At 33.6% G+C, this 226398-nt stretch carries 275 protein-coding genes, 13 tRNA genes, 1 rRNA gene and 2 pseudogenes (2 of these 291 running past the window's edge); 154 read left to right on the forward strand and 137 right to left on the reverse strand.

The annotated features are described in order from the left end of the window. Together NKOR_RS00260 and NKOR_RS00265 are read right to left on the reverse strand one after the other, a co-directional pair. A protein-coding gene (locus NKOR_RS00260) for an MBL fold metallo-hydrolase (protein WP_014962368.1) crosses the window boundary here: on the reverse strand, window positions 1-178 show its 5' end (the start). Its footprint begins 1226 nt before the window's first position; only the first 178 of its 1404 coding nucleotides appear in the window; the start codon lies at window positions 176-178; its stop codon lies beyond the left edge, outside the window. Window positions 179-243: 65 nt separating this feature from the next. After that, window positions 244-2412, reverse strand: a complete 2169-nt coding sequence (locus NKOR_RS00265) for a CDC48 family AAA ATPase (RefSeq protein WP_014962369.1) — start codon at window positions 2410-2412, stop codon at window positions 244-246. Window positions 2413-2517: 105 nt separating this feature from the next. Here NKOR_RS00265 and NKOR_RS00270 point away from each other — a divergent pair, with 105 nt between their 5' ends. Continuing rightward, window positions 2518-3252 carry a 50S ribosomal protein L2 gene (locus NKOR_RS00270; protein WP_014962370.1) on the forward strand — a complete coding sequence of 245 codons (735 nt, stop codon included), beginning with the start codon at window positions 2518-2520 and terminating at the stop codon, window positions 3250-3252. A gap of 50 nt (window positions 3253-3302) precedes the next feature. Further along, window positions 3303-3581, forward strand: coding sequence for an acylphosphatase (locus tag NKOR_RS00275; RefSeq protein ID WP_014962371.1), 279 nt, complete (start codon window positions 3303-3305; stop codon window positions 3579-3581). Here NKOR_RS00275 and NKOR_RS00280 read toward each other — a convergent pair. The 3 genes from NKOR_RS00280 to NKOR_RS00290 all read right to left on the reverse strand — a co-directional run bounded on the left by NKOR_RS00280 (window position 3578) and on the right by NKOR_RS00290 (window position 6113). Then, entirely contained in the window at window positions 3578-3910 is a 333-nt protein-coding gene (locus NKOR_RS00280; protein ID WP_014962372.1) for a DUF5655 domain-containing protein, read from the reverse strand. The two genes, NKOR_RS00275 and NKOR_RS00280, sit on opposite strands and share 4 nt — an antisense overlap. A gap of 93 nt (window positions 3911-4003) precedes the next feature. Next, complete coding sequence (locus tag NKOR_RS00285; protein WP_014962373.1) at window positions 4004-4918, reverse strand: TIGR00269 family protein; 915 nt, start codon at window positions 4916-4918, stop codon at window positions 4004-4006. Window positions 4919-4961: 43 nt separating this feature from the next. Continuing rightward, the gene (locus tag NKOR_RS00290) at window positions 4962-6113 is read right to left on the reverse strand and encodes a site-2 protease family protein (RefSeq protein WP_014962374.1); all 1152 of its coding nucleotides are present in this window, start codon (window positions 6111-6113) and stop codon (window positions 4962-4964) included. Window positions 6114-6201: 88 nt separating this feature from the next. Here NKOR_RS00290 and cutA point away from each other — a divergent pair, with 88 nt between their 5' ends. After that, on the forward strand, window positions 6202-6513 hold the full coding sequence (gene cutA / locus NKOR_RS00295; RefSeq protein ID WP_014962375.1) for a divalent-cation tolerance protein CutA: 312 nt from the start codon (window positions 6202-6204) through the stop codon (window positions 6511-6513). Here cutA and NKOR_RS10175 read toward each other — a convergent pair. From NKOR_RS10175 to NKOR_RS00305, 3 genes are read right to left on the reverse strand one after another with little or no spacing between them, the layout of a single operon-like run. Then, the gene (locus NKOR_RS10175) at window positions 6510-6737 is read right to left on the reverse strand and encodes a pelota family protein (RefSeq protein WP_338032540.1); all 228 of its coding nucleotides are present in this window, start codon (window positions 6735-6737) and stop codon (window positions 6510-6512) included. The genes cutA and NKOR_RS10175 overlap by 4 nt on opposite strands. After that, the gene (locus NKOR_RS00300; RefSeq protein ID WP_232212229.1) at window positions 6641-7558 is read right to left on the reverse strand and encodes a pelota family protein; all 918 of its coding nucleotides are present in this window, start codon (window positions 7556-7558) and stop codon (window positions 6641-6643) included. Before NKOR_RS00300 ends, NKOR_RS10175 begins: the two co-directional genes overlap by 97 nt. A gap of 32 nt (window positions 7559-7590) precedes the next feature. Continuing rightward, entirely contained in the window at window positions 7591-8004 is a 414-nt protein-coding gene (locus NKOR_RS00305) for a hypothetical protein (protein WP_014962376.1), read from the reverse strand. A 158-nt stretch (window positions 8005-8162) separates the two neighbouring features. On the opposite strand from NKOR_RS00305, the gene NKOR_RS00310 reads away from it, so the two are divergent. Together NKOR_RS00310 and NKOR_RS00315 are read left to right on the forward strand one after the other, a co-directional pair. Further along, entirely contained in the window at window positions 8163-9350 is a 1188-nt protein-coding gene (locus tag NKOR_RS00310; protein ID WP_083879815.1) for an RNA-guided endonuclease InsQ/TnpB family protein, read from the forward strand. A gap of 150 nt (window positions 9351-9500) precedes the next feature. Next, on the forward strand, window positions 9501-9920 hold the full coding sequence (locus NKOR_RS00315) for a secondary thiamine-phosphate synthase enzyme YjbQ (protein WP_014962378.1): 420 nt from the start codon (window positions 9501-9503) through the stop codon (window positions 9918-9920). A 4-nt stretch (window positions 9921-9924) separates the two neighbouring features. On the opposite strand, the gene NKOR_RS09800 is transcribed toward NKOR_RS00315, so the two are convergent. Genes NKOR_RS09800 through NKOR_RS00325 form a run of 3 tightly spaced genes read right to left on the reverse strand, consistent with a single transcriptional unit; the run spans window position 9925 to window position 11360 of the window. Beyond that, a complete protein-coding gene (locus NKOR_RS09800) occupies window positions 9925-10089 on the reverse strand; it encodes a hypothetical protein (RefSeq protein WP_008296916.1) in 165 nt (54 codons plus the stop codon). A 42-nt stretch (window positions 10090-10131) separates the two neighbouring features. Continuing rightward, window positions 10132-10590 (reverse strand): metal-dependent transcriptional regulator, encoded by a 459-nt coding sequence (locus tag NKOR_RS00320; protein ID WP_014962379.1) that lies wholly within the window; start codon window positions 10588-10590, stop codon window positions 10132-10134. Between the two features lie 2 nt (window positions 10591-10592). Then, a complete protein-coding gene (locus NKOR_RS00325; protein WP_014962380.1) occupies window positions 10593-11360 on the reverse strand; it encodes a TrmB family transcriptional regulator in 768 nt (255 codons plus the stop codon). Between the two features lie 207 nt (window positions 11361-11567). Between NKOR_RS00325 and tes the strand changes: the two genes are divergently transcribed. The 6 genes from tes to NKOR_RS00355 all read left to right on the forward strand — a co-directional run bounded on the left by tes (window position 11568) and on the right by NKOR_RS00355 (window position 18362). Beyond that, window positions 11568-13139 (forward strand): tetraether lipid synthase Tes, encoded by a 1572-nt coding sequence (tes, locus tag NKOR_RS00330; protein ID WP_014962381.1) that lies wholly within the window; start codon window positions 11568-11570, stop codon window positions 13137-13139. Between the two features lie 60 nt (window positions 13140-13199). Next, entirely contained in the window at window positions 13200-13631 is a 432-nt protein-coding gene (locus tag NKOR_RS00335; protein WP_232203003.1) for a hypothetical protein, read from the forward strand. Window positions 13632-13702: 71 nt separating this feature from the next. Then, window positions 13703-14719 (forward strand): glycosyltransferase family 4 protein, encoded by a 1017-nt coding sequence (locus NKOR_RS00340; RefSeq protein ID WP_014962383.1) that lies wholly within the window; start codon window positions 13703-13705, stop codon window positions 14717-14719. Between the two features lie 52 nt (window positions 14720-14771). Then, window positions 14772-16103, forward strand: a complete 1332-nt coding sequence (locus NKOR_RS00345; protein ID WP_016939510.1) for a B12-binding domain-containing radical SAM protein — start codon at window positions 14772-14774, stop codon at window positions 16101-16103. A 22-nt stretch (window positions 16104-16125) separates the two neighbouring features. Next, window positions 16126-17283: a DegT/DnrJ/EryC1/StrS family aminotransferase gene (locus NKOR_RS00350; protein WP_014962385.1), complete on the forward strand. Its 1158-nt coding sequence runs from the start codon at window positions 16126-16128 to the stop codon at window positions 17281-17283. A gap of 65 nt (window positions 17284-17348) precedes the next feature. Continuing rightward, complete coding sequence (locus tag NKOR_RS00355; RefSeq protein ID WP_232203004.1) at window positions 17349-18362, forward strand: polysaccharide biosynthesis protein; 1014 nt, start codon at window positions 17349-17351, stop codon at window positions 18360-18362. Here NKOR_RS00355 and NKOR_RS00360 read toward each other — a convergent pair. The 4 genes from NKOR_RS00360 to NKOR_RS00380 all read right to left on the reverse strand — a co-directional run bounded on the left by NKOR_RS00360 (window position 18350) and on the right by NKOR_RS00380 (window position 22041). Next, the gene (locus NKOR_RS00360; protein ID WP_014962387.1) at window positions 18350-19261 is read right to left on the reverse strand and encodes a hypothetical protein; all 912 of its coding nucleotides are present in this window, start codon (window positions 19259-19261) and stop codon (window positions 18350-18352) included. The genes NKOR_RS00355 and NKOR_RS00360 overlap by 13 nt on opposite strands. 50 nt (window positions 19262-19311) lie before the next feature. Next, window positions 19312-19950, reverse strand: a complete 639-nt coding sequence (locus NKOR_RS00365; protein WP_014962388.1) for a glycosyltransferase family 39 protein — start codon at window positions 19948-19950, stop codon at window positions 19312-19314. Window positions 19951-19974: 24 nt separating this feature from the next. After that, window positions 19975-21141, reverse strand: coding sequence for a lipopolysaccharide biosynthesis protein (locus NKOR_RS00370; protein ID WP_016939512.1), 1167 nt, complete (start codon window positions 21139-21141; stop codon window positions 19975-19977). 132 nt (window positions 21142-21273) lie between these two features. Then, on the reverse strand, window positions 21274-22041 hold the full coding sequence (locus tag NKOR_RS00380; RefSeq protein WP_014962389.1) for a glycosyltransferase family 2 protein: 768 nt from the start codon (window positions 22039-22041) through the stop codon (window positions 21274-21276). Between the two features lie 80 nt (window positions 22042-22121). Here NKOR_RS00380 and NKOR_RS00385 point away from each other — a divergent pair, with 80 nt between their 5' ends. Next, window positions 22122-23075, forward strand: a complete 954-nt coding sequence (locus tag NKOR_RS00385; RefSeq protein ID WP_014962390.1) for an NAD-dependent epimerase/dehydratase family protein — start codon at window positions 22122-22124, stop codon at window positions 23073-23075. Here NKOR_RS00385 and NKOR_RS00390 read toward each other — a convergent pair. The 3 genes from NKOR_RS00390 to NKOR_RS00400 all read right to left on the reverse strand — a co-directional run bounded on the left by NKOR_RS00390 (window position 23062) and on the right by NKOR_RS00400 (window position 25765). Next, window positions 23062-23790, reverse strand: coding sequence for a glycosyltransferase (locus NKOR_RS00390; protein WP_014962391.1), 729 nt, complete (start codon window positions 23788-23790; stop codon window positions 23062-23064). The two genes, NKOR_RS00385 and NKOR_RS00390, sit on opposite strands and share 14 nt — an antisense overlap. A 111-nt stretch (window positions 23791-23901) precedes the next feature. Then, window positions 23902-24690: an FkbM family methyltransferase gene (locus NKOR_RS00395; protein ID WP_014962392.1), complete on the reverse strand. Its 789-nt coding sequence runs from the start codon at window positions 24688-24690 to the stop codon at window positions 23902-23904. 55 nt (window positions 24691-24745) lie between these two features. Then, complete coding sequence (locus NKOR_RS00400) at window positions 24746-25765, reverse strand: GDP-mannose 4,6-dehydratase (protein ID WP_014962393.1); 1020 nt, start codon at window positions 25763-25765, stop codon at window positions 24746-24748. A 62-nt stretch (window positions 25766-25827) separates the two neighbouring features. Between NKOR_RS00400 and NKOR_RS00405 the strand changes: the two genes are divergently transcribed. Together NKOR_RS00405 and NKOR_RS00410 are read left to right on the forward strand one after the other, a co-directional pair. After that, the gene (locus tag NKOR_RS00405) at window positions 25828-26259 is read left to right on the forward strand and encodes an NUDIX hydrolase (protein WP_014962394.1); all 432 of its coding nucleotides are present in this window, start codon (window positions 25828-25830) and stop codon (window positions 26257-26259) included. A 32-nt stretch (window positions 26260-26291) separates the two neighbouring features. Beyond that, window positions 26292-27230 carry a GDP-L-fucose synthase family protein gene (locus NKOR_RS00410; protein WP_014962395.1) on the forward strand — a complete coding sequence of 313 codons (939 nt, stop codon included), beginning with the start codon at window positions 26292-26294 and terminating at the stop codon, window positions 27228-27230. 22 nt (window positions 27231-27252) lie between these two features. On the opposite strand, the gene NKOR_RS00415 is transcribed toward NKOR_RS00410, so the two are convergent. The 3 genes from NKOR_RS00415 to NKOR_RS00425 form a co-directional block, all read right to left on the reverse strand. Next, window positions 27253-28413 (reverse strand): glycosyltransferase, encoded by a 1161-nt coding sequence (locus NKOR_RS00415; protein WP_014962396.1) that lies wholly within the window; start codon window positions 28411-28413, stop codon window positions 27253-27255. A gap of 7 nt (window positions 28414-28420) precedes the next feature. Then, window positions 28421-28777, reverse strand: coding sequence for a hypothetical protein (locus tag NKOR_RS00420; protein WP_014962397.1), 357 nt, complete (start codon window positions 28775-28777; stop codon window positions 28421-28423). Window positions 28778-28905: 128 nt separating this feature from the next. Beyond that, the gene (locus NKOR_RS00425) at window positions 28906-29334 is read right to left on the reverse strand and encodes a glycosyltransferase family 2 protein (RefSeq protein ID WP_014962398.1); all 429 of its coding nucleotides are present in this window, start codon (window positions 29332-29334) and stop codon (window positions 28906-28908) included. A gap of 147 nt (window positions 29335-29481) precedes the next feature. Between NKOR_RS00425 and NKOR_RS00430 the strand changes: the two genes are divergently transcribed. The 5 genes from NKOR_RS00430 to NKOR_RS00450 all read left to right on the forward strand — a co-directional run bounded on the left by NKOR_RS00430 (window position 29482) and on the right by NKOR_RS00450 (window position 33627). After that, a complete protein-coding gene (locus NKOR_RS00430; protein ID WP_014962399.1) occupies window positions 29482-30396 on the forward strand; it encodes an SDR family oxidoreductase in 915 nt (304 codons plus the stop codon). Window positions 30397-30461: 65 nt separating this feature from the next. Further along, window positions 30462-31490, forward strand: coding sequence for a GHMP family kinase ATP-binding protein (locus NKOR_RS00435; RefSeq protein ID WP_014962400.1), 1029 nt, complete (start codon window positions 30462-30464; stop codon window positions 31488-31490). Further along, complete coding sequence (locus NKOR_RS00440) at window positions 31487-32080, forward strand: D-sedoheptulose-7-phosphate isomerase (RefSeq protein WP_014962401.1); 594 nt, start codon at window positions 31487-31489, stop codon at window positions 32078-32080. Before NKOR_RS00435 ends, NKOR_RS00440 begins: the two co-directional genes overlap by 4 nt. After that, window positions 32073-32564 (forward strand): D-glycero-alpha-D-manno-heptose-1,7-bisphosphate 7-phosphatase, encoded by a 492-nt coding sequence (locus tag NKOR_RS00445; protein ID WP_014962402.1) that lies wholly within the window; start codon window positions 32073-32075, stop codon window positions 32562-32564. Before NKOR_RS00440 ends, NKOR_RS00445 begins: the two co-directional genes overlap by 8 nt. Before the next feature lie 46 nt (window positions 32565-32610). Beyond that, on the forward strand, window positions 32611-33627 hold the full coding sequence (locus NKOR_RS00450; protein WP_014962403.1) for an NAD-dependent epimerase/dehydratase family protein: 1017 nt from the start codon (window positions 32611-32613) through the stop codon (window positions 33625-33627). Window positions 33628-33632: 5 nt separating this feature from the next. Here the strand turns inward: NKOR_RS00450 and rfbC are convergent, their stop codons facing one another. The 3 genes from rfbC to NKOR_RS00465 are packed head-to-tail and all read right to left on the reverse strand — an operon-like array spanning window position 33633 to window position 36087. Continuing rightward, complete coding sequence (gene rfbC, locus NKOR_RS00455) at window positions 33633-34163, reverse strand: dTDP-4-dehydrorhamnose 3,5-epimerase (RefSeq protein WP_014962404.1); 531 nt, start codon at window positions 34161-34163, stop codon at window positions 33633-33635. Next, a complete protein-coding gene (locus tag NKOR_RS00460; RefSeq protein WP_232203005.1) occupies window positions 34160-35380 on the reverse strand; it encodes a class I SAM-dependent methyltransferase in 1221 nt (406 codons plus the stop codon). The genes rfbC and NKOR_RS00460 overlap by 4 nt, the downstream gene beginning before the upstream one ends. Next, window positions 35380-36087 carry a glucose-1-phosphate cytidylyltransferase gene (locus tag NKOR_RS00465; protein WP_014962406.1) on the reverse strand — a complete coding sequence of 236 codons (708 nt, stop codon included), beginning with the start codon at window positions 36085-36087 and terminating at the stop codon, window positions 35380-35382. Before NKOR_RS00465 ends, NKOR_RS00460 begins: the two co-directional genes overlap by 1 nt. Before the next feature lie 57 nt (window positions 36088-36144). On the opposite strand from NKOR_RS00465, the gene NKOR_RS00470 reads away from it, so the two are divergent. Continuing rightward, window positions 36145-37662, forward strand: coding sequence for a capsular polysaccharide export protein, LipB/KpsS family (locus tag NKOR_RS00470; RefSeq protein ID WP_016939517.1), 1518 nt, complete (start codon window positions 36145-36147; stop codon window positions 37660-37662). Here NKOR_RS00470 and NKOR_RS00475 read toward each other — a convergent pair whose 3' ends face one another. Next, a complete protein-coding gene (locus tag NKOR_RS00475) occupies window positions 37663-38652 on the reverse strand; it encodes an SDR family NAD(P)-dependent oxidoreductase (protein WP_014962408.1) in 990 nt (329 codons plus the stop codon). It lies immediately after the preceding gene. A 92-nt stretch (window positions 38653-38744) separates the two neighbouring features. Here NKOR_RS00475 and NKOR_RS00480 point away from each other — a divergent pair, with 92 nt between their 5' ends. From NKOR_RS00480 to NKOR_RS10190, 10 genes and pseudogenes are all read left to right on the forward strand, one after another. After that, window positions 38745-40613: a Rieske 2Fe-2S domain-containing protein gene (locus NKOR_RS00480; protein ID WP_014962409.1), complete on the forward strand. Its 1869-nt coding sequence runs from the start codon at window positions 38745-38747 to the stop codon at window positions 40611-40613. Window positions 40614-40662: 49 nt separating this feature from the next. Further along, window positions 40663-41424: a cytidylyltransferase domain-containing protein gene (locus NKOR_RS00485; protein WP_014962410.1), complete on the forward strand. Its 762-nt coding sequence runs from the start codon at window positions 40663-40665 to the stop codon at window positions 41422-41424. 48 nt (window positions 41425-41472) lie between these two features. Next, window positions 41473-42372, forward strand: coding sequence for a class I SAM-dependent methyltransferase (locus NKOR_RS00490; protein ID WP_014962411.1), 900 nt, complete (start codon window positions 41473-41475; stop codon window positions 42370-42372). A gap of 50 nt (window positions 42373-42422) precedes the next feature. Continuing rightward, window positions 42423-42884, forward strand: a complete 462-nt coding sequence (locus NKOR_RS00495; RefSeq protein ID WP_014962412.1) for a GNAT family N-acetyltransferase — start codon at window positions 42423-42425, stop codon at window positions 42882-42884. A 100-nt stretch (window positions 42885-42984) separates the two neighbouring features. Further along, the gene (locus tag NKOR_RS00500; RefSeq protein WP_014962413.1) at window positions 42985-43803 is read left to right on the forward strand and encodes an N-acetylneuraminate synthase family protein; all 819 of its coding nucleotides are present in this window, start codon (window positions 42985-42987) and stop codon (window positions 43801-43803) included. 98 nt (window positions 43804-43901) lie between these two features. Next, the gene (locus tag NKOR_RS10185; protein WP_232212241.1) at window positions 43902-44030 is read left to right on the forward strand and encodes a hypothetical protein; all 129 of its coding nucleotides are present in this window, start codon (window positions 43902-43904) and stop codon (window positions 44028-44030) included. Next, window positions 44017-44616: an HAD family hydrolase gene (locus NKOR_RS00510; protein WP_014962414.1), complete on the forward strand. Its 600-nt coding sequence runs from the start codon at window positions 44017-44019 to the stop codon at window positions 44614-44616. Before NKOR_RS10185 ends, NKOR_RS00510 begins: the two co-directional genes overlap by 14 nt. 8 nt (window positions 44617-44624) lie before the next feature. Then, entirely contained in the window at window positions 44625-45356 is a 732-nt protein-coding gene (locus tag NKOR_RS00515) for an NUDIX hydrolase (RefSeq protein WP_014962415.1), read from the forward strand. A 133-nt stretch (window positions 45357-45489) separates the two neighbouring features. Then, a complete protein-coding gene (locus NKOR_RS00520; RefSeq protein ID WP_232203006.1) occupies window positions 45490-46077 on the forward strand; it encodes a formyltransferase family protein in 588 nt (195 codons plus the stop codon). 44 nt (window positions 46078-46121) lie between these two features. After that, window positions 46122-46792: pseudogene (locus NKOR_RS10190) on the forward strand (PIG-L deacetylase family protein). Between the two features lie 2 nt (window positions 46793-46794). Here the strand turns inward: NKOR_RS10190 and NKOR_RS00535 are convergent. From NKOR_RS00535 to NKOR_RS00545, 4 genes are read right to left on the reverse strand one after another with little or no spacing between them, the layout of a single operon-like run. Continuing rightward, a complete protein-coding gene (locus NKOR_RS00535) occupies window positions 46795-47886 on the reverse strand; it encodes a DegT/DnrJ/EryC1/StrS family aminotransferase (RefSeq protein WP_014962419.1) in 1092 nt (363 codons plus the stop codon). 51 nt (window positions 47887-47937) lie between these two features. After that, window positions 47938-48474, reverse strand: a complete 537-nt coding sequence (locus NKOR_RS10195) for an SIS domain-containing protein (RefSeq protein ID WP_232212231.1) — start codon at window positions 48472-48474, stop codon at window positions 47938-47940. 4 nt (window positions 48475-48478) lie between these two features. Further along, complete coding sequence (locus tag NKOR_RS10200; protein ID WP_232212232.1) at window positions 48479-48946, reverse strand: SIS domain-containing protein; 468 nt, start codon at window positions 48944-48946, stop codon at window positions 48479-48481. Between the two features lie 37 nt (window positions 48947-48983). Next, a complete protein-coding gene (locus NKOR_RS00545; RefSeq protein ID WP_014962420.1) occupies window positions 48984-49907 on the reverse strand; it encodes an NAD-dependent epimerase/dehydratase family protein in 924 nt (307 codons plus the stop codon). A gap of 109 nt (window positions 49908-50016) precedes the next feature. Here NKOR_RS00545 and mtnA point away from each other — a divergent pair, with 109 nt between their 5' ends. Continuing rightward, on the forward strand, window positions 50017-51063 hold the full coding sequence (mtnA, locus tag NKOR_RS00550; protein WP_014962421.1) for an S-methyl-5-thioribose-1-phosphate isomerase: 1047 nt from the start codon (window positions 50017-50019) through the stop codon (window positions 51061-51063). A 25-nt stretch (window positions 51064-51088) separates the two neighbouring features. Here the strand turns inward: mtnA and NKOR_RS00555 are convergent, their stop codons facing one another. Both NKOR_RS00555 and NKOR_RS09805 read right to left on the reverse strand, forming a co-directional pair. Beyond that, entirely contained in the window at window positions 51089-51502 is a 414-nt protein-coding gene (locus tag NKOR_RS00555; protein WP_026089925.1) for a methyltransferase domain-containing protein, read from the reverse strand. Continuing rightward, a complete protein-coding gene (locus NKOR_RS09805) occupies window positions 51475-51735 on the reverse strand; it encodes a class I SAM-dependent methyltransferase (RefSeq protein WP_026089926.1) in 261 nt (86 codons plus the stop codon). The genes NKOR_RS00555 and NKOR_RS09805 overlap by 28 nt, the downstream gene beginning before the upstream one ends. A 204-nt stretch (window positions 51736-51939) precedes the next feature. On the opposite strand from NKOR_RS09805, the gene NKOR_RS00560 reads away from it, so the two are divergent. Then, complete coding sequence (locus tag NKOR_RS00560) at window positions 51940-52578, forward strand: PqqD family peptide modification chaperone (protein WP_014962422.1); 639 nt, start codon at window positions 51940-51942, stop codon at window positions 52576-52578. Between the two features lie 2 nt (window positions 52579-52580). Here NKOR_RS00560 and NKOR_RS00565 read toward each other — a convergent pair whose 3' ends face one another. The 3 genes from NKOR_RS00565 to NKOR_RS00575 all read right to left on the reverse strand — a co-directional run bounded on the left by NKOR_RS00565 (window position 52581) and on the right by NKOR_RS00575 (window position 55539). After that, window positions 52581-53228 (reverse strand): SDR family oxidoreductase, encoded by a 648-nt coding sequence (locus NKOR_RS00565; RefSeq protein WP_014962423.1) that lies wholly within the window; start codon window positions 53226-53228, stop codon window positions 52581-52583. 78 nt (window positions 53229-53306) lie between these two features. Further along, window positions 53307-55082: a hypothetical protein gene (locus NKOR_RS00570; RefSeq protein WP_014962424.1), complete on the reverse strand. Its 1776-nt coding sequence runs from the start codon at window positions 55080-55082 to the stop codon at window positions 53307-53309. Continuing rightward, the gene (locus NKOR_RS00575) at window positions 55069-55539 is read right to left on the reverse strand and encodes a hypothetical protein (protein WP_014962425.1); all 471 of its coding nucleotides are present in this window, start codon (window positions 55537-55539) and stop codon (window positions 55069-55071) included. Before NKOR_RS00575 ends, NKOR_RS00570 begins: the two co-directional genes overlap by 14 nt. 549 nt (window positions 55540-56088) lie before the next feature. Between NKOR_RS00575 and NKOR_RS00580 the strand changes: the two genes are divergently transcribed. Both NKOR_RS00580 and NKOR_RS00585 read left to right on the forward strand, forming a co-directional pair. Further along, entirely contained in the window at window positions 56089-57153 is a 1065-nt protein-coding gene (locus tag NKOR_RS00580) for a hypothetical protein (RefSeq protein WP_014962426.1), read from the forward strand. An 82-nt stretch (window positions 57154-57235) separates the two neighbouring features. Continuing rightward, window positions 57236-57463, forward strand: coding sequence for a hypothetical protein (locus NKOR_RS00585; RefSeq protein WP_016939526.1), 228 nt, complete (start codon window positions 57236-57238; stop codon window positions 57461-57463). A 52-nt stretch (window positions 57464-57515) separates the two neighbouring features. On the opposite strand, the gene NKOR_RS00590 is transcribed toward NKOR_RS00585, so the two are convergent. Further along, window positions 57516-58370 (reverse strand): hypothetical protein, encoded by an 855-nt coding sequence (locus NKOR_RS00590; protein ID WP_014962428.1) that lies wholly within the window; start codon window positions 58368-58370, stop codon window positions 57516-57518. Further along, window positions 58333-58572, reverse strand: a complete 240-nt coding sequence (locus NKOR_RS00595; protein ID WP_014962429.1) for a hypothetical protein — start codon at window positions 58570-58572, stop codon at window positions 58333-58335. The genes NKOR_RS00590 and NKOR_RS00595 overlap by 38 nt, the downstream gene beginning before the upstream one ends. Window positions 58573-58715: 143 nt before the next feature. Here NKOR_RS00595 and NKOR_RS00600 point away from each other — a divergent pair, with 143 nt between their 5' ends. The 8 genes from NKOR_RS00600 to NKOR_RS00630 all read left to right on the forward strand — a co-directional run bounded on the left by NKOR_RS00600 (window position 58716) and on the right by NKOR_RS00630 (window position 64131). After that, window positions 58716-59144 carry a PIN domain-containing protein gene (locus NKOR_RS00600; protein WP_232203007.1) on the forward strand — a complete coding sequence of 143 codons (429 nt, stop codon included), beginning with the start codon at window positions 58716-58718 and terminating at the stop codon, window positions 59142-59144. 2 nt (window positions 59145-59146) lie between these two features. Continuing rightward, window positions 59147-59689, forward strand: coding sequence for a ribonuclease H-like domain-containing protein (locus tag NKOR_RS00605; RefSeq protein ID WP_016939868.1), 543 nt, complete (start codon window positions 59147-59149; stop codon window positions 59687-59689). Further along, entirely contained in the window at window positions 59682-59810 is a 129-nt protein-coding gene (locus NKOR_RS10475) for a hypothetical protein (protein WP_016939528.1), read from the forward strand. The genes NKOR_RS00605 and NKOR_RS10475 overlap by 8 nt, the downstream gene beginning before the upstream one ends. After that, window positions 59803-60330: a hypothetical protein gene (locus tag NKOR_RS00610; protein ID WP_014962432.1), complete on the forward strand. Its 528-nt coding sequence runs from the start codon at window positions 59803-59805 to the stop codon at window positions 60328-60330. Before NKOR_RS10475 ends, NKOR_RS00610 begins: the two co-directional genes overlap by 8 nt. A gap of 144 nt (window positions 60331-60474) precedes the next feature. Beyond that, complete coding sequence (locus NKOR_RS00615; RefSeq protein ID WP_232203008.1) at window positions 60475-60744, forward strand: hypothetical protein; 270 nt, start codon at window positions 60475-60477, stop codon at window positions 60742-60744. Between the two features lie 81 nt (window positions 60745-60825). After that, the gene (locus tag NKOR_RS00620) at window positions 60826-61485 is read left to right on the forward strand and encodes a hypothetical protein (RefSeq protein ID WP_014962434.1); all 660 of its coding nucleotides are present in this window, start codon (window positions 60826-60828) and stop codon (window positions 61483-61485) included. Next, the gene (locus tag NKOR_RS00625) at window positions 61478-63712 is read left to right on the forward strand and encodes a hypothetical protein (RefSeq protein WP_014962435.1); all 2235 of its coding nucleotides are present in this window, start codon (window positions 61478-61480) and stop codon (window positions 63710-63712) included. Before NKOR_RS00620 ends, NKOR_RS00625 begins: the two co-directional genes overlap by 8 nt. Before the next feature lie 17 nt (window positions 63713-63729). Then, window positions 63730-64131: a hypothetical protein gene (locus tag NKOR_RS00630; RefSeq protein ID WP_014962436.1), complete on the forward strand. Its 402-nt coding sequence runs from the start codon at window positions 63730-63732 to the stop codon at window positions 64129-64131. A 107-nt stretch (window positions 64132-64238) separates the two neighbouring features. On the opposite strand, the gene NKOR_RS00635 is transcribed toward NKOR_RS00630, so the two are convergent. From NKOR_RS00635 to NKOR_RS00660, 6 genes are all read right to left on the reverse strand, one after another. Then, window positions 64239-64715, reverse strand: a complete 477-nt coding sequence (locus tag NKOR_RS00635; protein WP_014962437.1) for a hypothetical protein — start codon at window positions 64713-64715, stop codon at window positions 64239-64241. An 81-nt stretch (window positions 64716-64796) separates the two neighbouring features. Continuing rightward, window positions 64797-65225 carry a hypothetical protein gene (locus NKOR_RS00640; protein WP_014962438.1) on the reverse strand — a complete coding sequence of 143 codons (429 nt, stop codon included), beginning with the start codon at window positions 65223-65225 and terminating at the stop codon, window positions 64797-64799. Between the two features lie 96 nt (window positions 65226-65321). After that, window positions 65322-66110 (reverse strand): hypothetical protein, encoded by a 789-nt coding sequence (locus NKOR_RS00645; RefSeq protein WP_014962439.1) that lies wholly within the window; start codon window positions 66108-66110, stop codon window positions 65322-65324. A gap of 90 nt (window positions 66111-66200) precedes the next feature. Continuing rightward, the gene (locus tag NKOR_RS00650) at window positions 66201-66797 is read right to left on the reverse strand and encodes a hypothetical protein (RefSeq protein WP_014962440.1); all 597 of its coding nucleotides are present in this window, start codon (window positions 66795-66797) and stop codon (window positions 66201-66203) included. Window positions 66798-66912: 115 nt separating this feature from the next. Then, a complete protein-coding gene (locus tag NKOR_RS00655) occupies window positions 66913-68130 on the reverse strand; it encodes a LexA family transcriptional regulator (RefSeq protein WP_014962441.1) in 1218 nt (405 codons plus the stop codon). Between the two features lie 432 nt (window positions 68131-68562). Continuing rightward, window positions 68563-68802 carry a hypothetical protein gene (locus tag NKOR_RS00660; RefSeq protein WP_014962442.1) on the reverse strand — a complete coding sequence of 80 codons (240 nt, stop codon included), beginning with the start codon at window positions 68800-68802 and terminating at the stop codon, window positions 68563-68565. A 117-nt stretch (window positions 68803-68919) separates the two neighbouring features. Here NKOR_RS00660 and NKOR_RS00665 point away from each other — a divergent pair, with 117 nt between their 5' ends. Further along, the gene (locus NKOR_RS00665; RefSeq protein WP_014962443.1) at window positions 68920-69513 is read left to right on the forward strand and encodes a hypothetical protein; all 594 of its coding nucleotides are present in this window, start codon (window positions 68920-68922) and stop codon (window positions 69511-69513) included. Here the strand turns inward: NKOR_RS00665 and NKOR_RS00670 are convergent. Further along, window positions 69477-69968 (reverse strand): hypothetical protein, encoded by a 492-nt coding sequence (locus NKOR_RS00670; protein ID WP_014962444.1) that lies wholly within the window; start codon window positions 69966-69968, stop codon window positions 69477-69479. The genes NKOR_RS00665 and NKOR_RS00670 overlap by 37 nt on opposite strands. Before the next feature lie 42 nt (window positions 69969-70010). Then, a tRNA-Arg gene (locus tag NKOR_RS00675) sits at window positions 70011-70085 on the reverse strand. Between the two features lie 44 nt (window positions 70086-70129). Here NKOR_RS00675 and NKOR_RS00680 point away from each other — a divergent pair. Next, window positions 70130-71305 (forward strand): aminotransferase class I/II-fold pyridoxal phosphate-dependent enzyme, encoded by a 1176-nt coding sequence (locus NKOR_RS00680; protein WP_014962445.1) that lies wholly within the window; start codon window positions 70130-70132, stop codon window positions 71303-71305. On the opposite strand, the gene NKOR_RS00685 is transcribed toward NKOR_RS00680, so the two are convergent. The 3 genes from NKOR_RS00685 to npdG are packed head-to-tail and all read right to left on the reverse strand — an operon-like array spanning window position 71299 to window position 72604. Continuing rightward, the gene (locus NKOR_RS00685) at window positions 71299-71700 is read right to left on the reverse strand and encodes a pyridoxamine 5'-phosphate oxidase family protein (RefSeq protein WP_014962446.1); all 402 of its coding nucleotides are present in this window, start codon (window positions 71698-71700) and stop codon (window positions 71299-71301) included. The two genes, NKOR_RS00680 and NKOR_RS00685, sit on opposite strands and share 7 nt — an antisense overlap. Next, a complete protein-coding gene (locus tag NKOR_RS00690) occupies window positions 71684-71917 on the reverse strand; it encodes a hypothetical protein (RefSeq protein ID WP_026089927.1) in 234 nt (77 codons plus the stop codon). The genes NKOR_RS00685 and NKOR_RS00690 overlap by 17 nt, the downstream gene beginning before the upstream one ends. A gap of 15 nt (window positions 71918-71932) precedes the next feature. Continuing rightward, entirely contained in the window at window positions 71933-72604 is a 672-nt protein-coding gene (gene npdG, locus NKOR_RS00695; protein ID WP_014962448.1) for an NADPH-dependent F420 reductase, read from the reverse strand. A 50-nt stretch (window positions 72605-72654) separates the two neighbouring features. Here npdG and NKOR_RS00700 point away from each other — a divergent pair, with 50 nt between their 5' ends. From NKOR_RS00700 to NKOR_RS00725, 6 genes are read left to right on the forward strand one after another with little or no spacing between them, the layout of a single operon-like run. Further along, complete coding sequence (locus NKOR_RS00700) at window positions 72655-73278, forward strand: histidine phosphatase family protein (RefSeq protein ID WP_014962449.1); 624 nt, start codon at window positions 72655-72657, stop codon at window positions 73276-73278. A 55-nt stretch (window positions 73279-73333) separates the two neighbouring features. Next, window positions 73334-73594: a cytochrome c oxidase subunit II gene (locus NKOR_RS00705; protein ID WP_016939531.1), complete on the forward strand. Its 261-nt coding sequence runs from the start codon at window positions 73334-73336 to the stop codon at window positions 73592-73594. A 2-nt stretch (window positions 73595-73596) separates the two neighbouring features. After that, complete coding sequence (locus NKOR_RS00710) at window positions 73597-74028, forward strand: cupredoxin domain-containing protein (protein WP_014962451.1); 432 nt, start codon at window positions 73597-73599, stop codon at window positions 74026-74028. 37 nt (window positions 74029-74065) lie between these two features. After that, window positions 74066-75592, forward strand: a complete 1527-nt coding sequence (locus NKOR_RS00715; RefSeq protein WP_014962452.1) for a cytochrome c oxidase subunit I — start codon at window positions 74066-74068, stop codon at window positions 75590-75592. 7 nt (window positions 75593-75599) lie between these two features. Continuing rightward, the gene (locus tag NKOR_RS00720; RefSeq protein ID WP_014962453.1) at window positions 75600-76568 is read left to right on the forward strand and encodes a plastocyanin/azurin family copper-binding protein; all 969 of its coding nucleotides are present in this window, start codon (window positions 75600-75602) and stop codon (window positions 76566-76568) included. Between the two features lie 2 nt (window positions 76569-76570). Beyond that, complete coding sequence (locus NKOR_RS00725; RefSeq protein ID WP_014962454.1) at window positions 76571-77014, forward strand: COX15/CtaA family protein; 444 nt, start codon at window positions 76571-76573, stop codon at window positions 77012-77014. Here NKOR_RS00725 and NKOR_RS00730 read toward each other — a convergent pair. Then, a complete protein-coding gene (locus tag NKOR_RS00730) occupies window positions 77004-77528 on the reverse strand; it encodes a hypothetical protein (protein WP_014962455.1) in 525 nt (174 codons plus the stop codon). The two genes, NKOR_RS00725 and NKOR_RS00730, sit on opposite strands and share 11 nt — an antisense overlap. 95 nt (window positions 77529-77623) lie before the next feature. Here NKOR_RS00730 and NKOR_RS00735 point away from each other — a divergent pair, with 95 nt between their 5' ends. Further along, the gene (locus tag NKOR_RS00735; protein WP_014962456.1) at window positions 77624-78220 is read left to right on the forward strand and encodes an SRPBCC family protein; all 597 of its coding nucleotides are present in this window, start codon (window positions 77624-77626) and stop codon (window positions 78218-78220) included. Window positions 78221-78285: 65 nt separating this feature from the next. After that, window positions 78286-78359: transfer RNA gene (locus NKOR_RS00740), tRNA-Lys, on the forward strand. A 292-nt stretch (window positions 78360-78651) separates the two neighbouring features. On the opposite strand, the gene NKOR_RS00745 is transcribed toward NKOR_RS00740, so the two are convergent. After that, window positions 78652-79026, reverse strand: a complete 375-nt coding sequence (locus tag NKOR_RS00745; protein WP_232203009.1) for a response regulator — start codon at window positions 79024-79026, stop codon at window positions 78652-78654. Between the two features lie 109 nt (window positions 79027-79135). Here NKOR_RS00745 and NKOR_RS00750 point away from each other — a divergent pair, with 109 nt between their 5' ends. Further along, on the forward strand, window positions 79136-80908 hold the full coding sequence (locus tag NKOR_RS00750) for a sensor histidine kinase (protein WP_014962458.1): 1773 nt from the start codon (window positions 79136-79138) through the stop codon (window positions 80906-80908). Window positions 80909-80922: 14 nt separating this feature from the next. Here NKOR_RS00750 and NKOR_RS00755 read toward each other — a convergent pair whose 3' ends face one another. From NKOR_RS00755 to NKOR_RS00760, 3 genes are read right to left on the reverse strand one after another with little or no spacing between them, the layout of a single operon-like run. Next, window positions 80923-81477 carry a class I SAM-dependent methyltransferase gene (locus tag NKOR_RS00755; protein WP_014962459.1) on the reverse strand — a complete coding sequence of 185 codons (555 nt, stop codon included), beginning with the start codon at window positions 81475-81477 and terminating at the stop codon, window positions 80923-80925. Between the two features lie 37 nt (window positions 81478-81514). Continuing rightward, window positions 81515-81676: a hypothetical protein gene (locus NKOR_RS09810; RefSeq protein WP_014962460.1), complete on the reverse strand. Its 162-nt coding sequence runs from the start codon at window positions 81674-81676 to the stop codon at window positions 81515-81517. A 41-nt stretch (window positions 81677-81717) separates the two neighbouring features. After that, window positions 81718-82632, reverse strand: a complete 915-nt coding sequence (locus NKOR_RS00760) for a branched-chain amino acid transaminase (RefSeq protein ID WP_014962461.1) — start codon at window positions 82630-82632, stop codon at window positions 81718-81720. Between the two features lie 96 nt (window positions 82633-82728). Between NKOR_RS00760 and NKOR_RS00765 the strand changes: the two genes are divergently transcribed. Then, window positions 82729-82935, forward strand: coding sequence for a hypothetical protein (locus tag NKOR_RS00765; protein ID WP_014962462.1), 207 nt, complete (start codon window positions 82729-82731; stop codon window positions 82933-82935). Window positions 82936-83083: 148 nt separating this feature from the next. Here the strand turns inward: NKOR_RS00765 and NKOR_RS00770 are convergent, their stop codons facing one another. Then, window positions 83084-84499, reverse strand: a complete 1416-nt coding sequence (locus NKOR_RS00770; protein WP_014962463.1) for an amino acid kinase family protein — start codon at window positions 84497-84499, stop codon at window positions 83084-83086. A 16-nt stretch (window positions 84500-84515) separates the two neighbouring features. Next, a complete protein-coding gene (locus NKOR_RS00775; RefSeq protein ID WP_014962464.1) occupies window positions 84516-85538 on the reverse strand; it encodes a glycosyltransferase in 1023 nt (340 codons plus the stop codon). 78 nt (window positions 85539-85616) lie between these two features. Here NKOR_RS00775 and NKOR_RS00780 point away from each other — a divergent pair. Next, a tRNA-Val gene (locus tag NKOR_RS00780) sits at window positions 85617-85691 on the forward strand. A 38-nt stretch (window positions 85692-85729) separates the two neighbouring features. Then, window positions 85730-85993 carry a hypothetical protein gene (locus NKOR_RS00785; RefSeq protein ID WP_014962465.1) on the forward strand — a complete coding sequence of 88 codons (264 nt, stop codon included), beginning with the start codon at window positions 85730-85732 and terminating at the stop codon, window positions 85991-85993. A 95-nt stretch (window positions 85994-86088) separates the two neighbouring features. Here the strand turns inward: NKOR_RS00785 and NKOR_RS00790 are convergent, their stop codons facing one another. Then, on the reverse strand, window positions 86089-86436 hold the full coding sequence (locus tag NKOR_RS00790) for a hypothetical protein (protein ID WP_014962466.1): 348 nt from the start codon (window positions 86434-86436) through the stop codon (window positions 86089-86091). A gap of 132 nt (window positions 86437-86568) precedes the next feature. Here NKOR_RS00790 and NKOR_RS00795 point away from each other — a divergent pair, with 132 nt between their 5' ends. The 6 genes from NKOR_RS00795 to NKOR_RS00820 are packed head-to-tail and all read left to right on the forward strand — an operon-like array spanning window position 86569 to window position 89087. Continuing rightward, complete coding sequence (locus NKOR_RS00795) at window positions 86569-86940, forward strand: hypothetical protein (protein ID WP_014962467.1); 372 nt, start codon at window positions 86569-86571, stop codon at window positions 86938-86940. A 24-nt stretch (window positions 86941-86964) separates the two neighbouring features. Beyond that, window positions 86965-87957, forward strand: coding sequence for a cytochrome c biogenesis CcdA family protein (locus NKOR_RS00800; protein ID WP_016939534.1), 993 nt, complete (start codon window positions 86965-86967; stop codon window positions 87955-87957). Beyond that, on the forward strand, window positions 87954-88091 hold the full coding sequence (locus tag NKOR_RS00805; protein ID WP_014962469.1) for a YHS domain-containing protein: 138 nt from the start codon (window positions 87954-87956) through the stop codon (window positions 88089-88091). Before NKOR_RS00800 ends, NKOR_RS00805 begins: the two co-directional genes overlap by 4 nt. After that, window positions 88088-88312, forward strand: coding sequence for a glutaredoxin family protein (locus NKOR_RS00810; RefSeq protein WP_014962470.1), 225 nt, complete (start codon window positions 88088-88090; stop codon window positions 88310-88312). The genes NKOR_RS00805 and NKOR_RS00810 overlap by 4 nt, the downstream gene beginning before the upstream one ends. A gap of 40 nt (window positions 88313-88352) precedes the next feature. Beyond that, window positions 88353-88604 (forward strand): hypothetical protein, encoded by a 252-nt coding sequence (locus tag NKOR_RS00815; protein ID WP_014962471.1) that lies wholly within the window; start codon window positions 88353-88355, stop codon window positions 88602-88604. Between the two features lie 21 nt (window positions 88605-88625). Then, window positions 88626-89087 carry a hypothetical protein gene (locus NKOR_RS00820; RefSeq protein WP_014962472.1) on the forward strand — a complete coding sequence of 154 codons (462 nt, stop codon included), beginning with the start codon at window positions 88626-88628 and terminating at the stop codon, window positions 89085-89087. Here NKOR_RS00820 and NKOR_RS00825 read toward each other — a convergent pair. After that, window positions 89084-89965, reverse strand: coding sequence for a radical SAM protein (locus NKOR_RS00825; RefSeq protein ID WP_014962473.1), 882 nt, complete (start codon window positions 89963-89965; stop codon window positions 89084-89086). The genes NKOR_RS00820 and NKOR_RS00825 overlap by 4 nt on opposite strands. A 99-nt stretch (window positions 89966-90064) precedes the next feature. Here NKOR_RS00825 and NKOR_RS00830 point away from each other — a divergent pair, with 99 nt between their 5' ends. The 8 genes from NKOR_RS00830 (at window position 90065) to NKOR_RS00860 (ending at window position 96270) form a co-directional block, all read left to right on the forward strand. After that, on the forward strand, window positions 90065-90367 hold the full coding sequence (locus NKOR_RS00830; protein ID WP_016939535.1) for an ArsR/SmtB family transcription factor: 303 nt from the start codon (window positions 90065-90067) through the stop codon (window positions 90365-90367). 25 nt (window positions 90368-90392) lie between these two features. Then, window positions 90393-90677 (forward strand): DUF8036 family membrane protein, encoded by a 285-nt coding sequence (locus tag NKOR_RS00835; protein ID WP_014962475.1) that lies wholly within the window; start codon window positions 90393-90395, stop codon window positions 90675-90677. A 35-nt stretch (window positions 90678-90712) separates the two neighbouring features. Then, on the forward strand, window positions 90713-91156 hold the full coding sequence (locus NKOR_RS00840; RefSeq protein ID WP_014962476.1) for a hypothetical protein: 444 nt from the start codon (window positions 90713-90715) through the stop codon (window positions 91154-91156). Next, entirely contained in the window at window positions 91146-91502 is a 357-nt protein-coding gene (locus NKOR_RS00845; RefSeq protein WP_014962477.1) for a reverse transcriptase-like protein, read from the forward strand. Before NKOR_RS00840 ends, NKOR_RS00845 begins: the two co-directional genes overlap by 11 nt. Window positions 91503-91565: 63 nt before the next feature. Next, window positions 91566-91844: a CoA-binding protein gene (locus tag NKOR_RS10205; protein ID WP_232212233.1), complete on the forward strand. Its 279-nt coding sequence runs from the start codon at window positions 91566-91568 to the stop codon at window positions 91842-91844. Then, window positions 91841-93661, forward strand: coding sequence for an acetate--CoA ligase family protein (locus NKOR_RS00850; RefSeq protein ID WP_232212234.1), 1821 nt, complete (start codon window positions 91841-91843; stop codon window positions 93659-93661). The genes NKOR_RS10205 and NKOR_RS00850 overlap by 4 nt, the downstream gene beginning before the upstream one ends. 73 nt (window positions 93662-93734) lie before the next feature. Beyond that, window positions 93735-95261 (forward strand): 4-hydroxyphenylacetate 3-hydroxylase family protein, encoded by a 1527-nt coding sequence (locus tag NKOR_RS00855; protein WP_014962478.1) that lies wholly within the window; start codon window positions 93735-93737, stop codon window positions 95259-95261. A gap of 94 nt (window positions 95262-95355) precedes the next feature. Next, entirely contained in the window at window positions 95356-96270 is a 915-nt protein-coding gene (locus tag NKOR_RS00860; RefSeq protein WP_014962479.1) for a lysyl oxidase family protein, read from the forward strand. A gap of 178 nt (window positions 96271-96448) precedes the next feature. Here NKOR_RS00860 and NKOR_RS00865 read toward each other — a convergent pair whose 3' ends face one another. Together NKOR_RS00865 and NKOR_RS00870 are read right to left on the reverse strand one after the other, a co-directional pair. Further along, entirely contained in the window at window positions 96449-97156 is a 708-nt protein-coding gene (locus NKOR_RS00865; RefSeq protein WP_014962480.1) for a signal peptidase I, read from the reverse strand. A 40-nt stretch (window positions 97157-97196) separates the two neighbouring features. Continuing rightward, entirely contained in the window at window positions 97197-97940 is a 744-nt protein-coding gene (locus tag NKOR_RS00870) for a zinc-ribbon domain-containing protein (RefSeq protein ID WP_014962481.1), read from the reverse strand. Between the two features lie 115 nt (window positions 97941-98055). Between NKOR_RS00870 and trxA (NKOR_RS00875) the strand changes: the two genes are divergently transcribed. The 3 genes from trxA (NKOR_RS00875) (at window position 98056) to NKOR_RS00885 (ending at window position 98982) form a co-directional block, all read left to right on the forward strand. Further along, window positions 98056-98382, forward strand: coding sequence for a thioredoxin (trxA, locus tag NKOR_RS00875; protein ID WP_014962482.1), 327 nt, complete (start codon window positions 98056-98058; stop codon window positions 98380-98382). A 125-nt stretch (window positions 98383-98507) separates the two neighbouring features. After that, window positions 98508-98579 (forward strand) — tRNA-Ala (locus tag NKOR_RS00880). Between the two features lie 43 nt (window positions 98580-98622). After that, a complete protein-coding gene (locus tag NKOR_RS00885; RefSeq protein WP_014962483.1) occupies window positions 98623-98982 on the forward strand; it encodes a zinc ribbon domain-containing protein in 360 nt (119 codons plus the stop codon). Between the two features lie 14 nt (window positions 98983-98996). Here NKOR_RS00885 and NKOR_RS00890 read toward each other — a convergent pair whose 3' ends face one another. Further along, entirely contained in the window at window positions 98997-99536 is a 540-nt protein-coding gene (locus NKOR_RS00890) for a zinc ribbon domain-containing protein (RefSeq protein WP_014962484.1), read from the reverse strand. A 402-nt stretch (window positions 99537-99938) separates the two neighbouring features. Here NKOR_RS00890 and NKOR_RS00895 point away from each other — a divergent pair, with 402 nt between their 5' ends. Next, window positions 99939-100145 carry a hypothetical protein gene (locus tag NKOR_RS00895; RefSeq protein WP_014962485.1) on the forward strand — a complete coding sequence of 69 codons (207 nt, stop codon included), beginning with the start codon at window positions 99939-99941 and terminating at the stop codon, window positions 100143-100145. Here the strand turns inward: NKOR_RS00895 and NKOR_RS00900 are convergent, their stop codons facing one another. Then, window positions 100146-100409 carry a hypothetical protein gene (locus NKOR_RS00900; RefSeq protein WP_014962486.1) on the reverse strand — a complete coding sequence of 88 codons (264 nt, stop codon included), beginning with the start codon at window positions 100407-100409 and terminating at the stop codon, window positions 100146-100148. It lies immediately after the preceding gene. Window positions 100410-100503: 94 nt separating this feature from the next. Here NKOR_RS00900 and NKOR_RS00905 point away from each other — a divergent pair, with 94 nt between their 5' ends. Together NKOR_RS00905 and NKOR_RS00910 are read left to right on the forward strand one after the other, a co-directional pair. Then, a complete protein-coding gene (locus NKOR_RS00905) occupies window positions 100504-101895 on the forward strand; it encodes a dihydroorotase (protein ID WP_014962487.1) in 1392 nt (463 codons plus the stop codon). 45 nt (window positions 101896-101940) lie between these two features. Beyond that, window positions 101941-102840, forward strand: coding sequence for a hypothetical protein (locus NKOR_RS00910; RefSeq protein WP_016939538.1), 900 nt, complete (start codon window positions 101941-101943; stop codon window positions 102838-102840). Between the two features lie 7 nt (window positions 102841-102847). Here the strand turns inward: NKOR_RS00910 and amrB are convergent, their stop codons facing one another. Together amrB and NKOR_RS00920 are read right to left on the reverse strand one after the other, a co-directional pair. Continuing rightward, a complete protein-coding gene (gene amrB / locus NKOR_RS00915) occupies window positions 102848-103675 on the reverse strand; it encodes an AmmeMemoRadiSam system protein B (protein WP_014962489.1) in 828 nt (275 codons plus the stop codon). A gap of 20 nt (window positions 103676-103695) precedes the next feature. Beyond that, window positions 103696-104313 (reverse strand): TIGR00296 family protein, encoded by a 618-nt coding sequence (locus NKOR_RS00920; protein ID WP_014962490.1) that lies wholly within the window; start codon window positions 104311-104313, stop codon window positions 103696-103698. A gap of 38 nt (window positions 104314-104351) precedes the next feature. On the opposite strand from NKOR_RS00920, the gene amrS reads away from it, so the two are divergent. Next, window positions 104352-105416, forward strand: a complete 1065-nt coding sequence (gene amrS, locus NKOR_RS00925) for an AmmeMemoRadiSam system radical SAM enzyme (protein ID WP_014962491.1) — start codon at window positions 104352-104354, stop codon at window positions 105414-105416. Between the two features lie 2 nt (window positions 105417-105418). Here the strand turns inward: amrS and NKOR_RS00930 are convergent, their stop codons facing one another. From NKOR_RS00930 to NKOR_RS00965, 8 genes are all read right to left on the reverse strand, one after another. After that, window positions 105419-105616 (reverse strand): hypothetical protein, encoded by a 198-nt coding sequence (locus NKOR_RS00930; protein WP_014962492.1) that lies wholly within the window; start codon window positions 105614-105616, stop codon window positions 105419-105421. Between the two features lie 37 nt (window positions 105617-105653). Next, complete coding sequence (rpiA, locus tag NKOR_RS00935; protein ID WP_014962493.1) at window positions 105654-106328, reverse strand: ribose-5-phosphate isomerase RpiA; 675 nt, start codon at window positions 106326-106328, stop codon at window positions 105654-105656. After that, window positions 106329-107303, reverse strand: coding sequence for a hypothetical protein (locus tag NKOR_RS00940; protein WP_014962494.1), 975 nt, complete (start codon window positions 107301-107303; stop codon window positions 106329-106331). Continuing rightward, window positions 107304-107471 (reverse strand): 50S ribosomal protein L37e, encoded by a 168-nt coding sequence (locus tag NKOR_RS00945; RefSeq protein WP_014962495.1) that lies wholly within the window; start codon window positions 107469-107471, stop codon window positions 107304-107306. Between the two features lie 10 nt (window positions 107472-107481). Further along, window positions 107482-107718 carry an LSm family protein gene (locus NKOR_RS00950; RefSeq protein ID WP_014962496.1) on the reverse strand — a complete coding sequence of 79 codons (237 nt, stop codon included), beginning with the start codon at window positions 107716-107718 and terminating at the stop codon, window positions 107482-107484. Between the two features lie 57 nt (window positions 107719-107775). Continuing rightward, window positions 107776-108498 carry a creatininase family protein gene (locus NKOR_RS00955; RefSeq protein ID WP_016939870.1) on the reverse strand — a complete coding sequence of 241 codons (723 nt, stop codon included), beginning with the start codon at window positions 108496-108498 and terminating at the stop codon, window positions 107776-107778. A gap of 5 nt (window positions 108499-108503) precedes the next feature. After that, window positions 108504-109346, reverse strand: a complete 843-nt coding sequence (locus NKOR_RS00960) for a formyltetrahydrofolate deformylase (protein WP_014962498.1) — start codon at window positions 109344-109346, stop codon at window positions 108504-108506. Between the two features lie 52 nt (window positions 109347-109398). Further along, window positions 109399-109486 (reverse strand) — tRNA-Leu (locus NKOR_RS00965). A 47-nt stretch (window positions 109487-109533) separates the two neighbouring features. On the opposite strand from NKOR_RS00965, the gene glmM reads away from it, so the two are divergent. The 6 genes from glmM to infB all read left to right on the forward strand — a co-directional run bounded on the left by glmM (window position 109534) and on the right by infB (window position 113943). Continuing rightward, window positions 109534-110883, forward strand: coding sequence for a phosphoglucosamine mutase (gene glmM, locus NKOR_RS00970; protein WP_014962499.1), 1350 nt, complete (start codon window positions 109534-109536; stop codon window positions 110881-110883). A gap of 62 nt (window positions 110884-110945) precedes the next feature. After that, window positions 110946-111332 carry a 50S ribosomal protein L7Ae gene (gene rpl7ae / locus NKOR_RS00975; RefSeq protein ID WP_012214608.1) on the forward strand — a complete coding sequence of 129 codons (387 nt, stop codon included), beginning with the start codon at window positions 110946-110948 and terminating at the stop codon, window positions 111330-111332. Next, complete coding sequence (locus tag NKOR_RS00980) at window positions 111329-111541, forward strand: 30S ribosomal protein S28e (RefSeq protein ID WP_012214609.1); 213 nt, start codon at window positions 111329-111331, stop codon at window positions 111539-111541. Before rpl7ae ends, NKOR_RS00980 begins: the two co-directional genes overlap by 4 nt. A gap of 9 nt (window positions 111542-111550) precedes the next feature. Further along, entirely contained in the window at window positions 111551-111751 is a 201-nt protein-coding gene (locus tag NKOR_RS00985) for a 50S ribosomal protein L24e (protein ID WP_014962500.1), read from the forward strand. A 2-nt stretch (window positions 111752-111753) separates the two neighbouring features. After that, window positions 111754-112155, forward strand: coding sequence for a nucleoside-diphosphate kinase (ndk, locus tag NKOR_RS00990; protein ID WP_014962501.1), 402 nt, complete (start codon window positions 111754-111756; stop codon window positions 112153-112155). A 6-nt stretch (window positions 112156-112161) separates the two neighbouring features. Further along, the gene (gene infB / locus NKOR_RS00995) at window positions 112162-113943 is read left to right on the forward strand and encodes a translation initiation factor IF-2 (RefSeq protein ID WP_083879820.1); all 1782 of its coding nucleotides are present in this window, start codon (window positions 112162-112164) and stop codon (window positions 113941-113943) included. A 1-nt stretch (window position 113944) separates the two neighbouring features. Here the strand turns inward: infB and trxA (NKOR_RS01000) are convergent, their stop codons facing one another. The 5 genes from trxA (NKOR_RS01000) to NKOR_RS01015 form a co-directional block, all read right to left on the reverse strand. Continuing rightward, window positions 113945-114346: a thioredoxin gene (gene trxA, locus NKOR_RS01000; RefSeq protein WP_014962503.1), complete on the reverse strand. Its 402-nt coding sequence runs from the start codon at window positions 114344-114346 to the stop codon at window positions 113945-113947. A gap of 44 nt (window positions 114347-114390) precedes the next feature. Continuing rightward, on the reverse strand, window positions 114391-114537 hold the full coding sequence (locus NKOR_RS09815; protein WP_014962504.1) for a hypothetical protein: 147 nt from the start codon (window positions 114535-114537) through the stop codon (window positions 114391-114393). Between the two features lie 24 nt (window positions 114538-114561). Further along, complete coding sequence (locus NKOR_RS01005) at window positions 114562-116052, reverse strand: Ig domain-containing protein (protein WP_014962505.1); 1491 nt, start codon at window positions 116050-116052, stop codon at window positions 114562-114564. 77 nt (window positions 116053-116129) lie between these two features. Then, window positions 116130-116546 carry an archease gene (locus tag NKOR_RS01010; protein WP_014962506.1) on the reverse strand — a complete coding sequence of 139 codons (417 nt, stop codon included), beginning with the start codon at window positions 116544-116546 and terminating at the stop codon, window positions 116130-116132. Window positions 116547-116587: 41 nt separating this feature from the next. Beyond that, the gene (locus tag NKOR_RS01015; protein ID WP_014962507.1) at window positions 116588-116956 is read right to left on the reverse strand and encodes a VOC family protein; all 369 of its coding nucleotides are present in this window, start codon (window positions 116954-116956) and stop codon (window positions 116588-116590) included. 98 nt (window positions 116957-117054) lie between these two features. Here NKOR_RS01015 and NKOR_RS01020 point away from each other — a divergent pair, with 98 nt between their 5' ends. Further along, window positions 117055-117594 (forward strand): DedA family protein, encoded by a 540-nt coding sequence (locus tag NKOR_RS01020; RefSeq protein WP_014962508.1) that lies wholly within the window; start codon window positions 117055-117057, stop codon window positions 117592-117594. A 129-nt stretch (window positions 117595-117723) separates the two neighbouring features. Here NKOR_RS01020 and NKOR_RS09820 read toward each other — a convergent pair whose 3' ends face one another. Both NKOR_RS09820 and NKOR_RS01025 read right to left on the reverse strand, forming a co-directional pair. Further along, complete coding sequence (locus NKOR_RS09820) at window positions 117724-117861, reverse strand: hypothetical protein (RefSeq protein ID WP_016939695.1); 138 nt, start codon at window positions 117859-117861, stop codon at window positions 117724-117726. Between the two features lie 58 nt (window positions 117862-117919). Continuing rightward, window positions 117920-118096 (reverse strand): DUF1059 domain-containing protein, encoded by a 177-nt coding sequence (locus tag NKOR_RS01025; RefSeq protein WP_014962509.1) that lies wholly within the window; start codon window positions 118094-118096, stop codon window positions 117920-117922. An 81-nt stretch (window positions 118097-118177) separates the two neighbouring features. Between NKOR_RS01025 and hisS the strand changes: the two genes are divergently transcribed. Continuing rightward, a complete protein-coding gene (gene hisS / locus NKOR_RS01030) occupies window positions 118178-119461 on the forward strand; it encodes a histidine--tRNA ligase (protein WP_014962510.1) in 1284 nt (427 codons plus the stop codon). On the opposite strand, the gene NKOR_RS01035 is transcribed toward hisS, so the two are convergent. Next, the gene (locus NKOR_RS01035) at window positions 119442-120107 is read right to left on the reverse strand and encodes a translation initiation factor IF-6 (RefSeq protein ID WP_014962511.1); all 666 of its coding nucleotides are present in this window, start codon (window positions 120105-120107) and stop codon (window positions 119442-119444) included. The genes hisS and NKOR_RS01035 overlap by 20 nt on opposite strands. Before the next feature lie 110 nt (window positions 120108-120217). Between NKOR_RS01035 and NKOR_RS01040 the strand changes: the two genes are divergently transcribed. The 3 genes from NKOR_RS01040 (at window position 120218) to NKOR_RS01050 (ending at window position 121525) form a co-directional block, all read left to right on the forward strand. Continuing rightward, window positions 120218-120709 (forward strand): 4Fe-4S dicluster domain-containing protein, encoded by a 492-nt coding sequence (locus tag NKOR_RS01040; RefSeq protein ID WP_014962512.1) that lies wholly within the window; start codon window positions 120218-120220, stop codon window positions 120707-120709. A 114-nt stretch (window positions 120710-120823) separates the two neighbouring features. After that, window positions 120824-121360: a 4Fe-4S dicluster domain-containing protein gene (locus tag NKOR_RS01045; protein ID WP_014962513.1), complete on the forward strand. Its 537-nt coding sequence runs from the start codon at window positions 120824-120826 to the stop codon at window positions 121358-121360. Window positions 121361-121441: 81 nt separating this feature from the next. After that, a tRNA-Ser gene (locus tag NKOR_RS01050) sits at window positions 121442-121525 on the forward strand. 3 nt (window positions 121526-121528) lie between these two features. On the opposite strand, the gene NKOR_RS01055 is transcribed toward NKOR_RS01050, so the two are convergent. Further along, window positions 121529-122479 (reverse strand): replication factor C small subunit, encoded by a 951-nt coding sequence (locus NKOR_RS01055; RefSeq protein WP_014962514.1) that lies wholly within the window; start codon window positions 122477-122479, stop codon window positions 121529-121531. A 196-nt stretch (window positions 122480-122675) separates the two neighbouring features. Between NKOR_RS01055 and gins23 the strand changes: the two genes are divergently transcribed. Genes gins23 through NKOR_RS01080 form a run of 6 tightly spaced genes read left to right on the forward strand, consistent with a single transcriptional unit; the run spans window position 122676 to window position 128615 of the window. After that, on the forward strand, window positions 122676-123194 hold the full coding sequence (gins23, locus tag NKOR_RS01060; RefSeq protein ID WP_014962515.1) for a DNA replication protein Gins23: 519 nt from the start codon (window positions 122676-122678) through the stop codon (window positions 123192-123194). Beyond that, window positions 123187-125274 (forward strand): minichromosome maintenance protein MCM, encoded by a 2088-nt coding sequence (locus tag NKOR_RS01065; RefSeq protein ID WP_014962516.1) that lies wholly within the window; start codon window positions 123187-123189, stop codon window positions 125272-125274. The genes gins23 and NKOR_RS01065 overlap by 8 nt, the downstream gene beginning before the upstream one ends. Then, entirely contained in the window at window positions 125271-126116 is an 846-nt protein-coding gene (locus NKOR_RS10210; RefSeq protein WP_232212235.1) for a DEAD/DEAH box helicase, read from the forward strand. The genes NKOR_RS01065 and NKOR_RS10210 overlap by 4 nt, the downstream gene beginning before the upstream one ends. Beyond that, window positions 126113-127399, forward strand: a complete 1287-nt coding sequence (locus NKOR_RS10215; RefSeq protein ID WP_232212236.1) for a helicase-related protein — start codon at window positions 126113-126115, stop codon at window positions 127397-127399. The genes NKOR_RS10210 and NKOR_RS10215 overlap by 4 nt, the downstream gene beginning before the upstream one ends. After that, window positions 127396-128388, forward strand: coding sequence for an MraY family glycosyltransferase (locus NKOR_RS01075; protein WP_016939697.1), 993 nt, complete (start codon window positions 127396-127398; stop codon window positions 128386-128388). Before NKOR_RS10215 ends, NKOR_RS01075 begins: the two co-directional genes overlap by 4 nt. Further along, entirely contained in the window at window positions 128385-128615 is a 231-nt protein-coding gene (locus NKOR_RS01080; RefSeq protein WP_014962518.1) for a hypothetical protein, read from the forward strand. Before NKOR_RS01075 ends, NKOR_RS01080 begins: the two co-directional genes overlap by 4 nt. On the opposite strand, the gene NKOR_RS01085 is transcribed toward NKOR_RS01080, so the two are convergent. The 8 genes from NKOR_RS01085 to NKOR_RS01110 are packed head-to-tail and all read right to left on the reverse strand — an operon-like array spanning window position 128612 to window position 132746. After that, window positions 128612-129088, reverse strand: coding sequence for an acyltransferase (locus tag NKOR_RS01085; protein WP_014962519.1), 477 nt, complete (start codon window positions 129086-129088; stop codon window positions 128612-128614). The two genes, NKOR_RS01080 and NKOR_RS01085, sit on opposite strands and share 4 nt — an antisense overlap. Before the next feature lie 3 nt (window positions 129089-129091). Continuing rightward, window positions 129092-129361: a Trm112 family protein gene (locus NKOR_RS01090; RefSeq protein WP_014962520.1), complete on the reverse strand. Its 270-nt coding sequence runs from the start codon at window positions 129359-129361 to the stop codon at window positions 129092-129094. Further along, window positions 129358-129870 carry a Gfo/Idh/MocA family oxidoreductase gene (locus NKOR_RS10220; RefSeq protein WP_232212238.1) on the reverse strand — a complete coding sequence of 171 codons (513 nt, stop codon included), beginning with the start codon at window positions 129868-129870 and terminating at the stop codon, window positions 129358-129360. The genes NKOR_RS01090 and NKOR_RS10220 overlap by 4 nt, the downstream gene beginning before the upstream one ends. Window positions 129871-129872: 2 nt before the next feature. After that, complete coding sequence (locus NKOR_RS10225; RefSeq protein WP_232212239.1) at window positions 129873-130292, reverse strand: Gfo/Idh/MocA family protein; 420 nt, start codon at window positions 130290-130292, stop codon at window positions 129873-129875. Then, window positions 130293-130871, reverse strand: a complete 579-nt coding sequence (locus tag NKOR_RS10480) for an aminotransferase class IV (protein ID WP_338032547.1) — start codon at window positions 130869-130871, stop codon at window positions 130293-130295. Next, complete coding sequence (locus NKOR_RS10485) at window positions 130813-131211, reverse strand: aminotransferase class IV (protein WP_274513127.1); 399 nt, start codon at window positions 131209-131211, stop codon at window positions 130813-130815. The genes NKOR_RS10480 and NKOR_RS10485 overlap by 59 nt, the downstream gene beginning before the upstream one ends. A 34-nt stretch (window positions 131212-131245) precedes the next feature. Then, window positions 131246-131848, reverse strand: coding sequence for a hypothetical protein (locus NKOR_RS01105; RefSeq protein WP_014962521.1), 603 nt, complete (start codon window positions 131846-131848; stop codon window positions 131246-131248). 52 nt (window positions 131849-131900) lie between these two features. Further along, window positions 131901-132746 carry a ferredoxin--NADP reductase gene (locus tag NKOR_RS01110; RefSeq protein ID WP_014962522.1) on the reverse strand — a complete coding sequence of 282 codons (846 nt, stop codon included), beginning with the start codon at window positions 132744-132746 and terminating at the stop codon, window positions 131901-131903. Window positions 132747-132869: 123 nt separating this feature from the next. Between NKOR_RS01110 and NKOR_RS01115 the strand changes: the two genes are divergently transcribed. Then, window positions 132870-132943: transfer RNA gene (locus tag NKOR_RS01115), tRNA-Ala, on the forward strand. On the opposite strand, the gene NKOR_RS01120 is transcribed toward NKOR_RS01115, so the two are convergent. After that, window positions 132944-133483: a HEAT repeat domain-containing protein gene (locus NKOR_RS01120; RefSeq protein WP_014962523.1), complete on the reverse strand. Its 540-nt coding sequence runs from the start codon at window positions 133481-133483 to the stop codon at window positions 132944-132946. Window positions 133484-133598: 115 nt separating this feature from the next. On the opposite strand from NKOR_RS01120, the pseudogene NKOR_RS01125 reads away from it, so the two are divergent. Beyond that, window positions 133599-133673: pseudogene (locus NKOR_RS01125) on the forward strand (AlbA family DNA/RNA-binding protein); the annotation flags it as partial. Here NKOR_RS01125 and NKOR_RS01130 read toward each other — a convergent pair. Both NKOR_RS01130 and NKOR_RS01135 read right to left on the reverse strand, forming a co-directional pair. Next, entirely contained in the window at window positions 133662-134495 is an 834-nt protein-coding gene (locus NKOR_RS01130) for an isocitrate lyase/phosphoenolpyruvate mutase family protein (protein ID WP_148679361.1), read from the reverse strand. The pseudogene NKOR_RS01125 and the gene NKOR_RS01130 overlap by 12 nt on opposite strands. A gap of 313 nt (window positions 134496-134808) precedes the next feature. Further along, window positions 134809-135318: a PadR family transcriptional regulator gene (locus tag NKOR_RS01135; protein ID WP_014962525.1), complete on the reverse strand. Its 510-nt coding sequence runs from the start codon at window positions 135316-135318 to the stop codon at window positions 134809-134811. A gap of 94 nt (window positions 135319-135412) precedes the next feature. On the opposite strand from NKOR_RS01135, the gene NKOR_RS01140 reads away from it, so the two are divergent. From NKOR_RS01140 to NKOR_RS01155, 4 genes are read left to right on the forward strand one after another with little or no spacing between them, the layout of a single operon-like run. After that, window positions 135413-137125 (forward strand): succinate dehydrogenase/fumarate reductase flavoprotein subunit, encoded by a 1713-nt coding sequence (locus NKOR_RS01140; RefSeq protein ID WP_014962526.1) that lies wholly within the window; start codon window positions 135413-135415, stop codon window positions 137123-137125. Further along, window positions 137125-137556 carry a succinate dehydrogenase/fumarate reductase transmembrane subunit gene (locus tag NKOR_RS01145; RefSeq protein ID WP_014962527.1) on the forward strand — a complete coding sequence of 144 codons (432 nt, stop codon included), beginning with the start codon at window positions 137125-137127 and terminating at the stop codon, window positions 137554-137556. Before NKOR_RS01140 ends, NKOR_RS01145 begins: the two co-directional genes overlap by 1 nt. Before the next feature lies 1 nt (window position 137557). Further along, window positions 137558-137902 (forward strand): succinate dehydrogenase/fumarate reductase transmembrane subunit, encoded by a 345-nt coding sequence (locus NKOR_RS01150; RefSeq protein WP_014962528.1) that lies wholly within the window; start codon window positions 137558-137560, stop codon window positions 137900-137902. Between the two features lie 2 nt (window positions 137903-137904). Then, window positions 137905-138654, forward strand: a complete 750-nt coding sequence (locus tag NKOR_RS01155) for a succinate dehydrogenase/fumarate reductase iron-sulfur subunit (protein WP_014962529.1) — start codon at window positions 137905-137907, stop codon at window positions 138652-138654. Here the strand turns inward: NKOR_RS01155 and NKOR_RS01160 are convergent, their stop codons facing one another. Next, a complete protein-coding gene (locus tag NKOR_RS01160) occupies window positions 138655-138975 on the reverse strand; it encodes a metal-sulfur cluster assembly factor (protein WP_026089931.1) in 321 nt (106 codons plus the stop codon). Between the two features lie 49 nt (window positions 138976-139024). Between NKOR_RS01160 and argH the strand changes: the two genes are divergently transcribed. Beyond that, window positions 139025-140488, forward strand: coding sequence for an argininosuccinate lyase (gene argH, locus NKOR_RS01165; RefSeq protein WP_014962531.1), 1464 nt, complete (start codon window positions 139025-139027; stop codon window positions 140486-140488). A 9-nt stretch (window positions 140489-140497) separates the two neighbouring features. Here argH and NKOR_RS01170 read toward each other — a convergent pair. Beyond that, a tRNA-Lys gene (locus NKOR_RS01170) sits at window positions 140498-140571 on the reverse strand. Between the two features lie 96 nt (window positions 140572-140667). On the opposite strand from NKOR_RS01170, the gene NKOR_RS01175 reads away from it, so the two are divergent. The 3 genes from NKOR_RS01175 to NKOR_RS01185 all read left to right on the forward strand — a co-directional run bounded on the left by NKOR_RS01175 (window position 140668) and on the right by NKOR_RS01185 (window position 142727). Then, window positions 140668-140745, forward strand: a tRNA-Asp gene (locus NKOR_RS01175). A gap of 137 nt (window positions 140746-140882) precedes the next feature. After that, a complete protein-coding gene (locus tag NKOR_RS01180; RefSeq protein ID WP_014962532.1) occupies window positions 140883-141638 on the forward strand; it encodes a hypothetical protein in 756 nt (251 codons plus the stop codon). Between the two features lie 12 nt (window positions 141639-141650). Next, window positions 141651-142727 carry a glutamyl-tRNA reductase gene (locus NKOR_RS01185; protein WP_016939541.1) on the forward strand — a complete coding sequence of 359 codons (1077 nt, stop codon included), beginning with the start codon at window positions 141651-141653 and terminating at the stop codon, window positions 142725-142727. 4 nt (window positions 142728-142731) lie between these two features. On the opposite strand, the gene NKOR_RS01190 is transcribed toward NKOR_RS01185, so the two are convergent. The 3 genes from NKOR_RS01190 to NKOR_RS01200 all read right to left on the reverse strand — a co-directional run bounded on the left by NKOR_RS01190 (window position 142732) and on the right by NKOR_RS01200 (window position 144720). Continuing rightward, entirely contained in the window at window positions 142732-142899 is a 168-nt protein-coding gene (locus NKOR_RS01190) for a DUF1059 domain-containing protein (protein ID WP_014962534.1), read from the reverse strand. 90 nt (window positions 142900-142989) lie between these two features. Then, the gene (locus NKOR_RS01195) at window positions 142990-143832 is read right to left on the reverse strand and encodes an FAD-binding oxidoreductase (protein ID WP_014962535.1); all 843 of its coding nucleotides are present in this window, start codon (window positions 143830-143832) and stop codon (window positions 142990-142992) included. Window positions 143833-143919: 87 nt separating this feature from the next. Further along, window positions 143920-144720 carry an inositol monophosphatase family protein gene (locus NKOR_RS01200; protein WP_014962536.1) on the reverse strand — a complete coding sequence of 267 codons (801 nt, stop codon included), beginning with the start codon at window positions 144718-144720 and terminating at the stop codon, window positions 143920-143922. An 85-nt stretch (window positions 144721-144805) separates the two neighbouring features. On the opposite strand from NKOR_RS01200, the gene NKOR_RS01205 reads away from it, so the two are divergent. The 6 genes from NKOR_RS01205 (at window position 144806) to NKOR_RS01230 (ending at window position 151063) form a co-directional block, all read left to right on the forward strand. Next, on the forward strand, window positions 144806-145921 hold the full coding sequence (locus tag NKOR_RS01205) for a hypothetical protein (RefSeq protein ID WP_014962537.1): 1116 nt from the start codon (window positions 144806-144808) through the stop codon (window positions 145919-145921). 9 nt (window positions 145922-145930) lie between these two features. Then, window positions 145931-147088, forward strand: coding sequence for an AAA family ATPase (locus NKOR_RS01210; protein ID WP_014962538.1), 1158 nt, complete (start codon window positions 145931-145933; stop codon window positions 147086-147088). Next, on the forward strand, window positions 147085-147396 hold the full coding sequence (locus tag NKOR_RS01215) for a hypothetical protein (RefSeq protein WP_014962539.1): 312 nt from the start codon (window positions 147085-147087) through the stop codon (window positions 147394-147396). Before NKOR_RS01210 ends, NKOR_RS01215 begins: the two co-directional genes overlap by 4 nt. Window positions 147397-147502: 106 nt before the next feature. Next, the gene (locus tag NKOR_RS01220; RefSeq protein ID WP_014962540.1) at window positions 147503-149050 is read left to right on the forward strand and encodes an acyl-CoA carboxylase subunit beta; all 1548 of its coding nucleotides are present in this window, start codon (window positions 147503-147505) and stop codon (window positions 149048-149050) included. Between the two features lie 6 nt (window positions 149051-149056). After that, a complete protein-coding gene (locus NKOR_RS01225) occupies window positions 149057-150544 on the forward strand; it encodes an acetyl-CoA carboxylase biotin carboxylase subunit (protein WP_014962541.1) in 1488 nt (495 codons plus the stop codon). 6 nt (window positions 150545-150550) lie between these two features. Continuing rightward, window positions 150551-151063 carry an acyl-CoA carboxylase biotin carboxyl carrier protein subunit gene (locus NKOR_RS01230; protein WP_014962542.1) on the forward strand — a complete coding sequence of 171 codons (513 nt, stop codon included), beginning with the start codon at window positions 150551-150553 and terminating at the stop codon, window positions 151061-151063. A 16-nt stretch (window positions 151064-151079) separates the two neighbouring features. Here the strand turns inward: NKOR_RS01230 and NKOR_RS01235 are convergent, their stop codons facing one another. Continuing rightward, window positions 151080-151544, reverse strand: a complete 465-nt coding sequence (locus NKOR_RS01235) for a redoxin domain-containing protein (RefSeq protein WP_014962543.1) — start codon at window positions 151542-151544, stop codon at window positions 151080-151082. 156 nt (window positions 151545-151700) lie between these two features. On the opposite strand from NKOR_RS01235, the gene NKOR_RS01240 reads away from it, so the two are divergent. Genes NKOR_RS01240 through NKOR_RS01290 form a run of 11 tightly spaced genes read left to right on the forward strand, consistent with a single transcriptional unit; the run spans window position 151701 to window position 162064 of the window. Then, window positions 151701-152033, forward strand: a complete 333-nt coding sequence (locus NKOR_RS01240; RefSeq protein WP_014962544.1) for an NADH-quinone oxidoreductase subunit A — start codon at window positions 151701-151703, stop codon at window positions 152031-152033. A gap of 40 nt (window positions 152034-152073) precedes the next feature. Continuing rightward, entirely contained in the window at window positions 152074-152598 is a 525-nt protein-coding gene (locus tag NKOR_RS01245; protein ID WP_014962545.1) for an NADH-quinone oxidoreductase subunit B, read from the forward strand. Next, on the forward strand, window positions 152598-153203 hold the full coding sequence (locus tag NKOR_RS01250) for an NADH-quinone oxidoreductase subunit C (protein ID WP_014962546.1): 606 nt from the start codon (window positions 152598-152600) through the stop codon (window positions 153201-153203). Before NKOR_RS01245 ends, NKOR_RS01250 begins: the two co-directional genes overlap by 1 nt. A 2-nt stretch (window positions 153204-153205) precedes the next feature. After that, window positions 153206-154342, forward strand: a complete 1137-nt coding sequence (locus tag NKOR_RS01255) for an NADH-quinone oxidoreductase subunit D (protein ID WP_014962547.1) — start codon at window positions 153206-153208, stop codon at window positions 154340-154342. Beyond that, window positions 154343-155641 carry an NADH-quinone oxidoreductase subunit NuoH gene (gene nuoH / locus NKOR_RS01260; protein WP_014962548.1) on the forward strand — a complete coding sequence of 433 codons (1299 nt, stop codon included), beginning with the start codon at window positions 154343-154345 and terminating at the stop codon, window positions 155639-155641. After that, the gene (locus NKOR_RS01265) at window positions 155641-156138 is read left to right on the forward strand and encodes an NADH-quinone oxidoreductase subunit I (protein WP_014962549.1); all 498 of its coding nucleotides are present in this window, start codon (window positions 155641-155643) and stop codon (window positions 156136-156138) included. The genes nuoH and NKOR_RS01265 overlap by 1 nt, the downstream gene beginning before the upstream one ends. After that, window positions 156131-156643, forward strand: coding sequence for an NADH-quinone oxidoreductase subunit J family protein (locus NKOR_RS01270; RefSeq protein ID WP_014962550.1), 513 nt, complete (start codon window positions 156131-156133; stop codon window positions 156641-156643). Before NKOR_RS01265 ends, NKOR_RS01270 begins: the two co-directional genes overlap by 8 nt. Further along, window positions 156624-156929 (forward strand): NADH-quinone oxidoreductase subunit NuoK, encoded by a 306-nt coding sequence (gene nuoK / locus NKOR_RS01275; RefSeq protein WP_026089939.1) that lies wholly within the window; start codon window positions 156624-156626, stop codon window positions 156927-156929. The genes NKOR_RS01270 and nuoK overlap by 20 nt, the downstream gene beginning before the upstream one ends. Beyond that, window positions 156929-158482, forward strand: a complete 1554-nt coding sequence (locus NKOR_RS01280; protein ID WP_014962552.1) for a complex I subunit 4 family protein — start codon at window positions 156929-156931, stop codon at window positions 158480-158482. The genes nuoK and NKOR_RS01280 overlap by 1 nt, the downstream gene beginning before the upstream one ends. A 3-nt stretch (window positions 158483-158485) precedes the next feature. Beyond that, entirely contained in the window at window positions 158486-160567 is a 2082-nt protein-coding gene (locus tag NKOR_RS01285; protein WP_014962553.1) for an NADH-quinone oxidoreductase subunit 5 family protein, read from the forward strand. Window positions 160568-160579: 12 nt separating this feature from the next. After that, window positions 160580-162064: an NADH-quinone oxidoreductase subunit N gene (locus NKOR_RS01290; RefSeq protein WP_014962554.1), complete on the forward strand. Its 1485-nt coding sequence runs from the start codon at window positions 160580-160582 to the stop codon at window positions 162062-162064. Here NKOR_RS01290 and NKOR_RS01295 read toward each other — a convergent pair. Together NKOR_RS01295 and NKOR_RS01300 are read right to left on the reverse strand one after the other, a co-directional pair. Next, window positions 162054-162905, reverse strand: a complete 852-nt coding sequence (locus tag NKOR_RS01295) for a polyprenyl synthetase family protein (RefSeq protein WP_014962555.1) — start codon at window positions 162903-162905, stop codon at window positions 162054-162056. The genes NKOR_RS01290 and NKOR_RS01295 overlap by 11 nt on opposite strands. Window positions 162906-162948: 43 nt before the next feature. Next, window positions 162949-163042, reverse strand: a tRNA-Glu gene (locus tag NKOR_RS01300). 80 nt (window positions 163043-163122) lie between these two features. Between NKOR_RS01300 and NKOR_RS01305 the strand changes: the two genes are divergently transcribed. Further along, the gene (locus tag NKOR_RS01305) at window positions 163123-163755 is read left to right on the forward strand and encodes an iron-containing redox enzyme family protein (RefSeq protein WP_014962556.1); all 633 of its coding nucleotides are present in this window, start codon (window positions 163123-163125) and stop codon (window positions 163753-163755) included. 41 nt (window positions 163756-163796) lie between these two features. Next, window positions 163797-163870: transfer RNA gene (locus tag NKOR_RS01310), tRNA-Ile, on the forward strand. 112 nt (window positions 163871-163982) lie between these two features. On the opposite strand, the gene pyrE is transcribed toward NKOR_RS01310, so the two are convergent. Continuing rightward, the gene (pyrE, locus tag NKOR_RS01315; RefSeq protein WP_014962557.1) at window positions 163983-164588 is read right to left on the reverse strand and encodes an orotate phosphoribosyltransferase; all 606 of its coding nucleotides are present in this window, start codon (window positions 164586-164588) and stop codon (window positions 163983-163985) included. A gap of 50 nt (window positions 164589-164638) precedes the next feature. Here pyrE and NKOR_RS01320 point away from each other — a divergent pair, with 50 nt between their 5' ends. Further along, window positions 164639-165721 carry a nickel-dependent lactate racemase family protein gene (locus NKOR_RS01320; protein WP_014962558.1) on the forward strand — a complete coding sequence of 361 codons (1083 nt, stop codon included), beginning with the start codon at window positions 164639-164641 and terminating at the stop codon, window positions 165719-165721. On the opposite strand, the gene NKOR_RS01325 is transcribed toward NKOR_RS01320, so the two are convergent. Next, on the reverse strand, window positions 165713-166819 hold the full coding sequence (locus tag NKOR_RS01325) for a site-2 protease family protein (protein ID WP_014962559.1): 1107 nt from the start codon (window positions 166817-166819) through the stop codon (window positions 165713-165715). The two genes, NKOR_RS01320 and NKOR_RS01325, sit on opposite strands and share 9 nt — an antisense overlap. A gap of 73 nt (window positions 166820-166892) precedes the next feature. On the opposite strand from NKOR_RS01325, the gene rimI reads away from it, so the two are divergent. Together rimI and NKOR_RS01335 are read left to right on the forward strand one after the other, a co-directional pair. After that, the gene (rimI, locus tag NKOR_RS01330; protein ID WP_014962560.1) at window positions 166893-167390 is read left to right on the forward strand and encodes a ribosomal protein S18-alanine N-acetyltransferase; all 498 of its coding nucleotides are present in this window, start codon (window positions 166893-166895) and stop codon (window positions 167388-167390) included. A 37-nt stretch (window positions 167391-167427) separates the two neighbouring features. Next, a complete protein-coding gene (locus NKOR_RS01335) occupies window positions 167428-167646 on the forward strand; it encodes a hypothetical protein (RefSeq protein WP_014962561.1) in 219 nt (72 codons plus the stop codon). Window position 167647: 1 nt separating this feature from the next. Here NKOR_RS01335 and NKOR_RS01340 read toward each other — a convergent pair whose 3' ends face one another. Further along, on the reverse strand, window positions 167648-168475 hold the full coding sequence (locus NKOR_RS01340) for a class I SAM-dependent methyltransferase (RefSeq protein WP_026089932.1): 828 nt from the start codon (window positions 168473-168475) through the stop codon (window positions 167648-167650). 5 nt (window positions 168476-168480) lie between these two features. Continuing rightward, entirely contained in the window at window positions 168481-170268 is a 1788-nt protein-coding gene (locus tag NKOR_RS01345) for a ribosome biogenesis/translation initiation ATPase RLI (protein ID WP_014962563.1), read from the reverse strand. A gap of 92 nt (window positions 170269-170360) precedes the next feature. Here NKOR_RS01345 and rrf point away from each other — a divergent pair. Then, window positions 170361-170480 (forward strand): 5S ribosomal RNA (gene rrf / locus NKOR_RS01350). Between the two features lie 55 nt (window positions 170481-170535). Further along, the gene (locus NKOR_RS10490; RefSeq protein WP_016939544.1) at window positions 170536-170664 is read left to right on the forward strand and encodes a hypothetical protein; all 129 of its coding nucleotides are present in this window, start codon (window positions 170536-170538) and stop codon (window positions 170662-170664) included. Between the two features lies 1 nt (window position 170665). Here NKOR_RS10490 and NKOR_RS01355 read toward each other — a convergent pair whose 3' ends face one another. The 4 genes from NKOR_RS01355 to NKOR_RS01365 all read right to left on the reverse strand — a co-directional run bounded on the left by NKOR_RS01355 (window position 170666) and on the right by NKOR_RS01365 (window position 173110). Further along, window positions 170666-172132 carry a leucyl aminopeptidase gene (locus NKOR_RS01355; protein ID WP_014962564.1) on the reverse strand — a complete coding sequence of 489 codons (1467 nt, stop codon included), beginning with the start codon at window positions 172130-172132 and terminating at the stop codon, window positions 170666-170668. Window positions 172133-172155: 23 nt separating this feature from the next. Next, window positions 172156-172317 (reverse strand): hypothetical protein, encoded by a 162-nt coding sequence (locus NKOR_RS09825; protein WP_014962565.1) that lies wholly within the window; start codon window positions 172315-172317, stop codon window positions 172156-172158. A 44-nt stretch (window positions 172318-172361) separates the two neighbouring features. Continuing rightward, window positions 172362-172652, reverse strand: a complete 291-nt coding sequence (locus NKOR_RS01360) for a hypothetical protein (protein ID WP_014962566.1) — start codon at window positions 172650-172652, stop codon at window positions 172362-172364. A gap of 146 nt (window positions 172653-172798) precedes the next feature. Continuing rightward, window positions 172799-173110, reverse strand: coding sequence for a CxxC-x17-CxxC domain-containing protein (locus tag NKOR_RS01365; RefSeq protein WP_026089933.1), 312 nt, complete (start codon window positions 173108-173110; stop codon window positions 172799-172801). Between the two features lie 157 nt (window positions 173111-173267). Between NKOR_RS01365 and NKOR_RS01370 the strand changes: the two genes are divergently transcribed. From NKOR_RS01370 to fsa, 3 genes are read left to right on the forward strand one after another with little or no spacing between them, the layout of a single operon-like run. Then, window positions 173268-174935 carry a ribulose-phosphate 3-epimerase gene (locus NKOR_RS01370; RefSeq protein ID WP_014962568.1) on the forward strand — a complete coding sequence of 556 codons (1668 nt, stop codon included), beginning with the start codon at window positions 173268-173270 and terminating at the stop codon, window positions 174933-174935. Continuing rightward, a complete protein-coding gene (locus NKOR_RS01375) occupies window positions 174932-175906 on the forward strand; it encodes a transketolase family protein (RefSeq protein ID WP_014962569.1) in 975 nt (324 codons plus the stop codon). The genes NKOR_RS01370 and NKOR_RS01375 overlap by 4 nt, the downstream gene beginning before the upstream one ends. After that, a complete protein-coding gene (gene fsa, locus NKOR_RS01380; RefSeq protein ID WP_014962570.1) occupies window positions 175903-176568 on the forward strand; it encodes a fructose-6-phosphate aldolase in 666 nt (221 codons plus the stop codon). Before NKOR_RS01375 ends, fsa begins: the two co-directional genes overlap by 4 nt. Before the next feature lie 49 nt (window positions 176569-176617). Here the strand turns inward: fsa and NKOR_RS01385 are convergent, their stop codons facing one another. Further along, entirely contained in the window at window positions 176618-176890 is a 273-nt protein-coding gene (locus tag NKOR_RS01385) for a hypothetical protein (protein ID WP_014962571.1), read from the reverse strand. A 152-nt stretch (window positions 176891-177042) separates the two neighbouring features. Here NKOR_RS01385 and NKOR_RS01390 point away from each other — a divergent pair, with 152 nt between their 5' ends. Then, on the forward strand, window positions 177043-177825 hold the full coding sequence (locus NKOR_RS01390; RefSeq protein WP_014962572.1) for a hypothetical protein: 783 nt from the start codon (window positions 177043-177045) through the stop codon (window positions 177823-177825). A 5-nt stretch (window positions 177826-177830) separates the two neighbouring features. Here NKOR_RS01390 and NKOR_RS01395 read toward each other — a convergent pair whose 3' ends face one another. Continuing rightward, window positions 177831-178853, reverse strand: coding sequence for a magnesium transporter CorA family protein (locus NKOR_RS01395; protein WP_014962573.1), 1023 nt, complete (start codon window positions 178851-178853; stop codon window positions 177831-177833). 281 nt (window positions 178854-179134) lie between these two features. Here NKOR_RS01395 and NKOR_RS01400 point away from each other — a divergent pair. Continuing rightward, window positions 179135-179206, forward strand: a tRNA-His gene (locus NKOR_RS01400). 75 nt (window positions 179207-179281) lie between these two features. Here the strand turns inward: NKOR_RS01400 and NKOR_RS01405 are convergent. The 4 genes from NKOR_RS01405 to NKOR_RS01420 are packed head-to-tail and all read right to left on the reverse strand — an operon-like array spanning window position 179282 to window position 181070. Then, a complete protein-coding gene (locus NKOR_RS01405; protein WP_014962574.1) occupies window positions 179282-179629 on the reverse strand; it encodes a hypothetical protein in 348 nt (115 codons plus the stop codon). 40 nt (window positions 179630-179669) lie between these two features. Next, a complete protein-coding gene (locus NKOR_RS01410; RefSeq protein WP_014962575.1) occupies window positions 179670-180431 on the reverse strand; it encodes a methyltransferase domain-containing protein in 762 nt (253 codons plus the stop codon). Between the two features lie 25 nt (window positions 180432-180456). Next, window positions 180457-180726 (reverse strand): stationary phase-response protein, encoded by a 270-nt coding sequence (locus NKOR_RS01415; RefSeq protein WP_014962576.1) that lies wholly within the window; start codon window positions 180724-180726, stop codon window positions 180457-180459. Between the two features lie 35 nt (window positions 180727-180761). Next, entirely contained in the window at window positions 180762-181070 is a 309-nt protein-coding gene (locus NKOR_RS01420; protein ID WP_014962577.1) for a Rieske (2Fe-2S) protein, read from the reverse strand. Between the two features lie 41 nt (window positions 181071-181111). On the opposite strand from NKOR_RS01420, the gene NKOR_RS01425 reads away from it, so the two are divergent. After that, window positions 181112-181888 carry a GNAT family N-acetyltransferase gene (locus NKOR_RS01425; protein ID WP_014962578.1) on the forward strand — a complete coding sequence of 259 codons (777 nt, stop codon included), beginning with the start codon at window positions 181112-181114 and terminating at the stop codon, window positions 181886-181888. Here the strand turns inward: NKOR_RS01425 and NKOR_RS01430 are convergent. The 10 genes from NKOR_RS01430 to NKOR_RS01470 are packed head-to-tail and all read right to left on the reverse strand — an operon-like array spanning window position 181880 to window position 189944. Next, window positions 181880-182749 carry a fumarylacetoacetate hydrolase family protein gene (locus NKOR_RS01430; RefSeq protein WP_014962579.1) on the reverse strand — a complete coding sequence of 290 codons (870 nt, stop codon included), beginning with the start codon at window positions 182747-182749 and terminating at the stop codon, window positions 181880-181882. The two genes, NKOR_RS01425 and NKOR_RS01430, sit on opposite strands and share 9 nt — an antisense overlap. A gap of 6 nt (window positions 182750-182755) precedes the next feature. After that, window positions 182756-183265, reverse strand: coding sequence for a hypothetical protein (locus NKOR_RS10230; RefSeq protein ID WP_338032544.1), 510 nt, complete (start codon window positions 183263-183265; stop codon window positions 182756-182758). Further along, complete coding sequence (gene gltX / locus NKOR_RS01435; RefSeq protein WP_232203016.1) at window positions 183205-184464, reverse strand: glutamate--tRNA ligase; 1260 nt, start codon at window positions 184462-184464, stop codon at window positions 183205-183207. Before gltX ends, NKOR_RS10230 begins: the two co-directional genes overlap by 61 nt. 20 nt (window positions 184465-184484) lie before the next feature. Beyond that, window positions 184485-185465, reverse strand: coding sequence for a polyprenyl synthetase family protein (locus tag NKOR_RS01440; protein ID WP_014962580.1), 981 nt, complete (start codon window positions 185463-185465; stop codon window positions 184485-184487). Beyond that, window positions 185452-186102, reverse strand: coding sequence for an isopentenyl-diphosphate Delta-isomerase (gene idi / locus NKOR_RS01445; protein WP_014962581.1), 651 nt, complete (start codon window positions 186100-186102; stop codon window positions 185452-185454). Before idi ends, NKOR_RS01440 begins: the two co-directional genes overlap by 14 nt. Next, window positions 186102-186845 carry an isopentenyl phosphate kinase gene (locus NKOR_RS01450; protein ID WP_014962582.1) on the reverse strand — a complete coding sequence of 248 codons (744 nt, stop codon included), beginning with the start codon at window positions 186843-186845 and terminating at the stop codon, window positions 186102-186104. The genes idi and NKOR_RS01450 overlap by 1 nt, the downstream gene beginning before the upstream one ends. Before the next feature lie 23 nt (window positions 186846-186868). Beyond that, the gene (mvk, locus tag NKOR_RS01455) at window positions 186869-187810 is read right to left on the reverse strand and encodes a mevalonate kinase (protein ID WP_014962583.1); all 942 of its coding nucleotides are present in this window, start codon (window positions 187808-187810) and stop codon (window positions 186869-186871) included. Between the two features lie 26 nt (window positions 187811-187836). Continuing rightward, complete coding sequence (gene rpsB / locus NKOR_RS01460; RefSeq protein WP_014962584.1) at window positions 187837-188460, reverse strand: 30S ribosomal protein S2; 624 nt, start codon at window positions 188458-188460, stop codon at window positions 187837-187839. Window positions 188461-188467: 7 nt separating this feature from the next. After that, a complete protein-coding gene (gene eno, locus NKOR_RS01465; protein ID WP_014962585.1) occupies window positions 188468-189706 on the reverse strand; it encodes a phosphopyruvate hydratase in 1239 nt (412 codons plus the stop codon). A 1-nt stretch (window position 189707) separates the two neighbouring features. Next, a complete protein-coding gene (locus NKOR_RS01470) occupies window positions 189708-189944 on the reverse strand; it encodes a DNA-directed RNA polymerase subunit N (RefSeq protein ID WP_014962586.1) in 237 nt (78 codons plus the stop codon). A gap of 52 nt (window positions 189945-189996) precedes the next feature. On the opposite strand from NKOR_RS01470, the gene NKOR_RS01475 reads away from it, so the two are divergent. Further along, a tRNA-Leu gene (locus tag NKOR_RS01475) sits at window positions 189997-190081 on the forward strand. A 14-nt stretch (window positions 190082-190095) separates the two neighbouring features. On the opposite strand, the gene NKOR_RS01480 is transcribed toward NKOR_RS01475, so the two are convergent. Beyond that, the gene (locus NKOR_RS01480) at window positions 190096-190710 is read right to left on the reverse strand and encodes a translin family protein (protein WP_014962587.1); all 615 of its coding nucleotides are present in this window, start codon (window positions 190708-190710) and stop codon (window positions 190096-190098) included. Window positions 190711-190783: 73 nt separating this feature from the next. On the opposite strand from NKOR_RS01480, the gene NKOR_RS01485 reads away from it, so the two are divergent. From NKOR_RS01485 to cobT, 4 genes are read left to right on the forward strand one after another with little or no spacing between them, the layout of a single operon-like run. Next, window positions 190784-191431 (forward strand): NAD(P)H-hydrate epimerase, encoded by a 648-nt coding sequence (locus tag NKOR_RS01485; RefSeq protein WP_014962588.1) that lies wholly within the window; start codon window positions 190784-190786, stop codon window positions 191429-191431. Beyond that, on the forward strand, window positions 191428-191568 hold the full coding sequence (locus NKOR_RS10235) for an MBL fold metallo-hydrolase (RefSeq protein ID WP_232203017.1): 141 nt from the start codon (window positions 191428-191430) through the stop codon (window positions 191566-191568). The genes NKOR_RS01485 and NKOR_RS10235 overlap by 4 nt, the downstream gene beginning before the upstream one ends. Window positions 191569-191612: 44 nt before the next feature. Continuing rightward, on the forward strand, window positions 191613-192038 hold the full coding sequence (locus tag NKOR_RS01490; protein WP_232203022.1) for an MBL fold metallo-hydrolase: 426 nt from the start codon (window positions 191613-191615) through the stop codon (window positions 192036-192038). Between the two features lie 4 nt (window positions 192039-192042). Beyond that, a complete protein-coding gene (gene cobT, locus NKOR_RS01495) occupies window positions 192043-193101 on the forward strand; it encodes a nicotinate mononucleotide-dependent phosphoribosyltransferase CobT (protein WP_014962589.1) in 1059 nt (352 codons plus the stop codon). On the opposite strand, the gene glmS is transcribed toward cobT, so the two are convergent. From glmS to NKOR_RS09830, 4 genes are all read right to left on the reverse strand, one after another. Next, the gene (glmS, locus tag NKOR_RS01500) at window positions 193094-194854 is read right to left on the reverse strand and encodes a glutamine--fructose-6-phosphate transaminase (isomerizing) (RefSeq protein WP_014962590.1); all 1761 of its coding nucleotides are present in this window, start codon (window positions 194852-194854) and stop codon (window positions 193094-193096) included. The genes cobT and glmS overlap by 8 nt on opposite strands. 39 nt (window positions 194855-194893) lie before the next feature. Next, window positions 194894-195517 carry a 30S ribosomal protein S4 gene (locus NKOR_RS01505; protein WP_014962591.1) on the reverse strand — a complete coding sequence of 208 codons (624 nt, stop codon included), beginning with the start codon at window positions 195515-195517 and terminating at the stop codon, window positions 194894-194896. 9 nt (window positions 195518-195526) lie between these two features. Next, window positions 195527-196099, reverse strand: a complete 573-nt coding sequence (locus tag NKOR_RS01510; protein ID WP_014962592.1) for a 30S ribosomal protein S13 — start codon at window positions 196097-196099, stop codon at window positions 195527-195529. Window positions 196100-196207: 108 nt separating this feature from the next. Then, the gene (locus NKOR_RS09830; RefSeq protein ID WP_016939546.1) at window positions 196208-196360 is read right to left on the reverse strand and encodes a hypothetical protein; all 153 of its coding nucleotides are present in this window, start codon (window positions 196358-196360) and stop codon (window positions 196208-196210) included. A gap of 83 nt (window positions 196361-196443) precedes the next feature. Between NKOR_RS09830 and NKOR_RS01515 the strand changes: the two genes are divergently transcribed. Further along, complete coding sequence (locus tag NKOR_RS01515; RefSeq protein ID WP_014962593.1) at window positions 196444-196752, forward strand: hypothetical protein; 309 nt, start codon at window positions 196444-196446, stop codon at window positions 196750-196752. Here NKOR_RS01515 and NKOR_RS01520 read toward each other — a convergent pair. After that, a complete protein-coding gene (locus NKOR_RS01520; protein WP_014962594.1) occupies window positions 196744-197247 on the reverse strand; it encodes a hypothetical protein in 504 nt (167 codons plus the stop codon). The genes NKOR_RS01515 and NKOR_RS01520 overlap by 9 nt on opposite strands. A 149-nt stretch (window positions 197248-197396) precedes the next feature. On the opposite strand from NKOR_RS01520, the gene NKOR_RS01525 reads away from it, so the two are divergent. Then, on the forward strand, window positions 197397-198428 hold the full coding sequence (locus NKOR_RS01525) for a multicopper oxidase domain-containing protein (RefSeq protein WP_016939547.1): 1032 nt from the start codon (window positions 197397-197399) through the stop codon (window positions 198426-198428). Next, on the forward strand, window positions 198418-199596 hold the full coding sequence (locus NKOR_RS01530) for a ZIP family metal transporter (protein WP_014962596.1): 1179 nt from the start codon (window positions 198418-198420) through the stop codon (window positions 199594-199596). The genes NKOR_RS01525 and NKOR_RS01530 overlap by 11 nt, the downstream gene beginning before the upstream one ends. On the opposite strand, the gene NKOR_RS01535 is transcribed toward NKOR_RS01530, so the two are convergent. Beyond that, window positions 199593-200945 carry a cation diffusion facilitator family transporter gene (locus tag NKOR_RS01535; protein WP_014962597.1) on the reverse strand — a complete coding sequence of 451 codons (1353 nt, stop codon included), beginning with the start codon at window positions 200943-200945 and terminating at the stop codon, window positions 199593-199595. The genes NKOR_RS01530 and NKOR_RS01535 overlap by 4 nt on opposite strands. Window positions 200946-201041: 96 nt before the next feature. Between NKOR_RS01535 and NKOR_RS01540 the strand changes: the two genes are divergently transcribed. From NKOR_RS01540 to NKOR_RS01550, 3 genes are read left to right on the forward strand one after another with little or no spacing between them, the layout of a single operon-like run. Then, window positions 201042-204224 (forward strand): peptidase, encoded by a 3183-nt coding sequence (locus NKOR_RS01540; protein ID WP_014962598.1) that lies wholly within the window; start codon window positions 201042-201044, stop codon window positions 204222-204224. 55 nt (window positions 204225-204279) lie between these two features. After that, window positions 204280-205233, forward strand: coding sequence for a CFI-box-CTERM domain-containing protein (locus NKOR_RS01545; protein WP_014962599.1), 954 nt, complete (start codon window positions 204280-204282; stop codon window positions 205231-205233). Between the two features lie 50 nt (window positions 205234-205283). After that, complete coding sequence (locus tag NKOR_RS01550; RefSeq protein WP_014962600.1) at window positions 205284-205607, forward strand: hypothetical protein; 324 nt, start codon at window positions 205284-205286, stop codon at window positions 205605-205607. On the opposite strand, the gene NKOR_RS01555 is transcribed toward NKOR_RS01550, so the two are convergent. The 3 genes from NKOR_RS01555 to NKOR_RS01565 all read right to left on the reverse strand — a co-directional run bounded on the left by NKOR_RS01555 (window position 205602) and on the right by NKOR_RS01565 (window position 208978). Then, a complete protein-coding gene (locus NKOR_RS01555) occupies window positions 205602-207182 on the reverse strand; it encodes a B12-binding domain-containing radical SAM protein (protein ID WP_014962601.1) in 1581 nt (526 codons plus the stop codon). The two genes, NKOR_RS01550 and NKOR_RS01555, sit on opposite strands and share 6 nt — an antisense overlap. 72 nt (window positions 207183-207254) lie before the next feature. Then, window positions 207255-208031: a nickel pincer cofactor biosynthesis protein LarB gene (gene larB, locus NKOR_RS01560; protein ID WP_014962602.1), complete on the reverse strand. Its 777-nt coding sequence runs from the start codon at window positions 208029-208031 to the stop codon at window positions 207255-207257. Between the two features lie 32 nt (window positions 208032-208063). Continuing rightward, window positions 208064-208978, reverse strand: a complete 915-nt coding sequence (locus NKOR_RS01565; protein WP_014962603.1) for a malate dehydrogenase — start codon at window positions 208976-208978, stop codon at window positions 208064-208066. Between the two features lie 89 nt (window positions 208979-209067). On the opposite strand from NKOR_RS01565, the gene larC reads away from it, so the two are divergent. From larC to NKOR_RS01580, 3 genes are read left to right on the forward strand one after another with little or no spacing between them, the layout of a single operon-like run. Beyond that, window positions 209068-210288 (forward strand): nickel pincer cofactor biosynthesis protein LarC, encoded by a 1221-nt coding sequence (larC, locus tag NKOR_RS01570; RefSeq protein WP_014962604.1) that lies wholly within the window; start codon window positions 209068-209070, stop codon window positions 210286-210288. Further along, window positions 210289-211086, forward strand: coding sequence for an ATP-dependent sacrificial sulfur transferase LarE (larE, locus tag NKOR_RS01575; RefSeq protein WP_014962605.1), 798 nt, complete (start codon window positions 210289-210291; stop codon window positions 211084-211086). After that, on the forward strand, window positions 211083-212249 hold the full coding sequence (locus NKOR_RS01580; RefSeq protein WP_014962606.1) for a cysteine desulfurase family protein: 1167 nt from the start codon (window positions 211083-211085) through the stop codon (window positions 212247-212249). Before larE ends, NKOR_RS01580 begins: the two co-directional genes overlap by 4 nt. Here the strand turns inward: NKOR_RS01580 and NKOR_RS01585 are convergent. The 5 genes from NKOR_RS01585 to NKOR_RS01600 all read right to left on the reverse strand — a co-directional run bounded on the left by NKOR_RS01585 (window position 212246) and on the right by NKOR_RS01600 (window position 216479). Beyond that, window positions 212246-213049, reverse strand: a complete 804-nt coding sequence (locus tag NKOR_RS01585) for a PEFG-CTERM sorting domain-containing protein (RefSeq protein WP_016939549.1) — start codon at window positions 213047-213049, stop codon at window positions 212246-212248. The genes NKOR_RS01580 and NKOR_RS01585 overlap by 4 nt on opposite strands. A 69-nt stretch (window positions 213050-213118) precedes the next feature. Further along, window positions 213119-213946: a PEFG-CTERM sorting domain-containing protein gene (locus NKOR_RS01590; protein WP_014962608.1), complete on the reverse strand. Its 828-nt coding sequence runs from the start codon at window positions 213944-213946 to the stop codon at window positions 213119-213121. Between the two features lie 122 nt (window positions 213947-214068). Continuing rightward, window positions 214069-214929 (reverse strand): PEFG-CTERM sorting domain-containing protein, encoded by an 861-nt coding sequence (locus tag NKOR_RS01595; RefSeq protein ID WP_014962609.1) that lies wholly within the window; start codon window positions 214927-214929, stop codon window positions 214069-214071. 147 nt (window positions 214930-215076) lie between these two features. Beyond that, entirely contained in the window at window positions 215077-215247 is a 171-nt protein-coding gene (locus NKOR_RS09835) for a hypothetical protein (protein ID WP_016939550.1), read from the reverse strand. A gap of 401 nt (window positions 215248-215648) precedes the next feature. Continuing rightward, window positions 215649-216479: a PEFG-CTERM sorting domain-containing protein gene (locus NKOR_RS01600; protein ID WP_014962611.1), complete on the reverse strand. Its 831-nt coding sequence runs from the start codon at window positions 216477-216479 to the stop codon at window positions 215649-215651. A 181-nt stretch (window positions 216480-216660) separates the two neighbouring features. Between NKOR_RS01600 and NKOR_RS01605 the strand changes: the two genes are divergently transcribed. The 6 genes in view from NKOR_RS01605 to NKOR_RS01630 are tightly spaced (at most 55 nt apart) and all read left to right on the forward strand, a layout consistent with a single transcriptional unit that may run on beyond the window. Further along, on the forward strand, window positions 216661-216912 hold the full coding sequence (locus NKOR_RS01605; protein ID WP_014962612.1) for a DNA-directed RNA polymerase subunit H: 252 nt from the start codon (window positions 216661-216663) through the stop codon (window positions 216910-216912). Beyond that, a complete protein-coding gene (locus NKOR_RS01610; protein WP_014962613.1) occupies window positions 216913-220260 on the forward strand; it encodes a DNA-directed RNA polymerase subunit B in 3348 nt (1115 codons plus the stop codon). It begins immediately after the preceding gene. Then, complete coding sequence (locus tag NKOR_RS01615) at window positions 220260-224051, forward strand: DNA-directed RNA polymerase subunit A' (RefSeq protein WP_014962614.1); 3792 nt, start codon at window positions 220260-220262, stop codon at window positions 224049-224051. Before NKOR_RS01610 ends, NKOR_RS01615 begins: the two co-directional genes overlap by 1 nt. 13 nt (window positions 224052-224064) lie before the next feature. Then, on the forward strand, window positions 224065-224292 hold the full coding sequence (locus tag NKOR_RS01620) for an LSM domain-containing protein (protein ID WP_014962615.1): 228 nt from the start codon (window positions 224065-224067) through the stop codon (window positions 224290-224292). Window positions 224293-224333: 41 nt separating this feature from the next. Then, complete coding sequence (locus NKOR_RS01625) at window positions 224334-225512, forward strand: hypothetical protein (RefSeq protein WP_016939553.1); 1179 nt, start codon at window positions 224334-224336, stop codon at window positions 225510-225512. A 55-nt stretch (window positions 225513-225567) separates the two neighbouring features. Then, on the forward strand, window positions 225568-226398 hold the 5' portion of the coding sequence (locus NKOR_RS01630; RefSeq protein WP_016939554.1) for a tetratricopeptide repeat protein. Its footprint extends 807 nt past the window's final position; 831 of the gene's 1638 nt are visible here — the first part of the coding sequence; it begins with the start codon at window positions 225568-225570; the stop codon falls past the right edge of the window.

The following is a 226398-nucleotide window of genomic DNA, read 5'->3' on the forward strand; positions in this document are numbered from 1 at the left end:
GTATATGACTTATGTAAATAAAATCTATATCTTCAAACATCTCTGATTTGAATTCATATGGTGGGTAAATTCCCCATGAACCAAAATATTCTTCTCCGATTAACCATGGATCGCAAAGAATTTTGACATTCTCATCTTCTATCAGAACAGATGCAGAATTTAAAGAAGTAATTTTCATTATTTTTATCTATTCAACCCAGATATTTTTTAAAAATATCTGTTATTATCATGCGATTTCTAGTTTTATCTATAATATGATGCTACTAGTTTTTCTCCCATCTTAAGGTCTTTTTGTTCTCTTACTTTCTTTACTGCTTCCTCAAAATGTTTCATAGTGACTTTGGCCTCAATACTGTTCTTTTCAACATCTTTTACATCTGGGTGTTTGTCTAAGTATTCGTGAATAACTAGTGATACTGCTGTGTTTGCAATAGATGCGGCATCTGCTCCACTCATTCCATCAGTAATTTCGGCAATCTTTTCTAGATCAACATCCTCTCCCATAGGAATTTTTTCAGCATTAATTTCCAGAATACGTTTTCTACTATCTTTATCTGGATTTGGTACTTGAATAATTTTGTCAAATCTGCCTGGTCTTAACAATGCTGGATCAATCATATCTGCTCTGTTTGTTGCAGCTAGCACAACGACTCCGTGCATGTTTTCCATTCCATCTAACTCTGTAAGTAATTGACTGACAACTCTTTCGGTGACTGCAGTTTCTCCTCCTGCTCCTCTAATTGGTGCAATTGAATCAATCTCATCAAAGAAAACTACACATGGTGCAGATTGTCTTGCTCTTTTGAAAATTTCTCTAATTCCTCTTTCAGATTCACCTACCCATTTGGATAACAATTCAGGACCTCTAACTGAAACAAAGTTTGCTTCACTTTGAGTTGCAACGGCTTTTGCAAGCAATGTTTTACCTGTACCACTTGGACCGTGAAGTAGTATTCCTCTTGGCATATTATGTCCTAACTTATCATATAGTGCTGGATATTTCATTGGCCATTCAACTGCTTCTTGCAATTCACGTTTTACGTCTTCTAAACCACCAACTTCGTCCCATTTCACATCTGGATTTTCAATGAAAACTTCTCTCATTCCAGATGGAGTAACTTCAATCAATGCCTTCTGGAAATCTTCATGGTTTACAATTAATTTATCCAAAGTTTCAGGGGGAATTTTTTCTTCTTCAAGATTTAGAATAGGTAATAATCTTCTCAAACACTTCATTGCAGCTTCTTTACATAGATATTCCAAGTCTGCTCCAACATACCCATGACTAACTGCTGATATCTTATCTATATTAACATCATCAGATAACGGCATATTTCTGCTGTGAATTGCAAGAATGTCTTTTCTTCCTTTTTTATCGGGAACTTTAATCTCAATTTCTCTATCAAATCTGCCTGGTCTTCTAAGTGCAGGATCAATTGCGTTTGGTCGATTTGTTGCGGAAATTACAATTACTTTACCTCTTGCTTCTAAACCATCCATTAATGATAACATTTGAGAAACAACTCTTCTCTCAACTTCTCCAGTAACCTCTTCTCTCTTTGGTGCAATAGAGTCTATTTCATCAACAAAGATAATTGAAGGAGCTTTTTCTCTTGCTTCTTTGAAAATTTCTCTTAACCTAGCTTCACTTTCACCATAAAATTTACTCATAATTTCTGGACCTGAAATACTGATAAAGTGAGCATTACTTTCATTTGCAACAGCTTTTGCAAGCAATGTTTTACCTGTTCCTGGTGGGCCATACAACAAAACACCCTTTGGAGCTTCAATTCCTAACTTTTCAAAGATTTCAGGATGTCTTAACGGAAGTTCAATCATCTCCCTTACTTTCTTTATCTCGTCAGTTAAGCCTCCAATGTCTTCATAAGTTACTTGTGGAACTCCACGTAATGTTTCTCCTTTTTCTGCAATATGGAAAACAGTCTTTTGAGTAATCAAAACTGCATCCGCAGCCGGTGTAACTCCAATTACTTGAAAAGTTAAACGTCCACCAAAATATGGAACCATTACATTATCCCCTTTAATCAAAGGAACGCTTTCTAAAGCATCTGCAAGATATCTCTCATCAATTGGTGGAATTGCTTCTAATGGTGCAACTACAACCTTTTCTGCAGCAACTGCTTTGATTTTTCTAACTGAAATTGTATCCCCAATTGCAATTCCTGAATTATTTCTTCCAAGTCCATCGATTCTGATAATCCCCTTTCCTTCATCAGATGGATATAGTGGAAGACATTTTGCAACTGTTCTTCTTTTACCTTTAATTTCTATAACATCACCTGTGGAGGCATTTAATGTGTCCATAGAATCATAATCAATTCTTGCTACTCCTCTTCCAACATCTCTAGTGTATGCCTCTAGAACTTTGAGAGAGAGTGCATTTTGGCTCATATACAAATGCCCTCTGTCTAATTTTTATACCTTTGTGGTAATTTCTCTAAATGACAGGTAAAAATCACAAGCTTAAAATCCTCTTTACGTAGGAAACGATCAACTTTGGGTAAGAGACCATTAGTAAGAAGACGTGGCCGTGGAGGAAATCAATTTAGATCTACATCTACTGGAAAAGTAGGCACCAAAGCAAACTATCCTCGTTTCTCATTATCTGAACAACATGAAGGAGAAATTATTGATCTTGTTCATGAACGTGGAAGAGAAGCACCTTTAGCTAAAGTTAGATTTGAAGATGGATCAGTATCATTTGTTCCAGCGGTTCTTGGTGCAAAAGTTGGCACAACTTTGCAATTTGGATTAAAATCAAAAATTGAAAAAGGAAATGTAATTAGCATTCAAAATATTCCTGATGGTACTATAGTCTGTAATATTGAAAAGCACTTTGGTGATGGTGGAGCAATTGTAAAATCTGCAGGAACTGATGCAACTGTTTTCTCTCATGGTGATGAAGGTGTTACTGTTAAACTTCCTTCTGGAAAATTTACTACTCTAAATCCAAAAAATAGAGCCATGATTGGAACCCTTGCTGGAGGCGGATCTAGTGAAAGGCCATTTATGAGTGCAGGAGGTAAATGGAGAAACTTCAAAGCTAAAGGAAAGAAATATCCAATAGTCAGAGGTGTTGCTCAAGCAGCTTATGTTCACCCACACGGTGGTGGTCGTCATCAACATGTTGGGCAAAGTTCCACTGTTTCTAGAGATGCTCCTCCTGGAGCAAAAGTTGGAAGTATTGCTGCAAGAAAGACTGGTAGAGCTAGAATTAAAGAAAGAAAGTAATTTTCTATTTGACCCAAAATTGATTAATAGCTCCAAACAATCTTTGTTAAATGTCAAATCAACGAATTAGACTTTTTGTAACAGGTAGAGTTCAAGGTGTTTTTTTTCGTCAGACGTTGAAAACAAGAGCAATACAAAATGATGTTTTTGGATGGGTAAAAAATCTCAAAGACGGTCGTGTTGAGGCTGTTTTAGAAGGAGATGAAGAAAATGTCAGCCGTCTAGTTGAGTGGGCTCATGGTGGCCCTGCAAATGCGATAGTTGAAGATGTAGAAATCCGTAATGAAAAATTTACTGGCGAATTTTCAAAGTTTGATGTTTTGTATTAATGAATTTGTTCGTATGCTTCTTTAATCAAATCGCCAAATTCAGAAATTTGTTGGTCTTTATTGATTTGAATAATTCCTACAGGTTCTTTTCTATTCTTCTGAATTTTTATGATCACACCTTCTTTTTGAGGCTCTATGTCTGTAAACCATCGAAATGTCATTGATTTGCAAAAAACAACTCTGTGCATTCTGACATCTTCAACCACATTTTCTCCTAAACCAAAACAAAATTCTCTAATTGAATCAAAAAGCGGTAATACTTGAGTGGGAATTTGTTTTCTAAACTCTTCATAACTTCTTTTGTTTCCAAATGAAATCATTCCTTCCATGAATTTGTAAATCTGAATTTAGAACAGGGCACGGCTGGCACCCCGATCCTACCTACTACCAATTTTTCTAAAACAAAGTATGCTATATTTGCATTAGGTTTGATTCTCTTTTAGTTTCAATACCATGTTGCAAACTGAGCATACATTTCCTGTACAATCATTGCCGCATTTCTTACAAATCATTTTTTCTTTATAGTTTGTTTCTTTTACGATGTTTGATACTCTGAGAACTGATTGATACAAATTATTTTTAATTCCACTATGTTGTTTTTCTAATGAATTTAGAAATTCACGAATTTCTGTTCTTATTCCCTCATTCATGTGAGGACAAGGTTCTGATTGAAATGGAATGTTATTTGTAAATGCATAAAATACTATTTCTGATTCGTATATCTCACAAAATGGTTTGATTTTTCTTAAAGAGTTTGAAGATGTATCAGGATCCATCCATCCAATCTTGTTAGTATCTCCTGAAAGCATGTTTATGACAAATGTTTGTAATGTATCGTCTAGATTATGTCCTGTTGCAATGACATCTGCGCCGATATCTTTTGCAGCATGATCAATTGCTCTTCTTCTAAGAGTACCGCAAATTGAACATGATGATGTTTTCTCATTCTCTCTCAAGTCTAACGCTTCATCGAGTGTAATCTCAAACAGATCCTTGTAAGAGTAAACTTTGTGTTCTACACCTAATTTTCCACAAAACTTTTCAACAATTTCCAGTGCTTCATTTCTATATCCTGGAATCCCTTCATCAATAGTAATTGCTTTAATTCTAAAATTATGAGTCGATGACATTTCATGAATAATCTTCAAGAGTGCCAATGAGTCTTTGCCTCCGGATACTGCAACTGCAACTAATTCATTATTCTGAATCATTTTGTGCTTGGAAATGGTTTTTGCAGTTTTTCTTACAATTGAATTTGAGAAACATTCAGAACATAGTTTTTGTCCTGAATACTTTCTAGTATAAACTGCTAAATTTTCACAGCCATCACATTTCATGAACTTGAATAATTTTTTTCATTAATGATTCTTTAGGTATTTTCTATATTGTGAACCAACCAGATTTTAGATATGATAGGGCAATATTTAGGCCAAATAAAGCAAAAGTGAATGCATAGATTCCCCACATTACGCCATTTACCGATTTTTCTGAAATTCTTTTATCAATTATTGTATGGATGAATTTTCCACCATCTAAAATTGGTAATGGAAGCATGTTGATTATTCCGATGAAAAATGATATCATCCAAAGCCATAAGAGAAACATTGAAACATTTGGATCATTCCATTCAATGAAATTCATTACCGGTTTGTATGCAAATGAATTATCTCTCATAATACCGATCAATCCTCTTTCTGGATCATCTGGTGCTGCCATTACTTCAAGATTAAATTCTAAAGGCTGTCCGTCTCTAAGCACGGAAACACTTGCCATATCTCCTGGATTCAAACTGGGGAAATCAACCGGACTTAAAATCGGTTTGTCATTGATTGATGTTATAATGTCGTTTGCAAGCAATCCTGCTTGTTCAGCTCCTGAGTTTTCAATGATTGAAAGAATTAGAACACCTTCTGGTAATTCATAAAATGAACTCAAAAGTGGTTCAGGTAAAACCATTGCAAAAAATGGGTTTGTAAGTAAAATTGCTCCTAAAACGAATGCAAAAATTACATTTGATGTGGCTCCTGCTCCAATTACTCTAAGCTTTGAAATTTTTTTTGCTTTGTTGAATTCTTCTTCATCAGGTTCTACAAACCCTGCAAACATTGCGATGAATATTGCAAAACCTCCTGTTTTGATCTTGATTTTTTCTAATGCTGCAACAATTCCATGTGCACCTTCGTGAATTACTAGTACAACTGGAATTGATAATAGAAAATATGTGATTGATGCAGCTGAGGTCAATGTTACACCTGGAATCAGAACCGTCAATTCTGAGAATTCTGTTTGTGCAACAAAAAAGTTTGCAACATTATTTAACAAAAACCAAAATGCAAAACCCATCATGAGAAAACCTGAAATTACACTTACATCTGCAAAAACTCTAATTCCTCTTCTTGTCCGACTAAGAAGTTTCAAAAGTATTGAGTTGACTTGTTTATTTTTGTAAGTTAGACTGTATGCCTTTATTTCAAAACCGTGTTTTTCTAATTTTAGCCCCTTTGCAACAATGACAATAACAACCCATGCCATTAACACATAGATAATCGAATTTTGGGTAATAAAATCAAGTTCCAAACTAATTGTAATTTTTTTAAGGTACGGACATTTATCGGTTACTATGAAACCGGCAGTGATCATCTCAACATATCCTGATAAAAAATCAATCACAAAACTTGCAAAAGTGTTTGTAAAAAATAAGACAGTCGCATGTGTCAATATTTCTAAAATATCTTCAATCTACTCTTGGAACAAAAAAATTGAAAATACCTCTGAATACATTGCTATTTTTAAAACTACGTCAAAGAATAAGAAATTACTTGAAGAAAAAATCAAGGAAACCCATCCATATGATGTTCCTGAAATTGCTGAAATTGATCTAGCTTCAATAAACAAACCATACCTTGATTGGCTGATAGACTCTACAAATTAAGATTCTACTGAATATCGTAACAAGGAAACAATTCCTCCCAAACCTGTTACTCTTAGACCGATGTCTGTAGACGAGTCGACACTATACATCTTCACTCCCTTTTTCTCGACATCATTTAGAAAATCTATCATTTTTTGTTCATCATCTTGAATTGCTTTATCTGAAAAAACAAGAGACTCAACTGCTCCCATTTGGTTTGCATTAAACGTCTCATCAAAACCCATAGTGAATTTTTTACTTTTTTATTTGCAAGAAGCATAACTTCATCGATAATTGATGATACTTTTGCCAGTTTACTATCTGACATTATATCTTTCATTGTGTTGGATTTTGTAAATGTGTAAATTCCATCTTCTCCTCCGGAATCTATTCCTTCAACCACCTGTACTTTGATTTTTTGAAAATTTGGAGATTTTTGAATAAAATTTGCAAATCTTTTCTTTGTTTCACCAGGACCAAAAATTACTATCTCATCTCCATCTTTTAGAATAGTTGAAACTGCTTGTTGTACTTGTTCAAAGAATTTTTCGATGTTAAAATTAGTTTTGTATCTCTTTCCTCCAGAACCTGAATAGATATTTGGCATAAATTCTAAATGTGTTCCTCTTAATCTTGCAATTCCACTATCTCCTGTGTCTATTGCTACTAGCACAAAACCAACTTGGTTGTTACTTGATTCTAAAAGATTTTTTTCAAATGGTAACCATTTTTTCTTTGAGATTGTAATTCCATCATTAATTTTCAAAATAAATGAGTGATGTGTTCCATGTGGTACTGATTCATTACTTGATTCAGATATTGTTCCTCCGATTCTTAATCTATCTAACACGTCATCAAGTGAAATTTTTTCTACAGTTAATGCAATTCGAACTTTAATTCTCTCTCCTTTGTCTGGCCTTGAATAGTCTTTATCTTGTTTTAGTACTCTAGTTGTATCGCCAATAACTTTGTCATTTTCTTTAATTATTCTACGTAAATTCAAAAGATCATCAGAATCTTCTGGAATTACAGAAATTAAATTATCATCAATTTTCTTTGTAATCATGTTGTTATTCTAGTCTACAAAGAGAAAAGAGTTTAGTTTGTTACTTCGTTAGCTTTTTCTTCAGATTTCTTCTTCAGGTAACTTTCAACCCAATCCAAAGTAAGAACTCCTGATTCAGCCAAATTTGTTAAAGAATTTGCAGATGCTTCACCCGTTACTTTACCATGATTTCTTTTTAATTGACGCCATTTGAGAGATGTATTGCCACTCTTTGAATTATAGATGATTCCCAGAATGTCCCTTGCATTAACAAATGTAATGTCTCTAATTTTTTTCAATGTTACTTTGTCAGCTGCTTCGACATAAATTGCACCTAGACTGTCTTCTCTTTCTGCAAATACTTCAGAGTCCTCCAAATAACTTCTTGGAGCATAAGATTTGCATGTACTAGAGATGATGAATCTTCTAAAACTCTCTACTGATGCCGGGGTGTCAATTGCAACCATTTTGAATGAATAATCTATTGGCCATTTATAATATTATGTAAAATTGTTTATGCGTTGCTTGCCTGCTATTTTTCTATTTGAATATGCTTCATAAGTTAATCTAAGATTAGCTTTTTTTCCATCACAGATGCTTTAAGATCAATGTGTTGGGAGTAATTATGTTTACTCGGAATTATAAATTTAGATTATATCCAAATTCTAACCAAGAACGTCATTTACAAAATAATTTGGCAGTATGCAGATGGTTATACAACAAATTTGTAAAACAAGCTAAAAAATCATTTCTTAGTAGAAATGATATGAATTATTTTTTAACTGAACTAAAACAATCAGAACCCTGGCTTTACAACTATTACAGTAAAATGCTTCAAATGGTATCGACACAGATTGAATCGGCAGAGAAATCATTAATTAAACTAAACAAGAAAGGATACAAAACAGGCACTATAAAATTTGCGATATACAATGAATATCGTACTTTCACGTATAACCAGTCAGGATTCAAATTTGAAAAGCGTGGAGATAAAACATTATTGCATCTCTCAAAGATTGGATATGTAGAAATCAGAAGACATAGGAAATTTCCAGATAATGCAAACATAAAACAAGTTATAGTTACAAAATCCAAATCAGGAAAATGGTATGCATGTTTAACATGCGATATTGTGGAATCATTGTTCAACATTCCAAAAATTGATTTCAAAAAATCAGTCGGAATTGATGTCGGCATAAAATCATTCACGTATGATTCAGATGGTTGCTCCACACCAAATCCATTAAACCTCAAAAAGATGCTAAAACCACTTGCAAGAGCACAAAGAAAGGTATCTAGAAGAAAGAAGGGATCAAACAACAGACTCAAGGCAATACGACACTTACAGAAAATACACGAAATAATAGCAAATAGAAGAAAAGACTTTCAGCACAAACTATCTACACAATATGCAAAAAACAATGACGTCGTATTTGTAGAAAAACTGGAAAAACTAAACATGGTAAAAAATCGTAGATTATCTAGAAGTATAATGGATTCTAGTTGGGGAATGTTTTTGCAAAAATTGGAATACAAATGCAAACTGTTGGTTGAAGTATCATCTCAAAATACAACTATTGATTGCTCACGTTGTGGCAACAAAGTGCCAAAGGGTTTAACTGTTAGAATTCATAGATGCGGTAAATGTAATCTTGTAATTGATAGAGATTACAACGCAAGCATCAACATCTTGCAAAAAGGATTGAAAATATTTGGTCAAGATAATCTACCTCAGGAACTGTGGAAAGTAACGCCTGTAGAGATCTCTATGAGGTCTGTGAAGCAGGAACAAATCATCCAACGTTTTAGATGATAGTTCACCAAGCTTCTTGAAAGACTCAATAGGAATCTCGCTCAAACATGGTTTGCAGGTGGTGATGAACCTATCCCTTTGAAATGATGATGAGGATCTTGAGTTCTGAGCCTGCCTATGATTTTAATTGGTGATTCACTTAGAAAATTTATGAACTCCCTTACTGAATATCTGACCTTTAATGTTCAATCACGTAGAGGCTTTGTCAATATTACTCCTGATATTAGAAAATTAGTAACTCAAAGCAAAGTCAAAGAAGGTTTGTGTCTTGTTAATGCGATGCATATTACTGCAAGTATTTTTATCAATGACAATGAGGGTGGACTACTACATGATTATGAAAAATGGTTAGAAGAATTAGCACCTCATGCTCCAGTTAATCAATACAAGCATAATGATACTGGAGAGGATAATGCAGATGCCCATTTAAAAAGACAAGTGATGGGAAGGGAAGTAGTTGTTGCAATTACTAATGGTGAATTAGATTTTGGTCCATGGGAACAAATTTTCTATGGGGAATTTGATGGAAAACGACCAAAAAGAGTTTTAGTTAAAATAATTGGTGAATAGTTTTCTATCCAAAATCTGCATCACGTTTTTGACTTTGTGATTCATTCTTTCTTGCAGCAGCCCTGAATTCTTCATCATGATTTTGAGGTCCATGTCCACATTTTACACATGCAATTTTGAACCCGTCATCATTTTTTTCATACGTTTCACATCCGCAAAAACATGCCATGCATAGTCTAATTTCTAAGATGATATATCTTTTAGGATGTTGCTATGAAGATGCTTTACAACATTCTCCAACTGGAATGTCATGATCATGAGGACATTTTCTTGGATGTTTTAGCATTGTACATAATGCATCTGTAAATTGTTTGTTCATATGATGTTCTATGCCGCATACCATTTCTTCATCGATATCCACTTTGAGTGCACTATCCATCAAAACTTCTAATAATCTACTATTTCTCATCATGCTAGAACCAATTGCTTGACCTTCATCTGTAAGTTTGACCCCTGCCTTGTTGTAAGTGACCAAATTCTTACTGTTCAGTTTTTTTAGCATTTGCACTACACTTGGTTGTCTTACATTGAGCATCTTTGCAATTGTGCTAATTTTGACTTCTTCTCCTCTTTCTTTGATGTGCCAAATTGCTTTAAGATACATCTCCACATGTTCAGCTTCTGCCGTTCCTACAAACAGAGTTTCTTCATCATCATCTAATACATCCATAATTACACCTTCTTTGAATCTTTTAATAAATATTCGAAATATTGACGTGCAAATCCTGCTAATCCTGCATGATCTGCCCAAATTGCAACTACCTCTGAAGAATTTTCAGCAGCAACTGCTGGACCCAATAATATTACGACATATTTTTTATCTGAAATGATGCCTCCTCCAAACAAACCTTTCTTGATTTTTACAGTTGCAACTCTTTTGATTGCTTTGATGTACTCTTTATCCATCTTATCTGATGTGAGTATTGTAATTTCCACTCCCTTGTCATGAAGTGATCTTAATTTTGGCAATGCTTGTTTTACTAATTCTTCTCCTGCTTCAGGTAACGCAATCATTACTTCATTTCTGCATGTTTCAACCATCTCTAGAATCTTTGCTGCAATGTTTATTGCGCCTGATAATACCCAGATGTCTGGCTTTTCACTAGTTCCACTTTTTTCATACAATGGAACTAGCTCATTTAGAATGACACTTTGATTCTGCGAAAAATCATTTTCCATTTTTTGCTTTGTAGTTTCTAGTCCTGTTGACGGTGATTTTGCAAAATATTTTGTTGGTCTAGAATCATCTGTCCCAATCCATCCTTTCTCCTCTAGAGTACCTAGAACTTCATAAATTTTTGAATATGGCACTCCTGATTTTTGACTAAGCTCTGATGCTGTCAGTTCTCCTGATTTTAGCAATGCAGAAAATGTTCTGATCTCATAACTTGTTAGACCTATTTTTTCTAAAGCCTTTCTTGTCTTATCAGATATGCTCATGCGATCTAGTCGTTCAGTTTTGATATTTAAATCACGTATGCCTACTTCCTAAATTCCACCCGAGGCCAAGTATGAAATGCATTATATACCATTTCAGAAAAATGCCTATAGAAGCATGGCACTGATTCAGATATCTAATCAATCTACAAAAAATTTAGGAAAAAATCTACTATTAGATTCACTCAAAGCATTTGTCCAGATTGTAACATGATTTTAGATGCTGAAGTATTTGAGCGAGATAATAAGGTCTTCATGTCTAAAGTATGTCCAACTCACGGTGAATGTGAGGAACTGTACTTTGGTTCTTACGAATTATACAAGAAATTTAGTACTTATTGGATGGATGGTAAAGGCGCACATTCTCCAAATGTAATGATTGACAAATGTTCTTGTCCAAATAACTGTGGATTGTGTTCAAACCATTTGTCTCATAGTGGATTGGCAAACATGATTGTAACTAACAGATGTGACTTGACATGTTGGTATTGTTTCTTTTATGTCAAGAAAGGTCTAGAAGGTGCTTACATGTATGAACCAGATCATACTCAAATCAGAGGAATGATGAAGACTCTGAGAGCAGAAAGACCAATTCCTGGAAACTCTATGCAAATTACCGGTGGTGAACCAATGCTTAGAGATGATATTGCTGATGTTATCAAAATTATGAAAGAAGAAGGTGTTGATCATATTCAGATGAACACCAATGGAATTAGACACGCAATGGATCCTGAAGCTGCACGCGAAGTAAGACTTGCTGGATGTAACAACTTGTATCTCTCATTTGACGGTGTAACTGCAAGAACAAACCCAAAGAATCACTGGGAAATTCCATATGCACTTGATAGTTGCAGAAAGACTGGAACCACTGTAGTATTTGTTCCAACTGTAATCAAATCAATTAATGATCATGAGTTAGGCGGAATTATCAGATATGCTCAAAAGAACATGGATGTAGTTCATGCTGTAAACTTCCAACCAGTATCACTAACTGGTAGAATGGGTAAAACTGAACGTGAAAAATACCGAATTACTGTTCCTGATTGTATCCAAAGAATTGAAGAGCAAACAAATGGTGAGGTAACCATTGATGACTGGTTCCCAGTACCAAGTTGTATGCCATTAACAAACGTGATTGAAGCGTTCTCAAGCAAACCAAAATACGAATTATCAATTCACTTTGCTTGTGGTGCTGGAACATACATCTTTGAAGATGAAGAAACAAAGAAGTTTGTCCCATTAACAAAATTTTGTGACATCCAAGGAATGTTAGAATTATTTGAAGATAAGGCAGAGGAAATTCGTTCTGGTAAAAACAAATACTTTACAATGCTTGAAGTTGTAAGAAAACTCAAAGGATTTGTTGATTCAAAGAAACAGCCAGCAGGATTAGACTTGGCAAAGATGTTTGGAAATATACTCATGAAGAGATCATTTGATTCAGTTGGTTCTTGGCACGTCAAAGGACTATTCCTTGGTATGATGCACTTCCAAGACAAATACAACGAGGACCTAGAAAGACTGCAAAGATGTGATATTCACTATGTTACTCCTGACCTTAGAATAGTTCCATTCTGTGCATTTAATGTAATTCCAGAATGGTATAGAGACAGAATTCAGAAAAAGTATTCTATTACTGTTGAAGAGTGGGAAGAAAGAGAAGGCGTCAAACTCGAAGATGGTCTGTACCGTGGCCTTATGAGGCGTGGCGCAGGTGACGAACTTGCTGCTGGCTGTGCAAAGAGCCAGATGTTCCATGATGCAGCGCAAGCAACAATGTAAAATCAATAAATCTATTTTTAATTAATAACATTTTTCAACTCAGTAAAACATTTTTTGATTGTGACTCTATCTGAATCTCAAACAATTGCTTTGCTTGAAGTTTTACGTATCTTACGACACAATGAAAGTAGGTTTGCTAGGAAAAAAATTTATGAATCATATCTTGATAGAAAATTTGAAAATTTAGAATCTTTAGATCTTGAAACTATACATTATGTAGAAAAATTAAATGGTGATTTTGATGAAATAGGTTTTCTTGTTGAAGAATTTCAAATTAAAGAACAACTATTTCCCTTATACTCAGACACTATTAGAAGGATTTGGATTATTTTAGAAAACTATCTACAAAAAGAACAAAATAAAAGAAGCAAAAAAGATCCTGCAAGCAAACAATTTAGTTATTATTTTACCAACCTTGCTCAAGAGGCAAAAAAATATCGAGATAAAAATAATCTGCCAGAACCTGGAATAACTGATCTTAGAAATACATAATGAAATACTCTTTCTAGACTCATTCCTTAACAAATATAGACCTTTAATAGAAACAATAATTTTTAATTTTTATGCGAATTCTAATGATCTCTCCTACGAGTTCAGGTATAGGAGGAATTGCTCAACATGTTCAAGGACTAAAAAAATTCTTAGAAGATAAGGGTAATGAGGTTGATATCATCTCATCTGAAAATACTTTTACAATTCCTATCAAAAGATTAAAAAATCCTAGCTTTATGGTTTCTTCTTTTATTAAAAGTAAATTTAAAAAAAACTATGATATTGTTCATGCCCAAAATCCTATGTCTGCTTTGGCCATGAAAAATGTAAATGGAAAAAAAATACTTTCTTTACAAGGAGATTTTTCAAAACAAATCTCATTACTTCATGGTGAAACTGCAGGAGGAATATCTAAAAAATTAGAGAAAAATGCATTAAAATGGGCTGATGTAATAACAGTTCCTTCACAAGAAATGTATGATGAATACACAAAAGAAGGATACAAAGTCACTGTTGTCCCAAATGCAATTGACATCTCATCATTTCCAAATGATGAAGACAGACGTTATCAAAAACAAATAATCTATGCAGGTAGATTATCCAAAGAAAAAGGAATTTTAGACTTGTTGGAAATTTCAGAAAAATTGTCAAAAGACATTCATCTACTTGTAGCTGGTTCGGGACCTGAAGAGAATGGGGTTAGAGAAATAACAAAAAAATTTTCTAATATTCATTTTTTAGGATATCAGCCTAAAGAAAATATGATCAAATTGATTCGTGGTTCAGATATTCTCATACAACCTTCAATTATGGAGGGCGGTACAAGTTCTACCTTGCTAGAAGCTATGGCTTGTAAAACTCCAATAATTGCTACATCTGTTGGTGGTAACAAAGAGACAATACTTCATATGAAGACTGCATATGTTATTGCACCAAATCATCCTGAAGAGATCTATGATGCAATCAATGATTTATTTGCCAATCCTGAAAAACAAAAAATTCTGTCAGAAAATGCTTTTAAAATCGTAACCAATTACGACTGGGAACATGTTGGGCAAAAATACTTGGATGTCTATAACTCTGCCTAGTTTTTTGATTCATATCTTTTTATATTAAATTTGGAATTAAAAGATGAAAACAATGAAAGTAAGTCTAGTCAGAGCCCGATACCCAAGTGTTTGGGAACCAACAAATTTAATGTATGTTTCATCTTTCATTAAAGACAGATACCAAGGTAATCTCGAGGTACAAATTCTAGATGGCTTTTTTGACTCTGATGAACAAATTCTAAATCAAATTTCATGTTCTGACTATGTAGGCTTTAGTGGAACAACACCGCAGGTTCCACACATTAAAAAATTAAGTAAACTTGTAAAGAAGGAATATCCCTCTATGAAAACAATTGCTGGAGGTTATGGGCCTTCTTTGCAACCTTTCAAATTTCTAAATGATCCTACAATCGACTATCTTGTAGTTGGCGAAGGTGAACAATCAATGCTGGATATCTTAAATGGAAATGTAAATCAAAAACTTGTCAGCAGTACTCCAATTGCTGATGTTGATTCAATTCCCAATCCTGATAGAGACTCTATAGACTTGAATCGATATATCTCAATTGCTGAAAAAGATGAGGGACGAAGAGTTACTTCTATTATGACTGAACGCGGATGCGCATTTGGTTGTACCTTTTGTGCAGAGGGTCAATTTGGGACAATATGGAGAAAAGCGGGTCTTAAAAACGATGATCTTGAATACGAAAGAGCAGTCAGATTACGTGGACGAAGCCCCAAATTAGTTGTAGAAGAAATGATTGAGGTACGAGATCGATTCAATATCACATTTTTTAAAATGAATGATGCTGAAACAAATCCTTCCCGAGCACATTTTCTAAAACTTTGTGAGGAAATGATAAAACAAGAAGTAAATGTTCCGTGGGGATGTAACATGAGATGTGATAAAGTAGATGATGAAATGTGTGAGATGGCAGTAAAGGCCCATTGTGAAGAGTTCTGGATGGGATTAGAATCCGGCTCCCCGGAAATTCACCGTGATATCAACAAAGGAACTACTGTTGAGATGATCAAAAAAGCATTTGATGTTTCAAAAAAATATGGAATAAAACGGAGGACTTATGCATTACTAGGGACTCCATTAGAGTCTTATGAAACAATAAAACAAACTGAAGAACTGATTGATTATGTTGATCCTGAAATTATTGGATTTTCAATTCTTGCACCATATCCTGGAACAGCATATTGGAAACCTGAATATGATAAACTAGATTGGTCACAAATCGACGAATTTTCTAATACCACATGGAGTTCAAGCAACCTCACTAATCAGGAACTACGTACTGAACAAGCCAGACTAATTGAAAAATATTCCGATAAACTTGCACCAATAATTAGAAAAAAGCAAAAATTAGGAATGGGCGGGTCCCAAACCCTTGATTCCATTATGGGTGCAATGTAAGAGAAACTAATGGTAGAAAACTATGATTCAAAGATTTGGTAATGAGGAAATAAATGCTGTAAAAAAATCTATAACCAAATCATCGCTCCTTTCAGGTTATACCAATAAATTTTTGGGTGGAGAAATTATTCAAAAATTCGAAAAAGAATTTGCTCGGTTTCATAAATGCAAATATGGAATTTCTGTTAATTCAGGAACAAGTGCATTGTTTGTAGCTCAATTAGCTGCTGGAGTAAAAAATATGAAAAAAGTAAGTGTTCCATCTATAACTTTCACAGCCACTACTTCTCAAGTTGTTGCATGTGGAGGCTCTCCAAATTTTGTTGACATTGATCCTGAATCTTATTGCATGGATTTTGATTTTTCAAAAAAATCTCCATTTGCAATACCTGTTCATCTTTTGGGACATCCTTGTAATCTTGAAATGATTAAAACCATGAAAGAATATGGTATGTTTGTCATTGAAGATTGTGCACAAGCCATGGGTGCAAAATCTAAAAATAAAATTGTTGGTAGTATGGGTGATTGTGGAATTTTTAGTTTTCAAGAAACAAAACATATCACAACTTTAGGAGAAGGGGGAATTATTGTAACAAACAATGAAGAATTTGCTGAAAAATGTAGAAGTATCAGAAATCATGGAGAGTATTACAAAGATCAAATGTCTGTTGGATTTAACTTAAGACTAACTGATGCACAAGCTGCATTTGGGATTGTTCAACTGAAACGATTACCCAATATTTTGAAAAACTTTCGAAAAAATGCAACCCATATCATGAAAAATCTTCCTGAAAATATTCTTCCACCTATAATTTCAAAAAATGTAGAACATTCATTTCTCATTATTGGATGTCGATATGATTCTACACATGGGATTTCAAGAGAAAAATTTCTTGAAAGACTTACAAAAAACAGGAAAAAATTTCTTAAGAATGAACAAATCTCTGACATAAAGGGATTAAACTTACGACCAGGAAAAATTATCAGTTCTGGATATAAAACCACTCAATACAACATTCCACTTTATCGAAAATACCGACCAAAGAAAATCCATCCAAATTCTGAAAACTTTCTTAAAACCAGTTTGTTTCTTGATATACATAGATGGCGAAGCCAATCTGAAATTAATGAGGAACTAAAAATTCTTAATAATACATTTTCTGAACTTAAAAAAACATGATTCTTTATGAATGAAATTCATTCACTAGTAAGTGTTTTATGGCAATTAAATCCAGAAGTGAGAATATGACATCAATATTAAAAAATAAATCAATTTTGGTTACTGGTGGTACTGGTACTATTGGAAGTGCATTAGTCAAGCAAGCAATAATAGAAAATGCCAAAAAAATTATTGTTTTTAGTAATGATGAAAATGGTCTTTTTGAATTAGAAGAACAATTTTCTAATCATAAAAATATTGAATATGTTATAGGCGATATACGAAATGAAGATATCGTTTCTTCAATCATAAAAAATATTGACATCGTTTTTCATGCTGCTGCACTAAAACATGTTGATAGATGTGAATCAAATCCTTTTGAAGCAATTACAGTAAATACGATTGGAACTCGAAATGTCATTAAATACTCCATTATAGAATCTGTCAAAAAAGTTATTTTAATTAGCACTGATAAAGCTGTCAATCCAATTGGTGTAATGGGAGCAACAAAACTTTTGGCTGAAAAGCTAATGTCTTCTGAGGGATTTCAACAAAATTCTAAAACAATTCTTGCCACTGTAAGATTTGGTAATGTTATAAAATCACGTGGTTCAATTTTGCCAAAGATTGAAAAACAAATTGCAAAAGGTGGACCTATCACATTAACCGATCAAAGAATGATGAGATTTTTTATGAGTGAACATGATGCAATTAATCTCATTCTGAGTGCTGCTGATCTTGCAAAAGGAGGAGAAATATTTGTTTCAAAAATGCCATTACTAAACTTAAAAGAACTATTTGAAACAATGAAAGAAATTCTTGCTCCTAAATTTGGTCACGATCCAAACAAAATCAAAATGAAGACTATTGGAATAAGACCTGGCGAGAAATTAATTGAATTTTTGCTAAATAATACAGAAATGGAAAATGCGCTAGAAACAAAAAATTTCTTTATAATCCCTCCTATATCTAAGCCTGAAAGACTCAAAAAATATGTAGGTGCAAAAAAAGCTAAGAACATTCAAAATTATTTTGAAAAACTTCAACCTATTTCAAAAAAAGAAATCAAAAATCTTCTAAAACAAAGCTATGAATCATAGACATTCTCAAAAATATCATAATCTATTCTGAAAATCTTCATATGATATGTAAAACCTTCTTCTTGTGAATCAAATTCTTTGATTAAATATGGAAATTCATTTTCATTTTCAAAAACATTTTTTAAAAATTGAACCCTATACAAGAAATGTTCTGAATCATCAACTATAATGTGAGTTAATCCTGATTCTTTGTTATTTTTGATAAATTCTTCTAGTGATACATTTGTAATTGGAATTAACCCATTACATTTCCTAGGGTCTAGGCATTTTGAAATATCATTTGAATCATTAAATTGATTTCGTAATATTGGAAATTCTTCTATTTCAGTTAATCCAACAATTGGAAGATATCCTGATTCTGGAATGTATTGATTGATAATCTTAGTTTTTTCTGCAACAATAAATGAAAGTTGGTATGCTTCAAATTCCCGTTGAGACTCTTCATTTTGATATTCAAAAAAACCTATGGATGCCAAAACTATACATGATGTAGATAGTATCAAAAGAAGATCTTTTTTTGATACTCGATCATATATTTTTTTGATTGGATATAATGATACAATACAAAAAATTGGATATAGTAAGAAAAGATATCTTGTGTCAAATGCTTTTACTGAATAACCGTAAAATGCAGGAATTGCAAAAATCACAATTAATGCAGTAATTGAGATTTTTGTAGGTTCTCTATTCTTCCACATCAAAAAAAAGCCTATAGGTAAAATCAAAACAAAGCTTGGAATTGCTGCCCATCCCAACATTTTTACAAAATTTACTATTCCTTCACTAATCCAATTGTAAATTCCTATTGAACTAGAACCTCGTTCAATTTCGTTCTGTGAATTAGATATTTTACTCGTTAAAGAGTCGTATCCGGTTACTTCTGTACGTAAAACTGACATTGGTGCAACTACTAAAATAAACAGAAATAAACATAATAGATATTTTAAAATTAATTTATTATTTTTTTATGATTTAAAAAATACCATGTACTTATTCCAATTAATATAAAAACTCCTTCAACTCTTACAATTGTTGCAATTCCTGCACAAATAAAAGCCAGGAAAATGAACTCATTCTTTTTACTTAAAATCAAAAAAACACTCAACGCTGCAAATAAAATGTAAAGAGGTTCTGTGACTCCTAACAATGAATTTTCAATAATTCTTGGCTCAAATGCAAAAATTGCAGCACCTACAAGACTTAATTTATCATTAAAAAATTTTTTACAAATTAAAAAAACTATTGGAATTGTCAGACAAGAAATTATTATACTTAAACTTCTTTGTAATATCATATAATCTAAAAAATTTTCAGAATTTGTCATGGAAAAAAATACTGACATAAAAAGTGGCCAGCCATTATTTCCTACATTGTATCCTCTTGGTAGTTCTCCTGTTATGCTGACATCATTTGCATACCAAAAATAATCTAATGCATCTTGTGTTAACGGTAACTCAAATGGTGTATAAAAAATCCTTATTATCAATCCAGAAACAAATAATCCTATTAAAAGAAATGATGTATTTCTCAAAATTCTAGGTTTTTGATTTTCTGGCCTTCTAGTCTTATTGTTGAATTCAGAGTTCATAACAAAAAATTCCTAAAAATATTATTAAACTATCCTAGATCTTGGACTGAATTTTTTTATGCCTGACAAATATCCTGCCTCTGCTACATTAGCTATAACTAGTGCTACAGCTAGTCCTAAAATCCCATATATTTCTCCTAAAATGAATATTAATACAATTTGTACGACAACAAAGATCGCTGAGGCTATTACAACAGTTTTGATTTTTTCATTTCCCATAAATTCTGACATATACATGAAAGTAACTGTTTTGGGAATTATGGCTATGCTAAGAATTTGTATTACTAAAATTGCATCCAAAAATTTTGGAAAGAAGTTAGGGATTAGAATTGGAGATAAAAAAATTCCTAATACAGCTAGTATTCCTGATGCACCAAACACAACTTTTTTTAATTTTATGTTTGGTTTTCCACTAGCATCTTGAGGAAGTGTGTAATACAAAACTGCAGCAGGCAATAAAGATAATAAATTAAAAATTTGAATTCCTAAATAATAATTTCCTAATATAGCAAATCCAAAAATTGGAGCAATAATTAATTTGTCTAAATGCCCACTTAAGACTTTTGAAATATCTAAAACATAGTTATTTGCAATAAAATTTTTTTTATTTTTTAGATGTTCTATTGAAAATTCGGATTCTTTTAGACTTTTGTATACTATTATTACAAATGGAATAAAAGATAATCCAATTCCTAATATTACTCCATCTGGACCTATTCCAAAAAATAAACCCATGGCCAGACCAAACATAAGTGATCTTTGGGTAATTATTAATTTTGAATATTTTATATAGAATTTTTTTCCTAACGTTTCGCTTATTATTAAAGTGAAAATTACATATCCTAAAACATGAATACTTACCCCTAAATTCTGAAATATGAAAAATATAATTACCGAAGAAATAATCCCTGATAATCCAACCATATACCATAATGATTTTTGAATTTTTTCTCCTTTGGCAGTATACACTGTCATTGTATTGTATGCACCTAATCCTGCTGCAACTCCTACAATTGATGCAATAGAAAGAAAATACCCTATTTCTCCATAGGCTTCAGCATCCATTAATGCTGCTAATAAAATCCAAAAAATTCCACCAATTGCAGATGCAACAAGATTTGCCACGCCTATTGCTGTTAGATCTTTAAATCTCACAACAAGTTTGATGATTTTTTCAAAAAACTTTGTCATAATTTTTCCAATTCTTTTAATTTTCTTTTCCTTCTCTCACTAAGTTTACCAATGTAAATAACAAAATTGCATTCATCAGAAAAATTAAACCTAAAATTGTTGTTCCAATTCCAATCAACGAAACGTTGGTTATTATTTGTCTAGTTTCAGCAAATCCCTGAATTGCCCAAAAACTAAAAATAAACCAATAGATAAAAGAACCACTCCTGGAATCCCATAAAACTTCAAAGGTCTTTCTATTGAAATGAATTTCATTGTGCTTACTATCACTGATGCACCATGACTCACCGGATGATGTGTTGATGTATTTCCTTCATACAAAATTGTTACAGGAATTTCAAAAATTTTTAAATTTGCTTTATTTGCTTTAATTAAAATCTCTGTAGATACCCCCATTCCATTTTCTGATGGAGTAATAGATTCTAGAGCTTTTGAATTATATGCCCTTAAACCACTTTGTGAATCTGTTAATTCTTTCTCTCCGGATATATTGGCAATCTTTGTGATTACTTTGATACCTGTTTTACGATAATTTGGAATATTTGATTCATCTTGACCTAAAAACCTAGAACCAATTACAATGTCTGCCTTATCTTTTGTTAATGGTTCAATTAGTGATGTGATATCTTCAACTCGATGTTGACCATCTGCATCAAATGTTACTAAACTATCTGTATTCAATTCTTTTGCTTTAAGAAATATACTGCGAATAGCTGCTCCATAACCCAAGTTTTTTTCATGGCGTATTACTATCACATTCATTTTTTCAGCAATTTTTGCGGTCATATCACTTGAACCATCATCACAAACTATGATGGAATAGCCCTTATCCTGTAATTGAACAATCACTTTTGCAATATTTTTTTCCTCGTTGTATGCAGGTATTCCAATTGTTATCAAAATTATTTCCTCTTTTTACCTAAAGTAGATAAGGATGACGACTCAATTTATAATAACAACTAGAATATTGTTGATAAACTATGAAATCCAAAAAAATTCTGATAACAGGCGGTGCAGGATTTATTGGAACTTCGCTTGCAAATACTCTTTCTAATAATAATGATGTAACGATTTTTGATAATTTTTCTGTAAATGCTAATTTTCAAAATTATTCAAATAATGAAATTATTTTGGTGAAAGGAGATTTGTGCAATCCTGATGATTATCAAAAATTAAGTAATGATTATGATGTTGTATTCCATCTAGCTGCAGATCCTGAAGTTAGACTAAGTGTAACTAATTCACAATCAATATTTCAGAATAATGTTCAAGCGACCTACCACTTGCTAGAATGGTTAAAGACTATAGAAACAAAAACAATTTCATTTACATCAACATCTGCTGTATATGGAGATGTAGAAATTTTCCCAACACCTGAGACGATACAGTGTTTTCCAATTTCCTTGTATGCTGGAAGTAAATTAGCTTGCGAATTCATGATCTCTTCATATTGCCATACCTATGATAAGATTGGTACGGCGATCAGACTTGCTAATGTGGTAGGGCCTTTTTCAAAACATGGTATACTTTTTGATATGCTAAATAAATTAAGAAAAAATCAAAATGAACTTGAGATTTTAGGAGATGGTACTCAAAACAAGTCATATCTTTACATAGATGATTGTATTTCTGGACTTTTAGCAATAACTCAAGCAAATACAAAAAATTTTCAAATATTCAATCTAGGTTCTGATACGCAAATTCAAGTTAAAGACATAGTTGACATAATATTGAAAAATACTAATTTAGAAAATACTCATAAAAATTTTTCTGGTGGAACAAAAGATGGTCGTGGATGGATTGGGGATGTAAAAACCATGCTGTTGGATATTAGCAAATCTAAGAGTTTAGGATGGACTCCATCTCTAAATAGCTCTGAATCTATTGAAAAAACAGTAATTGAATTATTAAAATCCAAACCTATTTTTGATTAATTCTGTTATATCCAATCTTATTTTTTAGAACAAATGCATTTTTTGGTGATACAAAAAATGTTAATGGTGTTATTAAAAAATAAATTAAATCGTAAGTTGAATTAAATCCTAAATTTTTTACTGCATTTTTCTTGACTTGAAAATTTATTTTTCTATTTTTTCTCCAATTTTTTCCTCTCATAACTGAATCTGTAGTTTCTCTTAATCTAATCAATGGTTTTGGTATATTTCCAACTTTGAATCCATTTGAAATAACTCTAAAATACAAATCATAATCTTCTGCACCATTAAATGATGTATTATATGTACCAATTTTTTCTATGATTTTTTTTCTAAACATTATTGATGGATGTAAAAATGGATTATGAAACATGATTTTCTTTCTAATTTCTGAATTTTTTGTTGGTGGTTCAATGGTTCCTAAAATTTCATTATTTTCTGAAATTGATGTTGCCCAACTTCCTATTAGGTCTAAATTATTTTCTCTCAAAAATTTTTCTTGTTCCTCAAACCTATTTTTTTCAGAAATATCGTCTGCGTCCATTCGTGCAATCAATTCCCCGCTTGCTTCATTGATTCCTTCATTTAATGAATTTGCAATTCCTTTTTTTTGTTGTAAAACTACTTTTAATCTTGAATCTTTTGATTTTTCCTTAAGGACTGATTCAATATCTTTATCTAAATCTGAATTTGATTTTTCAAAAATTACAATCACTTCAATTTTTTGATATGATTGTTCTAATATGCTTGAAATGCTTTGAATTAGAAGTTTTTTTTAATTTTAAAAACAGGGATTAGAACAGAAATGAGTTCTTTTTCTATCATCTTATTTGATTTTTCTGGCATGAATAAAACCATATTCATTACTGTGTTTATCAGGTATTAATTCAACTTGATATTCTATATTTTCTAGAAACTTTTTCAATTCATTTCCATTATGAATATTATCATTATGATATTCTAACGAAATCAATTCAATTTTATTAAAAATCTGTTCGTTATTCATTAAAATTTCATACTCCGCACCTTCACAATCTAATTTTAACAAATTACATTTTTCAATTTTATTTTCTTCAAGAATTTTTTGTAATGTAATAGATTCTACTTTTTTTTCTTTTGGTCCTTTTTTATTTGTTGAAGAACCTACAGTTCCAAATTTACCATATTCATCAGAAAACAAAGTGCTTATTCCATTCTTTTTACCAACAGCTTTTTGATACGTTACAGTATTTTTGATTGAATTAATTTGAATATTTTTTAGAAGCTTATCATAATTTTTTTCATCTGGTTCATAACAAAATATCTTTGCTGATGGATATTTTTTGCCAATATATACTGAAAAAGTTCCAATATTAGCACCAATATCAATTATATGCTGATTTTCATTTGTTTTTATCAAATATCGATCATAATTATTTTCTGAAGAAAAGTTTTCTATAATTGCAACAACATCCAAAGCATTTTCATTTGTATAAAAATTAATTCCATTTTTTAATTCTATTTTTGGTGGACATTTATTTTTTATAATTAACTTTAAAGTTTCTTTAGAATTCTTTGTTATATTAATTATTTTTAAAATAATTTTTATTTTATGAAATAAATTTTGAATTTTCATGAATCTAATTACTTTTGAATTGGTGAATCACATTTAAAATTTCTTTTATTAATTATTATCTCTTTTTTCTATAAATTTCATTTTTTGTCCATCCTTTAAATGATGTTCCAAATCTTACTTCATTTTCATCTACCCATTGTATGGTTTCCTCTAATCCTTCCCTAAACGAAGTTGTGATTTTCCAATCAAGTATTTTTTTTGCTTTATTATTATTGCATTCTAATTTATTTACATCAAAAGGCCTAATCCTCTCTTTATCCGCTTTAATTTTGTAATTTTTATTCAATATTGAGCCAATAATTTTTACAATTTCTTTAATTTTGTAAGATTTTCCACTACCTAAATTAATCGTCTCACCAATTGCTTTATCCGTAAAAAGTGCTTTAATCACTCCATTTGCTGTATCTCTAACAAATGTAAAATCTCTTGATGATTCTACATTTCCAAGTTTTATTTCCTTATTTTCTTTTTTGAACTGTGAAACGATTTCTGGGATGATATATGGCTGTGTAATTCTAGGCCCAAATGAATTAAATGGTCTAATTATGACTGCTGGGAAATTATGTTCTTTATGAATTGTAAAAACTGCTCTATCTGCTGCTAATTTACTTACTGCATATGTTGAATGTGGTAAAGTTGGATGATTTTCATCCATTGGACTTTTTTTTGCTGTTCCGTATACTTCACTTGTGGATATGTGAACAAAATTTTTCATTTTTTTATTTTTCATTGAAGCTAAAATTACATTTAATGTACCATTTGTATTCACATCAAAAAATTGCTGCGGGAAATTATATGAATCAGGAATGAATGGCAATGCCGCCAAATTTATTACATATTCACACTTTTTAATTGATTTTTCTAAAAGTTTTTTATTTTTTATGTCTCCTTTAATGATTTCAATATTTTGAATATTTTTTAGATACTTTCTTTTACCTGATGAAAAATTGTCATAAATAACTGCCTTTCCTCCTGAATTTGTTATCTGTCTTACGATTTCTGATCCAATAAATCCTGCACCGCCTGTTATCAGAATTTTTTTCCCTTTACATTGTTCTATAGTTTCAATTTTCAATATTATATTACACCAAATTTAGATTGTTTATTTAAATAATCCTAGATTAGACTTAAGCCTAATTGATCAAGTTTGTATCTGAAAAGGACTTTGAAATATCAAAAAGATCATTTCCTATGTCTTGTGTAGATCTAATTGTCTTAAATCCACAATCTGAATTTTTGTTGGTAAAACGAGCAATTTCTCCCTATAAGAATAAGTGGTGTTTGCCTGGTGGAATAATCCATTTTGGAGAAAAATTAGAGGCTGCTGTAAAACGAATCTCTAACAATGAATTGGGTATCAATACAAAAATCATTGAAGAGATTGGTTTTTTTGAAAAAGTTTATCCTGGAAGACATGATATCACTCATTGTTTTCTTGTTTCTACCAAAAATACTAACATAAAATTAGATTTCCAAGCATCTGATGCAAAATTCTTTTCTCAAATTCCTTCTCAAATAGGCTCATTTTATATCCCAATGCTTCAGAAAGCAATTTTTCTAGACAAGTAATTTAAATAATTCATAACTTGATTTGACATACTGTGATTAACTGGAATGAAAAAAATGTCTTAGTTACTGGCGGAAATGGATTTTTAGGCTCATATGTTATTGAAGCATTGAAAAAAAAATCTGTTAAAAATTTAATCACACCTACATCATCGGAATGTGATTTAACTCAACACGAAAATTGCAAAAGAATTGTTAAAAATATTGATATTGTTTTTCATCTAGCTGCTAAAGTTGGTGGTATTGGATTCAATAAAGAAAAACCTGCAGAATTATTTTATGATAATATAATGATGGGAACACAATTAATGAATGAAGCAAAGAATACTGGCGTAGAAAAATTTATTGCGTTAGGAACAATTTGCAGCTATCCAAAATTTACGACATTGCCTTTTTCTGAAGATTCTATATGGGATGGATATCCTGAAGAGACAAATGCTCCATATGGACTTGCAAAAAAAATGTTGCTCGTTCAATCTCAATCCTATAGGCAACAATATGATTTCAAATCAATTGTAGTGTTTCCCACGAATCTTTATGGTCCTAGAGATAATTTTGATCCATCAAGTTCTCATGTAATTCCTGCACTAATAAAAAAAATCCACAAATCAAAAATTGAAGATACCCCGTTAACCGTATGGGGTGATGGTTCTCCAACCCGAGATTTTTTGTATGTGGAAGATGCAGCAAGGGGAATTATCTTAGCTGCTGAAAAATATGATGATGATTCTCCCATTAATTTGGGATCTGGAAAAGAAGTTTCCATAAAAGAATTGGTCACTGTTTTATGTAAAATCATGAATTTTGAGGGTGAAATAATTTGGGATACATCAAAACCTAATGGTCAGCCACGAAGATGTGTGAGCATAAAATTAGCAGAAGAAAAAATTGGATTCAAACCTTTAGTGAATCTGGAAACTGGTTTAGAAAAAACCGTAAAATGGTATATTGAAAAAATTAATGGAACCTTGTGATTACAATGTGCTTTTTACAATCCTAAATCGATATTTCAAAAATTTCTTTCAAAATATCATTCCTTTTTTTAAGGGAAAATTCTCCCTTTTCAATTGTCAGTTTAGATTCTTTTCCTATCTGATTTCTTAATTTTTTGTTTTCAATTAAAAGTTTGAAATTTTCAATTAATTTTTTTGTCATAAATGGTCTTAATTTTCGCATTTCTACTAGAAACTGTTTTGAATAATCATTAGGGGCCCCATTTTTTGCATAAAATGATTTTGGTTTAGGAAGATCTATCAATATACCATTTTTCATATTTTGGATTAATTCTGGTGTGTTGTAAAGTGATGTTGCAATAACAGGTAATCCATAACTCATAGCCTCTAAAACTGATAAATTAAGTACTTCAAAGCCAGAATGAGGAAAAATATCTGATGTTTTAAATAATTTTTCTAATTCTCTTGTTGAAAGAGGTTTTTCTAAAATCGTAATATTGTTGTAGTTTTTCAATTTTTCTTTAAGGTGTTGAGGTACGATAGATCTTATTACTAATTCAACATTTTCGAAATCTTTTTGAATTTCTAAAAACGCATCAATTGTTTCATACATTCCTTTAAACTCAAAACTATCTATATTTGCTGGATTTGTACTTCCAAGAAATAAAATTTTTAACGTTTCATTATCTTGTTTTGAAAAATTTTTTGGTGGAACTGTATATCTAACAATCTTAATTTTTTCTGAAAAGTTTTTTGTATCAAAAGAATTTTGCAAAGTTTCTAAACTCCACTTACTCCAAGGCATTATACATTTACAACTATTTGAAGAGAGTTGTTTTGAAATGATACTTTTACTAAATTTTATATCCAAATATCCTGATAATGCGTTTGAATATTCTAAATCAACAATCCAGTTTTTTTCAGTTTTAATTACATGTTGTGATGCATAAATTAAATCTACATCATTTTGTATTGTGACATCAGAATTAATTTGTTTTAAAATATATGGTAATGAACCAAAAGACTGCAAAAATTGTTTGTATAAGTAATTCCTATGTTTACTAGCTATTTTTGTAAATATATGATTTTGACTTTCCTTTGATGAAACAATTGTGTATCCTTCAGGAGGATAATTCTTTAAAATATCATACAATGCATGTAATTTCATTCCTGTAAATCTAGATTTTAGATATATTCTTTTCATCGTTATCTTATTTTGTTATTTTATTTTTTATTATTAATAAAATCTCAAATATTACACCTAATCCAGCTTCAAAATTTAACATAACCATTTGATCCAAATTTTTTAAAAATACACTACTTTCTAAATTTCTTATACACCATGATGTTAAAGGATAATTTGGAAAAATCATGCCCAATGAATTGCGGTTAAATTTTTTTGCCAAATACAAAATCCCTTGCCATGATTCTCCATGTTCTCTTCTTAACAACATTTTTTCTGGAAACTCATTATATGAACCATATTTTACTATGTTAAACATAATGGGCCATTCATCACCCAAAAATCTTTCATTAATCATACTTTTTTGAAGAAACTGTGTTCTCATTACCCCGTAAATCATATTACTGGATTTTGATTTTAAAATATCCTTTATTTTTTTAGAATAGTTTCCTTTAATTGGATAGAGATTTGGCCTTTTTGAATATAATTTTTCTCTAATTTTTTTTCTAGTATTTACAATTTTTTTTCATCTTCATTTGATTTTATAAAATCTTCTTTGGAAACTGACCCCACAAATTCTTTATTTTTAACAAGAAATTCAAAATTCTTTTCTAAAAATTTTGAATCCCATTCATCATCTACTGCAGCCCATACAAAAAACTCTCTTTTTGCATTTTGTAAAACATAATCAAAATTTGACATACCTCCAATATTCGTAGATTGTTTATGATATGTAATTCGACTATCTTGTTTTTGCATTTCTAAACAAATTTTTTCTGTTGCATCTGTAGATGCATTATTTGAAATAATAATTTCAAAATCTTGAAATGTTTGATTCAAAATTCCTTTGATTCTTTTCTCAAGAAATTTTTCTCCATTATATACAGGTAATCCAATCGAAATTCCTGAGGAAAATTTATTTGAATCATTATTTTTTTCCATATTCCTTCTCTCGATTATAACTTATGGTTCAATTTGATGTTTATTCATTGTACCTTTAAAAAAATTGATTTTATAGATGATTAAATATATCAAACTTTCAGAAATTAAATAAATAATATTAACACAAGTAATACTAATTTTACTATTATGAAAAAAGGAAACATCAATCGTCCAAAATTGCTTATTCTAGGAGGAACTGGGCTTGTTGGAAGTACATTGGCATCATATGCTCAAAAGATTTTTGATATACATTTGACTTATTGTACAAATTTACCTCTTTCTACTTTATCTTCTACAAAAATTTCCTTACCTGATGAATTATCAAAACTTGAAAATTTGATTGTTCAATATGATCCTGATGTTATTGTTCATACAGTTTCTCATCCAAGTGTAGATTGGTGTCAAGAAAATCGTGACCTGGCAAATTTTCTTCATGTAAATCTTACAGAAAATATTGCTAAATTTGCTAGTAAAATCAATTCAACTTTAATTTATTTGTCTACTGATTGGGTTTTTGATGGAACAAGAAATAACAAATATACTGAAAATGATTCTACCAACCCCATTAATCATTATGGAGTTACAAAACTTTTAGCTGAAAAAATAGTCTTAGACTATCCTCAAAATGTAGTTTTAAGACCTGCAGTAATTTATGGTTGGCATAAAAAATCTAGATTTACTAACTGGATCATAGATACTCTCAAAGAAAAAAAATATGTTGATCCTCATGTAGATCAATATGCTACTCCAACTTTAGTGGATGATTTAGCACTTGCAATAATTAAAATCATTGAAAATAAATCATCTGGTTTATTCCATTCAACTGGCAAAAGTTGTGTTAATAGATTTGAATTTGCAACACAAATTGCTGAAATTTTTAATTTAGATACAAATTTGATTAAACCCGTGACTCAAAGTGAAAAACCACAAAAAGCTCCAAGGCCAAACCGTACATGTTTGGATTCAAGTAAATTAGAAAATTTAATAAATTTTAATTTTCATGATATTACTTCTGGAATTGAGTTTATTTTTGAACAATCTCAAAAATCTAATTATGAGTAAATTTGGATTTTTAGTTTCTATCATTTCTTCAAAAAGTACATAAGTTAAGTACATAATTTTTCTATATGATAGTTGGAATAACTCCTGTCAGAATTAGTTTTGCCGGCGGAGGTACTGATCTACCTGAATTCTATAATGATTTTGAGGGTAATGTACTTACTACAACCATTGATCAATTTACTTATGTTATTTTTCAACATAGGAATGACACTTCATTTCAATCATTTTCTCCAGATTTTCAAAAACATTACAAAGCCACTGAACTAAAACAAATAGAAATTGAAGATGGAACTGAAATTGCTTCTTCAATAATAAAATTTTTAGATTACAATTATGGTTCAAATATTACTGTTTGCAGTGATGCTCCACCAGGTTCTGGTTTAGGATCATCAAGTTCTTTAGCTGTTAATTTAGTAAATGTTATAACAAAACTTCAAAAGAAAAATTGGCAAAGCTCAGAAATAGCTGAAACTGCTTTTAAGATTGAACGGGAGATACTTCATTGGCCAATGGGAAAACAAGATGAATATGCAACAGCATTTGGAGGTTTTAATTTTATAAAATTTACTTCAGAAAAAACAACTGTTTCGCCTATATCGTTATCTAACTCATTAAAAACTGAATTACAAAAAAACTTGGTTTTATTTTTTGTTGGAAAGACACGAGAAAGCTCTCCCATTCTATCTAATCAAATCGAACGAATAAAACAAAAAAATCAAAATATTTTAAAATCGTTACAATATGTCAAAGATTTATCACTCGAAATGTGTGATTCCATTAAAAAATCCGATATTACAAAATTTGGAGAATTACTTCACAAAGGTTGGGAAGCAAAAAAACAATTTTCAGATGGTGTGTCTAATCAAAAAATTGATGATATCTATAATTCCGCTTTAAAATCAGGTGCGTTAGGAGGCAAACTAACTGGAGCCGGTGGTGGTGGTCATATGCTACTATATTGTGAATCGAGCAAGCAACCTTCTTTAATTAAAAAAATGAATTCCTTAGGTTTACAAAAAGTAAATTCTACATTTTATGATGATGGTCCTAAAATTCTAAACTTATATGACTTTGCTACTTCTGATAAAACATGACCACAGATAAAAATTTTTTAATTGATTTTCTAGATGCTCAATCAACATGCATTTCATCTTTATCCAAAAATGTTGATCAAATATCACAAATTGTTAAAATTCTTATTTCTGCACGAAATTCTAACAAAATTATTTTTACTCTAGGTAATGGAGGTTCTGGTTCTACTGCATCTCACTTTGTTTCAGATTTATTAAAAACTGCTTTAACAAAAAATCAAAAACGATTCAAAGCAATTTCTCTTGTTGATAATATTCCGGTAATACTTGCATGGTCAAATGATGTTTCATATGATGAGATCTTTTCTGAGCAATTAAAAAATCACCTTTCAAAAGGTGACGTGGTACTTGCTTTTAGTGGTAGTGGAAGATCTAAAAATATCATAAAAGCCCTAAAATTTGCTAAAAAAAATGGTGCAATTTGTATTGGTATGACTGGTAGTTCTGGCGGTTTAATAAATAATGTATGTGATGTATGCATAAAAATTCCAAGTTCTGATATGTTAACTATTGAATCACAACATTTGACATTATGTCATTGCATTACGAATGCTATTAGACATAAAGGTAAACCTGTTTTTAAATATGAATAAAAAAAAAGCAATTTTTTTAGATCGTGATGGAATTTTAAATCGAAACCGAGATGATTATGTCAAAGATATTTCTGAATTAGAAATTTTTCCCAATATTGAAAATTTTATTAAAAAATTACAAGCATCTGGGTTTTTGATAATTGTTGTAAGTAATCAATCTGCCATTAATAGAGGCTTAACTACACATAGTAATGTAGATGAAATACATGCTTCTATACAGGCTTATCTAAACAAATTTGGAGCAAATATTGATAATTTTTATTATTGTCCTCACACTCCTGCCGAAAATTGTACATGTAGAAAGCCTAAACCTGGATTATTAATTAAAGCAATTGATGATTTTTCTATAGACCCTTTATCTAGTTGGATGGTGGGTGATAGAGATTCTGATGTTGATGCAGGTGAATCTGTTGGTTGTAAAACTATAAAGATTCAAGAAAATTCTTGTGATTTTGAAAATATTCTTAAAACAATATTATCTTAAGAATTTTTTTCCAAACCTCAAAATACCTGAAAAAAAGTGAATTAATATGAATATTTTAGTTACTGGTGCAGGAGGCTATGTTGGATCTAATTTAATACCTGAACTTGTTAAAGATGGACACTTTGTCAAATGTCTTGATAGGTTCTTTTTTGGAAAAGATTTTCTGTTATCTTTCCAAGACACAAATCAAATCGAATTAATTCAAGATGATATACGTTGGTTTGATCCAAAAATTTTAGATGATGTTGACATTGTTTTTGACTTGGCTGCATTGTCAAATGATCCTGTTGGTGAATTGAACCCTGAGAAAACTTTTGAAATAAATCACTTAGGTAGAGTCCGAGTTGCAACTGAAAGTAAAAAACATGGTGTACCTAGATATATTCTTGCATCTAGTGCTAGTGTATATGGCCAACAAGATAATTTAGCAAATGAGGATGTAGAAGTTTTTCCAATAACTGCATATTCCAAAGCTAATCATAAAGCGGAAATTGATGTCTTGAAATTATCTGATGAAAAATTTTGTGTTTCTGTAATGAGATTTGCTAGTCTTTATGGATTTTCTCCTCGTATGAGATTTGATATTTCAGTTAATAGTATGGTATTGGATCTTTTTAAAACTGGAAAAATTGTTGTTAGAGGAAAAAATAACAAACGACCGTTTTTGCATGTTCAAGATGCTGTTAATGCTTATAAATTAATTTTAAAAGCAGACACGGCCTCCATAAATGGCGAAATTTTCAATGTGGGAAATGAAGAACAAAACTATTCCATTGGTCAATTAGCTGAATTGATAGCTCAATCTGTTGGAATAAAATATGAATTAGAATTAGGTGATAATAATGATCACCGATCTTATGCTGCATCATTTGATAAAATCCGAAACACTTTAGGGTTCAAACCTGAAAAAAATATCTCATTTGGTGCAAATGAAATTTATGAAAAATTAAAAGCTGGTCAAATTACTGATTCTACAAAAACCATTACTCTCAAATGGTATCAACATATTGAATCTGATCCAGAATTATCTAAAATTTTAAAAATAAATGGAAAGTTGCTCTGATTAAATCAATCTTTAAAGTTTGTCCAATCTTTATCTTTTTGAGAAATTATTGATGGCGTCATTGGCCATTTAATATTGAACATTGGATCGTCCCATCTTATCCCATTTGCATTCTCTGGCATGTAATACTGTGACATTTGATAAAATAATTCTGTATTGTCTTCTAATGTTTGAAACCCTAATGCAAATCCTTCTGGTACATATAACTCAAAATTTTCTTCTGAACTTAATTCAACACTTCCCCATTTCTTGAATGTTTCAGAATTTTTTCTCAAATCAATAAACACTTCAAAGACTTTACCCTTCACACATTTTACAATTTTTGCTTCTTCATAAGGTGATTCTTGATAATGCATTCCACGTATTGTTCCTTTTTTAGAATTAAATGATATATTGCACTGAACAATTTCTGGATTCAAATTATTTTTTAAAAACTCATTTTTATCCCAAGTCCTTGCAAAAAACCCTCTTTCATCTTCAATTTTTTCTATTTCAACGATGAATACGCCTTTGATCTTTAACTCGTGGAATTTCATAGGATGACAACCTCTGGAATTAATACAATAAATTTTGCCCCCCATGCTCGAATTTGTTTCATTTGCTCCATGATCTCTTCCTTAAAATTCCAAGCCAAAATCAATACGTAATCTGGTTTTTTTTCAAAAATTATGTCAATTGGATATACTGGAATATTTGTTCCTGGCAGGTACAGATTCTGTTTATGGGGATTCTTGTCTACAGTGTATTCGATAAAATCAGTGCCTATTCCACAATAATTTAATAATGTATTTCCTTTGGCAGGCGCTCCATATCCTGCAATACTTTTTCCCTCTTTTTTGATTTTTATCAACAATTCTAAGATATTTTGTTTTACTTGTTCAGTTTGTTTTTGAAATTGAGGATATTTTGAAATTTCTGCAATCCCAAATTTTATTTCTTTGGAAATTTGTTTTTCTACATTATCTGAAATCTCAAAATTTATGTTATTTTCATGTTTAATGAATATTCTAAGTGATCCTCCATGAATTGGAATTTCTTGAACGTCAAATATGGTCATATTGTATTTTGTAAAAATTTTTTGAAGTGTAAATAAGGAAAAATATGAAAAATGTTCATGATATATTACATCAAATTCATTTTGTTGGATTAATTGTAATAGATAAGCTGAAAATTGTATTGTAATTATTCCTTTATCTGATAATAATATTTTTAATCCTTTCATAAAGTCATTTAGATTTGGCACATGTGGCAAAACATTAAACCCAATCAATAAATCAGCTTTTTGCCCCTCCTCAGCTAGTTTTTTTGCAGTTTCTTCTCCAAAAAATTCATTTATGGTTTTTATTCCTTTTTCATTAGCGATTTTTGCTATATTTGATGCAGGTTCAATTCCTAAAATTGGTATGTTATTTTTTTTGAAAAATTGCAATAAGTATCCGTCATTACTTGCAATTTCAATAACTTGTTTTTTTTCATCAATTTTCATTTTTTTAATTACTTCATCAACATATTCCCTGATATGTTCCACCCATGTTGTTGAATATGAAGAAAAATATGCATAATCTGAAAATATCTGTTTTGGATTTTCAAACTCTTCTAATTGTACCAAAAAACAATTAGAACATACATATGTTTTTAGAGGATAAAATGGCTCCATTTTGTTTTTGTCTTTTAGATATGAATTTGCCATTGGTGATTTTCCCAAATCCACAAAAGATGTTTTTAATTCGTTATTACAAAATCTACATTTCATTATATTTTCATCCAAAGAGCTTCATTATTTATCCACATTTTTTCTAATCTATTTTTATCATTCATTGTATCCATAGGTTGATAAAATCCTGAGTGTTTATACGCCACTAATTGGCCATTTTGAACTAATTCCTTCATCGGAGTTTCTTCAAAAATTGTTAGGTCATTTTCAATATAATCAAAAATTTTGGGTTCTAAAACAAAATACCCTCCATTAACCCAATTATTATCTCCTTTTGGTTTTTCCATAAATTTGGTAACAACCTCATTTTCAATTTCTAAAACCCCGAATCTTCCTGGAGGTTGACATGCTGTAACTGTTGCAATTTTTTTATTTTTATGATGAAATTCTATTAATTTTGAAATATCAAGATCATTTAATGTGTCTCCATATGTAAAACAAAAAGTTTCTGTACAGTATTTTTTAATTTGTTTTAGTCTGCCTCCGGTCATTGTATCTAACCCTGTATCAATTATTTTTATATTCCAATCTTCTGGAAAATTTTTTTCATCTTCAAAAAATTCTATAATTTTTTCCTTTTTGTACCCTGAACAAACTATGAATTCTTTCATACCAAATAATGCATATCTGTTCATAATGTGCCATAAAATTGGTTTTCCTCCAATCTCTACCATTGGTTTTGGTTTAACTTTGGTTTCTTCACTGATCCTAGTTCCTAATCCTCCCGCTAAAATTACTGCTTTCAATATGCTTATTTAACCAACTAAACTCTTATTGCCTCTTTTATTAGAATTATGATAAACATGGACTCTAAAGATAGTATTCTTTTCTGGATTGATAGTGTGTGGAGTCAATTTGCATTTGCAAAGTTTTTACAAGAGAAACATGATGCTGATTTTTATGCTATTTCTGATTTAAGTATAAAAAATACTAATTTTCTAAACAAACAAAAAATTGTTACTTTTAAAAAAATTTGGCATATCCGTGATAATCAAGAACTAAAATCTGGAAATTTAATTGATTTAAATTATCTGAAAACTATTGAAGAAAAATTCGGTATAAACATTTGGTCAATAGTATATGCTGATCGCTATTTCTACAAGTATAATTTATATCATAATTTTTCACGAAATGAAATTCTTCAATTAGTTCAAGCTGAATGTAAACTATATGAACAAATTATTGATGAAATAAAACCTTCTTTTTTGATAATCTACCCATTTAATGATTTTAGACAGGAATTACTTTACAAAATGTGTAAAAGAAAAGGTACACGAATTATGACCTTAAGCTATACAAGAATAAATTACAAATTCATGCTTTCTGAAATCACTGATAAAACTGATCAAAAATTCATTTTTGATTCTACTGATGATGATGTACCTGCTAAATCCTTTGAAGAATTAAATGAATACTTCAAAAAGTACCCTAAAATTGTAAAACAGTATGTTAAGAATAAAAATCCTTTTAAAGAAAAATTAAAAATTGGGTTTTCTTTTTTTCTAAAAACTTACAATTCTGAATACAAAAAATTGTATCGAAATATAGGAAGAACAAGATTTAACATATTTAAAAATGAAATTAATATAATTTATAATTCTTATTTAGTCAAAAATTTTTTTAAAAAAAATTCATTGACAAAAATTTCTTTTAAAGAAAATTTTATTTATTTTCCAATACATTTTGAACCAGAAAGATCAATCACAGATCCTGCACTGTATTATACTAATCAAATTGAATTAATTACCCATATTGCAAAATCTTTACCTGTAGATTATTGCTTATGTGTGAAAGAACACCCTGCTCAAAGTTTAACTGGTTGGAAAAACCTTGATTTCTATAAACAAATTCATAAATTACCTAATGTCAAATTATTGCATCCAGCATTTTCTCAAGAAGATATTCTTCAAAAATGCTCTCTTGTAATAACTATTGTTGGTTCTACTGGAATGGAAGCTTTGCTTTATCAAAAACCTGTTATTACTTTTGGGGATACAATATACTCTGAAATCTCTTCTGTTAACAAAGTTACTGACATCACTACTCTTCCAGAATTAATTCAAAATTCCTTAAAACAAAAAGTCAATCTTAAGGAATTAAATGCCTTTGTTCAATTTATAGATCAAAATTCATTCGATTATGAATTCTTGGAAATACAAAAATTCATTGAAGATACTATATTTGAAGGAGGATTTTTAGATTCAGAAATTACCCATGACAAACTTAACCTTCTGTTTAAAACTCATAAATCTTCTTTCGAATTAGTTGCGAATGAATATGTCAAAAAAATTGAATATTTTCATGATCTAAATAAAAAATAACTATATCAGATTTTCTTTTTTGAGAATTGCTTTGATTTCATTTTTTGTTAATTCTGGTACTAGATCAGACGAATAATTCTCAGTTAAAATAGTACTTTTGACTTCTTTTATTGAATTATAATCATAATTTTGATTTTGTTTTTCAAAAATTATGTAATCTTTATCACTTTCAAATGTATTCCTCAGTTCCTCTTTACTAATTAATGTCTCATGAAATTTTTCACCTGGTCTAACTGGAATTCTCTTCTCATTGTTATTGGCATTAGTTAATTCCATTATTGCTTCTTTCATTTCTTTTACTCTGTATGCTTTTAATTTTGGAACAAATACTTCTCCTCCTTTTCCATATTTCAGTGTTCTAAGAATTAGTTCTAATGCTTCATTCATACTAATATTGAATCTTGTCATACTTGGATCTGTGATTGTTATTTCTTCATTATTTTTTATCTGTGATAACATTACAGGTAAAAGAGACCCTCTGCTACCTAAGACATTTCCATATCTAACACACAAAAATTTTGTTTTACGTTTTCCTTTGTAATAATTTGCAGATACAAAAAGTCTTTCCATTAGCATTTTAGATGCTCCATAGGTATTTAGTGGTGAAACAGCCTTATCTGTTCCAATTGCTAAAGCAATATCTACATTGTTATCTAAACAACAATCAATCAAGTTTTGAGAACCATAAACATTTGTTTTTACAGCTTCAAATGGATTATACTCAGCAGTAGCTATTTGTTTTAGAGCTGCAGTATGAATTACAATATCTACTTCTTCAACAGCTCTTGAAAGTCGATCTTTGTCTCTTACATCTCCGATAAAAAACCTTAATCTATCATCTTGAATCTCACTTTGCATTTGTGATTGTTTCAATTCGTCTCTACTGTAAATTCGAATTGTATCTACATCTTCTTTTAATAATTTCTTTGTTAAGGCTCTTCCTAGTGAACCAGTTCCACCAGTAATGAGAATCTTTTTTCCTGCAAACATGTAATTTTGAACAAATATCCTAGTTTTATGAGTTCTCTTTTTATAGAACACTCTTCAAGAAATTATATATCTTCAAGATTGGTATTTCCTTTATGACTTCTGATTTAATCCATATTGGAGGCAACTCTATTTTGTCAGATTTGCCACAAAAAATAACTATCAAAAACCGACCCTACATTTTAACTAAAAATCAAAATGGTAATTTGATTTTATACAGTGCGATTTGTCCTCACGCTCAAGGAATTGTTGAGCCTACTGGAAAAAAACAATGGAGATGTCCTTATCATGGATGGACTTTTGATCCAGAGACTGGAAATTCTATAGTTCCGCCAAATTCGCATTTATCTTCATATGATGTAATTGAAAAAAATGATAAATTATTTGCTGATTTAAAATTTGTAAATAATAATATCATATCTACTAATCTACCATATCATAAAAATAATCTTAAAAGTAAATTTCCCAAAATTACATTAATCACCCAAGCTTGTTTGTTGGTAGAATGGGATGGATTCAATCTATTAATGGATCCTTGGATTGAAGGACTTGCATTATGTGGTTCATGGACGCATTTTCCTCCTTCACAATTTACTGTTCAAAATTTACCTAAAATTGATGCAATATGGATTTCTCATGAACATAGTGATCATCTTCATCCATATACCTTATCTTTGTTAGACAAAAATATTCCAGTTTACGTACCTGATTTTGATAATGAACGACTCGGTAAAATTGTAAAAAAAATTGGATTTAAAAATGTCATATCAATGCCCCCATTCCAATCATTTAATTTGACAAAATCTATAGAACTTATTTCATTCAAAGCTTCAATGAATTTTAGTGATAATATTCTCTATTTACGAACTGGGGAATTTACAATGTTGAATTTTAATGATAGTGGAATTAACTGGAATATTAAAGATAAAGTTGATCATGTAGATTTGGTTTGTGCTCAATTTTCAAGATTACCCGCTACAACTTATCCTAGTAACTGGACTCATCTAAACGAAGAAACAAAAAAACAAATTATTAAAGAAAAAAATCTTGCTTCATTAAAACAATTAAAATTATTGGTAGATGTCTTTAAACCAGATTTTTTCCTACCTATGGCATCATTTGTAGCACTCTTCCCTCCTGAACTTTTACCATTTCAAAAAATAAAGAAGGGAATTTCTCTCAATGATGTAAAAGAACAATTCAAATCTTCAGATGTGAAGGTTTTAGACTTGATTCCTGGAGAATCATGGGATGAAAATAAAAATTTTATTTCAAGAGTTGATAGTCGAGAGAAATTCTTTGATGACGATTATTTATTATCATATCTAAAAAAAATCAATAATGATGAAACAATGACACAATTTCTCTTAACAAATGACAATCTGACACATAATCAATTAAAAAAATATTTTTTAAATTTTAAAAATTTTGACATAGTACGTTTTATTGGAAATATGGATTTTTGTTTAACAACGTTTTCAGAAAAAAATTCCCTTTATTCTTTAATCTCGTTTAGAGATGGTGATATTATATATCAAGAATTATCAAAACCTGAAAAATGTGAACTTTCAATGTCCATTCCAATGCCAGTTGTTGCTGAAATTATTAACAATGATCTTTCATGGGATGAGGCTTTCTATTGGACAACTTTTCATAGAGATCCTGACGAATACAATTTAGCGTTCTGGAAATTTATGCATGCTCCTTGGAGATCTTTTAACAATGCAGAATGGATACAAAGTAATGATCCTAACATGTTGGGGAATGTATCTATAGCAACACTTGTTGAACAAGGAGGAAAATCTGTTTCAGATATTTTAGAAAAATATGGTCTGTTTTGTATAGGGTGTAGCAAATCTATTGGTGAAAATCTAAACGATGGATGTGCTATACATGGAATTCCAAATAACAAACGATTAAAATTAATAGATGAAATCAAATCAAAAATTAAATCCTTACAATAAGGTAAATTCTAAAAATTTCTTAATATAACTGATAAATTCATGAAAATAGATGATTGGATGCATAATTCAGGCAAGAATGGGTTCAACAAGACTTCCAGGAAAAGTGCTAATGAATTTAGATAATGAACATAATTTGCTTCATTTTATTCTTAAGCAAATAGGATACTCAAAAAGTATTGATGAAATAATTATTGCAACTACAACTCTACCCGAAGATAAACAAATTGTAAGTTTTTGTAAACAAATGAATGTCAAATATTTTTGTGGTTCAATCAATGATGTTTTGTCAAGATATTTTGAATGTGCAAAAAATTTTTCTTTAGATATTGTTGTTAGAATAACATCTGATTGTCCTCTAATTGATCCAAACATAATTGATTCACTCATAAAAATTTTCGTTGATAATGAATATGACTACGTTTCTACTCATTTACCTAGAACTTTTCCTCAAGGAAGTGCAGATATAGAAGTTTTTTCTTTTGAAACACTAAAACATGTACATGAAAAGGCATTAAAACCATCAGAACGAGAACATGTGACTCCTTTTATCTATAACAACCCTGACAAATTTTCTATTTATAATTATGAACACGAAACAGATTTTTCAAAATTAAAATGGTCTGTAGATAAAAAAAATGATTTACATTTTGTACAAGAAATAGTAAAACGGATCAATGAACGTCCAATTTTAACTGCTGACATTCTTGATGTGTTAAAAAAAGAACCTGAATTAAAAAAAATCAATAAAGACCACATTCTGAATGAAGGATATAAAAAATCGTTAGAAGAAGACAAAAAATTAGGATTTTAAAATAATCTTTTTCAAAATCTTGTTATATTCAATATGACTAGCAATTTTATGACCGAATCTCATTCAGGCCGAATTTTAAATGAAATCAAAAATTTTAAAATAATTGATTGTAAATCTTGTGGATTTATTCACATTTCTCCAATTCCAACAAATAGTGAATTACTGGAACTTTATCAAAAGGAATTCTTTCAACACATAAAACCTAATGATATCAAAAAAGATGAATCAGAACTAGATTATTGGAACATTACATATGATGAAAAATTAAAAATTCTTGAAAAACATCTTAACTCTAATACCAAAAAAATATTGGATATTGGTTGTGGTGCTGGTTTTTTTCTTAAACGAGCTATGAATAATGATTGGGATACAACAGGAATAGAACCATCTGACGAGGCTGCTGACTATGCTAACTCTTTAGGTATTAAAGTAATAAAACAATTCTTTCAAAACCTTACATCTAATGATCTTGAAACTTATGATTCAATTCATATGAGATTAGTGTTAGAACATTCTTCTTCACCTGAAGAAATAATCAAAAAATGTTATTCTTTATTGAATAAAAACGGAATATTGATTGTTGAAGTTCCTAATGATTACAATCCATTACAAAAAATTGTTAAAACTGTTTTACAGAAAGATGAATATTGGCTTCATCCACCAATTCACATAAACTATTTCACTTTTTCCAGCCTTAGAAATCTTCTAGAAAAAAATAGATTTAATGTAATACATCAAGATACTACCTTTCCACTTGAGTTGTTTTTATTAATGGGAAATGATTACATACAAAATGAATCACTTGGTAAACAAAAACATATTGAAAGAATGAATCTAGAAATTAATTTAAACAAAGGCAATTCTGACTTAAAACAAGAACTTTATTCTAAACTTGCCGAATTAAATCTTGGAAGAACTATTATTCTATATGCCAGAAAAATCAATTGATTCTAATTAAAAAATAAATTTTATAATACATAAGACATTAATCAAATTGATTGAACAAAATTGAATTTCGTGATGTACATGATGATGATTGGGATTTTTTAGTAAAAATTAGAAATGCTTCTCATGAACTTCATGGTAATACTTCAATTTTCACCAAGCAAGAATACAAAAAATATATTGAAAATCAACTTCTTGAAAATAAAAGTAATAGACATTGGATAATTATGTATGAAGACAAAATGATGGGTCATGCTAAAATCATTAATCAAGTGATTGGATACATTTTTGCACCTGAATTTCAGGGCAAAGGTTTATTGAAATTTGTATTTGACAAATTTGAAACCGAAGTTGCAAAACTTGGATATTTAACTATGTTGGGTAGAGTAAAAATCACACATCCTGTTTCACTTTGGCAATGTATGAAACACGGATGGAAAATGGTTGGTTTGGAAATGAATGAAGATCCTGAATTGTCTGAATACAAATTATCAAAAGATATTAAGAATTCTTAAATTTTTTTATCCTAACATTGTTTATGTATTATAATTAAATCAGGTTTGAAAACATATGGAAAATCATAATATGGTTGTAGATAAGTAATTTAATTAGAAAATGAAATCAAATTCTGTTTTTGTAATTGCTGAAGCTGGTTCTAACTGGAGAATGGGTACTCCGGAAAGAGATCTAAAAATGGCAAAAACCTTGATTGATATTGCATCTAAATCAGGTGCAGATGCAGTAAAATTTCAAACTTATCGATCAAAAACAGTTTATGTTCCAAATGCAGGAACAGTAGATTATCTTTCAAAACGAGGAATTAAAGAATCAATTACAAAAATTTTTGATGATTTATCTATGCCATATGAAATGATTCCTGTTTTAGCCAAGTATTGTAAATCTAAAAAAATCGAATTCATGTCTACACCATTTTCAATAGATGATGCAAAAGCAATTGATCCTTATGTACGTCGTCATAAACTTGCTTCATCTGAAATTACTCACAGTAGATTAATTGAATTTTTAGCTAAAACAAAAAAGCCATTAATTATTTCAACTGGAGCAGCTAATTTAACAGATATTGAATGGGCAATAAACCACTTTTATTCTCATGGAGGAAAAAAACTCTATTTGTTACAAACAACAATGAAATATCCCGCATCTTTGGAAAGCTTAAACCTTTCGGCAATTACTCATTTAAAAAATAAATTTAATTTGCCTGTAGGATTTTCTGATCATAGTGAAGACCCAGTAATTGGACCAATTGTTGCAGTAACTCTTGGTGCTGAAATTATTGAGAAACATTTCACATTAAATAAACACTTACCTGGCCCGGACAATTCTTTTGCACTAGAACCAAATCAATTAAAGAATATGATTGCTGCAATACATAATGCACAAAAATGTTTTGGAAAAAATAAAAAATTGTTTTAAAAGAAGAAAAGTATTATCAAAATTTTTCACAGAGATCACTTCAATGTATAAAACCAATTAAAAAAGGTGAAATTTTCAACGAAGGAAAAAATTTTGATATTTTACGTTCTGGTTTACAAAAGAAGGGGCTACATCCAAAATTTATTGATGAAATTGAAGGAAAAAAATCTACTAGAAACATTCCTTTAGGTGATGGAATAATGATTGATGATTATGAAAAAATATGAATGGATCTTTATTGATTTTGATGGAACATTAGTTGATAGTTTGAATTCATTGTATAATGTATACTTGAATTTTCTAAAAAAATTCAATATTGTTGGAAATAAAAATGAATTTACAAAGTTAAATGGTCCCACATTAACTGAAATTGTTTCATATTTTAAAAAACGATACAATATTAACGAAAACGAATCTGAGTTATTAAAAACATATGAACATGAAATAGAATTATCATATTCACAAAATGTAAAACCAATTCCAGGTAGAGAAATATTATTAGATTTTTTTAGAAAAAATGGATATAATGTGGCGTTAGTAACTTCATGTTCACAGAAAATTATTTTATCGTATTTGAATGATCATAATTGGAATTCCTTTTTTGATGTGATTATTTATGGAGATCTAGTAACCCATTCCAAACCTGACCCTGAGATATACAATTTAGCTTTAACAAAAGCAAAATGTGATCGAGAGAAAATTTTGGTATTAGAAGATTCAGAAAATGGGTATATCAGCGCAAAAAAGGCTGGATTAAATTGTATTGTTGTACATAATAAATCACAGCAAGAGATATTTTCTTTATTTCAATAAGATTCTCATTGGATTATGAAATTATTTCAAAAGGGGAAATTGTACTTTATCATGTAATTGACGAAGATGACATTTCAAAAGAAACTATGGAACAAATCTCAGCATATTGGAATGATTATGTAAAATCAAAAAATTCTTCTGCATTTAATGATAAAGTTCTACGATTTGTTAGATTAGATCAAAAAAACAAAAATAAAATCTTCGTTACCTTTACAGATTATAAAAATATTATAGTTGATAGAAATTTTTTAAACTCCTCCCTTGGTTTGTATCAAGTTGGTGTCAGTGGATTATTACTTGTTCACGAACAAAATGATACTTTTGTATTATTTGCAAAACGAAGTAACAATGTTACAGAATATCCAAATTTTTACGAATTAGTTCCTTCTGGAAATTTAGATAAATCTGTTTTAGATGAAGATGGAATTATACATTTTGATTCAAAAATTTTAGATGAATTTAAAGAAGAAACTGGCATATCTGATTCATTAATCAGCAATTCACAATCTTTTTGTTTTGTAAGAGATAACATTAATCATGTTTATGATGTCTGTTGTATACTAGAAATCAATACTGATCGAAGATTGTTTGATGATTCATTTAAAAACGTGTCAGAATTCTATTCTCCATGCTTTGTCAATATTAAAAATTTAAAAAAATTTCTTACAGACCATGTATCTGAAATTGTACCAACATCTAAAGCAATATTGGAATGTTTTTTTGAGAAAAACAACACTTGATCACTAAAGGTAAATTTCAAAATATAAGAAAGGTATTATATCTTAATGTTGAGAAAATTTTATGATATTTTTATTTTGTGCCTATAGAGATTGGGCCTTAGAACTTTATACAAAACTTTCAAAAAAATATAAAATGAAACTAATATCTTCCCCTAAAGATTTAACTTTAAAAAATGTAAAAAAAATCAATCCTACAATGATTTTTTTCCCTGATTGGTCTTGGATTGTACCAAAAACTATTATTCAAAATTATCCTTGTGTGTGTTTTCATGAGTCTGATTTACCAAAATTCAGAGGTGGTAGTCCGATTCAAAATCAAATTATTAATGGAATCGTTAAAACAAAAACCACCGCATTTTTCATGGATGAGGGATTAGATACTGGAAATATAATTATGAAAAAAGATTTATCATTAAAGGGTTCTATACAAGACATCTTCCAACGAATGATCTCAAATGATTATGATATGATTATAAAAATTATCAAAGGGAAATATAAAATTAAAAAACAAAATGGAAAACCAACAGTTTACAAAAGAAGAAAACCTGAAGATAGTGAATTAAAACATTTGAATCATTCTACTCAATATTTGTATAATTTTATCAGAATGCTTGAAGATCCATATCCTAATGCTTTCATAAAACTTGGTACAAAGAAAATTATCTTTAAATCTGTAAAACAAAATAAAGATAAGTTGGAATTTAGAGGTGTTATTGAATGAAGGCTTTAGTTGTAGCAGCACATCCTGATGATGAAGTTCTAGGAATGGGTGGAACAATTAAAAAACTAACCCGTGCTGGAAATGATATCAAAATAGTTATTATGGCAACGGGAATCACTTCACGACGTTCAACAAATTATAAAAACTCAAATTCATATGAAATTGATGAACAAACTTCTAAAACTATGAAAACACAAATTGAAAAGTTACGTCAAGATGCTATACGCTCATCAAAAATTTTAGGTGTAAAAAAATTGAATTTGAAGATTTTCCAGATAATGAAATGGATATTGTTTCAAATCTAGAAATCACAAAAAGGATAGAAAAATCTATTTTTGATTTTAAACCTGATACTGTTTTCACTCATTCACAATACGATGTTAATGTTGATCATAGAGCAATTTTTAATGCAACAATAACTGCTACACGACCAAAACAGAAATCTACCGTAAAAGAAGTAATATCATTTGAAGTTCCATCCTCAACTGAGTGGTATTTTCCATCTAGATTTTCACCAAATATCTTTGTAGATATTCACAAAGAACTTCCATTCAAATTAAAAGCATTAAAAGAATACAAAACTGAATTAGAAAAATTTCCACATCCTAGATCATTAGAATCATTAGAAATTATTTCAAAACGTTGGGGTACTGTCTCTGGTTATCTTTCTGCTGAAGCATTTTATTTAGTTAGACAATTAAAATCAAAATTTTAATTTTATACGTATTTTGATTTATTGATATTTTTAATTATAAAATCAACATTATTTTCTGTAAGGTTTGGATGCATTGGAATTGACACAATTTCTTTTCCAACTTCTTCAGTAATTTTCAATTTTTGTTTTTGAGCATAAAATGTCATTTTATGAATCGGATTATAATGAATTCCAGTTTCAATTCCATTACGATTCATTTCCTTCATAAATTTTTCTCTATTTTTTACTCTAATCCAAAACAAATGGTATGAACATTCATAATTAAATGGCATTTTATTTTCAACTGTAATTTCTTCACAATAACGCTTTGCAATTTTTTTACGAATTTTATTTACTTTATCTAATTTTTTAAGTTGTTTTAACCCGATTGCTGCTGAAAACTCATTCATGTAGTAATTCCAACCTAATTCCGTGATATCATATGTACTACCTTTTCTATTTGATATTCCACACCATCTTTTTGTTAGTAAATTTTTTCTCGATTTTAAACTAGATTTGTTATTTAGAGTAATTGCCCCTCCATTAGGCATTGCCAAATTTTTCACAGGATGAAAACTGAAACAAACTGCATCTCCATGAACTCCAATTTTCTTTTTTTTGTATGAAGCACCAGCTGCATGTGCAGCATCTTCTATCAAAATTATATTATTATCCTTACAAATTTTTTTTATTGTGTCAAGATTGCATGCCATACCACCAAAATGTACTGGTAGTATCACTCTTGTCTTTTTTGAAATATGGCTTTTGATATTTTCAGGATCAATACATAATGTTTTAGAATCAACATCTGCAAAAATTGGTCTCCCTCCATTGTAAACTACTGCATGTGCAGTAGACACAAATGATAATGAGGGTAAAATAACTTCTTTATTTTTTAAATCTATTAATGATAAGGCCAAATGCAATGCAGCAGTTCCACTATTTACTGCCACTGAAAATTTTGAACCAATATATTTACTGAATTTTTCTTCAAATCTGTTAACATTTCCAACACCTGAGCCAGATGCCCAAAACCCACTTTTTAAAACCTGGTTAATTACATTTTTTTCTTGTTGATCTGAATTTACTTCAAATAGTTTGATTTTTTTCTTCAATTTTCGTTCCTGTATGATATTACTAAAATATGTAAGTTCATTTTTATCATTTTACATTTTCCCTTTAACAAAATCTATAGATTTTACTGGTGTTGGATTTGTTTTTAATAATACAGCTTTGTAAATTGAGCAATAATCAAGAACATAAATTAGATTAATTAATTTTGATAAAATGTTTCCGTTAACTGATGAAATTTCCCAATAATCAATTTTATTTTTTTTGAAATATTTTTTTACCACAACCCATCGCTTCTTTGTTTTAATATAATCATCTCGTCCCTGAATTAAAATTGGTTTAACCTTTGATTTTCTTTCCCAAGATACAATTCCATTATGACATGCTTCAACTATATCTTCTGCAATAACATGAACTTTTGAATTTTCTTGCAAAGAATTTTTAAATCTAATTGCTGCAGCTTGTAATCCCCATGGATAATATATTATGGGTATATCATTTATCCACTTGGCTAAATTTAATGCTGAATTTGTTTTAGTTATATTTTGACTTGAAATATTGTTTCTTGTTTTTTTGAGTTCTCTAATTGAATCCACTATGTCTGAATTTTTTATTGGAATTATTGGTTTCATTACATTAAGTATTGAATATAAAAAATGAAGGAAAAGATGCTCTAGGCGAATGAAATTTTTCAACATTTATGTGCATAATTTTATGTTTTTTACAATAAGCATTCATTTTGCCTCCAGAAGAAAATGCAATTATTCTGCAATTTAATTTTCTAGCTGAATCAAGCACTACAAGAGTTTCTTTTGTATTTCCGGAAATACTTACTGTAATTACTAAAGTCTTTGAATTAACGGTTTGAGGTAACAAAAAGCCTTTAACAATACTTACATGCATACTGTTCTTTGAAAAAATTGATGAAATAATATCCCCTATTGCACCAGAACCCCCCATTCCCGCAAAGACAATATGATCTACTTTTTCAAATTTTATCTTTGCAAATTTCTTTAAAAATGATTTTTCAGCAATTTCAGGCCATTTATCATACACATCATACATTTTTTGTTTATCGTATGTTTGAAGATCTTTTTTGTTCAATTGTAACCCTCTTTATTGTATTTCTATAAGTTATTATCTAAATTAGAAATTTTCTTATTCCTTGAGAGAGTTCTATTTTTGGTTCATAATCAAGTTCTTCTTTTGCTTTTTTAATTGATGCTGTACTATGATCTATTTCCCCAATTCTTTTCTTCTCAAATTTTATTTCTAATTCTTTGTTTGAAAGTTTTTTAATTAAATTTGCTAATTCTAAAATACTTGTATATTTCCCACTTGCAACATTATAGATTTCACCATTTTTTTTGGAATCTAATGAAATCACTTTTACAAATAAATTTACAACATCTTCAATGGCCACAAAATCCCTTGTTTGTTTCCCATCTCCAAATATTGTAAGTGGCAATTTTTTTTTACTGCATTCTACAAATTTTGAAATAACTCCTGCATATTCTGGAGATTGACCTTCTCCATAAACATTAAACAATCTAAAGATTTTTGAGTCAAAATCATAATTTTTTGAAAAATTAATTATTTTTTCTTCCATTTTCTGTTTGCTTTTCCCATATGGTGAAATTGGATGTATGTTTTCACTTTCTATTGAAACATGATTCAAGATATTGTTGCCATATACTGCAGCGGAGGATAATGCAAAAATTTTTTTAATTTTATTTACATGACATGCTTTTAACACATTTTCAGTCCCATCTACATTTGTTTCAAATGTTTCTTGTGGATTTTGAATTGATTCATTTACACTAATCTTTGCAGCAAGATGAATTACGATATCATTATCTATGGAGTTTTTTGAAACGTCATCCAAATTTCTGATATCTCCTGTTATTACTTTGCTTTTATTAAAAGGAAATTTTTTTAAATTTTCTTTACTAGAATTTGAAAAATTATCATAAATTGTTATTTCATGATTTTGTTTAATCAGTGCTTTCACTAAATGTCTTCCTATAAATCCAGCACCACCTGTTACAAAAATCCTCATTTTCATCAATATTTAATTTCACTTCTATATTTGGCATTTGTATGATGGTGTTCAAAAATTGATTTTTTATATTTAGAATTTATTTTAAATAAGGCATCTTCTTCAAAAACTCTAAATGTCATCTGATCCTTCTTCATTACGAACCGTAGATTGGAAAAATAATAAAGTTGTAATGATTGATCAAACCAAATTACCTAATGAACTTGTTTTTGTAGAATTTGATGACTATAATCAGGTTGCTGATGCAATTAGAACTCTTGTGGTACGTGGCGCTCCTGCAATTGGAGTATCTGGTGCTTTTGGTTTGGCATTGGCAGTATTACAAAGTAACGCAACCACAAAAGATGAATTAATTTCAGATTTAGAAAATGCAAAAAAAATTCTTTTTGAAACTAGACCTACTGCAGTAAATTTGGCTTGGGGTTTAGAAAAAATTATGATTGTTGCAAAATCGAGAGATTCAGTTGAACAAATTAGGGAACAAGTCATATCTGAAGCAAAAAAAATGGCAGATGAAGATATTGAAATTAATAAAACTATGGGAAAAAATGGTTCTATTCTTTTTGATGATAATGATACCATAATGACTCATTGTAATGCTGGTGCCTTAGCAACTGTTGCATATGGTACTGCATTAGGTGTTATACGTGCAACAAAAGAAAGCGGTAAAAATGTCAAAGTCATAGCTACTGAAACAAGACCTATCCAACAAGGTTCACGATTAACTGCATTCGAATTAAAACATGATGGATTTGATGTTAGTTTGATTCCAGATACTGCTGTTGGTTATAGTATGGCAAATGGCCTAGTAAATAAAGTCATAGTTGGTGCAGATAGAATTGTAAAAACAGGTCATGTCTTTAACAAAATTGGAACCTATCAAGTAGCGACAATGGCAAAACAACATGGAATCCCATTTTATGTTGCAGCGCCATTATCAACAATTGATATGGAAAGTAACGCAGAAGATGTCATAATTGAAATGAGGAAAGGAAGTGAGGTGACTGGAATTGGTGATAAAAAAACTGCTCCTGATAAGATTAATGTGATCAATCCTGCATTTGACATGACTCCTCCTGAATTGATCTCTGGAATAATTACTGAAAAAGGCATAGCAAAACCACCATATGAAGAATCCATTAAAAAATTATTTGAAAATTAAATTAATCAACCTTTATTCAAAAGCATTATATTTCAAATAAATAAAAAACGTCATACAATTTTTGATTTATGTATTTCACTTTTCTTTCTTTTAAGAGATTTAGTTTTGGTTCAATTTTTTGAAAAAGCTTTGGAAAATTCTGTTTCCAATATTTATTATTATTACCACGGTATGAAATAGAAGTTAATGTTTCAGAGTATGATTCAAATCCAAAAATATATTTTTTTGATAATTTCAACATCTTTTTAATAATCTCTTCAACTGCTTCAGGATTGATATGCATTAAAACTCCTGATGTAAATACTAAATCAAATGATTTTTCAGGTAATTCCAAATCTTCTATGCTTGAATTGTAAAATTGTACATTGGGATATGTTTTTCTTGCAATATCTATTGCTTTTGAATTAATTTCTACTCCTGATATTTTTGTAAATCCCATTTTTTTAATATGGAAAAATTTTTTCCTACATTGCATCCCAATTCAAGGATTTCAATATTTTTATCAAGACCGTCTAAAAATTCAATAAAAATGTCGTCAGGATTTTGTCCTGTTATTTTTTTATAATCATTGTTGATCTTCTCAACAGAATCGTTCCTCTTTATGTATTCATCTCCAAATTCTCCTGACCAAAACTTTCTTTGTTCAAAATTTAACTTGGAAAAATCTTTCATAAAATTTGTTGAGTTTGTTAGAATTTAGAGCTTGCTGACTGTAATAGATGTTAAAACGCACTAGAATCTTATCGTATAGGTTTGAGAGTAAATACTGACTATTTTATTAAAAGAAAAAATAGAACCTATTAAGCAAAAAAACTTGAATTAACTGAAGCTAATTAATAGAAAGTTTTTATTGTTTTTCAAACTGCTCTTAACAATATGAGTGCAGTTTCTCCACAAGCAATCGAGGATTCTTTAAAACAATGCATGGATCCGGAAGTTCCTCTAAACATTGTAGAAATGGGACTAATCTATGGAATTGATGTGGCAGAAAACAATGATGTCAATATCAAAATGACAATGACGACTCAAGGTTGCCCTCTTCATGAAACTCTCGTTTCTGATGCAACAAGATTTGTCAAAAAAGTTCCCGGTGTAAACAATGTCAATATTGACATTGTGTGGGATCCACCCTGGTCCATGGATAAAATGTCTGAAGAGGCAAAAACCAAAATCAAAAACATGGGATCTGGTATGAATACCCCTGCACCAATAAACTATGAAACTGCATTACCTCAAGGCGTTGGTAAACTAGTTCAACAAGAGGACGGTTCTATGGTATTAGCAAACGAACATGACCAAGGATTCATGGTAAATCAAGCCATAGTTGATTTTTGGAAGTCATGTAATGGACAAAGAAAGGTTACAGACTTGGTTGAAATCTTTGCACAACAAACAGGACTACAAAGAAATCAAGTTGAAAAAGAAGTTATGCAATTACTGCAACAATTGCGTGATGGTGGATTAATTGCTATTGCTGGACAACCAGATGCTCCAAATGTTGAGTTTAAAAAATAATTTTAGAAAATATAATTTGAATTTGCACCATCAAAGTTTATTGTAACTCCTGACAAGTACTTTATTTTATTCTGAATGATTGATTTTACAAAATTTCCAATCTCTTCAGGCTCCCCGAGTCTCTTCATTGGTAGAGATTGTTTGTATTCTTCAACATTTTCTATTAATTCCTGAGTCCTGTCAGTGTTGATTGGCCCTGGTGCAATATTGATACAGCTGACTTGATTTTCAGCATATTCCTTGCTTAATACCTTGAAAATTTCAGCAAATGCTGCACGATATGCTGATGAAATTATTAATTTTGAATTTGGTTCTTTAATTACGCTTGAACTGATCAAAAAGATGTATCCGTTATCGCTGATCTTGATGTTTTGTAGAATAGTAACGAATCCCAAGAATAACTGATTGTGATATAGGTTCCAGTCCTCTTCCGTAATTGTTGCAAATGGCTTTGGGGAAGGTCCGCCGGTATTCAGAACAAGAATGTCTGTCTGAGTGTTTTTTTCCACAAATCTTCTAACGCTGCTCAAATCTGACGTGTCGATGTCTTTTCTAGAGGCTGCAAATACCTCTACACCTATGGACTTTAACGATTCTGAGATTGCCCTTCCTATTCCCCTTGAACCGCCCAGTACTATTGCGCTAGCCATATGTTTTTCAAATAATACAAGACAATTAAATCTCTTGTAACGATTTCATCCACGCAAGTTATTTTCCGCATGCCTTTACTATGCACTGATGTAATGCCATTCTGTGTCTTGTTCAAGTCCTACCAGCCCGTAAATTATGCTCATCATGGAGTCCTTTGGATGATTGAATTCTTTTTTGGCATCCAGTCTGGTATCAAGATCTTTCTTTAGATCCTTTCTTGTAACAGAGCAGAGCTCTGAGATCAACCATTCAGTCTCATATTCTCTGCTAGCAGAAAAAGGGATCATGAATTTAGATCTAGGATGGCCGCCTCTTGGATGGTGTCTTGATGTCTCAATCAGGTCGATGAATTTTTGTATCTGCGATGTCTTGTCAATCAAGATTCTGCCCGTCTCTTCCCCGTGCTCGTCTATCTTGTCACGATGAATCTGCATTGGCTTGCTCTCATTACTGATACTGCGGCATCCGTAGAAATTCTCGCTTCCAACTCCTGGAAACATCCTACCGGAAGTTCTATTGGCACCGCCGTCCTGAATTGTCTTGACTTGTATTGCACCGTACCCCAAGTCCCCCACACCGATGTCCCACCTGCTTGCCCGAAACAACTCATTGATGTGTTCTGTTTGATCTAATTGGTTCTCAGATGGTCGCTTGTCAATGTACGCAAGCTGAATCCTGTCATACTTTTTCCAGTGAATCAAAATTGATATTACTGTACTTGACGGATTTCCAGAACCAAAGTCCACTCCCATAGATATTTTGATGGAATCTTTCATCACGTCCTTCCACATTGCAATCTCATGCGGTTCCATCAACCCAAGATACCTGTAAGGATTCATGCAGGAGAGTACCATCTCCGGCGTGATTGGCCGTCCCTCTGACCTGTAAAATTTACCCATCACGTGAGATGTAAAGTAAGACTTTGAATTGTTCTTTTCCTGGTATTCTATGGAGTAGAATGGGGATGTACGATACTTGTTTGTGGAATCGTCAATGGTCAGCGCGTTTGTTGCAAAAATTGTCTGCGGCAGATGATATCCGTGGTATATTGCATTTTCCGTGTTTTGCGGAACCCACCTTCCACTCAGAACCTCTTCAAGATAATCTCCGACAACCAACCCGTTGCTGTCAAACCGTAACATGTCTCTCCAGTTGTGGTTGTCATAAACCCATTCCCGCTGATCAGATCTTTTCCACAGTTTCTCGTATGGCGAACCGAACTCACCACCCAATCCGAGAATCGACATCTTGCCTTTTGTTGCCATCATTGTCTGCCTTACCTTCTCCAAATGCTCAATGTCTTGGTACTGCGCCTCGTCCAGTATGCAGTGGTTCAGAGATTTTCCCTCTACGTGAATGTACTGGTTGTTGTCTGTCATGCAGTATATCGTGCTGCCGTTTTTCAGCGAAATCTCTCCCATGTTTCCAAGCTTATTGCGAGGAAACTTTGACAGTACTGGGTTCTGGCTAAACGTGCCAATCTGAAGTTTCTGTTTGGAAAAGCCAGTCAAGCTAGATTGGTTAAACGTGACATACCCAACCTGGATGCCGGGACTGGATGTTGCCTCGCATGCAAGCATGTCTGAGATGTATGTTGACTTGTAAATCTGCCTGCCTCCAACTATGATCTTCGAATGATAGTCGTCCATGTAGATGTCCTTCCAAAAGGGCGCAGTAAGAAACGTCCTTCTTTTCCCTTCTACTGTGGGCCGAGCCTTTTCTATCCATTCCAAAGGATCTGTTGGCAATGTGATGAGATGTGATGATCTTTTTGCACGTCTTTTCTTTATCTTGTTGATTGCATCTTTTGCAATCTTTCTGTGTCCCACATTCCAACTACTAAACAGCGCCATTTTCAATCATATACTCCTTGATTTCCCTGGATAGTACTATGTCTGCAGTAGGAGTGACTGTGAGGTTTGTCTTTTTTAGAATCATGTCTGAAATTTTTTCAATCAGCAAAATACTTGTCTTGTAGATGTTGTTCTCAAGATTTGGTATTCCGTTATTTTGCTCAATGCTGTATGTGATTTGTTTTTCTAGCGTTTCTTGTATCTTGTAAAGCTTTGACAGTTGGTTGTCTAGCGCAATATTGGAGTTTGAGATTATGATCTTTGATCTTTTAACAAAGTCTGGGTGTTCCGTAGATGCGATTTCGTCATACCACTTTTTGTAATATTTTTTTACAGTGTTGTGATTGATCTTTGTCTCTCTAGATGCAATAGACACGGTCAACATTTTTTCAAAGTATGGCCGCAACTTTTTTTCAATACGCAATTGGTCTGCTTTGCTTGGCCTACCTTTATTCACTAGAAACCCTCCTGGATATTTTTTGTAAATGTATTTTCAAATGAAAGTTGCTCATAAATTAAAAAAGCACTGCAAGCTAGAAATGTATTTGATTTTTTTAAAAGTTTAGTTTCCCCCGCTTTCATTCCTGTAACTGGACAAACGCTGTCCAATTGACTGTCCAATAAGAAAAATTTCCACTCCGCGTAGAGCTCTCTTGGCCTATTTACGCATCACATTAGAGCTCAAAACAGAGCTCAAATGTACAAAATGTGAGCTCAATACGAATAGCATTTTGAGCTCTGAGATGAATCCACTAATGACGCACCATCTTTTTTGGGATGTTTTGCTCGTCTCTTGTCTGTCTCTGGGTTGTTTTGGGATGCACAAAAAACCAGCTACAGTACTTGTGAGCTATGCATGTGCAGTGAGCTGTTATGCGCATGTCCCAGAATACTTTGGAAAGGGCTCTGCAGTGCTGTGATGACAATCGGTTTTTGTCTAAACTCTCAAGTTCACACTTTTTTGAAAATCAACGTGATAGTTATATCCAAAAGTACGATACTGTGAATGTTGAATCCAGTAATTTATGCCGGCATAGCGTGCGGTTCAATCGTAGCCATTTTGGGGATTTTCATTGCACTGGATGCAAATTCCGCATCTCAACTCCAGTTCACTGCAGTAGAAAACGAAGATTTTGATTTCATGTCATTGTCAATGGATAGCACTTATGCCGTTTGTAATCCAACAGGCTTTCCAACAAGTTTTGATAAAATCTACGCTCAACTATATTACAAAAATGACGAGGTAGCTGATTTTACGATATGGGGCTCTTCAATTCCTGCGGGAAAGGCAGTTGACGTTGATGGGAGAATTGACATTAACGCTCAAACTGTCTTGCAAATGTTCTTGGGAGCGTTTGCTGGCGCTTTTGCAGGCCAGACGCAAGAATTTGATGAAGAAGACGTAACGATAATTCTGAAAGTTGAAAAATCACTTCTTGGTTTCATACCGTACACATATGAAAAACAAATGTCCAGCGGGAATTTGGACGACATACAAAAATTCTTTGTCAGCACAACCGATGCAAAATGGGATTGTGATTATTCTCCAAAACAACAACAAGATTATGAAGAAAGAGGATTTGACACATCAAAACCACTGTCAGAAAACATAGAACGCGAAAGCACGATTACAAAGATTAACCAAATCAAGGAAAGCAAGGAGAATTACAGAAAAACAGTTTCTGCTTTGTATGACTGGGATTCCATCTGGTATGATGAAGAAAACAATGTCACGATATCCAACAAATTTGATCAAATTTTAGGCGTTTATGAGGATTATCCAACAAGCGTCTGCAAGGGTGATGTGGTGAGTATTCGTGGAAAATTATTAACTTCTGAAGGGATTCCAATCAGAGATTATCTGATTACTCTTGATGAGGAAATTACTTTAAAACGCCTAGACAATGTTAGGACAGATTCTGATGGAAATTTTGAATTTCTTTGGGTTGCAGAACATGTTAGACCTGCAGTAACCTATTCGCCATTGGGCAAAATGAGTTTAGAGATGTTAATGGTTGACACTCCGGAAAATTTTATTCCTGTGAAAGTTATTGAAGTGTGGGATTGCTAGATTCCAAGATCCCATTTACTATACCGCAAATTATTCAAGAAAAAACAACAAATGCTTAAGTTCATACAAAAATTTTAGATGTATGGCCGTAACAATTTCAGGCATTGTTGAGAAAACAATTGCAGGTATTTTAGGCGGTTTGGTGGTTTTACTTCTTGGAAATTATGCAAAAATCGAAACATTACAAAATTTTGTGAATGCAGTTTCCCTTAACGATGCTATTTTAATCACAATCATCATAATTGTCGGGGTAATTTTGGCAATATTGGTGATTAGAAGGAGAAGAAGGTGGCATTGGGTCTCAGGCTAGAAAATTTAGCCGTCTCCAAAATTTAACAATACCTGATTTTAGATATTTGAGCCTATTTTACAATAGAATATTCTGATTTCCCACTAATGATGTCCCATTTTACTAATTTTAATTCCGCAAGACGGCCCATGGTTGCAACCCTTTCTGAAGTTACAGAATATACCTTATCTGCTTCGTCAGGATTGTGGATTCTTAGATACTCAATCCATTCTTCTTTGAATACATCATCTAATTCATCAGAAGACATTTTTTTAGTTTCTAGTTCTTTCATAATCCGTTTAACTACTTTATTCTCAAAATCAAATTTTGAAATTATTTGTTTACGGATTAGTTTTACTTCCTCATTTGAAAAATTAGAATCAAATCTATCTTCATCTAATATAGGATTTTCTAGTATTGCAAATTCTTTTCCTAAATCAGACAATGTAAGAAAACAGCCATCATCATTAATTTTTGCTCTAACCAGTCCTAATTCAAAACATGCACCTTTAAAATCCAAATCTTTTTTAAGAAAACGTCCAACGAATTGTTCTTTAAAACGAAGTTCACTTGCAGCTATTTTATCTAATTTTTTCTTTTTCTTAACTCCCTTCAAATTTTTTGTTTCGGATTTTGGCAAGGGCAATCCTGTCGAGAGTTTTTCATTTCGGCCCAACTCATTTTCATCTTCATATGCTTTTAATTGATCTGATACTCTTTCTGCATACTCAAATGATTTTTCTCTTAACTCGTCTAATGAGAACCAAATTTTGTTTGTTGATGTAATTAAATTTGCTAATGTCCGTACAATAATTTTAACAGGAAAAAATCTATTGTAAAACGTCCAAATCATAGAACCATATGATAAGATAATTTCATTTTTCTCAGTTTCAACACCTGTTAGTAATCCATGTAATTCTCTTTGCATTTCTTTGATTATTTTTTTTAATTTCTAAATCGAGTGGTTTTGAAGAACCGATACCTTCAGTTGAAGATTCTGATTGTTCTTCTTGAATTTGATTGTTTAATGCAATTTTGATAAAATCATACAAATCATCATATTTTCCATCTTTTACCAAATCCTCAATCTTTTTGTATAGATCGCTATCAATGTCTACCTTGATTAGCATGGGTGTATTTCGTGCCTGTATTATTTAAAATATATAGTAAAACACTCTAAATATTCAATGTATTTCGTGTTATACATAGATCCATATGTTATATCCTTTTTAGATACTCTTTTATACTGTATAATACTCTTTATACTGTAGGTATGGCAACCGTACAGTTTGAATCGATGTTGGCTTTAGACTCTTGTGTAGTAATTGCTACAATCAAGAGTCCAAAAATAGCCAGAAAAATTATCCGCATTTTTAGAGGAAACAATAGCAGAGTAATCCTTCAAGATGTAGTCTTAAAGGAAGCATCAAAAATTCTTGGAATTCCAAAAGAAGAAGTCCTAGAAAAAATCAGCGCAATTCTCAGAAAAGAGGTACAGGTATTTACAACAACTGACTCTATGAGAAATGAAGCAACTAGATATGAAAACCAATATGGGATATGTCACAATCCAGACAGTAAAATTCTAGCTGCGGCAAAGACATTTTCCTGGACACTTCTTACTATGGATAAGAAGATGCTTCAGACTGCAGAGTTTGAAGGAATTTTAGCACTAAACCCAGTATGGGTGGGAGGAAAATAAAATTGCCTCATTATTACTTTGATATTGAGACTACGGGACTAGACCCAAAGGTAGATGAAATCCTAACCATTCAATATCAAAAGATTTCAGTTCATACAGGTGAAGCTGTAGGCCCACTGACAATTCTGTCTAGTTGGGAATATTCCGAAGAAGACATTGTAAAAGAGATTGCAGTCAACATGCTAGATGAATACCCTTGGAATTTCGTTCCGGTTGGAAACAATCTGACATTTGAGTTCAAATTTCTGTCTGAGAAATTTAGAAAATATCTTGGAACAGAAATTGATGTAGAGTTTTTTGTTACAAGACCTCACATAGATCTCAAATCAGTAATGATACTTGCAAACTCTGGCAAATTCAAAGGATGTCACCTAGTACTTGGAAAACAGGGCAATGGCTCTGAAGTTCCAACATGGTATGAAAACGGAGAGTTTCAAAAAATTATTGAGTATGTAAAAGACGAGGCAAATTGTTTTCTCAACTTTACATCAGAAGCACAGAAAGTATTGGGAAATAGATTCACGGGAGGACAAAGAAATGTCTGACAATCAAAGAGTTGTAAAACTTCCTTCGCAAGTTATTCTTTTAGTGCTCAAAACTGAGGCTAGAATGGACGAATTTCTGGCAAAACAGGCACAAAAATTGGAGGTTGAGGGTCTTGTCTAATTCCAAAATCCAAATTTCGGTAAATGCAATCAAAGGTAAAATTGCCGAAGAGATTGCAAAACAAGATTATCTAAGAAACGGATTTGAAATTCAAGAAACAGGAATTGGAAGTGACTTTATTGCAGTAAAGAAAACAAACGATACCATCTACAAAGAATACGTAGATGTAAAGTCCGGCAATGCAAGACTGACCAAGAAACAAAAAGAAACTAAAAATCAATTAAGAAAAGAAAACATCTGTTACTCCATATATCGTGTTACAAACCAACATCTAGAATTCCAAATTCAAAATAATCCTCAATTGCAACAACTTTGCCAATACTTGGGATTTGACATTTCTCAATATGCCGGAGTGTTTGTTATTCAGGATCCAACTAGTTGTCCTAATTGCGGGTTAGGCGGTGAAGGCTTGCAAGAAATTCTATCAAAGTTTGGACTACGCAACATGGGAAATGGAACTGTCAGAGTTCAATCTTGGTGTAGAAATTGCAGGAACTATTCAAGGAGAGGAAAAAAATGAGATGCAAACTATGCAATTCAGTTCACAAGAATACTTCTAGATACCAATCATGGATTGAACATCAGATATGTCGTACATGCTCTTATGTATTGGATATCTTTTCTTGGAACTCAAATTATCTTAAAGAGTATTGGGAGGTATCTTTTGCTTCCTGAATTAATTCCGTCTGTCTCTAGGCATTTTTTGTATTCTATACTAGAAGATAATCACAAAAGTGGAATGGCAATAATAGAAACCATGGCAGAAGCCCGTCCTGAAGAAATAGGAGAATTTTTGTCTTCCCTAGCTAATTGCCTTGTTTCTTATTTCTACCAATTAGAAACAGGCTTTAGTGATTACGAGAAAATTCGAATTCAGGCACTAAAAGCACTAAAGAATCCTGATTATGAGGATAACGTGGAGGAGTGTAATTGAATTCAAACAAAATCAGATCAGATTATGAGGATCATAACTTTATACGCGTAGTATCATCAAAAAATATTGGAGGTTTTAATTTTGGAAACTAGTTTTTTTGACAAGTTAAAGCCATACAAACCAGAGCAGTACAGTTCGAATATCACATTAGACAAACTTGTAACTGTGGGATTGCTAAAATTGGATGAAGCAAAAATCGAAAAAAGCTTTGACAATGTTGTGGTGATATTACATAAACTGTTCCCAGAAAAATTCTCGCTAATTACATATCCTCAATATCCTGACTCCATTAGAGTTGATAACACACTTAGACTGGATGCAAAAAAACACAGCAAGTATCTTACAGGCAATAGGGTTCAAGGATACGAATTAACCAGTTTAGGAAAAATCACAGCTGAAGATACACTTGTACAACTAAGTTCATCTAATTCTAGAATAGTTAACAAAATCTCCGGAACTCAAAGAAATAGAGCAACAAGGGCAATTGGAGGCGTAAGTAATTCTGATGCATTTAAAAAATATTCTACAAAACAATTTAAGGAAATTAACAGATTTGATGTATGTAGTTTTCTTCATGGAACATTAGAAACAGATAACGAGAAATTGTTAGCAAACCTCAAAGTCCTAAAGAGATTTGCAAAAGATATTGGAACTCTAAAAGAGTTTGAAGACATATCAAAACAAACTTTAGAATTTTTTGATTATATTGAAAAGAATTGGGAGGAGTATTCTCATGACTAGAACTGGCAAAAAACTAATGGCATTAGATGACCGTCTTGTAAGTAGAATTCAAGAAAGGGGAACTAGGGGAAATGTAATTAAAAGTCTAGCTGAATTGGTCAAAAATTGTGATGATGCTTATGACAGATTAGAATTACAAGGAGAAAAGACAAGTGGAATTATAGAAATCGGTTATTGGAAATTACCAAAAGGCAAAGGGTTCAGTGTTTCAGGATTTTTTGTAAGGGACTTTGGTGCAGGAATGTCAACGGAGCAACTAACAAATGCTTACTTTAGTGAATCTCCAGACAAAGGAAACTATGGAAGTGACACTAGTGGAGATACTAGAAATGGTGCCATAGGGGTAGGCGGAAAGGACTGTTTCAAAAATATGGTCGATTGCCTAATTATTTCTGTTAAAGATAATCAGTTGACAGTTGCAGATATTGAAACAGATGTACGTACAGATCGTCTAGCAAGCGAGATTATCTCAGGAGAAGATGCAACACCGTATTTGCAACAAGTAAATAACATGCTAAAAAATTCTGCCGAGTCAATTGACTTATCTAAAAACCAAACATTTGCCATGTTCAGACTTCCTGAACATCATAGTGGTTCAAGAACAGATACTTTGGCCGAACAACTAACCAACTTTTACACTCTTAGATGGATTATGGAATCAAATATTCGTAAAGTGAAATTAATCGATGTAACAACTGGTCAAACATCAATATTAAAACACATTCCCACTCCAGGAGAAGTAATTTTTGAAAAATCATTTACCATTCCGTATTCTAATATCGGTTATGACGTACTAGTACAAATCAAAAAATCTGAAACGGACTTGGATCATAAAAGTGACTTTGGGGAAAATATTCTGATAAAGGATAATCGAGGTGCAATTTTAGATAACAAACTGTTTGGATATGAATCGGATTCTGGTGCAAATAGAATATTTGGACAAGTTGTAATTAATGATTGGAAAAAACTTTACAGATTAGAAAAAGGAAAAATTCTAACTGATCAACGTGAAGGGCTAGATTATAATCACAAATTCAACAAACTTTTAGAACAGATAATCAGAACACACCTAAAACCGATTATTGATGCTGAGAAAGAAAAACAAGGCAGTAATCCTAGGCTTGAACAAGGCTTAGACAAGAATATCAAAAAAGCATTTGCGTTTATCAACAAAATTATGATGAAGGATCCTGATGCGGGAACTCATGAAGAAGAACTTCCTGATGTGCCCCCAGAAGGAATTGAATTTTCAAAACCATCATTAACAATTCCATTTGAAAAAACAAAAAAACTCAAATTATTGTTAAATCCCGGTAGAGTTCCAACTAATTCTGAAATTGCATTACGAGTATTTGGTGAGGCAATCACAATAAGTCCTGAAAATTCCATTAGTGCTCCTGGAACATATGACGTAGATGTCCCATATGTGGAAATTGAAATTACAGGAAAGAAGTTAAACGCAAGAAGTACTCTAAAGGCCTATTTTGGGGAAATGGTGGCAGAAACAGAAATTTTTGTTGTGCCAGAACAATTTTTCCAGCCAAAACATGGTTTTGCATTTAAGCCCTCCAAAGCCAATTTGATTCCAAAAAAATCGCGAAAAATTAAACTTGTCATAGATACAAATCTTGTAGATCCGGGCACACCAATAGAGATCTCTTGTGATGATGAGAGAGTTGAATTTTCACCCAAAAAACTTACTGTTACAAATCCTCCAAATCTTGGCAAATATCTCACCGAAGAAATAATAGAAATTTCATGTAGTAAACTGGGATTAAAGGCAAAGTTAGTTGCTGAAACAAAGACGAATGCAGGTGAAGACAGACAAGCAATATGTGAACTAGAAGTTAAAGAAAAAGAGCCTCCAAAACAATTTTTCAAAGACTATGAACTAGATCCTAAAGGAGAAAAAAGAGTTCGTTCAAGATTCAAAGATGGAATTATCTATGTTCACGTAAATGCTCCTATTTTGTTATTCACTTTTGGTAGAAATCAAAAGAATCTCAGAGATAAGAAAGCAGAGGCCATCTTTATGTTGGCAGATACAGTTGTTCAGAGAATGGCAATGGAATGGGCAACATGGAAGGCCGATAATAATAAACTCGATATACTATCTGATAGAGCTACAGAAATTCAAGTTGAGAAAAACAGTATTGAATACGAATACGGTCTTCAAATTCATCAAATGATAGTTCAAGGATTTACAAAAAAACTAGAGGATCTTTAATCGGTAAGGAATAAAAAATGGATGCCAATCAAAAAGATTCTGCATTCCATATTGACATTAGTGATTTAGAGGAAATTGAAAAGAAAGAAAGAAAAAGAAAATACATCAATGAATATCAAAGAAAATATGCCAAAAGATCATATGTAAAAGATAAACTAAGCAAACAAAAACAAAACAAAACACTAACTGAAAAAATTAAGAAACTAGGAACAGAAGATCCACATAGGATTTGTAAAAAATTGGGACGTACTAGAGCATACGGACGACGACATCCAGAATACTTTTACCGATGCTCAAAATGTGATGTGTCTTATTCAGATAAAGAAAAAGAGCATTTCTATAAAGAAAACAAATGCCCATGTTGCCATTTGATGTTAAGACAAAGGAAAACTGTTACTCAAAAGAAAAGTCTCAATTAAAGATCTAGTTATAAGTAACATTCAAAAATATGATATTCATACTTAGAGGCATACTAATAAGAATAGTTTGTAGATACACCTGCAGGAGGAGCCTCATCTCAAAATAATTAGAATCGAACACTTCCTTGTTCATCAAAATCAAGATTAGAATTTATCTTTGCAATTATAGCTGAAATCAATACCAGAACTACACCTACATAAAATATCTCAGGTATCCAATCAAGTGTAATTCTAAAGATAAGAATTATCCAACCTATGAAACCAGTTATAGATACAAACAATCCAATTATGCCAAGTCGAAAAATTGCATATAGCAAAACAATGAGTTCAAGAATTCCAGCAATGGCTGAAACAGGTTGGAATACATTAGCCCAAAACCATATCAGAGTCTCATTTCCAAGTGATTTGATTAGTTCCCCAAGAAAGATTTCATTTATTGTAGCAGGATCGATATCATGTCCAAATTGTACAATCACATAAAGTGAAATTGCAGAGAACAAACTAAACAAAAAAACTTTATACGGATCATCGAGTTCTTTTATCCATTCAATAAACTCTACAATAGAAGGTTCACGTTTACTCATATTGAAACAGCATATGTTAAGATAAGAGGTTCATAAATGATTCCAACCTGTTAGTCTTGCAGTAGAGAAAGAATTTGAAAATTATTTAGATTTTTTTAGTTGATCAACATCTTTTCTCAATTGAGTAAAATCATGGTTTAATTTTTCATATTTTTTGTCATTTTCTTCATTAGTAACAAATTGATTATAGAATAACAATATTGAACTTCCGGTCCCCCATGCAACAAAAAATAATGAAAGAATTAATTCCACAGCAGTTTGGCTTTGAGAGAGTGCCCACATTCCCATAGGCGTGACAACAAGACTAATCATTAACATCTTATAGAGATTTTTCTTTTCTGTTCTTTTGTACCAGGAAATCCCATCTTGTAACCCCAACGGATTATTATAATATCCTGGATGGTTTGCAGGAAAAATCTTCATGTAAAAATTATCAAATGAATGTAAGGCTTTTGAGAGTTTTAGTTTAATTTCAAATTTATGTTTTTTTGGAGTTGTGATGGCACTCATGTTATTCTATTAGTAAAACTAATTTTTAATGTTTATTGCAATAAAAATTGAATCAAATCTTTTACTCTTAGTTGGTAATGATGATATGTAGAAAATTTAGTTATTATTTTGAATATGTTCAACAAATGCTAATGTATTACGTATTTTCAGGGTAGGTTCAATTCCAGGATTTTCATTTAGTTGTGCTTGAAGTATTTGATTGACATTTTTAGAGGAGTCAACCTTATGCCAGATATTATTTTCATCCGTAATTTCGCCCATAGATCTATGAGTATTCATTATTCCCTCATACGATTTGATAAAATTAATCCCATAACCGTTTTTTTCAGTTAACCCTTTCAAGGGAACATCATATGGTGTAATGTACACGTTTTCATTGTAATCTTCATTATCTGCAGATAAACTTGCATTTCTAGAAGCAATAATATTTGCAGATGGTGCTAATGAAACACCAATCCATTGGGATTGTTCATAGTATTCTGCAGCTTCAAACATAATCTTTCCTGTAAGTGCTCTATCATTTTCATAATAATCCCCATACGCAATACAACCACGAAATGGAATATTGAGACATAGTCCTAATGCCAGTAAATAGGATGCAGCACTTGAAGCAAATTTTAGCAACACATGATCACCCCAATCCTGGGTTTTGAGTGGAATTTCAGGATCAGGTGAAAAAGACATCAGAACAGTATCGGAAAATGATCTAATTTTCATCAACATTCCGACCTCTTTTGCAGTGTCTGCATTTTTTTCCATGAATTGCAGAATTTGTTCCCATTCATTGAATAGGAAATTCTCTTGATCTTTATTCCATCTAGCTTTTGTTCCTAAAGCATCCAGTAGAACTATTGCTCCTCTTTTCATAGATTGTACAGCAGACATACAAAATACAATGAAAAATGACTATTTATTTTGAATTCTTATAAAATCAAGATATATTTCTGATGAAACCTTTTACTCTTGCAGTCTAAACTATCTTAATTTCGGAATGCTTCTGAAGTAATACTTGGAGGTGTCTTTAGATAAACAACATACAGCCTTTTCAATTGGTGTGAATTCCTTCTTTTTCTCAATAAAATAATACATGTATGTTAGTAAAGCCCTATGAACTCCGTCCATTAACATGAATGGACCTTCTGGGGATGTCCCACCAATCATCCAAGAATATCGTCGTGCAATTTCAGGATCATATTCTTGGAGAGTGGACTTCATCCAATCCATTCCTTTAGAAAAGTTAGAAAAATGGTTTTTATCATATTCAGAATTCCAGTTTTGTTGTTCAGAATTGGGTAGCCAAACAAAATCTGCAGAATGGAGAAGTTTTGCATAATGTGACAGTTGTGTTATGTCCGAGTCAAACAATGACCAACCATATCTTTTACCATAAGGACCAATTTTGTCATTGTAATAGATATGTAGATTGTTTTCAAAATCAGATTCATTCAGAGTAACATAAAAGAATCTGACTTCATTTCCCAGATTGTTGAAAACAGATTGTTTTGAGAATTTTGGATCATAATCTACCTGAAATGCTTGTTCTCTAGAAATTTCCTCCAGAAAATGGGGCATACAAAATCATAATTTTAGACATTATTTTCATTATCGGTCAAATGGCGACTACTTGTTATCCTCTCTAACAACGTGTTCCTAATCAAATTTGAACCAAATGTTCGTTCTGAATAAATTATTGAATGATTTCTAAGACTTTTTCAGGTGGAATTTGACCATAACTCTTCTTTAACTCATCTATAGTATGCCAGCCTCCCACCTCTGCAATGATTCCATAGTTGTAATTGGTTTTAGACAACCAATAATGAGCACCCAAATGTCGCAGAACATGTGAAGGACGAGTTAGAAAATATGTTTCATTTTTTCCTAAATCTTGAAAAATTTCAACGAGTTGTCGATTGATGGTTTTTTTGAAAGCATGTTCTGCAAGTGATGACTCGACAATTCTATCGCAGTTTCTATCTTTTAATAATTTCAAACTTTTTTGAGTATCTTCTCTTGTAATGTACTTTATCCATTTTCCTCCACGGATATTTTCAGTCTTTGATTCAATCACAGACATAAGAAATATGGTGTCATCATGTTTTGTTTTTAGTTCTGTCCAATCATTTTTCATGTTGTACAGAGCACCAAATCGTGCACAAGATTCGATTCCAACCCAGAACCACCTGTATACATCTGAATCTAAACCCCATTTTTCCTTGATGAACTTGTCTGCTGCATCAAACTCTTCTTGTGTGAATCTAATGTCTGCATATTTTCCATGATGGGGAACTTTTTGAGACATTACTCCTGAAACACCTTTTCTCCAGGTAATATCGTAAAACGAACAAAAGTCTCTTACTGCTTGTGCTTTGTGGTAGACGGTAGTATTCTTTCCGGTAGGTTTGCATCCACGATTAGAGCATACAACATCACCGTTTTGGAAATGCTTTGCAAACGTTCTCATGATTTTTTCAGTTTTCTTTGCAGAGATTGTCAGATCATAGGGAGTTACCTTGCAGGTATTGCAAACAATCTCAAGGGAGCGTAGTCTGTTTCTCCAGGACTTTAGTGGCATTCCTTGCTTTCTTGTCAGCATGTCATCCATCCATTCAGAGACAAGGGGGTCAGATGTGATGGAATGGTGTTTGTTGAACTCCCGGAACTCTTGGTCTTTTGATTTTGGCAAAAAGAAATGGCCTGACCTTAGGCGGACCATCTCTCCTCTCTGCGATAATAACTTGATGTAATTGTAGACGGACTGTCTGGCGATTCCAAGTGCCTTTGCAATCTCTGGTGGCTTTAGCGGGTAGGGCCTGTTTCCCTTGGCGTAAAGCAATCTATGGATTTCCTCTAGAATGTCATCTTGTGATGCTTTCTTGCCGTAGAGGGTTATCTTTCGACGTGCCATTACTCTGCAGGCAAGTCTCGAAAAAATTTTTGAAAGCGGAAACTATGGGATGTTTGTGCAATTAGCATTAATCTAATTGGACAAACTTCATGTTTTTAAAATTAAATGCAAATATACCCGGATGACTAATAATATTGGACAAACCTTTAGGGGTTAACCCCTAAAAAAACAAACAATGTTAAAATAATTTTTAATTATTTTAGACTATTTTAGAAACAGGCATTCAAGAATAAAATTCCGTCCAACTAAATTTTCTCTATCAAAATTTCATCTTAGCAGATTTCCTATCTTGTCAAACCAAAACTACCTAGAGCCACTCAAGACATGAAATACTATGAAAACATCTAGAATGATAACAAAGACAAACAAAAGAATGTGGCAGTCAGATGACTTTGCATTGTACTGTTTTTGATTAAAATATTTTCTTGCTGCCTAGATTTCCTTAATCTCTGTAATGGTCCCTTGAACAGAATCCATCTTGATTATTGCCTTTTTCTCGCCCCAACCTAATGCAACATACCAGTCTCCTGCATCTTCATGATACTTTGTTTCCAGAGTTTGAATGGTATCTGGTGCAGCGTTGTATTTTTTTGCAATGCCTGATACTGCAAGGGCTATTGCATCCTTTTCTTTTTCCAACCTTCTCTTCATTAATCCAATTCCAGGACTCATGGAGTAACTAGATCATGTCATCTAATATAGTTAATTCATAATATTGGCCATAATGTCGAATTTTTCTAATTGACACTTACAATATTTCAAATAACCCAATTACGTTATAGGAATAAAATGAAACTAACTCAAAGACTTTCAAACTCTGCAATAGCAAAATCAGGCACGCTTGTTTCGCTAGTTTCTATTTTCTCTATGGTTGGTCCAATCATAATTGTTTCAGCAGGATTCTGGGATGCAATTTCCCATATTCTAAAAGAACCAGAGTTCTTTTGGAGCCCTTCTCACATTGTAGTCTACTCTGGTGTCTCGATGACTGCCTGTGCTGCAATTATGGGAAGCATACTGATAATCCGAAAATCGGTTCATCGTTCTCTTAAAACTGGAATCAAACTGGTAATTGTTGGCTCCCTTCTACAGATTGTTTCAGGCTTTGGCGATTCTCTGTCCCATGATCTTTTTGGAATTGATGGATTAATCTCCTGGTCCCACCAACCTCTGGAGATAGGACTTTTACTTGCATCATTAGGTGCAGTTTTGATTTTAAAAAATAGAGAACATACAAAACTCAAAATATTTCTTCCATTCTCTATAGTAACGTTTTTGTTTTTTACTACTTGGCTGATTTTTAATTTTGTATTGATTTTTGGGCATACCATTCAATGTATTCAGATCTATGAGATATTCTCTTCAGGTTGCTCAATACTATAGTTTTTAATTTTGAAAAATGAAATAATCAACATTACGATGGCACCAACAAAAATCATTAGCCCTGATGGCACCATTTCCTGAGAATTTGTATCCCCCAATTCTATCTGCACATAAATTGAATTTTTTGCAATGTTGGTAATTTTTATGGTATGTTTGCCGTCCTCTTTAAAATCAAAATATCCTACTGACATTTTTGTTTGAACCATTTGTTCTTGAATCACGTTGTCTCTGGGATCTAGTATCTGAACAAATACCTCCTCTCCTGAGAATTCAGGTATGTATAATTTGAAATATCCAATACCCATACCAAAAAATTCTGACTCTGTCTCAAATGAATTAGATTGTTTTAGTACAATTGAATCGTATTTTTTTTCAGTCTCATCAAAAACATACGCTGTCCAAATCATTCCTACAATTACCAATGCTAATCCAAGTTTGAATGGAGATATTCTCATTTCATCATGCAGAGAAATTATTTGCTTAATAAGATAATCTAAAGGGCTCGGAGGGCTTCGATCCCTCGACCTGGCGGTTCGAAGCCGCCCGCACTATCCAGGCTGTGCAACGAGTCCAAACAAGTAAGAATTTAACGGGCCTAAATATCTGTCTAGATACTTTGAAGGTATCAAAAAAAGTAGCAGGTGTAGAGTACGCAATTAGAGATATTGTTCTTGCTGCAAGAAAAGTACAACAAAAAGGAATGCAGGTAGATTATCTCAACATTGGTGATCCTGTCCAATTTGGTTTTCAACCACCTGATAATGTTAAACAAGCTTTGATTGATGCAATTAACAATGGTGAAAATTACTATTCTACTTCTGAAGGTCTTTTGGAATTAAGACAAGAGATTGCTAAAAAAGAAAACGCTAAAGGCTTGTCTATTTCTGCTGATGAGATTCTAGTTACAAATGGAGTTTCAGAAGGACTAGACATGGTAATCTCATCAATTGTTGAGGAAGGAGATGAAGTGCTGCTTCCAGGACCCTATTATCCTCCTTATGCTTCTTATGTTAGACTGCATGGTGGAATTCCAGTAGAGTTTGCAGTTGACTTGGATAACTCTACTCCTGATATTGAGGATATCAAATCCAAAATCACCTCAAAGACTGTTGCTATTTGTTTGATTAGTCCAAACAACCCAACTGGCGTTGTATTTAATGAAAAATCACTCAAAGAACTAGTAGATATTGCAAATCAGCATAATCTCTACATCATATGTGATGAAATCTATGATCAGATAATTTTTGATGAAAAATTTGTAGGAATTGGCAAAGTTGCAGGAGACTCTCCGGTAATTGTTCTAAATGGTTTTTCCAAAGTCCATCTAATGTCTGGCTGGAGAATTGGCTATATTGCATTTAACAATTCACCAAAACTTGATGCAATTAGAGAGAATCTTCCAAAACTAGCCAGAGTGCGAATTGCAACCAGTCTGCCCGTACAACATGCTGCACTAGAGTCATTACGAGGACCTCAAGACTATATCTCAAACTTTGTGACTGAAATAAAAAAACGCAGAGACTTGGTTGTAAAGAGACTAAACGAGATGCCAGGACTGTCTTGTCCAAATCCAAAGGGCGCATTTTATGCATTTCCAAAAATTGAAGACAATAGATTTGGAACAGACAAAGAATTTGTTACAAAACTATTGGAATCAAAAGGAGTTTTAACTGTACATGGTTCTGGTTTTGGAGAAAAATATGGCAGTGGTCATTTCAGGTTAGTTTATCTTCCAAGCCTTGAAGTTTTGGATTCAGCAATGAACAAGATTGAGGAATTTGTACGTCAGTAACTCCAAACAGAAATCTTTTCAGGAATAATTTCAATAATACAGTCAGTATCATCAAGTAATTCTTTTGCTGACTTGTTTTCCAATGTCTTAAAGTAACGTAAAAGAATCTTTTTTGCAATTGTTTTTACTTTGGATTTTTCTAAAATCACATTTGCCTTTCCTTGACCCATCACACCATAGATGTTGGGCGCATTAACTCCTGTATCTACACAAAAAGAGACTCTGTTGTTTTTCTTTGCATTTTTTGCCTTTTGTGTCTTGGTGTTTGTGCCAATGTAGAATTTTTTAGCACTGTATCTGTACCAAACAGGAACAATGTGTGGGGTTTTGTTTTTTCCAATAGTAGATAACCGCAGTATCTTTTGAGTTTTTAGAAATTCATCTTTTTTGCTCATGTCTTCTGAATCCCAATGCTATCATAAAAATACCAAAGGCCAGCATTGCCATTGATACCTTTTCATTAGTAATTTCACCATTTATCAGAAACTCTTCAACAAACTCTGGTCCCCATATCAATAACTGTCTGACTAAGACAATCCCTGCCATAACAGAAAATAAAACTCCGATAGCTGTATACCAATTTCTACCTCGCCTATAGTATTCGTGGCTCATGATAAAAGGACCGACTCAGATGATTTTAATTCCGGGATTTTTTATCTTGTTTTGAATCATTGCGTTTAGCAGCAATGGCGTTGACATTTCTGCAAGATATGATAATTCTATTGGTCCCAAGTAAATTGATCTCAAACCTTTGATTTCATCAATTAATGTATTGACTACACCGACTGACTCTTTGTCATCTCCACATACAAAAATATCATAATCTAGCTCGAGAGTTGGATTCACCAATTTTTTCTCAGATATTACATGAAATGCAGAAACTAATTTTGATTTATCTTTCATATGGTTTGACACTAATTTGTATGAGAATGGCTTGTTGTCTTTAATTGAAACACACTCAAATCCAACATCTGTTTTAGTCATTGGAACGATTGGTGATACTACAACACAATTGTCATTAACTTCTGGTAATATCCCAGAACACACTGAATCAATATTTTCATATGGAATTGACAAAATCAACACGTCACTTTCTTTTGCAACTGAAACATTATCGTTTCCAGAAATACTTCCTTTAATTTCACCAAATGCCTCTTTTGCCAAATTTGTATACTCTACAGCTGATTCTGCTGCTCTTGCAGCATCCCTAGAACCAACTATTACATCGTGATTTTGTGACCATCTCAGGGCAAAGCCTTTGCCCATTCCACCTGTACCGCCAATAATTCCCACTTTCATGATTAATCACAGACAATGTTATTATTATCTCTATTTGAATTTCGAACAGATTGGGACAAATAATTTTCCTAAGACACGGTCAGGCAAAAAATAACACTGAACGAATTTTAGCAGGACGAACTGAAGGTGTGCCGTTAACTGATGTTGGTCAACAGCAAGCACAACATACCGCTGAACTACTTGAGCATATGAACATCTCTGCAATTTATTCTAGTCCAATACAAAGAGCAAAGCATACTGCAGAAATTGTTGGAAAACATAATTCCCTTGATGTAACAATTGATGATAGATTAATCGAACTTGATATGGGAAAATTCACTGGTATGGCATATGATGAAATATTTAATGATCATGGAAATGTCTTTATGAAATTCTATCAAGGTGATCTTGAAATTGCTCACAACGGAGTTGAAACTTTTGATGAAGTCAAAAAAAGGGTATTGGGAATTGTTAATCATGTAGTTGAAAAACATCCTGATGAAAATGTTGTACTAGTCACTCACATGGATCCTATCAAAGCAATGCTTTCAACTGTAGTTGATCTGTCTCCAACAAATCTATTTGAACTAATTATAGCAAATGCATCATTGAATCTCTTTAGAGAAAACAAACGAAAATTCTCAATTTCTGGACTTAACGTAATGCATCCAACTAGATTCGATCAAGGTTGGTAGCTAATAATCTTGAAAACCCTTAAATAGAAATCATAGGTCACGACAGTCATTCACTATGAAGGGTATAGTCGGGTTATTCCTAGTATTGGCTGTTTTAGTAGTAGTTCCTGCTGTAGAACATGCTTTTGCTGCAGGTGATGAACCAGGCGAATATCTTGATCGTAGAGTAATAATTTGGAATTTATTCTTTAGAATGATGACTATTGCATTTGTAGTTGGTGCAGTTGTATCAGGTACTATTATTTGGCAAGTTTGGAGATTTAGAGAATCTCATCCAAAAGCAAAACCAACTCCATATGAGGGGACTGACTGGTAGAAATGAGTGGACATTCTAACTGGCCTGAATGGATTTACGTTGGTGTTGTAGTTGCTTTGATGTGCTGGGTTGGTGCAGAAGCTTGGGAAGCAGAAAGACTCGTAGAACATGTTCCTGCCGATGCCGAAGTTATCAAAGTAACAGGACAACAATGGTTCTGGTCTTTTGAACATGAAGATGGAACAAAAGAAATTGGTGAGTTGCATGTTGAAAAAGGCAAAGCCTACAAATTGGAAATTCATTCAAAAGATGTTAATCACTCTTTTAACATTCACGATTATGTTGTTTTGATGGATGCAATTCCTGGCAGAGTTAACACTGTATGGTTTGCACCAACTGATGTTGGTGAACATGATATTCAATGCAGAGAATATTGTGGATTAATTCATTATAACATGCGTGGAACATTAATTGTGGAGGAACCACACTCTTGATAACGCTTTTATCCATATTGCTGGAGGGAATTAACTAATGGTTCTAGAACTACAAAAACCACGTCCGATTTGGCAAATAATGTTCTCAACACATCACACTGATGTTGGTTTACTTTATCTTATCACATCTTTAGGATTCTTGTTTATGGGAGGTGCATTGGCACTTGCAATAAGAGCTGAGTTGTTCTTGCCAGGATCACAAATTATTGCTGATTCGATGACCTTTAACAGAATCTTTACTGTTCACGGAACTACTTTGATCTTCTTGTTTATCATACCATTTGCATCTGCAGTTGGTAACTACTTTGTACCTATCATGGTCAGATACAAAGACATGGCTTACCCAAAGCTTAATGCAATTGCATTTTGGATGATTCCACCTGCTGGAGCCCTTATCTGGCTAGGATTTGCAGACTTTACTTGGTATGCCACTCCTCCTTATTCTATTATCAGCGCACCAGGTCCTGCTGCTGACATGTGGATATTTGGACTAAAAATTTTAGGTGTATCTTCTGTTCTTGGTGCAATTAACTTTGTTGTTACGATTCTCAAATGTAAACATCCTGACATGTCCATTGGTCAAGTTCCACTTTTGGCTTGGTCTTTCTTGTCATCCTCATTGATTATTCTTGTTGCAATTCCAACATTTGCAGCAGCATTATTGATGCTCTTAACTGATAGACTTGGTGTTACTGGATTCTTTAATCCTGCAATGGGAGGAGATCCAATTGCATATGCACACTTGTTCTGGTTTACATTCCATCCTGAAGTATACGTTCTCGTTATTCCAGCTATTGGTATGATGTATGAAATTATTCCAAGATTCTCAAGAAAACCAATCTATAGTTTCAATTCTGGTATCTTTGCATTTGTATTATTATCAATTGTCGGCTTTTCATCATGGGCACACCACATGTATGCAACAGGAATGTCATTTACAGAAAAGACTGTATTTATGGTAGGAACACTTGCAGCAGTTCCAGCATCTGCAATGCACGTCTATAATTTCATTGCAACAATGTGGAATGGCAGAATCAAATTCTTGACCCCAATGATGTGGTCTGTTGGTGGTATTGCTTTATTCTTCTCTGCAGGTGCAGGTGGTGTTGCAAACGCTGCTATGCCATTAGACTTTACAACACATGATACTTACTGGGTAGTTGGACACTTCCATCTCTTTGTGATGGGAACTATTGCATTTGGTTCAATTGGATTCCTCTACTACATGTACCCATATGTCACAGGACGAATGTATAATGAAACAATGGGTAAGATTCACTTTATCATGTCTTTCATAGGAACTGTGTTGGTCTTCTTTACACAACACGTACTTGGTTTATACGGTATGCCAAGAAGAATTTTCGATTATCCACCAATCCCAGAATGGATTGCAATGAACCAAATCGCATCAGTTGGTGCAATGATTATTGGAGTCAGCATGGCAATATTTTTGGCAAACATGATTTACAGCGCTGGAAAAGGAAAACCTGCAAACACAGAGGATCCATTTGGTGTTGGAGGCAAATACTATTATCCATTTGAGGCAAAGAACCCATCACATTAGGAGATAGATGAAAATGAGTCACGATACACAAACCGTTTACAGAACCACTCCTGCAAGAACCGGAAAGATGATGGCAATTATGTTAGGAATCTGTATTGTTGGAGGAGCAATCTTCTTTTCAATGTGGGATTATTGGATTTCACAACCTGCACCAGTTGTTGCAATGATGGCAGGAGAAGCAGATAAAGCCGCACCAGCCGCAGCTACTGGAAAGACAATCACACAAGATCTTTCATTTATAGAATCATCAGATTTTAGGACTTTGGCGTTTAATTCATTACCTGGAGAACCAAATCACAATCCAACAATTAACATGAATGTTGGTGATAAAGTGGTATTTGATGTAATAAATGATGGAAAATCATTCCATGCATTTGGTGTCACAAAAGCTGATGAAGGCTTTGCAGGAATTATTCCTGGCAGTGAAATTGGAGCAGCATCTAATCCACTAAAGCCAGGTGAAGGTGGAACTTCAGAGTTTGTTGCAGGTGAAGAAGGCACTTACTACTACATCTGTACAGTTCCTGGTCACAGGGAACAAGGAATGGTTGGTGAAATCATTGTAGGCTCTGCACAAGGCGGTGGCAGTTCTGGTGTTGCAGCAGCTCCAACAGGCGTGTCTCATGACTTTAATTTGGACTTTGTAGAATCTGATGATTTTAGAACATTAGCATTTAATGCATTACCTGGATTTGATGGTCACAATCCTGAAATTCGTGTAAGCTCTGGTGATGAGGTTACTATAACCTCTACAAATACTGGTAAATCATTCCATGCATTTGGAGTTGTTTCAAACCCTGAAGACTTTAACAATGTAATTTGGGATTCTGCAATTGCAGCAGCATCTAATCCTCTAAAACCTGGTGAAAGCGGTAGTACTACTTTTACTGCTGGTGCACCTGGAACATATTATTACATCTGTACAGTTCCTGGACATGCATTACAAGGCATGCAAGGTAGTTTCATAGTAGAATAGTTTTGGCAATTCAATATCTTGCATTATCTACAATGGTTGTTTTGTATTCACTAATGTTCTTAGGTGGATATGTTTCTGCGGCAGGACTTGGTCTTACATGTCCTGAATGGCCACTTTGTCCAAATGGTGTAATGCCCTCTGAAGAATATCTCATTGAATGGATTCATAGATTTACTGCGGCAACTACTGGTACACTAGTAATTGCTACAATGATTGCAGCAATGATTAACAAAAACTCACACTGGAAAATTAAACTTACAAGCTCTCTTGCGACAGTTTTTGTTATTACACAAATCATTCTTGGTGCTCTCGTGATTGATCTAAAACTACATGCATTGCTAGTTGCAATTCATCTGGGAGTTGGTATACTGTTATTCTCCATGGTCTTGTTGACTACATTATTTGCATTTAGAATTTCTAGAGTTCAAATAGAGTCTAGGGTTTAGATTTTTTAAAAATTTTTGGTACATAAATGTACATTACAACACCTGTTAGTGCTAATGCTCCTACAGTAATTGCTGCAAAGAAAATAGCTCCAAATGGACTCTGAGTTCCCATGTTAAATGTATAAGTTAAGACCTGACCATTTTCCTTCATGTCGTACAAGTCAATTAACACTATATGATTTCCTGAGTTTTTCCATATGTAGTCAAATTCCCAATGAGAACCCTCTATTGATTTTGGAAGAATTGCATCAATCTGTTGATCATTATAAAATATTCTTATTCCCATTGTAAATCTGTCAACTTCTTCATAATCAAAACCCTCAGTAACTCTAATCATAAATTGAGATGGTTCATCAATTTGAGGAAATTCAGGAGATGTTGCTACTTGGACTCTATATCCTCCGTAGAATTCCTCAGCAGAGTTAAACATTGAATGAGCAAACACATCACTTACTCCGGGTGTTGAGAAAAGTATCAAAATTGAAAAAATCAAAACTGATCGCTTTTTTGTCATTTATGATTTGTAGACTTTGGATGAATATATTGTAACTCGTTCCTTTCAGAAAATCTTCAAAACCTTTAAATCCTTATTGCCAAGACATTGAATCGTTGACCCTCGTAACAAAATCAATCGATATTAAGACACCTGTAGAAAATGTCTTTACCTATTTTGCAAGACCAGAACATGTTTCTGATCAAATCAAAACTGATGCAGTAGGCATGACCGTTGTTCCTATGGATATCAAGGAAGGCATGGGTGTAGGTACAACCTTTAGAATTATCGGTGACTTTAGCGGTAAACGTTTAGAGTGGGATTGTGAGACAATTGAATTTGTCAGAAATGAAAAGATAACTGCAAAACAGATTGAAGGCCCATTTAAGAAATGGCAAATTACTAATGAATTCAAGTCATTAGGAAATAACCTCACAAGAGTTACAATGTCAGTAGACTATGAAATGCCATTTGGCCCATTGGGTGCAATTATGGATAAAGCAAAGTTTGCAAAATCTGCTGAGAGAGGAATGGAGACTGCTCTTTACAATGTTAGAGGTTTGTTGGAAGGAAATGGTTCAATTCCGGTATATATCACACTAGAAGCATACCAAAAACTTCTTGCCGAAAAGAAAAAGATGAATGATGTTCCAGTTTCAACTGCACTAACTGCAATCATTGAAAAATACAACGAAATTGAAGCTAAAGCATAAAACATAATTTTCCTTTATTTTAGAATCTTAAGATTAATAACAACTCTGGGCTTAGTATTTTTGGTGGGTCTATGGCGCAGCCAGGTAGCGCACCGGACTCTTAATCCGGTTGTCAAGGGTCCGAATCCCTTTAGACCCGCTATTATCTGACATAAATAAATCCTGACACACAATTGAAAAATTTCTTGTTGAATATTGTGAGGGATTATTTGGAAAACTAGAACATACCGCTCAATAGTTCATGAATTATAATAAAAGATTGGGCTAAAGTTGCCCAATCTTTGGACGATGGTAAACTATAGCAGGTGACATGGCATGATTACCATTCTTTCTTTGAGTAATTTACCTTAAAAGAAAATAGTAGAAATGATTAGTATGATCTAAATACTATTTTTTTCAGACTGGAACTGCTTTTAAATTTCTAAATGAAATTACTCTAATTCAATTTTAGAGTATTTTTGTGCCAAATCTTTTAACTGATCAACGCCAAGCGGTTTTGCAATAACTTTGATTAGTCCTTTTTTTATTGCTTCTTGATTTTTGGGTTCGTATTCTGAAACTCCTGTAATAATTACAACACTGGCATCTTTGTCTATTTCTTTGATTTGATTAAATGCTTCATACCCATCAAGTACTGGCATGTCTCCATCCATTATAACTAAAGATGGATTGAATTTTCTAAATTTTTCAACACCTGCTTGACCATTTTCAGCAGTTATGACTTCAAAATTATTCAATTCAAGAATTTCTTTATAAATATTAAGTAAATCTATATCGTCTTCAACAACCAGAATTCTTGTCTTCATGGTAAATCTTACATTCATAATTTACTATTAAAGGTATTCAATTTTTTTAAAAAAGTTAATACCATGATATACTCATATATGTTGAAAATATAAAAAATAGTGATCTTATTTGAGTAAAAATGACTCTCTTCCAAAACTAGATTTTGTTAACACCAAATCTGTTTTGACATTTTTAATTATAACATTGGTTTCTATTACTTTGTTATATCAGGTAAGACCATTTGTAGATGATGCTCAATTTGCTTGGATTTCAGTCCCTGCATATCTTTTTTCAACTGCAATCCTAACAATAGTTGCTATAGTAGTTGGAATAAAATTATACAAACAAAAACACTATCAAACAAAAGGATTTTTCCTCTTTGCTATAGGCGCAGTATTTTGGTTTATAGCTGAATTCATTTGGTTAATGTATGATCATATTTGGGATGGTAGTCCATTTCCATCTGAAGCCGATATTTTTTACGTAGCTGCATATCCGCCTATGACCACATTTTTGTTTATATCGTTAAAACCAGTTCTTAATTCTGTTAGCAGAAATGTTTGGTTGTTTGCAATTGCTTTAGCTGCTTCATTTTTGTTTCCATCTGTTACTGCAGCATATGATGATATGTTGGGTGAAGATGCATTTCCAACAGCTATAGCTCTTGCATATCCAATAATGGGATCAATCCAAGTAGTTCCTGCAATTGTTGGAATTATGTATCTTGCAAAGAAAGGTGCAAATTTTTCTTGGATGTTAATTTTATTTGGATTTATCATATATGGTACTGCAGATACATTTTTCTTATTTGCCGAACTTGATGGAACCTATTACGATGGCCATCCAGTTGATCTGCTTTGGTTGTACACTTACATTCTACTAATTTTTGCATTTTATATTAGATATAAGATTTCAAAGATACCCACTACTGAACAACATGCCATGTTCTTTTCTGAAAAGGTACAATTTGAAACAATTAGTAAATTTGGAATTCCGCTGACATTAGCAATAATTACTATGGTTATTGGAATTTCTCTTATTCATTCAATCTTTATGGAAACTGATGAACAAATCACTTCTCAAAATATTATGCTTGGAGTTGTTGCTATGCTGGCAGTTTTTGCAGCAATAGTATTAACTTTGAACAAAAATCTTTCTCGTCTAGTTAAAGTTAGAACAGAAGAACTTGTTGAACAAAAAGAAAGTCTTGAAAGGCTTGTAGATGAAAAAACAAGAGAGATATTAAAATCAGAACGACTCTCTGCAATTGGTGAATTATCTGGAAGACTTGCACACGACTTGAGAAATCCTTTATCTGTAATGAAAATGTCTGTGGATTTATTAAAAGAAACTCCTCCAGATACAAAACTATCTGATCCAACTCTAAGTAAACGTCTTGATTTAATGGAAAAAAGTATTGATAGAATAGCTCATCAAGTAGATGATGTGTTAGACTTTGTTAGGCTTTCACCACTCAAATTAGTTCAAGTTTCTGTACGTGACACTATTCAAAACTCTATCAATAAAATCAATGTGCCAGATAATATTCATCTTCGTATATCTGGTAAAGATTTGGAAATCAAATGTGATCCAGTTAAACTAGATGCTGTATTTCTAAATCTTCTTGTTAATGCAATTCAAGCGTTACCTGATGGTGGAGAAATTGAAGTTAAAATTTCTCAAAAAAATAACTTGGCAATTTTAGATTTTATTGATTCTGGTGAGGGAGTTTCTGATGAGAATCTTGGAAAAGTATTTGAGCCTTTATTTACTACTAAACAGAAAGGTACAGGTCTTGGATTGTCTAGCTGTAAAAGTGTTGTAGAACAACACAATGGAACAATATCGATAAAAAACAACCCTTCAACTTTTACTGTATTTTTACCAATAGATTCTGAATAGTCACTATAATCAAGTTATAGTTTTTTCAATAACACAAATCGTCTTTTTTCAGGCTCAATGTCTTCATGCATATCCACATCACTTACAATTCGTACCTTGTAATTCATCCAACGTTTAACCATATTACGTGATTTTTGATTCTCATCAATTTCTTTTTCTACATCATTAAATGTCTCGCAATTCATAATGTATTTTCCTGCAACTCTGTGCATCTCTGAAATTCCTTTTTCTAACGTTTCATCATCTAGATAATTTAATAATCCATGAGTAAACACAAAATCTATTGATGAATCTTCAAATGGTAAATCTGAAATGGTTCCTTTCTTAAAATTGGCTACTGATAATTTTTCCTTTGCAATATCTAATGCGTATTCATTAAGATCAATTCCATGAATCTGAAAAGTATTTGGAAATAATCTTAAATCAATTCCAGTCCCACATCCAATTTCTAAAACACTTGTACAATGTAGTGATGTGGCAAGATCTTTTGTGAATTTTGCAAATTCTTCATTATATCTTGACTCATTTTCATCTGCATATTTTTTCCAAAATTCTTCATTGTAATTCATGTATCTTTTAAGATATGGCAGTATTTGATGCTAATTGTTAATGACTACATTTGCATGGGATGAGCTTTGTATCAAATGTACAGTCGTGAGGACCATCTGACTTTCCTTGTGTTGGAATCTCTTTCATACAGTCTTCATGACGACCTTTTCTGCAAAACCAACAGATTTCTTGGTTGTCTCCAGTAGCACATGAATCCATAGTTTCTATCTATTTTTATGGGTAAAAAACCTCGTGGAAGTTTAGATATATGTTAACCATGGCAAGAATCTTTCATCTTTGCCCATCACTACATCAGTAAATGATTTTTGTAGTGCTTTTGTAATGTTGCCCATTTTGCCTTTGCCAATTTTTACTTTGTCAATCTGCGTTACGGATTTTACTTCAGCAGCAGTACCTGTCATGAATACTTCATCAGCAGCGTAGAGATCATCTCTTTCTAGATCTCGTTCTATTACAAACCCTCCGTTTTCTTCAATGATCTGTATTACGCTATCTCTTGTAATCCCCTCTAATCCTCCTGCAGATAGTGGTGGAGTTTGAATAATGTCATCTTTTACAATGAAGATATTTTCAGCACTACCTTCAGCAATTTTCCCATGCAAATTCAGCATGATTGCCTCATCATATCCGTTTTCTAATGCTTCCATCCTTGCTAGTGCTGCGTTTGCATAGTTTGATGCTGCCTTTGCTTGCATTGGCTGGGATCTAGAATCAATTTTTACCCAACTTGATACTTTACATTTTGCTCCTGAGAATTTTCCAGCTTTTGATTCGCCCATCTTCCATTCCCAACATGAAATAGATGCATCAACTTTGTTCTGTGTTGGGGTTAAACCCATAGTTCCATAACCATAATATGCTAATGGTCTAATGTAGCATTCTTTGAGCTTACTTGCTTTTACTGTTTGAATGATCCCGTCAGAAATCTCTTGTTTTGAAAACTGCATTTTCATTGAATACAGTTTTGCTGATTTGAAGAATCTATCTACGTGTTCTGGTAATCTGAAAATGGCAGAACCATTTGGTGTATTGTAACATCGTATGCCCTCAAAAATTGATGTAGAATAATGTAACGCATGAGTTAGAACATGGACTTTGGCATCTTTGAATGGCACTAATTTCCCATTCATCCATATTTTTCCAACTTCTTCCATGGGAGAGGAAAAAAACCATGCTAATTTAAAGAATTATCTTTTGATACTGTTTTTTGTTATTGGAAACTACATATCTGACTAGATTTAAAATGTGATATGGAATGGACTTTGGGATATGTCGCAATTGCCCTTCTTGTCATAGGATTAATTGGTCAGGCATTTGAAATGAGAAAAATTCGTCAGACTGCATACAAGGATGAACAATTAGGCTCGCCTACAATTTTTACAAATAAGAAAAATTTCAAGTGGTATGGAATTCTTGGAATTGGGATAATTCTTTGGTATTTTGCTGAGCGTATGTAATCTGATCTATATAGATCAGCTCTAAATACTAGAAACGGCAACATAAAGTATCGCGTGTTTAGGGTAACGCCGGACTGAATCTAGATAATGGTCCAAGAACAAACCCTTGATGGCGCTACTGGTGTAAAAACCGTACGCCATACTTTCGCTAAATAAAATTAATTTTTGAAATCTCTTGATGTATCGCACTAATTGCTTTTCTAATATTGTCTTTTGTATCTTCTACAACAATAACTATTCGTGAAGTTTCTTCTTGCGCATCCATGTTCAAAATATTTAATCCTGCTTCACCTATCTTTGCACTTGTTCTAGATGCGACTTGTTGAACTCGCCACATCTCGTCTCCAATTAATGTGATAACTCCTCTGTTGTATGTTATTGTTGCAAGAGAATCAAATCCCAGCAAATATTTTTCATTTCTTTTCACATAATCTCCATCTAGAAATAATATTCTTGAAAACTCCATGCCGTCTTTTGTAAATGGGGATAAAATAATAAATTCACTATAACGTTTGTCTTTGTCTAACGACGTCAACAATCTTTGTATTGATGCTGTCTCAATTCTAAAAATAGCACAATTTTCTTTTCCTGTAACAATTTTGATGGGATGTCCTTTTTGCTCATCTAATGTCCGTTTTATTATGGTAATTTTATCTGGATTTTTCATGTTTGTAACTGTGATTGACATGTCAACACCATTTTCTACAATTTCTTTAATTGCTATTGGATCTAATATTTTCATTCCAAACATCCCTGCAAGTCTTGCTTCGTTGTACGATAATTGATGAACTTCTCTTAATCCTGATTCTATAATTTTTGGGTCAGCTGAAACTACTGCGCTATCTTTCTCAAAATCTATGCTGGTTTCATATTTTTTATGAAACAAAATTCCTAAATCTGCAGCTGTACGATCAGACCCTCCGCGCTCATATGTAGTCATGACATTGTCTGTTGTTTTTCCGATAAATCCACCTATGGTAACTACCTCATTTTGTTCCACTATTTTTTCAGTTTTTTCTATTTTTGCACGGGATTCTGATGTTAGAAAATTTGTTGATTCTATGTTGTTATCTGTTATTATGGGCCAATCTTCAAAATCTATAGATTCGGATTTGATATTGTTACTTCTTAGGATGTAATTCATCACATGAGACATCAAAATCTCCCCTGAAAATGCTAGTGCGCGTGAGCGTACTTCGTCAACAAATTCTTTATTCTCAGTTGTCTCGTCTAGTGCTTTTCGGACTTTTTCAAGATTTAAATCAATTATATTTCTACATCTTTCTTTGTTTTCTGAATTTACCAACTCTAAAATTTTCTGATATGTCGATTTGATGATTTCTAGTGATGGGGCAGTGCCATTTGCAGCATTTTCTCCTTGCTCTAATATTACATCTGTTAGTGAACGTTTTTTTCCATTATCAATTGTTAATGGTGCTGAAAAAACTGCAATTACTTTGGCATCCTTTTTCAAATTAGTAATTCTTTGAATTATTTTCGGAATGGATATTCCATCTGGGCCTATTGCACTACCTCCAAATTTTGCTACAACCAATTTCGTCATGGTACTTTATCAAAAATCAATGGCTATCTATTAAGCTTTGAATAATTTTGGCAGCTTTTGTTGCACCTTCTGTATTGATTTGCTTTCTTCTTTCATCTAATTTCTCTATAATCAGTTTGTCAAGTCTTTTGATATCTTCAAAAACAAATCCTTGATCTTTAGCATTATCTTCTTGTTCAAAATGGCCTTTGATTGGAATAAATATTGCAGGCGTACCGTACGCATTAGCTTCATCAATTGTTGATTTTCCTGCAAGTGAAATTAAAACATCTGATGCATAAATTATCTCATGTAAATTGTCTACAAATCCTAAATTTATTACATTTTCATAATTTCTGTTAACTGATGGACCAGAAACTAGTACAACTTTAATGTCTTGATTAATTTTTGAAACAGCACCTAATGCTTTTTCAATTAAAAATAATCCTGCATCAGTACCTCCAATGGAAATAACAATAGTTTTTTTGTCAAAAGAAAGTTTTTCTCGTAATTGTTCTCTTGTGTGGTTTGTTTGTCTTACTATTGGTCCTACTCTTTTGATATTGTCTTTAGAATCTCCAATTTCTGGAATTATTACGCTTTCACATTTTTTTATAATTTCTTGCATTGATTTATTCATCTTTTTCTCAATAAATGATGCCAAACCTTTTGTGAAATGTGTCTCTAAAATATCAGTAATGAGGATAGTCGGAATTTTCATTTCTTGAGCTACTGATAGTGATGCAAAATCCTCATCACTTACCGCCAAACTTGGATTGTCTTTTTGTAAAATCTTCTGTGAGATATTTTTGCAATCTCTATAATATTGATAGTAATTCCAGAGCCATTTTGCAGGATTTTTCAATATTCCATTTTCAACAGTAAATGAAGGTGGTTTATAGACATCTTCTACTTGAATCTCTAATTTTTTTAAAATTCTTGCAGCACCACTACCAGTAACAAAATTTGTTGTGATATTTTGGAAATTACTTTCAATTGCAATGTCTCTTGTTATGTGACCTAATCCTATTGGACTGGAAAAAAAATCTAAATGAACCATGAAATTGTTATTTTTTTATCAAATTTTTAGATTCTTACCTTCTCAAAGTTTAAATGGTTTTTAACTACGTTGGTTTCTGGGCTCATAGTCCAGGTCGGTTATGACGTCGCCCTTACACGGCGAAGATCCGGGGTTCAAATCCCCGTGGGCCCATTCCTTTCGAAATCTTATTAATGATAATTAGTATCAATATGTGGTTCATTTTGGCAAAACGAAAAGTTCGAACTGGTAGAGGTACAAGGATAATCGAAGTCGATGATAAAGACTCTGCTTGGTCGGGAAATGATTTCAAAAAACTTCAAGAAGAAAGAAAAAAAGCATCCTCGAACAAGTATATCACAGTAGGCCGTGGAACTGCTAAGATTAAGTTTGGTGATATGGAAAGTACACCAATAAAATCCACTAAAGGCATGTGGATCAGTTCAGGAAGAGGCACTGGAAAAAGAAAACTCTGATAGTAGATACCAAATAATCAATGAATGTACATTCCTTATCTAATATTGTCAATCAATTTTTAATCAAAAATTAATTAAAAAAATTTAGTTGTCAGTTACTTGAAAGAACGCACTTTTCTAACAACTTTGTTGTGATCTAGTGAAGCAGTTGTAGTGATATACAGAATATGGTTTCTTCCTGCTGGAATAACTAGTCTCTTGACTTTGTCATATTCTGCAACAACATATTTGCATGGTCCTAGACTCCTCATCAGTTTTTTGCGTTGCTTCCAATCTTTTGCTGCAGCCTTTAATGATGCTAAGCTCTGTTTCTTTGACACCAAAAGATTTACCTTCTTAGAACGTGCAGAGAACAATAAATTGCCTTTGAGATCACAGACGCTTACCACTCTTACAGAAGGGCTGATTTTCAAAATCTTTTCAACAGCATCCTGAATTTCCATAATAGTAAGAAATCTTTCTAGATGATAAGATTTTCTAAATCAATTTTAAATCTCATTTTTAGTCATTTTCTTAACAAATAGTGCCTGAATCAATTTTTTACTTTAATAATTCGTGTTCTATAGAACATAATATTGGATTACGAAAAATTCTGTTCACAGATTTTGGATGCTGATCCCAAAATTAGATTTGCCACAGTTTATGATGAATGGGCAGCTCGTGTAGGTGGCGGTATGAGAGAAGGTTTGAAAAATTTGCTTTCAGATCATGCAGAAAAAGAATTGGTAAATCTCTCTATATTAGACTGGAAAGCACGTAAAGACATGTCAAAATGGCTTGGAAAAACCATCTATACTCTTGGTGAATATGACAAGGTTAAACGATTCTCATTTTATCTTGGTGATGATCATTTGCTTCTTGTAAGTTCTGAAAAAGATAATGATACCAACACTGTAGTTGATGAAGTCATTCGATTATATTATGAAAATCAGGACAAAAAATCTTAATTTAGAAACATACTATGAATAATTGTGGATAATATATCAAAAAAATTTCTAATTGTATCTTGCTTTGCTTTATTTTCATTGATTTTTCTAGGCGCAATTTATGCTGGAACAAATGAAATTGCTGTTGGTGCTGGACAAGCTCCGTCATATCCAACATGGATTGGAATTTCATATGTTGCAGGATTGTCCATGATTGTACTTCCTTGTACACTTCCATTAGTTTTCATCATAGTTCCACTAAGCATAGGTCAGGGATACAAGAAAGGCCTCTATATGGCATTACTATTTGGAGCAGGATTAACACTAACAATTTCTGCATATGGTATTGGTGTTGGAATACTTGGACAGACTGCAGAATTAGATCAAATTTCAACATACATGTTTTTGATTGCAGGAATTGCAGCTTTTGTTTTTGGTTTGTCTCAATTAAAATTATTGAAACTCAAACTTCCCTCGTATTCTGGAACCCCGAAGTTTATTCAAAAACGTGGAGATTTTTCAAAATCATTTTTTATGGGATTGTTGCTAGGAAACGCAGGAGTTGGTTGTCCCAACCCATTGTTTTATTGGTTGCTAATTTACATTGCAGGAACAGGAAGTATTGAAATTGGTGCAAGTTTGGGAGCCATTCATGGGGTTGGAAGAGCAATTCCTCTAATCTTAATGTCTGTGCTTGCAATTGTTGGAATCAATGCAACTAAAGGATTGACTAGAAATCAAATTAAAATTGAAAAAGCAACTGGGTGGATGTTAATTGTAATTGGCTCATTTTTGATAATTAATGGATTGCCAGAGGGTCATGAATGGTATGAAGAAACCTTCATTCACCAAGGATGGAACAAACTTGTTGAACTAACCATGATTCCAGCTGAATTTGAAATGGATGAACACGAACATGCACATGAAGATCAAAATATTTCAAAAGAGATTATACCTTTCATTATAATCAGTTTGATTGGGTTTGCTATAATTTGGTATTTGATTAATATGAGAAAACAAGGTACGGTAATGGCATGAAAGATCCTGTTTGTGGTATGGATGTGGGTGAAAAAGGAGAGGCATTATTACATGATGGTAAAGAATATCGATTTTGTTGCGCTTCATGTAGATGGGCCTTTGAACAAAACCCTGAACAATTCATTGAGTCATGAAAGTCCAAGTTCTAACTACTCCTGGCTGTTCTGCCTGCACCACACTAGAAAAAATGTTGGACAAACTTAAGATACATTATGACTTGATTGATGTTGCAGAAAAACCTGAATTTTTAGAAAAATATCCTATATTCACTGTACCTGGTTTAGTGATTGATAATAAATTAGAGTTTGTTGGAATTCCAAAACTTACTGAATTAAAGAAAAAACTTTCTAAATAGCAAGAAATGTTTTTTATACTGCACAAATTTGATATCTTAAATGACGGATTACTCACTTAATGAAAAAATGATTATTGTACAATATGGGATTAAAAAATATGAAAATGAAGAAACACTTATCCAAAATTTAAAATCTATTTTTCCTGAAAAAGACATACAAAGGTGTATTGATACTTTGATAGGAACTCAAAAAGTGCGAAGAATTGGTCCTGAAGTGATACAAAATAATGAGAGTCACACAGAACTACCTGACATTCCAGATAACCTAAAACCTATAATTGATTCACTTTGATAAATTTTTAAGTGATATTCAATGTTGAAACTTATGAATTACAAAGGAATTTTTTTAACAGGTATTTTTACTGTAGTGATCCTTTCAATGTCTACATTTGCATTTGCTCATCCTCATCCTGGTCAGATACTGATTAATGGCCATACACATGAAACACAAACAGAAATTATTCCATTAAGTGGAATAATGGCACTTGAAAAGTCAACTGTTTTTTTCCATGCACCTGAAGATAATACTTTGCCATGGGGATTTGTAGAGGGGAAAATTGCAAATCATGTTGAAGGTTATCCTGTCATAATTCAGATTTTTCAAAATAACGATGCAGTTCATTTTGCTCAGACTGATGTAGGAGAGGATGGAAAATATGAATACAAATTTAGAGTATTACATTCTGAAAATGGAGAAACAAAGAAAATATTTGACGGGGATTATTCTGTAAATATCTTCAAAGTAGTTTATCTAAACCAAGAAAATTTTATCTAGAATCCTCTTAAGCCCTGAGGACGCATAATTTCTGGATGTTGTTTCATCCATTCTATCTTATCTAACATTGCCTGTTTGTCTTGAGGAAAAGTTCCTTTAATGGTATATGCATTTGAACCATGATTTGCTCTAAATACAATCTCATCTTTTGTATCAATCTGTTCGATCAAACTTTGTAATTCTTCTAATGATTCATCATCATCAATTCTAACAAATTCACCTCCAAACTTATCAAGAAATTCTTGCTTGATTCCATTTTCTAAATAGAGAGTTAATGCACCTACATAATGCGGAGAACAAGCACTGATTACTTCAGCAGTACCTTTGATATGCTCTTTTGAATATTTTCTGCCTCCTAATCCCAAAATTACCATACATGACATAATGTAACCAGCTTCCTTTGCCTTGTTGACTGATTTGATGATAGTTTTTCCAATTGCTCCTTTAGTTACTTTTTTTAGAACAATATCTGATCCACTTTCAATTCCTAAATAAAACATATCAAGACCTGCTTCATTCATTTTTTTTAATTCATCAGATGTCTTTTTTAAAATGTTCATTGGCATTGCATAACAAGAAATCCTTTCAATCTTTGAAAATTTTTCTCTAATGTACTTTACAATTTTTATCATATATTCTGAATCAAGATTTAGTGCATCGCCATCTGCAAGAAAAACCCTTCTAGTTTCAGGCAAATATTTTGCCATCATGTCAATTTCTGACTTTACTTCATCCCATGGCCTCTCAGAATATTCTTTTGATCTATACATGTCACAAAAAGAACATTCGTTAAATGAACAACCTAATGTTACCTGAAAAATCAATGATCTTGCTTCAGAAGGTGGTCTATACAGTGGTGCATCATAATTTAACATCATTTCTTATTTCACTATTTTTGGCTGATTATGTTTTTTATACTTTCATTATATTTGCGCAAAATACCTTTTAGTGGTAGGCAAGAAAAATTTACATTCATTATGGCAAATGATCCTGATGCAAAAAGACTACTTTGGTTCATTTTTGCTGGTTCCCGTGGAGGTCTAAACAGGTTAAAAATTATTTCAAAATTAAAAGAAAATCCGTTAAACACTAACCAATTAGCAAACGAATTGGGTCTTGATTACAAAGCAATTCAGCATCACATTAAGGTACTTGAAAAAAATAATTTGATAACAAAAACAGGTGAAAAATACGGCATTATGTTTTTCATCTCAACTTTTTTAGAAGTAAATATGGAGACATTTGAAGAAATTGAAGGAAAATTGGATAAAAGTAAATAAAAGCTCAAGAGGTGTTTTTCTCTAAATGGAACCTACATCTCTGATTTTGTCAATTGTCTCAATTATCAATATGGGCATACTTGGAATTTTGATTGTCATATTTGGAAGAATGTATGGAAAAACAAGGGCACAACTTCCGCTTGGAATGATTGTTGTTGCTGCTATGTTATTTTTACATAATGTAATTGGTGCTATGGCTTACTTTTCAATGGATCAAATTTTCTCACATGATATATTCCCATATATGTTGGGAGTTGGTGTTGCTGAGCTTGTCGGATTGATAATATTCTTAAAAATTACTTTAGATTAATCTTAGTTTAATTGTAACAAAATTAATCAGAACACATGTTACAGGAATATCTGAAGCTTAACAAAAATATTCTAATTGCATTTGCTGCATCAATTATAATTTCGGCAATTATTGCACAAATTTTATCTGATCAGGCTGATTATCTAAACACAACATATACTACAATTGCTGATTATCTCATTTACTTTTCTGTTTTTAGTGGATTGTTCTATATTGATAACCATAAGAAATATCGTCTAAAATCAGGTAAGACCGACACAGAAAAATTAAAACATGATCTAAAAAGGCTTATCACTTCTCTTAGCATTGCAGAAATTATCTATACAATAGTTAGATGGGGTTTACAATATTATTTTCTAGTGATTAATTATGATCCATATTTAGCATCAATTGCATCACAAGGAATATCTACAATTATTTACATGATAGTAATTAATCTAAGTGTAAAGATAACGAGGCTGTATAAAGATGGGAATTAGTGTTTATGTTGATGGTTCTGGAGGTTCTAGTGGTGGATACGGTTTTTTTGTAAAAGAAACTGGCGAATCTTTTTATGAAAAAAAACCTGAAATTACTAACAACCAGGCTGAATATTTAGCAATAATTTCTGCATTGAACAAATTTGTTGATTCTAATGAAGAAATTACAATTTACAGCGATTCAAAAAATACTGTAAATCAACTTAATCATGAGTTTGCAATAAACAATGAACAATTACGTAATTTGGCTAGAGAAGCTTGGAATCTAATTGGAAAATTTTCTAATTTATCAATAATTTGGGTACCTAGAAAAGAGAATTTAGCAGGAAAAATGCTGGGAAGCTAAATTTTAGAGATCAGAAATTTCTATGAATAACTTTATTATACAAAATCTTTTGATCAACGTTACATGACAGAATCTGTCGTTTTATCTCCCAAATCAATTGCAGTAATTGGTGCATCTGATAAAAGAGGAAGCGTTGGTGCTACTATCACTTCAAATATTATGAATGGGTTTAAAGGAACAGTTTATCCAATTAGTCCTTCTAGGGAGACTGTATTTTACAAAAAAGCATACAAGAGTGTTCTAGATGTTCCAAAATCTATTGATCTTGCAGTAATCGTTATCAAAAATACATTGGTTGCACCTGTGTTAGAAGAATGTGGTAAGAAAAAATTAAAGGCGTGATTATCATCACAGCTGGATTCAAAGAAGTTGATGAAGAAGGAGCAAAACGTGAACAGGAAATCAAAGATATTGCTAAAAAATACAAAATTCAAGTTATTGGGCCCAATTGTCTTGGTGTCATGAACCTTGATCCAAAAACAATGATGAATTCTACTTTTCTTAAGATTACACCAAAATCTGGAAAAATTGCACTTGTTTCCCAAAGTGGAGCAATTTGTGCTGCACTGGTTGAAGATGCTAGTGCCCAAGGAATTGGTTTTTCTGCAGTCGTAAGTCTTGGAAACAAAGCTGCGATGAGTGAAGTTGATGTACTAAAGATCCTTGCAAATCATAAACAAACTAAGGTCATTGTCATGTATCTTGAAGATATGGGTGATGGCCAAGAATTCCTTAAAGTTTGTAAAAATATTACTAAAAATCTGAAAAAACCTGTACTTGTCCTCAAATCTGGACGTAGTCCTGAAGGTGCAAAGGCTGCAATGTCTCACACTGGAGCATTAATGGGTTCTGATGAAATTTATGATGCTCTTCTAAAACAATCTGGTGCAATCCGTGTTGATACAATGGAAGAATTATTTGATTATGCAACAGCTTTCTCAAAACAACCACTGCCTTCAAGTGGTGATTTAGTTATTGTTTCAAATGCTGGTGGACCTGCAATTATCTCTACAGATGCATGTTCAAAGGCTAACATTAAGATGGCTGATATTACAAATATCAGGAAAAAAATTGATGAGGTAATTCCTCCTTGGGGAAGTTCTAGAAATCCAGTAGACATTGTTGGTGATGCTGATTTTAATAGATTCCATAATGTTTTGGATCGTGTATTAAAGCATCCAAAAGTTGGTTCTGTAATTTCCATGTGTACTCCTTCTGGTACGCTAAATTATGATAAACTTGCGGAAGTTATTGTTGATATGTCAAAAAAATACAAAAAAACAATGCTTGCAAGTTTGATGGGATTGGATGAAGGGATTACAAACAGAGAAATTTTGGCTGCAGGAAATGTTCCATATTATACATATGCTGAAGGTGCAATCAGAACACTTGCTGCCATGATTAGGTTTTCTAACTGGGTCAAATCTTCACCTGGTAAGATAACGAAATTTAAAGTAGACAAAACTAAAGCTAAAAAAATATTTGACAAAGTAAAAAAAGAGAAAAGACCAAATCTATTAGAAGAAGAAGGTCAAGAAGTTCTCAAAGCATATGGTTTACCCCTTCCTAAAAGTGCACTTGCTAAAAATGAATCTGAAGCAGTAAAAATTGCAAAGCAAATTGGTTATCCTGTTGTAATGAAGATTGCATCTCCTCAAATTATTCATAAATCTGATGCAGGTGGTGTTAAAGTCAATTTAACAAATGATGCTGAAATTAAAGATGCTTTCAAAACTATAGTCAAGAATGCAAAACAATACAACAAAAAAGCAGAGATCAAGGGCGTCTTGATTGTAGAGATGGTTAAAGGTGGCAAAGAATTAATCATTGGTTCAAAACTAGAACCTGGATTCGGTTCCGTAATTATGCTGGGTATGGGCGGAATTTACGTTGAAGTTCTTAAAGATGTTACATTCAAACTTGCTCCAGTAACTGACAAAGAAGCAGATGATATGATAGCATCAATTAAAACTCAAAAACTCTTACAAGGAGTTAGAGGCGAAAAACCCTCTGACATTACAAAACTCTCTGAATGCATTCAGAGACTATCACAGCTAGTTTCTGACTTTAAAGAGATCAAAGAATTAGACATGAATCCTGTTCTTGTTATGGAAAAAGGAAAGGGATGTCGAATTCTAGATGTACGAATAGGCATCTGATCGCCATTTATTCCTAAATTTGTGCAAGCGTAAATCTAGAATATTTATACAACATGAAACTGATTATTGTTACATGGCTAATGTCTTAAAGACAATTAGAACTGGTGATGATTATATTGAAAGCCTTAGAGGCCGAGATCTCAAAGTTTACCTTTTTGGTGAACTAGTTAAAGAACCAGTGGATCATCCTATGATCAGACCCTCAATTAATGCAGTTGCAGAAACTTATGATCTTGCAGTACGTGAAGAAGCACTAGCTTCTGCTGACTCATCAATTACTGGACTTAAAGTAAATCGATTTTTACATATTGCAGAAAGCGCTGAAGATTTAGTTTTACAAAATAAAATGCAAAGAAAACTTGGTCAAAATACTGGTACCTGTTTCCAAAGATGTGTTGGAATGGATGCCCTGAACTCTTTACACTCTACAACTTTTGAAATTGATGAAAAACATGGAACTGATTACCATAAAAGATTTTTAGAATTTGTAAAAATGGTTCAAAAAGAAAATCTTGTAATTGGTGGTGCCATGACTGATCCTAAGGGAGATAGAAGTAAAGGACCATCAGAACAAGATGATCCTGATCTGTTTACACGTATTGTTGATACTGATGAAAAAGGAGTTTACGTTTCTGGGGCCAAAGCACATCAAACTGGATGCATAAATTCCCACTGGATAATTTTAATGCCAACTATTAGACTTACTGAAGCTGATAAAGATTGGGCAATTGTAGGTGCAATCCCTGCAGATGCAAAAGGAGTCACTTACATTTACGGCAGGCAATCTTGTGATACTCGAAGTATGGAAGAAGGTGACATTGATGATGGTAATGCAAAATTTGGTGGTCAAGAAGCATTAATCATATTAGATCGAGTATTCATTCCATGGGATAAAATATTCATGCATGGGGAATATGAGTTTGCATCAATGCTTGTAGAACGTTTTACTTGTTATCATAGACGTAGTTATGTATGCAAAACAGGTCTTGGTGATGTTCTAATTGGAGCTGCAGCTACCATTGCAGATTATAATGGTATTCCTAAAGTCTCACACATTAAAGACAAGATTATTGAAATGACTCATCTCAATGAAACAATATTTGCTGCTGGTATTGCATCTTCTCATCAAGGACATAAGATGAAGTCTGGAGTTTATCTTAATGATGATATGCTTGCACAAGTTTGCAAACATAATGTCACACGATTCCCATATGAAATCAGTAGACTTGCACAAGATATTGCAGGTGGGTTGGTAGTTACTCTTCCATCTGAAAAAGACTTCAGGCATCCAGAAGCCGGACCATTACTCAAAAAATATCTTGCTGGCAGAAAAGGTGTTGATGTTGAAAATAGAATGAGAATTTTAAGATTAATTGAAAATATGACTTTGGGCAGAAATGCTGTTGGATATCTCACTGAATCAATGCATGGTGCAGGCTCTCCACAAGCACAGAGAATTCAAATTCAAAGACAAATGCAAGTAGGGTACAAAAAGAATCTTGCAAAGAATCTAGCAGGAATCACAAATGATGTTGAAGAACCTAAAGAATCTTCAGAATACTTTAAACGAGTTTTCAAAACAAAGGATTCTGTTCTTTAAATAAAAATTAACTGTAACATTTTGTTGTGACACTTTTTTTGTTTGAACATTTTATTTGAGATCATATATTAATCACATATTTTCATAGTAACCAATGACATATACAAAGAAAATCTTTCGTAAAACAACACTCATTCCGGTTCTATTAGCAATAGGATTCATGTTTACAACTCCAATGCTTTTGGATGTTGCAGCAGCTCCTGGAGGTAATGGAAATGGAAATGGTGGTTCCACATCAATTCCTTCTGATGCATTACTTCCAGATATCTCACCTGGTGTTCCTAAACATCTTAATATTCATAATCAACAACAAAATGAATTTTTGAGATTTACAAATACATGGAACAATGTTGGTGTAGGTGCATTAGAATTTGAACCAGTTTTCCCAGATTCAGATGCTGTTGAAGGTACTACACAAGATGCATTCCAAAATCTATATGATGATGCAGGTAATTTTGCAATTCCTTCACAAAAAATTTGGAGTACAACTGTTAGTGAGTTTATTTTCCATGAAACTCATAACCATTGGCACATTAGTGACATCGGAGAATTCTCGATCCGATCTGATGATAACGGTGTCCCTGGTGAAATAGCTAAGAATGTTAATGGAGATGATGTTGCCGCTGTTAAAGTTGGATTTTGTATTGCTGATGTATACAAATACAATGGTGATAACTCTCCAACTTCCCAAAGAGTCTATTGGGATTGTGAAGTAGGTTTACAAGGAATCGCACCAGGTTGGGCTGATCAATATCATCAATCTGTCGAAGGAAACGAAATCAACATTACTGATCTTCCAAATGGAACTTACTTCCTAGTACACAAATGGAATCCTGCAAATGCATTTGTTGATGCAGATGTATCAAACGATGAATCATGGATGAAATTTGATCTAACGGATGATGGAAATGGTAACAGAAAGATTGTTGAAATCGAAGGATTTGCTCCTGAATGTCAAGGTGATGGTTCTACACCTGGCATATGTGGCGAAATCAACAAAAACAACTAATTTTTTTTCTTTTTTAATCAAAAACCCATGTTCATAAACAATTCTATTCTTTTGAAACTTATGATTTCTCAGGATCCTTTTTTAGTAATTTTTACGTAATTATATTACCAAGCAAACAGGACGATCTCATGCTATTTTTGGCATAATGTGAACCTGTTTGCCTGAAATTTAGAAAAATCTATTTTTTATATTCTTCTGATTTTCCATCTGATTTTGTAGATTCGTTTGATTCAGTTTCAGATGATTCTTCATTTTCTTTTGTTTCCTTTAGTTCTGTAGGTTCAGAATACTCTATGTCTTCTTCAATCTTATCAATATCTGATAATTCTTCAATCGTATCTGGGTTTTCTGAATCTAAAGGATCTGTAAATGATAATTCTTTTTCCTTTTTTCTTTTTGCTATTTGTTTGACAACCATTATTCCAATAACAATTGCAATAATGACATAATTGATGGGTGGTTTTAGTAATTGTGTGATGTATCCTACTTGTGGAAGAATATATGCTACTTTTCCAATGTATTCTTCTTCAGTAATTGGAAAGTCTGTTCCGGGTATTGATGCTGGGTTTGCATCTCCTTTTGTTCGGATTGTTTTAGGATCATCATCTAAGATAGATGCAACTCTATGTACAATCACTCTATTGTGATCAGAAGGTCGATTAAACACAATAATGTCCCCTACCTCGATTTCTTCAAATGGTTCATGCCCTTGAACAATTAACACATCATAAACTTCTAAAACAGGAATCATACTTCCACTTGCAACCACATAAAATGGGTTTTGTGTTCCAAATGCAACTTGTAATCCAATCCAAATTACTAAAACACCTACTGCAACAATAACAACATCTTTGATAATTCCTTTTGAAATAGACTTTTTTGCCAATTACATAATCGCCTATTATATCATTGATTAAATTTACTGGTTATTGCAGCGACGTTCCACATTCTTCGCAGAATTTTGAACCTTCTTTATTTGAAAATCCACACTTTGAGCATTTACCTGGTGGGGCACTCTCTTCTGGATTTCCTAATAAGATGACTTCACCCACTTTTTTGATATTTTTCCATGGGATACTGCCTTCAGTTCCATCATTTTGAGTAATTACTAGAACCATTGATTGTGTTGAATCAATTCCAACCTGTTTTGCAATCCCGATTTTGTTAGCATTTTCATCATATACTGCTCTGCCTTCAATTGAACTTACTGATGTTGCAGGACCCGGTTGGGTAGATGTTTCCTGTGTAGGTTGCGTCTTAGGTTGTTCAATTTGTTGTGATGTTTCAACTTGTGGTGCTCTTTCTGTTTGTGGCTCTAATGGTTTTGCATTTCCTACATCTCCTGATTCATCTTGTTTGTTGAATTCTCGGTATTCTGCAATTGATGATTCACATGTATTGCAAATGTATTGACCTCTTTCTGCAAGAATCAAATTCTCTGCAACTTCTTCATTTGGATTTTCAAATTCAATTTTTGGTGCTCCCTCAAATTCTTTTTCACAAGTATTGCAAAAATGTTTAGAAATTTTATCTGCATCTAATCTACCAATTGGTGCCAAAAACAAATCTGGACCTCCCAGATTCCCTTTCATTTGTTGTTCATCTGTTACACGGGCCATTACATAGCCCCCAGAACCTCTTAATTTTTTTATTCTAAGTTCTGAACTCATATCTGGGTTTTACCAAAACGTCATTTAAGTATATATCAGAATTAATTTTCCTACCAAAAATATGGTGTTAATTCTGGTGAACATTTTTAGGTACGAATAACAAATCAACAATACAATGGGAATAACGCAAATTTCTGATGCAAAGTCTTGGGAAGTTGATGTGATAAATTCTGACATCCCTGTATTTGTAGACTTTTGGGCTGAATGGTGTGGTCCGTGTAGAATGGTGGGCCCGGTAGTTGAAGAACTGGCAGCTGACTATGATGGCAAAGTAAAATTTGTCAAGGTTAATGTTGATGAGGCTAATGAATTAGCATCAAAATACAATGTTTTTAGTATTCCAACCTTGATTCTCCTTAACAAAGGTGAGATAGTTAGCCAGCAAGTAGGTGCTGCTTCTAAAGAATCATACAAAAATATGATTGATAGGGCATTAGCATAAATTTCAAAACACGTTTTTCTTATTTTTTCATACTATAATTTTCTAAAAACTTACAATTTCTATTGTTTGTTTATTTTTGAAAAATTTGATAAATGAATAAAAGCACACTTCTGAGAGTAGTTTAGGGGCCGGTGGTTTAGGGGTATAATGCCTCGTTCGCAACGAGGATGTCGAGGGTTCGATTCCCTCCCGGTCCACTTTTCCAGAAACTATTATACATAAACACCGAATATTATCTTCATGGAAGTATTTGATGGCAAAAAAGCAGCACAAGAATACATGTCAAAACACACTTTGGCGTTTTCAACTCCAGAGCTAACTCTTATGAGGTTTGCATTTTGGTTAGGAGATTCTGTTCCAGATCCAAACAATGAAGGAAAAGGTATTCCAAGAATGATGACCTTTTTAACCGAGCAAGATTTTGAACCTGTTTTAATTGATGATGAAAAATACGAACCATCAGGAGCAGTTAAGAGCTCTGGATTAATGGGAAATGCCTATACTGAACAAAAAACTGATGGAAAGTTTTGTTCAGAATGTGGTACTAGCCTTTCAGCAACCGCAAAGTTTTGTCCTGAATGTGGAACAACACAAGAATAAACTAATTTTTTATTTTATGCTTTAGTTCCACACTTTGTACAGAACTTTGCATTTGGTCTTAGTTCTGCACCACATGAAGAACACCCATTTCCATTATTTTGTGGGGCAGTTTGTCTTGGCATAAGTGATGGATCTGGTGATGGTAATGTGCCGACATTGTTGAATGATTCTTGTGCAGATACAATTCCTGGCGGCCCTCCGCCTACTGGATTCTGTGCAGTTCCTGCCCTTGGTGGCATGTTGCCTGGCATACCTCCTGCCATTGTTCCTGGTTGTCCCATACCTGGCATTAAACCGGGTGATTGTGTACTTCCAGAACCTGAACCCATTGATTTTTTTAGTTCAAAAATTACTTTGATTGCTAAAAACTCTAATGCAGAATATGCTACCGTATAATCTCCTAATTTTTGGAAGAACTCTTTGTCACTTATCTGACCTTTCTTGTACATGTTGTTAGTATCAAGAAAGGATTCATAGTATCCCTGTGATTCATCAAACAAACTTTGGAGTTTGTCAAATAACATGTTTAGTGTGTCAACTTCTCCAAATGACATACTCTGCTTCGGTTTTTGGAATATTAATTACTTTAGGATCTAAACTTGACTAAATATTGATTTTCTCAGAGAAAAAAGCAGTCTCCTTTGCTATGGAGACTCTGTAATGTATTAACTAGTTTATGTGAGCTTTTGGGCCCCCAGCTAACACCGCGAGATGTCTCTGACTCAATGAATATTATACTGTCAAGTCTTTGTTAAAAAATCAGAGTCAAAAAGAATCACTTTTTACTAAATCTTTTTTGGTAATTTCTTAATATTCTACTTTGTCTTCTAAAAATTAATCATAAACAATATTTGTCCTGCTGTTCAAAGCAATATTGATGATCAAAAATATAGTGATAACTATAGTCTGTATTGTTTCAATAACTTCTATTGTTGTATTCTTTGTTCCATTAGTAGATGAATTTGAAACATTCAATTGTATTACGACTCCCTGTGAAATGCCAAAAAATCACCATCTTTGAATCCTTTCAAAAACAGTATTCTGTGATTAACAGTTTTGAAGAATGTATGTCTGCTGGTAATCCTGTTATGGAATCCCATCCACGACAATGTAGAACAATTGATGGAAAACACTTTGTTGAGAAAATAGATTCTTCACAATAATTATGTCATCACTGTAACTTCTTTTTCTGACATTCCACCATATCCCGGGTCTATCTTTTGTTTTGGATTTAATGATGTATCATGATGGCATGGTTTGTTACAAACTGGGCAAAATTTTCTATCCATTACAATACATTGACATATGTGGTTTTTTACATAAGCTTGTGCAGCTTGATTCCATTCTCCTGTGCCGTTACAGTACACACATACATTTGAACCACTAGAACCCACTCCTTTGCAAAAGTCACATACATCTTCTGTCATATCTATTATTGTGATAAGCTGGTTTTTGAATCAATATATTTGAAAAGATTGACCATCTCAACGCATAATAGACTGCAGGCAATAAAATTTTCAGATGACGTATGATACTGTAATTGTTGATTCACACGTTATACTCCCACAAGGCTTGATGGATAAAAATATCATTATTGATGAAGGAAAAATTGTTGGCCTGACAAATGACATTCCATCATGTGATGTCAAAATCAACGGAAACGGTTTGATTTCTGTTCCTGGCCCAATTGACACACATGTCCACTATGGTGTATATTCTCCAATTAATGAGGCGGCAAAATCTGAATCTCATGCTGCTGCAATTGGTGGTGTTACAACTATGATGAGAATGCTTAGATTGGAAGATCCATTTTCTAGTTCATTACAATCTCAGTTGGATGCTGCATCTCAAAATCATTATGTTGATTATGCAATACACGCATCTATATTTAATCAGCAACAAATTAACGAAATGAATTATTGTGTGGATAAAGGTATCACATCATTCAAAATTTACATGAATCTTGGAGGTGAAATTGGACATGTTTACATGGATATGCCTCCTAATTCATCTGAGCTTGTTGCAGCTAATGTTAATGTAACTGATGAAATTGTTGAGCAGACGGTAAAGACTGCAGCGTCTCTTGGTTGTCCTGTTTTGGTTCATGCAGAAGACTATGAATCCTGTGGGTGCGGAATTAAAACTGCTAGAGAGAAAAAACAAGATGGATTATCTGCATGGTCTGAAAGCCGTTCTCCTGAATTTGAAGCAAAAGCAATCAAGACAGTATCAAAGTTTGGACGTGATTATGACTGTGTTATCTATTTTGTTCACATTGGTTCTGAACGAGCTCTTAAACAAATTCAAGAAGAAAGAAAATTGGGTACCAAAATTTTTGTCGAGACATGCCCTCATTACTTGACATTGTCTTATGAAAAACAAGATGGATATCTTGCTAAAGTAATGCCTCCTATAAGAACCGAAAATGATCAAAAAGCAGTATGGAATGCACTTTCAACCAATCAAATAAACACTATAGGTACAGATCATGTTGCAAATCAACTTAAACTCAAGTTGGGGGGAGATGATGTTTGGTCTGCATTAGCAGGATTTCCAGGAATTGGAACTGTACTTCCAATATTACTTAATGACGGAGTAAATCAGAATAGAATCACTTTGGAACAATTTGTAAAATTCACAAGTCAAAATGCCGCACAAATATTTGGAATGTTTCCTCAAAAGGGCACTCTTGAAAAAAATTCTGATGCTGATATTACTATGATTGACTTGAAAAAAGAGAAAACAGTTTCTTCTGAACTGTTTGGCGGATTTTCAGATTATATTGTTTATGAGGGAAGAAATCTGAAAGGTTGGCCTGTTAAAACAATTGTGAGAGGAGAATTAATTGCTGAAGACTTTGAAGTGATTGGGAAACTTGGATATGGCCAACTTGTAAAAAGAACCATTGGTTGAAATTCTTAGAATAATATTTATGTGAAAAAAATAGATTTTTTTTAAATGCAATACGTATCTTTATTTTTTACATTTTCAGTGATTCTTGGAATTTTGTTTGTTCCGTTAACTAGTTCATTTGCAGAATCAATCATCCCTCCACATAGACAATGGACACAATTCAACGATATTAGCAAAATTACTTGCAAAGATGGATTGATTCTTTTGCAAAAAAGTAATGGTTTTCCTGCATGTGTTTCATCTACAGCCTATTTGAAATTAATTGATAGAGGATATGGTATGTTTGATTCTAAAATTCTAAAAGACCGTCCTATGATGATGAATGATTTGATGACAAATATGGCATCTAATACTTCAATAATGCATCATTGGCATGAAATGATGCAAAATGATCCTACTATGATGAAAAATACTATGAAAAATTGGATCTCAAAAATGAAAGAGAATCCAAAATTTTTGAAAAATATGATGGGGCCTATTACATCTGATCCAGAATTAAGGCAAGAGATGATTGAACACATGAAAAAACATCCTGTAATGGAACAATCTCTAAAAGATCATCCTATGTGGATGGCTTCTGTACATGAACCCATGATGGGCTCTACAATGGGATCGGGTATGAATCAAGGAATGCATTCTGGAATGTGTTCTTGGTGTCCTGAATATGAACATAATATGCAACATGTGTCTCATGCTAGTTTTACAAATTCTGATAGAATGATGAACATAATACATCATATGTGGATTGATGACAAAATGGTTCAAGACATGCATGAATTCATGCTTGAAAATCCGGAGCATATGAAACAAATGTCAGAACAAATGATGGGGCCAATACTGGGATTTATGATGGATGATACAGAAATCAGACAACAAATGATAGATTTGATGCTAGACCATGAAGACTTTATGAATTCAATTCGCCATATTGATTCTTCTAAATAATTTCTAATTAAACAAATTTGATTGCGCTATATCCTACAACGCTGCTTGTATCACCTTGTATGTCTCCACTGGTTGTATAACTTAGAAGCTCACCTCTTGTCGCACCCAGTTTTTTGCAAGCAATTAATGTGGATGCCATTGCTCCATATCCGCATGCAGTAATTTTTTTCTCCATTAAAACACTATAGAATTTTTCAACATTCATTTCTAATATTGGTTCAATCAAAGCTTTGTCTTGTGAATATGCAAAAGAATTTTCCTCATAATGTGTAAAATCAGAAGAGGCAATAATCATTGCATTTCTTGATTTGGCAATTTGAGCTACTGCATTTCCTACATCTTTTGCCATTTCTAAGCTTTGGTCTCGTAAAATTATTGGAAGAATCTTGAATTTATTAGAAAGTGTTGATTGTAGCATTGGAATTTGAACCTCTAGACTATGATCTTTTGAATGAGAAAATTCATCAATTTCGATATATTTTGAATTGTTTGCTATTTCTTGTGCAGCTTCTGAATCCACTTCTACAAGTCCTAGAGGTGTTTCCCATTGAGCGTCAATCATTGTTGCAACATCTTTTCCAATTCCGAAGTGATTTGGTCCAATAATTATTACAAGTTCAGGATTTTTAGATGAAATTGCCTTGTAGGAATGACATGCGGTGGGACCAGAATAAACATAGCCTGCATGGGGACAGATTATCCCATAAACTTTCTCATCTTTTTGTATTTGATTGCCAGGCCCATACTTATGTTGAAGACAGGAATCTATCATTTCTTCAAGTTCATCTTTTGTTTCAGGATAAAATTGTCCTGCGACAACTGGTTTTCTAATCATAACACATCTTACACATTATTTTATAAAAGAACATTAGATGATTCTCTGATAATATTCCCATTAGGTTCTTCTTCTTTGAAAATCATTCCTTGAAATTTTGAAATCTTTGTTGACTTGTCTTTCCATGCATCTTTGTTTAATCCTGCCTTTTGACATGTATACTCTAAAAATTCCTCTTCACTCCATCCATATTCAATAGGAACTTGAGGCAATAACAATCCTGAAGAAAAATCATTTTCTGCAATTAATCCGTCTCTACCAACTTTGATCTGTGATAAATATTCAGAATAATCTCTTACTTTGATTTCTTCTGGATGAGTAAGAACAGTTACTTCAAATGTTATTTTATCCATTTCATCCGTGACTACTGGGGTAAATCGCGGATCTCTTGTTGCAGCTGAAATTGCGGCATCAATTAACCCATCATACAATTTCTTTATAGGTGTTGGATAACCTATGCATCCTCTTAGATTGTCTTCTTTGTTTAGTGTAACAAACACTCCTGAACTAAAATCAAATTTTGAGTTAAATTCTGAATCAGAAATTTTTGAATTATTTTTTAAAAATTCTGTCACAGCTTTTCTTGCCATCCTAACTAATTCTACTCCATCTGAATCTGAAAATTGAAAATTTGTCATACGTGTTAAATATGTAAAATAAACATAAAAAATGTGCTATGATTCTTGGCAAAGAAGCTGAATTATACGAAAAACTACCAAATGACAAAGTAAAATGTACAGCATGTGCACGATATTGTGAAATTGGTAATGGACAAATCGGCTTATGTGGGATTAGAGGAAATGAAAATGGAAAACTACATCTTTATGCATATGGGAAAGTCGTTTCTGGACATGTGGATCCTATTGAAAAAAAACCTTTGATTCACTACTATCCTGGAAGTAAAATCTACTCTATTGCTACAACTGGATGTAATTGGCTTTGTAAATACTGTCAAAATTCTGATATCAGTCAACGACGAGAAGTTCAGGGAATTGATATGACTCCTGATGAAGTTGTTGATACTGCACTAAAATATGGTGCGCATGGAATTGCATATACATACAATGAACCATCAATCTTTATAGAATTTGCAAAAGATTGTGGAATTGCTGCAAGAAAAAAAGGACTGTTTAACATATTTGTTTCAAATGGATATGATACTCCTCAATCTGTTTCGATGATGAATCAATTTCTTGATGGAATAACAGTTGATTTTAAGGGAAGTGCAGAAAAAGAGTTTACACGTAAATTTATTGGAGTTCCTGATCCTCAACCAATCTTTGATACTTTGTTAGAAATTAGGGATAGAACTAACATCCACATTGAAATTACAGATTTAATTGTTCCAAAAGTTGGAGATGATTTGGAACATGCAAAAAAACTCTCAAAATTTATTCTAGATGAGTTTGGGCCAGAAATGCCAATTCATTTTCTACGATTTCATCCAGATTACAAGATGATGGAATACCCAAGCACCCCTGTCGAAACATTAGAAAAACATTATAAAATCGCAAAAGATGTTGGACTAAAGTATGTGTATCTAGGAAATGTTCCTGGTCATAAATGGGAGCATACGTATTGTTCTGAATGTAATAATATTGTTGTAAACCGTTACGGGTTTAGTATACGAGAATGGAGTCTTGACAAAAATAATTGTTGCAAGTTTTGTGGAAATAAAATTCCAATAGAAGGAAAATTAAGAGAAGGATACAAAGAAGACCGTTTCCAGTTTGTATCTTAATGTTATTTCATGGTTCTTAGTTGCCTTTCAGTATCTCTTATGAAATCCTCATATTTCATAATCTGAGTAGTTATACGGAAAGCATTCATTTGATCTTCGTTGTCTTTTGAGCCTAGGAGTGGCTTTCTTAACTCCATTAGTCTTTGCTGTTCTTCTGTAGCCTTTAGAATATCATTTCTGAGATCCTCGCTTGTTGCCACGCATAATATACGTGATTTTTAGATTTAAGAATTTCATTTACAAAACATCAAATTTTCCACCAGTTTTTGCTCTATAGATTACATCTGGCTTTCTAATGAAAATCCCTGACTCTAAGACCCCTGTGGTTCCTTTGATTTTTTGTGTTAATGATTTTGGATTTTTTATTGTTCCAAAGTCACAATCTAAGATGATATTCCCATTTTCTGTAAAAAAAGGATAACCCCTATCTAGTGAACGTAGTTTTGCTTTTCCACCTAATTTTTTAATGGAGTTTGTTACTGAATTTCTAGCCAGTGGATGTATCTCTACTGGAACGGTTCTTGTAAAGTTTTTTACAAATTTTGTATTGTCTGCCATCACTACAACTTTCTTTGCAATACTAAACAAAATGTTTTCTCTAAGTAGAGCTCCTCCACCACCTTTGATTACAAATTTTTGAGAATCAATTTGATCTGCACCATCAAACACAATATCAATGTGTTTTATCTGATCAACTTCTATCAATGGAATTCCAACTTTTTCTGCAATAAGTTTGATTTGTAATGATGTTGGAACTCCTTTGATATTGTAATTTTTTAATTTAATTAATTTCCCAAGTGATTTTACAAGTGCAGTAGCTGCTCTACCGCTACCTAAACCAATCACATAATCATCTTTTACAAGTTTTAATGCATTACTTGATAATGCCGTGATGGCATCATCATAAGACAATTACTCTACCTCTGCTTGATCAAGCTTTGATAGAACTTTCATGATGTCACCTTTGATTTTATCTAAATCATCAATGTCCTCATCAACATCATCGTTATCTGCTGATGTTGGTTCTGGTTTTTGTATTTCTGGCTCTGGAAGTGCTTTGTGTTCTGTAATTTTGGCAACTTCTTTATTGATATCTGGTTTTGTTTCTACTTTGGGCTCAGGATTTGATGTAACTTCCTGAATAATCTCGATCTTATCTTCAACTTTTGGTTTTGGTTGAATAACTTCTTTAACAATTTCTTCTTTTGGCTTGATTAATTCAGTTTGAATTGTTTTTGGCTGTGGCATTGGTTTTGGAATTTGTTTTTCCTCTTTTCCAAATAAGGGGAATTTTGGTTCTTTTCTTGAAATGTTTGTTAAAGTGGTTAGTTCAAATGATTGTCGTGATCTTGTTGCAGGAATTGTTACTGGTTCTGTTTTTGTTTCTCTTGGTTTATCAAAATTGAATGTGTTCTTAAATGAATTTGTAGATTGCTTTGTTTCTTTTTGAACTTCTGGTTCCTTTATTTTTGGTGTTTCAACTTTTGGAACTGACATCTTTGATGACAGTTCGTATAATCTATCATCTAATTTTGATAACTTTTGATCCATTAGTGTGATTAAACCGTCTCCAACAGGACCCAAGTCTGGATGTTTACTTGCTTGTTCAAGTTTTTCTAATTTTGCTAAAATAATGCCTAATTGATGTTGATATTTTAATAACAATTTATCCTTTTGAATTTTAGAAAATTCAGAATCAGACTGATATAATCTTGAAATTGTTTTTGTTAGTATGTCTTTTTCAATTTTCAATGAATTAATTTGACTTTTAATGTGCGAACTGGCACCGAGACTTAATAGTTGATTTTTATCTCTTGGCATTTTTCGTACAGCCGCAGCTGTAGCTACGCCTGCTAATGAACTAAGAATAAGAGCAATTTCTTGCATCTATGTGTACCATTTAATCCAAGAATATTTTCTTCTTTTGGCCTCTGGGAATCCACAACTTGCGCATTGGTGATGACGTTTGTGAAGTGAGTTATTACCACATCTTCTACATCTGATGTGTACTTTTTTCTTTGTAAAACCACCCATAGAAGTTGTACCTTTCACCATGTCATATCACCTAATTTTGTGCCGGTGGAGGAGAAATCATAACTACATTGTCTCCTCTGACTACAATGGTTCCAAGGCCTTTTGAATCGCCTTCAGCAGGAATCTCCTCTGAAGAATCGAGTAGCAGGTTCATGTGTTGGTCAAAACCAAGTAAATTACCTCTAATGGTTTTGTTTCCTTTGAGTTTTATCAATACAACTTGATTGATACTCTCATCCAATACTTTTACTGCCATATCAACGGACATCTATTTCACTTATTGGCTTTGATATTGAGGGATTATATTAAAATTTCATTGGTGAAACTATGAGCTATGCCCAGTAAGGCAAGTTTGACACTTTTTTCCAAGATTTTTCACAATTTCAGCTAAAATTAACTGTCCCTCTTTTTTTGAAGCTTTTGTAGGATCTCCCCAAATACCGTTTTTGGTAGCTTTTGGAAATGACTTATTTGCCAATTTGCCAATTTTCTTAATTTCATGTTTTGTCATTTTTTCTGTAGTTAGTCCTTTTCTTGCTGACTTCATTTTAACATTTTTTGAAATTGCTAACATTAGAGATGTTTCTACAAATCCAGCATGATCAAAATCTCTATTCATAAAATGCCAATATGAAAATGGAAATACTTTGAGTTTATTTTTTGAGATTTTTTTCAGTTTAACATCAATATTTTTTATTGAATTTTGATTTCCGTGGTGCCCGTTAATTATGAAAATCGTTTTGATATTGTTTTCTAACAGTGATACGCATATGTCTATTAAAATAACACGTAAGGTAGTTTCTCTAATGCTCAAATTAAAAAATGGGGCATGTTCAAACGATACCCCATAAGATAAAGTTGGGAACAAAAAATACCCATTTTTTTCACAAATCCTTTTTGCTACCTCTGTTACAATATCTGTGTCAGTTGAAATAGGAAGATGTGGACCATGTTGTTCAATTGAGCCTATTGGAATGACTGCAACTTGTTTTTTTCTTTTAATAGAACTTCTAAGGTTAGGATCAAATTGTGTTTTTATGTCTGTCATCTGATTCACTTTGATTTAACGTGAACCTTTCTCCATCGAACTTCTAATTTGTTTTCTAGATGCATCTTCATTGCTTTGAATAATGTGTCTGCTTCTAGTTTTTGTCCTTTTGACTTTATTTTTTCTAGTGTGTCGTTTGGATCTACTTTGAATGAATCTTGGAAAATAATGGGACCTTGATCTAAGTTTTCTGTTACATAATGAGATGTTACCCCTACAATTTTTGTTCCTCGTTCGTGAGCTTGTGCATATGCTAATGCACCAGGGAATGCAGGCAACAATGATGGATGAATGTTAATTATTCTATTTGGATATCTCCAAACAAAGTTGGGACTAAGAATTCTCATGTATCTTGCAAGTGCTATTAAATCAATATCATATTTTTTACAAATCTGAATAATTTTTTCTTCTGCTTTTTGTTGATTTTTTTCTTCAACTGCAACAAATGGGATCTTTGCTTTTTTTGCTAATGGCACAAGCGTTTTTTCAGTGCCTATTATCACTGAAATTTTTCCTTTAAGTGATTTTGACCTTGCCAGAATTGTTTGTAGACATAACGGTTCTTTTGTTACAAACACTGCAATATTTTTCTGAGAATTTGTTTCATGATGAGTGCTTACATCCATCTTTTCTTTTTTAGCCAAAATTTGAATTTCTGAATCAAATTTTTTCACATCTACTGATTTTGAAAAGGAAACCTCTAGATACATTCCAAAAAGACCTTTGATTACATTTTGGTTTACTTTCTCAATGTTTCCACCCTTTGAGAATGCAAAATTTGTAAATGAAGCTACAATTCCTTCTCTGTCTTTACCAACAACTGTTATGCCCACTACAGTTTTTTTCATGACTTTGTTTGTTGAAGATTTTCTTATTATTAATCATTCACAGAAATTAACATGGTGCGGGAGGTGGGATTTGAACCCACGAACTCCTAAGAGATAGGGTCCTAAGCCCTACGCCTTTGACCAGGCTGGGCGACTCCCGCAACGGACATGCCATTAAACACAAATTTATCTATTATTGAATTACATCATGGCAAAATTTTTTGGTACAAATGGAATTCGTGGTGTCTTTGATGAAGATTTTACATTAGAATTTGTTCATGACATGACTTTGGCAATTGGAACTTATTTTCAAAAAGGACCAATATTGATTGGATATGATGGAAGAGATTCTAGTCCAGTTATTTGTAAAGTTGTAACTTCTACTCTTAATTCAATAGGCATTGATTGTAATGTTGCAGGAATTGTTCCAACACCCTGTCTTGAATTTGCAGTAAAAAAGTTGGGATATTCTGGAGGTATCATGATTACTGCCTCTCACAATCCTCCTCAATACAATGGAATCAAACCTGCTGCATCTGATGGAGTAGAAATTTCACGAGAAGATGAATTAATTATTGAGGATATCTATCTTCAAAAAAATTGGATTAAAAACTCTACAAATTATGGTTCTACAAAAAAAGAAGAACGTGCAATTGATGTTTATCTAAATGGAATCATTTCACAAGTTAATTCTAAATTAATAGAATCAAAACATTTCAAGGTTGTTTTGGATTTAGGTAATGGTGCACAGGCTGTATCTGCCCCTAATTTTTGTAAAATGATTAATTGTAAAACATTTCTTGTAAACGAAAATATTGATGGTAACTTTCCAGGACGTGGTTCAGAACCCACTCCTCAAAATCTTTCAGAATTATCAAAGACTGTAATTCGCAACAATGCTGATGTGGGGATAGCATTTGATGGTGATGGTGATAGAAGTATTTTTTGTGATAATAAAGGAAATATTTTGACAGGTGACAAATCGGCATTATTGTTAACTAAACATATCTTATCTAACCATCCAAACTCTTTAGTTGTTACATGTCTAAATTCTGGTTCTAATATTGAAGTTCTGGCAGATCAATTTGATTCTAAAGTAATTCGTACAAAAGTTGGAAGTGTTGAAGTCTCAAGAAAAATGGTTCCGACAGATGCTCTAATAGGGTTTGAAGAGAATGGTGGATTCATGTTTGGAAAACATAACCAGGTTCGAGATGGATGCATGACTTTGGCATTGATGCTTGATCTTTTAGCAGTATCTTCTAACTCATTGTATGATGAAATTTCTAATCTTCCATCATCTTTTACTACAAAAGATAAAGTCGCATGTTCTCCTGAAAACGTTCCAAAACTAATTTCCTCTCTAAAAGACGAATTTCCAAATTCTGATCTTACTGATGGTATCAAAATCAATATAGATTCAAGAAACTGGGTTATGATCCGACCTAGTGGAACAGAACCAATTGTTAGAGTGTATGCAGAAGCTCAAAGTCAGGAAAAATTAGACAATTTAATGTCTGAATATCTCCAAAAAGTTAAGACAATCATTTCCAGATAACACTTTTAAAACCAAACGTAACGATGATGAGAATGGAGAATGAACCCTAAGGGTGACGAAGTATGGGAAAAGCATATTATGTTAAATTTGAGACGCCAGAGGACCTCGTAAATCCAATCTTAGAGGCTGTTAGAGTTGCATCTACCAGTGGTAAGGTTAAGAAAGGAACTAACGAAGCAACTAAGGCAATCGAACGTGGTACTAGCAAACTAATTGTTATTGCTGAAGATGTAGAACCACCTGAGGTAGTTGCACATCTTCCAATTCTTTGTGAAGAGCAAGGAGCAGCATTTGCATTTGTTCCAAGCAAACAAGAGTTAGGCAAATCATTAGGTATTGACATTACTTCTGCCGCTGCAGCAATTTTGGATGCTGGTGATGCACAACACATTGTAGACCAAGTTGTCTCATCAATTGCTAAAATTAAAGGTGGAAAGACTGATCAATGAGCGCTACAACTGATGAAGTAGTTCACTCTGAAATTATTCAAATTGTTGGACGAACTGGTATTGCTGGTGAAGTAATTCAAGTTAGAGTTAAAGTTCTTACTGGAAAAGATAAAGGCAGAATTCTTACTAGAAATGTTAAGGGTTCTGTTAGATTAGGAGAAATTCTAATGCTAAGAGAAACAGAGAGAGAAGCAAAGAAGATCAAATAGGTGAATTGAATGAGTCTTTTAGTTAAACCATGTAATTTCTGTAACAGGCCAGTTGCAAAAGGTTCTGGTACAATGCTTGCAAAAAATGATGGAACAGTATTATGGTTTTGTTCTGCAAAATGCAAAAAAAATGCACTAGAACTCAAACGTGATCCAAGAAAATTCAAATGGACAAAAAAATACGTTAAAGGCGGAATTAAAAAGAATTAAAATTGACTGAAAAATCATTATTCATTGTAAAACCTGATGCAGTAGCTAGAAATCTAGTCGGTGAAGTTATTTCTAGATTTGAAAGAAAAGGATTCAAAATTTTGAAATTAAAGATGTTTACATTTACTCAGCAACAAGCAGAAAATTTCTATGGTGTTCATAAAGACAAACCATTCTTTGGTGAGCTGACGTCCTTTATCACATCAGGACCTGTAGTTGCAGCAATTATCGAAGGTAATAATGCAATTGCAACTACTAGAATAATGATTGGAGCAACAAAATCTTTTGAAGCAGAACCTGGTTCAATTAGAGGTGACTTTGGATTGGGATTTAGTGAAAATATTATTCATGCATCAGATTCACAAGAAAGTTTTGATCACGAATCGAGGGTAGCATTTGAGTGATCTGATTTGCAAATTCGTCAGCCCATAGTGGCAGTTCTTGGTCACGTAGACTCTGGTAAAACATCCCTTTTAGACAGAATTCGTGGAACAGGCGTTCAAGGTAGGGAAGCTGGTGGAATCACACAACACATTGGTGCAAGTTTTCTGCCTACTGAAACAATTAAAGAGACCTGTGGTCCTCTATACAAAAAACTTGAGCAATCAGAAAATAAAGTTCCTGGAATTTTAGTTATTGATACTCCTGGACACGAAGTATTTACAAATCTGCGTTCTCGTGGAGGCTCAGCTGCTGATATTGCAATTTTAGTAGTTGATGTTAATCGTGGATTTCAACCACAAACAAATGAAAGTTTGAAAATTTTACAGAGTAGAAAAGTTCCTTTTGTAGTAGCTTTAAACAAATGTGATCAAATTTCTGGATGGAGAAAATCTGAGACATCTTTTATTTCACAAGCAATCAAAGAACAAGATGCATCAATTCAAGCTGATCTTGACCAAAAAATCTATGATGTTGTTGGAACACTCTCTGTTTTAGGATATCAGTCTGAGGCATTTTATCGTGTAAAGGACTTTAAATCTGAGATTGCAATTGTTCCCATTTCTGCTCGTTCCGGTGTTGGAATTCCAGAATTGCTTAGTGTGTTGGTGGGCTTGACTCAACAATATCTGCAAAAAAGACTAAATCAAGAAGAAAAAGATACACGTGGAATTGTTTTAGAAGTTAAAGATGAAATTGGATTAGGTCCAACTGCAAATATCATTCTAATTGATGGGTCCATCAAAAAAGGAGATAGTATAGTTGTTGCAAAACGTGATGGTGTAATTGTTACAAAACCAAAAGCATTGCTGTTACCAAAAGCACTCGATGAAATGCGTGATCCTCGTGATAAGTTCAAACCAACACCTCAGGTAGATGCCGCAGCTGGATTAAAGATAGCCTCCCCTGACCTTGAAGGTGTTTTACCCGGAAGTACACTATATGTTGCAACAAATGATGAGGAGATTGCAAAATACACCACTCTCATAGAATCTGAAATGAAATCCATGTTTGTAGATACAGAAACCAATGGAATTATTTTGAAATGTGATACTATTGGTTCGCTTGAAGCTATAGTTGAGATGCTTAGACGCTCTCAAGTACCTGTGGCCAAAGCCGATATTGGTCCTGTAAATAGACATGATGTAATTGAAGCAAAGGCAATAAAAGAAAAAGACAGACATTTGGGAATTGTTTTGGCATTTAATGTCAAAGTTTTACCTGATGCAAAAGATGAGTCAGAAATTAGTCATATCAAAGTCTTTGAAGACAAAGTAATCTACAGTTTAATTGATAACTATAACGCATGGGTTGAAGAAGACACTGCACATGAAGAAGATGCAATATTTTCTGAATTAACTCCTGTATCCAAATTTACTTTTCTTAAAGGAATGGTCTTTAGAAATAACAATCCTGCAGTTTTTGGAATTCGTGTAGATGTGGGAACCCTAAAACACAAAATTCCATTTATGAATTCTGATGGACGAAAAATTGGAAATATTCATCAACTTCAACATGATAAAAAAACAGTAACTTCAGCTAAAGCTGGTGATGAAGTTGCTTGTTCAGTTCAAGATGTGACTATTGGAAGACAAATTTTTGAGGAAGAAGTATTTTACACATTTCCTCCATCACATGAGGCAAAACAACTACTAAACAAATTCATGCATAAACTAAGTATTGAAGAACAAGAAGTATTGAATGAAATTGTAGAAATCCAAAGAAAAAAAGAAGCAGCTTATGCTTACTAGCTTATTGTGAGTGTTTTTTACAAATCATATTGATTCCGGGAGCTCCTACTGCACCCATCATCTTGTCCACTATTTGTCCTGATTTGAACATGATAAATGTGGGAATTGATTGTACTGCAAATTTCATTGCAATGTTTTGATTATTGTCAACATTTACTCTTGCAAATTTTACCTTGGGATATTTTTTTGATAGACTCTCAAATACTGGATGCATCATCTTACATGGTCCGCACCACTCTGCCCAAAAATCAACCAAAGTTGGATTTTCAGCTGAAATTGTCTGCTCAAAATTTGAGTTATTCAAATCGATAATTCCAGGCTCAACTTTGGGCTGATTTTGTTGTTTTAACATCTCTTCTAGTTTTCTTTGCTTGATTCTTTCAATTTCTGGATCTTCAGACAATACGATTCTAAAATCTATTCTACTAAAAAATCTATATTGAAAAATTATTCATCAGCTGATTTTACTGGAATTGCTTCATACCTTCTTGATTTGCAAATGGGACACTGATCGATATATCTTGTATAACTAACTGAGGTGTATGCAATTCCACAATCTCCACAAATTCGAAGATTTCTACTTAGTTTTCCCATGTTGATTATCAAAAAGTATTATGATTAAAACCTAACTCGTCTTATTTTTTTGATTCCGTAAAACAACATAACTGGTGCTACAAAATACATTCCCACATTCATCAAAATTACTCCGATTCCATATCCAAGAACTTGTGATTCTGATTCTGCAAACTCCATTATAGACAATGATGATAACAATGGAGTAATTCCAATCTTTACTGCTTCTCTAAAAGTTGGGTTTTCTCTTTCCATGTCCGCAATGTATGGTGAGAATGAATAGTAAATTTGATTGAATCCTGTCATAAATGATTCTCCTGAATTAGTATTCATTAATTGATTGTCACGAATTTCTCTGAGTAATTGAACTTGTGGTGCCATCTCAGAACCATATGCTGCAGTTGCAATTAGACAACCTCCACCTTTACTTTCAGATGAAATAACTGTACATTTTCCATCTACTAACTTTGTACCTTCTCCACATTCTCCAAATTCTGGTTCAACGATTTCTGGCTCTTCTAATCCCACTGCCTCATAAATTGTCATTTCAGGATATGTTTTATCAAACCAATCTTTGTATGTAATCTCATTATTGTATCTGTCTACATAGTATTGTGGATCTAAATTTGGATCAACAAATGGTGCTAACACCTTTGGCTCTTCTAATCCTACAGCCTGATAGATTGATGAATATTCAGGATAATTGTCATCAAACCACTTTTTGTAACTTGCCTCATTATTGTATCTGTCCACATAACTTTGAGGATCTTTTGATTCATCAACAAATGGTGCTGGAATTTCTAATTCTTCAGGTTCTGATGTTTTCTCTTCAGGTTCTGATGTTTTTTCTGGTTTAGGTCCTGGATTAACTGCAACAGGTTCGTTTACTATAATTGTAATTGTGTCTCTATCTGTTTGACCACCTTTAGTTGCAACAATATCGAATGTATATTCTGCCCCCGGATTGTTTCCATGAGAACCTGATGGAGTCCATACAAATTTTCCAGTATCTGGATTTAATGTGGCTCCACTAGGTATGTTTCCCTCTAAGCTATATACTACTCCTTCAACTGAACTATCTGTTATACTTACAGTGAATGAAATTGTCTTTAACTCATCAACTTCCTTATCTGGTATGGGTTTTAATTCCAAAACAAAATCTGGAACCACAAAAATTCTATCTCCATCGTATTCAATTTTTATTGTAACTCCTTCTTCTTCTTTTTGATCATCTGTAAATGCTGTTGCATTGTAAATTCCTTCATTGTCGAAGAAATTTTCTACTGGTCTTGGTATGACTAAAAATTTTCCTTCATCTGGATTAGGATCAGATAACATTCCTTCAAAATTTCCATTTGAATCACGAATTATGACATAAACAATATTGTTGCCTTCTTGTTGACCACTAAAACTAAATGATTCGTCTGTAGTGTAAAAGCTCTTTTCTAGTGAAAATGATATGACATCAGCATAGGCTGGCGTTGTGATTAGCAAAGATAATGTAAACACTGCAAATATTACTAGTTTTACGTTCACGACATTTCTTTCATTTTGAGCCTTTTAAAAAACACGTATAATTTCTTCTCGATATTAGCAAAGAAATATTCACAAATCTACAAGTCAAGCAAAAATCTCATAAAAACTCCCCCATTTTGCCTTATTTCCATGTCATAAAATGTTGGAGCCTTTATCTCTACTTTGAAATTGTGTTTCTTAAAGTCAAGTGGTTCACCGTACGCAATAGCGTTAATTTTGTAATCTTTATTTTGAATAATTTCAAATTCTATTCTTTTAATTGCAAATCCTTCTGTAATTAAGATAAATGGTATTTCTTCTAACCAACTAAACAATAGGTATCGTAAGTCTTTTCCATGAGCTGAAAACTTTTTTTGTTCTTTTTCTTCTACTTTATCTTGGTCAAGTGTCAAGTTGATTACTGCATCTGCTGTAACTGAGAATGCTTCTTTAAGATCTTTTGCAGTAACTTCAACTATTGCATCAGTTGCATGATCTAAAAATTTGTAACTCAATTGTATCTTTGATTTCTTTCTGATTATTAACCTAGTTGGTTTTATTTTGCTTTTGGATCCATTTCAATAATTCCAAAAACATTCATTTCTGTATCTGCACATTGTGCAAACCATCCTACTTTAGGGATTGCCATTTTTGGAATAATCAATTGTCCTCCTTTCTCAATAATTTTTTTTGAAAATTCATTAATTGATGAAACTGTAATTGTATTTGTTATGCCGATTTGACCTGGAACTCTTTTTGATAATCCTCCGTTAATCCCAGGTTCTTTGTCCGAACCTGTTGTAACTATCCAATAGTCTATTGGCCCGTCCCATTTTTCAAACTTCCAATCAAAAACTTCTTTGTAGAATTTTTGTGCTCTTTCTGGATTATCTGATGGAATATCAAAGTGTGAAATTCTTGGCATGTATATCTGAATTTCTAACAAAATCTGGTCATAAAATAATTTCTAATCTCATCGTTTACTCGTAAAGTAATTTAGTACGATTTTATTTTCAGAATCAAATGGAACCTTTTGACTCATTTATTGTGTTTATTACAGAATTTTTAGGAGAACATCTCTATGAGGGTATATTCATAGCAGCTTTAATTGAAACTATAGTTCCACCAATTCCAACATTAGCAGTTTTCCCAACAGCAGGATTTTTAGCATCTCAACAAGGGATTCCACTAGTTGGAGTAATTCCAATGATAATTCTTGGCGCTATTGGTGCAACCCTAGGAACTTCTTCTATTTACTTAATTGCTCTAAAACTTGGCAGGATAGTTTTACTACGTTATCTAAAGCATTTTAGAATATCTGAAAAAAAATTAATACGTGTTGAAAATTGGTTTGCAAAATATGGGGATAAGGCTGTTTTTCTTGGAAGAATGGTACCTGTTATGCGCGAAATGATTTCAGTTCCTGCAGGTTTACTGAAAATGAAAATACCAAAATTTGTTTTGTATACGTTTGCAGGTTCTTGCATTTGGTCTACTGGCACCATTCTATCTGGATATTACTTTGGAGAAGCAATGGGACTTGCAACAACTCTTACACCATAGTTAATTCTTATATTTTTTAGATGTTCTGATGATCCTTTAACACATCTCAATTCACAAACATAAATGCCAATTATTTTTACTTTAATCGTCTTATGTGGATATTTTAGTTAGAATTTCTATATTTGAAACTTATACTTGTTCTGGATCTCTATCCAAATTCACTCCAATAAATTCAGCCCATTTGGTTAATTTTTCTAAAAAATCATTGTCTTCTTGTGTAAACATGAATCCTAATGGAATTATTACATAAAAGAACTTGCTAATCAATTGTTCATTTTGATATTGAAAAATTAAGAACTGCCTAGTTTTGCATAGTTATGTTAAACTAGACTTCTTTGATTAATGATTTGATACTTGAAATGCTCTCTGCATTAAGCTCAATTTCTTTATGTTCTGCCAGGACATGTTCTGTAACTTTTGTCATTAACTCTGCTTCGGATTCAGCTGATGCTGACCATCCACAATCTTTACCTGCATCTGAACAACTAATGGTTTTTGTCATGAAATTGATAATTTTTAGAGATATTTATCTAATTTTCCAATAAAGAAATATCTAAATCATAACCCTTTGTGGAATAACCATATGGATCTTCCACGAGGAATGAAAGATTTTGAGGCTATTGAAAATTCAAACATTGAACACATTCGAAACCATTTCAAGAAACTATCTAATTTGTATGGATTTTCATTTATGGAACCCTCTGTTTTAGAATCCTTATCAACACTTGAAACCAAGTCTGGTCCTGCAATAAGGGACGAAATTTATTATTTTAAAGATAAAGGGGATCGTGAAGTCGCATTACGTTTTGATTTTACAATGGGTTTGACAAGATATGCTACTGCACAAAAATCAATAAAACTACCAGCAAAATTTTCTGCATTTGGTGGTGTGTTTAGGTATGATGAACCTCAAAAAGGACGATATCGATATTTTCACCAATGGGATGTGGAAATTTATGGTAAGAAAACTCTGGAATCTGAGGCTGAAATTATTGAATTAACATCACGACTTTTTGATTCATTATTGCTTAAAGATATTGTAATTGACATTAATCATCGAAATCTAGTTGAATCTTACATTAACAAAATTTTTGAAACAACTGATTCTGAAAAGATAGCAGATATTTTAAGAGCAATTGACAAGATTGCAAAAAAATCAAAGGATGAAATTCTAACTGAATTTACAAAAAAAGGATATGATACTGCAAAACTTGAAAAAATCATAGAATTCTCTCAAATAAAAGGTACTATTGCTGAAGTGGAAAAAATTTTTGACACAGAACAACTAGAATCGTGGAATGAACTAAAACAACTTTTTGAATCTTTAGAAAATAGAGGGGTTTCAAATGTTAGAATTAATTTTGGTATAGTTCGTGGACTGGATTATTATTCTGGAATAGTTTTTGAAGTATTTGATAAAAATTCAAAACTTGGAGCATTAGCTGGTGGAGGAAGATATGATACTCTGACAAAAGCATTTGGTAGAGATGATATTGGTGCAACTGGTGTAGCAGGTGGGGTAGAACGAATTATTCTTACAATGCAAGAGCAAAAAATAATTCCAGAAGTTTCACAAAATAGAATTGCAGTAGTTTACATAAATGAAGATATGCAAAAAGTTGCTCATTCTATTACATCATTATTAAGACTGAACAATATTCCTGCTGATATTGATTTGGCAGGACGTAATATAAAAAAACAAATGGATAATGCAGGAAATGCAAGATATTCTATTATTGTAGGTCCACAAGAACTTGAAAATGGTAATGTTGTGTTACATGACATGAGAGATGGTAAAGAAGGAACAATTTCTTTAGAAAAACTAACTGAAGACCCTAATTCTGTTCTTAGTTTAGAAAAGCCCTAGTTAACATCATAATCTCAGGACCTGTTGTCAATGATCCTACCACAATGCAATTGTTATTAGCTAAAATTCCTGATGAAACATACGGAATTCCATTATTGATGGAGCTCTGTTCTATTTTTACGCCTAGCAAATTGGAAAATGTTTTCATATCTTCCTCATCTGCTTCAGGATGAATTGCTGCTCCTGAATTATTTGCCACTAATACTACTCCTGTCTGATTAAAACCTGCAATTTTTTTCTGAATTGTCTCAACACCCAAAACATCTGAAATGGTTTGACAGTCTTCTTTTGATAACCATGGTGACACAACTGCTCCCTTGTCATTTGCACAAATCACATTTCCTAATGCAGTTAATTTTGAATCTAATACTCCTATTTCTAAGTCTGTTTCTTTTTTGAGAAAATCATATTCATTTTGATATGCAGTTTTTGGTAGTAAGATTCCTTTGTTGTTCATTACACATAATGCGCCAATTAATCTGGTATTGGCAATAGAAGTGAAAAGATACTCTACTCCAAGATATTTTGATATTTTTTCTGCTTTAGTTTTTGCAAATCCCATTGGAAGTAAAATTATGCTGTCATTAACACTAATGTAAACTCCAATATTTGGACCTCTGTACACATCAAACTTGATAATATCCATATCCACAAAATTGATCGTACAGCGTTATGAACGTAAGGGATCTATTTCTGACTAGAATTATCAAATTACGTTAGTCTAGCTTTAAATAATAACTGAAACAAAATCACATCATGCCAATAGCAGAAAATTTCCCTGAAGGATTAAAACCATTAGGAAAGATTTCAGATAATGATGGACACTTTCACATAATGTGGGGTCCTGGAAGATCTGATGCAGAAGCATTTTCAGACGCTGATGTCAAAGCAGCATATGAAGCAAGAGGAGAAGAACAAGTTCCTCTTGGTGTAAGTGGCACAATGGTTGCAGTTGATTGGGACTCTTGTGTTGCAGATGGAGCATGTATTGAAGCATGTCCTGTACAAGTTTTCCAGTGGTATAGAACTGAAAAAGATATTCCAGCAAAAGATGTAGTTGGTCAGACTTTTGAAGGAACTGGAAGTTCTGTTAAAGATGAAAGAAAAGATATGACTGATAAAGCAGATCCAATTCGAGAACACGATTGTATTTGGTGCATGGCATGTGTTTCTGTTTGTCCACCACAAGCAATCAAAGTAGATCAATCAAATGTTGAAAAACATGAAAATGCTGCAAAAACTCTGTAGAATCTAAAAATATTTTTAAAAATTTTTATTTTTGTTAATTTTTACCGATCTGCCATAGTTTAGTCCCGACTAATTTTATCTAGCTTTAAATAATATTTTGAAATAAAGTACTTTATGCCAATAGATGAGAAATTCGTTGAAAATCTAGAAGTCGTTGGAAAGACAAGCCACAGTGATGGTGAAAATAAACACTTCATTTGGGGTAAAGGCAGAACTGATGGTGAAGCATTTTCTGATGAAAATGTCAAAGCAGCATATGAAGCAAGAGGAGAAGAACAAGTTCCTCTTGGAATTCACGGTACAACTGTAGCAGTTGACTGGGACTCTTGTGTTGCAGCAGGTTCTTGTATGAGTGTCTGTCCTGTTCAAACCTTCCAGTGGTATAGAACTGAAAAAGATATCCCAGCAAAAGATGTTCTTAATGCAACTTTTGATGGAACTGGTTTGACTGAACAAGATGAACGTCTAGATTACACAGATAAATCAATGCCAATCAGAGAACATGATTGTACACAATGTATGGCTTGCCAAGAAGCATGTCCAACACACGCAATCTTGATTGAACCATCTTACCTAGAGTATCACGAAAAAGCTGATGGCTCTTATGTAAAAATGGAATCAGGTTCTAAAAACCCACACGCACACGATTAAAGAAATTTTTTCTTTTTTCTTATTTTTACAAATTTAATTTCATCCTCAACAAATTTTAATGTCTATTATCCACAAGTTTTTGCAGAGGTCGCCTAGCTCGGTAGGGCGCGGGCCTTGAGAGCCTGTGTGCGCAAGCATACGGGGGTTCAAATCCCTCTCTCTGCGTTTTTAACTTTCTATTTTTCCAAGTTCTGCAAGCATTGCAGAGAGTTGAATCTCAGAATTTGACCCAACTAAAATTCTATAATCATATTTTGCAATAATCTCTAGAATGTCTGATAATTTGTCATGTTTTGATTTGAAAACTGCCGAATTGAGATATTTCAAAAAGTCTGATTCTGACATTCCATAAACCTTGATTAATTCGATCATTTTTTCTCTTGCTTCTGGAATTTTTCCAGACAATGCAATTTTTAGAACTTCATCAACATCTGTGGTTTTTGTTAATCCTGCAGATGCCTTTACATTTTCTTCAGAAATAGCGCCCAGACTTGCAGTAGCTTGCATCAGATTAATTGCATGTCTTAGATCTCCTTCTGAATACTCATAAATTGCCTTTAGACCTTTTTTGTCTGCCTTCACTTTTTCTTTTTTAGCGATTTCTTCTAGCCTTTTTATGACATCTTCTTCAGGCACTGATGTAAACTTGAATGTTGCACATCTGCTTTGAATAGGATCAATAATTTTTGAGATGTTATTTGCAATTAGGATAAACCTGCAAATTTTTGCTGTATCTTCTATGATTCTTCTTAATGCTGTTTGAGCATCTGAAGTCATTTCATCTGCTTCATCTAAGATAATGATCTTGAATGGAACATCTGCCATTCCTGCATATCTTGAAAACTTTTTTACTTTTTCTCTGACCATGCCAATTCCTCTCTCATCAGAGGCATTCAATTCTAAAGTGTAGTCTTTTGCAAAATCTCCTAAAATTTGTCTTGAAATACATAGTGCAGTAGTTGTTTTTCCAACTCCAGCTGATCCTGAAAACAACAAGTGAGGCATATCTGTAGGATCTTTGATTAAAGCTTCTAAACTCCCAATAATTTCTGTTTGATTAACTATTTCGGAAAGTTTCATTGGACGATATTTTTCTACCCACATCCCAGTTGCAGTCATATGAGTACATGGAAGCAATTCCCACTAATAAATCCGAATTGGTTATTATCATATCCCCTCGAATTAAAATCAAAATCACTCACAATACTATGTGCGATCAGGCTCAGGTTAATTTAGATCAATTGATCTCACTAAATTGTAAAAAGATTTGATCGATCCGAAACTTGAGGATCCTCGCGATGATCAGTGATCTCTAATGGAAATTGATAAAATAGAAAAAGTACACTCGATTGGATACCGCCTAAAGGATGCTAAATTCACTGTAAATCAGGACTTCAAGTTTGATGTTGCAGGTATGAAGATGGAAGGAAAACAGGGCGAAGTAAACAATATGCCTCAATGGGTGGGTAAAATTTTGGCAGATAATAACTTGGGACTACTTGATTCACCTGATATGATTACTGAACTAAAACAAGCATTATCAAAAGAAAAAATGGTTGGAGAATATCAAATATCTACACTTGAACCTCATTTTTACATTAAGCTAAAAGAATCAATGAAAGAATTGAATCGAGATGATTTTGACAAAGTTGAAAGTATGATGCTAGAATTGTTTAGGATGAGAAGAGGAAAATTAGTAAAGTTAGCTGACTCTATCAAATTAAACTCTGATTTGTACAACAAGCTAACTGTTGAGGAAGTAATTTTCTATAAAACCATATATGAAAACAGCATAGAGTTTGAAAATCAAATAAAGGGTGATAATAATGAGTAGTGCTCAAACTAGTACATATACTGATTCTGCTCTTTCTGACAAGGTAAAAGAATTCTTAACTCGATTCAAAGATAACACTGGTGGGTACAAGTATGTACAGGCAATCGATGAGATGATGCCTAAGAATTCTAAATTCATTATTGTTGATTACAATGATTTGATTATTGAACCAGAAATCATATCTATATTTTCAGAAAATCCTGATAGAATATTTGATGCGTTCTCACGAGCAATCAAAGAAGCATTACAAACAAGATTTCCTGATTATGCTGAAAAAATTAAAGATGAAGTTCGTGTTAGACTAGTCAATTATCCTTCTGAAAGAAGTCTTAGACAAATCAATGCTGAAACAATTGGTTCTATTACTAGTGTATCTGGGATGGTAGTAAGGGCTTCTGAAGTTAAACCTCTTGCAAAAGAGTTGATCTTTGTTTGTCCTGATGAGCATCAAACTAAAGTAGTTCAGATTAAAGGAATGGATGTTAAAGTTCCAATTGTATGTGATAATCCAAATTGTAAACAAAGAGATTTTGAGTTAAAACCTGAGGCAAGTAAATTCATTGATTTTCAGATTCTAAGACTGCAAGAACTTCCTGAAGATTTACCTCCTGGACAACTTCCTCACTATATTGATGTCACAATCAGGCAGGATTTGGTAGATAATGCTAGGCCTGGAGATAGAATTGTTCTTACAGGAGTAGTTCGTGTGGAACAAGAATCTGTTACTGGTGTAACTCGTGGACATAGCGGATTGTATAGGTTAAGAATTGAGGGAAATAATATTGAATTCTTGGGTGGACGTGGTTCTAAAACCTCAAGAAAAATTGAAAGAGAAGAAATTTCTCCTGAAGAAGAAAAAATGATCAAAGCATTATCTGCAAGTCCTGATGTTTATCAAAGACTAATTGATTCATTTGCCCCTCATATTCAAGGACAATCTTTAATCAAAGAAGCAATTTTGTTACTAATTGTAGGCTCTAATCAAAGATCATTAGGTGATGGCAGCAAAATTAGAGGAGACATTAACGTATTTCTTGTTGGTGATCCTGGTACTGCAAAAAGTGAGATGTTAAAATTCTGTTCTAGAATTGCACCACGTGGTTTGTATACTTCTGGTAGAGGTTCAACTGCTGCAGGACTTACAGCTGCAGTTGTAAGAGACAAAACCGGAATTATGATGTTGGAAGCTGGTGCAGTTGTTCTTGGTGATCAAGGGCTTGTAAGCATAGACGAATTTGATAAGATGAAGCCTGAAGATAGAAGTGCACTACACGAAGTTATGGAACAGCAATCTGCAAGTATTGCAAAAGGTGGTATTGTTGCAACTCTAAATGCAAGAACATCTATTTTAGCTGCTGCAAACCCAATGTATGGAAAATATGATCCATTCAAAAACATCACAGAAAATGTAAACTTACCCATTCCTCTTTTGACAAGATTTGACTTGATCTTTGTTGTAAGGGATATCCCAACTAAAGAAAAAGATGAAAAGATTGCAAGGCACATAATAGAACTACATACTCCTCAAGGTACTGACAAAAGATCTGTAGTAGATGTTGATTTGCTTACAAAATACCTTTCATATGCTAAACGTGGAACTCCTGATCTCACAAAGGAAGCAGAACAAAAAATTCTTGATTATTACCTCCAAATGAGAAATGTTGAATCTGAGGAAATGATTACAGTTACTCCTAGACAACTAGAGGGCATCATTAGACTCTCTACTGCTAGAGCAAGATTACTCATGAAAGACAAGGTTGAAGAAGAAGATGCTGAGCGTGCAATATTTCTGATTCAAAGTATGCTTCAAGATGCTGGTGTTGATGTAAATACCGGAAAGGTTGATCTTGGTGTCTTACAAGGAAAGCCTAGAAGTGAGGTATCGAAAATGCAACTATTCATGGATGTCTTAAAAGGTCTTGAAGGTGACAATAAAATTCCAGTTGAAGAAAGGGCTTTTGTCAAAGAACTTGAAAAGAGTGAAAAGTTCACTGAAGAAGAGGCGAGAAATTACATTAGAAGAATGCTTAGAGAAGCATCTATTTATGAATCAAAACCCGGTCACTATAACCGAGTATGAAAATAGAAAAACTACAACTTCCAGAATCTGCAATTGAATTTTTAAAATCACAGGGTTTTGAAAAACTATATCCGCCACAGGCTGACAGCATAAAGTCTGGATTACTTGATGGTAAAAGCGTACTAGTATCTGCTCCTACTGCAAGTGGAAAAACACTGATTGCAATGCTTGGAATGATGAGTTACCTTTCTAAAAATAAAGGTAAAGTAATCTATCTTAGCCCTTTGAGAGCATTAGCTGCTGAAAAACTTTCTGAATTTAAAAAATTGGAAAAAATTGCATTAGGAAATAAAATTAAAGTTGGGATTTCCACCGGCGATTTTGAAAATATCGAAAAAAATCTAGAAAAAAATAATATTTTAATTTTAACTAATGAAAAAATGGATTCTATAATTAGACATGGTGCTGAATGGATTGATGAAATTGGTTTAGTGATTGCTGATGAGGTTCATCTAATTGGTGATGAAAATAGAGGTCCTACATTAGAAATGATCCTAACACAACTAAAATTATTAGAAACAAAACCTCAGATTGTTGGTCTTAGTGCAACTATAACAAATTCCGATGAGATTGCAAACTGGCTTGGATGTACTTTGGTGGAAAATGATTGGAGACCTGTCCCTCTCTCTGAAGGGGTTTGTGATGCTGGAGAAGTAACTATGGCTGACGGTACAACCTTTGAAGTTGAGCGCAGTATTAGGGGAACACCTATTGATTTAGGCGTACAATCCGTTAAAGATGGAGGACAATCACTAGTTTTTGCTGAAACTAGAACTCGTTCAAAATCTCTTGCAACAAAGGCATCTGATGCAATATCTCAAATCTTAGAAAAAAAGATATGAATCAGTTAGAAAAAACATCAAAGAAAATTCTATCTGAAAATGAACATACCGAATTGGTCAAGACATTGGCACTTTTAGTGAAAAAAGGAGTTGCATTTCACCATGCCGGACTAAATCAAAACTGTAGAGAAATAATAGAGACAGAATTTAGAAATGGAACTATCAAGTTGTTATCGTCAACTCCAACTTTAGCTGCAGGTGTTAACTTGCCTGCAAGAAGAGTTGTGATTTCTAATATTAACAGATACAATGCAAAAGTTGGTGCAAACAGACCAATTAGCGTTTTGGAATATAAGCAACTATGTGGAAGAGCAGGAAGACCTCAGTACGATGATTATGGAGAATCAATTATTGTTGGAAATGGTAATGCTGAAGATCTCATTGAGTATTACATTAATGGTGAACCTGAACCCATTGAATCAAAAATTACTGATGATAAATCTCTGAGAACTCACGTACTCAGTGTTATTGTAACTCATCCTGGAATTAAAAAAGAAGAAATCTTAGAATTCTTTTTACAAACACTTGGTGGTATTCAATCCCGTAAACCTACTCTAAAGTTTGCGATTGATATTTCGTTACGTTTTCTTTCTAGCCAACATCTGGTTGTAAAGAAAGGTGAAAGATACGCTGCAACTGAATTTGGCAAAAAGACATCAATGCTTTACATCGATCCGCTTACTGCAACTTACTTTAGAGATGCAATTGAGAATGTATCTAAAGAAAGAAAACACACATTTGGATTTTTACATTTAATTTCAAATTGTGAGGAATTTTTCCCAAAATTCTCACTTCGGCAAAAAGACTATGAAACAGCCAGTCTTATGATAGAAAATAATTCTTCAGAATTGTTAGAACCAATTTCAGAATATGATTGCTCAAGAAGCCTTTTAGCTCTTCAGTTATGGATTACTGAATCTACAGAACTAAACCTCTCAGATAGCCTTGGAATTGAGTCTGGTGATATGCACAGGATGACTGAAACTGGAAATTGGCTTTGTTACTGCCTAAGGGAGATTGCAAAACATGTGGAAAGGGCAGATTTACTTGAGGAATTAGGTGATTTAGGAAGAAGAATATCTTATGGAATCAAAGAAGAATTACTTGATCTAGTCAAGGTTAAAGGGATTGGAAGAGTTAGGGCAAGAATTCTATTCAAACATGGAATCAAGAATCTGGATGATTTGGAAAAAATTCCTGTGAATAAATTAGCAGAAATAGATAAAATTGGTTCAACCATTGCGGATAACATTAAGGCAGAGTTACGAAGGGTTAGATATTGATTGATTTAGTGATTCCGGCAGTTGTATCATGTCTCATTGCCTTTTTTGTTGTCTTTGTAACTATTCCTCCGTTAATCAAATTTCTAGAAAAAAGGAACATGGCAGTAAAAGACATGAACAAAAAAGAGGAGATCATGATTGTAAGGCCAGGCGGACCTTCAATCATTTTAGGAATAATTGTTTCAGAAATTATCTTATATGCATTTTTACAACTAAATGAAATCATTGCAATTATTATTACAACGACTGCTGCATTTGCAATAGGATATGTTGATGATAGAAAAGTTATGGGTGGATGGTTCAAACCTGCAACACTTGCAATTGCAGCAATTCCAATAATTGCATTTGGTGCATATGATTCTGATTTAGCATTCCCTTTATTTGGTGATGTACAAATTCCTGCATTATATCTTGGTTTGATAATCTTGATGATTCCAATCACTGGAAACACAATTAACTCTATTGATGTTCTAAATGGTGTTGCAAGTGGATTTATGGTAATTGCAAGTTTTTCATTGTCAATCTGTTTGTTTATAGTACAAAACTATGAGATTGCAATTGTAAGTTTACCTTTAGGGTTTGTTTCATTAGCGTTTTACAAATATCACAAAATCCCAAGCAAAATTTTTCCAGGTGATTCGGGAGCCCTTACGCTTGGTGCTATGTATGGTTCTATTGCAATAGTTGGTGGTGTGGAAATAATTGCAGCAGTTGCATTACTCCCTGCAGTAATCAACTCCTTTTTGTTCCTATCCAGCGTAAAACGAATAGTGGAACACAGACAAATCAAAGGAAAACCTGTAGATCACACTGATGATTTCAAACTAAAAGCAACTGACGATAATACAGCCCCTGTTACTTTGGTGAGGTTGATTCTAGCAGGTGGGCCACTATCAGAAAAACAAGTAGGGTTTGCAATATTCAAACTTGCAGTATTTTCAGGAATTCTGGCAGTAATTACTGCATTTATGATGGGGGTGTCACTTTGAAGGCTGGACTTTATGGATTCTTGTTTGCAATGTGGGTTTTGATTCTCATTGGTGGTGGGATTATTGTTACTTTGTTAGGCCCAATAACTATTACAGGTTATGGTGATATGAACTGGTTTATTGCATCTGTAATCAAAGCAATAATTGCAATTATTCTTGTGGTGATTTGGATTCTAGTTTTATCAAAGATGAAAAACTGGATATTTAGAAAAGAGATTAAGTCCTAACTTTCTAACCATTCTTTTTGTTTTTTATCGTATTCTTCTCTAGTTTTTCTGATTGTAGCAGGTGATCCCATTACAACAACATTTTCTGGAACATCTCTAGTTACAACTGCTCCCATCGCAACAACACTGTTTTTTCCAACAGTAACTCCAGCTTTGATCACTGCACGTGCTCCAATAATTGCCCCATCTTCAATTGTAACTCCAACCATCTTATCACACATTGGGTAAGGATCGTTTGTTAAAACTGCAGATGGACCAATGAAAGCATTTTTTCCAATTATTGAAAGTGGTGGGATGTATGCTGACCCTTCAATCTTTGTATTCTCTCCAATTTTTACATCATAATCAATATGAACAAGTGAACCGATCTTACAATTGTCTCCAATTTCTACATTGTCGCCAACATAAGTAAAATGCCAAATCGATACATTCTCTCCAATTTTTGCTTTATCTGAAATAAAGTTTGTAACCATTTTCTACAAATGCCATGGGTTTGCCTTTGTAATAATTTTTTCAGGTAGTTTATCCTTAAATTTTTTCAAAAAATCCATCTCCTGTTTTTTATCTCTAAGTTCATCAGGCAGCATGATTGGAATCTCTTCAATTATTGGGTAGAATCTAGAGCATTTTGAGCAAAACAAAGCACCTTCTGATACTATTTTGTCTTTTTCTTTTATTTCAAATAATTCTAAAGGATGACTTTTGTCAATTGGACATGCCAATATATCCATCATGTTTTTGTTCATTTTAGATCTAAGTATATTGGAACTCCTTTCTGACTAGATAAAAGTGCAGCTTCAGCAATTTTTGAAACATTAACTGCTTGCTGTGCTTTCACAATATGTTCACTTTTACCTTTAATTGCATTAAGAAAACTTTGAATTTCTCTTAACAATGGTTCTTGTTTTTCATTGTCTATGATTTCAACATCCTCTTGTTTTTCTACTTTAATTTCTTGTGTAATAAAATCCGATGATATTCTTGCATCATTACAAATTGCATGAAACTTTCTAATTCTTTTTGGTGTAATCCAATTTGATGTGATGATTGCAACTTTGTTATCTCTGTATCCTAACATAATTGTTGCAAAATCCTCATGCTCATGTTTTATTTGTCCTGATCTTGCAAATACCACATTTGGCATTTCATCAAATAACCAGTTTGCAGTATCAATATCGTGAACTGATGTGTCATAGATTATCCCGACATCTTTTATGTGAAGTGGCATTCTATTTTCACGGTGAAATTCAAGCATAATCAAATCGCCATATTTTTTTCTTTAACCATACTTTTTACAACATCCACTGCTGGATTAAATCTCTCTATGTATCCACATGTCAGAATTACTTTATTTTTTTCTGCAATCTTTGCAAGCTCTTCGCCTTCTTCTGTTTTGTATGTAAGAGGTTTCTCAACAAAAACATGTTTTTTTGCTTCAAGCAATTTTTTTGCAATGGTTGCATGAGTAGATGTTGGTGTTACTACAAACGCCCCTTCAAATTCTTCAGAATTTAACATGTCCTCAAATGACGTATAGTGATTGACATGATATTTTTCTCCAAACTCTTTACTACGTTGCTCATTGGTATCACAAATTGCGCATAGTACTCCTAGTTCTGATAAAACTCTGGCATGATTTTTACCCCATCCACCTGTACCAATTTGTACAATTTTCATTTAATACACCGCAGTCAACCAATGAGAATAGTCATCATTTTTGTTCATTACTATGTCTGTATATTCATCCATCATCTTCTTTGTAATGTCTCCTGATTTGCCATTGCTAATTTTCTTTCCATCAAGCGAAATTATGGGTGTGATTTCAGCTGCAGTTCCTGTCAAAAACACTTCATCAGACATTACAAGTTCACTTCTTGTAATGTCTCTTTCAACTACCTCAATGTCTAAATCTCTTGCAATTTTGATTACTGCATCACGTGTAATTCCTTCTAACGCTGATGATGCTAGTGATGGTGTTGCCATCTGACCGTCTCTTACAATAAAGATATTTTCTCCAGGTGCTTCACTGATATTTCCATTATGATCCAGTAAAATTGCTTCATCCACACCATTTCTTTTTGCTTCTTGTGTTGCAATGATGGAATTTAGATAATTTCCCCCCATCTTTGCTTGAGGTGGGGTCGATATGTCTGAGAACTTTCTCCATGAAACAATTCCTGCTGAAATGCCATTTTTGTTAAATAAATCTCCAAAAGGAAATGTGAAAATTGCTACGTTTGTTGGCGCTTTTTTCAGTTACGTGAAGATTAATTCCATAATCTCCCACAAAATAAAACGGCCTAATGTAACACGATTTTTTGAGTTTATTTTTTTTACAAATTCCTGTTATGGCATTACTAATTTCTTTATCTGAGAAATTTAATGAAATATTATAGAATTGTCCTGATCTTCTAAATCGTTTTACATGTTCATCCAATCTAAACACATGGAGATTCTTTCTATTCCAATATGCTCTAATCCCTTCAAACACTGATGTACCATAATGTATTGCATGTGTAGTGATTGGAACTTGTGCTTTTTCTGTTAAAACATATTTTCCGTCAAACCAAACATATTTTGAAAGTGGAAGTTTCATAGAAAATTTTTACATTTAGTGTATTAATCTCTATTTATTTTGACCAACCCTCTTTGGGAAATTTCATTCCAACAACTCTTGTGGTCATATCTTCCAAATCTGCAAATTTTTCAACCGTTTTCCAATCCTCTTCAATTACTTTGGCTATAGCTACTGGAACATCTTCTTTCCATGATGATTCTTTTCCAAGTGCCGCATTATACAATTTTTCTTTAACTGATGCTGCAGAAAGTGATTTTCTCTCTCCAACTCTTGGTTTTAATCTGTATATCTTTAGCATGTATCCTTCTGCTTTGTCTCCCGTGTATGAGAAAAAATCTCCTTTGACTCCTCGTAGAATTTGTTTTCTTAGTTGCCATGATTTTGATGATAATAAAGGTGGCATGTATTTCTTGAATGGTGCAAAAAATGCATAATCATCAGTAACTTGAATAGAATTTCCAAAAACTGATTCTAACATCTTTTTTCTAGTTTCAAAATTAAATGGAAAACTTTTACTATTGATCTCTTTTTCACCATCTCTAAAAACAACAGGCATTACTTTAACAACATCTGCATCTTTTTTTAATTCCTCAATAATTTCTACATGAGCATTTGTTACAGGATTTAGATGTGCAAGATACAGTGCAGTAATCAATTAGATTAACTAAATAAATCTCATATTTCAATGATTGATTTTTTCAAAAATATTATCCGTATGATTCGTATTTTACTTCAAAACTTCCATCTTCGCGTTTATCATGTTCAGTGACAAATCCCTTTGGTTTTAAGAAGTCCATCACACCATCAATGGTACCCTGCCATCCACAAACATAGAATATTGTATTATCTTTGGTTATTTTGTCTCCAATTAATTCTTCTAATGGAGACATTCCACTATCTCTTGGTCTTAGGAATGTTTCAACTCTTCCAACTTGACCTGCCCATGATCTGTTGAACCATTCTTGAGGTCTACTGATTGCTGCTCTGTACTTAAAATTCCATTCATCTTTACCTCTTCTAATACTCTCATTTTCTAATTCAGTTAACAGATCTTTATAGCTTAATTCGTCAACATAACTGGCACCATGTAATACGACAATTTCTCGTTTATCTCCTGAATCATGTAGGTGTTGTGCAAAACTGACAAAAGGTGCAAGACCTGTTCCTCCACCAATGCAGATGATTCTTCTGTTGTCTTTTTCTCCATTTGGAAGTTCTTCATTAATCAATAATGCTCTTCCAGTTGGCTTTAGCCAAAGAATTTCATCTCCTTCTTTTGCATTAAATAGTTGTGTAGTTAATCGTCCTGGAAGTGGTTTTCTAACCCATCTAATTACAAGCTCAATGTATTCTCTATTTTCTGGATGTGATGCAATTGAATATGCCCTTCTGACAATTTTTCCACCCTCTACAGGATTTGGTAATCCTAACGTAATGAATTGACCAGCTTTATACTCTGGAACTGGACCTTCTTTTGGAACTAATCTAATAATTACAAGATCTTCTTTTAATAACTGAACATATGTGATAGTTGCTTTGTTATCTACTACCATAACGATTCAATCATAATCTTGACGGTTAAATATATTGTGTTAATTTTATACATCTGTTTTCTAGAAACCGCTAAACGTTAATAACCAATTTGAAAAATGTTATTGATTCAGAATTCTGAATATGGGCCGGTCGTCTAGTCTGGTAGGATAGGTGCATGGCATGCATCGGATCAAGGGTTCAAATCCCTTCCGGTCCACTATTTCTTTTTTAATTCAGAAAGCATTTTCAACATTTCAGAATCTGCATCTTTAGAAATTTCTCTAATTCTTTCTTCAGAAATTGAAAATTTTAGATCAATTATCGCTTGTAATGCACTTTTTCTCACTTCTAAATTTGTATCCAAAACTGAATTCAAAAAAATATTTTTTGCTTCTTTAGCTTTTAGATATCCTAATGCTCCTATTGCACATGATTTTACCATTGAGCGTTCGTCGTTTGCAATCTTTATTATCTCAGGAATTGCTGATGTCTCATTTCTATTTGCTAATACTAGTGCTACAAAACCCCTAATGTTTTTACTGTAAGAATTCAAATTTTTAATTAAAAAATTTGTAATTTTATTTTTATTTAATACAAGTGAACTAAATGCCTCTCCTCTTACTTGAATATCATCATCATCTAATTTTGAAATAATTTTTTCTAAAATTTCAGGATCATCTGTTTCATCTAAAGTTTCTAAAATTTTGATTTTTTGTTGACTGTTTCCAGATTCTAAAACTTTTGAAATATTTTCCAAATTCTAAATAAAATCCAATTTTCTAGTTAATAATGGTTCAATTTTTTCAAAAAAATTTCTTCATACTAGAAAAAACACTTTTAGCTTTAAATTATCCTTAAATAGCAAATTTTGCATGTCAACCGAAGCAAGAGACACCATATTCATTGGTAAGAAACCATTGATGGCATATGTTACATCAACGATACTTTTTTTCCATCTTTCTAAATTTAGAAAGTTCCACAAGATCATTAAACTGATCAAAATTCACTACTTTGTTTTTGTATTTTGAAGTTGTTCCCGTCTTCTTTAATTCTTCAAGTATATTCATTGTAGCAAAAGTATTTGCAAACAATACTGATAATGGATACAAAATTATGTTAAATCCCATTTTATGTAATTCATGAGCTGAACTAATTGGAGTTGCTCCTCCTTCAATCATGTTTGCAACAAGTGGTGCATTTATTGATTTTCCAATTTGTTTCATTTCTTTAATTGATCTTGGTGCTTCAACAAACACTGCATCTGCTCCTGTTTTTTTATTTTGTAATCCTCTTTCTATTGCAGCGTCAAGTCCTTCGGTTGCTCTTGCATCTGTTCTTGCAACAATTATGAAATCTTTACTTCCTCTTGCATCTATTGCAGCACCAAGTTTTTCAGTATATTCCTCTTGTGAAACAACTTCTTTTCCTTGCATGTGTCCACATCTCTTTGGCCATCTTTGGTCTTCTAGAAAAATTCCAGATGCTCCCGCAGATTCCAATTCTTTTACAAGTTTCCAAACACTAAGTGCATTACCATAACCCGTATCTGAATCCACTATTACTGGAACTTTAACTGCTCTACAAATTCTTCTAGCATTATCAATGGTTTCAGTGGCTCCTATGAATCCATAATCTGGCATTCCAAAAAGAGTGGCTGATGTACCATATCCTGTTTGAAACATTGCATCAAATCCTACTTTTTCAGCAATCTTTGCACCAATTGCATCATATACCCCAGGAATGACTAGAGGCTTGTTAGATTTTAACATGCTACGTAAATTTTTCATAAACTTGTTGCCTCTATGAATTATTTATCATTTTAGAAAATCATTATGTCGATATTTTGTTTTAGTCTTTGTTTAAATCAAAATAATCCTCAAACTAACTAATCATTCCACATAAAATTTGAGTTAATTCTGTATCTTTGGATAATGTTGTAACTGCAATCAATAGTCACATAAATCAAAAATTAATACTTTATTATAGATATAACTAGATCTATTTTCCTATTTTTGTTGAAAATATTTTGGACGTAACACAGGATTTAATTCAATTCTGTAGTTGCAATAATGATTAAAATTTTTATTCTATTTTGATCTCTTTGCCTTTCTTTTCCACATCTTTTGCATCAATTTTCTTTAGTTCTTCTTGAAGAAATTTTCTATATTTTTCAGTTTCCTCATTAGTCATGTTTGCAACATTTGAACTTAAAATTGCACCCATTGAAGATATTTTTTCAAGTACATCCATTGCTACAAATCTTCCAACATTTCCTAATCTAAAAAGAACATCTAATTGCTTTTTTACAATATCATTGACCTTGTCAACATCCTGAGCAGTTTCTGCACCTTTTTCTGTTAATTGATATTTTCCATCTTTTGTCTCTTGAATCAATCCTTCGTCTAACAGTCTGCCTAACAGAGGATAGATCAGACCTGGGGATGGTTTCCAAATTCCATTGCTTTGTTCTGCTGCATAATTGATGATTTCTTTTCCTGTGTGCTCTTTTTTCTTTAACAATTCTAGTATGAAATATCTTGAAAATCCTCTAGGGACTGAGCTCCCTACTCTTTGAAACCATTCTGAAATCATCACTAGTGATATCACTAGTGATATATATGAATATTTTGGATCATTCCTAACAATTACTACATATTTATCTCGCCTCAAGCAAGTTTGTCTTAAAATGGTCGATTCAATCGAGTTTGATTTGATAATTTGTGGTTCTGGATTAGCTGGCCTTAGAGCAGCAATTGCAGCTGCAAAAAAAGGACCGAATCTGAAAATCGGAATTGTTTCAAAATTGCAGGTAATGCGATCTCATTCTGTTTCTGCAGAAGGTGGAACTGCTGCAGTCATTCAAGAAGATGCCGGAGATACAATTGAATCTCATGTTTATGATACCGTAAAAGGTAGTGATTTTCTTGCAGACCAAGATGTTGCAGAAAGACTCTGTGTTGAAATGCCAAAAGAAATTCATCAATTAGAGCATTGGGGTATGCCTTGGTCTAGAAAAGAAGATGGGAGAATTGATCAACGTAATTTTGGTGGTTATAGTTTTCCTAGAGCGACTTATGCATCAGACAAAGTTGGTTTCTTTGAAATGCAAACATTGTATGATACATGTCAAAAATTTGAAAATATTGAATATCTTAACGAATGGTTTGCAACATCTATAATTCATGATGGAAAAAAATTCATGGGTCTTACTGCAATTGAATTAGGTTCGGGAACATTTTACACAATTAAGGGAAAAGCCCTCATTATCGCAACTGGCGGTGCTGGAAGGCTGTATAGTTTTTCAACATATGCATTATCTTCAACTCCTGATGGTTTGGATATGGGCTTACGTGCTGGTATGGCACTCAAAGATATGGAATTTGTACAATTTCATCCAACAGGAATTTTACCCTCTGGTATTTTGATTACTGAAGGTGCAAGAGGTGAAGGCGGTTATCTACTTAACAACAAAGGCGAACGTTTTATGAAAACTTATGCTGCTGGAAAAATGGAATTAGCTCCACGTGACATTGTATCAAGATCAATTATAACTGAGATTCAAGAAGGTCGTGGTTTCAAACATGAAACAGGAGTTGATTGTATGAAACTTGATTTGCGACATATTGGAGATGAAAAGATTAAAGAAAAGTTAGGTGGAATCAGAGAAATTTCAATCAAGTTTTCTGGAATTGATCCTGCTCAAGAATTACTTGACATTAGACCTGTTTGTCATTACATGATGGGTGGACTTCATACTGATATTGATGGTGCAACAGAAATCCAAGGTGTTTGGGCAGCAGGTGAAGCCGCATGTAATAGCGTTCATGGTTCAAACAGATTAGGTGCAAACTCTACCTCTGAATGTATTGTTTGGGGTAAAATTACGGGCGAACTTGCGGCAGATTATGCTATGAAAAACACCACTGCAGATCAATGGCCTCATCATTTAGTTGCAGCAGAAGAAAAGAGAATCTATGATGGAATATTTCGAGGAAATGGTGATACTAATCCATATGAAATTAGACAAGAATTAACTGATACTATGAATGAGAAAGCATATGTTTACAGAAACGAAACTGATCTTGTTGCAGGTCTTAAGAGAATTAGAGAACTAAAAGCACAAACTTGGAAACATGTAGATGATAAAGCAAAAGAGTATAACACCAATTTTTCAAATGTGATGGAATTAGATTCTATGTTTAGAGTAGCTGAAATTGTTTTGCTTGGTGCAATTAATAGAAAAGAATCACGTGGTGCCCATGCAAGAACTGATTATACTAAAAGAGATGATGCAAACTTTTTACATCACACACTTGCTTACTATGATCCAAACGAACCAATTATGAAGACATATCCAGTAACAATCACTAAGTATCAGCCTGTGGAGAGGAAGTATTAATGGCTCAAGACGAACATAAAGAAGGCATCAAAGGAATGGCTAATCCCTGTCGTTATGGAATCGAAAGAGTAGCTTACTGGTTAATGAGATTAAGCGGATTGGGATTATTGGCATATTTTATAGGTCATATTTATGAAACTAGTAATATTTTACGAGGGCGAGTAGGATGGAATGAGTTTTTAGAATTAACTCAAACTACTGAGGGGCACATTATATTAGCAATTGTGATTGCGATGTGTGTATTTCATACTGTTAATGGAATTAGAGTAATGTTGGGGCATGGTGGAGTTGGTGTTGGAAAGCCATCAAGACCTGATTATCCTTATGATCCAGCATCTCAAAACTATAGACACAAAATAGGAATCTATTCTGCAATAATTCTTGCTGCTGTTGCTATGATGTACGGATTAGCCGTAATGTTTGGTGAATAAAATGAGAGAAAGCACAATAATGAAAATCCACTATGGAACTGCTTTGGCAGCAGTTGCTTTGGTTGCAGTTCACATATTGATGCGTATGACTATGGGATTTGCTGACTCATTAGAATATGATACAGTTCTTGCAAATTACAAATTCATTCCTTACGCAATAATGTTAGAATTAATCTTAGTATTGCTTTCAGTTCATGGATTTAATGGACTCAGAGTGATCTTGTTAGAACTTAAACAAGGACGTGTATATGAAAAAACAGTTTCTTATGGATGTCTTGCAGCCATGTTTGCCTTAATAGCATATGGTTCACGAACAATTATTATGACTAACATGGGGATGGTATAGAGATGGCACAAGTTTCTAGTATTGCAGATGAACAATCCTCAAAATCAATTACTCTTAGAATTGCAAGATATAATCCTAAAAAAGATAGCGAAAAACAATTCATGGAATTCACTGTTCCATATGAAAAATGGACTACAGTACTTGAAGCAATTCTTGATGTAAAGAAACATTTTGATCATTCAGTTGCTGTTCGTTATTCATGCAGACAAGCAACATGTGGTTCATGTGGAATGATAATTAATGGAAAACCACGACTTGCATGCTTTACAAAAATTAGTGAACTTGATTCAAATGTTGTTACGGTTGAACCAATGAACAACTTTCCAATTATTCGTGATTTAGCTGTAAAATTTGAAAGATTGTTTGATACTCATCATAAAATCAAACCATACCTAGTTAGAGATGACACTGAATTAGAATCTGATGCAAAAGAATTCATGCAATCTCCTGAGGAGTTAGAACAATACATCCAATTTGCAAATTGTATCAAATGTGGATTATGTAACTCTGCATGTCCTACTATGGCCACTGACTCTTCATTTGTTGGTCCACAAGCTCTTGCTCAGGCATATCGCTATGTTGCAGATAGCAGAGATAAAGGAAAAGATTCCAGACTAAAAATTATCGATGACTCTCATGGTATCTGGAGATGTCATTTTGCAGGCTCTTGCAGTCAGGTATGTCCAAAAGGTGTAGATCCCGCAATGGGGATTCAACTTCTTAGAGGATATATGCTTGGTTTTAGAAGCTAACTAAGTTTTTTTTGGATTTGGGCTATTGTTTACTTGATTGTTGATCTGTTCTGCCATAAAGTGATTTGAGACATTTACCTTAACATCATCGACTCCGTCTACTTTCAAAAGATTGTCATGTATATCTTGACAAATTTTAAAACCAAATACTGCTGGACAGAATGGACTTGTTAAGTGCAAATCAACTTTAACATTGCTATCATTGATGTCTACCTCATCAATTAATTCTAGTTCTACAATTGATGTATTAATTTCTGGATCTACAATCTTTGACAACTCATCGAAGAGTTTTACCCGAAGCTGTTTGATATCTTGACTCATGTGGGCAAAAGCGTCGATGCTATATATAACCATTCTAGAACCTTAGTTGATGTATCGTTCTCGTCTTGGCAATGATTTGAGTGATATTACTTTAGATTATGTATCCTCAATTGACGATGATTCTACAATTGCTTTCTATGATATTCTTGGAAGTCAAGCTCATACATTGATGTTATATCAACAAAAGATTATTACAAAAAATGATGCAAAAAAAATTCTCTCTTCTCTTGAGAGCTTAAAAGATGAAACATTCGATTCATCTTCAGGTGCTGAAGATATTCATGAACTAATTGAATCACTAGTGATCAAAAAAGCTGGGATGGCAAGTGGGGGTAAAATGCATACTGCAAGATCAAGAAACGACCAAGTTGTTTTAGATATTAGGATGAAGATTAGAGATGATATCAACATTATCTGTAATTACCTTTTAGACGCCATTGAAGCTCTTGTTTCTGTGGCTAAAAATCATCAAAAAACAATCATGCCTCTTTACACTCATCTTCAACAAGCTCAAGCAGGTCTGTTTTCTCATTACCTTCTTGCACATGCAGATGTTTTATCTAGGGATTTTCAGAGACTTTATGGAACTTTTGAAAGAATAAATCAAAGCCCACTTGGAGCCGGACCTGTTGGGGGAACAAGTATTCAGATTGATAGAAATAGCACTGCCAAGATGTTGGGCTTTGATGGTGTAGTTGAAAATTCACTTGATGCAACCAGTACCCGTGATTTTGTAGCAGAATACATTTCAATGATTGCAATTTTAATGACTAATCTAAGTAAGATTGCTGAAGATTTTGTTATATGGTCTACAACTGAATTTTCTTTTATTGAATTATCTGATGAATTTACATCCCCTTCAAGTGTAATGCCTCAAAAGAAAAATCCTGATATTTTGGAATTAACTCGTGGAAAAACAGCCGAAGTAATTGGAAATCTTACTGCAATCCTATCTACTATCAAAGGATTGGCATCTGGTTACGGTCGTGATTTACAACAAATAAAATCTTCAATATGGTCTACCTCAAAAATTTCAATTAGTGCTTTGTTAATTTTCAAATCAATGCTTCTAACTTTGAAAGTTAATGAAAAACAAATGAAAAAAGTGACAGAATCAAGTAATCTTATTGCTTTAGATGTTGCAGAAAAATTAGTTCAAGAAGGAATTCCATTCCGTGAAACTCATAAAATTGCAGGCTCATTGGTTCAATTGGCACATGCCTCAAAAAAACCTCTTTCAAAACTAACTTCTTCTGACATCAAAAAATCTGTGACTGGCACAAAAGTTGATTCTAAACTGGTTTCAAAAATTCTCTCTTCTACAACTGTTGTCTCCTCACTTAAGGAACGAAAATCTTTTGGTTCTTCAGGATATGATGAACAAAAAAGGATGATTTCTGACAGACTCAGTAAAATCAATGATTTTAGAACTAAAATCACTCATAGAGAAAACAAAATTAACTCTTCTCTTAATGATTTGAAAAAACAGATAGATGAAATAATTCAAAAATAAAAAAAGTAGCGGGTCTAAAGGGATTCGGACCCTTGACAACCGGATTAAAAGTCCGGTGCGCTACCTGGCTGCGCCATAGACCCTCACAAAAAATGCTTTACGTGTATAATTTAGTCTTTTACAAAATTTTTTGTTGTGACAGAAACTTTTAATCTGGCAATTTGACTCAATGAACTTGTGCCCTTGTAGTATAGCCCGGTCTAGAATTCGGCCCTGTCACGGCTGAGACGCGTGTTCAAATCCCGCCGAGGGCGCCATTATTTTCATTTATTCATTTGAAATCATTTTTGCAACCGATCAAAATTGTTTTTTCATAATTTATTGTTCTAAAACTAATGGTTTACAGTCGTTATCACAAGAATATTAAAATTCAGGCAAATTTGTGATTATTTTGTTGTCAGAAGAGAAAAAAGAATCTGAAGAAGCAAAACCTGCTGAAGATTCTACATCTGAGAAACCATCTGTTGAAGATGCTGCAAAAACAGACTCTGTAGAAAAAGCAAAAGCAGAAGCTGCAGAAAAGGCAGAAGTTGCAGCAAAAGCAGCAGAAGAAGCAAAAGCCTCTGAAGCAATTGCTAAAGCAGAAGCTGCAGCAAAAGCAGCAGAAGAAGCTGAAATTGCAGCAAAAGAAGCTCTGGCAAAAGCAGAAGCAGCAAAAGCTGAGGCTGAAGCTGCAGCAGAAGAAGAATACAAAGCAATTGCAGCTGAAGTAAAGGCAGAAGCAGCTAAAGCCGCTGATTATACGTTTAAACGACAAAGTGAAGAGATTTTCAGACGTGAAATGGGTGAACCTGAATTTTGGTTAGAAAAAGAAGAACGTTTCCCACGACCAATTCTTACTGCAGAACAACAAGATTCACTTACTAGACAAGCAGAAACTCCACATGATCAAACACCTGAATATGTACCTGACCATGTTTTGAGTCCAGAATTTGAAGGAAAATCTAATTATGAAAGAGGTGTAGATGAACTTTTAGAAGTTACAAAATTAAAACTTGAAACCTTAAAGAATAATCCAGATGCAACTGAAAAAGAAATTAAAGCTACAGAAGATGAAATTGTTTACTTAGAATCATTACATGAAAATTACTTTATTGGTATGAATGTATTTAGAACAGCTAGAGGCGGTAGAGCTAAGATCACAAAATGAGGATGATATGATTTGGGTAATGTAAATTTTGATGTAATGAATATGAGAGTAACTTTCAAAAATGTTCCAATTTATTCTCTGTCAAAATTTGCATTCAAAGATGTAGGCGCAGCATGTGAAGAATTCAAAAAAATTCCCGGTGTTGATGAATGTATCATAATTCAAACTGCAAGTAGAGTTGAAATTTTTATTGTGAGTAATATGGAAGATGAAGACTCTCCTGATGCCAGAAGAAATGAAGCTAAAGGCCTTGTCTTAAATCAAGTCAAAGATACATGGGTATCATTGTCTGCATTGGAACAAATAGATATTGATCATTTTGATCAAACAATTGAAGTCTATAAGGGCAATGATGTATATCTTCATCTGTTACGTTTAGCTGCAGGACTTGATTCTTTTGTTATAGGAAAGAGAGAAGTTTATGATGAAATTACTCAATCCTTAGAAAAAGCAAAACAAGCCGGAACTTCAGGGAAAACACTTAACAAATTATTTGATAGCGTTATCCGATTAGCCAGAAAAATGAGGGATGCTACTGGAATTGAAAAAGATGTAATATCTCTTGGCGATGTTGCAGTAAAATTAGTAGATGAAAAAGCTGGCTTGGATGCAAAAAAGAAAGTATTGTTATTAGGAACTGGTGAGGCTGCTGCTCAAGTTGCCAAAACACTAAACAAGAAAGAAATTGCATATGATGTTGCAAGTAGAACTATTGATAGAGCCACAGGGTTTTCAACAATTGTAGGTGGAACACCTGTAAATTTTGAAGATGCGTTAGCTGGTTTGGATAAATATGATATTGTATTTGTTGCAACAACCGCTGATTATTTCATTATCACTCATGAAAGAATTAGATTAGTTATGGAAGAAAAGAAGAAAGGAACTCTTATCATGGATATTTCCGAACCAAGAGCTGTAAATGAGGATATTACATCTCTTCCAGGAATTAAATTATTGTTCAGAGACCAAATTGCAGAAATATATGATGAAAGTGTTAAAGCTAGAAAAGGTATTGTTCCTGCAGTTGAAAAAATTATAGAAAAAGAGTTACCTGTATTGTCAATTAGAATGCAAAAATTAGAAAATTAATTTCTTAGAGGCCCTGTTTTCTTAGTAGAAATTGCATAATAGCTTCTTTAGAATAATCAATTCCATGTTCTTCATCAGTATGATTTCTAAAGTTTTCAATTACTTCTTCCATGTCTCCACTAGCTACAAAATCACATTCAAAACCATAATCTCTGCACTTTAGTTCTGCCATGCATTTGCAAAAATACTTTCAATATAAAAATCCACAGGTAGTATTAACATGAGTTTGATAGTCTCAAAAATGAAAATTATTTGTTAATGTTTATCCGTATGATTCAAACTTGATTCCAAAACTACCATCTGGCTTCTTTTCATGTTCAGTAACAAAGCCTTGTGGACCTAGAGAATCAATTACTCCATCAATGGTTCCTTGATAACCACAAATGTAGATTATTGTATTTTCGGGGGTAATTTTCTCACCAACCATCTCTTCTACAGGGGATAATCCTGTTTTTTTGTCTGGTGCAAAAAATGATTCAACTCTACCTACGTGACCATTCCAAGATCTATTGAAGAATTCTTTTGGTCTACTGATTGCTGCTCTGTATCTAAAGTTCCATTGATCTCTTCCTCTCCTTTCACTTTCCATCTCTAAATCTGTAAAGAAACGTTTGTAACTTAATTCATCAACATAACTGGCACCATGCAATACAACAATTTCTCGTTTATCATTTATGTCATGGAAATGTTTTGCAAATGCAACAAATGGTGCAATACCTGTACCACCACCAACACAAATCACTCTCCTTTTATCCTCTTGTCCATTTGGTAGTACGTCACTAATTTGTAACGCAGTTCCACTTGGATCTCCTAACCAAACTTCATCGCCAACACTTGCATAGAATAATTCTGTAGTTACTCTGCCTGGAAGTGGTTTTCTCACCCATCTAATTACAAATTCAAAATACTCTCTATTTTCTGGATGTGATGCAATTGAATATGCTCTTCTTACAATTTTTTTCTCAGCTGGTATTGGAACTCCTATTGTTAAAAATTGCCCAGTTTTGTACTCCGGCATTCCACCTTCAGGAACTAATCTAATAATTACAAGATCTTCTTTTAATAATTCTCTATAAACGACCTTGGCCTTTGTCTCACTAACCATACAACAAGTTTTTTCGTTACTTTGGATAAATATATTTCTGTTATACTTTATGAAAAAAAATTAATTTCTTAACGAATATTTGAAAATTTATTCATTGATCTGTGACATTATCTCATCAAGAATTTTTTGATTTGCAGCTGCAATAAAAGAAACTCTTGTATCGTAGCTTAGATCCGCATCAAGTGGATTAAGATCTGCATCTAAAAGCAATCCTCCTGCTTCTTTTACAATCAGATAACCTGCTGCAATGTCTTGAATTCTAATTTTATCTCGTAAATCAATAAAAATATCCATTAATCCTCTTGCAAACAATGCCATCTCAAGAGCGTTAGCACCAAAATGTCTTGTGTGATTATGATTTTCAAATATGGGATGAAGCTTCTTCATTAATTCTGTTGTTGCACCTGATGTATTGATTCCAATAATTTTGTAAATAGGATCCCTATCGTGCACTTTCATTTGTTCTTGATTGAAAAATGAACCTTTGTTTTTAGACGCCCAATACATCTCACCATTATCTAGATTTGTGATTACTCCATCTGTAATAGAACTAAGTTTGTTTTCTGTTGCAAAAGCTAATGAACTGCAAAAGAAAGGAACTCCTCTAACAGCATTTGCAGAACCATCAATTGCATCCATGATAACAAATCCTTTTGGTTCTTTTGATAATTCCACTCTGCCACACTCTTCACCTAAAACTACACATGGAAAATTGATTTCTTTTAGATAATCAATAACTGTTTTCTCTGCAATAATGTCTATGTTTCTTGAAATATCTCCCCCTGCACCTCTTCCAAAATCTCCTGCAGCATGTTCAGTTCCTGCAAGATCTTTTACATTTTCATAAATCTTGTTTGAAACTTCGCGAAGAATTTCAATTACTTCCATAACAAAAAGTATACTTGATTCGTAATTTAAGTGAAGAAAAATATTTGTCTTGAAAGCATAAATAACAATACGGGAGCTAAAGTTTGTGAGTGGTAAAGATCAATCTGTTGTAAGTAAAGAAGCTCTAATGAGTACAAAACCTGGCAAACAAATTATGAAACAAGGCTTGTTCAAATCAAAAGGATACAAATTATTTAACAAATACAAGGAAGAAACAGAAAACGAATTTCCAAACTTTGCAGATAGATTTACTCGAGGTCTTCTTAATGAAATTAAATCTGATACTGATCCCAATTCAACACAACAAGCGTTTGCAGATGAAGTCGGTTCCACTGAAATTATTTTAAATGCCTCTGAAATTGAGCCTGTAAAATCAAAATTAGAAAGTCCTGACGTTCTAAAAGATAGAGTACTCAGAATTTTAAATTCTAATTTTGTTAAAATGACCTTTCCTGTCTTTAATGCTCTTTTTGATGGAGCTGCAGAATATTCTGGTAGAAATGATCCTCAATTAAGACAAGATATGGTTGAAGGTCATATTCTGGCAATTGATCTTAGTGAACCAATGGATAGAATTGTAGACAAAGATGAAGATTTAGATTATCTTGATGATTACAAATTAATGAATCCATATATTCTGAAACTAGCTCGTGATAAAATTTCTAAAGGTGGAGATGTGGTTCTAAAAGAATTTGAAGAAGGATTCAAAGATGCAAGAGTTGGACAATACCTTGATGAAAAATTAAAATCAAAACCAACAAAAATTACTGAAGAAGAGATGACACTTTCTTATAAAAAATATCGTGCAGTAATGGGAACTGCAGGAAGAAATATGGCGTTGGCTGAACGACCTCTTGGGGAAATTTTCTATTTGGGAATGGCAAGAGCTGCTGAAGGTGTTGGTTGTGGAAATGAGATCGAAGACTCTATTAAAAATGGATTTGTAAAAATTCCTTCATGGCCACTTTATTATTCATTATTAGCAAATGATGTCAAAAAAGGATTTGAGATAACTTTGGAAAAAAGTAATCTGTATTTACAAGATGCAAGACTTGCAATAGAATTACTTCCTGACGGTTTCTCTCATAAGGAATTCTTAGAATTTTTATTCTTAACTGTTGATCATTATAATCAATATTGGTATAATCAATTACAAAAGGCTAACAAATGGCCTGAATTTGAATCAAAACTTCCTAAGTGATTTACATTGATGTGGTCTGAAAAATATCGACCTCAGAAGATTTCTGATATGGTTGGAAATGAAGAAACTCGTTCAGTAATTATGGAATGGTTTGCAAAGTGGAAGAAAGGAACAAAACCTCTACTTTTAGTTGGCCCACCTGGAATAGGCAAGACCACTATTGCATTTCTTGTAGCCAAACAATTTGGTTATGATATGATTGGCCTTAATGCAAGTGATGTTAGAAGCAAATCTAGAATAAATGAAATTCTCACTCCTGTATTAGGTAATGTAAGCGTACTTGGAACTCCTATGATATTTGTTGATGAAGTTGATGGAATTCATGGCCGTGGAGATTATGGTGGTGTTGCAGCACTAGTTGATATTCTAAAAGAACCAACTGTGCCAATTATTCTAGCTGCAAATGATGACTCTGCTGATAAAATGAAAAATATCAAAAAAGCAGTTAAGATAATTTCTTTCAAAAAAATTCCACCCCGTCTTCTTCGAGTTTATTTAGAAAATATTTTGAAAAAAGAAAATGCAAATCTTAGTCCTGGCTCTTTAATCAAAGTAATTGATAAATCTCGAGGTGACATTCGTTCGATGATTAATTTAACACAATCATTTGTAACCGGATTTAATCCGCAAACAGAAACAACATTTGAAAATATTGATGTTGAAGAAGGTGTTAATGCATTTTTTAAAGCAAAATCACTTGAAGAAGCTAGAATTGTTTTGTATTCTATGCAAATTGATCCAAGGGAAAAAATAAATGCGTTTTATTCTAGCATAATTACAAGTAATTTAGACAATAATGCTCTTGCAAAATACTTGGAAGTCATTTCTGAAGCTGACATGCTTTATGGCAAAATTATAAAAACACAAAACTGGAGATTATTAAGATATCTTAATGATGTTTTGATTAAACTTTATGAAAACGATGATAGGATTAGATATGCACAATACAATCTTTCATGGCCTTTACTTAATAGAATTCGTTGGGATGGTGCTAAAATAAAATCACTATCATCTGTTATGGCAAAAAAATTACATTTGTCTTCTAGTGCCTTTGTTACAATTGGTTTACCTTTTGTTTTATTTTGTATAAAAAATAAAACATTAGAATTAGAACTGGAGGAAACATTTGGAGATATTATTGATAAGGAGATTGAATTGATGCAATGAGCTGGAGAAAAATACCTATGAAATTTCCAGGTACTTGTATTGTATGTAATGAAAAAATAGAAATTAATGAAATTGGCCTTTGGGCAAAAGGACTTGGTGTTAAGCATGAAAAATGTGCTGAAATTAATGAATTACAGTGTATAGTTTGTGGCGGTCCTGCTGGGTGCTCTCAATGTGAGTTTCAAGATATCTGCGATATTGCAAATGTTTCTCAGTTTTGTGTGTGTAAAAAATGCAGTGAACAAAAGGACATCTTTAATTTATATCAAAAGGCAACCAACAAAAAATTTCCAATTATTAACTCATAATTCTCTAAAATTCTAACTGATCTGGCAATTATTTTAAAAAAAAATTCAACCAAAATTTTTACAAACTAAATTAATATAGGAAACCGTATTTGATTAGATCACCATCATGCATTCTAAAAAACTTGAAGATTTTGGTAATAAACACAAAATTTCTCAACAAGGTGGTGGTCAAGACCGAATCAAAGCACAACATGATAAAGGTAAGTTAACTGCACGAGAAAGAATCGATCTTCTGTTAGATGAGGGCAGTTTTACCGAAATTGATCCAATGGTAACTCATCACTACCATGAATATGATATGCAGAAAAAGAAGTTCTTCACTGATGGTGTAGTTGGTGGCTATGGCACAATCAATGGCAGACAAATTTTCGTATTTGCTTATGATTTTACAGTCCTTGGTGGAACTCTAAGTCAAATGGGTGCCAAAAAAATTACTAAACTAATGGATCATGCAGTTAGAACTGGATGTCCAGTTATTGGAATTATGGATTCTGGCGGTGCAAGAATTCAAGAAGGAATTATGAGTCTTGATGGATTTGCAGATATCTTTTATCATAATCAACTAGCTTCAGGAGTTGTTCCTCAAATTACAGCAAGTATTGGTCCATCTGCAGGAGGCTCAGTGTATTCTCCAGCAATGACTGACTTTGTCGTCATGGTAGAAAAAGCAGGAACAATGTTCGTTACAGGCCCTGATGTTGTAAAGACAGTTTTAGGTGAAGAAATTTCATTTGATGATCTTGGTGGTGCAATGACACATGGTTCAAAAAGTGGAGTTGCGCACTTTGTTGCACAAAACGAATACGAATGTATGGATTGCATCAAGAAATTGATCTCTTATATTCCACAAAATAATTCTGAAGAACCACCAAAAATAAAAACTGATGATGATCCAAATAGACTAGATCATAATCTAATTAACGTTATTCCAGAAAATCCATTACAACCATATGATATGAAAGATATCATTAATTCTATTGTTGATAACCATGAATTCTTTGAAGTTCATGAATTGTTTGCACCAAATATTGTTGTAGGTTATGGTAGAATGGATGGACAAGCAGTTGGTATTATTGCAAACAATCCAATGCATCTTGCAGGTGCACTTGATATTGATTCATCAAACAAAGCCGCACGTTTCATTAGATTTTGTGATGCATTTAACATTCCCATTATCACTTTGGTAGATACACCAGGTTACATGCCAGGTTCAAACCAAGAACATAACGGTATAATTAGACATGGAAGCAAATTGCTTTATGCATATTGTGAGGCAACTGTTCCACGAATTACACTTGTAATTGGAAAGGCATATGGTGGTGCATACATTGCAATGGGAAGCAAAAATCTTAGAACTGATATTAATTATGCGTGGCCAACTGCACGTTGTGCTGTATTAGGTGGTGAGGCTGCGGTAAAAATCATGAACAGAAAAGAATTGGCAGCTGCAGATGATGCTGAAGCACTAAAGAAACAACTAATCGATGAGTTTACAGAAAAATTTGAAAATCCTTATGTTGCAGCATCTCATGGAACCGTAGATAACGTAATTGATCCTGCAGAAACAAGACCTATGTTAATAAAAGCACTCAAAATGCTAGCAAACAAGAGAGAAAAACAACTTCCTAGAAAACATGGAAATATCAATTTGTGATTAAAAATGATTGAGAAAGTACTTATCGCAAATAGAGGAGAAATTGCTCTTAGAGTAATCAGAACATGTAATGCATTAGGTATAAAGACTGTTGCGGTATATTCTGATGAAGATTACAATTCTTTACATGTAAAGAAAGCTGATGAATCTTATCATATTGGTGAAGCAGCTCCTGCAAAATCATATCTTAATCAAGAAAAAATTCTTGAAGTAATGTTGTCTTCCGGAACAGATGCTGTTCATCCTGGTTATGGCTTTCTTTCTGAAAACGATGACTTTGCAAGACTATGTGAAAAAAATAAAATCACTTTCATTGGCCCATCTGCTGATTCGATGAATCTGTGTGGTGATAAGATGGAATGTAAGGCTGCAATGTTAAAAGCTAAAGTTCCAACAGTTCCTGGAAGTCCAGGACTAGTAGATACTGCCGATGAAGCAGAAAAAATTGCAAATGAAATTGGTTATCCTGTACTCTTGAAATCCGTTTATGGTGGTGGAGGTCGTGGAATTAGATTAGTTACTAATGATAAAGAATTGCAAGAAGGTTTTGAAACAGTAACATCTGAATCTATTTCTGCTGTAGGAAAATCTGCAATTATTGTTGAAAAATTCTTAGAAAAAACAAGACACATTGAATATCAAATGTGTAGAGATCATCATGGCAATGCAGTCCATCTATTTGAGAGAGAATGTTCCATTCAAAGACGAAATCAGAAATTAATTGAACAAACCCCATCACCTGTCGTAGATGCTGCAAAAAGAGAAGAAATTGGTGAATTAGTTGTTAAAGCAGCAGAAGCTGTTGATTATACTAACCTGGGTACAGCAGAATTTTTGAGAGCAGACTCTGGTGAATTTTATTTTATTGAAATTAACGCAAGACTACAAGTAGAACATCCTATCAGTGAAATGGTTTCAGGATTGGATTTTGTTAAATTGCAGATTGATATTGCAAATGGAGAACCACTTCCATTCAAACAAAAAGATCTAAAGATGAATGGTTATGCAATTGAATGTAGAATTAATGCAGAAGATACCTTTTTGGACTTCGCACCTTCTACTGGACCTGTTCCAGATGTGACAATCCCAGCAGGACCAAATGTTCGATGTGATACCTATCTTTATCCTGGATGTACAGTATCTCCATTTTATGACTCATTAATGGCAAAGCTCTGTACATGGGGACCAACATTTGAAGAATCTAGAACTAGAATGCTTACTGCATTAAATGATATGTATGTTGAAGGCGTAGAAACATCCATTCCTCTCTACAAAACAATTCTCAATTCTGAAGAATACAAAAATGGAGAGTTATCTACTGACTTTTTAAAACGTTATGGTATGATTGACAGATTAACTGAAGACCTTAAAAAAGAAAAAGAAAACAAGAGTGAGGCTGCTTTGGCTGCAGCTATTATTCATTCTGAATACTTCAAAAATAGAATTCAAAACGACAGCACTAGTAGTGCAACTTGGAAAAACAAACTGGATTGATGATTAATGAACTATAAGATACCTGACATTGAAAAATCATTTGAAGGGAAAATTGTTGAAATCTTAGGTAACAATGACTATGTAATTAAGATAAATGACAAAGAACATCAATTACGAATTCTTAATATGAATGCAAAAGGAATAGAATTCATTTTAGATCAACAATATCATAAAGCAAAATATCTTGAAACTTTAACCAACGAAATGAATCTTGTAATTGATAATGTTCCAATCACACTAAATATGAACACACATTTTGATGAGGTTGTTTTCAAAAATTCAGGCGGTGCTGCTGCTGGTGGTGCTCAATTGGCACTCAAAAGCCAAATTCCAGGCAAAGTTGTATCTATCGCAGTTTCCGAAGGTGATTCAGTTAAGAAAGGTGATGTTGTTTGTACTTTAGAATCAATGAAGATGCAAGTTGCAGTAAAAGCACACAAAGACGGTGCTATAAAAAATCTCAAAATTAAAGAAGGTGCAACTGTTGCAAAAGGCGATGTTATTGCTGATTTAGAATAAAAAAGAAATTGGTTTCCTATTTTAGGAAATTTTTAATCTCTTCATAGTTTGGTTCTTTTAATGGATCTTCTGAAACCCATTTGTAACCAATCTTTCCGTCTTCCATAATTATAAAAACAGAACGTTTAGCTGCATTGTAGTCTTTTATGTGAAGCAAATCTTTCATCAATATGTCGTAATCTCTAATTGTTTTGCTATTGTAATCTCCCAATAATGGAAAATTGAATTTGTGTTTTTCTGCAAATGCTTTATTTGCAAAAGGACCGTCGTTACTGATTGCTATTACCTGTGCACCCATGTCGGCAATTTCTTGCCAAGAATCTCTAAATGTACATAGCTCAGTTTCACATACTGGAGAACTTGCTGCAACTATGAATGAAAGAACGATTTTTTTACCTTTGAATTCATCCAAAGTCCGCATTTTTAGTTCTGTATCTGGAAGCTCAAAATCTGGAGCAGTATCTCCGATATTGACTGACATGATCGCATTTTATCAACGTTCTATAAAGTAGTTTAGAAAAAATATTTTTTTTCGATCAAACTACTAAAATCTGAAACATACCTTTTTATACAAAAATCAGGGTGAAAAGCTAAATTGGTCGGGGAATTAGCGGGCAATTACAGTACTGTGGTATTGATGTTTGCCTTTGGTATAGTAGCAATGGCACCTGCATTAATTATTTCACGAATGGTTTCTCCTCGAAAACGAAGCAATCCTGTAAAATTTTTACCAATGGAATGTGGTCAAGTCCCATCTGGAGAAGGACGAACGCATTTCATGATGCAGTATTATCCGTATATTCTCATGTTTGTAGTATTTGATGTAATGGCAATTTTCTTGTATGCATGGGGAAGTGCACTTTTGGAACTCCCAAAGAGTGCAACTTTACCGATGATGGGATTTTTAGCTATAATGTTTGGTGCAATGGCATTTGCATTGTATCAATCAGGGAGAAGAAGAATATGGTAGTTTTTTATACAAATCAAATTAATGAGGGTAGGGGATAAGATTGCTTAAAGACTTAGTTACACCAGAAAATGCAAATGTCTTTGTAGGAAAACTCGGGGATATTTTAGAAAGAGCAATCGATAAACCATTGGGCTACGCCATCAATTGGGGTAGAATTTGGTCACTCTGGCCTGTCCACATTGAAACAGCTTGTTGCAGCGTAGAATTTGGTGCCGCATCAAGTCCAAGATACGATGTTGAAAGATTCGGTATCATTGAAGCATTTGGATCACTTAGACAATGTGATCTAGTTGTTGTTCAAGGTACTATTACAAGAAAGATGGCGCCACGCCTAAGATTAGTTTATGATCAAATGCCAGAACCAAAGTACGTAATTGCTATGGGAGCTTGTGCAATTACTGGAGGATTGTATTTTGATTCATACAATGTACTTCCAGGAATTGACGGAGTGATTCCAGTTGATGTCTATGTTCCAGGTTGCCCACCTAGACCTGAGACTCTCATACAAGGATGTATTTTGTTGCAAGAGAAAATCAAGAGAATGAAGGCTAGGAAGTTTGTATAATGAGTAGTAATCCTGAAAAACCAACAACAGAGGCAAAACCTGAAGAGAAAACAACTCCTCCTAAACCGGCACCCAAACCCGCAGCAAAACCTGAAGAGAAACCAGTTGAACTTCCTGCCTTTGAAAAAGGAATTTTAGATAAACTAGTAGAAAAGTTTGGAGATAAAGTAGAAGTAGACTTTGTAAAAGAAGACCGAATTGGAATTAAAACAAGTAAAGACAATGTTCATGATGTAGCACAATTCATTCGTGATGATCTTCATTATGATCATGCAGAATCAGTTTCAGGCGTAGATTTCCCAGCAGACAATGAAATTGAAGTAGTTTACCATCTTGGTTCCTATACTGAATCATCCCTTGCAAAACAGATTCTTACATTATCGACAAGAGCTCCAAGAGAATCAAATCCAATCCCTGGACAAGATTCTACAAAACTTCCAAGTCTTAGAGATGTATTTTACAGTGTAGAGTTTGGTGAACGAGAAGTTTTTGAAATGTTAGGTGTTTTCTTTGATGGTCATCCAGATAATAGACGATTACTTTTGCCTGAAGATTGGGCAGACTTGCCACCACTTCGAAAGGACTTTGCAATAAAGGGTAGATAACAATGACTGACATAATGCCACCAGGATTAGCACTAAAGAAAGTAGATGAGAGAATCATGACTCTCAATGTTGGGCCACAACACCCAGGTTCTGGCCACATGAGAATTGTTGTTCAAATTGATGGTGATTATATCGTTGCATGTGATCCAGATCCAGGATATGTGCATCGTGGAGAAGAGAAGATGGCTGAATATAGAAATTACATTACAAATGTTCCTCACTTAGAGAGACCTGTAATTCATGATTCATGTAATATTCTTTATCCTTATGTTTTAGGAGCTGAAGAAATACTTGGAATTGAAGTTCCAGAACGTGCAAAATACGTTAGAGTGATTTGTTCAGAACTAAACCGTTGTATCTATACCATGTACTGGCTTGCAATTTATGGAATTTTCTTAGGACATTCTACAATGTTCATGTGGCCTGCAGGTGACAGAGAACTCTTGATTGATCTTATGGAGAAAGTATCTGGTGCTAGAGTAACTCATGCACATTTCATTCCAGGTGGAGTGAGAAATGATTTGCCTGCAAACTTTGAAGATGTTTGTTTACGTCAAGTAAATTATTTTGAAAAACGTATCAAGGAATACGCTGCAGTGTTTTATGATAACCCTATTTTGATTTCCAGAACTAGGGACACTGGTGTATTATCACGTGAGAATGCTATTAGATATGGAACAACTGGTTCTGTACTTAGAGCAAGTGGTGTTGATTATGATCTAAGAGTAAAGGCACCTTATGATGTCTATGATGAATTAGACGTTCATACCAATGTGATGAAAGAAGGAGATTCTTATGCAAGATCTAAAGTTCCATGGCTTGATATGATTGAAAGTTGTAATATTATTAGACAGGCATTACAAAAAATGCCAAAGTCTGGCTCTGTTCGTGCAAAACTAAAACCAAATCCCAAGACAAAAGGTCCTGCAACTGTCTACAAACGAGTGGAATCTGGTAGAGGTTCTCTTGGTTGTTATATTGTATCTGATGGTAAGCCTGAACCCTACAGAGTAAAAATGAGTGTTCCTTCATTTAGAAACTTACTTGCATTACCTAATCTTTTGATTGGAGAAAAACTAGGTAACATGCCATCTGTTTATTGGAGTCTTAATTATTGGCCAGTGGAGGCAGATAGGTAAATGTCTGCTATAGCACCAAAATTCAAACTAAGTGAATTTATCAAATCTCTACTTGATAATCTATTTTGGATAGTCCTAATTTTTTCACTAGTTGGTCTCCCTGCAGCATTTATTGTGTTATTCTTTATTGAAATGCCTGTAATTAATGGTGAATTACTTACACCATTCCTTGCATTAACATGGATAGCTGATCCATCACGTACCCTTCCAATTGTAAAAGCATTCATGGCAACTGACATGTTTAGAGTTATGGCATTTCCTGGATTTGGATTTGCTGCATTGATAGCTGCTGGAACAATTTTTGTTGAAAGAAAGATGCTTGCAAAATTACAATTAAGAGTAGGTCCTTTCTACTGTGGAAAAATTGAAGGTATTTTACAATTAATGGGCGATGGTCTAAAACTAATTTCTAAAGAGATTATTATTCCTGCAAAAGCTGACAAACCGATATTTTGGGCTGCTCCTGTAATCTTTGTTGCAACCGCTGCTGCGTTTGTAGCATTAATTCCTGTAGCCCCTGGATGGGTAGTTGCAGATGTGGACTTGGGATTACTCGGAGTTTTTGCAGTAATTGGATTTTTCCCAATCATAACAATTCTTTCAGCATGGTCTGCAAACAGTAAATTCCCATTCATTGGAGGAATCAGAGCTTTATTCCAAATGGTTTCCTTTGAAATTCCATTAATCCTATCTTTGTTAGGAGTTGTTATTCTTACTGGAACTCTTAATTTGTCTGAAATTGCAGCAAGCCAATCTAGTTTTCCATGGATTATCTTTTTGCCAGTTGGTGCAATAGTCTTCTTTATCACAATGCTTGCAGAGTTAGAAAGAATTCCATTTGACTTACCAGAGGCAGAAAGTGAAATTGTTGCTGGTTGGTTAACGGAGTTCTCTGGAATGATGTATGGCCTAGTTCAACTAGGAACATATCTGAAACTTTACGCATTTGCAGGACTGTTTGTTGTTTTGTTCTTAGGTGGATGGAATGGCCCAATGGTTGTTCCTCCATTCCCAGAAGAAATTCTTACTGATGGAATTGTACTGGGCCCAATCACTGCCAACATTCCAGGATTACCTCTATTTGATCAAGCAATGTTAAATGGAACTCTTTGGTTTGTTCTAAAAACAGTTGGTGTGATTTTCTTTATATTGTTGCCCAGAGGTGTCTTCCCAAGAATTAGAATTGACATGTTGTTGAGTCTTGGTTGGACCAAATTGATTGGACTTGCATTCGTTAACATCTTTATTGCACTAGGCTTGCTTTACGCTGGAGTCTTGGGACCTGGAGGATTACAATAATGGGAACTGCAACTGGAATTATCCGTGCATTAAATTCAGGAATAAAACACATCGCAATCAAACGATTTACACTTCGTTATCCTGAAGAGAAACTAAAGTTTGTAGGTGATGGTTATCAATTTGATCCTTCTACTGGTGTTGGTATTGCTGGACTAAAAGGTAGACATATGCTATTTCACGATCACTGTACTGGATGTCAATTATGCTCAATTGCATGTGAGGGTGTTGCTGAAGCAATTGCAATGGTAAAAGTTCCTGAAGAACAAAAACAAAATAAAAAATCAATCATGCCGCAAATTGATTATGGAAAATGTGTTTTCTGTGGTCTTTGTGTTGATGCATGTCCATTTTATGCATTATACATGACAAATGATTATGAATTATCTTCATTCACTAAGGAGGGATTAATCTATACTCCTGCACAACTTGCAGTCAAACCCTATATTACACAAGACAGTGAAATCCAAATTACTGATAGAGGTGCAACACATGGCTGATGCTGCATTTTTAGCACTTACTGTAATCACAATTGGTTCTGCAATTGCAGCCCTTGAATTAAGATCATTAATTTATGGTTCCATCGCATTGATGGGAACACTTGGTGGTATTGCAGGATTCTTCTTTTTGTTAGATGCTCCATTTGTTGCATTATTCCAACTGGCAGTTTATGTTGGTTCTATTGCTGTCCTGATTTTATTTACTGTTATGCTGGTAAAAAGAGAACTCATATTCAAAAAAATTGAAGACAAAAGAAGAAAGTTTGCAGGAATTGGTTTGATGCTTGTAGTTATGGTTTCATTAGGTGCAGTTTTTCTAGATTCAGGAATTAAAACAATCACAACTGATGAACCTGCTGTTGATTTTAGAAATATTGGTACAGACTTTGTAACATATTATTGGCCAGCATTAATTTTGATGGGATTAATTTTAGCTGGTTCTGTTACTGGTGCACTTGTATTAGCAAAACGAGAGGATGTGGAGAATGGCCAACGAACTAGTTGATTTTACATTAGTATCTGTTGCCTTGTTGGGGATAGGCATCTATGGTCTTGCAGTTAAGCGCAATTTTATCAGAATGTTGTTTGCAGTTGAAATTATCATTAATGCTGCTAACCTTAATTTGGTTGCATTTGGTAGATTCTTGCCTCATAGCGGTGGCCAAACATTAGCATTATTCTCTATTGCAATTGCAGCTGCTGAAGTAGCAGTTGGATTGTCATTAATTATTGTGGCATATCGTATGTATCAAAATGTCGATATTGCAGACTTTAGGAGTTTGAAGGGATAATGGAATATGCATTATTACAGGCAGTTTTCTTGCCATTACTGTTATCTCCAATAGCCTACATCCTAGGACGAAAGGTAGGCCCCACACCTGCTATGTGGTTTACATTTGGACTTTTACTTTATACCACAATTCTTGTAATCAATGCAGCATTATCTGGAACTGTAGAAGAACATTATCCATGGACAGAACAATTTGGTGAGTTTGGTTTCTTACTTGATGGTTTGGCATCACCATTTGCAATAATCATCTATGTACTATCAACAATCTTGGTGCTGTATTCAAAACCATACATGATTCACAAATTCCATGAACAATTTGAAGAAGAACAAAAAATCAACCCTTCTTCAAGTGGACAAAGTTCTATTGTTGAATCATCTTCTCTATCAAACTATGTAAATGCAAAATCTGGTCTTTACTTTGCACTTTATCTTGTATTTGCAATGGGAATGCTTGGAACAGTCCTTTCAACAAATCTGATAGAATTTTACATATTCTTTGAAGTTATGTTAATCCCTGGTTTCTTTTTAGTTGCACTCTGGGGTGATGGTCCAAGAAGAAAGATTGGTTTGATGTTCTTGTTTTGGACTCATGCTGGTGCAGTAGTGCTGTTATTGGGATTTTTGATGATAGGTTTGACTATTGGTAGTTTTGACTTTGCTGATATCAAAGAATCTGAAATTCCTCAAGATATTGTAATGATTTCTGCAATTGCAATTGCAATAGGCCTTGGTGTCAAACTAGCAGTCTTTATGTTCCATGTTTGGCTACCCTATGTCCACGGTTCTGCACCTACTCCAATTAGTGCATTGCTGTCTCCTGCAATGATTGGAATTGGTGCATATGGTGTCTTTAGATTAATTGTTGAATTCTTACCTTCTACATTTGCCGAACTTTCAATTTGGTTCCACATTTGGGGACTTGTTACAATGATTTATGGTGGCGCTATGGCACTCATGCAAGATGACCTAAAACGTCTTCTTGCTTATTCTAGTATCAGCCAAATGGGTTATCTTTTGTTTGGTATTGGCTCGCTTTCTGTTCTTGGTCTATCTGGTGCAGAAATGATGTATGTAACTCACGGAATAGGAAAAGGTATTCTCTTCATGATGGCTGGTGTGATTATAGTTAAAGTTGGAACTCGAAGCATTTCAAAACTTGGTGGTTTAGCAGGAAAGATGCCAATAACTGCAACATGTGCAGTCATTGGAGCTTTAACTATCATGGGTGTTCCGCCAACTAGTGGATTTATGGGGGAATGGATTCTATTTTATGGTGCTTTAGAAACTGCAATTGAAGAAGGTTCAACATTAAGAGCTGTTACTTTTGGTTTGGGACTTGTTGCAACTGCACTTACAATGTCTTACATGCTTTGGATGCTAAAACGTGTGTTCTTTGGAAAAACACCTGAACATCTTGAGAAAGTCAAAGAAGGTAGTTGGTATATGACCGCACCTATGATGCTTCTTGCAGGATTTTCAATCGTTGTTGGAATTTATCCAGATATTTTCTTGAAGACAATCATACCTTTCATGAATGGAGTGTTAGGAGTATAGAATATGGCAACTGAGGCAATTGGTATCCCATTTGAAGCAAGTTCTCTTAGTGCATGGCTTGTTTGGATTCTCCCATTTGCAGCTGCACTAATCATGCCAGGAATTGGAAAATTATCCAAGAACGCTACTGGCTATGTTGCAGTTGGCTTTGCATTGATGAGTGCTCTGTCTGCAGCTTCACTCTTACCAATGGCATTGGAAGGACATGAAATTCATAAACAGATTATGTGGATTGAAGCTATTGGTCTGAAAGGTGGTGTATTAGCTGATCCACTTTCAGTAATTATGGCAAATGTAGTTGGTTGGATTTCATTCTTGATTATGATTTACAGTACTGGTTACATGAAAGGGGATAAAGATATTACAAGATTCTGGTTCTGGATGATGTTCTTTATTGGTTCAATGCAATTAATTGTATTATCTGATAACTTACTCCAAGTCTTCTTTGGATGGGAAGGAGTAGGACTTGCGTCATATGCACTGATTAGCTTTTGGTATCGTGATAAAAAGAAAGATCATGTTGGTCAAGAAGGACGTACCGTTCTTGGTTTGTTAGATTATTATGCTCCAACACATGCTGGTATGAAGGCATTCATCATGACCAAAGTTGGTGATGTGATGATGATTGCTGGTATGCTTTTGATATTCTTGTTTGCTGGAACCTTTGGTTTCAAAGAACTCATGGGAGATCATGAATGGGCTATTGCTATGAATGCTCAAGGTCTTTTGGTTCCTGCTTTTGTGCTGTTATTTGGTGGTGCTGTGGGTAAATCAGCACAATTCCCATTAAATGAATGGCTACTTGAAGCAATGACTGGCCCTACTGCTGTTTCTGCATTAATTCACGCAGCAACAATGGTTAAGGCTGGTGTATTCTTGGTTGCAAGAATAGGACCAATTGTTTTTGCATTAGGTGCTGCAGGAATTATGGCAGATCAATTCTTTGAGATTGTTGCATGGGTTGGTGCAATAACTGCATTATTACTTGCAACACAAGGAATGGTTAATCCAGAAATTAAAAAAGTCCTTGCATATTCAACTGGTTCACAGATTGGTTACATGATGATGGCATTAGGTGTTGCAGGATTATCTCATCAATATGTTGATGGTTATACTGCAGGCTTTTTCCACTTAATTTCTCACGCAATGTTTAAAGCATCATTATTCATGGCAGCAGGTTCCTTGCTGCATATTGTTGGTTCTCGATTCATGACAGATATGGGTGGTCTGAGAAAACACATGAAAAAGACATATGCATTCATGTGGGCTGCAGGTCTTGGTTTAATGGGTGCGCCATTTATCACAACAGGCTTCTGGAGTAAGGATGCAATATTTGCGGCAGTTTATACATCTGGAAACGAATGGGCATTACCACTATATGCAATTGCAGTATTGACTGCAATAATTACAGCATTCTATACTACAAGAATGATTGGAATGGTCTTCTTTGGAAACAAGAGCAAACATATCCAAAAGATGGAAGAAGAAGGACATCATATCCATGAAGCCTCATTATCCATGTGGGTCCCATATGGAATTTTAGCAGTACTCACAATAGGAATTGGTCTTATTGGATTATCCACTGAAGAAGGACTACATCACTTGTTTACTGATTATCTTGAACACTCATTTGGTATTCACACTGAACATGCTGCATCAGAAGCATCATCAATACTGCCTGAATTCTTACAAGGATTAAACCCAGTTGCACTAGGTTCATCACTTGCAGCATTTTCAATTGGTATTGGATTAGGATACATATTCTATATTGGTAGATGGGTTGATCCTGTCAAATTTGTTAACTCTAACATTTTCTTTTACGCAATTCACAAAGTCATCTTAAGTAGATGGTATCTTAACGCAATAGTCTATTGGTGTTTTGTTGTAGCACCATTATGGTTAGCAAGAGGTGTATACAGATACTTTGAAAAGACAGCTATCGATTATGGTATGAACGATGGATTCCAAAAAGCAGTTGGATGGAGTGCTAAAGTCGTCCAAGGAACTCAAACTGGTGTTTCACAATCATACTTATTCGTATTTGGAGCGGGATTACTGTTCGTAGTTCTGATATTGTTGATGTAGGAGAGATATGAGATGTTAGAAATTACTTCCACTCCATTGGTATTAATTGCAATTTTGGGAACTGTTGGTGTTATTCTCCCAATAATCAGTATTGCAAGAAAAGAAAAAGGCTCTAACTCATTTTATGCTGTCATTGCATTTGCAGCATTAATCGTATCTATGGCATACGTTGGATATGAATTCATTAACAATAATGTAGCAGCATCTGCTCTTTTCTCTGAGGATGTAGTTGCTGATGATGCATTTGGTGGATTCTTTGCAATTGCAATGCTTATTGTTGCTTTGTTCACTACCGTTGGCTCCTTTAATTATATGAGAAAACATAATTCACCTGCTGTTTACTATTCACTAATCTTACTTGCAACAATTGGTATGATTCTAGTTGCATATTCTACTGATTTGATAATGTTGTTTGTTGCATGGGAACTCATGAGTATCCCAACTTACATCTTGGTTGGGTTCATGAAAAAGAATCCAAGTTCAAATGAAGCAGCACTAAAATATTTCTTGTTTGGAGCATTATCTTCAGCCATAATTGTTTACGGAATTGCATTATCTTATGGCTTAACTGGTTCAACAAACATTGGAGAAGTCATTGAAGGTTATTCGACACTTGATCCTTCATTATTGCCACTTGCATTACTTTCAGTTGGAATGTTTATTGCAGGATTTGGATTCAAGATGGGACTTGTTCCTTTCCATCAATGGCTTCCAGATACTTACGAAGGTGCCCCTTCACCAATAACTGCTCTTCTTGCAGCGGCAACCAAAAAAGCAGGATTTGCTGCAACTATTAGAATTGTAGTTCTTGGAATGGTTGTTCTTAATCTTGATTGGACTTTAGCTCTTGGTATTATTGCAATAATGACGATGACTATTGGTAATGTTGCAGCTATAATGCAAAAGAGTCTTTCAAGAATGTTGGCATATTCTAGTATTGCACATGCTGGATACATTTTGATTGGATTGGCAGTTGCACCATACAGTTCTCTTGGTTTACAAGGTTCTTTGTATCAAATCTTCAATCACGCCGTGATGAAAGGTGCTGCCTTTATTGCAATTGCAGGAATTGTGACAACTCTTGCTGTTACTCATATTGACAAACTGAAAGGTCTTGGAAGAAGAATGCCAATTACTGCTTTAGGCATGGTTATCTCATTATTTGCTCTTGCTGGCGTGCCTCCACTTTCAGGATTTTGGAGTAAATTGATGTTATTTGGAAGTGCATTAGATGCTAGTTCTGCATTATGGTGGGCTCCATGGCTTGCAATAGCAGGAGTTCTTAACAGTGCATTATCACTTGCTTACTATGGTTGGATAACTAGAAAGATGTACTTTGAAGGAGAAACAGAAAAGAGAGTTTCAGAACCAAAATCAATTGTAGCAGTAATGATATTCTCAATCATCTTCTTAGTTGGATTTGGTGTATATCCAGAACCACTTCTTAAATTCGTAGAATTTGCAACACCAATAGTTAGTTTAGGACTTATGCCTTAAACGAAGTAAATTTAATTAAATTATCTAAATTTATTTTTGCGTCATTATCTGGGATTTTTCTTAAACTAGTTCTTGCTTTTTCAGAATATTCCTTTAACAACTCTTCCATTTTATTGAAAACATCCCTTGGGTCAGAACTTTTCTTAATTAACATATTAAACAATTTATCCTCATTTTTCCAATCTAACAGATCATCTCTTATTTGATAGGCAATTCCAATATTCTTTCCATATTCGGTTAACCCCTCGATTTGCTCTTCTGTTCCGTTTGCAATTATTGCACCTGTTCTAGCTGCCACTTCAAATGCTGTTGCAGTTTTGTATTCTATTACTTTGAGATAGTCATCAAATGTAACATCTTCACTTGACTCTAGTCTGCTTTCAATCATTTCTCCTTCACTCATCAGCATTGCTGTAGTTGCCAAATCTTTTGTTATGCGTGGGTTATCCAATCTAGAACATATTGCTAAAATTAACCCTAAAACAAAATCTCCTGTAAGTACACTGGTATTGTATCCGTATTTGATGTGGAATGGATCTTTTTGTCTTCTCATTGTTTCGTTATCAATAATGTCGTCATGAATTATAGATTCCATATGCAAAAATTCAACTGCACATGATGCTGCAAACGTGTTTTCATCGGTTTTACCAATACTTTCAGCCGACAAAGTAAGAATAATTGGTCTGATTCGTTTTCCACCCTCTAAAGAATATTTCAACGGCTCTATGAATTCTGATTCTGAATACAGATCCAGCTCTTTGTCTAGTGCTTGATCAATTTTTTTGATATATTCACCATATGTTTCAAGTAAAGGATTAATCTCGATATTCTTTCTGTCCAAGATGAGCCTCTATTGAAAAAATTTCCCATTGTTAATTAAATCTTGGTGCTCCAGCCGGGACTTTCATCGATTGATTTTGAACCCGGGATCACTGCCTTGAAAGGGCAGTATGCTTGACCGGTCTACACCACTGGAACCCAAAAAAATTCCGTATTTTGTCCATAAAATCTTTTGTAAACCACAAAGATTTTTTTATTGGCAGATTTGGAGTCAATTCATGAACATAATTGAAAAAATTGATGAAATGATTGAGGAAAGAAGTTTACTAAAACATCCATTCTACCAAGCATGGTCTGATGGAAAATTAACAAAAGAATCACTAGCAGGATATTCAAAGGAATATTTCCAATTGGTCAAAGAGGTTCCATCCTTTATGGCTCCTATAATTGAAAAAGCTCCAGAATCCGTTGTAAAAGAATTAGTTGAAAATCAACAAGAAGAATCTGATCACATTAAACCATGGATTGCTTTTGCAAGTGAACTTGGAATTTCTGAAGATGAATTATTATCATATTCAGGTTTGCCAAAAACCAGAAAAGCTGTATCTGATTTGAATGAATTAATGGATACTTTTGAAAGTGGTGCATGTGCAATGTATGCATTTGAAAAAGAAATTCCAAAAATCAGTCAAACAAAACTTGATGGATTAGCGGAATTCTATGGCATGACTAGTAACGAAGCTACAGAATACTTCAAACTACATACTGAAGCTGATGTTAGACATGCAGCGTCATGGAGAAATATTCTTGAAAAGTCATCAACTGATTATGACAAATTAATTAAGGTTGCAGAAAAATCAATTTCTGCACAGAATTTGTTATTGGACAGTTGTTTTGAAGAATACTGTTAATCTCATAACATTTTATACCTAAGAAAAAATTCATCTGCTTAGGGCCCGTAACTCAGCTTGGTAGAGTAACCGGCTCATAACCGGTGAGCCAAGGGATCGAAGCCCTTCGGGCCCATATATTTTCAATTAGTTTTAAAACAAGCAAATTCAAATTTTACTGGCTGCAATGAAGAATCAGAGTTATATCTGAATGATGATTGGAAGGCATTTGTCTGAGCTGCCAAAACTCATTTGCCAATTTGTTTTTTTACTTTGTCTAAAACATCATTGTCCACTAGATTTTGTTCATGCAAAGATTCTGTAATCTGCAAAATATTTAGAATTGAATGCATTTTGACTCCAAGCTCCTCCATGGCTTTATCAGCTCCTTCCATTCTATTGACAATAACATATGCATCCTTTATGGAAATGTTGACTTCTTTTAACGACTTTATTGCATTTACAACTGAACCGCCAGTTGTTGCTACGTCATCTATCATTACTACTTTCATTCCATCGTGAATTTTGCCTTCAACTGATTTTGATGTTCCATAATCTTTTGGTTTACTTCTAACATAGATGAGTGGTTTAACAGTCTCAATTGCTAATGCAGATGCAATAACTAGACCTCCTGTGGGTACTGAAACTATTGAATCAAACTTGTCTAGTCCTATATTTTGAACAATTTCGTTTTCAAGATATTTTACCATCTTTCTGAATTCATGAGGATAGCTTGGGACTAATCTCAAATCCACATAGTATGAACTCTTTTTTCCACTGGCTAGTGTAAATTCTCCAAACTTTATGATGCCTTTTTGATGCAAAAAGGTTGCAAACTCTTTTACAAATTCCATACCAAAATTAACTACACTGGATTTATTTTGGTTTGTATTATGAATGAATTATGCCTGAAATCTGGTTAAATTATGGTATTACAGACGTTGTTTTGGATATAAGGGCTGAGAATCTGGAGCAAAAAATTGATTCTGATGGTAAAATTCTAGATGATTCTTCGATTAATGAAAAACTGAGTACGATTGATTTTTCTAAATCTATAGATCTTGTAGTCTTGCATAATTCAAAATCTGTTCAGAAAATTATCTCATCTATGTTTACACTATGTGAACAAAAATCAAAACCTTTTCCAAGAATTCTTACTGATAAAAAAATTCTAAACCAAGTCAAAGCAGGATTGCCAGAAGGCAGCTCAATCAATGAATTTGACAACATGGAAAACCCAAACTCCAATCTTATGTTTGTGGGTGAAATGGAATTTGACGGCCTTTTTGGTTATGAAACAATCTCTACACGACTTATCAAAAAATTTGGTTTAGAGTCTATGCTCTCAGCATATGCAAAAAGACAAGGAAATCTTCCTGTTCCAGGACAATATCCTGAAAGTCTTCAAGAAGCAAAAAAATTCTCTGACAACTTTGAAATTCAAGGAATTGAAATTATTGCAAATTCTCAAGGAATAATAGATTTTTCAATTGACCATCCTTCAGAAACTATGTCTAACACCAAAACTCTAGAATCCAACTCGATTAAAGATGTAGGCCAACATAAAACAATGATAATCAGCACTGGTAAAGATGCTAGCAATGATAATCTTGGAAAATCTTTTTCGTCTCTCTGGAATTGTTCTAATGCAATCAAAAAAGATGGCCTTGCTATTTTAGTTGCTGAATGTAAAGGAGGGCTGGGATCTGATGCAATTCAACAATATATTGAAGACCGATTGAGTTTAGAGCAATTACGAAACCCTACAAAATACATTAGTGGGATGGAAGACCTTTTGTTTCTTTCAGAAATCCAAAAGAATTTTCAGATTGGACTGGTTTCAATTTTGCCTGAATTCTATGCAAAGAAACTAAACATGATTTCATTACCTGGAATTAAATATTCTATGGATTATATTTTGAAAACACAAGGTGCAAGACAAAAAGTTGTAGTGGTGTCTGATGGTGCACGACTTTTACTAAGGTAATAAACTAGGCAAAAAATCTGATGGCAATGGTGCACATAAAATTGCTAATCCAATGATTCCAATGTATGCAAGTTTTCTCTTTTTTGAAAGTGGCGAAATATCATCTAATGGCATCGCACTAGGATTTCTTGTGCTCATTACCAAAATCAAAATTGCCATTAACCAATAATTTAACAAAACTAGAATTGCCATACTTCCATAAGTTGCATATCTGTGCAATTTTGGACCAAGTAGTGTTCTGGCCATATGGCCTCCATCTAATTGCCATGCGGGAAGTAAATTCAAAAATGTGATTAAAAATCCAATCCAAGCTGCAAACATTATGGGCGTCATAATAACTTCTTGACCTGAACCTCCTTTTCCAAACATTGCTAGACTTGCAGTCATTAACAATGGTTCACCTTGTTCCCATTCCATCAATCTAGATTCTTCGAAGAGCCCTGCTGCAATATCTGGATCTAAAATTGGTGCTGTATATGCTCCATAAATTGAAACAATTATTGCAATAACTAATCCTGCAATTGGACCTGCAATGGCAACATCAAATAAAATTTCTCTATTGATAGTTAACCCTCTTGATTGAATGAATGCTCCAAACGTTGGTATTCCTATTACCGGTAAACCTGGAATAAAATATGGCCAAGTTGTTTTTAGTTTGTGTGCTTTGGCTGCAATAATATGTCCTAATTCATGAATTCCTAAAATCCCTAATAGTGATAATGTGTAAACTCCTGCCATTTCCAAGGGTTCACCAATCTCTACAATTGAGTTTGTTCCAGATGTCCTATAATACCCATCAATCATAACAAATGTTACTACAATTGCAAACAAAATTCTAGGTGTCCATGCGGTTTTCATCCATCTTCTTTGCTGCTTTGGAGCAAATTTCTGAATAATAACAAATTTCTTCCCTTCTTTCTGTTCTAATCTACATGCAAAACTCATGCCTTCTAACTTTCTAGCTAAGTTCTCAAATTTTGACTTGAACTCTCCATCCTCTATTTGAAATTCTAAGGAAAACTCTGTTTTTATAAAATCACTTACACTAAATATTGAATTGACCAGAGAAATTATATCCTCTTGGGAATGCTCTTCCATTCTTTATGACTAATTCTTTCCATTAAATGGTCTTTTGGTTTAAAATTAAATATTGATGGTCTTAATCCATAGTATGCAAGTAATTCTCAGACAACTAGGTGATTGTAATATTAGACGTGCTGAACCAAGTGATCTTATTCCTGTTATGGAAATTAATTTGAAAACACTCCCTGAGCACTATTCTGATTATTTCTATGAAAGCTTACTTGCAGAACTCCCTGAGGCATTCATTGTAGCTGAGATTGGGGGAAAGCATGTTGGATATATTATGTGTAAAACTGAATATGGTTTTTCAAATTTTAAGAAATTGGGTTTTGTCAAGAAAGGTCATGTTGTATCAATTGCTGTTCTTGATGAATATAGAAAGAGAGGAATTGGAAATGCTCTTGTTGAAGAATCTGTAAAAGGTGTAAAGGCTAGAAAATGTGATGAATTCTATCTAGAAGTAAGATGTAGTAATAATGAAGCTGTAAGATTGTATGAAAAACTTGGATTTGTAATTAGACAACAGCTCAATGCCTACTATCGTGATGGTGAAGATGCTTATCTTATGGCAATTGAACTAGATTAGTTAAAACCAATAAATAACTCTCGAAAAATTCTCCGCCATGGACAAACGCAAAGGGATGGGCATTACCATCTTTCTTCTTTGCATTGGTGGATTCTTTCTTTATGCTTATTTGTTAATGCTTTCTGAATGGAGTCCTATTGTATTGCAATTATCTGTATTAATGATTGCAGGAGGAATTCTTGGAGTTGTTGCATGGATTGGATATGTTATGGCAACAACAAAACCTTCATCTGCATCAGTTACTTCAGACGATTAATCTACTTGAAAATTTTTACATCTACAACGGTTTGATAATATCTAGGACCCACTGGTCTAACAATTTTTGATCCTAGTATTTCTGATTTTACTGGTGTTACTTGAAGATAATGTTCTTCTGAAAGTTTTCCTGCATCTGATTTTTTATCTGCATGTATGTGAGAATAATAATGAATAACCCCTCCATTTTTAGTAGTCTTTATTGCAGATTCTAAAAATTCATCTGACCTTTCTGGTAATAACATTAAGGTTCTATCTGATTTGTCTACAAGCTGTTCATTAATAATTTGAGTTGCATCCCCATTAATTGAAATGACTTGTCCTGCAAGTTTGTTTAATCTGATATTTCTTTCACACAACTTTGATGCAATTGGATTGATGTCTATACTATACACAGTGCATTTTTTCTTTTTTGCAGCAATAACTGAAAACATTCCTACCCCTGCAAACATGTTTGTCACCACTTCATCTTTTTGAATTAGGCTTGCTATTCTGTCTCTTTCAGTAGATAGTCTGGGCGAAAAAAATGCATTTTCAACATCCACTACAAATTTACAGCCAAATTCCTTGTATTCTGTTTTTGTGTTATCTTCTCCTGCTATGATCTCAAGATTACGTGTACGAAAATCTCCTTCCACTGCAGATGCTTGGTAAAATACACTTCTTGCAATTTTTACATCATTCAATAATGTCTCACCAATAATTTTCTTTTTAGGTAAAAGCGATTCTGGTATTCGTACAATAATAATGTCGCCAATTTGATCAAATGCTGAGATTAACTCTTCGCTTTCTTTTGGTGAAAGTATGTTTTCAAGTGATTTTTTTAGCATTCGGGTCAATTCTTGTAATAGAAATTACCCGAAGATTTTTGGTCTTTGTCCAACCTACTCTCAAGTTTATTTACTCTGGGTCTGAGACTTTTTTCATCACGTCTAAATGACATATCAAGTGATTTGAGAAATCTATTCATTGCATCTGCTTTTGGCATTGGAGATGTAGCTATACCTGCAACACCTGATTCTCCTTCAAAAATTACCATGGAATCTGAAATCAAATCCATTAACTGTAAATCATGATCAATTACTATTGCCGATTTTCCAAACGAGCGAACAAATTTCTGTAAGAATTTTGCAACTGCTATTCTATCTTCTACATCTAAAAATGCTGAAGGCTCATCAAGTGCATACAAATCTACTTTTTGCAATAAACATGATGCTACTGCAACTTTTTGTAATTCTCCTCCTGAAAGGTTCTTGACAGATTTATTGTATAATTTTTTTATCTTTAATGGATCAAGAATCTGTTCTTCTTCCATACTTCCTTCCACTTGACCTCCATTTGCCTTGTCTAACAGTGCTACTACTTCTACATCTATGTCGTTTTGAAGATATTGTGGTTTGTAAGCTATTTTGATTTTTTTATCAATACTACCTGAATCTGGTTTTTCAACACCTGCAATCATCTTCATCATGGTTGTTTTTCCTAAGGCATTGGCACCCATTATGCCTAAGACTTCGCCTTTTCTAACCTGTCCAGGCTCAATTGTTACTGAAAATGTTGGATATTTTTTCTCTAGTTTCGGATATATGACAACCTCGCTTCCCTCCTGAAATTCATCTGTAGAAGACGAAGACACATCGAAAGAAAATTTCTTATCTCTAAATCTAACATTTTCATTTGGTAGATAGCCGTCAAGAAATACATTGATTCCTACTTTGGTTGATAAAATATTTGAAACAATTCCGTATGCAGTTGGTTCACCGTATAATACTTCGATATAATCACTAAGAAAATCTAGTAATGTAAGGTCATGTTCTACTACCATCACACTTTTTCCAATCTTAGCTAAACTCTGAATCACACGTGCTACTCCTGTTCTTTGAAAAACATCATTGTATGATGAAGGTTCATCAAAAAAGTAGAATTCTGTATCTTTTGATGCAGCAGCTGCTACTGCAATTCGTTGTAATTCTCCACCGCTTAATTCCTTTAGATTTTGCTCCATAGAATTTTCTAATCCTAACTCTTTGATTAATTCTCTAGAAACACCACGTTCATCGTATTTTTCAATTAATTCATTTCCTGTTCCGTCAAATGCCTGTGCAATATGATGAACTTGTTGTGGTTTTATTGATGCACGAATTTGATTCTGTTTGATTTTTTCAAAATGTTGTTTAAGTTCAGTTCCGCTGTAGTATTTTAGAATCTCATCCCAATCAGGTGGATTTTCATATCTTCCTAGATTTGGTTTTAAGTTTCCTGATAAAATATTGACAACTGTGCTTTTCCCCATACCATTTCTTCCTAATAGTCCTACTACCTCTCCTTTCTTTGGGGTTGGTAATTTGAAGAGTCTAAATGAGTTAGGACCGTATTGATGAATTTTGTCAGTCGCTAACTCACTTGCTAAATTTACAATTGTTATTGCATCAAATGGACATACTTTAACACATATCCCACAACCATTACAAATATCCTCATCTATCTGGGCTTTTTTTGATTCTTCATTTAGAACAATACAATCTGCACCCGATTTGTTTACTGGGCAATATTTTATGCACTCCAGACCGCATTTTTTAGGCTGACAAAGCTCGTGATCTAGAACACCTACTCTATGTGTCATGTCGTAATCGGGTATTTTCTTTGTTTTATACCTATTTTGAATATGTTTGATGATGGCGTTACGTTAATAGATGAGAATCTGATATCAATTTTCAAGCCGGCCATAGCGTTAGGGTGCGACCCAATCCCTTTCCGAACTTGGAAGTCAAACCTGACGTCGCTGTTGTGCTACTAAGATGCGAGAGCCCTTGGGAAGCAACAGTGCTGGCATTTTCTAATTTTCAATCAATCTTTTAATATCCAATTAACTTGATTAATGTGATTTCAAATGCCTAATTGTAGTGTCTGTGGAGAAGACTGTGATAATGACATTAGACTGTTAAACCATATGATGGAAAAGCATGGCTGGAGAAATCCAAATGTTGGAACTCCTGATAGAAATAGTAGAGGTTATTGATTTACAATTTTTGTAAATAATCTAAAATCAATCTTACTCCAAAGCCTGTTGCTCCTTTTGGATTGTAAGATTTTTCTTTTGTAGCTGTCTGTGTCCAAGCAACCCCTGCAATATCCAAATGTGTCCATGGTGTGTTTTCAATAGCATTTCTTAAGAATGCGGCAGCAGTTATTGTTCCAGCTGCCCTGCCTATGCCAATATTTTTCATGTCGGCCACATCTGATTTTATCATATCCATGAACTCTTGATTTAATGGAAGCTCCCAAATTTGCTCCGTAGTATTTTTTGATGACTCAAAAATCTTCTTTGAGAGTTTTTCATTGTTTGAAACCATTCCTGCTACGTTAGTACCTAATGCTATAATACATGCTCCAGTCAAAGTTGCAAAGTCGATTATTGCTTTAGGCGAATAATGTTTTTCACCATATGCTAGCGCATCAGCTAAAATCAGTCTTCCTTCAGCATCTGTGTTGAGAATTTCAGCTGTTTTTCCATTGTATAGTTTTATGATGTCTCCTGGTCTGTATGATTCTCCGCCTGGCATATTTTCGACAGATGGAATAATTCCAATTACATTAATTGGTAATTTTAATTCCGAAACTGCTTTCATAATTCCTAAAACTGTACAGCCACCACACTTGTCAAATTTCATTTCATCCATGTTTGCACCTGGTTTTAATGAAATTCCTCCTGTGTCAAATGTTACTGCCTTACCAACAAGTACAATCGGTTTTTCATTTCTTGAACCTTTGTTGTGTTCTAGAATAATTAATTTGGGTTCATTTTTACTTCCTTGCCCAACGGCTGAAATTCCACCAAAACCTTTCTTTTTTAATTCTGGTTTTGAGATAATTTTACATTTCATTTTATTTTTTGCAATTGTTTTTGCAAAATTTGCTAACGTTGATGGTGTACACTCATTTGGAGGCAAATTGGCAATACTCTTTGTAAATATTGCACCTTCTGCAACAATTTCTGCTGTTTTTATTGCTTGTAAAACATTCTTTGATTTTGAAACAATTATTGTTAAATCTGGAGACTTTTCTTCTTTTTCAGCCTTAAATTTTTCAAATTTGTAAAGCGCCATCTTTACTCCTTCAACAATTTGTGATGCTGCTGAAATTTGATTAATTACAAAAGTAGGAGGGGTAATTATTGAAAACTCTTTTAATTTTAATTCTCGTGCTTTTTGAGCAATTTTACCTGAAATTTGCCTAAATGTGTCATTTGTAACATCTTCTTTTTTACCAATACCTGCAATTAAGATTCTTTGAAATTGTTTTTTTCCTGTAATTGGAATAATTGTAATTTTACCCAATTTTCCTTCAATGTCGTTGAGTGATTGATTTATAGCTGATGTGGTTTTTGCATCCAGTTTTGGTAAACCTAAAACTTTACCTGATTTCTCTAAGGCAAATCCACAAAGAAGTTGTGTTTTTTTTGGAGAATTTTCTACTCTTATCTTCACGGTGATTCTTAATTTTTAGAGTCTTATTTAGATTTATGACTCTCTTGACTACATTCTCTAAGCATTTCATTGATCACTGATGAAAAACTTACAGTCGAAGATGTCTCTTTAATTTTTTTTGCTTGAATATTTCTAATTTTTTTGGCAACATCATCATCAATCATTATTGTTTTACGTTCTGACATGAAAAATTCCGTAGTTATTCTGGTTAAAAATCTATTTTTGGTAATTATTTATGAACTTCATCATAGTTTTTGATGATTCTACTATTGGAAATTAAACTTGATGATCTAACAAATACTGCTTTAACCGTTTTACAATCTTGTGAACATTGTTCATTAATTTCATCTACAGAAAATTTTCTCACTCTATTTGAAAAAATTGTTTTTATCATTGGTAGTAATGCAGATCTACCACCATATGCTGCTTTTTCATCGATAAACCAAAACATGTCTAATGCAGATTCATCTAAAAATTTATCTCGTATTTTCTCACCTTCATTGGTGTAGTGTCCTACCATCTTGATTTTCCCTCTGGCAAAAAAAATTCACAAATTTTGCAAATCTTACGCATAAATAACACTGATTATCAAAAACTACAATTGGAAAATCCTCCTTGATATTCATATTATGATTACTCTGAAATTATCTAAAAATTTTGCCAATTTTACACAGTGGTATTTTGCTTGTGGTTTGGGAAGCATTCTCTGCAATAAACAGGTCTGTCTTCTTTTGGTTTGAATGGTACTTGGCATTCATTTCCACAATCACCGCATGTTGCCGTGTGCATTTCTCTTTGTCTGTTGAATCTTGTTCTGCCTCCAAATCTGTCTCCACTGCGTCTTTCTGGTCTGTGGTTTGGGAAGCATTCTCTGCAATAAACAGGTCTGTCTTCTTTTGGTTTGAATGGTACTTGGCATTCATTTCCACAATCACCGCATGTTGCCGTGTGCATTTCTCTTCTCTCTTCAAATGACATGTCTATCAAAAATTTGATAAATTCTGCTGTAATTAAACTATTGTAAACTCTAGATTTTTCTAAATGATATTCTGTTTTGATATTCTTTGATCTTTTACAATTTTTTCCGTGTTTGTTTAAGTAGATTTTTATTAAATTTACAGTAAAAACGATCGATATGGGGCTCAATTATTGTCAAATTAAGAAAAATATTCTAAGGGCCCGAAAATTAGTAATCAAAGCCACAAACACTGCTGGTTCTGGTCATCCTGGTGGTTCATTTTCCATGGCAGAAATTTTAGGTTGTTTATTTGGTAAATATTTGAAATTTGATCCTAAAAACCCACAATGGGAAGATCGAGATCGTTTAGTATTATCAAAAGGTCATGCATCTCCTGGCCTATTTTCTAACATGGCTGTTGCAGGATATTTCCCAGACTCAGAACTTGAAACTCTGAGAAAATTTGGGAGTAGATTACAAGGTCATCCTGATTTGAAATGTCCCGGTGTTGAATTTTGTGGAGGTTCTTTAGGTACTGGCCTGTCATATTCTGTAGGAATTGCACTAGCAGGAAAAATTGATTCTAAAGATTATCATGTCTATACGATTATTGGTGATGGAGAATCTGATGAAGGACAAGTTTGGGAAGCTGCAATGACTGCATCAAAATACAAAGTTGATAATCTTACTGCTTTTCTTGACCGAAATTTCATTCAACAAGATTCCTATACTGAAAAAATTATGCCCCTTGATAAAAAATTAGAAAGTGATGATATTTCTGAAATGTGGAAAGATGCTTCTAGATGGAAGACTGGTGACAAATGGAGATCGTTTGGATGGAACGTAATTGAAATTGATGGACATAGGATAGAACAAATTGATTCAGCCATTAAAAAAGCAAATGCAACAAAAGGTGTACCTACAATAATTATCTCAAGAACAATTAAAGGAAAATCTGTAGAGCACATGGAAGATAACCCTGCATGGCATGGTAAAGCCCCTGATTCTGATGTTGTGCCAATTATCAATCTTGAACTAGATTCTCAATTTATGATTGCCCCATCAATTATTGCCGGCGATATGACTAATCTTGAAAATGAAATTAAACGATGTGTTGCAGGAAGAGCTGATTATATTCATCTAGATGTGATGGATGGGCAATTTGTTCCAAACAAAACTTTTGATCATACTAAAATCAAAGAATTACGATCACTTACTGTAATCCCATTTGATTCTCATTTGATGATTAATGAACCCGTAAAACATGTCAGAGATTACATTGATGCTGGTAGTGATATCATAACTGTACACGCAGAAGTGACTGATGAATCCAGTTTTGGAGAAATTCATGATTTATTAAAACAAAATCAAGTAGGTGTTGGATTTGCAATAAATCCTGATACTGATTTACCTGAATGGTCTTACAAATTTTTACCTTCACTTGATCAGCTTATTGTAATGTCTGTAGTACCTGGAAAATCTGGACAAAAATACATTGAAGAAACACATGCAAAAATGGCTAGATTGAATTCAATACTAAAAGAACATAATTTTTCAGGATATATTGAGGCTGATGGAGGAGTGAATCTTGAAAATATTGGCTCAGTTTTTGCAGATGGTGCTCGTGCTTTTGTAGGTGGCGGTGCTATTGTTGGACAACAAGATGTACGTGCTGCAATTCGAGATTTTAGAAATGAGGTCTTAAAATCAAGAAGAGGAATTTTACTTGATAAAGCCAATGAACTAGGTGGTGTTGAATTAGTAAACAAATGGATTGGACTTCATATTGTAGGGGAAAAACAGGACCAAATTAAAAAAATTGCAGAGGAGAAAGGATACATTTGAATGAACCAGTAATGACTGACATGCGTTCCGAATATTCAAAGTCTTTAATCCAAATCGGAAAAGAAAATCCAAATGTTGTTGTGTTGGGAGCTGATACAACTGATTCATTAAAAACCTCGGAATTTGGAAAAGAATTTCCAAATAGGTTTTTCAATGTTGGAATTGCAGAAGCAAACCTTGTAACAACTTCTGCTGGATTGGCAGTATCTGGCAAAATACCTTTTGCAAGTACTTATGCTATATTTTTACCCGGAAGAGCAGTTGATCAAATTAGAAATAATGTAGCTTATCCTTCTCCACCTGGAAAAAAAGGCCTTAATGTAAAATTTGTTGTTTCACATGGTGGTTTGTCTGTTGGACCCGATGGAGGCTCGCATCAACAAATTGAAGATATAGGAATTATGAGAGTCATTCCAAATTTCCGAGTTTTTATTCCTGCAGATACAATTGCAGTTTCTAAACTAACATTTTTGATGGCCAATGAATATGGACCGTTTTACATGCGAATGGCAAGATCAAAAACCCCTGTAGTTCATTCTGAATCTCAGAACTTTGAAACTGGAAAAGGGATAACTCTTAGGGATGGTTCTGATTGCACAATTGCTGCATGTGGTATAACTGTACGAATGGCTTTAGAAGCTGCTGAAACACTTCAACAAGAAGGAATTTCCTGTAGGGTTTTAGATATGTTTTCAATAAAACCAATCGATAATGAAATTTTAGAAAAAGCTGCTCGTGAAACTGGATGTATTGTCACAGCTGAAGAACACAATATTATGGCAGGAATGGGTTCTGCTGTAGCTGAATCTGTTTCTGAATCTTACCCTGTACCTATCAAAAGAATTGGGGCTCAAGATATGTTTGGAGAATCTGCTAGAGACCCGGAAATCCCTCTACTCTTAGAAAAGCATGGAATAACATCTTTTAATATGGTAAAACAAGTCAAAGAAATTAGGAGTAAAAAACTATGAAAATTTTTCTTGACACTGCCAATTTAGAATCAATCAAAAAATTTAACGACATGGGGTTGCTTGATGGGATCACTACTAACCCATCTTTGATGTCAAAAGAAGGCGGTAACCCAAAAGATGCAATGGAAGAAATTACAAAAATTATCAAGGGTGATGTTAGTTTGGAAGTTGTTAGCACTGAATTTTCTGGAATGATTGATGAGGGAAAACGACTACGTGAATATGGAAACAACGTTGTTGTTAAAGTTCCTATGACTCCTGATGGCCTAAAAGCATGCAAGTTACTTTCTTCTGAAGGAATTCCTGTAAATGTAACCTTGGTCTTTTCTCCAAATCAAGCTTTGCTTGCTGCAAAGTCTGGTGCAAAATATGTCAGTCCATTTATAGGAAGATTAGATGATATTGGCCAAGATGGAATGAATTTGATTAAAGAAATAAAGATAATTTTTTCAAATTATAACTTTGCAACTGAAATACTAGTTGCAAGTGTTCGTCATCCAATGCATGTGGTTGAAGCTGCAAAAATTGGAGCTGATGTGGTGACTTTGCCTCCTGGAGTATTAGATAAAATGCTTCAACATCCATTAACAAAAATTGGTTTAGAAAACTTTCTCAAAGATTGGGAAAAAGTCAAATCTGAAAATCCTGATGTCAAAATCTAAGATTGTCTTTGTTTAAAACAAAACCATAAAAATAAAGTTTTGAGGAAATTTAGGATGAACCTTTATTCTTACTCTTTCTAGAACCTGTTCCTCTGCCTGTAACTCTAGTCATTCCTTCTGTTGATGGTCTAGCTTTTGGATCTGGCATATCGCCGAGTTTTCTAGAACCTGTTCCTCTGCCTGTGTGTACCATTCTGTTTGAGGCAGCTTTCTTTCTTGCCTCTTGAATTTTCCTAAATTCGTCGCCTGACCATTTTTTGGGATCATCGTCAACTTCAATAGTTCCTGTTCCCCTTCCAGTTCGTATTCTGATTTTACCCATAAAATTAGTTAAATTATCTGGTATTTATCTAAGCTTATTTTCTACCTGCAAATTTTCCAATCTATTTTGAAATTTCTATTAAAAAGTCTAATTTCTTTTGGAATCAAATATTAGAGTCAAATTGTATATTTTTGTAATCTCTTGGTGATCTTGTGAAAAAAATTCTTTATTTTATTCTTCCAGTAATTGCATTTGTTTTAATTTTCACAAATGCATTTTTTGGTCATCTGATATTTGAATCACCTTATGACCAAGATATTAACAAATATTCTATCTATGTACATCTTCAAGATGAATGGAATAGCCATCCTGGAAATATTTTGTTTGATGTCACAAATGTTTGGTCAAATTCATCTTCTGATGATGTATATTTTGCAGATCCTTCTGATATTACCACTCTGACTAACTATAATTCTAACCAACTACAATTCCAAAACAATAAACCTTACGTTGAATTAAAGCATGAATTCAGCAATTGTGAATCAAGTTGGAAACCAATGTTGTATAGATTTGTAATTGATTCTGTACGCCAAAAAATTGAACTTGTAAAAGGTACGCAATTAAATGATGATCCATATATCACGATTTTGCCAAATATAGAAATTAAAAAACAAACTACCTCTGAATCATATGCGCAGTTTATACCAATATGTACTTCAAATGAATCTACCTCATACGAGTTTTCAATTTCAATAAATGATAACAATTCGTGGTTCGATGTTTATTTTGTAGATTCAGAAAAACAATTAGAAAATTATCTAAATTCTGAAACATTCAATTATTATGATGGCGAAGGCTGTTCTGCACAAAATTATCAAAGCTTTAGTGGAGAATGTGATGATGTAGGAAATAATTCTGGTCTTTTAATCATCATACCTGACAATTTAGAACAATCGTTAACTAAGGTTAGGGTGAATATGCATGAAACGCTATGATCCTATTAGTTGTTGATCCAGCCTAACTTTTTGAAATATGTGAACATCATGATTGCTGGAATTGCTGATGCAAGAATCACAATTATGAAAGTTGTAAATGGACCTAAGAACATTGGATTTTCTCCAATACCTCCTGGTAAGTTTACGTTCATTCCATAAAATGTTCCAATAACTGTTGCTGGAATTGCTAGCGTGAATATGATAGTTAAAACTGCAAGCACTTTGTTTGTTTTTTCTGTACTTAACACAAAATCGGTATCTTTGTAAATCTCCATTGTTTCTCTTGATTCTTCTAATGTTTCAATTACTTTGTCTATGTGATCAATAATGTCGTCAAAATACAGTGAAAGGTCCTCTTCATCTCTCTCTGAAAATCTCTTTACATTTTTTGTTATTTCTAAAACAAATTTCTTTAGTGGATTAGCTATTCTTCTTAATCTGTTAATCTCTCTTCTGAGTAATGCAATACTCCTAGCTACTGGTTTTGTTTCATCAAATACTCTGTCTTCAATTTCGTCTAAATTGGCAATCATCTTTCTGGAAGTGTGTAAAAGGTCATCTACTAACACATCTATAATTTCGTGAAGTAATAATCCTGAAGTTTTTTGCAATATTCTAGTTTTTCGTTGTTCGTCTGAATCTGATTTACAAATATCTACTAATTCTACAAGTGGTTTGAGATCTCCTTGGTGAACTGTCACTAGAAAATCTTTTCCTACAAATATGGATAATTGACTATTTTTTGAAATTCCAAGTTTTTGGGCAAGTGGTGGAAAATGAAGAATTACAAAGAAATGATCATCATAACTATCTAATTTTGGAAGCTCAAATTTTGTCATACAGTCTTCAATGTTTAAAGCATTGAAATTGTATTTTTTAGCTAGTTCTTCTACATCTTTTCTGTCTGGATTTTGCAAATCAATCCATACAAATTTTTCAGATTGTATTGTCTCTGTCTTTTTTTCAATAGGACTCTCTATGGATTTTCTACTTGAACGTAATCTATTTGGGATTAGTCCTTTTCTCATGTCGAACAATACCCTGATACAACAAATTTAAAGCGATCGTTAGTAATTGTATAAAACCTATAATTGATTACGAACTGGAAAAATAAACCAGAATTTCAGGCTCTGACTACTTGTATGGAAGTAAATACATTCCACCGTAATATGTTAGTCCGATTGTAATGGCCATTGCAATCCACCAAAATCTCATAATGTAAATTCCACATAGTCAATAATAAATCTACAGTCTGATTTTCATAAAAAATCAAAGATTATTACAGGATAGTTTATTTTTCTAATATGTGGCCTTCGTAGTACAGTGGTTAGTATAGAGGATTGTGGATCCTCGGACAGGAGTTCGATTCCCCTCGAGGGCCCGCTTAATTATTTTACACTGATTTTTGTTAGAGATGTACTTATTTCGTTAGGATCTTTGACTGAACCTTTTAGTATCAAAATATTCCAAACTTACTTGATTCCATTTCTTCCTTTATGGCAAGCTTGAATCTAGGTGATTTACTTTCTAGATTACTAGTCAACCATGTCAGAAACTTCTTTTCTGTCCCTTTTCCCTTTAGCTTCTCAAAGTCAGGACCCATCATATCAACTAATTTTTGAATGAGTGATCTATTTACACTCAATACAAAAAAATGCCATCCAAACGCGAATTCTGAGTCTGTCATGACAAAATCTTCTTCCCCGTGAACCATTTCTTCTAAAAGTGATAATTGCCTAGTTAGTGCTTTACTTGTTTTATCATAATCCACTGCTGATACGTTAATGTGCATTCTTCCATCCATGATTGATTTATGTAAAAACAAAATAAAAGGATTACATGGATTATTCTTTTAACATAGGTTCAAAATCAATGTCAAAATTCATTTTCATAAGCTTCATGTATGTCTGAATTGATTCAGGGATCTCATCTCCACAAGCAACTCCCAACTTTTTTGCATTAATCCATATCACCAATGTCTGAATGATTGTAAGAAATCTATCATTTTTGATTTCTGGTGATCCTATTGCTTTTGTGTATCTTTCGGCAAACTCCCATGCCGTAACAAAATCTACGCACTTTACACCAAATATTGCTAGTAATTGTTCTTGCATACTTTTGGATTTTTTGAATGGAACTTTGTTGATAATATATGGAAAATCTACCTTGTCTGGAATGCAATCTGGAAGAGGTCCCCAAATTGTAATTATTTTTGTTTCTGGTTTTAGTTTTTCAAATTTTTCTAACATTTGATTTGTAATGTTTTCATCTGTGAACCAAAATAGGATCACTGATGCATCAGATATTTCTGACTCTAAAATATCTTGACATATCAATTCAGCCTGAATTTGTTTTACTTTGAGATTTTTTTTGGCATTTTCAATCTTTTTGCAATTGTTGTCTATCCCTACTGCTTTTTTTACTTGAAATTCCTTTTTTGCAATTTCTATTCCTTTTTCACTTCCACACCCTAAATGGTAAAAAACATCGTCTTTTTTTAGATCAACAATCTTGAAAATCTCTTTCAGAGATTTTTCTGGTAACTCTACGTCCTCTCCACTAAGTAAATTCTCAGGTAGAGTCTCTAAATATTCATCAATTTTCAATGATACTTGTTTTAAAAACGAGAATTTATTCCCTTATGCTTTCTAACTTGGAAACTGCTTGCCATAATTGGGTTCTGACATAAGATGGCATATTAGGATCTTGTGTTACATCGTCAAGCAAACTAATTGTATTTGCTGCTCTTACAGATAATGAATATTCTTCATTATTCAAATCAGCAATCAAGTCTGTAATGGATTTTTTTATTGTCTTTGGAGTTGAGCTACTGGATGTGATCTGATTTAATGTCTCAATTGCCTCTTTCATTGATTCTTTATTTTGTTTATCGTCAGCCATTTTTACACCTTTTCTTAAAAATTAGAAGTATATAGTTACATCTCTACAAACACGTTATCTGATTCTACAACAACGCTGTATGATGTCAAATCTCTAATTTTTGCTGGGAATTTTACTAATTTTCCTGTCTTGCAATCAAATTCTGCTGCATGCCATCCACATGTGATGACACATCCATCTAATTTTCCTTCTGAAAGACTTGCACCGGAATGAGTGCATGAATCATCTGTTGCACAGTATTCACCATCTATATTTGCAACTAGTATGTCTCTTCCATCAATTGATACTTTGATCATTTTTCCAGGAGGAATATCTGCTGTTTTTCCTGCAATAATTTTTCCCATTGAAGTTTTTATCTGATAATGCTTAATATTTTTTCGTATACATGATTAGAAATGCAAAACTTTCAGACAAACTTCAAGTTTTAAAATTTTGTCAAAATACATTCTCATGGGGTGATTATGTTGAACATGTTTGGGATTTTTGGATAACTGAAGATCTGTTGTTTGTTTATGAGAAACAGACGCCTGTTGGTATTTGTCATGCATTTTTCTCAAAAAATCAAATTTGGATAGAAGGCATTAGAGTAGATCCAAATTTCCGAAAGCAAAAAATTGCATCTGATTTAATAAAACATGTAGAATCGTTAGGAAAAAAAGATAGTGCATTATTTTCGTTCATGCTAGTTGATACTGAAAATTCAATTTCACTTTCTATGGCAAAATCATTAGAATATGGGATTTTTCAAACCTGGAATTTTTATTCTCTTGAGCCTAAAAAAAACTTACATTTCAATATTATTTTTGCAAAATCCTTAGATGAAAGTATTTGCACTCATTATGTTAAATCCTGGCGATGGCTTCCAATTGATAATACGCTACTATCTGAATTTTCTAAACAAAATAAATTAATTCAATCAAAAATTAATGGTAAAACTTCTACTGCAATTCTTTCTGATTCTGAGCATTTTGATAATACTCTTATTGTTACATTATTTTCAGGATCTGATAAAAGTACATCACAAATACTATTATTTCTGCAAAACCATGCCATACAAAATAACTATACTCGCATTCAAATTTTAACTAAAGAGAATTTATCAAATTTAGATCTTTTGGAACATAAACTATCGTTTCATTTATTGAGAAAACATCTAAGTTGATTTTACCACTTTTATTGTATTGTTTAAAATTCCTAAACCTTCAATTTCCATCTCAACTTTATCTCCATCTTTTAAGAACACTGCATTAGGTTTGTTCAGCATAACTCCTGCAGGTGTGCCTGTAGAAATTATATCTCCTTTTTCTAATGTCATCACTTTAGAAATTTTTGAAATTATTTCTGGAATCTTGATGAACATGTTGCTTGTAGAAGAATTCTGTCTTAATTCTCCATTGATCTTCGTTGTTAATTTTAGATTCTGAGCATCTTGAATTTCATCAGCAGTTGTGATCCATGGTCCACATGGTGCAAATGAATCAAAGCTTTTTCCTCTGGTGAACTGTTTATCTTTAAACTGGACATCTCTAGCTGAAACATCATTGAATATCATGTATCCAAAAATTACATTTGATGCCTCTTCTACACTAATATTTTTACACTTTTTTCCAATTATCAAGGCTAATTCTACCTCATAATCTAACTGTGTGACAAAATCTGGACATTCGATATACGAATTATTTCCATTAAGAGCGGTTCTGGGTTTTATGACAATTGCAGGATCTTCGGGTGCTGTTAATCCTTGTTCTTTTGCATGATCAACATAGTTGAATGCCAAACAAATTATTTTATTTGGATTTGGAATTGGTGCTAATAGTTTGAATTTGGAGATATTTTCTTCATAAGGCAAATCCTGTATTTTATTTTTAATTTCATCAAACCATCCGTCAAAAAGAAAATCTTTTACGTTATGTGGAATTGGAACTCCTGTAAGATAAGTTATTTCATCTTTTGTTGCAACTTTATCTCCTTTAACAAATCCATATGTTTCATTATTTTCATATGACAATCGTGCTATTTTCATCATTAATCACTTGTGTGTAAAAATTGCTTGATTTTGTGAATCTTTTCTACAATATCCAAATCTAACAAATTGAATTTCTTCTCCTTCTTTTAATTGTAGGTACTGTGGTTCTGTATAAACGTCTAATTCTTCTAAACTTTCTTCATTAAACTCTTCACCGTTGAACAAAACTTTTGGAATAATCATTTTTATTTCATGAGCTGTTTTTTGAGGAACCCATTGAATTTTTGGCATGTTAGTTGAATCTCCTTCTCCAATAAATTCTCCTTCTAACTCATTGCCTGCTTTTGTAATCTGGACATTACCTAATCCTAAAAGTCTAATTGATGTCTGTTCCTTGATTGATTCTGCATCGTCTCCAGAAATGTAAAAATCTTCAGTAATTTCGATTTTTCTTTTACCCATATCATTTATTGGATGATTGGGAATCTCAACTACTGATATTGGTAAATTTTTTATTTTAATTTTTTGGCATTTTTTACCATAAACAATCTTATGCTGTCTGCATCTACAAATTTTCGATTAAATGCTTCAAGAGCATCAAATGGCGCAAGTGTATTTGCTTTTGTTAATCCTAAAGACATGATGAATTTTCTAATTGCTTCAGGCTTGATCCCTCTTCGTCTAAGTGCCTCTAGGGTTGGGAGTCTAGGATCATCATACCATGAAACCTTGCCTTCTTCAATCAAAGGCTTGATTATCCTCTTTGATATGGGCATTCCTTTGAATTCTAGCCTGGAGAAAAAACCTTGTTGTGGTTTTCTCATGCCTAATGCATCTAAAATTGCATCAATTAGCTCTTTTCTTAGTTCAAACTCTTTTGAACGAAAAGCATGTGTCACTCCATCAATACTGTCTTCAATTGCTACTGCAAAATCGTAACTAGGCCAAATTCTATATTTGTCGCCCACGGTGTAATGCTTTTCATCTATGATTCGTAATAATACAGGATCTCTCATAACTGCATTATCTGCTTTCATATCACCACGGAACCTAACTATGGCTTCTCCGGGTTTGAATTTATTTTGCATCTTTTCCCAATTTTTATTGTTTTTTCCAATATCTTCCATGCTACATTTACAGGCTTTTCGTTCTCTTCGATTCTTACTGATGTCTTCTCTTTTACAAGTACAAACATACGCCTTTCCAGAATTAAGTAACTCTATTCCCTTTTCATAAAATAGTTCCATGTCGTCTGAAGTATTTTTTACCTGATCAAATTTTATTCCTAACCACTCTAATCCTACTTTGATTGCAGCATGATATTCCATTCTTTCAGCTTCTGGATTTGTATCGTCCATTCTAAGTATGAATTTTCCACCATACATCTTTGCATATTCTGAATTAATTATCGCAGCTTTTGCGTGTCCAATATGTGGATATCCATTTGGTTCTGGAGGAAATCGTGTAACTACTTTTCCTTGTACCGCATCTCTTAATTCTGGTAGTCCTTCTCTTTCTTCAATTTTTTCTTTAGGTGCTAATGCTTCTGGAAATTTTTCTTCCATTTCTTTTTGTTGTTCTTCTGATGATAACTGATTAACTGATGCAACAATTTCCGATATCTCTGCTGAAATTTCTTTTACTTTTGCTCTAAACTCTGGTTTTGTTCCAAGAATTTTTCCCAAAATTATTTTATCTTGAGTGCTGCCTCCATGCTCAAATGCATTTTGAAGAGCCATTTTTCTGATTTCTTGTTTAACTTCTTCATCCATTATGAACTACCTGATGATCCTTAGACACTTCTCTTAACTACGAAATCTAATAGTGCAATGAGTTCTGTTTTTGCTGAACCCGAGTATTTTGATAGTGATTTTTCTGCTTTTTTAGCGTATTTTAGTGCCTGTTTTCGAACATTTTCTTCTATGCCAAGTGAACGAATCACATCTACTGCTTTGTTTAGGTCATTTCTTGAAATTTTGGGATTTCCAAATGCCTTTAAAATAATTTTTTTGTCTTTACCTTTTGCAATCTTTATTGCCATTAAGATTGGAAGTGATTTTTTCCCTTCTCGAAGATCGTTTCCTACTGGTTTTTTTGTAATTTTAGGATCTCCCATAACTCCAATTAAGTCATCAGTTATTTGAAATGCAATTCCTAGATTTCTTCCAAATGAAGAAAGATTTGAAATGTCTTTATCTTTATTTGTTGCACATATTGCTCCCATTGCACATGATACATCAAACAATGCTGCTGTTTTCTTTCCAATCATTGTAATGTATTGTGATTGTGTCGGAATTTTCTTCTCTTCAGCCATTTTAACATCAAGTAATTGTCCTTCACAAACATCTACACATGCTTGTGCAAGTCTTGAGATAAGATGTGTTGTTGCAATAGGTGATAATTTTGTATTTGAAATAATCTGATATGCTTTTGAAAATAATACGTCTCCTGCAAGAATTGCAATTGGCATGCCATATTTTCTATGTGTGGTTGGAACCCCGTGACGCATTTCATCATTATCCATAATGTCATCGTGAACTAAAGTAAAATTATGAACCATTTCCACTGCACTGGCAGCTGGCATTGCATTGACAGCATTTCCCCCTAAAATTTGACAGCTTCTAATTACCATATATGGCCTGAGTCTTTTCCCACCGTGAATAATCAGATGACTTGCAGCATCATAGAGTTTTTTTGGATTTCCTTTTAATTTTGATTTAAGAAACTTGTTTACAGTTTTTGCATTTTTTTCAATTTGATTAGTATTTTTCATTTACTAATCTCCATTTTTCTTGTGGCAAATGTGTTTTGATTGCAACCTGTAACCCCTCATGAACATCGCTGGTCATCCATGTAGATAATACATTTGCGTGTTTTTCAAGCATGGCTTTATCAGATTTATCAAGTAATTCTAATGCAATGAGCATCCATGGACAATAAATTTGAGGATTTGTTTTAATTTCTAACAGTAACTCACTGGCTGAAATCCATTTAATTTCGTCTATTTCTCCTTCAATTTCTTTCAATTCTGTAGATTTGTCTATTATTCCAATCAATGTTCCACAAATTTCATTTTCTGAACCTACATCTTTGTAAGGTACATGATATTCAAATTTATGTAAATAATCTAATTTTCCTTCAATCCCTAATTCTTCAGGCATTCTTCTTTCTCCTGATGAAACATATGTTTCTGATTCTCTAGGATGACTTGCAAATGTACCATCCCAATCTCCTGGCCATAACATTTTCTCTTTTGCTCTTCTTGTTAGAATTAATCTTCCATTTTCATCAAACAACAATGCAGTAAATGCTCTATGGAGTTTTCCATTAGGTAAATGACATTTTACTTTTTCTTCTTTTCCAATTGGATTATCATTTTCATCAACTAAGATAACAAATTCTTCAGTCATTATTTTCCTCTAAACAACGTTCCTTCAAATTTCCTATTTTTAACCGCTTTCACGATTCTTTCAGGTTTGTTCCCGTTAACAAAAAATACATTCATCCCCATTTTTGAAATTTTTGACGCTTCTTCTATTTTTCTAGTCATTCCACCAGTTACATCCATTTTATTTTCAGATATTGATGGATGTTCTCCTTTTAATTCATGAATTAATTTTTTAGATTTTAGATCAGAGTATACTCCATCTTCATTTAAAGCAAAAATACAAATCTTGGGTTTTAGAATTTTTGCAAAATGTGTCATTATTTTGTCTCCTGATAAAATGAATGTCTTGTTTTGTCCATACCATAATGCATCACCAAAAGTGACTGGAACCAAGCCTGATTTTGCTATTTTTTCAATTTCTTTTACCTTTTTTGTTATTGGTTTATTTCCTATCATAAAATCTGTTGGTGGGAGACAATATGGATTTAATTTATTTTTTAGAAATGAATCTAAAATTATTTTGTTTAGTTCTATCATGGAGTTTTTTACAATTGCAACTCCTTTCAAATCATATTTTCTTTCTTTAGTATGCATATTATATTTGACAGACCAATAATGTCCATACGAACCTCCTCCATGAACAATCACTATTGGTTCTTTAATCTTTTTTAGACTCTTTGCAAGATTATCAATTGTTTTTCTTCTTGGTGATAGTGGTTTGTCTTTGTTTGTGATAATTGATCCACCTAATTTTATGAGAATCATGCTGTTCAAAATTATCTATATAATTAAAAAGTATCCAGTCCTTTGAAATCAATTTTTACAGAAAAGCATTCGTAATTTTTATTCTTAAATTCTCTAATCGTATTTTCTACATTAGATTCATCTGTAAGAGCAAAAATACATCCTCCGCCTCCTGCACCTGTAATTTTTGCTCCAAACGATGTTTCATATCCAATTTGAATCATTTTTCTAAGTTTATCATTTGAAACTCCAATAGTCTCTAGATATTCTTGATTTTGAATTATTTTTTGCCCCAATTCCGTAATGTTGTTTTCTTTTAGTAATTCTAACACATTTTCAATAAGTAGCGATTCGTCTTCACATAATTTTGAAAATTCTTTCTCATTCCTTTCTTTGAATTTACTTACTTCTTTAACAACACTTTCTGTTGAATGCTCTACATTTGAATTTGCTATTACGAGATGAAAATTAGGCTCAGATCCTATCTTTGTGAATCCCTTTCTCTTATCATACTCCATTAAACCTCCAAATGTACAAACAGTACAATCTGCTCCTGATGTATTTTGAAAAATTGTCTTTTCAGCTTCTATTGCTAGTTTTAAGATTTCATCTTTTGAAACATTTCCAAATAATTTTGAAATTGCAGCTGCTCCTGCTACACAACATGCAGATGATGAACCTAGACCTACTCCCAATGGAATTTCAGATTCTACACTAATTTTAATTCCAGAATTTTTATTTTGAATTACTTTGTTTGCCAAATAATAAAATGGTTTTAGTGGGGAATTAATTTCTGAAATTGGTTTGTTTGGTTCTAATTCAAGTTCTCCTATGTTGGATTTGATTGAAATCTTTCTTTCACTAGTATCCTCTGCAATAACTGTAATTCTTTTATCAATTGCACAAAGAATTGCTTTTACTCCATACACAACAAAATGTTCTCCGAAAAGAATAACTTTTCCTGGAGCAGATGCTTTGGATTTCAAGTAAACACTTTAGGATTCTGATTTATTTATTCGATTTCCTCTTCGGTAATCTTTGTTTCAAAATCATCTATCTCAACACTCATAGAGTCTTCTTCTTTTAACTCTCCTTTTTCAATGAGAATTTGACGTACCAACAACCAGTATACTGTAGCTAATGCTTTTCTTCCTCTATTATTTGCTGGAATAATTACATCAAGATTTGATGTAATGTTATCTGTATTTGCAATTCCTATTACTGGAATACCTGCATTAGTTGCCTCAGTTATTGCTTGTTCATCAACTTGAGGATCTGAAATCAATACTAATTTTGGTTCAATGTAATATGGTAATGATGGATTCGTTAATGTACCTGGCATGAATCTTCCAAGTAATTTCTTTGAACCTAATGTGTCACAGAATTTTTCAATTGGTGTTTCTGCATATTGTCTGCCTGAACAAACAATAAGATTCTCCACGCCTAACCTGTTGATGAATTTGGCTGCAGTTTTGATCTTTTCTAATGTGATGTCCAAATCAAGCATGTAGAGCCCTTCTGGACTGGCTTTAGTGATGAATGACCTCATAAATTTTGTCTTAACTTGAGTACCTACTCTAATTCCTGTAGATAGGATCTTTTTCTTGATATCTGTCGTTTCGGCTTGTTGGCTCATAGCGATTTTAAACCTCTGCCATACCGCGTATTAAATCATGCTCTGATAGGCGTAATAATTCATTTAATTTTGCTACTCTTTCTCCTCCTACAACGCCAACTTTGAGCATTTTTGACTTTGTTGCAAGACCAATATGGGAAATCTGTGAATCAGTAGATTCACCTGATCTATGTGATGTGATTAACCTAATGTTATTTTTATTTGCTAGATTTGCAAATTCTAGAGCATCATAAAGACTTCCTGCTTGGTTAACCTTCAGAATTGCTGCATTGCACGATTTCATGTTAATAGCTTTTGAAAGGATTTCTTTGTTTGTAACTGTCAAATCATCACCTGTGATCAAAGTATTTGGAAATTTTGCTGTTAATTCTGCCATGTCTTCAAATGCTTCTTCATGAACTGCATCTTCTGCATAAATTAATTTGAATTTTTCAATAATATCTGCAGCAAAATCAATTTGTTCAGATGATGTGTTTTCAAACCCTGCTCTATCATACACATACTTTGATTTTTCTTCATTCCACTGTGTTGACGATGCAAAGTCTACTCCTAACGATACTTCTTTTCCTAAAGTGAATCCCAAATTTTCACAAGCCATTGCAGAAACCTCTAATGCTTTTTGATTTTCTAGTTTTGGTGCCCATCCACCTTCATCTCCTCTACCGTTTGTAAAACTAGGATCTTCTTTTTCTAAAACACTACGCAACTCCTTATGTACTGCTAAGTTAGTTTCAATTGCTTCTTGGATAGTTTTTGCACCTGTTGCACAAATCAAAATTTCTTGAATGTCTGGTGTGCCGGGTCCTGCATGTGCACCACCTCCTAAAATATTTCCCAAGGGGAATGGAAATTTGAATGATGATTCATTTGATAGTGTCTTAAACAGTGGTTGTTCAAGTGCCTTTGATGCTGATTCCATAGATGCAATTGTTACTGCAAAAGCAAGTGCTCCTCCAATTCCTGAATAGTTAGATGAGTTATCAAAACTTTTCAGCGTATCATGAATTCCTTTTAGATCCGATGATTCTAATCCTATAAATTTTTGAGAATTTTCTTTTAAAATTTGAAGACTTTCTTCAGGTTTCCCATTACGGAAACTAACTGCTTCATATTTTCCTACACTCGCACCAGATGGAGCACAAACTCTTCCTAAAAATTTACCATCTGATTCTACATCAACTTCAATTGTTTTACTTCCTCTACTGTTGTATAGAATACGTCCTTCAATTGAAGTGATCTTGGCCAAATTATTCTAACTCAGATTGAACTTCTTGTTTTCTTCTCTGAATTGCCTCGTAGAAAGGAATTACTTGTTGAATTGTTTCAACAGTGGTCAATAACATCCTTCTACAACAATATCTCTCTACTCCCACAGAATCTAGAGTTTTCTCTGGATCTTCCCCAGCTTTGATTTTATTTTGATAATCGTCATATTTATCGGCAATTAGATTTCCACATGTAAAACATCTGACAGGAATTAACATACGAACGAAAAAGTAATCAAGGATTATAAAAACCATGCATGAAAATTTCTTTGCGGGCGTCGCCCAGCCTGGCCAAAGGCGCTAGCTTGAGGGGCTAGTCTCTCAGGAGTTCGTGGGTTCAAATCCCATCGCCCGCATACAAATTTAAAAATTATTTCTCTAATTTTTGTAAGGTTTTGATTAGTTCCATTCGTCTCTTTTCTTCTGTAATTATAGCTCTGACATCATCAACTAAAATTCTATTTACATCAATTTTTCTTCTAGCTTCTTTTACAACTTTATCGTACATTGAAAAAGTATAAAGTTGGAGATACAAATTTTCCATTATTTCAAAAACTCTTGTGGCTTCTTCAATATCATTAATTCTAATCTTATCAAACACTCTTCTTTTTAATTCCCCAATACAATCTAGTAGTCCTAAAACATATGATTCAGGCATTACTGATAATTTTTTATCTGATGGAATGTCTTTTTTCTCCACAATTGCGATTAGACATGCTGCTTCTACAAATTCTTGTTCTGGTGTTATTAGATATCTTCTCAGATCTCCTGTAGCTTTTTTCTTATATTTTCTTAAGAGTGATTCTGCTTTTTTCAGATTATTTTTGCCTGTCTTTATGTCATTTTTATGGACAGCAATAATTGCTCTACTGCAAAGAACAACCACTTCTCTAGTGTTTTTTAATAAAAATTCTCTTGAATCTTGAGCATCTTCTAAAGTTTTTGAAATTTTATTTAATGATGGCTTTACATTTTTTAGTGTCATGTTAGATATTCATAATAACCCGGATAAAGCCGTTTTCTAAACTCTTATTTTGGATATGCTTTTCACGTAAATTATGGAAATTACTGTTGAACAAATGTACAATATTGAAAATAAAGGTCATGATATGGGATTTTTAAAAAAATTCATGATGGAAAATGCAGGTGCTGCTGCAGTAAAAAAATTAGTTGAAAAACTTGGAAACGTAGAATCAAAAAATATTTTGATTTTTGTAGGGATGGGAAATAATGGGGGTGATGGATTAGTTATGGCCCGACATCTTGCCGGGTATGGCGCTAAAGTTACTGTCATGTTACTTGGAACTCCTGAAAACATCAAAACTGAAGAAAGTAATTGGAACTGGTCTATTTTGGAGAAAATGCCCTCTGTGAAATTAATGACTGGTGGTACAATTGATTTTAATTTTAAACCTGATGTTATTGTTGATGGAATTTTAGGAACTGGGATTTCTGGAGAAATTAGGGAACCATATGCATCTGCAATCAACTACATTAATCAAACAAATTGTTACAAGTTTGCAGTAGATGTTCCTTCTGGCCTAGATCCTCAGACAGGTGAAACTGCCAATATTTACACAAAATGTGATATGACTGTAACATTTCACAAAATGAAACAGGGAATTCCAAAAAGACCCGACTTGACAGGTGAATTGTTTGCAGAAAAAATAGGTATTCCTCCTGAAGCAGAGGAGGGAATTCTATGATAGTCCATCAAATACAAGTTGGAAACATGCAAAATTTTTCTTACATTGTTGAGGATGAAGACACAAGTGAATCTATCATAATTGATCCATCTTGGGATCTTATTGAATTGGAGATGATAATTAAAAAAATAATTTAAAAATAAAATACATTGTAAACACTCATCATCATTTTGATCATACTATTGGAAATGAAGCCATGGCTGAATCTACTAAAGCTCCTATTATTCAACATGAAAATTCAGAATTAAAACATGATATTACTGTAAAAGATGGAGATGTAATTGAATTTGGAAATTCAAAACTAAAAGTTATTCATACTCCTGGTCATTCAAAGGACAGTATTTGTTTGATAGGTGATGGAAAAATTTTTTCAGGTGATACTTTGTTTGTAGGAAATTGTGGTCGTATTGATTTGCCTGGTGGTAGTGCAAAGGAACTCTATCATAGTCTGTTTGATATTCTTTATTCATTAGATGATAATTTGGTTCTGTATTCTGGGCACAATTATGGTCATTCAGAGACATCTACAATAGGGCAAGAAAAAATGACAAACATGGTCATGCAAAAACGTACTGAACAACAATTTCTTGATATGATGGGTCAGTGATCTGTTGGAAGATTTTGAATTATCTGGAAATGTTAATCTGGCTCAAACCTTTATAGATTCTGTAAAATCCGGCAGGACCCTTTTTTCGTTTGTTATATCATATACAGAAACATCTGAAATTCCTGGAATAACTTTTGCTGGTGCTGATAAGGATTCGATTCAGTTTACTCCTCCAGCTGACGCAGAATATTTGCATTATGGATATTGTAAAACTATTGACAAAATTCCAATGACTCCTGATGGAAAACCTACCCCTGGTTTGTTAACTAAAACCGCTCTAGAATCTGCAAGTATTTCTCATCTGACAATTAATGCTGGAAGTAAAATCGTACCCAAATTACCTTTTATTGAATCAGGTTTGCCTTTTGGAAAAAATATATCAATTCAAGATGCTATGACTGATTCTATAGTTTCTCATGCAGTTGAATATGGACAAATTCTTGGAAGAAGTTTGGCATCATTGACTGATTGTTTGGTGATTGGTGAATGTATTCCTGGTGGAACTACAACTGCTTTGGCTTTACTAAAAGCGTTTGATTATGATGCTAAAGTAAGCTCAAGCATACCTGATAATCCTGTTGAATTAAAGAACCGAATTGTAACGTCTGCTCTTGAAAGAATAGATTCTGATCATCCCTATAGTATTGTTGCAAAAGTTGGTGATCCTATGATTCCATTTGTTGCAGGAATGCTGAGCTCTGCTTCTAGCATATCTAAAGTGATGTTGGCCGGTGGAACACAAATGGCTGCTGTTTTGGCCTTTGCATCCAAAATTGGATTTAATGAAGAAAACACTGCAATTGGAACTACATCTTATATCACAAATGATAAAACTGCAAATTTCAAAGAACTTGTTCAAAATATTGCAGACATTCCTATAATTTCTGTAGATCCAGGTATGAAAAACTCAAAATTTTCTGGACTGAAGGCCTTTTCTGAGGGATTCGCAAAAGAAGGTGTGGGAGCAGGTGGTAGTATTATTTCTTCGATGCTAAAAACTGGAAATAACTCTGAAAAATTTTTGGATTTGGTTGAAAAAGAATATCAAAGATTGTTTACTTGACTGTAACTGATTTTGCAAGATTTCTTGGATAGTCTGGATCTGTATCTTTTTCAAGTGCTGCATAATATGATAATAATTGAATTGGAATTATCTCTGAAATTGGATACAAAACTTCGTTGATTTTTGGCATTTCAATCCAGTAGTCATAAACATCACTTTTTACATCTGAGACCCCAATTATTTTTGCTCCACGTGCTTTGATTTCTCTTGCACTGGTAAGAGTATCTGAATAGGTTGAATCATTTGGATTTAGAATTATCACAAATACTTTGGAATCCATTAATGCAAGTGGTCCGTGTTTTAATTCTCCTCCAGCTATCCCTTCTGCATGAATGTATGTCAATTCTTTGAGTTTTAATGCTGATTCTGTTGCAATTGGATAGTTTATTCCACGTCCTAAAATGTAAATATCTGAAACCTCTTTCAAGTCTTTTGCAATTTTCTGAATGTATGTTGGATTGTCCAATGTTTTTGAAATAGATTTTGCGAAATCTTCAAAATCAATTGTTATGTCATTATTGCTTAACCTCTGCACGATTTTGTATAATATTACAAGTTGTGACGTGAAACTCTTTGTTGCGGCCACTCCAATTTCTGGACCACAATTCAAACCAATTACGACATCTGCCTCTCGTGCAAGTGAAGATGTCAATAAATTAACAATTCCAATAATTTTGCAATTTGTATTTTTTGCAATTTTTACTGCTTCTAAGACATCTGCACTCTCTCCGCTTTGGGATATTGCAATTAGAATAGAATTTTCTTCAATGGCATTTGGTGAAAATTGAAGTTCACTGGCCATAATTGGTTCAGCCTTGATTTTTACATATTTTGACAGAATCTGCTTTGCAATTAATGCTGAATTGTAACTTGTCCCACTTCCAGTTATGTAGATATTTTTAGCATGTTTGATGTAATCTGTTGCTTTTTCAATAGCATCACTAGTTTTTTCCCCTGCTTTCAAAATTGTTTCGGGCTGCTCGTAAATTTCTTTTAGTGTGAAATGCGCATAATCTCCTTTGTATGCATCTCCAAATTCTCTTGAAACTTTAGTAATTTCGTATTTTGTTTGTTCTCCGCCAAAATCTAAAATTTCTAATTTGTTTTTGTCTAGTATTACAAAGGTTCCATTCTCCATGTAAATAGCGTTATCCGTAAACTCGATGAATCCTAAAACATCACTTGACAAAAAGAAATCTTCTTTTCCTACTCCTATAATTAATGGTTCATGAAATCTTGCAGCTGCTATTTGACCCTTTTCAAACATTGCAACAAATGCATAATGTCCTTTTAGTTCTGAAACTGTTTTTTGAATTGCCTCTTTGACGTTATTTGATTGTTCATAATTTTTTTGAAGTACATTTGCAATAATCTCGCTGTCTGTTTCACTTTTGAAAACATATCCATCGCTTTCTAATTGTTTTTTCAAATCCTCAAAATTTTCTATAATTCCATTATGTACAATTGCAATTTTGCCTGAGTTACTAGGATGTGGGTGGGCATTTACCTCTGTGACTTTTCCATGTGTTGCCCATCTAGTATGGCCTATTCCAATTTTTCCCGGCAATGTTTCTAACTGAACTTTTGAATTTACCTCGTGTACTTTTCCAATACCTTTTTTCAGCTCAATCTGATTTTCTGATTCTGTTGCAACTCCTACACTGTCATACCCTCTGTATTCCATTCTCTTTAGCCCTTTTACGATAATGGGTGCTGCAACCTCATTTCCATAATAACCGATAATTGAACACATGACTATTCTATCTGAAATTGGGGTTATTTACTGATAAGCCTAACTATTCTTCTCTTCTGTTGAAGAACTATCATCTTTTGGTTTTTCAGCAGATGTTTCTGTGGTTTCAGTTGCTGTCTCTTCAGTAGATTCCACTGCTTCTTCAACTGGAGTTTCAGTTTTTGTTTTTTCTAGCATTTCTGGAATTTTTGATTCTGGTGCGAAATGAACACTATTCTCCTCTTCTACTGTAACTGTATATGATGGAATGTCCACCTTTCTTTCACCAATCATGATGTGACCATGAATTACCGCTTGTCTTGCTTGATATGGAGTTTTGAATCCTAGTTTTTTTGTAACAATAGTTTGTAATCTTCTTGAAAGTAAATCTTCTGCATTCAAATTCAATACATCATCCAATGTTGCATCTGCACTAACTAGTCCTATTCTTGCTAATGATTTCATTAGAATTGGTTCTTTCTCTGCTCTGATTTCTTGTCCTAAAGCAAGTAATGACCTTGCTTGGTGTCTCACTCTGGATAATTCAGTATGTGCTTTCCATAATTCCCTTTTAGTTCTTAATCCAAATGTTCCAAGAGTTTTCAACTCTTCCATTTTTAATTCATAATTGAGAGGTCTCTTTGGTTTTCTCCAATTTCTACGTGGATATTTTGGATCTCCCATTCAAAACACCTATTCTTTTTTCTCCGCTGGAGCTTTTTCTGTTGCGGGAGCTGCTGCAGCTGCTGGAGATGTTTCTGCTGCGGGAGCTGCTGCAGCTGCTGGTGCGTCAGATGATTTCTTTGCGGGAGCTGCCATGCCACCTTTTGCAACACCTACTGCTCCTCCTTTTCTACCAGATGTTCTTGTTCTCTGACCTCTTACCTTGAGACCACTAAGATGACGATAACCTCTCCAACTTGCGGTGATTCTTTCTCTTTCAATATCGTTTCTTAATGTAAATGGAATATCTGATGTTAACAAATGTAAATTGGTCCCTGTCTCAATATCTTTTCTTCTATTAAGGAACCATGCTGGAAAATTACCTTCAATTGGGTTTGAGATTAATTTTTCAATTGCTTGAACATTTTCCTCAGAAAGGTGGCCTATGTTAGAATTTGAATCAATTTTTAATGTATCTAGAATTGCTGTGGCAAAATTATACCCTATGCCCTTGATCTGGGTTAACCCTACAAGCATTTTCCTTTCTCCTGGGATATCATTTCCCACAATCCTGACAATGTGTCTATATTCTTGAGTGCTCAAGTATTCCAAAATTCAAAGAAACCCCGATAAAAACCATGCTAGGCACCGTTTTGGGTAATTTCTGGTATGTTTTGCATACAACGCTTGATTGAGATCGTTTACATCATTTTATCTAAAGTCTTTGTCTTCTGTCCAATCATTACCTTGAACATTCCATTGATTGCATTGGCAGCACTTTTTCACGCCTCGCTGAGCATCAATATCTATACAAAAACAGTGTTCTCCTTTCCCTGATGGATCATTTTCACATAATTTTTGCATACTTCGATATGTGGGCTTTTTTCTTAATTATCTTATTGGCTACTTGAAAAGTTATAACTTTCTATATTGTCATTTTTATTGAAATGACTGATTCCTTTGATCGCGAAAAAGTTGTAGATTGTATGTTTGATCCAGTGACTTCTTTAATTTTAGCAGAACTAGAAGAAGGTGAAAAATCCTGTTCATTTTTGGCAAAACAAGCTTCTATTCCTGAATCTGAAGTATTGGAAAGATTATCTTATTTGATAGAACATGAATTTATCTTCAAAACTACTGCTAGTGAAACTATGTTGTCTGCTAATTCTGAAAAACTCAGTAGTATTGTTGAGAGTGGTGAAAATTTTGATGAAACTATCAATGGCCTTGAAAAAATGGATAGTTATCTAAATTGACTTCTTTTTATTTTTGACTCTATAAACTGCAGAACCTGTCAAACCAACCATTCCGATTATCAAAACATATGCTGAAACAAAACTGAGGAATTTCTTTCCAGCATCTGGCAGTGGTCCTATTGCACCAAACACTTGAAACTCTTCATTAGAATTACTTTGTATGATCAGTTTGTAAAGACCTGAATCACGAATATCAAACCCTTCTTCAATAGTTTCAGAATCTATGTTTTTGGATGCTATTTTATTATCAAATGGATCTAGCACTTTGGCTGAAATCATGTTTTCTTTAAACTCCATAACTTGTACTGCAAAAACTCCTACAGATGATTTATCTGAATCAAAATCTCCTACGATCACAAGATCCTGATTTGAACTAACAACACCATTGCCCTGAAAAACACCATCCAGAAGTATCTGATTTCCTACTGCAAGTAGGATTAACCCAATTACAATTAATGCTCCTGAAGCAATTAGGATAATTCCTGCTTTTTGCATGATTTGGATTTTTTTTCTTTACTTTAAACCTAATTTTTTATTTAATCTTGTTTGACAAAGTTAGATTAGACTAAAAAAGTTAGCTTAGGTTAAATTTAAATAAAGAATTTGGCCTTATAGATTTGTTGAAATTCAATCGCTCAAATGTAATGATTTTGCTTATTTCTATAACTGCTGTTCTTTCCACTCTTGTAGTTTTTCCAGCAATCACTGAGGCTCAGTTAGAAGAAAAAACATTTGTTACTCACTCAGGTGCTGTTGTAAGAACTTCTGGAGAAATAATTGATCCACTTTACACTGTTTCAACAGTAGAATTTGATCCTGATGAATTTTTACGAAACTTTGAGTATGGTAGAGTGTCTTTATCTGAAACTGGTCAAACTATCAGAGAATATACCATAATTGCAGAAGATGATGGAATACAAGAAATTTCTCCAGGTGTATTTTACAACGTTTGGACTTTTAATGGAACTGTACCTGGGCCGACAATAAGAGCAACTGAAGGTGATCTTCTTAGAATCCACTTTATCAATAACGGCTCAAAAGAGCATACGATGCATTTTCATGGTATTCATCCTGCTGGAATGGACGGTGTCTTTGAACCCGTAGGTGGAAATGGTGGGCAATTTGTTTATGAATTTGAGGCAGGTCCTGTTGGTGTACATCCTTATCATTGTCATGTCATGCCACTTGAAGAACACATTGTACATGGTCTGTATGGTGTCTTTATTGTGGATCCAAAAGAAGGACGTGCGCCTGCTGATGAAATGGTTATGGTTTTAAACGGACTTGATACTGATTTTGACACTGAAAATAATTTCTATGCTGCAAATACAATTCCATTTTATTATCAGCACCATCCAATTCAAATCAACACCAATGAATTAATTCGAGTTTATGTTGTCAACATGGTGGAGTTTGATCCAATTAACAATCTTCATTTGCATGGAAATCTGTACAAATACTATCCGACAGGAACCGATATTGTTCCGTCATTTTATACTGATATGATAACCCTATCACAAACTGAGCGCGGAATTATGGAGTTTGAATATGACTATCCTGGAAAATATTTGTTCCATGCACATAAGGTGGAGTTTTCAGAAAAAGGCTGGGTTGGAATTTTCCTTGTAAGGGATAATCCAACAGATAATGATCGGGAAATAGAATATGGAACTTAGTAGTAAGTCTTCAAAGGCAAAAGTAATTGCAAGTGGAATAATTCCTTTTATTTTTGTAATTATTATGATGGCATATATTTTTGGACCAGGCGCTGATTTACTTGATTTAGGAATTCCTCTACCTGAAATAACTATTGAAAAAGTAGAATTTGTAGATTCTGAAATCCAAGCAACTGTTAGAAACACGGGCCCTATTCCAGTCGAAGTGGTTATGGCTGACGTCAATGATAGAATTCAACCTGCGGCTGTAGAACCTGATAGGTTTCTAGAAAGATATGAAACCACACTTGTTAGAATTCCTTTTGAGTGGAATGAAGCAGAACCTTACATAATTGGAATAACGATTGATGATGGGACTAGATTTGAAAAAGAAATTGAGGCTGCAGCTCCTGCATTACATCCAACATTAGATCTTGCAGTGTTTTTTGCAATTATTGGTACATATGTTGGGATTATACCTGTAATGATTGGACTTCTTTGGTTACCTTTTATCAAAAAAATCAGTAAATCGAAATACCATTTCTTTTTAGCTCTGACTGCTGGACTTTTACTTTTTCTAGCCTTTGATTCTATAGAAGAGGCCGTTGAAGTTTCTGATGAAAATTTAGCTGGTAGCTTTAATGGCACACTACTTGTTGCAACTGTTGTTGTTTTGGCTTTCTTGGGATTGTATTACTCTGGAGAAAAACTAGTGCAAAGGGCAAGTTCATCAAAACTTGCAAAACCTGTTGCAATAGCTCTGATGATTTCAATAGGAATTGGATTGCACAATTTTGGTGAGGGATTAGCAATTGGTGCTGCAGTCGGCCTAGGATCTATTGCATTTAGTACATTTTTGATCGTTGGATTTGCGCTTCATAACACTACCGAAGGAATTGCTATTGCAGCGCCAATGTCGAGAGGAAAACTAATGGTTGGAAAACTTGCTACTATGGGAATGATTGCTGGTGCCCCTGCAATTTTTGGCGCTTGGATGGGTGGATTTGTTTACTCCTCATTTTCATCTGTGATATTTCTTGCAATTGGTGCTGGTGCAATCTTTCAAGTCATTGTGGTGTTGATGAAATGGTTGCGAGAAGAAGGCGATAAAAATCTCTCTAGCGCACCTGTCGCATCTGGATTTGCTGTAGGAATGCTGGTGATGTATCTGACAAGCATTTTGGTCTAGTCTGGTTCTGGATGTATTGTTATCACTGCATTCTTGATTTCAGTTCTTATGATGTGCTCTATTTCTGATGTCAAGTCATGAACTTTCTCAATTGACAATTCTTTGTCAAATGAACAATCAATATCTATTTTGAGTATGTTTTCAAAATCTAATGACACTATTCTTCCTATTTTCTTAATTTCAGGATATTTTTCCAAAATTCTTTTTATTTTCTGTTCAGTGGCTTTATCTTCCAAGTTGAGATTTTCTGGTATTGTAACAAATGGTTCTAAATGAATTGTGGCATGTTCTATCTCTGGAATATTGTCATAAATTTTCTGTTCTATAATTTCAGAGATTTTGTGAGCGTCTGCTAGATTTTTTTCTCTATCTACCATTACATGTAAATTAGAAAATGTTTTTCCCTTGGTTTTATGGGTACTTACATTGTGCACTCCTCTTACCCCCTTTACATTTTTAGCAATATCTAGAATTTTAGCATCTAGTGGCACGTCTTCCCAATCTGGTTCAAAATGAATAGTTATCGAAGCATTTGAAATTTTATTTTTGATATTTTTCTCAACATTACTACTTATCTCATGTGCATTGTCAAAACTAGTATCTCCTCTTAATGATATTGTAACATCTGCAAATATTGTATCACCTGAACGTCTCATTAGTATGGGTCCTGCATCAATCACACCTTGAGTTGACACGGCAATATCTCTTACATTCTTTACACTTTCTGGTGATATGATGTCTGTCAAATCAAGAGCTGTTTTGTAAACCAGTTTTACACTAAGTACAGCTAACAATCCCCCTAAAATTAATGCTGCAACAAAGTCTCCATAATAGAAACCATATGATACCAAAACAATTCCAATAATTGCAATTAATGTTGAACCAAGATCCATAAATGCATGATAGAAATCTGCTTTGAGAGTTGTCCCACCTATTTTTTGAATTGATCTACGTAATAGAATTATTCTAAAAATATCTACTCCTATTGTGTACACTCCTCCGATTATTGCAAACATTCCTGGAAGTATACTTGCTGGAGGACTCTGTATTCTGTGAATTGATTCGTAAATGAAAAAACATGCAATCAAAAAAATTGCTATTCCCCCAATCAATCCTCCTAATGACTCAATTTTTCCATGTCCGTAGGTATGTTCTGCATCAGGAGGCTTTATTGCCATTCTTGCTGCCAACAACAAAACAAGAGTAACTACACTGTCCAATAACGCATGAATGCTGTCTGTAATTAGTGCCAAACTATTGGAGACAAGTCCGAAAACTAACTCTACTACAAATGCAGAAAAAATAGCTACAAGCGAAATCTGTAAAACTCTAGTTCTTTGTACAAACATTTTCCTTGTTTTTTAATAATTTCTATCATGTATTACAAGTTTCTAAGGATTATTCCTACGATAACATTATTTGCAAAGAAACTCTATTTTCTATCATTGGATAAAAATTGGTTATTTTTATTGGGTTTTTCCCTATTTCTCATTCCTGTTCTAGATGTTGATGCCTCTAGCAATCCTAACTTGTCGGTATCTGCTGAAAATTCAAAATTTGATAATCATTTTGCAGGATCTATGGTGATTGAGGTTGTCATCAGGGATTCCAACATTTCTGACACTGGTGAAGGAAAAGGAGAACCTGATGTTACTATTAATGGAAAAACACTTCGTATGGTTCAGGCAACAGATGGAAATTGGTATGCATATTTTGCAAATGTTGACAAGGCAAAAATTGCCGATGCCACAGTTGGCTTGGCTGGAAAAGGATTAGATTTTGGAGAATTCTGTAGTAGGGATACAGCAACATCCGTGTTTGGAATTTCTCTAAGTGAAACTGATGGGTTTGCAATTCCTCGACCTGATTCTGTTTCTGGTTCTACTAATGGCAATTCTTCTTTTTCTGAATGTACTTCTAGCCCCTCTAATACTTCTAATCATAATAATGTTGTAAGAAAAGCAAAATCTATCAACACTAATTCTAACGTCCCTGTTGGTCAAATTGGATTGGATGTTGATGCATGGCCATTAATTCAACTCTATTCTTTTGATGATGTAGTAATACAATACAATCCTGGAGGTTCTCCACAACAAGTGTTTCTTGATTATGATGAAATCCCAAACATTACATTAAATGTTGATAGGGATCTATATCCTGAGAACTCTGAAGTATTTCTAACTGTAAATGATATTCAATTAAATCAAGATCCAACTGATGAAGATTCTTGGACATTTGATATTGATTCTACAACAAACACTTTCTATCAAGCATTTGACAGTGCTGGAAATAATGATGCTAATGGAAATGCAGGATTAGTAGATCTTGTTCCTCATCTATCAAATTTGGGATTTGAAGATAATGGAAAATTATCTTTATCTCTAGGAAATATTTTAGAATTAAAAACAAATAATGATCAACCTAGTTCTTCAGTATCTGACGCCGTCCCAAACACTTATTCCAAAATCATAACCCTTGTTGAACAAGAACCAAACTCTGGACTGTTTACAAGTTATGATTCTGATGATCAGTCTGTCATTGGAATATTGAATGATGCACCACGTGGTCAAACTGGACAAATTACTTACAACAAAAAATCCATTTCAGTTGTAACTGGATTTTCTACCGCATCTGTTTCTTTAGATGGTGAACCTGTTTTGACGATTGGAAATGGCGCTCAGTTAAGACCGGGCACGAAATATCCTGTGATTTTGCAGGATCCTGATCAAAATCTTAACACTGGTGCTAGAGATGACCTTGATGTTTTTAGGGATACTGCACTAATTCCCACAATTACCATTGGAAATCCTGTTACGCTGGAACATGCTGGTAGTGTTGAATTTCACTCATCTTCACCTGTTCTAACTGGTGGAGATGATTCCAATTCTTCTGTGCCTGATTCAAACTCTGACATATTACTACTTGACACATCAAATGTATCTAATGCTGCCTATGAGATGATCTCAATTAATCTTGGTATCTCAGCTTCTTCATTAGCAGCATCACTTATTGACTCCTCAGAATCTAACACTAATGGAACAAACTGGATAAATTATGATTTGAGATCACTTGAAAAAAATTTAGGAATTTCTGATTTTAGCAGTACCACATTTGCACTTGCATTTGGAACTCGTGATTCTGCTCAAATTGTTATAGCTGACAATGGTGACGTGACATCCTCTCAAGGATTTATTCAAATTGATAACAATGATGTAACAAGCATTAAGGGAAAAACAGGCACTGCCTTTTTGATAATTGATTTTTCTACTGCTGATGACGTTACTATATCTAATGAAACAAACAAACTACCAATAGTTTTTGACTTTTTTTCATTTGGATTAAAAAACAATGATAGCATAAACAACTCCATTTATCGTTTTGAATTAGAAGAAACTTTTGATAATTCATCTGTTTTTGAAGGCACTTTTGAATATGCCGTTACAAACCAATTAAACATACTTGATCCTGATTTTATTCAAACCATCCAAACAATTGATGATGAAATAAAAATCATAATTACTAATAGATTAATTGATGAAGAAGGAATTGCAATCTCTTATGCTGATTTAGATTCCGTCGGTGTAACAACTACCACTTCAAGTAAATCTGATGTTTCAACACATTCAGGAACTGTTTCAACTACTTCAACAACATTTCGATTTGGTCAACCAGTAACAATTACTCTAAGTGACTCTGATCTTAATTTGAAAAGTGATACTGTTGAAATATATCAAGTAATCAATGATCCAAACTCTGACAATGTTGATACTGTAGGAAAAGACGGGGAAATTTTGTTAGAGATTAAACTTAAAGATATTCGTTACAAGCGATGTACTGTTAATGGTGTTGAACATGGTGGTTTAGCATCTACTGGATTTACACTTGTGGAAACAGGACCTAGTACTGGAATATTTACAGGAGTGTTCAAAATGCCATCTCAGATTTGTGATAAAACAGGCTCAAAATTGATCTATACTTCTGGTGGAAGCCTTGATGTCCGTTATTATGACTCTCGCGACGAATCTGGAAATGAAAATATCTTCAGCTTGTTAGATTCGAAATCTTCTGTATCTTATTACATTCCTGCTAATCTCAGTACTGAAAAAGTTTTACTTCCACCAACTGGTTCTTCTAAAGAAATAATCTTGACTGGAAGTATTGAATATCATAAACGTGGAGTTCCATTATCCATAGAACTAACAAATCCTGATGGTACAAAACAAAACTTTGGTGCAACCCTTAGTAGCAGCGGGGGATATCGTTCAATCTTTACTGTGAATGGTGACACTTTACCTGGAACATATTTTATCAATCTTTTTTATGATGGAAAAAATATTGGAATGCTTTCGTTTAACGTGATTTCTGAAAATGTTCCTGATTGGGTTAAAAACAGTGCTCGCTGGTGGTCTTCTGATACTATTTCTGATGGTGAGTTTATTGATGGACTTGAACATCTAGTTGAAACTGGGGTGATTACCATTGAGTCATCTGACACAAGTGACATGGACCAAGAAATCCCTGATTGGGTTAAAAACACTGCAAGATGGTGGGCCAATGATGATATTCCTGAAGGTGAATTCATAAAATCAATACAATACTTGGTCAAAAAAGGTATAATTCGAATATAATCTGGTCAATTTTTCTTTCATCAAATACATAAATACTGACAACTCATGAATCAAAATGAAAATGAGAGTAAGTTTTCTAGCATTTGTGTTGTTATCTATTTCAATTTTATCTTATGGCATGAGCGGTTCTGCATTTGCAGCAAATTCGTTCATAACTGCATCTACTGATTCAAAAGTTATTGGAAACGGTGGGACTGTAAAGCTATCTGGAACTATTGAAGATTATGATGCTACAGCAGGACATGGACTCACGTTTATTATTACATCTCCTGATAACAATATTGTAGGCATTGGTCAAATACCAGTAAAGTCTGATGGTTCTTTTGAAAAAAGTATAGTTGCTGGTGGTCCTTTATGGAAATTAGCTGGAGATTATGTTGTTGATTTTAATTATGGTTCGACTTCAGGTGATGTTACAATAAATTATGTTGGTGGAGAGCAAGTTATCACCACACCCGAACCAGAGCCAGAGCCAGAGCCAGAGCCAGAGCCAGAGCCAGAACCAGAACCAGAGCCAGAGCCAGAGCCAGAACCAGAACCTGAGCCAGAACCAACATGTGGAGCAGGAACTGAATTGGTAAATGGAATTTGTCAAGTAATCAAAACTGATGAACCAGAGCCTAAAGGCGGTGGTTGCTTAATTGCAACTGCAGCATATGGAACTGAATTAGCACCACAAGTTCAATTCCTAAGAGAAATCAGAGATAATACTGTAATGAGTACCGCATCCGGTGCATCATTTATGACTGGATTTAATCAATTGTACTATTCATTCTCACCAACAATTGCTGACTTGGAAAGAGAGAATCCAATGTTCCAAGAAGCAGTTAGGGCATTTATCACGCCAATGATTTCAACTCTATCTATTATGACATTGGCTGAAGATGGTTCAGAATTTGAAGTATTGGGATTGGGAATATCTGTAATTGCACTGAACTTGGCTATGTACATTGCAGCACCTGCATTGATTGGATTCAAAGTTCACAAATCTCTTAAATCACGAAAATAATCTTTTAGAGTTACTCTAGGTTATTATACTGAAAGACATTATCTAACATAATGCATATTGAATATGAGGAGTTTGATTCAATTGAAGATATTTTCATGTATTTAGCATCAGCAGCACCTCCAATGAAAAATACAATGCCAATTAATTCTTACAAAGACTATATCATGTCCTTTATTCCTCTTAGTCCTTCTACTGGGGAAACCTATCTTATGCTATATGTCAAGGGCTCTCTCGAACCTGGAATCTATGAGTTTGATGTATCTACAAAATCGTACAAAAAAGTTGATAATATTGAGAGAGCAGATAAGGTTTACTTTATCTCTTTGACTCCAAAACGAAACACCATAGCAGATGCTGCTATAGCAAGTCTATAGTTTCTTAGTTTGAATTTTTGGAGCAGATACTGATCTGCTTCTAGCGTATTTGTCAATTATCTCATCTGGGGTTCTTCCATTAAAGAGATCTTTACACAATCCTCTTAGATATCTCATAATTGCCCATGTTCCTGCCTTTAAAATTCCGTACATGAAAACTTTCATTGGTGGTCCATATGTCTTGTTTCTAAGAATAATTGGAATGATGTCATTAATCACGCGGAGGTTATTTTCCCAGCATTTCCAAAATAATGTAAACTGAGCTTCATTCAAATTTCCAAAGTGCATTGAATTCTTTTCACTAAAGTCTTGATACAATAATGGTGCCACTAATCCTCTAAAGTCCATTTCCCTAAAGTCACTCATCATGTCAATCGTATATTGGATATCATCAGGTGTTTCATCAGGCCATCCAATAATGATTGTAGCAGCTGGGAACCAATGATTTTCATTAAGAATTTTTGCTCCTTCTCTAACAACACTTCCCCACTCCTCAGTTGAAAATGGTCTTGTTTTAACACCTAGGTGTTTCTTTACCATGTCCGGTGCAACTGTCTCAATTCCTAAATTGGTTGCAAGCCACCTTCCTGATTGATCTTGTCCATTCACATGTGAAATTTGTTGCATTAATGTAGGATCTGCTGCAACTGCTGAAAATGTCATATGTGTTGTTCCAATAAAGTTTGCACCAAGTCCTTTTAGTGACTTCCACAAATCTGTAATCGCATCTCTGTTGGGAATAAAATCTCTGTTGTCACATCCATAAAGTAACATTTCATCAGAGTGTAACCAAATTGAATCAAAACCATAATCTAAATTGATTTTTGCTTCATGCTGTAATCTTTCTATGGGTAGATCTTTCTTTGATCTTTTATTTACATCACAAAAATCGCAACCCCTACCACATCCTCTCATTGCCTCAATCAAAGAATTGATTGTAGGTCCTTCAATTACTGGAATATTTTCAAGATTTCTTACAAAACAATGCATTAATTCTGGCGCATCATTTTTTTCTAAATCTTGGAATAAATCAACTGCTAATTCGTCTGCTTCACCTACTACAACCGTATCTATTCCATGAATCTTCATTCTGTCTGATTTTGCTAATTCCCATGCTCCGTTTCCTCCAACTACCACTTTGAAATCGTATTTCTTTTTGAGTTGAATTATACTTGCACACATTTTTTTAAATTTCATTGCAACATATGACAATTTTTCTGGTGACATTGTTGTGGTGACTGGTGCCATTCCTAATGGATCCATTACATTGATGCCAACAACTTTGGTATCTGGTCCGATTGATTTGTGTAACATATCAGGATGTCCAATAAATACATCTTCTCTGTTGTATCCTCCTTGAATCAATGAACTTTCGATTCTTCTTAGACCAATCTGAGCAACTTTTGCTTCACCTGTAATTGGATCTGTTTCTACTGAAGGACAAAATACTTTGTCAAAAACCCATTCTGGTAAAACCTCGTACGGTCCACATGCAATAAATCCATACAGAAAATTTCCTCTATAATTTGTCATTAAACTACGATCTGCAGTTAGTACAACACGTTTGCCAGCCAACTATCAGACTTCGTTTAATTATGTTATATATCATTTACGAGATTGACATGTCCAATAAGTTGTAAATTTTGCCTATTCTTTTTTTCTTATTGTTCTGTTTGCGATATTTGCTGCAATCCCACCAGCTGCAATCCCGTTGTCTATGTTTACTACCGATAATCCCAGCGAACAACTTTGAAGCATTGAAGCAAGGGCGGCAATTCCTTTTTCACCATACCCATATCCGACTGATGTTGGAATCCCAATAACTGGAATGTCTGTCATTGTAGAAACTAATGTTGCTAACGCCCCTTCCATTCCAGCAGCTACAATAATACAATCAACATCCTCTTCTATCATTTTTTTTAAGATTGGAAATATTCTTTGGATTCCTGCCACTCCTACATCATAACTTGTGATACACTTACAATTCATTGCCTCACAAACTAGTCTTGATTCTTCTGCTACTCCAATATCTGATGTTCCTGCAGTAAGAATACCTACTTTTCCACCATGAAATTTGATTGGTTTTTTAAATAATAATAATGAAGATGATTTTTTCCCTGTCTTGATTTTCACCTTTAACCTCTTTGCAAATGCTTGGATTTTTGGATAATCTGTTTTCTTTATTCTTGAGACAATCACTGAATTTGATTTTTCTAAAACTCGTTTTATGATTTTTTTAATTTCTTCTAGTTCTTTTGTCTCTGCAAAAATTATCTCAGGAATACCTCTTCTTTTTCTTCTGTTGATATCTATTTTTGCAATTCCTTCTATCTCTTCAATTGAATACAATGATAACATCTTTTTTGCATCATTAACTGAGACAGTTCCTGCCTTGACTGATTTTAGAACCTCGTGAATTTCCAATGATAGTTTTCTTTTTATGGATAAAAAAATGCTTAGATCTCAATACCTGATATTGCGCCTTTGACACTTTCAACTGCTTTGTTAAAGACTTGTTTTTCTTCATCATTTAGGTCTAATTCAATAATTTTCTCAACACCCTTTTTTCCTATGATTGCTGGAACCCCGATTGTGACATCTGAATGGCCATATTCTCCATCAAGATATGTTGCCACTGGAATGACTTGTTTTCTGTCCCTTACAACTGATTCAATAATTGCAGAAATTGCATTTCCTGGAGCGTGAACTGTTGCTCCCTTTAATTCAATAACTTTTGCTGCGACCTGTTTTGTGTTTTCAACCAATTCATCTAATTTTTCTTTTGGAAGAAATGATGATAGTGGAATTCCTGAAACTGATGAAAATCTTGGTAGTGGTAACATGTTTTCCCCATGTTCTCCGATTACTAATGCTCTAATGGAATCTCTAGAGTGTCCAGTTGCTTCATGGATAAATTGTCTGAATCTAGATAAATCAAGCATGCCGCCCATTCCAAATACTCTACTCCTATCAAATCCTGATGTCTTGTATGTGATGTATGCCATTGGATCTAATGGGTTAGTTACTGGAATAATCATAGAATCATCGGCATATTTTTTGACATTGTCTACTACGCTTTTGACAATTGAAGCGTTAATCTTCAAAAGATCCATGCGAGTCATTCCTGGTTTTCGTCCAGAACCTGCAACAACTACTACGATATTGGAACCTTTCATATCTTCAAAATTGTTAGATCCTTTCACTTCAACATCTATTCCTTGCTCAGAAAGCATATGGTTGATATCCATTGCCTCCCCTTGAGGAAGTCCTTCAGCAACATCTAGTAACAAAATTTGATCATCTAATCGTTTTAATGCAGAAAATACTGCAGCGTCTCCGCCTACTTTACCTGAACCAATAATAGTAATCATGAATGTCGCTGTTAATTTTCAATAATTAAATCTAATGAAATTTCAAACTGATCAGACGAATTTATAAGCATTTTCAATAATTTTTAATCATGGTTTTAGTAATTGATCCTCAAATCGCAGGAATATCTGGAGATATGTTTCTCTCTTCTTTGATTGATTTGGGAGCCGATAAAGACAAAGTTATTGATGGGATCAAAAAATCTGAAAAATTTTTCTCAGATTCTGTTATTAGAAAAATTGATTTTCAAAAAACCCAAAAACGAGGAATTGAGGCTGTTCAACTAATATTAGAAATTGATGAGCACTTACATGAAAGAAAGGGCTCTGAAATTAAGAAAGCAATCAATGATGCTACTCAAAATTTACAATTATCTGACAAGGCAAAAACCTTTGCTGATTCTTGCATTAACACCCTAATCTCTTCTGAATCAAAAATTCATGGTGTCTCAGAAGATTCAGTTCATTTTCATGAGGCATCTAGTATTGATACTTTGGTTGATATTGTTGGAATTACTATTGCTTTAGACGATTTAGGATTATTTGATGAAAAAATTATTTCTATGCCTGTCTCTGTTGGTGGGGGTAGTGTGACTTTTTCACATGGTACAATGTCTAATCCTGCAAGTGCAATTCTTGAGATTTTCAAAAACTCTTATCTAAAAATAAAAGGAAACAATGCTGATGAAGAATTGACAACTCCAACTGGTGCATGTATTTTAGCCAATCTGACAAACACGTCTATGGATTACTATCCTTCAATGAAAATTAATTCTATTGGATATGGTGCAGGAAAAAAAGATTTTCAAGAATTTTCTAATGTCTTAAAAATAGTCCAAGGCTCTACAAATAATTTGGAAATAGATTCAGTAAAAATTCTTGAGACCAATGTAGATGACATTTCTGGCGAAATTCTTGGAAATCTTATTGAAAAAATTATGCAAAAAGGTGCTCGAGATGTCTCAATTTATCATGGAATTACAAAAAAAGGAAGACCTACAAATCTTATATCTGTAATATGTGATGATCAAAATATTACTGAAATTGTTGATACGCTAATTCTCGAAACTGGAACCTTGGGTATTCGCATATCTGAATCTAATCGATTTATTGTACCTAGAACAAATCATAATGTTTCGTTAACAATTGATGGAAAATCTTTTGATATACGATACAAAAAATCTTCCTTTAAAGGAAAAACAGATTTCAAAATAGAGTTTGATGATTTGAAACATGTCTCAAGTTCTCTTGAGAAATCAATCAAAGAAACAGAATCATTACTTCGAAAAGAAATTGAACAACTGGAGAATTAAATGAAAAAACTAGATGAACTCAAACATTGGTTTGCTGATAAAAATAAAGTAATGATTGCATTGTCAGGTGGTGTGGATAGTGCACTTGTTGCATATGCTGCATATCAAAGACTTGGTGATTCTGCAATCGCAGTAACTGCTGACTACAAAACCCTTTCACAAGAGGAACTTCAAACAGCCAAACAAGTTTGTTCTGAAATAGGCATAAAGCAAATCCTATTAGATTATGACGAACTTGAAAATGAGGAATTTGCAAAAAATGATTCCACCAGATGTTTTCATTGTAGGATTGAATTAGGTGACCATCTCTTAAAATTGGCAAAAGAACAGGGTGTGAATGTAATTGTTGATGGAACAAATCTAGATGATCTTGGTGAATATAGGCCTGGAATTGAGGCATTGCGCCAAAACGGGATACGAAGCCCTCTTGTTGAAACAAATTTCTCAAAATCTCAAATTAGAGAACTTACAAAATCTATTGGACTATCTGTTCATGATAAACCTTCTAACTCTTGTTTGGCTTCAAGAATTCCTTGGGGTCAAAGAGTAACTGCTGAAAAGTTAGCTAGAATAGAATTTGGTGAAACTGTTGTTAAACAGCTAACAAAAATTAAACAAGTTCGTGTTCGTGATCTAAACGGTTCTGCAAAAATTGAAGTAGAAAAAAATGATATCTCTGAATTCACTAATGGTGTGTTAGATAAAATTACTGAAAAATTAAAGATGATTGGATTTTCTTCAGTTGAAGTTGATCAAGAAGGGTATAAACCAGGAAAAATTAATGTGATTGCAGATTGATTTATCTTGATAATGCTGCATCAACTCAAATCCATAATGATGTCTTGGATTCCATGCTTCCATATCTAAAAGAACAATATGGAAACCCTTCTTCTATCCATCGGTATGGTAGGTTGTCTCGTAAGGCAATTGAAAAAGCAAGAAAACAAATCGCATCTTTAATCAATGCTGATCCTTCTGAAATCCTGATTACCTCTGGTGGTACTGAATCAAACAATACTGCATTGCGAGGAATCACAACAGGACACTCTTCTGGTCAAATTATAACATCCTCTATTGAACATGACGCAATTTTAGAGCCATGTAAAAAATTGTCTCAGGATGGATTTGATGTTTTTTATCTTCCTGTTGATAAATTTGGTATGGTTAACCTCTCAGATCTGAAAAATAACATTTCTGAAAAAACTTTGATTGTTTCAATTATGTTTGGGAATAATGAGGTTGGTACCATTCAACCGATCTCTGAAATTGCTAAAATCTGTCATGAGCGTGGTATAATCTTTCATACTGATGCTGTGCAAGTAGTAGGAAAAATCCCCATAGATGTTCATGAATTAGGCGTAGATCTGCTCTCGATCTCATCTCATAAACTCTATGGTCCTAAAGGAATTGGTGCATTGTATATAAAAAAAGACATTTCGATTAACCCTATGATTTTGGGTGGTGGTCAGGAACACGGTTTACGCTCTGGTACTGAAAATGTAGCAAATATTGTTGGTTTTGGAAAAGCATGTGATCTTGCAAAAATAAATCTGTCTGAAAATATTTCTCATATGAAAAAACTTAGAGATACTTTGGTTCAAAATGTGGTCGATCAAATTCCTCAAGTAACTGTTAATGGACATCCGGAATCTCATTTGCCTAACAATGCACATTTTACTTTTCTTGGTGTAAACGGTGAGGACCTAATCATTAAACTTGACGAATATGGTATTGCAGCATCTACTGGTTCTGCATGTTCTGTGCATACTCAAAAGGCATCTCACGTTCTACAGGCAATGGGATTCTCACATGAACAAATAACTGGATCATTAAGACTAACTATGGGAATATTCAATGATCAAAAAGAAATTGAGCAAACAGTTGACATTTTAAAAAATATTGTAGAAGAATTAAGATCCGTGTCTCCATTTAAAGAAAAATACTCTTTTTCAAAAAACTAAATTTTTATCTGAAATTTGGTTCTAGTGAGAATTATTGTTGCCATTATTCCAACTAGTAAAACCATCATCACGATCGTCCCAAATTCTGGAACAACATATGTGCCAATAATCTCAATGTCTGAATCTCCCTGTTCAAAATTAATTGTAATTACTCTGGAATCTGCATGAACTACTGATTCTTGATATGCTACCTCTATTCCGTCAATCAAAATGATAAATGTGTCATCTTTCCCATCCTGTTTTTCAGCACCGATGAATTCTCTTGGTAAATCTAGTGTAATTACTCCTTCATCCGTAGAATCTACTTGAACTATTAACGCAAAAATATCTGAATCAACTATCATATTTTTAACTGTCCCACCTTTGATTGTGTATTCTACATCAAATGTTCCATGGCTTCCAGCATCAACTTCAAAATTAGTGGTAGTTTCAACTGCTCCTGATTCTGGAGTGTAATTGAATTTCGTCTCTGCCATGTTTCCGTCCCCATAAAGTACTCTGATTAGATACTCGCCTGCATTATTCCATAATGGACCTTCTGCAAGAATTGTGTGAGAATATGTTCCATCTTGGGCTACTGTGATTTGTGCAATGTCTACTAGATTCCCTGAAGTAAGTATTTGAAGTGTTACTGGTGTTCCTCCTACAACTGTTTGAACCTTTCCTGATATCACAATTGTGTCTCCTTCATCATAGTTTTTGTCATCTGTCTGAACAGACACAAATGGTTCTTGAGCAAATGCAAATCCTGTTGAAATTACTAACAAAGAAACTAATCCATAAAATATTTTAAAATTCACAAATTTTGAATGTCATGTTTGTATATTTCTTTTACTATCAAAAATGAAAAAATGAAAAAAGATGTGATTTTAGTATCTTGGCATAATGCTAAGTCTTGATCTTGCAGATACTGCAATTATTGAGATAATTGCTACTGCTAGAATCATGGCTGCAATTGTGCCAAACTCTGGGATTACAAAGGTACCAATAATTTCAATTTGTTCGGTTCCTGCTGGGAACATAACTGTTACTTTGTTTCCAACAATCTCGACATCATCCCATTCTTGTCCGTCAACTAATATCATGAAGATACCATCTTGGACTGTCTTTGATGGAGTTACTGTTAAGATTCCATCAGATTCTCTGGCATTGATGTTGATAACAATTGAATTGTCATCTGTATTGAGAGTTGCACCTGTTACTACTGCTCCTGAAATACTAAATGGTATACAATGACCATCTGCACTAATTTCACTAGCACCACATTGTTTGGATGATGTTGGTGTTTGGTAGCCTGGTGAGTATGCAACACCACCAGTTAATTCAACTTTGACACTGTTTTTCTTATCGGCACTGCCATAGTTTGCCTTAATGGTGTAGGTACCGTCGTATTTCCACATTGCACCTGCTGTGTTTAATGTTGTCTCAAAACTGCCATCATCTGCTACAGTGATTTGATCAACTGTGACGATAGAGTTTAGGGGATTCACAACAGTAATTGTAACTGGATATCCCGATGCTACATTTGCTACTTGCCCTTCTACCATAATCATGTCACTATGTTCATATGTTTTCTTATCTGTCCAAACAGATATTGGAATGTCTTTGAGCAACATCATGTTTGATGTTTCTCTTGCATTCTCCATAGTACATCCAACACATGCTTGTGGAATTTCATCCGCATATGCTGATGACACGGTTAAGGTACCGACTGCAGTCAAAACGGCTAGTAGCGCGAACGACGTACGATTGTTCATCTTGTTGCGAATTGAACCTGTCTCTATTTATGTATATTTAAAAAATGAAAAAAGATGTGATTTTAGTATCTTGGTATAATGCTAAGTCTTGACCTTGCAGATACTGCAATTATTGAGATAATTGCTACTGCTAGAATCATGGCTGCAATTGTGCCGAATTCTGGCACTACGACTCCGTCTTTAATCTCTACTTCAGTTGAAGCAGTATATTTTGGATCGTCAAATTGTTTTGCAGTTACAGTATAGAAACCATCTTGTTTCCATAGAGGACCACTTGTGTTGAATGTGGTGCTGAATTCACCATTTAGCATTGGCGATACTTGCCCGATGGATACTTTGTTTCCATTTGGTGCCGTGATAGTCAAAGTTACATCTTGACTAACCCTATCTGTTTGTCCTGAGATTTCAATTATTGAAGATCCCATTACTGCGTCTGCATAAATTTTCAACCCTGCATATTTAGCAACATTTGGTCCAGGTGGTACGAAGATATCTGAACTATAACTTGACTCAGTTACTGATGTTGTTTTAACCATTCCATCTACTATTTCTACTTCAACGTCCAAAGTGTATATTGAATTTTGTTGTAAGCTTTGTTTAGCTGATATTGTGTAAAATCCACTCTCTTTCCATGTTGGACCTACTTTGAATGTAGTCTCAAACGTTCCATCACTTCTTGGTGAAACTTGATCAATGACAACTACGTTATTCCCACTTGGAGATATTACTCTAAATGTAACGTCTGTCAACTTTGAAACTGTTTTACCTGTGACAGTAATGACGTCTGAATTCTTATCTGCTGTAGCGGTAATGAACATTCCTTGTGTCTGAGCAAATACGTCTTGCTGAATTGTGGTCATTGAAATTAATGACAGTGCCATAACGGCAAATACCACTGATGTTGTAGAACGTTTTAAATTCATCCTATTTTCATCCAAGTTTCTTTGGTATTTATGTATATTTAAAAAGTGAATTGGATAAACTGCGGGAGTTCATTTGATAAAATCATCATGTTTACTTTCAGGTGTTACGTTTTTTCATGGCATAATAACCAATACCGATCATAGAACCTAATGCGAGAATAACCAAAAGTGCCATACTGCCAAGATCATAACCTGATCTCTCTCCTGTCCTGATCTTACTTCCTCTGTTATTCCAAAAATCTCTTTGAGTTTACCTGTCCCCAAAATGATCAATATTCCAATTATGATATATGCCAAAGTCACTATTTGGTTACTCATGAATTGCTCATAAGGTAGAGTCAACTGAAATATTCAAAATACCTGCAATTATGATAACACTTTCAACTCCAATTTTGAGATTTTTTCTGCTTCTTTGAACCATTACACACATGATGTATGAGCATAAGAGTTATGGTTGACTAGCATTTTGAATTAAAGTTAACCATTTGTTAGATCCATTAATCTTGATTCCTACCAGTTCAGCAGATGCATCATTATTCATTCCCATATGAGAACGGATGTAATTGTGAAAAGTATGCATCCCTGAACTTGTTGGAGGATTATTTTTTCAAAATCTTATTTTTACCATTGGGCTTTCATTTAATCTGTGATTTCTTAAAAAATAATTTTATCATGAACCCATCTGTGCAATTCTTTAAAAAGAGAAAAAAGATGAAATTTTAGATTCTTGGCATAATGCTAAGTCTTGACCTTGCAGATACTGCAATTATTGAGATAATTGCTACTGCTAGAATCATGGCTGCAATTGTGCCAAATTCTGGGACTACAAAGGTACCAATAATTTCAATCTCTTCAGCCCCTGCATGGAATGCAATTGTAAGTGTTCTATCTGTTGATGTCATTGTTTCATCAAAGTCCACTTCTTCTCCGTCAACTAGGACAAAGAAATCATCATCTTCTCCATTTGGAAAAGTTGCATCCAATATTGATCTAGGGATTGTTAATGTGATTGAACCATCATCAGTGGCGTCAATTGAGATAATTAATGAGCTTGCATCCACATCAGGTATGATTCCAAGTAATTTAGCTCCTGTAATCTCATATCCTATCAAATCAGTTGAACCTTCAACTGAAACGGTTGTATCTGTTACTTTACCATCTGTCTTAACTGGTGTTGTTGAACCTGCAAATTCAAATGTAGTTTCTGCAACCCTGTTCTCATTTCCATATGTAACTACAACTGTGTATGTTCCTGATAATCTCATTGTTCCTCCAGCAGTTATTTCAGTGCTGAATTTTTTATCTGCACCTACTGTAACTTGATCAATTGCTACAATGCTACCATTAGGAGATGTAACCATGACAGCTACTGGAGTTCCTGCATATAGATCTCTGACTTCACCTGTTACCATGATAATTTCACCTTCTGAATAAGATGTCTTATCTGTAGTAACAACAATCGTACTTTGTATTTGTCCAAATGCTGGTGCCATACCAATACTTGCAACTAAAATTGCTGATAAGGCAAACACCATCAATTGTGATTTCATTGATTTTACGCCAAAATTTATCCTATTTAAGGTTGTGAAAAGATTAATTGACAAAAATAGAAAAATCACTACTTTCTTGACGAATTTCAGATTAGATATATATTAACCTGAGCGTGAGATTTTGACAGTTTGTGTGTATTCATTACTATTACATTTAATGTTCTGCGTGGGGGTTTTGTAATTGGCAACTAAGAAAAATCAAATCCTCGTACCTGATCACATCTATGTCCCAAAACATGAAATCATTTCAAAACAAGAAGCTGAAGAAGTTTTAAAAAAATATAATTGCAAACCAACCGAATTACCATTAATCTTTGTAAACGATCCTGCCATTTTGGGACTAGGTGTAAAGCCAGGTGATATGATAAAGATCACTAGAAAAAGTCCAACAGCAGGTGAGAGTCTCTATTATAGATACGTGGTGGAAGTATAGATGGCAGATCCTTCAACAAAACGTTGGCCAGTAATTCAAGATATTCTAAAAAGAGAAGGTGTTGCACGTCAGCACCTAAATTCATTTGATGAATTTTTAGAAAGAGGACTACAAAGTATTATCAACGAAGTTGGACAAATCGATATTGAAAATGCTGAATATCCTTACAAGATTCAATTAGGTAAAGTTAAACTTCAACAACCAAGAATGATGGAACTTGATGGTTCTATCACACACATCACTCCTGCAGAAGCTAGATTGAGAAATGTATCTTATTCAGCACCAGTAATGATGGAAGCAAGTGTTGTAGAAGATGGAAAGATTCTCGAGTCTAGATTTGTCCATATTGGTGATGTTCCGGTTATGGCAAAATCTAATGCATGCATCTTACATAATTTCTCTACACAAAAATTAGTTGAACATGGCGAGGACCCAAATGATCCTGGTGGGTACTTTATTATTAATGGTTCTGAAAGAGTAATTGTTGGACTAGAAGATCTTTCTTACAATAAAATTATAGTTGACAGAGAAACAGTTGGTGGAAATATTGTTCATAAAGCCAAAGTCTATTCTTCAATTGTTGGTTATCGTGCAAAATTAGAACTTGTAATGAAAAGTGATGGATTAATCGTTGCAAGAATTCCAGGTTCTCCAGTTGATATACCTGTAGTTACTTTGATGCGAGCACTTGGATTAGAATCTGACAGAGAGATTGCAGCAGCAGTTTCTTTGGTAGATGAACTTCAAGATGAATTAGAAGGCTCTTTTGAAAAAGCAGGCGATGTTCCAACTGCAAAAGATGCAATTGTTTACATCAGTAAGAGGATTGCTCCTGGAATGCTTGAAGAATTCCAGATTAAACGTGCAGAAACTTTACTTGATTGGGGTCTGTTACCTCACTTGGGAAAACATCCTGAAAATAGAAAAGAAAAGGCACAATTTTTGGGAGAGGCAGCTTGTAAATTATTAGAACTAAAACTTGGTTGGATTAAACCTGATGACAAAGATCATTATGGAAATAAAGTCATCAAATTTGCCGGACAGATGCTTGCAGATTTGTTTAGAACTGCATTTAGAAATCTTGTCCGTGACATGAAATATCAGCTAGAGCGCTCTGGTCAAAAACGTGGAATCAATGCAGTTGCTGCTGCAATCCGTCCTGGAATTATTACTGATAAACTAAACAATGCAATTGCTACTGGAAACTGGGGTAGAGGAAGAGTGGGTGTTACTCAACTACTTGATAGAACTAACTATCTTTCAACAATCAGTCACCTTAGAAGAATCCAATCACCACTTAGCAGAACACAGCCAAACTTTGAAGCAAGGGACTTGCATGCAACACACTTTGGAAGAATTTGTCCTAGTGAAACTCCTGAAGGCTCTAACTGTGGTCTTGTAAAAAACCTGGCATTATCTGGAATCATCTCTGTAAACGTACCCTCTGAAGAAATTGTGGAAAAACTCTATGATCTTGGAACTGTTCACTTTTTTGATGCAAAAGAAGATTTGAAAAAAGACGGAACTAGAATTTTTGTAGATGGAAAATTAATTGGCTACTACAAAGACGGTGAACAACTAGCAGAATCTCTCAGAGATTTGAGAAGAAATTCAAAGATTCACCCACACGTTGGTGTGTCATTTCATAAATCTGAGATTGAAGGTTCTACAAGAAGATTGTATGTTAATTGTAATGCAGGACGTGTTCTAAGACCACTCATTATCATCAAAGATAACAAACCATTACTTACTGCTGATTTACTAGATAAAATTTCAAAGAAACTCATCTCTTGGACTGATCTTTTGAGAATGGGAGTACTTGAAATGATTGATGCAAATGAAGAAGAGAATTGTTATGTTACATTAGATGAAAAAGACACAAAGAAACACACACACCTTGAAGTTTTCCCACCCGCAATTCTTGGTGCAGGTGCTTCAATCATTCCATATCCTGAACACAACCAGTCTCCAAGAAACACATACGAGTCTGCAATGGCAAAACAGAGTTTGGGATTCTCAACACCAATGATGAATACTAGTACATATGTTAGACAACACTTTATGCTATATCCTCAAGTTCCAATTGTTAATACAAAAGCAATGAAACTTTTGGGATTAGAAGACAGACCAGCAGGTCAGAACTGTGTAGTTGCAGTATTGCCATTTGATGGTTACAATATTGAGGATGCAATTGTTCTTAGCAAAGCCTCTGTTGACAGAGGACTTGGAAGGACATTCTTCTATAGAATTTATGATGCTGAAGCAAAACAATATCCTGGTGGAATGCGTGATGCATTTGAAATTCCAAACGCTGAGGACAATATACGAGGCTACAAGGGAGAACGTGCCTATAGACTATTAGAAGAAGATGGTGTTGTTGCAGCAGAAGCTCCAGTAAAAGGTGGGGATATCCTCATTGGAAAAACTAGCCCTCCAAGGTTCATGGAAGAATACCGAGAGTTTGAATCCTCTGGTCCTTACAGAAGAGACACATCAATTGGTGTCAGACCTTCAGAGACTGGTGTTGTTGATACTGTAGTTATGACTCAATCAAATGAAGGTGGAAAAATGTACAAGATTAGAGCAAGAGATATGAGAATTCCAGAGATTGGTGACAAGTTTGCATCACGACATGGACAAAAAGGAATTTTAGGAATTTTAGCTAAAGCAGAAGATTTGCCATATACTGCAAGTGGAATGTCTCCTGATGTTTTGATTAACCCACATGCATTCCCATCTAGAATGACAGTTGGCATGATGATGGAGTCTATCTGTGGAAAATCTGCCGCATTACGTGGAAAGAGATTTGATGGTTCTGCATTTGTTGGAGAAAAGATGGATGAGGTAAGAGAAGTAATGGATGCACATGGTTTTGAATATTCTGGTAAAGAAATAATGTATGATGGAAGAACTGGAAAATCATTTCCTGTTGAAGTCTTTATTGGAGTTGTATATTATCAGAAACTGCACCACATGGTTGCAGACAAGATTCATGCAAGAGCACGTGGACAAGTTCAGATGTTAACTAAACAACCAACTGAAGGAAGAGCAAGAGGCGGTGGTCTTAGATTCGGTGAAATGGAGAGAGACTGTTTGATTGCATATGGTGCTTCTATGATTCTTAAAGACAGATTGCTTGATGAATCTGATAAATCTGATATCTTTGTATGTGAGAGATGTGGTCTTGTTGCTTATCATGATGTTAAACAAAGAAAATATGTCTGCAGAGTATGTGGTGATAAGGCCAAGGTCTCATCAGTTTCAGTTGCATATGCATTCAAATTACTCTTACAAGAGATGCAGAGTCTCAATGTTGCACCACGATTGTTAATCAAGGAGAAACTATAATGTCCATTCAAGCAGTAAAAGCAATTGACGGAATCAGATTCTCTGTCTGGTCTCCAACTGAAATCAGAAAATATTCTGTTGCAGAAATCACTGCTCCAGAAACTTATGATGAAGATGGAATGCCTGTTCAAGGAGGTTTGATGGATGGTAGATTGGGAACCCTTGAACCTGGACAAAAATGTCTTACATGTGGAAACACTGCAGCAAGATGTCCTGGACACTTTGGACACTTGGAATTAGCAGAGCCAGTTTTACACATTGCATTTATTGATAATATCTACAAATTGTTACAATCAACTTGTCGTTCTTGTGCAAGACTCAAAGTTCCACAAGAAGACTTGGATGTCTTTAAAACAATCAAAGACAAACATGCAGCTTATACTGTAATTTCACAAAAACGCATTCCAGAACAAATCATTGAAAAAGCAAAGAAAGCAAAGGAGTGTCCTCATTGTGGTAAAACACAATACGAACTAATCTTTACAAAACCAACTATCTTTGTAGAAAAAACCGAAATTGGAGAACACAGATTACTTCCAATTACAATTAGAGAAAGATTCTCACAAATACTTGATGAAGATTTAGAACTTTTATCATATGACCCAATAACTGCAAGACCTGAATGGTTTGTATTACAAGCATTTCCTGTTCCTCCTGTAACTGTCAGACCTTCAATCATTTTGGAAACTGGAATTAGATCAGAAGATGACTTGACTCACAAGATGGTAGATATCATCAGAGTCAATCAAAGACTAAAAGAAAGTAAAGATGCAGGAACTCCTCCATTAATTGTTCAAGATTTGGTAGACTTGTTACAGTATCATACAACAACATATTTTGATAATGAAGTATCTGGAATTCCACAAGCTCATCATCGTTCTGGACGTCCTCTCAAAACATTAACTCAACGACTTAAAGGAAAAGAGGGAAGATTCAGAGGATCACTATCTGGAAAGAGAGTTGACTTTTCAAGCAGAACTGTAATTTCTCCTGATCCTAACTTGGACTTGAGTGAAGTAGGTGTTCCCGAAGTAGTTGCCATGAAACTTACAATTCCTGAAATTGTCACAGAATGGAACATTGAAAGAATGAGAAAACTCGTAATTAACGGACCTGAGAAATTCCCAGGAGTTAACTATATTGTCAGACCAGATGGCGTAAAGATTAGACTTGATTTTGTAGAGGATCGTTCTACAATTGCTGAAACACTTGAGATTGGTTACTTGGTAGAAAGACATCTTGCAGACGGTGATATTGTCATGTTTAACAGACAACCATCACTTCACCAGATGTCAATCATGGCACACTATGTACGTGTACTTCCAGGAAAGACATTCAGACTACATCCATCAGTTTGTCCACCATACAACGCAGACTTTGATGGTGATGAGATGAACCTTCACGTTCCTCAAAGTGAAGAAGCAAGAGCAGAAGCAATTCTCTTAATGAGAGTTCAAGATCAATTAATCTCTCCTAGGTACGGTGGACCAATCATTGGTGCACTAAGAGACTTTGTAACTGGTGCATACCTTCTAACTAAAGATGATACTACATTATCTATTCAAGAATTCTCAAATCTTGCAATGCTTGGTGGTTATACAGATCCACTACCAAAACCTGCAACTAAAACTAAAGACGGTCCAGCTTACACTGGAAAACAACTCTTCTCACTGTTCTTACCAAAAGACTTCAACTATGTCATTACATCAAAATGGTCAAAGGGAACAAAAGGAAAACCAAAGGATGTTGTAATCAAAAACGGTGAACTGATCAGTGGTGTTATTGACAAATCTTCAATTGGTGCAGAAGAACCAGAAAGTGTACTTCACAGAATTGCCAAAGACTATGGTAATGCAGTAGGAAAAACTTTCCTTAACTCTATTCTCATTATGGTAAAACAATTCATCACTCACTATGGATTTAGTTATGGTTATGGTGACCTTATTGTACCTGACAAAGATAAACAACAGATTCTTGATGACATTCAAGAAACTTATGATATTGTAGATGATTTGACTGATCAATTCAACAAAGGTACATTGAAACTAACAAGAGGTATGAGACCTGAAGAAGCACTAGAGGCATACATTGTAAACGAGTTAGGTAAAGCCAGGGACAAAGCAGGCTCTACTGCAAACGACTGTCTTCCAGCAGATAATGCCGGAAAAATTATGGCTACAACTGGTGCTAGAGGTTCATCACTTAACGTCGGTCAAATGGCAGGTGCACTTGGACAACAGTCAAGAAGAGGTAACAGACTTCATGACGGTTACAACAACAGAGCCTTGACACACTATCAAGAACATGATAATAATCCTGATGCACACGGATTTGTAAAATCCAATTACAGAGAGGGACTATCTGCCCTTGAATTCTTCTTCCATGCAATGGGAGGTCGTGAAGGACTGGTAGACACTGCAGTTAGAACACAACAAAGTGGTTACATGCAGCGTAGATTGATCAATGCATTAGAACACATTAGATTAGAATATGATGGAACAGTAAGAGATCCACACGGACACATCGTTCAATTCCTTTATGGTGAGGATGGAATTGATGTGCAAAAAAGTGATCATGGTGAGGCATTTAATCCAAGTAGATTAGTTGAATCTCAAACAATTATTGATTCTGGTAAAAAGGCAACAAAAGAAGAGATTGAAACTTTGGCAAAGAAATACACAAAGACGTTTAATCCAAGATTAACAACTCTTGTAACTGATGCACTACTAGAATCTGGACTAAGTAAAGATGGTATTGAAACCGTATGTAAAAAAGGACTGTTACTTTACAACAAAGCAAAAGTGGAACCAGGACAAGCAGTCGGAATCATCACTGCACAATCTATTGGTGAACCCGGTACTCAAATGACACTAAGAACATTCCACTTTGCAGGAATTAAAGAAAGAAACGTTACATTGGGTCTTCCAAGATTAATTGAACTTGTTGATGCAAGAAAGAAACCCGTAACCCCAACTATGGACATCTATCTTGATGAGGAATCAAAGAAATCAAGAGAAAAGGCAATTGATGTGGCAAGAAATGTTTTGCAAACCAAAGTCAGTGCATTGATTGCAGATAGTGAAACTGATTATGCAACTGAAATTAAATTAGTTCTTAGTGAAAACAGACTCAAAGAGAGAGGTTGCTCAATTGCTGAAGTTGAGGCAGCATTATCTTCAAACAAGAAATTCAAACTAGAGACAACTGGTGAATTAATTACTCTAAAACTAGTTGAAGAATCTGATACTGCTACAGCAATTGCAATCAGAAACAAGGTTCTCAATACTACTGTTAAAGGTGTACCTGACATTGAACGTGTAACACTTGTCCAAAAAGATGACGAGTGGGTAATCCAGACAACTGGTTCTAATGTTGCAAAGGTCTTAGAGGTAAAAGGAATCGATAAGAAAAATGTTAGGACAAACAACGTCTTTGAAATTGCCGGAACGCTTGGAATAGAGGCTGCAAGAAATTCATTAATCAATGAACTTAACAGCACACTAGAAGATCAGGGACTTGAAGTAGACAATAGATACATTATGTTAGTTGCTGATTTGATGTGTTCACGTGGTTATATGCAACAAATCGGAAGACACGGAATTGCTGGAACCAAAGACAGTGTCTTGGCAAGAGCCGCATTTGAGATTACTGTTCCAACAATTGCACATGCTGCACTTGGAGGAGAAATTGAACAACTCAAAGGTATTACTGAGAACGTAATTGTTGGAAGTAACATTCCAATTGGAAGTGGTACAGTTGATTTGTACATGCAAGTAAGCAAGAAGAAATAACTGGATGATAATTATGGCAGATGAAATCTCAACATTAATGGCAAACTCCAAAGACAAAGTTGTATTGCTTCGATTACGAAACAACAAGACCATTCAAGGAGTACTGCAAGACTTTGACATCCACATGAATCTTACACTAGAAAATGCTGAAGATGTTTCTGAAGAAAAACCTGATCCTCTGGGCAAAGTACTGCTTCGTGGAGATAATATTTTGGCAATATCTTTGCCTGACGAAGAATAAGCCTAACAACCCATAAATCCTAAACTGTTTTATGAACAGTATTGCTTGATTTTTTGTTTTTGATTTTTATTCTGCCATTTGCTGCAGCTCAAGAGATTCCAGACTATGAAAACCCATATGCTCCTATATTTTTTGACAGACCCATCTACTCTTGGACTGATAAAATCAAAATCCAAATAATTGCCCCTAGCTGGAATACTGACAACGATTTGATTGATTCAATTGGAGGTAACAGTGATAACCCAATAAAAATTTCCACGCGAAGTCATTCACTGGAATCTTACAGACTCACTGAGACAGATGTCTCCAGTGGGATATTTGCAGGTGAGGTGATTCTTACTGGATTTTTACATGACGCAGACGGTGATGGTAACTATGATACAACTCCTAGAACTGCAGGTAGTGGTCCTACAAGTGGGTTTTTGGAAGTTGAAAGAGACTCTGCAGTTACCGTATCCTTTGAATTTGCCGACGGTGTGGTGTTATCTGAATCAGTCCCAATATCTTGGAATCTTGGGTCAGTTGAATTTACAAATGATATCTTCTTTCCTGAAGACTCTGTGACAGTTAGAGTGATTGATCCTGACATGAATCTCAACCCCGAAGCAATTGATCAAATTACTCTTGAGGTTTTTTCAGACTCTGATGTAGGCGGAATTACTGCAAACGCAATAGAGACATCTGAGGCCTCTGGCTCTTTTACTGCTACAATATCTTTGACTAAAAACTCTGCATCTAGTGGAAACAGGCTGTATGCAATTCCTGGTGATGAGATTACTGCAAAATACAATGATCATACTTTGCCAAAACCTTATTCAGAATCTGATAACTTGGAAATCCGAGATAGTTCTAGATTAGAGTCGCCTGTTCCTCCAACCCAACGGCTGCAAAATACTGCAATCAATATTTCTAATAGTTTTGGAAAAACCATGCAATCCATATCTTCAAATCAACAAATACAGATTGTTGGAAGCATATCAAACATGCAAGAATATGATCAAACGTTTGTTTACCTATTTCAAGTAAAGAACTCTCAAGATTCTGTGGAATCGCTTTCTTGGATTCAGGGGCAGTTGTCATCCGGACAAAACCTTGATGTATCTCAATCATGGATCCCAAAAAGATCTGGAAACTACACCATTGAGACATTTGTTTGGACCTCATTGAATGACCCAATGGTATTGTCAAATGCTATGATGAGATCAATTTCAGTGACATGAAAAGTATCAATCATACGTGATTATTAAATAGAAAATTACATGTTTTTTTGTTGTGATGCGCATTATCCTAGGGATAACTCTAGTGCTAGCAACATTTGCTCCGCTTACATTCTCTGATATCTTTGCTGATTCATTTAATGTGAGTTTTGACAAGGATAGTTATCATACTGGTGATGCACTTGTCATATCAGGTCAGATAATTGATTTTGGGATGCCCATCATTGCAATGAGTGTATTTGATCCTACCGGACAAATTCTTTCTGCAAATAACTTGGAACTTTCATCAGATGGCAGCTTCTCAAAAACCATTTCACTATATTCTCCGTTTTATGAAATCACTGGGAAATATCTCGTAAAACTTGACTATGGTAAAGTTACTGAAGAGCATACCTTTGTCATAGAGGGTGATGTAGTAGAACCAGAAACTGCACCACAAGAGGATGTAGTGCCTGAAATCACATCTCTATATACTGAAAAAGATCATTATTTTGATAATGACACAATCCAAATTTTTGGTTCTGTGTCATCTTTGGACTCTCCTACAGTTCTAATTGGTATTCATGATCCATTTGGTTCTCCTGCTGGATTTTATTTTGGAAACATAAACAATAACTTGGAATTTTCTACAAGCTTTCTTGTTAAGGACGGTGTAAATTTTAAATCTGAAGGAACTTACTCAATTAAAGCTCATTATGCAGAGACAACTACAGAACATTTTTTTGAATACTCTGCAAATCCTCCTGTTTCAGAAGAACCTGTTGAAGATACCGCTGAGGAAACAACAGAAACAGTTGAAGAAACAGTTGAAGAAACAATTGAAGAAACAATTAAAGAAACAGTAGCAACAACTGAAACAGAAACAGTTGAAGAAACAGTTGAAGAAACA

Origin of the sequence: Candidatus Nitrosopumilus koreensis AR1, from assembly GCF_000299365.1 — an archaeon.
GTDB lineage: Archaea > Thermoproteota > Nitrososphaeria > Nitrososphaerales > Nitrosopumilaceae > Nitrosopumilus > Nitrosopumilus koreensis.

Bases quoted from the DNA above. Each gene is read 5' to 3' on its own strand.
- NKOR_RS01220 (WP_014962540.1), top strand. From the start codon at position 147,503: ATGCATTCTAAAAAACTTGAAGATTTTGGTAATAAACACAAAATTTCT.
- NKOR_RS00920 (WP_014962490.1), bottom strand. From the start codon at position 104,313: ATGACAAATTTTCAATTTTCAGATTCAGATGGAGTAGAATTAGTTAGG.
- NKOR_RS00425 (WP_014962398.1), bottom strand. From the start codon at position 29,334: ATGGAAAAAAATAATGATTCAAATAAATTTTCCTCAGGAATTTCGATT.
- NKOR_RS01025 (WP_014962509.1), bottom strand. From the start codon at position 118,096: ATGACAAAAACCATTAGTTGTTCAGATGCAGGTAAAGATTGTGGATGG.
- NKOR_RS00555 (WP_026089925.1), bottom strand. From the start codon at position 51,502: ATGGGATTTACAAAAATATCAGGAGTAGAAATTAATTCAAAAGCAATA.
- NKOR_RS00290 (WP_014962374.1), bottom strand. From the start codon at position 6,113: ATGGCATGGGTTGTTATTGTCATTGTTGCAAAGGGGCTAAAATTAGAA.
- NKOR_RS01085 (WP_014962519.1), bottom strand. From the start codon at position 129,088: ATGGTTACAAACTTTATTTCAGATAAAGCAAAAATTGGAGAGAATGTA.
- NKOR_RS01430 (WP_014962579.1), bottom strand. From the start codon at position 182,749: ATGAAAATAGCACGATTGTCATATGAAAATAATGAAACATATGGATTT.
- trxA (WP_014962482.1), top strand. From the start codon at position 98,056: ATGGGAATAACGCAAATTTCTGATGCAAAGTCTTGGGAAGTTGATGTG.
- NKOR_RS00305 (WP_014962376.1), bottom strand. From the start codon at position 8,004: ATGGTTGCAATTGACACCCCGGCATCAGTAGAGAGTTTTAGAAGATTC.
- NKOR_RS01320 (WP_014962558.1), top strand. From the start codon at position 164,639: ATGCCTGAAATCTGGTTAAATTATGGTATTACAGACGTTGTTTTGGAT.
- NKOR_RS00770 (WP_014962463.1), bottom strand. From the start codon at position 84,499: ATGACGAAATTGGTTGTAGCAAAATTTGGAGGTAGTGCAATAGGCCCA.
- NKOR_RS00805 (WP_014962469.1), top strand. From the start codon at position 87,954: ATGAAAGATCCTGTTTGTGGTATGGATGTGGGTGAAAAAGGAGAGGCA.
- NKOR_RS00345 (WP_016939510.1), top strand. From the start codon at position 14,772: ATGAAAGTAAGTCTAGTCAGAGCCCGATACCCAAGTGTTTGGGAACCA.
- NKOR_RS00445 (WP_014962402.1), top strand. From the start codon at position 32,073: ATGAATAAAAAAAAAGCAATTTTTTTAGATCGTGATGGAATTTTAAAT.
- NKOR_RS00350 (WP_014962385.1), top strand. From the start codon at position 16,126: ATGATTCAAAGATTTGGTAATGAGGAAATAAATGCTGTAAAAAAATCT.
- NKOR_RS01535 (WP_014962597.1), bottom strand. From the start codon at position 200,945: ATGTTTGTACAAAGAACTAGAGTTTTACAGATTTCGCTTGTAGCTATT.
- npdG (WP_014962448.1), bottom strand. From the start codon at position 72,604: ATGAAAGTGGGAATTATTGGCGGTACAGGTGGAATGGGCAAAGGCTTT.
- NKOR_RS00670 (WP_014962444.1), bottom strand. From the start codon at position 69,968: ATGAGAATATCTCCATTCAAACTTGGATTAGCATTGGTAATTGTAGGA.
- NKOR_RS00860 (WP_014962479.1), top strand. From the start codon at position 95,356: ATGACATATACAAAGAAAATCTTTCGTAAAACAACACTCATTCCGGTT.
- NKOR_RS01530 (WP_014962596.1), top strand. From the start codon at position 198,418: ATGGAACTTAGTAGTAAGTCTTCAAAGGCAAAAGTAATTGCAAGTGGA.
- NKOR_RS00580 (WP_014962426.1), top strand. From the start codon at position 56,089: ATGTTGAATCCAGTAATTTATGCCGGCATAGCGTGCGGTTCAATCGTA.
- NKOR_RS00855 (WP_014962478.1), top strand. From the start codon at position 93,735: ATGGCTAATGTCTTAAAGACAATTAGAACTGGTGATGATTATATTGAA.
- NKOR_RS00420 (WP_014962397.1), bottom strand. From the start codon at position 28,777: ATGAGAACACAGTTTCTTCAAAAAAGTATGATTAATGAAAGATTTTTG.
- NKOR_RS00565 (WP_014962423.1), bottom strand. From the start codon at position 53,228: ATGGCTAGCGCAATAGTACTGGGCGGTTCAAGGGGAATAGGAAGGGCA.
- NKOR_RS09810 (WP_014962460.1), bottom strand. From the start codon at position 81,676: ATGGATTCATGTGCTACTGGAGACAACCAAGAAATCTGTTGGTTTTGC.
- NKOR_RS10205 (WP_232212233.1), top strand. From the start codon at position 91,566: ATGACAGAATCTGTCGTTTTATCTCCCAAATCAATTGCAGTAATTGGT.
- NKOR_RS01145 (WP_014962527.1), top strand. From the start codon at position 137,125: ATGGCTCAAGACGAACATAAAGAAGGCATCAAAGGAATGGCTAATCCC.
- idi (WP_014962581.1), bottom strand. From the start codon at position 186,102: ATGACTGAAGAATTTGTTATCTTAGTTGATGAAAATGATAATCCAATT.
- NKOR_RS00710 (WP_014962451.1), top strand. From the start codon at position 73,597: ATGAGTGGACATTCTAACTGGCCTGAATGGATTTACGTTGGTGTTGTA.
- NKOR_RS00955 (WP_016939870.1), bottom strand. From the start codon at position 108,498: ATGACAGACATAAAAACACAATTTGATCCTAACCTTAGAAGTTCTATT.
- NKOR_RS00300 (WP_232212229.1), bottom strand. From the start codon at position 7,558: ATGATTACAAAGAAAATTGATGATAATTTAATTTCTGTAATTCCAGAA.
- NKOR_RS01250 (WP_014962546.1), top strand. From the start codon at position 152,598: ATGAGTAGTAATCCTGAAAAACCAACAACAGAGGCAAAACCTGAAGAG.
- NKOR_RS01370 (WP_014962568.1), top strand. From the start codon at position 173,268: ATGGGGCTCAATTATTGTCAAATTAAGAAAAATATTCTAAGGGCCCGA.
- NKOR_RS01045 (WP_014962513.1), top strand. From the start codon at position 120,824: ATGCCAATAGATGAGAAATTCGTTGAAAATCTAGAAGTCGTTGGAAAG.
- NKOR_RS00665 (WP_014962443.1), top strand. From the start codon at position 68,920: ATGAAACTAACTCAAAGACTTTCAAACTCTGCAATAGCAAAATCAGGC.
- NKOR_RS01305 (WP_014962556.1), top strand. From the start codon at position 163,123: ATGAACATAATTGAAAAAATTGATGAAATGATTGAGGAAAGAAGTTTA.
- NKOR_RS01425 (WP_014962578.1), top strand. From the start codon at position 181,112: ATGATTAGAAATGCAAAACTTTCAGACAAACTTCAAGTTTTAAAATTT.
- glmS (WP_014962590.1), bottom strand. From the start codon at position 194,854: ATGTGTTCAATTATCGGTTATTATGGAAATGAGGTTGCAGCACCCATT.
- NKOR_RS00585 (WP_016939526.1), top strand. From the start codon at position 57,236: ATGGCCGTAACAATTTCAGGCATTGTTGAGAAAACAATTGCAGGTATT.
- NKOR_RS00940 (WP_014962494.1), bottom strand. From the start codon at position 107,303: ATGCAAGAAATTGCTCTTATTCTTAGTTCATTAGCAGGCGTAGCTACA.
- NKOR_RS00715 (WP_014962452.1), top strand. From the start codon at position 74,066: ATGGTTCTAGAACTACAAAAACCACGTCCGATTTGGCAAATAATGTTC.
- hisS (WP_014962510.1), top strand. From the start codon at position 118,178: ATGGATCTTCCACGAGGAATGAAAGATTTTGAGGCTATTGAAAATTCA.
- NKOR_RS01130 (WP_148679361.1), bottom strand. From the start codon at position 134,495: ATGTTAAAATCTAACAAGCCTCTAGTCATTCCTGGGGTATATGATGCA.
- NKOR_RS00590 (WP_014962428.1), bottom strand. From the start codon at position 58,370: ATGCAAAGAGAATTACATGGATTACTAACAGGTGTTGAAACTGAGAAA.
- rpsB (WP_014962584.1), bottom strand. From the start codon at position 188,460: ATGAGCCAACAAGCCGAAACGACAGATATCAAGAAAAAGATCCTATCT.
- NKOR_RS00845 (WP_014962477.1), top strand. From the start codon at position 91,146: ATGGGAATTAGTGTTTATGTTGATGGTTCTGGAGGTTCTAGTGGTGGA.
- amrS (WP_014962491.1), top strand. From the start codon at position 104,352: ATGATTCTTGGCAAAGAAGCTGAATTATACGAAAAACTACCAAATGAC.
- NKOR_RS00905 (WP_014962487.1), top strand. From the start codon at position 100,504: ATGACGTATGATACTGTAATTGTTGATTCACACGTTATACTCCCACAA.
- NKOR_RS00630 (WP_014962436.1), top strand. From the start codon at position 63,730: ATGGATGCCAATCAAAAAGATTCTGCATTCCATATTGACATTAGTGAT.
- NKOR_RS01265 (WP_014962549.1), top strand. From the start codon at position 155,641: ATGGGAACTGCAACTGGAATTATCCGTGCATTAAATTCAGGAATAAAA.
- NKOR_RS00490 (WP_014962411.1), top strand. From the start codon at position 41,473: ATGACCGAATCTCATTCAGGCCGAATTTTAAATGAAATCAAAAATTTT.
- NKOR_RS00775 (WP_014962464.1), bottom strand. From the start codon at position 85,538: ATGGTTCATTTAGATTTTTTTTCCAGTCCAATAGGATTAGGTCACATA.
- pyrE (WP_014962557.1), bottom strand. From the start codon at position 164,588: ATGGAATTTGTAAAAGAGTTTGCAACCTTTTTGCATCAAAAAGGCATC.
- tes (WP_014962381.1), top strand. From the start codon at position 11,568: ATGATTTTAGATGCTGAAGTATTTGAGCGAGATAATAAGGTCTTCATG.
- NKOR_RS01290 (WP_014962554.1), top strand. From the start codon at position 160,580: ATGTTAGAAATTACTTCCACTCCATTGGTATTAATTGCAATTTTGGGA.
- NKOR_RS00450 (WP_014962403.1), top strand. From the start codon at position 32,611: ATGAATATTTTAGTTACTGGTGCAGGAGGCTATGTTGGATCTAATTTA.
- NKOR_RS00310 (WP_083879815.1), top strand. From the start codon at position 8,163: ATGTTTACTCGGAATTATAAATTTAGATTATATCCAAATTCTAACCAA.
- NKOR_RS10485 (WP_274513127.1), bottom strand. From the start codon at position 131,211: ATGAAACTTCCACTTTCAAAATATGTTTGGTTTGACGGAAAATATGTT.
- NKOR_RS09835 (WP_016939550.1), bottom strand. From the start codon at position 215,247: ATGAGTAACCAAATAGTGACTTTGGCATATATCATAATTGGAATATTG.
- NKOR_RS00320 (WP_014962379.1), bottom strand. From the start codon at position 10,590: ATGGATGTATTAGATGATGATGAAGAAACTCTGTTTGTAGGAACGGCA.
- NKOR_RS01190 (WP_014962534.1), bottom strand. From the start codon at position 142,899: ATGGCAGAACTAAAGTGCAGAGATTATGGTTTTGAATGTGATTTTGTA.
- NKOR_RS01015 (WP_014962507.1), bottom strand. From the start codon at position 116,956: ATGCCAAGAATTTCACACTTTGATATTCCATCAGATAATCCAGAAAGA.
- NKOR_RS00900 (WP_014962486.1), bottom strand. From the start codon at position 100,409: ATGACAGAAGATGTATGTGACTTTTGCAAAGGAGTGGGTTCTAGTGGT.
- nuoH (WP_014962548.1), top strand. From the start codon at position 154,343: ATGTCTGCTATAGCACCAAAATTCAAACTAAGTGAATTTATCAAATCT.
- NKOR_RS01620 (WP_014962615.1), top strand. From the start codon at position 224,065: ATGGCAGATGAAATCTCAACATTAATGGCAAACTCCAAAGACAAAGTT.
- NKOR_RS01610 (WP_014962613.1), top strand. From the start codon at position 216,913: ATGGCAGATCCTTCAACAAAACGTTGGCCAGTAATTCAAGATATTCTA.
- NKOR_RS01340 (WP_026089932.1), bottom strand. From the start codon at position 168,475: ATGCTAAAAAAATCACTTGAAAACATACTTTCACCAAAAGAAAGCGAA.
- NKOR_RS00840 (WP_014962476.1), top strand. From the start codon at position 90,713: ATGTTACAGGAATATCTGAAGCTTAACAAAAATATTCTAATTGCATTT.
- NKOR_RS00275 (WP_014962371.1), top strand. From the start codon at position 3,303: ATGTCAAATCAACGAATTAGACTTTTTGTAACAGGTAGAGTTCAAGGT.
- NKOR_RS01615 (WP_014962614.1), top strand. From the start codon at position 220,260: ATGTCCATTCAAGCAGTAAAAGCAATTGACGGAATCAGATTCTCTGTC.
- NKOR_RS00720 (WP_014962453.1), top strand. From the start codon at position 75,600: ATGAAAATGAGTCACGATACACAAACCGTTTACAGAACCACTCCTGCA.
- NKOR_RS00910 (WP_016939538.1), top strand. From the start codon at position 101,941: ATGCAATACGTATCTTTATTTTTTACATTTTCAGTGATTCTTGGAATT.
- NKOR_RS01215 (WP_014962539.1), top strand. From the start codon at position 147,085: ATGAGCTGGAGAAAAATACCTATGAAATTTCCAGGTACTTGTATTGTA.
- NKOR_RS10225 (WP_232212239.1), bottom strand. From the start codon at position 130,292: ATGAAAATTGTACAAATTGGTACAGGTGGATGGGGTAAAAATCATGCC.
- NKOR_RS01280 (WP_014962552.1), top strand. From the start codon at position 156,929: ATGGAATATGCATTATTACAGGCAGTTTTCTTGCCATTACTGTTATCT.
- mtnA (WP_014962421.1), top strand. From the start codon at position 50,017: ATGTCATCTGATCCTTCTTCATTACGAACCGTAGATTGGAAAAATAAT.
- NKOR_RS10195 (WP_232212231.1), bottom strand. From the start codon at position 48,474: ATGAAACCAATAATTCCAATAAAAAATTCAGACATAGTGGATTCAATT.
- NKOR_RS01600 (WP_014962611.1), bottom strand. From the start codon at position 216,479: ATGAAATCACAATTGATGGTGTTTGCCTTATCAGCAATTTTAGTTGCA.
- NKOR_RS01020 (WP_014962508.1), top strand. From the start codon at position 117,055: ATGGAACCTTTTGACTCATTTATTGTGTTTATTACAGAATTTTTAGGA.
- rimI (WP_014962560.1), top strand. From the start codon at position 166,893: ATGCAAGTAATTCTCAGACAACTAGGTGATTGTAATATTAGACGTGCT.
- NKOR_RS10235 (WP_232203017.1), top strand. From the start codon at position 191,428: ATGATAGTCCATCAAATACAAGTTGGAAACATGCAAAATTTTTCTTAC.
- NKOR_RS10215 (WP_232212236.1), top strand. From the start codon at position 126,113: ATGAATCAGTTAGAAAAAACATCAAAGAAAATTCTATCTGAAAATGAA.
- NKOR_RS00790 (WP_014962466.1), bottom strand. From the start codon at position 86,436: ATGGAAATTCAGGATGCTGTTGAAAAGATTTTGAAAATCAGCCCTTCT.
- NKOR_RS01055 (WP_014962514.1), bottom strand. From the start codon at position 122,479: ATGACTGCAACTGGGATGTGGGTAGAAAAATATCGTCCAATGAAACTT.
- NKOR_RS00570 (WP_014962424.1), bottom strand. From the start codon at position 55,082: ATGGCGCTGTTTAGTAGTTGGAATGTGGGACACAGAAAGATTGCAAAA.
- NKOR_RS01140 (WP_014962526.1), top strand. From the start codon at position 135,413: ATGGTCGATTCAATCGAGTTTGATTTGATAATTTGTGGTTCTGGATTA.
- NKOR_RS01565 (WP_014962603.1), bottom strand. From the start codon at position 208,978: ATGATTACTATTATTGGTTCAGGTAAAGTAGGCGGAGACGCTGCAGTA.
- NKOR_RS00480 (WP_014962409.1), top strand. From the start codon at position 38,745: ATGACTTCTGATTTAATCCATATTGGAGGCAACTCTATTTTGTCAGAT.
- NKOR_RS01595 (WP_014962609.1), bottom strand. From the start codon at position 214,929: ATGAATTTAAAACGTTCTACAACATCAGTGGTATTTGCCGTTATGGCA.
- NKOR_RS01270 (WP_014962550.1), top strand. From the start codon at position 156,131: ATGGCTGATGCTGCATTTTTAGCACTTACTGTAATCACAATTGGTTCT.
- NKOR_RS01470 (WP_014962586.1), bottom strand. From the start codon at position 189,944: ATGTTAATTCCTGTCAGATGTTTTACATGTGGAAATCTAATTGCCGAT.
- argH (WP_014962531.1), top strand. From the start codon at position 139,025: ATGTATCGTTCTCGTCTTGGCAATGATTTGAGTGATATTACTTTAGAT.
- NKOR_RS01515 (WP_014962593.1), top strand. From the start codon at position 196,444: ATGACTGATTCCTTTGATCGCGAAAAAGTTGTAGATTGTATGTTTGAT.
- NKOR_RS01065 (WP_014962516.1), top strand. From the start codon at position 123,187: ATGAGTAGTGCTCAAACTAGTACATATACTGATTCTGCTCTTTCTGAC.
- NKOR_RS00415 (WP_014962396.1), bottom strand. From the start codon at position 28,413: ATGAAAAGAATATATCTAAAATCTAGATTTACAGGAATGAAATTACAT.
- NKOR_RS09815 (WP_014962504.1), bottom strand. From the start codon at position 114,537: ATGGGAAAACTAAGTAGAAATCTTCGAATTTGTGGAGATTGTGGAATT.
- NKOR_RS00640 (WP_014962438.1), bottom strand. From the start codon at position 65,225: ATGAGTGCCATCACAACTCCAAAAAAACATAAATTTGAAATTAAACTA.
- NKOR_RS01210 (WP_014962538.1), top strand. From the start codon at position 145,931: ATGTGGTCTGAAAAATATCGACCTCAGAAGATTTCTGATATGGTTGGA.
- NKOR_RS00690 (WP_026089927.1), bottom strand. From the start codon at position 71,917: ATGAGCCACGAATACTATAGGCGAGGTAGAAATTGGTATACAGCTATC.
- NKOR_RS00650 (WP_014962440.1), bottom strand. From the start codon at position 66,797: ATGCCCCATTTTCTGGAGGAAATTTCTAGAGAACAAGCATTTCAGGTA.
- NKOR_RS00660 (WP_014962442.1), bottom strand. From the start codon at position 68,802: ATGAGTCCTGGAATTGGATTAATGAAGAGAAGGTTGGAAAAAGAAAAG.
- NKOR_RS01225 (WP_014962541.1), top strand. From the start codon at position 149,057: ATGATTGAGAAAGTACTTATCGCAAATAGAGGAGAAATTGCTCTTAGA.
- NKOR_RS00520 (WP_232203006.1), top strand. From the start codon at position 45,490: ATGAAACTAATATCTTCCCCTAAAGATTTAACTTTAAAAAATGTAAAA.
- NKOR_RS00885 (WP_014962483.1), top strand. From the start codon at position 98,623: ATGGAAGTATTTGATGGCAAAAAAGCAGCACAAGAATACATGTCAAAA.
- NKOR_RS00810 (WP_014962470.1), top strand. From the start codon at position 88,088: ATGAAAGTCCAAGTTCTAACTACTCCTGGCTGTTCTGCCTGCACCACA.
- NKOR_RS01525 (WP_016939547.1), top strand. From the start codon at position 197,397: ATGATTTTGCTTATTTCTATAACTGCTGTTCTTTCCACTCTTGTAGTT.
- larE (WP_014962605.1), top strand. From the start codon at position 210,289: ATGAAAAAACTAGATGAACTCAAACATTGGTTTGCTGATAAAAATAAA.
- NKOR_RS00340 (WP_014962383.1), top strand. From the start codon at position 13,703: ATGCGAATTCTAATGATCTCTCCTACGAGTTCAGGTATAGGAGGAATT.
- NKOR_RS00315 (WP_014962378.1), top strand. From the start codon at position 9,501: ATGAACTCCCTTACTGAATATCTGACCTTTAATGTTCAATCACGTAGA.
- NKOR_RS01110 (WP_014962522.1), bottom strand. From the start codon at position 132,746: ATGGTAGTAGATAACAAAGCAACTATCACATATGTTCAGTTATTAAAA.
- NKOR_RS00950 (WP_014962496.1), bottom strand. From the start codon at position 107,718: ATGTCCGTTGATATGGCAGTAAAAGTATTGGATGAGAGTATCAATCAA.
- NKOR_RS01485 (WP_014962588.1), top strand. From the start codon at position 190,784: ATGGAAATTACTGTTGAACAAATGTACAATATTGAAAATAAAGGTCAT.
- NKOR_RS00685 (WP_014962446.1), bottom strand. From the start codon at position 71,700: ATGAGCAAAAAAGATGAATTTCTAAAAACTCAAAAGATACTGCGGTTA.
- NKOR_RS00820 (WP_014962472.1), top strand. From the start codon at position 88,626: ATGTTGAAACTTATGAATTACAAAGGAATTTTTTTAACAGGTATTTTT.
- NKOR_RS01195 (WP_014962535.1), bottom strand. From the start codon at position 143,832: ATGGTTAGTGAGACAAAGGCCAAGGTCGTTTATAGAGAATTATTAAAA.
- NKOR_RS09800 (WP_008296916.1), bottom strand. From the start codon at position 10,089: ATGGCATGTTTTTGCGGATGTGAAACGTATGAAAAAAATGATGACGGG.
- NKOR_RS00360 (WP_014962387.1), bottom strand. From the start codon at position 19,261: ATGTCAGTTTTACGTACAGAAGTAACCGGATACGACTCTTTAACGAGT.
- NKOR_RS01420 (WP_014962577.1), bottom strand. From the start codon at position 181,070: ATGGGAAAAATTATTGCAGGAAAAACAGCAGATATTCCTCCTGGAAAA.
- NKOR_RS00635 (WP_014962437.1), bottom strand. From the start codon at position 64,715: ATGAGTAAACGTGAACCTTCTATTGTAGAGTTTATTGAATGGATAAAA.
- NKOR_RS00595 (WP_014962429.1), bottom strand. From the start codon at position 58,572: ATGCTAATCAAGGTAGACATTGATAGCGATCTATACAAAAAGATTGAG.
- NKOR_RS00600 (WP_232203007.1), top strand. From the start codon at position 58,716: ATGGCAACCGTACAGTTTGAATCGATGTTGGCTTTAGACTCTTGTGTA.
- NKOR_RS00485 (WP_014962410.1), top strand. From the start codon at position 40,663: ATGATTGGATGCATAATTCAGGCAAGAATGGGTTCAACAAGACTTCCA.
- NKOR_RS00285 (WP_014962373.1), bottom strand. From the start codon at position 4,918: ATGAAATGTGATGGCTGTGAAAATTTAGCAGTTTATACTAGAAAGTAT.
- NKOR_RS01345 (WP_014962563.1), bottom strand. From the start codon at position 170,268: ATGACACATAGAGTAGGTGTTCTAGATCACGAGCTTTGTCAGCCTAAA.
- NKOR_RS01285 (WP_014962553.1), top strand. From the start codon at position 158,486: ATGGCAACTGAGGCAATTGGTATCCCATTTGAAGCAAGTTCTCTTAGT.
- NKOR_RS01505 (WP_014962591.1), bottom strand. From the start codon at position 195,517: ATGGGAGATCCAAAATATCCACGTAGAAATTGGAGAAAACCAAAGAGA.
- NKOR_RS00500 (WP_014962413.1), top strand. From the start codon at position 42,985: ATGAAATCAAATTCTGTTTTTGTAATTGCTGAAGCTGGTTCTAACTGG.
- NKOR_RS01395 (WP_014962573.1), bottom strand. From the start codon at position 178,853: ATGAGAAAAGGACTAATCCCAAATAGATTACGTTCAAGTAGAAAATCC.
- NKOR_RS00745 (WP_232203009.1), bottom strand. From the start codon at position 79,026: ATGAAGACAAGAATTCTGGTTGTTGAAGACGATATAGATTTACTTAAT.
- NKOR_RS00365 (WP_014962388.1), bottom strand. From the start codon at position 19,950: ATGAACTCTGAATTCAACAATAAGACTAGAAGGCCAGAAAATCAAAAA.
- NKOR_RS00730 (WP_014962455.1), bottom strand. From the start codon at position 77,528: ATGACAAAAAAGCGATCAGTTTTGATTTTTTCAATTTTGATACTTTTC.
- NKOR_RS01385 (WP_014962571.1), bottom strand. From the start codon at position 176,890: ATGGGTAAAATCAGAATACGAACTGGAAGGGGAACAGGAACTATTGAA.
- NKOR_RS00435 (WP_014962400.1), top strand. From the start codon at position 30,462: ATGATAGTTGGAATAACTCCTGTCAGAATTAGTTTTGCCGGCGGAGGT.
- NKOR_RS00830 (WP_016939535.1), top strand. From the start codon at position 90,065: ATGGCAAATGATCCTGATGCAAAAAGACTACTTTGGTTCATTTTTGCT.
- nuoK (WP_026089939.1), top strand. From the start codon at position 156,624: ATGGCCAACGAACTAGTTGATTTTACATTAGTATCTGTTGCCTTGTTG.
- NKOR_RS01360 (WP_014962566.1), bottom strand. From the start codon at position 172,652: ATGGTAGGACACTACACCAATGAAGGTGAGAAAATACGAGATAAATTT.
- gins23 (WP_014962515.1), top strand. From the start codon at position 122,676: ATGGAAATTGATAAAATAGAAAAAGTACACTCGATTGGATACCGCCTA.
- gltX (WP_232203016.1), bottom strand. From the start codon at position 184,464: ATGGATGAAGAAGTTAAACAAGAAATCAGAAAAATGGCTCTTCAAAAT.
- NKOR_RS01230 (WP_014962542.1), top strand. From the start codon at position 150,551: ATGAACTATAAGATACCTGACATTGAAAAATCATTTGAAGGGAAAATT.
- NKOR_RS00560 (WP_014962422.1), top strand. From the start codon at position 51,940: ATGAGTGCAGTTTCTCCACAAGCAATCGAGGATTCTTTAAAACAATGC.
- NKOR_RS01150 (WP_014962528.1), top strand. From the start codon at position 137,558: ATGAGAGAAAGCACAATAATGAAAATCCACTATGGAACTGCTTTGGCA.
- NKOR_RS00440 (WP_014962401.1), top strand. From the start codon at position 31,487: ATGACCACAGATAAAAATTTTTTAATTGATTTTCTAGATGCTCAATCA.
- NKOR_RS01155 (WP_014962529.1), top strand. From the start codon at position 137,905: ATGGCACAAGTTTCTAGTATTGCAGATGAACAATCCTCAAAATCAATT.
- NKOR_RS00475 (WP_014962408.1), bottom strand. From the start codon at position 38,652: ATGTTTGCAGGAAAAAAGATTCTCATTACTGGTGGAACTGGTTCACTA.
- NKOR_RS00645 (WP_014962439.1), bottom strand. From the start codon at position 66,110: ATGTCTGCTGTACAATCTATGAAAAGAGGAGCAATAGTTCTACTGGAT.
- NKOR_RS00510 (WP_014962414.1), top strand. From the start codon at position 44,017: ATGAAAAAATATGAATGGATCTTTATTGATTTTGATGGAACATTAGTT.
- NKOR_RS01480 (WP_014962587.1), bottom strand. From the start codon at position 190,710: ATGACACTAAAAAATGTAAAGCCATCATTAAATAAAATTTCAAAAACT.
- NKOR_RS00890 (WP_014962484.1), bottom strand. From the start codon at position 99,536: ATGTCATTTGGAGAAGTTGACACACTAAACATGTTATTTGACAAACTC.
- NKOR_RS01545 (WP_014962599.1), top strand. From the start codon at position 204,280: ATGAAAATGAGAGTAAGTTTTCTAGCATTTGTGTTGTTATCTATTTCA.
- NKOR_RS00815 (WP_014962471.1), top strand. From the start codon at position 88,353: ATGACGGATTACTCACTTAATGAAAAAATGATTATTGTACAATATGGG.
- NKOR_RS00980 (WP_012214609.1), top strand. From the start codon at position 111,329: ATGAGCGCTACAACTGATGAAGTAGTTCACTCTGAAATTATTCAAATT.
- NKOR_RS00960 (WP_014962498.1), bottom strand. From the start codon at position 109,346: ATGAAAAAAACTGTAGTGGGCATAACAGTTGTTGGTAAAGACAGAGAA.
- NKOR_RS01325 (WP_014962559.1), bottom strand. From the start codon at position 166,819: ATGGAAGAGCATTCCCAAGAGGATATAATTTCTCTGGTCAATTCAATA.
- NKOR_RS00370 (WP_016939512.1), bottom strand. From the start codon at position 21,141: ATGACAAAGTTTTTTGAAAAAATCATCAAACTTGTTGTGAGATTTAAA.
- NKOR_RS10475 (WP_016939528.1), top strand. From the start codon at position 59,682: ATGTCTGACAATCAAAGAGTTGTAAAACTTCCTTCGCAAGTTATTCTT.
- NKOR_RS00835 (WP_014962475.1), top strand. From the start codon at position 90,393: ATGGAACCTACATCTCTGATTTTGTCAATTGTCTCAATTATCAATATG.
- NKOR_RS00325 (WP_014962380.1), bottom strand. From the start codon at position 11,360: ATGAGCATATCTGATAAGACAAGAAAGGCTTTAGAAAAAATAGGTCTA.
- NKOR_RS01035 (WP_014962511.1), bottom strand. From the start codon at position 120,107: ATGGATATTATCAAGTTTGATGTGTACAGAGGTCCAAATATTGGAGTT.
- NKOR_RS01520 (WP_014962594.1), bottom strand. From the start codon at position 197,247: ATGCAAAAAGCAGGAATTATCCTAATTGCTTCAGGAGCATTAATTGTA.
- rfbC (WP_014962404.1), bottom strand. From the start codon at position 34,163: ATGAAATTCCACGAGTTAAAGATCAAAGGCGTATTCATCGTTGAAATA.
- fsa (WP_014962570.1), top strand. From the start codon at position 175,903: ATGAAAATTTTTCTTGACACTGCCAATTTAGAATCAATCAAAAAATTT.
- NKOR_RS09825 (WP_014962565.1), bottom strand. From the start codon at position 172,317: ATGTCAGAACGTAAAACAATAATGATTGATGATGATGTTGCCAAAAAA.
- NKOR_RS00755 (WP_014962459.1), bottom strand. From the start codon at position 81,477: ATGAATTACAATGAAGAATTTTGGAAAAAATATGCAGATGAAAATGAG.
- NKOR_RS10220 (WP_232212238.1), bottom strand. From the start codon at position 129,870: ATGCTTGAATTTCACCGTGAAAATAGAATGCCACTTCACATAAAAGAT.
- NKOR_RS01550 (WP_014962600.1), top strand. From the start codon at position 205,284: ATGCATATTGAATATGAGGAGTTTGATTCAATTGAAGATATTTTCATG.
- NKOR_RS01135 (WP_014962525.1), bottom strand. From the start codon at position 135,318: ATGATTTCAGAATGGTTTCAAAGAGTAGGGAGCTCAGTCCCTAGAGGA.
- NKOR_RS01040 (WP_014962512.1), top strand. From the start codon at position 120,218: ATGCCAATAGCAGAAAATTTCCCTGAAGGATTAAAACCATTAGGAAAG.
- NKOR_RS01405 (WP_014962574.1), bottom strand. From the start codon at position 179,629: ATGGATGGAAGAATGCACATTAACGTATCAGCAGTGGATTATGATAAA.
- NKOR_RS00280 (WP_014962372.1), bottom strand. From the start codon at position 3,910: ATGGAAGGAATGATTTCATTTGGAAACAAAAGAAGTTATGAAGAGTTT.
- NKOR_RS00945 (WP_014962495.1), bottom strand. From the start codon at position 107,471: ATGGTGAAAGGTACAACTTCTATGGGTGGTTTTACAAAGAAAAAAGTA.
- NKOR_RS01200 (WP_014962536.1), bottom strand. From the start codon at position 144,720: ATGGAAGTAATTGAAATTCTTCGCGAAGTTTCAAACAAGATTTATGAA.
- NKOR_RS10490 (WP_016939544.1), top strand. From the start codon at position 170,536: ATGCCTAATTGTAGTGTCTGTGGAGAAGACTGTGATAATGACATTAGA.
- glmM (WP_014962499.1), top strand. From the start codon at position 109,534: ATGGCAAAATTTTTTGGTACAAATGGAATTCGTGGTGTCTTTGATGAA.
- NKOR_RS00265 (WP_014962369.1), bottom strand. From the start codon at position 2,412: ATGAGCCAAAATGCACTCTCTCTCAAAGTTCTAGAGGCATACACTAGA.
- larC (WP_014962604.1), top strand. From the start codon at position 209,068: ATGGTTTTAGTAATTGATCCTCAAATCGCAGGAATATCTGGAGATATG.
- NKOR_RS01450 (WP_014962582.1), bottom strand. From the start codon at position 186,845: ATGATTCTCATAAAATTAGGTGGATCAATTATCACAAACAAAGACAAA.
- NKOR_RS01235 (WP_014962543.1), bottom strand. From the start codon at position 151,544: ATGTCAGTCAATATCGGAGATACTGCTCCAGATTTTGAGCTTCCAGAT.
- NKOR_RS00430 (WP_014962399.1), top strand. From the start codon at position 29,482: ATGAAAAAAGGAAACATCAATCGTCCAAAATTGCTTATTCTAGGAGGA.
- amrB (WP_014962489.1), bottom strand. From the start codon at position 103,675: ATGATTAGAAAACCAGTTGTCGCAGGACAATTTTATCCTGAAACAAAA.
- NKOR_RS00395 (WP_014962392.1), bottom strand. From the start codon at position 24,690: ATGAAAATTCAAAATTTATTTCATAAAATAAAAATTATTTTAAAAATA.
- NKOR_RS00705 (WP_016939531.1), top strand. From the start codon at position 73,334: ATGAAGGGTATAGTCGGGTTATTCCTAGTATTGGCTGTTTTAGTAGTA.
- NKOR_RS01090 (WP_014962520.1), bottom strand. From the start codon at position 129,361: ATGAACAAAAACATGATGGATATATTGGCATGTCCAATTGACAAAAGT.
- NKOR_RS01160 (WP_026089931.1), bottom strand. From the start codon at position 138,975: ATGAGTCAAGATATCAAACAGCTTCGGGTAAAACTCTTCGATGAGTTG.
- NKOR_RS00470 (WP_016939517.1), top strand. From the start codon at position 36,145: ATGGACTCTAAAGATAGTATTCTTTTCTGGATTGATAGTGTGTGGAGT.
- NKOR_RS00765 (WP_014962462.1), top strand. From the start codon at position 82,729: ATGGAATGGACTTTGGGATATGTCGCAATTGCCCTTCTTGTCATAGGA.
- NKOR_RS10175 (WP_338032540.1), bottom strand. From the start codon at position 6,737: ATGGGTTTTGATGAGACGTTTAATGCAAACCAAATGGGAGCAGTTGAG.
- NKOR_RS01415 (WP_014962576.1), bottom strand. From the start codon at position 180,726: ATGGCTGACGATAAACAAAATAAAGAATCAATGAAAGAGGCAATTGAG.
- NKOR_RS00355 (WP_232203004.1), top strand. From the start codon at position 17,349: ATGACATCAATATTAAAAAATAAATCAATTTTGGTTACTGGTGGTACT.
- NKOR_RS00625 (WP_014962435.1), top strand. From the start codon at position 61,478: ATGACTAGAACTGGCAAAAAACTAATGGCATTAGATGACCGTCTTGTA.
- NKOR_RS01365 (WP_026089933.1), bottom strand. From the start codon at position 173,110: ATGTCATTTGAAGAGAGAAGAGAAATGCACACGGCAACATGCGGTGAT.
- NKOR_RS01335 (WP_014962561.1), top strand. From the start codon at position 167,428: ATGGACAAACGCAAAGGGATGGGCATTACCATCTTTCTTCTTTGCATT.
- NKOR_RS00760 (WP_014962461.1), bottom strand. From the start codon at position 82,632: ATGGAAGAAGTTGGAAAAATATGGATGAATGGGAAATTAGTGCCATTC.
- NKOR_RS09830 (WP_016939546.1), bottom strand. From the start codon at position 196,360: ATGCAAAAATTATGTGAAAATGATCCATCAGGGAAAGGAGAACACTGT.
- NKOR_RS00870 (WP_014962481.1), bottom strand. From the start codon at position 97,940: ATGAGTTCAGAACTTAGAATAAAAAAATTAAGAGGTTCTGGGGGCTAT.
- rpl7ae (WP_012214608.1), top strand. From the start codon at position 110,946: ATGGGAAAAGCATATTATGTTAAATTTGAGACGCCAGAGGACCTCGTA.
- NKOR_RS00785 (WP_014962465.1), top strand. From the start codon at position 85,730: ATGTGGTTCATTTTGGCAAAACGAAAAGTTCGAACTGGTAGAGGTACA.
- NKOR_RS09805 (WP_026089926.1), bottom strand. From the start codon at position 51,735: ATGAAAGATTTTTCCAAGTTAAATTTTGAACAAAGAAAGTTTTGGTCA.
- NKOR_RS01255 (WP_014962547.1), top strand. From the start codon at position 153,206: ATGACTGACATAATGCCACCAGGATTAGCACTAAAGAAAGTAGATGAG.
- NKOR_RS00545 (WP_014962420.1), bottom strand. From the start codon at position 49,907: ATGAAAATGAGGATTTTTGTAACAGGTGGTGCTGGATTTATAGGAAGA.
- NKOR_RS01440 (WP_014962580.1), bottom strand. From the start codon at position 185,465: ATGAAAAATACTAATCAAATTGAAAAAAATGCAAAAACTGTAAACAAG.
- NKOR_RS00655 (WP_014962441.1), bottom strand. From the start codon at position 68,130: ATGGCACGTCGAAAGATAACCCTCTACGGCAAGAAAGCATCACAAGAT.
- NKOR_RS01240 (WP_014962544.1), top strand. From the start codon at position 151,701: ATGTTTGCCTTTGGTATAGTAGCAATGGCACCTGCATTAATTATTTCA.
- NKOR_RS00825 (WP_014962473.1), bottom strand. From the start codon at position 89,965: ATGATGTTAAATTATGATGCACCACTGTATAGACCACCTTCTGAAGCA.
- NKOR_RS00985 (WP_014962500.1), top strand. From the start codon at position 111,551: ATGAGTCTTTTAGTTAAACCATGTAATTTCTGTAACAGGCCAGTTGCA.
- cutA (WP_014962375.1), top strand. From the start codon at position 6,202: ATGAAACCGGCAGTGATCATCTCAACATATCCTGATAAAAAATCAATC.
- NKOR_RS10210 (WP_232212235.1), top strand. From the start codon at position 125,271: ATGAAAATAGAAAAACTACAACTTCCAGAATCTGCAATTGAATTTTTA.
- NKOR_RS00385 (WP_014962390.1), top strand. From the start codon at position 22,122: ATGAAATCCAAAAAAATTCTGATAACAGGCGGTGCAGGATTTATTGGA.
- NKOR_RS00460 (WP_232203005.1), bottom strand. From the start codon at position 35,380: ATGAAATGTAGATTTTGTAATAACGAATTAAAAACATCTTTTGTGGAT.
- NKOR_RS00895 (WP_014962485.1), top strand. From the start codon at position 99,939: ATGAATTTGAAACATTCAATTGTATTACGACTCCCTGTGAAATGCCAA.